This window comes from Micromonospora sp. NPDC050784, from assembly GCF_044456765.1.
GTDB lineage: Bacteria > Actinomycetota > Actinomycetes > Mycobacteriales > Micromonosporaceae > Micromonospora > Micromonospora foliorum.
The window spans coordinates 77,661-305,256 of sequence record NZ_JBITGG010000003.1 but is presented as its reverse complement, the minus strand read 5'-3'; the positions used below and the strand labels follow the sequence as shown (position 1 = coordinate 305,256).

Here is a 227,596-nt window from a genome sequence, read left to right as displayed (position 1 = left end):
CCGACCCGTTGCAGCCCGGCGGCCACGCTCGGCGGGGCCTCGATCTGCACCACCAGGTCGACCGCGCCCATGTCGATGCCCAGCTCCAGGCTGGAGGTGGCCACCACCGCCGGCAGCTGGCCGGACTTGAGCGCCTCCTCGATGTGCTTGCGTTCCTCCCGGGAGACGCTGCCGTGGTGGGCGCGGGCGATCACGGGCGCCGCGCCGGTGGCCGCGCCGGACTGGGCCATCACCTCGGCCGGCGGCCGGTTGCGCACCGGACCGGCGGGGCCACCCCAGCGCTGCGCGCCACCCGCCGGGTCGTCGCCACCCGCCGGGTCGTCGCCCGCCGGCAACCCCTCCGGTACGCCGATCGGGCCCTCGTCCGACGCGGATGCGGCCACCGCCTCGGCGGCCAGCTCGTTGAGCCGGGCGCAGAGGCGCTCGGCGCTGCGGCGGGAGTTGGTGAAGACGATTGTCGAGCGGTGCTGCCCGATGAGGGTGAACACCCGCTCCTCCACGGCCGGCCAGATCGACGCCCGACGTGGCCCGGGGCCGCCGAGGTCGTCCTCCGGTGGCTGCTCCTGCTCGTCCAGGCGGGTCATGTCCTCCACCGGGACCTGCACGCTGACCTCGATGGTCTTCGGGGTGGCCGGCTGCACCACGTCGACCGGGCGGGCGCCGCCGAGGAACTGCGCGCAGGCGTCGATCGGCCGGACGGTGGCCGAGAGCCCGATGCGCTGCGCCGGGGTGGGCAGCAGCTCGTCGAGGCGTTCGAGGGAGAGGGCGAGGTGGGCGCCGCGTTTGCTGCCGGCCACCGCGTGCACCTCGTCGATGATCACTGTCTGGATGCCGCGCAGCGAGTCGCGGGCCGCGGACGTGAGCAGCAGGAACAGCGACTCGGGCGTGGTGATGAGCATGTCGGGCGGGGTGCGGGCGAAGGCTCGTCGCTCGTCGGCGGGCGTGTCGCCGGTGCGCATGCCGACGGTGATGTCGGGTGGTGCGACGCCCAGCCGGGTGGCCGCCTGCCGGATGCCGGCCAACGGGGCACGCAGGTTGCGTTCCACGTCGACGGCGAGGGCCTTGAGCGGGCTGACGTAGAGCACGCGGCACCGCTGGCGGGCCTCGGTCGGGGCCGGCTCGCGGGCGAGGCGGTCCAGTGACCAGAGGAAGGCCGCGAGCGTCTTGCCCGAGCCGGTGGGTGCCACCACGAGCGCGTTGCGACCGGCGGCGACCGACCGCCAGGCGCCGGTCTGCGCGGCGGTCGGGGCGGCGAAGGCGTTGTCGAACCAGGCACGGGTGGCCGGGCCGAACCCGGCGAGCACCGCGCCGGCGTCTGCGTCTGCCCCGGTCACCGGTCCATCGTGCCCCGCCGGTCCGACATCCACGAACGACCTCACGGCGGAATGGGCCGGCAAAAAGCAAAAAGCGTGGAACGTGCGCTTAATACGTTAAGTCTCACTTAACTGCTTGCTTCCAAGGAGCAACATAAAGTAACTTCACTCGCAACGCGAACCGGGGTGAGGGGATTTGATGGCCGGCGAGCAGCGCACCGTCGAACCGGGCACCGACGTGCTGATTCGCAAGGTCGACAGCCACCTCGCCGCGCTCCGCGCCGGCCTGCACGGCCCGGAGCTCGAGCTCGCCGAACGTCTCGCCCACTGCCTGCGCGAGTTGGTCCTCTGCACCGCCCAGGCCAGCGCCGCCGACCGGGGCCAGGTCCGCGTTGCCGTCCACTACTTCGTGCTACGTCGCGAGAGCCGCGGCCGTCTGCTGTCGGTGCGGTCGCTGACCGCCGCCGAGCGGGTGGTCGACCGGGTCGTCCGCCAACTCGGTCGCCTCGACCTGCTCGCCGAGCTGCGCCGCGACCGCCCCGCACCCGACGACGCGCAACCCCTCAACAACGCCCTCCTGCGCTGACCCGCTTCCGCTACAGGCACCGCACGGCGACCAGCGGGCGAATTCCGGTAAAACCGCCCGGATGGCCACGAACTGGCGTCTGATCGCTGCTAGGCGCCACCGCTGCCACGGGCGTCGGCCATGTCGATCGGGAGCGCAGGTGCTGGTACTGCTCATCCTCCATCTCGTGGCGGCCCTCGCCGCGCCCCTGCTCGTCCGCTGGTGGGGCCCGCGCGCGTGCTACCCGTTGGCGCTCGCGCCGGCCGCCGCGTTCTGCTGGGCGGCGGCCCGCACCCCGGCCGTCGCCCACGGCGGCGCGGTGGTCGAGACGTACCCGTGGATCCGGCAGTTGGGTCTCGACATCGCGTTCCGGCTCACCACGCTGTCCTGGCTGATGACGCTGCTGATCGGCGGCGTCGGCGCGCTGGTGCTGGTCTACAGCGCCCGCTACTTCAGCGCCGGCTCGACCGGGCTGGCGCGGTTCGCCGCGGTCCTGGTCGCCTTCGCCGGCGCGATGCTCGTCCTGGTCTTCGCCGACGACCTGCTGCTGCTCTACGTCGGCTGGGAGCTGACCACGATCTTCTCGTACCTGCTGATCGGGCACAGCACCGAACGGCGGTCCAGCCGCTGGGCGGCGGCGCAGGCGTTGACCGTCACCACGCTGGGCGGGCTCGCCATGCTGGTCGGCTTCATCATGCTGGGCGAGCACGCCGGCACCTACCGCTGGTCGGAGATCAGCGCACAGTCGCTGCCCGGCGGCGGGTACCTGGTGGGCGCCGTGCTGCTGATCCTGGCCGGCGCGCTGTCCAAGTCGGCGGTGCTGCCGTTCAGCTCGTGGCTGCCGGTCGCGATGGCGGCACCCACACCGGTCAGCGCCTACCTGCACGCCGCCGCCATGGTCAAGGCCGGCGTCTACCTGGTCGGGCTGCTCGCGCCGGTGCTCGCCACGGTCGGCCCGTGGCGGCCGGTGGTGCAGGTCGCCGGCGTGGCGACCATGCTGCTCGGCGGTTGGGCCGCGCTGCGCCAGACCGACCTCAAGTTGCTGCTGGCGTACGGGACGGTCAGTCAGCTCGGCCTGCTGGTCGCGGTGACCGGCTCGGGCACCCCGGACGCCGCGCTGGCCGGTACCGCGATGCTGCTGGCGCACGCCCTGTTCAAGGCGGCGCTGTTCCTGGTCGTCGGCATCATCGACCACGGTGCCGGCACCCGTGACCTGCGCGAGCTGTCCGGGCTGCGGCACTGGTCCCGGCCGCTGTTCGTGGTCGCCGTGCTGGCCGCGGCGTCGATGGCCGGGGTGCCACCACTGGTGGGCTTCGTGGCCAAGGAGGCGGTGTTCGGGGCGTTCACCGACCAACCGGTGCTCCTCACCGGCCTGGTCGTCGGGACGGTGCTCACCGTCGCGTACAGCGCCCGGTTCCTCTGGGGCGCGTTCGCCGACCGGCCGGGTGTGGAACCGGTCCCGCCGGGGTCGATCGCCGCGTCGCTGCTGGTGCCGCCCACGGTCCTCGCCGGTGTCGGTCTGCTCGCCGGTCCGGCCGCGAGCGTGCTGGACGACCTGCTGCGCCCGTACGCCGATCTGCTCGGCGGGGGCGACGCGCACCTGGCGCTCTGGGCCGGACCGACCCCGGCGCTCGGCCTGTCCGTGCTGGCCCTCGTCGGCGGCGGCCTGCTGTTCGCCGTGCGCGGGCCGCTCGCGCCGGTGCTGGCCCGGCTCCGGTCACCGGTGGGCGGCAACCCGGGGTACGAGTGGGTCGTGGGCCGGTTCGACCGGCTGGCCATCGAGGTCACCAGCGCGACCCAGCGCGGCTCCCTGCCGCAGTACCTGGGCATCATCCTGGTCACCCTGGTGCTGGTGCCCGGCGCGGCGATGCTCTCCGCCAGCCCCTGGCGGGCGCGGATTCCGCTCTGGGACAGCCCGCTGCAACCGGTGGTCGTGGTGGTGATCACGGTGGCGGCGGTGTTGGCGGTCGGTGCCCGTCGCCGGCTGACCGCGATGCTGCTGGTGGGCATGACCGGCTACGGCACGGCGATGCTGTTCGTGCTGCACGGGGCGCCCGACCTGGCGCTCACCCAGTTCCTGGTGGAGACCTCGACGATCGCGGTCTTCGTGCTGGTGCTGCGTCGCCTGCCGGAGCGGTTCTCGGCCCGCCCGCTGCGCCGTACCCGTTGGGTCCGTCGGGCGATCGGGGTGGCGGCGGGAGTGGCGGCCGCCGGGCTGGCCCTCACCGCCGTCGGCGCCCGCCGGGCCCCGGACATCTCCGCCGCCTTCCCGGATCTGGCGGTGGCGCACGGGTACGGCCGCAACGTCGTCAACGTGACCCTTGTCGACATCCGGGCCTGGGACACGATGGGCGAGCTGGCGGTGCTGGTGGTGGCCGCGACCGGGGTGGCCAGCCTGATCTTCGAGCGCTCCCGCACCGGGCCGCGACCGCGCCGGCCCGAGTCGGACCAGCGGGCGGATGGACCCGGCCGGCCGGTGTGGCTGCGCGGTGGCGCCACCCTCTACGAGGAGCGCCGCTCGATCGTGTTGGAGGTGGTCATCCGGCTGATCTTCCACACCGTGGTGCTGTTCTCACTGTTCCTGCTCTTCTCCGGGCACAACGCGCCGGGCGGCGGGTTCGCCGGTGGGCTGGTGGCGGGTCTCGCCCTGGTGGTCAGGTATCTGGCCGGCGGCCGGTACGAGCTGACCGAGGCGGCCCCGATCGGGGCCGGCGCGATTCTCGGCGCCGGGCTGGCCGTGGCGGTGGGCAGCGGCGTGGTGGCACTGCTGGTCGGTGGGTCGGTGCTGGAGAGCGCGAAGGTCGACCGGACGCTGCCACTGATCGGCGACGCCCATCTGGTCACGTCGCTCTTCTTCGACATCGGCGTGTACCTGGTCGTGATCGGGTTGGTGCTGGACATCCTGCGCAGCCTCGGCGCCGAGGTGGACCGGCACATCGAAGCCACCGGAACGGCGACGGGCGGCCTGACCGTCGACAAAGGGGAGCGGGCGTGAGCGCGAGGAGTGAGCCGGGTTTGCGAGCCCCGCAGTCGCGAACAGAGGTGGCACCGTGAGCGCGAGGAGTGAGCCGGGTTTGCGAGCCCCGCAGTCGCGAACAGAGGTGGCACGGTGAGCGCGAGGAGTGAGCCGGGTTTGCGAGCCCCGCAGTCGCGAACAGAGGTGGCACGGTGACGGCGAGCGGTGCGGGGCCGACGTTGGTGCTGGTGTTGGCCGTCGCGGTGCTGGTCGGGTGCGGGGTGATCCTGCTGTTGGAGCGCAGCCTGACCCGGATCCTGCTCGGGGTGATCATGCTCGGCAACGGGGTGAACCTGTTGATCCTGTTGGGCGGGCGGTCGGGCGGGGCGCCGATCGTCGGTACGGGGCCGGTGGAGCGGATGAGTGACCCGCTGCCGCAGGCGATGGTGCTGACCTCCATCGTGATCACCTTCGGGTTCACCGCGTTCCTGCTCGCGGTCGCGTACCGCAGCTGGTACCTCTCCGGCGACGACGAGGTCCCCGACGACCTGGAGGACCGGCAGATCATCCGCCGGGCCGTGCGGAACGAGGCGGGCGCGGTCGACCTCGGCGGGGAGGGGCCGAACGGCGACCCGGAGCAGGTCGATCCCGAGCCGGCCCGCCGACGGCTACGACGCGGGGATGACGCGTGATGAGCACGCTGGTGCCGCTGCCGGTGGTGGTGCCACTGCTCGGCGCGGCGCTGACCCTGCTGCTGGCCGGGAAGCCCCGGCTCCAGCGCGCGATCAGCGTGCTGTGTCTGGGCGGCACGCTCATGGTGGCGGTGCTGCTGTTGGTGCAGGCGTACCGGCACGGGCCGGTGGTGGTGGCGGTCGGGGCGTGGCCGGCGCCGGTCGGCATCGTCCTGGTGGCCGACCAACTCGCCGCGCTGATGCTTGTGGTGTCCTCGGCGGTGACCCTCTGCGTGCTGCTGTACTCGATCGGCCAGGGTCGCAGCGAGACGAGCGAGAGCTCGCCGGTGTCGATCTTCCACCCGACGTACCTGGTGCTCACCGCGGGTGTCACCAACGCGTTCCTGGCCGGTGACCTGTTCAACCTCTTCGTCGGGTTCGAGATCCTGCTGGCCGCCAGCTTCGTGCTGATCACCTTGGGCGGCACCGAGACCCGGATCCGGACCGGGTCGACGTACGTGGTGGTCAGCATCCTCTCCTCGATGATCTTCCTGACATCGGTGGGTCTGGTGTACGCGGCCACCGGCACGCTCAACCTCGCCCAACTCGCCCAGCGCCTCGACGACCTGCCCGACGGCGTCCGACTGGCCCTGGAGCTGATGGTGCTGCTGGCGTTCGCGATCAAGGCGGCGGTCTTCCCCCTGTCGGCCTGGTTGCCGGACAGCTACCCCACCGCGCCGGCGCCGGTCACGGCCGTCTTCGCGGGTCTGCTCACCAAGGTGGGCGTCTACGCGATCATCCGTACCGAGACGTTGCTGTTTCCCGGTGGGCGTGCCCACGTGCTGCTCATGGTCGTCGCCGGGTTGACCATGGTGATCGGCATCCTCGGTGCGGTGGCCCAGTCCGACCTGAAGCGAATGTTCTCGTTCACCCTGGTCAGTCACATCGGCTACATGATCTTCGGGGTGGCGTTGAGCACCGCCGCCGGACTCTCCGGCGCGATCTTCTACGTGGTGCACCACATCACCATCCAGACCACGCTGTTCCTCGTCGCCGGGCTGGTCGAGGAGCGCGCCGGCAGCACCGACCTGCGTCGTATCGGCGGGCTGGCCCGGGTGGCGCCGCTGCTGGGTGTGCTGTTCTTCGTCCCGGCCATGAACCTCGCCGGAGTGCCACCGTTCTCCGGCTTCCTCGGCAAGCTCGGCCTGCTCCAGGCCGGGGTGGCGGTAGGTGGACCGCTGCCCGGGGTGCTGGTCGCGGCCGGCACGCTGACCAGCCTGCTCACCCTGTACGTGGCGTCCCGGGTGTGGAACATCGCGTTCTGGCGCGCGCCCAGGCTGGCCACCAACGAACCGGTCGTCCGGTTGCCGAGACTGATGGTGGGCGCCACCGTGGCCCTGGTCGCCCTCGGGTTGGCGTTGACCGTGCTGGCCGGGCCGCTCTTCGACGTCACCGCCGACGCGGCCGCGGACCTGCGCCTGCGCACCCCGTACGTGCGTGCCGTGCTGCCGGGCGGTGTGCCGTGACCGGCTCCCCCGAGCCGGCTCCGGACGCCCCCGGGCCCCCGGCGGTGGGGCGGGGTCGGCTCGGGCGCTGGCGGGACCAGGCGGTGGCGCTCGGGTGGCTGGTGCTGGTCTGGAGTCTGCTCTGGGGCGACATCAACTGGGCCAACCTCATCGGTGGCCTGCTGGTGGGTGCGGCCGTGCTGGTGTTCTTCCCGCTACCGGCGGTCAGCTTCGGTGGCCGGTTGCGACCGTGGGCGCTGCTGGTGTTCGCGGGCCGGTTCGCCGTCGAGCTGGTCAGCGCGAGCCTGCACGTCGCCCGGATCGCCGTGCAGCCCGGCTACCGGCCGCGCGGGGCGATCATCGCGGTCCGGTTGCGGGTGTCCACCGACCTGAACCTGGCGCTCACCGCCGAAGCGGTCTCATTGGTGCCGGGCACGCTGATCCTCGAGGTGGACCGGGACTCCGGAACGCTCTACCTGCACGTCCTGGACACCCACGGCCCGGGGGACCTGGACGCGGCCCGGGAACGCACGCTCACCGTCGAGCGGCGGATCATCCGCGCGGTCGGCGCCACCACCGAACTGCGCCACCTCGACGTCGCCACACCCGAGAAGGGAACCCGCTCGTGACCACGTTCCTGGCCGTCGTCCTCACCGCCCTGCTGTCGGTCACCGCGCTCCTCGCGCTGGCCCGCCTCTACCGTGGCCCGTCGCTGGTGGACCGGGTGATCGCCGCGGACATGCTGCTCGCCACGATGGTCGGCGCGGTGGGCGCCGAGGCGGCCGTCAACCGGCACGCCAGCACCCTGCCCGTGTTGGTGGTGCTCTCCCTGCTCGGCTTCGTGGGCTCGGTGTCGCTGGTCCGCTTCGCCGTCCGGGAGCAGCAGTGATCGCGACGATCGCGGACTGGCTCGGCGCCGGTTGTCTGGTGGCCGGCGCGCTGCTCGGCCTGGCCGCCGGGATCGGCGTACTGCGTTTCCCGGACGCGCTGTCCCGGATGCACGCGGCCACCAAGCCGCAGGTGCTGGGGGTGCTCCTGTTGCTGCTGGGCATCGCGTTGCGGCTGCGGTCCTCGGCGGACCTGGGCATGATCCTGCTGGTGGCGGTCTTCCAGTTGGCGACCGCGCCGGTCGCGGCGCAGATGATCGGGCGGGCCGCGTACCGGTCGGGGCGGCTCGACCGGAGTCTGCTCGACGCCGATGAGCTGGCCGAGCGCGGCGCGGGTGAGGAGCCGGCGTGACCCGCGGTGGCACCTGCCGAACCGGACGTTCCGCTCCTTCGGCCCACCCCCAGCGGAGTCCCAGCCAGCGCCGATAAAATGACGGCATGATCGACTCTTCTGCCCAGGAGGGCAGCAGTAGCCAGCCGGGTCGTGCCCGGCATATCCCCGTACCGACGACCCCGGGAGCCCTGAGCGACCCGTGTTGATCGTTGTCGGTCTCCTTCTGATCATTCTTCTCACTGCCGCCACCGGTTACTTCGTGGCGCAGGAGTTCGGCTACGTCGCCGTGGACCGGGGCAAGCTGCGCCAGCTCGCCGATGACGGCGACCAGGCCGCCGCCCGGGCCCTGACCGTCACCAGCCGGCTCTCCTTCGTGCTCTCCGGCGCCCAACTCGGCATCACCGTCACCGCGCTGCTGGTCGGCTACGTCGCCGAGCCGTACCTGGGTGGTGGCCTCGCCGACCTGCTCGACGTGGCCGGCGTCAGCGAGGCGGTCAGCCTGCCGCTGTCGGTGGCGTTGGCCCTGGTCATCGCCACCATCGTGCAGATGGTCCTCGGTGAGCTGGCCCCGAAGAACCTGGCCATCGCCCGGGCCGAACGACTGGCCCGGGCGCTGAGCCGCTCCACCCTGATCTACCTGGCCGTCGCCGGGCCGCTGATCCGGCTCTTCGACCGGGCGTCGGTCCGTCTGCTGCGCCGCATCGGCATCGAACCGATCGAGGAACTGCCCAGCGGCGCCACCCCGGCGGACCTGGAACAGATCATCGCCGAGTCCCGCGAGGAGGGCAGCCTCGACGCCGAGATGTCCACGCTGCTCGACCGAGGTCTCGACTTCCGCGAACTGACCGCCGGCGAGGCCATGGTGCCGCGCGTCGACGTGCACACCGTACGGGCGCACGAGCCGGTCAGCCGGGTGGTCGAGCTGTTGGACACCGGCCACTCCCGCTTCCCGGTTCGCGGGGCGGAGGGCGTCGACGACCTGCTCGGCATTGTCGGCATCGCCGACGTGCTCGGCGTACCCCCGGGGGAGCGGGCCACCACCCCGGTGAGTGCGGTGGCCGGGCCGCCGCTGCTCGTACCGGAGACGTTGCCCCTGCCCACGGTGCTCGACCGCCTGCGGTCCGGGCACCGGCAGATGGCGTGCGTGGTCGACGAGTACGGCGGCTTCGCCGGCGTCATCACGCTGGAGGACATCGCCGAGGAGCTGGTCGGCCCGATCCGCGACGAGGACGACCCACCGGAGCGGGCCCCGGCCCGGCAGGACGACGGGTCCTGGGTGGTGCCGGCCCGCTGGCGGATCGACGAGGTCGCCGACAGCACCGGGATCGCCCTGCCCGAGGCCCCCGAGTACGACACCCTGTCCGGGTTGGTGATGCGGGAGCTGGGTCGGGTGCCGGAGGTCGGTGACCGACTGGAGATCAGCCTGCTGCCCGAGGGGGCGGACGGCGAGGACAACGAGGCCGAGCCCCGGGCGCTGGTCGAGGTGCTGGCCGTGGACCGGCACGTGGCCGACTCGGTGCGGTTGCAGCTGACCAAACCGGGGGTGACTGCATGAGCGCGAGGAGTGAACTTGCGAGCCCCGCAGTCGCGAGTGAAGGAAAGCGCCGATGAGCCCCGGGATCGCACTGTTCAGCTCGGTGATCCTGCTGGCGCTGAACGGGTTCTTCGTGGCCGCCGAGTTCGCCCTGGTGGCCAGTAAGCGCTACCGCCTGGAGCAGGCGGCGGCGAACGGTGGTCGGGCGGCCCGGGCCGCGCTCGACGGCGTCCGCGAACTGTCGCTGATGCTGGCCGGCGCGCAGCTGGGCATCACGCTGTGCACCCTGGGTCTCGGCGCGCTGGCCGAACCGGCCATCGAGCACCTGCTCAGCCCTCTGCTGCACGCGGTGGGCCTACCGGACGCGGCCAGTCACCTGATCGCCCTGGTCTTCGCCCTAGGGGTGGTGACCTTCCTGCACCTGGTGGTGGGGGAGATGGCGCCGAAGTCGTGGGCGATCACCGACGCGGAGCGCTCGGCGACGCTGCTCGCGTTGCCGTTCCGCGCCTTCGCCCGGGTCTCCCGGCCGGTCCTCTCCGCGCTGAACGCCCTGGCCAACGCGATCCTGCGACTGGTCGGCGTTAACCAGCAGGACCAGCTCGCCCAGGTGCACGGCCCGGACGAGCTGCGGATCCTGCTGGAGCAGTCCCGTGAGCACGGGCTGCTCGGCGCCGAGCAGCACCAGTTGCTGACCAGCATGCTGGAGTTGCAGGGCACGTCGGTGGCGCAGGTGATGGAACCGTTCTCCACCATGGTCACCGTCCGCCGGGACGATTCGGCCGGGCGGATCGAGGAGGTCAGCCGGGACAGCGGTCGCTCCCGACTGGCGGTGCTGGACGAGGCGGGCGACGTGTGCGGCCTCGTGCACGTCCGGGAGGCGGTACGCGTGGTCACCACCGGCCGGGTCGCCACCGCGGCTGAGTTGATGACGCCCGCGTTCACCCTGCCCGCGACGTCCTCGGTCACCGAGGCGGTGGCGGCGATGCGGGCCCGGCAGTCGCAGCTCGCGCTGGTACGCAACGGCGGTGGCCCGGCCCGGCCGATCGGCTTCGTGGCCCTGGAGGACCTCCTGGAGGAGGTCATCGGGGAGTTCGACGACGAGACCGACACGGTGCCCCGCGGGCGTCGGTTGCGGTGAAACCGGATGGGTGGTCACGTTCCGTCGAAGTCGGGGTGACCACGCGCCGGGTCCGCGACAGTTGAGGTGGCCTCGCGGCGGCGGGGCCACCCCAGCCTGGAGTGGAGGGCGCGGTGCGGCTGACCGGAGTGTCCCCGGAGTCCGGTGGGACCGGGCTCTCCGTGCAGACCACGCTGCCCAACCCGAGTACCCGTCCGGGCCTGCGCCTGCCGGGGCGGGTAACCCTCGCGGCCGGTCCGGAGGACGTGCTGGTGCGGCACATCCGGCTCGGCCTCGTCACCACTGTCGAGCCGGACGACCCGAACGCGGCCCGACGTCTCGTGCAGTTCCACCACCTGCCGATCGCCGGCCGGTTCGTGGTACCGGCCGGTCGGCGGCGGGCGGTCGACTTCGCGTTCCCGCTGCCGTGGGAGACCCCGGTGACCACCTTCGGTGGGGTGCCGCTGCTGAGCCTGCGGATGGGCCTGCGGACCGAGGTGTCGCTCGACCCCGACCTTGACCAGGGGGCCATGGTGCCGGTCTTCGTGCATCCGATCCCCACCCAGCAGCACGTGCTGGCGGCGCTGGACACGCTGGGCTTCATGATCCGCCAGTCCGGGTTGCAGGAGGGCGGGTTGCCGGGGGTGGAGCACACCCTGCCGTTGCACCAGCGTTGGGGCTACTGGGTGGGGCCGCTCTACGCCGGCCCGATCACCGAGCTGGAGGTGATCTTCGTGACCAACTCGGCGGGCCTGGAGGCGATCCTCTGGATGGATCGCCGGCTGGCGCTGGCCGGAATCACCCACCAGAGCATCAGCCGGTTCCGGATCTGGCACGAGGGCGCCGACCGGCGGGACTGGGTCGCCACAGTGGACGGCTGGATCCGCCAGGCGATCAACCGGCACGCCGCGGCGGCCGCGCACGCCGACTGGTCCGCGCAGATCGCCGGGTCGGCCCACGTCAGCCGCCATCCCGACGAGCCGATCCGACCGGGCTACGGGCTCGGCGGCACCGCCGGCGGCGCCGGCGTAGGAGGCGGCGGCTCTGGCGGCGACGGCACCTGACCCCCCGCCCTCTCACCCCCGCGATCTTGCAGTTTCTGCGGCGACAAACCGGCTCAGAGCGCGCGTTTCGACGACCGAAAGTGCAAGATCGCGGTGGACGGGGAGCGGGGTCAGCCGGCGCTGGCGGTGGCCAGCTTGAGGCTGAAGGCCAGGAACAGGGCTGCCACGGCGGTGGTGCCACCGGCCGCCAGGCGGCGCCGCTGGCGGAACTGGGCGGCCAGGAAGGTGCCCGCGAAGATCAACGCGGTCAGGTAGAGCGCACTGGTCACCTGCGCGATCAGCCCGAGCAGTAGGAACGACAGCGCCGGCCAGGCGTAACCCGGGTCGACGAACTGGATGAAGAACGAGATGAAGAACAGGATCGCCTTGGGGTTCAGCAGGCTGATCACCAGCGCCTTGCGGAACGGGCTGCGCATCGCCGCCGGCTCCGCGGCGTCGATGAGCCGCGGCGTACTCGGGTCGTTGCGGTCGCGCCAGCGCCGCGCGGCGCCGAGCAGCATGGTCACCCCGACATAACCGAGGTACGCGGCACCGGCGTACTTGATCACCATGAACAGCGGCGGGTACGCCTTGAGCAGCGACGCCACCCCGGCGGCGGAGAGGAACATCAGCACCCCGTCGCCAACGAACACGCCACCGGCGGCCCGGTAGCCGACCGCGACGCCCCGCTTGGCCGCGGTGGAGAGTACGAAGAGTGAGTTTGGCCCGGGCAGCAGGATGATGGCCACGGTGCCCAGTACGTACGTCCAGATGTCGGTGATCCCCAGCACGCCCGCCATCATCACGCCACCGGTGCCGTCCGCAGAAGTCTTTCTCGCAGCCTGGCCTGTGCGTTCGGCCACTCGTCGACGGTCATCGCGTACTGCACGGTGTCCCGCCAGGAGCCGTCCGGGCGTTGCCGGTGCATCCGCAGCACCCCTTCCCGGGTCGCGCCGAGCCGTTCGATGGCCGCCTGGGAGCGAACGTTGCGGATGTCGGTGTGCCAGGCGACCCGTACCGCGCCCAGGTCGTCGAAGGCCCGGCCGAGCAGCAGCAACTTCGCCTCGGTGTTGATCCCGGTACGCCACCAGGGCCGGCCGAGGAAGGTGTGCCCGATCGCCACCGCCCGCCGGTCCGGGTCGATCTCGTAGTAGGAGGTGCTGCCCACCACCGCCCCGGTCGCCGCGCACCGCTGCACCCAGGCCACCCGCTCGCCCCGGTGCTGGGCGGCCAGGGCGGCGCCGATCACCTCGGCGGTACTCGCGGGAGTGGTGGGCGGCGCGACGCTGAGGTGCCGCCACACCTCCGGGTCCGCGGTGGCGGCGTGCAACTCGTCGGCGTGCGCCACCTCCAGCGGCTCCAGCCGAACGTGCTCGCCGTGCAGCGGCACCGGGTCGTGCCAGGGCGTGCGGGGCGTCCGCAGGTACGCCGGCAGCGGCGCGGTGACCCCGGCGTCCGGCTCGGGTGGGCCGGCGGTCAGTCGCAGCGGCAGCACGCCGGCCCAGTGCGGGAGGTGCAGGTCTGCCTCGTCCTCGCGGACCCCGCCGCTGCGGGCCCGGACGGACACCTCGCGCAGTGGCAGCGCCAGTACGGCGGTCTCGGCCAGCTCGCGACGGCTGGGCGGACGGGTGGCGGTGCTGCGTCCCGCGCCGACCTTCTCGACCAGCGCGGTGAGCATGGCGAGCTTCTCCCGCTCGTCGGTGACCAGTCGGGCGGTGCCGTGCGCGACGACCGAGCGGTAGTTGGCGCTGTGGTGGAACTGGGAGCGGGCGTAGACCAGCCCGTCGAGCAGTGTCACCGCGACGCAGACCGGCAGGCCGTCGTCGCCCCGGGCGGCGAGCAGCGGCCGACTGCCGGTGGAGCCGTGCAGGTAGAGCGTGTCGCCGATGCGGACGTGCAGGGTGGGCAGCACCCGTGGCTGGCCGTCGACGACGAAGCTGAGCGCGCAGTCGTACGCCTCGTCGAGCACGGCGTGGGCGGCGGCCTGGTCGTAGCTCATCTTGTCGCGGGAGCGGTGGGGTGTGGTCCGGGCGGTGGGTGGATACATGCGCTCGCCCCTTTGTTCTAGTACAATCTCTTGTTTGTGTCAGCACGCTATCAGCTCACCGGTACGACAGCCGTCGAGATTTCGGCCAGCATCGAGTCGGGCATCCGTACCGGCGCCCTGTCGCCGGGGGCCGCCCTGCCGCCCGTGCGGGCGCTCGCCGCCGAGCTGGGGGTCAGCCCGGCCACGGTCGCCCGCGCCTACCAGGAACTACGCCAGCGCGGCCTGCTCGCCACCGCCGGTCGGCACGGCACCCGGGTACGCCCCCGCCCGCCGGTGGCTGCCCGCCGCTCCGCGCTGCGCCCCCCACCGTTGCCCGGTGCCCGGGACCTGTCCCGAGGTGAACCCGACCCCCGGCTGCTGCCACCGCTGGGCCCGCACCTGGCGGCGCTCGCCACCGACGGCGGCCCGTCGGTCGGCTACTCCGATGCCGGAGTGCTGCCCGAACTGGGCGAGGCGGCCCGCGCCCGGCTGCGCGCCGACGGCGTACCGGCCGGGGAGTTGACCCTCACCGGCGGTGCGCTGGACGGCATCGAGCGGCTGCTCGGCGCCCACCTGCGCCCCGGCGACGCGGTGGCGGTCGAGGACCCGGGCTGGGCCAACCTGCTCGATCTGGTCGCCGCGCTGGGCCTGCGCCCGATCGGCGTACCGCTGGACGACGAGGGGCCGCTGGTCGCCGGGGTGGCCGCTGCGCTGGCCGCCGGAGCGCGGGCGCTGATCGTCACCAGTCGGGCGCAGAATCCGACCGGCGCGGCCGTCTCGGCGGCCCGCGCCGAGGCGCTGCGGGCGCTGCTCGCCGGCCGACGGGACCTGCTGCTGATCGAGGACGACCACGCGGCCGAACTGGCCCGCGTACCCCTGCACCCGCTGGCCGGTGCGACCGCGAGTTGGGCCTTCCTCCGTTCGGTGAGCAAGCCCTTCGGCCCGGACCTGCGGCTGGCGGTGCTGGTCGGCGACGAGACGACTGTGGCCCGGGTGAGTGGCCGTACCCGGGTCGGCGCCGGCTGGGTCTCCACCGTGCTGCAACGCCTGGTGCTCTCCCTGTGGCGGGACCCGGCGGTCGCCGAGTTGGTGCAGCGGGCGGCGCGGAGCTACGAGCAGCGGCGCGAAGGGCTGCTCGCCGCGCTGGCCGAGCACGGCCTGACCGCACACGGTCGCAGCGGCATCAACGTCTGGCTGCCGGTCGCGGACGAGACCAGCACGGTGACCGCGCTCCGCGACGCCGGCTGGGCGGTGGCCCCCGGCGCTCTCTACCGGATCGCCGCCCCGCCCGCCCTGCGCATCACCGTCAGTTCCCTGGACACCGCCGACCTGGCCCCCCTGGCCGCCGCCCTGGCCCACGCCGAGAACCCACCCCCCTCCCGGGGCTTCCCCACCTGACCCCTCTGGCCATCTCATCGCTGATCAGGGAAATGCCGGGCCTGCGGGAGTTGGGGCAGAAAGTGGGACATCGCGGGGATTCGGGACGGCCGGGACGGGTATGCGGGCGCCCGGAGGTGGGGGACATGGCTTCTCGTGGGGCTCGTAAGGGGATCTGGATCGCGGTGGCGGTGGCGATCATCATCATCGTCATCGTGCTGATCGCGATCGCGTCCGGTGGCGATGGGGGCGGGAACGGATACTGACGCGGAGCCGCCGATGCGCCGGGGCGTATCCGGCGGCGAGCAACGAACAGGTATATAACAGTCGGCATGGCCGAGCAGACCGGGAGCGCTCCGGGCGCCCAGCGGTTCATCCCGCCCGACGCCGACACCATCGACGACCTGCGCACCGCCGCCGGCGGCTGTCGGGGTTGCGAGCTGTACCGGGACGCCTCGCAGACGGTCTTCGGCCGGGGTGACGAGAGCGCCCGCGTGGTGCTGGTCGGCGAGCAGCCCGGTGACATGGAGGACCAGAAGGGGTTGCCCTTCGTCGGCCCGGCCGGACGCCTGCTGCGCCGTGCGGTCGACGACGCCGGGCTGGACCCGGGTCACCTGTACCTGACAAATGCCGTGAAGCACTTTCGTTTCGAGCTGCGCGGTAAGCGGCGGATCCACCAGACCCCGGACCAGGCGCACATCACCGCCTGCCGCCCCTGGTTGGTCGCGGAGTTCGCCCGGCTGCGTCCGGAGATCGTGGTGGTACTCGGCGCGACCGCCGCCAAGGCGCTGCTCGGCCCGTCCTTCCGGGTCACCCGGCAGCGGGGCGAGCTGCTGCCCTGGCCGGAGTCGGCCCAACACCCCGCCGACTTCGAGCAGGTGCCCGTGGACAACGCCGGAAAGCGGGCCGACGCGCCGCACGCCCGGCTGCTGGCCACCATCCACCCGTCCGCCGTCCTGCGGGCCGACGACCAGGACAAGGCGTACGAGGGACTGGTCGCCGACCTCACCGTCGTCACCCGCGCCCTGCCCGGCTAGCCGCCGACCGCAGCCGCCCTGCCCGGAGCCGGCGAAACCCAGCCGCCCCGGCCCGAGCGGCGAAACGCAGCCGCCCCGACCCGAGCCGACGGAAAGTGCCGCCCGGGTCGGGCGGCTACGCGATACCCGCCGGAAACGGCGATGCGGGTACCGCGTAACAGATCCTCTGCAGACTCATGCGAGTCGATCTTGTAGGGGAGGCCGTTATGAGCGATCAGACGCAGTCGATGGTCAGCCGGCGTGGGTTCCTGCGTACGGTCGGAGTCAGCGGCGGTGCCGGAGCGATGCTCGCCACGATGGGCGCCATGGGGCTGGCCCCCAGTGCGGCGGCCTCGGTTACCCCGGCGTTCCGGCCGCCGGAGCGGTCCGACTTCACTCTCACCGGGCGGTCGGGCGCCAGCGTGGTCGTGCTCGGCGGCGGCATCGCCGGGCTCACCACGGCGTACGAGTTGGGCAAGGCGGGCTACCACTGCACCATCCTTGAGGCGCGGCACCGCGTCGGTGGACGGAACCTGACCATTCGCGGCGGCGACGTCGAGACCGACCTCGACGGACGCACCCAGCGGGCCGGCTTCTCCGACGGGGTCTACTTCAACGCCGGGCCGGGCCGCATCGCACAGTGGATGGTCACGATGGACTACTGCCGGGAACTCGGTGTACCCATCGAGGTCTTCACCAACCAGAACGCCGACGCCTGGATCTACAACGAGTCCGCCGGGATGACCGAGCCGGTCCGGTACCGCACCGCCAAGGCCGACGTGTACGGCTACGTCTCGGAACTGCTCGCGAAGGCCACCGACCAGGGCGCGCTGGACGCCCGGCTCACCACCGAGGACCGTGACCGGCTGCTGTCGTTCCTGCAGAGCTTCGGTGCGATCGGCGGACGGACCAGCGACTGGGCGTACACCGGCACCAACCGTCGCGGCTATCTCACCTATCCGGGCGCGGGCAACGACGTGGGGAGCCCGCTCGGTACGCCGCCGGCGCTCTCCGACGTGTTCGCCAGCAACATCGGCCGGTACTTCTCCTTCGAGTTCGGCTATGACCAGGCGATGCTGATGTTCCAGCCGGTCGGCGGGATGGACCAGATCCCCCGAGCCCTGGCCCGGGCGGTGGGCCCGCACCGGATCCGACTCAACGCCGAGGTGACCGCGGTGACCGACCGGGGCAGTCGGGTCGAGGTGACCTACCGGCAGGGTGGCCGGCAGTCGCAGATCACCGCCGACTACTGCGTGGCGGCGCTACCGCCGCACCTGATGGCCCGCGTACCGCACAACCTCGGCACGGCGGTGACCGCGGCCCTGGCCGACTTCCCGGTCACCGCCTCCGGAAAGATCGGCCTGGAATACCGCAGCCGCTGGTGGGAGATCGATCAGCGGATCTACGGCGGCATCACCGAGACCGACCTGGACCTGTCGCACATCTGGTACCCGTCCTACGGCTTCCACGGGAAGCGCGGCCTGGTCGTCGGCTACTACAACACCGGGGCGAACGCCAGGGCGTACAGCGGGCTCACGCCGGAGCAGCGCAGCGAGCGTGCCATCAGCCAGGGTGTGAAGATCCACGGTGACAAGTACCGCAGTGAGCTGGTCAGCTCGTACTCCCACGCCTGGGACCGGACCCGCTACATCGAGGGCGCCTGGACGTCACCCCGGTACGGCACCGCCGGCTACAACCTGCTGCTCCAGCCGGCCGGGCGGGTCTACTTCGCCGGGGACTGGCTCAGCCATGAGGTGGCCTGGCAGCACGGCGCGTTCGTGGCGGCGCGTTCGGCGGTCTCCGCGTTGCACCAGCGGGTGATGGCCGGCTGACCGACCCAGCCGTGCGCAGCTGAGATCTTGGACAGTTTCCGTTCGCGCGGAACGGAAACTGTCCAAGATTGACAGTGCGTCGCTGATCCCGCTGGTGGGTAACGGGTGTCGATGGATGTTGACAACGAGGAGCGTCGCGCCGGTGCGCCCGCTGCAGCCGCCGGGCGTCGCGGGAGAGGGAAGCGGTTCCTCGAGCGGGCGCCCGCCTTGCAGCTCATGGCCGTCTACTGGGTGCCGATGACGGTGCTCATCGGGCTGCCGGTGCGCTGGCTCTTCGACCGACACGAACCACTTGACGAAGCCGTGCTGGGTGCCGCGCTGAACGCCGTCTCGATCGGCCCGGCGCTCTTCCTGGGCAGGCTGGGGGCGGGCCAGCAGAATGCCCGGCGGGATCCCGAGGGGTACGCGCTGCGCGAGGCGATGCGTACCGGCACCGTGCCCGAGGACGAGGCGGTGCGGGCCGGCCTGCCCGGCTACCTCGCCGGGCAGCGGCGGGCCACCTGGGCGGCGCTGCTGTCCATCCTGGGCATCTCCCTCGGGCTGATCCTGCTCGCCCTGCTCTCCGCCGACAACGAGGGCTTCGCGGTGATCTTCGGGGTGGTCGCCGCCGTCACTGTGGCCGTCGCCGCGCTCACCCTCACCCGTATCCGCCGGCTGGCATCGCGGGCACCATAGGCGTGGGCCGCGCCGGTGGCGGCCCCGTTCCGCCAAAACCCACTGCCGCTGCTCGGGGCGGGTGCGCGAGGATGGGTCACACCCTTCCTGAGGAGCGCCGATGGCGACCGACCTGACCGCGCCGCGTACCGCCGCCCGACCCGACGTCGCGTCGATCCAGCGGCGTACCCTGCGGCTGCTCTTCACCACCCAGATCATCGGCGGGATCGGCGTGACCATCGGCATCTCCGTGGGCGCGCTGCTCGCGGCGCGGGTCGCCGGGACCGCGGTGGCCGGTGTCGCGCAGAGCGCCGGGGTGGTCGGTGCCGCGCTGCTCGCCGTCCCGGTCACCCGGATCATGGCGCGGCACGGTCGCCGACCGGGCCTGGTGCTGGCGTACACGGTCGGCGCTGTCGGCGGTGTGCTGGTGGTGCTGGCCGCGGCCACCCGCTGGGTGCCGCTGCTCTTCCTCGGCATGCTGCTCTTCGGTGGGGGCACCGCCGCGAACCTGCAGGCCCGCTACACGGCCGTGGATCTCGCCGAGCCGGCCCGCCGGGGGCGGCAGCTCTCCCTGATCGTCTGGGCCACCACCATCGGTGCGGTGGCCGCGCCCAACTTCGCCGCGCTGGCCGACCGGGTCACCACCGGCTGGGGGCTGCCCCCGCTGGCCGGCCCGTTCGCGTTCAGCGCGGCCGCGTTCGTGCTGGCTGCCGTCGTACTCCTCGGGTTGCTCCGGCCCGACCCGCTGCTCACCGCGCGGCGGCTCGCGGCGGCCGACGCGCCGGCCGCCGATCTGCCGCCGGCCGCCGACGCGACGGCGACCGTGGTGGCGGCCGAGGCGCCGGCGGCGGGCGGCGGTGCGACGCCGGCCGCCGCGCCGGTCAGGGTGCGCGTGCTGCGCGGCGCCGGGATGCGCGTGGCCTGGTCGGTGGTACGCGGACAGCCCGCCGCCCGACTCGGCATCGCCGCCGTGGCGGTGGGTCACCTGGTGATGGTGGCGGTGATGGCGATGACCCCGGTCCGGCTCGGTGAGTCGCACGCCGACGCCGACGTGTTGCGGCTGGTCGGCATCGTGCTGAGCCTGCACATCGCCGGCATGTACGCGTTCTCCCCGGTGGTCGGCTGGCTCACCGACCGGCTCGGTCGACGGGCGGTGATCCTCGGTGGGGTCGGGCTGCTGCTGGCCGCCTGCGCGGTCGCCGGCACCGCCGGGCACCACACGCCCCGGCTCTCGGTCGGTCTGGTCCTGCTCGGGTTGGGCTGGTCGGGGACGATGGTGGCCGGCTCGACCCTGCTGTCCGAGTCGGTGGCGGCCGAGGTGCGGCCGAGCGTCCAGGGGCTGTCCGACCTGCTCATGGGGCTGGCCGGGGCCGGGGCCGCCGTGGTCAGCGGGTTTGTCATGCAGTTCGCCGGTTATCCCGTGCTCACCCTGCTCGCGGCGGTCGCGGCGGCGCCCCTGGTGGCGCTAGCGTTGCGCCCGGTGCCGACCGGGGCACCGGACGAGGAGGGCTGATCACTGTGCGGCTGACCGACTTCTGGACGCGGTTGGACGAGGCGTTCGGGCCCGGCTACGCGGCCAGCATCGCCCGCGATCAGGTGCTGTCCCAGCTCGGCGGGCGGACCATCGAGCAGGCCCTGGCATCGGGGGAGCAGACACACGTGGTGTGGCGGGCGGTCTGTGCCGCGTACCCCGACCGCGTGCCCGCCCGACTACGCTGAGCAGCCTTTTCGCCGGTTCCGCGTGTCGCTTGTCGAGTCGTACACCTGTTCGGCTATTGTCCACAGCTGGGTGCTCGTCCACAGCTCGCGGCCCGTCGGCTGGTTTTCTGTCGGACCTAGCGCCTAGCGTGTCCGCGTGACGCGAAGCTCAGCAAAGACGCCGGCGAAGGCAGGGGTGGCAACCATGGCAGCAGGGCCTGACCGGGAGAAGGCACTCGACCTTGCTCTCGCTCAGATTGACAAGCAATTCGGCAAGGGCTCGGTGATGCGGCTGGGTGACCGGCCGGTCGTCCAGACCGCGATTATTCCGACCGGCTCCATCGCGCTCGACGTGGCCCTCGGCATTGGCGGCCTGCCCCGTGGCCGGGTGGTCGAGATCTACGGCCCGGAGTCCAGCGGTAAGACCACGGTGGCGTTGCACTCGGTGGCCAGCGCCCAGCGACTCGGCGGCATCGCCGCCTTCATCGACGCCGAGCACGCGCTCGACCCGGAGTACGCGAAGGCCCTCGGCGTCGACACCGACGCGATGCTGGTCTCCCAGCCGGACACCGGCGAGCAGGCGCTGGAGATCGCGGACATGCTGATCCGCTCCGGCGCGATCGACATCATCGTGATCGACTCGGTGGCGGCCCTGGTGCCGCGCGCCGAGATCGAGGGCGAGATGGGCGACAGCCACGTGGGCCTCCAGGCCCGGCTGATGAGCCAGGCACTGCGGAAGATCACCGGTGTGCTCAGCAACACCGGCACCACGGCGATCTTCATCAACCAGCTGCGGGAAAAGATCGGCGTCATGTTCGGCAGCCCGGAGACCACCACCGGTGGTCGGGCGCTGAAGTTCTACGCCTCGGTCCGGCTCGACGTGCGACGCATCGAGAGCCTCAAGGACGGCACCGACGTGGTCGGTAACCGCACCCGGGTCAAGGTCGTGAAGAACAAGGTCGCCGCACCGTTCAAGCAGGCCGAGTTCGACATCATGTACGGCAAGGGCATCTCGCGTGAGGGCTCGCTGATCGACGTCGGCGTGGAGCAGGCGATCATCCGCAAGTCCGGAGCCTGGTACACGTACGACGGCGACCAGCTCGGCCAGGGCAAGGAGAAGGCCCGGGAGTTCCTGAAGGAAAACCCGGACGTGGCCGCCGAGATCGAGAAGAAGATCCTGGAGAAGCTCGGCGTCGGGGTCGGCGCGGGTGACGCCGCCGGTGGCCCGGAGCTGCCGCCGGTCGACTTCTGACCGGTCGCTGACCCATGGCAGGACGACGCGCTCGTACGGGGCGGGGCTGGGATGCCAGTCCGCCTCGTACGGGCGACGCCACCGATCCGCCCCGCCCTCGGCGCGGCCGCCGGGGTCGGTCCGAGGAGGCCGACACCGTCGAGTCTCCGGCCCCTCCCCGGGACGAGTCCGAGGTGGCCCGCGAGATCTGCCTGCGCCAGCTCGCCGTCCGGCCCCGCACCCGGGCCGAGCTGGCCGGGGCGTTGGCCAAGCGGGGCATCTCCGAGGAGGTCTCGGCCGAGGTCCTCGACCGCTACGACGAGGTCGGCATCATCGACGACGCCGCGTTCGCCCGGGCCTGGGTGTCCAGCCGGCACGCCGGGCGCGGCCTGGCTCGCCGGGCGCTCGCCAACGAGCTGCGCCGCAAGGGCGTGGACGGTGAGGTGGCCACCGAGGCGCTGGGTGAGCTGGACGAGGAGACCGAGGCGGACACCGCCCGTGGCCTCGTTGAGCGCAAGCTGCGCACCGCCCGAGGCGAACCGGACGCGGTCTTCCGCCGGCTGGTGGGCATGCTGGCCCGCAAGGGTTACCCGCCTGGTGTGGCCATCCGGGCGGTGAAGGACGCGCTCGCCGCGCAGAGCGCCGAGGCGGCCGAGTTCGCCGAGCAGATCGACGCCGACGCGCTCGCCGACGCCGAGGGCGAGTTGGAGCGCGACAACCGTCTGGTCGAGTGAGCGGCTCGGTGGGCGGTCCGCTGCGACTCCCGATGGGGGTCTGATGTTGAAGGCATGTCTGAACGGTGGGCGCGGCCGGCAGGCCCATCCGGCCGTGCCGCTCACGGCGGCGGAGTTGGCCGCCGACGCGGCCCGCTGCGCGGCGCTCGGTGTCGCGGCCGTGCACGTCCATCCGCGGGACGAGACCGGCGCCGAGTCGCTGCGGCCGGCGGTGATCGCCGACGCGCTGAGCGCGATCCGTACCGCCCGGCCGGGGCTGCCGGTCGGGGTGAGCACCGGCGCCTGGATCTCGCCGGATCCGGCTGCCCGGGTGGCCGCCGTCCGGGCCTGGTCGGTGCTGCCCGACTTCGCCTCGGTCAACGCGCACGAGGTCGGTGCCGAGGCGGTCGCGGCCGCCCTGCACGAGCGCGGCGTGCTCGTCGAGGCAGGGCTGTGGACGCTCGACGCGGTCGCGGCGTACCGGAGGTGGCGGGTGCCGGCCGGACGGGTGCTGGTCGAGTGCATGGCCGAGGACGAGGCGGTCGCGTTGGCCGACGCCTCCCAGATTCTCGCCGCGCTGCCGGCGGACGCGCCGTCGGTGCTGTTGCACGCCGAGGGTCCGGCGACCTGGCCGGTCCTCGCCGAGGCGGTGCGCCGGGGTCTGGACACCCGAATCGGGCTCGAAGACACCCTGGCCCTGCCGGACGGTTCACCCGCTGCGGACAACGCGGCGTTGGTCGCCGCTGCGGTGGCGGTCGGAGCCAGCTGACGTCGGAGAAGACGGATGGGTCACACCTTTGCTTGGTCGTCGGCCCCGTCTGACAACCGGCTGGGTGGGGCTGAGCAGGCCCGACACGTCCATTGGGCAGCACGCCTCGCGGAGTTTGTCCCCTCCTGTCCGACGTGACATCAGCGCGCGGTGACGGTTCAACTTCTCTCCGTTCGGGGGGTTTGATCATGAGTCCTTGACCAGAGCACCCCCGGCGACCTAGCCTCGCCATACAGGCTCACATTGCCCGACCAGCGCAGGCTAAGCGCACAACATAGATCGCGTAACAGAACAGCATCACTTTGGCCGACTCCGCGGCCTTTGGCGGCAGTTCCGGACAGGCCGGTCCGGAACGCTGCGACAACTGCACCCGGTCGCCGACGCTGCCCATGGCACCGCCGGCGGAGAAAGCTACCCACGGCCAGCCGCTCCGGTCGGGCGTCCACAGCCGCAGGAGTGTGCCCCCGGCACAGTCGCTGCGGTCTCGACGTTAGGGGAGGCGGCCATGGCGGGGCGGCGGCACAGGTTCATCGGTAGACCCGACGGGGTCCCGGCATGAACGCGTTCGACGTCGTGCTCCTCGCGGCCGTCCTCGTCCTCGCGGTGGTGGTGATCGGGGCCGTGCTGGTCGGCATCCGGACGATGCGCCGGATGGGCGCCGCGCCGGCTCCGGAGGATCCCGCCTTCATCGCCGAGAAGGACCGCCAGGAACAGTCCCTGGCTGCCCTGCGGACCGCGGCCGACGAGGCGAACAGCACGATCGACGTGGCGAAGTCCGCGGCTGCCGCGGCTCGTACCGAGGCGGCGGCGGCGAAGGCCGAGGCGAAGGCGGCCCGCGCCGAGGCGCGGCGGGTCCTCGACGACGCCCGGGCCGAGGCGGACACCGTGCTGGAGCGGGCCCACAAGCAGGCCGAGGCGGACGCCGAGCAGTTGCGCACGGCGGCCCGGCGCAGCGGCGAGCGGGAGGTCGCGGTGCTCGCCGCCACCACCCGGGAGCAGGCCGCCGAGGTGGAACGTCGGGCAGCTCGGATGGACGAGCGGGAGCGGATGCACACCGAGGAGGTGGAGCGGTTCGCCGAGCGGGAGCGGCAGCTCACCGCCGCGAAGGCCGCTCTCGCCGCTCGGGAGGCCGCGCTCGCCCAGCGGGAGACCGAGCTGACCGAGTCGGAGGAGCTGCGCCGTCGGGAGCTGGAGCGGGTCGCCGGGCTGACCGCCGACTCCGCGCGACTGGAACTGGTCGAGGCCATCGAGACGCAGGCCAAGCGGGAAGCGGCGCTGCTCGTCCGGGACATCGAGTCCGACGCGCGCAACACAGCCGAGCAGCGCGCCCGACACATCGTGGTGGACGCGATCCAGCGGGTCGCCAGCGAGCAGACCGCGGAGAGCGTGGTCAGCGTCCTGCACCTGCCCGGTGACGAGATGAAGGGGCGGATCATCGGCCGGGAGGGGCGCAACATCCGCGCCTTCGAGTCGGTGACCGGCGTCAACCTGATCATCGACGACACCCCCGAGGCGGTGCTGCTCTCCTGCTTCGACCCGGTCCGTCGGGAGGTCGGCCGGGTGACCCTGGAGAAGCTGGTCCTGGACGGGCGCATCCACCCGCACCGGATCGAGGAGGTCTATGACCTGGCCCGGCAGGAGGTGGAGCAGCTCTGTCTCCGCGCCGCCGAGGACGCCCTGGTCGAGGTCGGCATCACCGAGATCCACCCGGAGCTGGTGACCCTGCTCGGCCGGCTGCGCTACCGCACCTCGTACGGGCAGAACGTGCTCAAGCACCTGGTCGAGACCGCCCACATCGCCGGCATCATGGCCGCCGAGCTGCGGTTGGACGTGCCGATCATCAAACGGTCGGCGTTCCTGCACGACATCGGCAAGGCGCTCACCCACGAGGTGGAGGGCAGCCACGCCATCATCGGCGCGGACCTGGCCCGCAAGTACGGGGAGCACGAGGACGTGGTGCACGCCATCGAGGCGCACCACAACGAGGTGCCCCCGCAGACCATCGAGGCCGTGCTCACCCAGGCCTCCGACGCCTGCTCCGGTGGTCGGCCGGGCGCGCGTCGGGAGAGCCTGGAGGCGTACGTCAAGCGGCTGGAGCGGATCGAGGAGATCGCGGCCGGCAAGCTCGGCGTGGACAAGGTCTTCGCCATGCAGGCCGGCCGGGAGATCCGGGTGATGGTCAAGCCGGACGACGTGGACGACATCGGGGCGGCCGTGCTGGCCCGCGACGTGGCCAAGCAGATCGAGGAGGAGCTGACCTACCCGGGTCAGATCCGGGTCACCGTGGTCCGTGAGTCCCGGGTCACCGAGATCGCCCGCTAGCCTCTCGCGTCTACTCGACCGGCGGTCGGCCCGACCCTTCACGGGGCCGGGCTGATTCGGCCAGCGCGGCGGGCGGATCGCACGGCCAGTGCCATGCACGCCACCCCGGCGGCGAGACAGAGGATCACGACCGGGTTGACGTACGCGGGCACCAGGTCGCTGGTGGTGCCGTCGGCGTAGTGACAGGAGTATCGCAGCGGCAGCAGGTCGGTGCTGGTCGGCGTCGACGCCAACGGCTTGGCGGGACAGAACTCGCTGGTGGCCCGGAGGTCGAGGAAGTGACCCACCCAGACTCCGTGCAGATAGACGACGACGGCGGCGGCCGGTGCGATCACTGCCCCGGCGGCGATCTGAGCGACGGTCTTCATCCGTGGTGGGATTCTGCCGGTTGCACAAAGCCCAACGAGAGGGTCCGCCCGGGAACCGGGCGGACCCTCTCGTTGGGCTGGGTTGGCGTCAGAAGCCTGCTCCGGCGCCGCCTTCGGCCTGGGACATCAGGGCCGCCGGCGGTGGGTTCTGTGCCGGGGTGCCGGCGGTCTTGCGGCCCCTGGCGAGCCGCCGTTGGACGTACTGGGCGAGCTTCGACAGCGAGTAGTTCACCACGATGAAGAGCACGGCGATCACCACGTAGACCTGGATCGGGTTGCCCAGCACGCCGATGATCTGCTTGCCGATGTTCAGGGTCTCCTCGTAGCTGATGATGAACCCCAGCGAGGTGTCCTTGAGCACCACGACGAGCTGGCTGATCAATGCCGGCAGCATGATCCGGAAGGACTGCGGCAGCAGGATCATCCACGTGGTCTGTGCCGGGGAGAGCCCGATGGCGGCGGCGGCCTCCGCCTGACCGCCCGGCAGCCCCTCCATGCCGGAGCGGAGGATCTCGCCGATCACGACCGAGTTGTAGATGGTGAGGCCGATGACCAGGTACCAGAGGTTGTCGAAGTAGAGCCCGAACTCGGGGAAGCCGCGGGCCACGAAGAAGATGGTGATCACAACGGGCAGGCCGCGGAACACCTCGACGCAGACCCGGGTGATCGCCGACAGCAGCGTGCTCAACCCACGCAGCAGGTAGGCCACCGGCGTTGCCACGCCGGTGAACCGGAGCCGGGTCAGGCTCTTGAGCTGGATCCGCAGGATGGCGAGCAGTGTGCCGATCACCAGTGAGGAGACGATGGCCAGCGCCGCCGCGATCAGCGTGTTCTTGAAGCCGAGAGCGATCCGATCCCACACCTGGGAGAAGTTCTCGTTGGAGGGGTCGACCAGCGGCCCCCACAACTCCATCGAGAGCTGGCCCTTCTCATCCAGGGGCTGGTAGATCAGGAAGTAGGCCCCGACGAGCAGGACGACGCCGGCGACGATGCTGCTGATCAGGGTGATCCGCCGCTGCCGCGGCCCGGGAACGTCGTAGAGGACGCTTGTCTGCTGACTCATCGGGCCACCGCCTGTCGCTTCTCGATCCGGTCCAGCAGGGCGCCGAGCGGCACGGTCATGATCAGGTAGCCGATCGAGATGCCGATGGCGACCGGGATGAAGGCGTAGCCCTCGGCGCCGGTGAGTTGGTCGGCCGTGGCCGACAGGTCACCGACCACACCGAAGAAGCCGGCCAGCGCCGAATTCTTGATCATCGCGATGATCACCGAGCCGAGCGGAACGATCGAGGCCTGCCAGGACTGCGGCAGCACCACGTGGCGCAGGTTCTGCCCGAAGGTCAGACCCAGTGACCGCGCCGCCTCCGCCTGGCCGGCGGGCACCGCGTTGACCCCGGACCGCAGCGCCTCGCAGACGAACGCCGCGGTGTAGAGCACAAGGGCGATCAGTGCGAACCGGAAGTACGGCAGATCGGTGCCGAGCCGGGTGAACAGCGAGTCGAGCACCGGGATGCGGAGGAAGTCCGCGTTGGAGCCGAGCGCCGGCAGGCCGAACGCGGCGAAGAACATCACCACGGTCAGCGGCATGTTGCGGAAGACGTTCACGTAGGCGGTGCCGAGCGCGCGCAGCGGCGGCACCGGTGAGATGCGCAGCACCGCCACGATGGACCCCAGGACCAGGGCACCGATCGCGGCGAGGATGCAGATCTGGAGGGTGAGCCAGAAACCACCCGCAAAGACGTCGAACTTGTCGATGAGCACGTTCACGGGTCGGTGTTCCTCCCCACCCTCCAGATCGAAGGATCAGATCAGTAGCGGTTGATGGTGGGCGCCGAGCCCAGTTCCGCGCCGAACTTGCCGGCGGTGCTGTCCCAGGCCTTCTTCCAGCTGCCGTCGGCGACCGCCTTGTCCAGCGTGTCGTTGATGAAGCTGCGGAAGTCCGCGTCCTCCTTCTTCACCCCGATGCCGTACGGCTCCTTGGTGAAGTTGCTACCGGCCAGCTTGAACGACGCCTCGTCCTTGGCGATGTAGCCGAGCAGGATCACGTTGTCCGTGGTGACGGCGTTGACCTGGCCACCCTTGAGGGCGTCCCGGCACTTGTCGTAGGTGTCGAAGAGCACCAGCTGGGTGCCGACGTCCTTGACGTACTGCTTGATCGTCTCGGCCGGGGTGGAGCCGGTGACGGAGCAGACCTTCTTGGTGCCGTCCTTGAACGAGTCCGGACCGGTGATGGTCGTGTCGTCCTTCTTGACCAGGATGTTCTGGCCGGCCTCGTAGTACGGGCCCGCGAAGGCGATCCGCTCCTTGCGCTTGTCGTTGATCGTGTAGGTCGCGGCGACCAGGTCGACCGTGCCGTTGACGATCACGTCCTCGCGGACCTTCGAGGGGGCCTCGACCCACTCGATCTTGTCCTCGGGGATGCCCAGCTCCTTGACGATGATCTTCGCGATCTCGACGTCGAAGCCCTCCGGCTTGCCCGACAGGCCCTTCAGGCCGAAGCCGGGCTGGTCGAACTTGGTGCCGACCTTGATCTTCTGGGCCTTGTTCAGCTTCTCCATGGTGGTGCCGGCGGTGAAGGACTTGCTGCCAGCACCGGTGTCCCCGCCGTCGTCGCCACCACAGGCGGTGAGGCCGAGCGCCAGAGCGGCGACCGCGGCGACTGCCGCAACGCGCTTGATACGCATACTCTTCTCCTTCTTCAACGGAGCCCACCGAGTACGGCGCGCTCCACTACGGACGCTCAGTGCGTGAGGATCTTGGAGAGGAAGTCTCGGGCCCGCTCGCTGCGCGGGTTCGCGAAGAACTCCGCCGGTGGGGCGTCCTCGACCAGTTGCCCGTCGGCCATGAAGATGACCCGGTTCGCCGCGTGCCGGGCGAAGCCCATCTCGTGGGTCACCACGACCATCGTCATGCCGTCGCTGGCCAGCGAGGTCATCACGTCGAGCACCTCGCCGACCATCTCCGGGTCCAGGGCGCTTGTCGGCTCGTCGAAGAGCATCGCCTTGGGCTGCATGGCCAGCGCCCGGGCGATGGCCGCCCGCTGCTGCTGGCCGCCGGAGAGCTGGGCCGGGAACTTGTCCGCCTGGTTGGCGATGCCGACCCGGTCCAGCAGGGCCAGGCCGCGCTCGCGGGCGGCGGCCGGCTTCTCCTTGCGGACCTTGATCGGGCCGAGGGTGACGTTCTCCAGGATGGTCTTGTGCGCGAAGAGGTTGAAGGACTGGAAGACCATGCCCACCTCGCTGCGCAGCTTCGCGAGAGGCTTGCCCTCGGCCGGCAGCGGCTGGCCGTCGAAGGTGATGGTGCCCGAGTTGATCGGTTCCAGTCGGTTGATCGTGCGGCACAGCGTCGACTTGCCGGAGCCGGACGGGCCGATCACCACGACCACCTCGCCCCGACCCACCGACAGTGAGACGTCGTCCAGCACGTGCAGCGGCCCGAACCACTTGTTGACCGCGTCCAGCACGATGAGCGGTTCGCCCGTCGTCACGTCGTCCACCGTCCCCTGTCGTCTCCCGGATCGGGGTCGGTTGACCCCCGGTGCGGCCACTGTAGGCGGCCTGATGTGGCAGAACGCAACCCAGCGGGTCACGGAGCGGTAACACCGGTCACGATCGTTCTCGGGCGTCCGATTTTGGTCACCGGCTGGGTGGTCACGGTGGCGATCGTGGCGCCTTGTCGAGATCATGGGGGGATGACCGAACCCGTACGGTTGACCAAGTACGCCCGCGGCGGTGGCTGCGCCTGCAAGATCCCGCCGGGCGAGCTGGAGATCATGGTGGCGGGTCTCGGCCCGGCGACCGGCACCGCGGAGTTGCTGGTCGGGTTGGATCACGGCGACGACGCGGCGGTGGTGCGCCTCGACGAGCGGACCGGCCTGGTCAGCACCGCCGACTTCTTCACGCCGGTGGTCGACGACGCGTACGACTGGGGTCGGATCGCCGCGGCCAACGCGCTCTCCGACGTGTACGCGATGGGCGGCACCCCGCTGGTGGCGCTCAACCTGCTCTGCTGGCCGCGCGACGTGCTGCCGATGGAGTTGGCGGGCGAGGTCCTGCGCGGCGGTCAGGACGTGGCGCGGGAGGCCGGCTGTCACCTGGCCGGCGGGCACAGCGTGGACGACGACGGCCCGAAGTACGGCCTCGCGGTCACCGGCACCGTCCGACCTGAGGAGCTGATCACCCTCGACGCCGGGCGGGCCGGGGTGCCGTTGTCGCTGACCAAGCCGCTCGGGGTGGGTGTGCTCAACACCCGGCACAAGGCGACCGGTGAGAGCTTTCCCGAGGCGGTGGCCTCGATGAGCGCGCTCAACCGGGACGCGGCCCGTGCGGCGGTCGCCGCCGGCATCCGGTGCGGCACCGACGTGACCGGGTTCGGGCTGCTCGGGCACGCCTCGAAGCTGGCCCGGGCCAGCCGGGTCACGGTGGCCATCGACAGCGCCCGGGTGCCCTATCTGGCCGGTGCCCGCGAGGCCCTGCGCGACGGGTTCGTCAGCGGCGGCAGCCGACGCAACCTGGACTGGGTGACCCCGTGGACCGACTTCGGCGCGGCGGACGAGGCCGAGCGGCTGCTGCTGGCCGACGCGCAGACCTCCGGTGGCCTGCTGGTCGCCGGCGAGGTGCCCGGCGCTCCCGTGGTGGGCGAGCTGCTGCCCCGGGGGGAGCACCTGGTCGTCCTGCGCTGACCCCCGAGGGCGGTTGGACCTGCGGCAGGACACGCGGTGGCGGTGGTGCGGATGGCGCACCATACCCGATAAACTGTCACCTTCCCGCTACTCCGAGCAATGCCGCTCAGGGAAATTTTGCCCGGAATGGTCACAGACCGGTAACTTGCCCCCGGCTGGGGTCAAATGCCCCCCACCATCGTGTGTAAGGCCCGATCCGGAGGCCGGTGGGGACGAACGCAGCGAGGAGGCGGAATGACCGAGCTGTGGAACTGGAGAATCGACGGGGCTCAACCCGTGGAGGTCTACCCGGCGCTGGCCGAGGCGCTTGGTCGGGTGGTGATGCCGCTGGCGGTGGCCGACCCGGCGCGGCTGCCGGCGTACGCGGTGGTGTGTGACGTCTGGCAGGCGCCGGGCGAGTTCTCGACGGTGGTGGACTGCTACGGGGTGCCGGAGCAGCTCTCCGAGCACGCCAGCATCGCCGCACTGGCCCGATTGCTGGGCCGCAACTGCCTGTTGCGCGACGACACGCTCGACGCGGGCCGGCACCTGCTCGTCGCCCCGGACGGCACGGTCCGTCCGGTGCACTTCGAGGTGCGGGACACCGACGACGGTGAGGTGCTCAGCAAGCTGCGGCTCTGCTCGCTGGGCGACCCGGGCTGTCGGGGCTGGTCGCAGTGCCACCGCTCGCGCTGGGCGCCGGACACGGTCGCCCCAGCGCTCGCCGCGGCCTGACCCTCTCAGGGTCAGGCCCGGCCGGGTCCCCTGCCGGTGGGCGCGATCAGCTGGCGGCGGTGGCCGACCGGTCCGTGGTGCCCGCTCCGGCACCCCGCACCACCAGTTGGTCGAGCAGGGTGCGCGTCGCCTCGGCCACGGCGGCCACCGCGGCGTCGAAAGCGGCGGCGTTGTGCGCGGCGGGCGCCCGGAAGCCAGAGATCTTCCGGACGTACTGCAACGCCGCCGCCTCGACGTCCGCGTCGGTCACCTGCGGGGTGAACGGTTCGCGCAGCGTCTTGATGCTCCGGCACATGTCAGCTCCTCCTCCGGCCACCGCGGCCTGCCACTCGGCGTGCGGGCAATGGTACCGACGGTGACACTGGGTCGATATTTGTCTATCCTGGTCACGGACCAGAGCCGTTCGAGCCACAGCCGCCGCTCGCGCTCCCAGCGCCCCGGGCCCCCGGAGACTCATTGTGGACCATGCCCCCGCCCGCTCATCCCGTCCCGACCTAGACGATCTCACCCGTAGCCTGCACACCCCGCTGGAACGGATCGCCGTCGAGCACGCCGATCTGATCGAGGCGGTGCGCAGGCGCGTCGTCACCAACGACTCCGTGCCGTCCGGCATCGTGGCCGTCGCCGCCTTCAACTCGTCCATCTGAGTGATGGTCTGCCGGTGCGGTCCACCCGGAGTGGGCGCATCGTGCCGGCGGATCAGCCAGTTCGTGCTGAAGGTGCACAGCCGCTGTGACCTCAGCTGCGACCACTGCTACGTCTACCAGCACGCCGACCAGACCTGGCGTGGCCGTCCGGCGCGGATGCCGCCGGCCACCGTCCAGGCCGCCGCACGGCGGATCGCCGAGCACGCCCGCGAGCACGGGTTGCCGATCGTGCACGTGGTGCTGCACGGGGGTGAGCCGCTGCTGCTGGGTGCCGCCGGCTTGCGGGAGGTGCTGGCCGAGCTGCGCACGACCATCACCCCCTGGACGCGGCTCGACCTGCGCATGCAGACCAACGGCGTGCTGCTCGACGAGGAGCTGTGCCGACTGTTCGTCGAGTACGACGTGCGGGTCGGGGTCTCCTTGGACGGCGACCGCGCCGCCAACGACCGCCACCGGGTCTTCGCCCACGGCGGCAGCAGCCACGACCTCGTCCGGCGGGCGCTGGCCCTGCTCCGACGGCCGGAACACCGCGCCAGCTACGCCGGCATCCTCTGCACCATCGACGTCCGCAACGACCCCGACCGGGTCTACGAGGCGCTGCTGGCCGAGAGCCCGCCCCGGGTCGACCTGCTGCTGCCGCACGCCACCTGGGACGACCCCCCGGAGCGCCCCGGCCCCGCCCGCACCCCGTACGCGGACTGGCTGGGGCGGATTCACCGGCGGTGGGTGGACGACGGGCGCCCGGTGTCGATCCGGATGTTCGAGGCGCTGCGACCGGGTGGCGGCGGCACCGAGGCGTTCGGCCTCGCTCCGGCCGACGTGCTGGTCATCGAGGCGGACGGCAGTTGGGAGCAGGTCGACTCGCTGAAGACCGCGTACCACGGCGCGGCCGATACCGGGTTCGACGTGTTCGACCACTCGGTGGACGAGGTGGCGCGGCACCCCGGGGTGGCCGTCCGGCACGACGGCGCGGACGGGCTCTGCGCGACCTGCCGGGCCTGCCCGGTGGTCGACCGGTGCGGCGGCGGCCTGTACGCCCACCGCTGGCGCACCGGCTCCGGCTTCGACAACCCCTCGGTGTACTGCGCCGACCTGCTCCGCCTGATCGACACCGTGGACGCCTACCCGCCGCCCACCCCACAGGCGTCGGGTGAGTGGTCCGCCACCTCGCCCGTCGACGACCTGCTGGACGACCTGGCGACCGGGCACGGGTCGGCGTCGACGCTCGCGCTGCTCGCCGCCACCCAGCTCTCCATCACCCGGGCGCTGCTGGCGGCCGGCCGGGACCGGTCCGGCGCCACCGCTGCCTGGGACCTCCTCGTCCACCTCGACCAGGCGGCGCCGGAGGCGGTCCGGGCGGTCCTGGCGCACCCCTTCGTCCGGCCCGGGCTGGTGCATCGCCTCGACCCGTCGGCCTCGCCCGGCCTCGGCGCGGCAGTCGACCCGCTGCCGGCCCTCGCCATCGCCGCGGCCCTGTTGGCCGGCGTCCCGGCCACGTTGCAGGTGCCGGTGCGGGCCGACGCGATCACGTTGCCCACGCACGGCAGCCTGGTGCTGCCCGGCCTGGGGGAGAGCGCCGAGGTGACCATCCGACCCGGCGAGTTCCGGGTCCGGGGTGGGTCGGTCGAGCAGACGGTGCTCCTCGACCCGCTGGCGCCGCCGTCGACCGGCTGGCTTCCGACGCGCGACGTGTCGGTGCCCGGTGGTCGGTTGCTGCTGGAGGACGGCGACCCGTACCGCGACTGCTACGGCCAGCCGGTCGAGTCCCGGCTGGAGGTTCCGGCGGCGCGGGCGTTGGGCCGTACCCTGGCGGAGGCCTGGCGGGTCGTGCACCGGGACGTGCCGGCGCACGCGGCGACGCTCGACGGTGGTCTGCGTGCCGTCGTTCCGTTGGCGCCCGACCCGGCGCGACCCCTGCGGAGCGCGACCGCCCGGCACGCGTTCGGGGCGGTCGCCGTCACCCCGCATCCCGACCCGGAGACGATGGCGGTGCTGCTCGTGCACGAGTGGCAGCACGCGAAGCTGGGTGCGGTGCTCGACCTGTACGACCTCGTCGAACCCGCCCACGGCAGCCGGATCCGGGTGCCGTGGCGCCCCGACCCGCGACCTCCGGAGGGCGTCCTCCAGGGGGTGTACGCCCACCTCGCCGTCACCCAGGTCTGGCAGTCCCGGGCGGCCACCGACCAGCCGGACGCGTCGGCGCACGCGGCCCACTTCCTGGCGTGGACTCGGGACGGCGTCGACGCGCTGCTGGCCAGCCGGTCGCTCACCGCGGCGGGTGAGCGGTTCGTCGGCCAACTGCGCCACGCCCTGGAGGAGACCCGTGTCGGGTCCAGATGAGCAGCCACTGCCCGGGCTGGGCCGTCCCCGCCTCGCCGACGACCTGCGGGCGCTGGGCGTACGCCAGGGGGTGTGCCTGCTGGTGCACTGCGGCCTCCGTCGGGTGGGCCGGTTGGAGCACGGCCCGGCGACCCTCGCCGGCGCGCTGCGCGACGTCCTCGGCCCGGCCGGCACACTGCTGGTCCCCACCCATACCGACGGCAACTCGACCACCTCCCGGGCCCACCTGGCGGCCACCGCGGGCATGGACCGGGCGCAGCGCGAGCGGTACGAGGCGGCGCTGCCGGGCTGGGACCGCCGGACCACCCCCTCGCAGCGGATGGGTGCGCTCGCCGAGTACGTCCGGTGCGCCCCCGGCGCCGTGCGCAGTGACCATCCACAGACCTCGTTCACCGCGCTCGGCCCTCGGGCCCGGCAGCTCACCGACGGCCATGACCTCACCTGCCACCTGGGAGAACGCTCACCGGTCGGCGGCCTCTACGCGGCGGACGGGCAGATCCTGCTGCTCGGCCTCGGCTACGAGGCGTGCAGCGCCCTGCACCTGGCCGAGTACCGGCTGCCGGTGCCGCCGCCCGAGCGCGACTACCACTGCTTCCGGCTCGTCGACGGGGGGCGGCGGGTCCGCCTCGACTTCCGGGCCCTCGACCTGGACGACCGGGACTTCCCGACGGTGGGTGCCGCGCTCGACGCGACGCCGTTGGTGCGGCACGGCCGGGTGGGGCGGGCCACCGCCCGCCTGCTGCCGGCGCGGGCCGCTGTCGACTTCGCGACTGGCTGGTTCGCCACGAACCGGTTGGCGGCGCAACGTTGACGCGGGGACTACGCTGATGTTCCGGCCGCGTGGGGAGGGCGGAGGGGCAGCGGTGAGCACAGTGGACGCACCCTCCCAAGCACGCGCCCCGCTCTTCTTCATCAGCTACTCGCGGGCGCCGGTCGGCCGGGCCACCGGCAAACCCGCCGAGTACGTCTCCCGGTTCTTCGAGGACCTCTCCGTCCACGTCAGTGAGTTGGTCGGCCCGGTGACCGGAGTGGACGCCGGCTTCCTGGACAGCTCCATCGCCGGCGGTGAACGCTGGAGCCCGGAACTGCTCCAGGCCGCCGGCACCTGCCAGGTCTTCGTTCCGCTGGTGTCCAGCGCGCTGCTCGGCAGCGACTGGTGCGGCCGGGAGTGGGACGCGTTCTCCCGTCGACGGATCACCCCGCGACACAGCTCCGCCTCGGTCCACGAGACGGCGATCGTGCCGGTCACCTGGTCGCCGACGAACGGCACGGCACTGCCCCGGGTGCTCCGCGACATCCAGCGCTTCACCCCGACCGCGATGCCGGATCCCGACATCGCGGTGCACTACCAGCGGGACGGGGTCTACGGCTTGCTGACCATGCAGTGGGAGAACGCGTACCGGGCGGTGGTCTGGCGGCTCGCCCAGCGGATCGTGGCCATCCACCGGTCGTACCTGGTCGAGCCCTGGGTGCCGGCGAGCGTGGACGAGCTGTGCAACCGGTTCGCCGAGGAGTCGGAGTGAGCCCGCCGACGGACCGGCGCCGGACGGGGGCGCGCGGGACGTACTTCTTCCTGAGCTACGCCCACTCGGCGCCGCCGCCGGGCGCCCGTGCCGACGCCGACGTCTGGGTCGGCCAGTTCTTCGCCGACCTGACCGACGAGGTGCGGCGCCAGGCCCGACCGGTGGCCGGGATGCGGATCGGCTTCTTCGACCAGCACATCCCGTTGGGCGCCGACTGGAAGGCCGCGCTTGCCGAGGCGCTCGGTGACGCCGAGGTCTTCGTCCCGCTCTACTCACCCGGCTACTTCAGTCGCCCCTGGGCGCTGGGGGAGCAGGAGTCCTTCCGGGCCCGGCTGGCCGCCGCCGGGCCGGCCCGGCTCACCGCCGGCCACCTCACCCCGGTGCTGTGGATCCCGTTCCCCCCGTGGGAGGCCCACCCGGAGCTGGACGGCGCCCTGGACCTCGGCCGCGACGTCCCGGAGTACGCCGCGGACGGCCTGCGCGCGTTCTGCATGCTGGCCTCCTACCGGGCCCAGTACGAGCTGCTGCTGAGCCGCCTGGCGAGCCGGATCGTGCACACCGCCGAGCGGCGACCGATGGGCCCGTCCCGGGCACCCGGCCTGGACGAGGTCGTCCGTCCGGCGCCGACCGACCCGGACTTCGTCGTCGCCGTCCTGGCCCCGACCCGGGACCGGCTGCCGACCGATCGCGACCCCGCCGGCTACGCCGCCAGTGGCCGGCTCTGGCGGCCGTACGGACGCAGCCAGCAGCTGCCCGCCGCCGAGTACGCGGTCAGCACCGCCGAGCGGCTCGGGCTGACGGCCCGTACCGAGGACTTCGCGCAGGCCTCCGCGCTGCTTGATCGACGGCCGGCCGTGCTGCTGGTCGACCCGTGGATCGCGGCGGCACCGGACGCGGCCGCGCTCCTCGCCCGCATGCTGCACGGCCTACGCCAGTGGGTCGTTCCGCTGGTGGTCACCGACGACGACGACACCCAGGACGCCACCCGCTGGGCCACCGAGGTGACCCAGCTGCTGCACGACGCCGGTCTGCCCCAGGTGAAGCGCGCGTGCAGCATGCCGGAGTTCGTCGACCTGATGCCGGCGCTGGTCACCGAGGCGCGCCGGCAGTTCCTCAAGTACGGCCCGGTCGTCCCCTTCGAACCACCGCCCGAGCCGGTGCCGAGCCTGCGTGACGGCCTGCCCGCCGCCGGCTCGACCGTTTCCACCGACCCCGCGTCCCCGCCTGATGATCCGGCCCCACCGCGTCCCCACGGAGAAAACCGATGAACAACGATCGCGAAGGCCAGGTCGTCACCTTCTACTCGTTCAAGGGTGGGACGGGCCGGACGATGGCGCTGGCCAACGTGGCCTGGATCCTGGCGGCCAGCGGCCGGCGGGTGCTCGTCGCCGACTGGGACCTCGAGTCACCCGGTCTGCACCGCTTCTTCCACCCGTTCCTCGACGCCGAGGCGATCCAGGGCACCAGCGGCGTGATCGACATGATCCGCGACTACGAGTGGGAGACCACCCGGGTCGACGACCGACCGGACCGCTGGATGGAGCAGTACGCCCGGGTGGGGCGGCACGCGTTCTCGCTGCGCTGGAACTTCCCCGACGGCGGCGGCCTCGACTTCCTCTCCGCCGGCCGGCAGAACAGCGACTACGCCGTCTCGGTGAGCGGCCTGGACTGGGACAACTTCTACAACCGGCTGGGCGGGGCGCAGTTCTTCGAGGCGCTGCGCGCGGACATGAAGCGCCAGTACGACTTCACCCTGATCGACAGCCGGACGGGGTTGAGCGACGTCGCCGACATCTGCACCCTGCACCTACCGGACACCCTGGTCGACTGCTTCACGCTCAGCGACCAGGGCATCGACGGCGCGGCCCGGGTGGCGCACTCGGTCCGGGACCGGTACCGGCGGCGCGACATCCGGGTCCTGCCGGTGCCGATGCGGGTCGACCAGGCCGAGAAGGAGCGGGCCGAGGCGGGTCGCCTGCTGGCCATGCGCCGCTTCGCCGGGTTGCCGGCCGGCATGACCGAGGCGGAACGGCGGCGTTACTGGGCCGCGGTGGAGGTCCCGTACCGTCCGTTCTACGCGTACGAGGAGACCCTGGCCACGTTCGGCGATCCGCCGGGCTCACCGACCTCGCTGCTGGCCGCGTTCGAGACGTTGACCGGGATCCTCACCGACGGCGCGGTGACCGCGCTGCCGCTGATGGACGAGTCGGTACGGGAACGGGGCAAGGCCCGGTTCCGCCGACGCACCGAGGCGATCGACGACCAGATCGTGCTCCGGTACGCGCCGGAGGACGCCATCTGGGCCGAGTGGCTGGAGCGGGTGCTCAGCTCGGCCGGGCTGCGGGTGGTGGAGCCCGTGGCCGCCGTCGGGTCGGCCGGCACGCCGGCCCCGCGCACGCTGACCGTGGTCTCGCCGGCCTACGTGGCGACGCCGTCCGGTGGTCTGCCCGACCGGGACACGAGCACCGGCTCCACGGCCCTGGCCGTCTACGTCGCGGACCTGCGCCCACTGGCGGAGTTCCCGGCCCAGAGTTCCACCAACCTGGTCAACGTGAGCGCCGCGACCGCCGTGGAGCGGGTGTTGCGGCTGGTCGGCCGGCCGGTGCCGTCGTCGGCGGACGGGCCGGCGGCCGGCGCCACCCGCTACCCCGGCACCGAGCCGTTGATCTTCAACGCCCCGAACCGGAACGCCCGGTTCACCGGCCGGGAGGACGACCTGGCCCGGCTGCGCGCGCAGTTGCAGAGCGGGGGCAGCGCGGTGGTGCTGCCGGTCGCCCTGCAGGGCATGGGCGGCGTCGGCAAGACGCAGGTGGCTCTGGAGTACGTGCACCGGTTCAAGGCCGCGTACGACGTGGTCTGGTGGATCGTGGCGGACCCGCCGCAGTTCGTCGACACCGCCCTCGCCGACCTCGCCGGTCGCCTCGGCATCCTCGTCGGCCCGACCCTGCCCGACACGGTCCGGTCGGTGCTCCAGGTGCTCGGCCGTGGTGAGCCGTACGAGCGGTGGCTCGTCGTGCTGGACAACGCCGAGGAGCTCGACCAGATCGAGCCGTTCCTGCCGCAGGGCCCCGGGCACGTCCTGCTGACCTCCCGCAACCGCGCCTGGGGTGACCGGGCGAACCCGATCCAGGTGGACGTCTTCGACCGCACCGAGAGCGTGGCGCACCTCGCCCAGCGGGTGCCCACGATCAGCGCCGAGGAGGCCGACCGGGTGGCCGAGGCGCTCGGCGACCTGCCGATCGCGGTGGCCGCGGCGGGCGCCTGGCTCGCCGACACCGGCACGTCGGTCGCCGACTACCTGCGGCAGATCGAGCGGCACGGCCCCAGCGCCCTCTCCGTGGAGGCGACCTGGGACCTGTCGCTGAACCGGCTGCTCGAGCAGGCGCCCGCCGCGTACCGGCTGTTGCAGCTCTGCTCGGTGCTGGCCCCGGAGATCGCCCTCGAACTCATCTACAGCGACGAGATGGCGGCGGCCCTCGTGCCGTTCGACCCGTCGGTGTCGGAGCGGCTCGTACGCGGCGCCCTGGTCCAGCAGATCAACCGCCTGGCACTGCTCAAACTGGACGTCCAGGGTGGTCGGGTCCAGGTGCACCGGCTGTTGCAGGCGGTGGTGCGCGACCGGATGACCGACGACGAGATCACCGCCGCCCGACACCAGGTGCACCTGGTGCTGGCCGCGTCCCGGCCCCGTGGCGACGTGGACGACCCGACCACCTGGGCCCGGCTGCGCATGCTCTGGCCGCATCTGGAGGTCTCCGAGGCGTTGACCTGCCCGGACGAGGCAGTGTGTCAGCTGCTGATTGACCGGGTCCGTTATCTGTGGCAGCGCGGTGGTCTGGACCAGGCCGACGCGTTCAGCCAGGAGGTGGACGACACCTGGAGCGCCCGGCTCGGCGACACGCGTGACGAGGTCGAGGCGTCGGCGCTGGGCCGACAGCTGCTGCACCTGCGGTTCAACCGGGCGAACATCCTGCGCAGCCTGGGCCGGTTCGACGAGGCCCGGGACCTGGACGAGGCGGTGCTGGCCGAGCAACGCCGACTGCTGGGCCCGCTGCACCCGCACAGTCTGATGACCGCCGGCAGCCTCGGCGGTGACCTGCGGGCGCTCGGCCGCTACGCCGAGGCCCTGGAACGGGACCGGTCCACCTACGCCTCCTGGCTCCAGGTGTTCGGCGAGGACCACCCTCGGACGTTGAGCGCGGCCAACAACCTCGCCGTCTCGTACCGGCTGGTCGGCGACTACCGGTCGGCCCGTCGGTGGGACGACGAGGTGCACCAGCGGCGGCGGCTGGTGCTCGGCCCCACGCATCCCTACACCCTGGTCTCCGCCGTACGGCTCGGCAGCGACCTGCGGGAGGCTGGCGAGTACGAGAGGTCGGCCACCCTGCTGCGGACGGTGTACGAGACGTACTGCGAGGTGCTCGGGCCGGATGACGGCCAGAGCCTGGCCGCTCAGGTCAACCTGGCGGTGTCCCTGCGCAGCTGCGGTCGGGGCAGCGAGGCCGCGCCGATGTTCGAGACGGCCTACCGCGAACTCGACGACCGCTTCGGGCCGGACAACCCGGACACGGTGGCGTGCCGGTCGAGTCGCGCGGCGAACCTGTTGGCCGTCGGCGACGCGGCTCGGGCGCTGACCGAGATGACCGCCGTGCGTCTGGCGTTCGAGGAGCAGCTCCGGCTCGGCCCGGAGCACCCGCACACCCTGGCGACGGTGAGCAACATCTCGGCCGCGGAGCGCGCGCTCGGCCGCCGGTCGGACGCGCTCGCGTCGGCGGCCCGCGCGGTCGGCGAGTTGCGCAAGGTGCTCGGGCCGGACCACCCGCACACCCTCGCGGCGGAGGTCAACCACTCGGTGTGCCTCGCCGAGGAGAGTGACTGGGAGTCGGCGCGGGACCGGCTGCGGGAGACCGCCGGCCGGCTGGCCACGGTGATCGGCGCGGACCACCCCGACACGCTGCGCTGCCTCGGCGATCTCGCCCTGGTGTCGCGGCGCGGGGGCGACGGCGCTCCCGCCGAGGACGTCGGCGTCGTGGCGGACCGGCTGGCCGAGGTGATCGGCGTGGAGCATCCCACCGTGCAGACCCTGCGGGAACGGCGGTTCGTGGTCCGGGTGATCGACCCCCACACGATCTGACGGGGTCGTCCGGCGGGCGGGGTCGGGTGTCCGGGCCGCCCGGCGGTCTGGCCGTGCCGGCCGGCGCTCAGAGGCGCGGGCTGGTCGCGAGGTCCGGCGTGGCCAGCCAGGTCAGGGTCTGCGGCAGGATCTCCACCGCCCCGAAGTGCGCGGCACCGGGCTGCACCTGCACCTCGGCACGCGGAATCCGCGAGGCGAGCCAGTGGGAGTGCTCCACCGGAGAGAAGCGGTCCTGCTCGCCGTGCCAGAGCCGGACCTCCGCGCGGATGGCGCCCAGGTCGAACCCCCAGCCGCGCCGGATCGCCAGCACGTCGTCGATCCAACCCTCGGGGCCGTGTCGCAGCGCCTCGGAGTACATGTCGGTCAGCAGTCGGCGGATAGCGACGTCGTCGACGACCCGGATGTCCTCGTCGGGAAGTTGGGGGCGGAGGAAGTCCAGCAGCGTCATCGGGTCCCGGCGGGCCTCGTCCGCGCGAACCTTCAGGTTGAGCGTGAGCTCGGCCAGATCATCGTCGGCCTGCCCGTAGTCCTCCACGTTCGATTCCGCCATGCCCGCGTACCAGTCCAGGTCGGGTGCGCCGGCCGGGGCGAGCCCCACCAGCACGGCGGCCCGGGTGACCCGGTCCGGCAGCAGCGCGGCGCAGGCCAGGGCGTGTGGCCCGCCTCCGGAGCGGCCCACCACCGAGAACCGGTCGATACCGAGTTCGTCGGCGATCGCCGCCACGTCGGCCGCGGCGTCGGCCACCCGCCGGCCCTCGTGCCGGTCGGAGTCGCCGTACCCGGGTCGGTCGTAGCAGACGAGGTGCACGCCGAGGCGGTAGACGACGATGCCCCGGGGGCGGGGGCCGCTACGGCTGCCCGGGGTGCCGTGCAGCAGGAAGACCGCCGGCCCGTCCGGCGCGCCGGAGGTCTCCACCGCGAGGTGCCGCCCGTCCGGGGTCGTGACGGTGCGCTGTGTCGCATCTTGTCGCGTCACGGTTGGCCTCCCGCGGGTCGTCATGTGCTCCCCCGTGAACGGAGCCGCGCATCGTCGGCGCCGAGTGCAAAGCCCCCGAAATCGCCCAGAACACATTCTTGTTGTGCAGCGTACTGCCCGTCGTGGATGCCCGCCATGGGCCGGCGGGTCAATGCCGGTGGGTTGGGCCCCCCGAACGGGCCGCTACCCTGGTAGCCCGAGGGGAAGGGGCACCAAGAGGGTGGCTAGGACCTACAACGTCGTGACGTACGGCTGCCAGATGAACGTGCACGATTCTGAGCGGATCTCCGGCCTGCTCGAACAGGCCGGCTACGTGCGCGCGGTGCCGACCGACGACACCCCGGACATCGTCGTCTTCAACACCTGCGCGGTGCGGGAGAACGCGGACAACCGGCTCTACGGCAACCTCGGTCGCCTGCGCCCCGTGAAGGACAAGCACCCCGGGATGCAGATCGCGGTCGGCGGCTGCCTCGCCCAGAAGGACCGGGGCGACATCGTCCGCAAGGCGCCCTGGGTGGACGTGGTCTTCGGCACCCACAACATCGGCGCGCTGCCGGTGCTGCTGGAGCGGGCCCGGCACAACGCCGCCGCCGAGGTGGAGATCCTGGAGTCCCTCGACGTCTTCCCGTCCACGCTGCCCACCCGCCGCGAGTCCACGTACGCCGGCTGGGTGTCGATCTCGGTGGGGTGCAACAACACCTGCACGTTCTGCATCGTGCCGGCGCTGCGCGGCAAGGAGAAGGACCGGCGCCCCGGCGACATCCTCTCCGAGGTGCGCGCCCTGGTCGACGAGGGCGTGCTGGAGGTGACCCTGCTCGGGCAGAACGTCAACTCGTACGGCGTGGAGTTCGGCGACCGGTACGCGTTCGGCAAGCTGCTGCGGGCCTGCGGCGACATCGACGGGTTGGAGCGCGTCCGGTTCACCAGCCCGCACCCGAAGGACTTCACCGACGACGTGATCGCCGCGATGGCCGAGACGCCGAACGTCTGCCACTCGCTGCACATGCCGTTGCAGTCCGGCTCCGACGACGTGCTCCGTGCGATGCGCCGGTCCTACCGTTCCGAGCGCTACCTGGGGATCATCGAGAAGGTCCGCGCGGCGATGCCGGACGCGGCGATCACCACCGACATCATCGTCGGCTTCCCCGGTGAGACCGAGGCCGACTTCCAGCGCACCCTGGACGTGGTCCGGGAGGCCCGGTTCTCCTCGGCCTTCACCTTCCAGTACTCCAAGCGGCCCGGCACCCCCGCCGCGACCATGGACGACCAGCTGCCCAAGCAGGTCGTGCAGGAGCGCTACGAGCGGTTGATCGCTACCGTCGAGGAGATCACCTGGGCGGAGAACAAGCGCCTCGTCGGGGAGACCGTCGAGGTACTGGTCGCGGTCGGCGAGGGCCGCAAGGACGAGCGGACCGGTCGGATGTCCGGTCGGGCGCGCGACGGTCGACTGGTGCACTTCGCGACCGAGACCCCCGGCGGGGAGTCGCTGGCCGGTCAGATCCGGCCGGGCGACATCGTGCACACCACGATCACGTACGCCGCACCGCACCACCTGAACGCCGACGGTGCGCCGGTGGCGCACCGGCGTACCCGGGCCGGCGACGCGGCCGAGGCGGGACGCTCCCCGCGTACCCCGGGGGTTCTGCTCGGTCTGCCGACGATCGGCGCACCGCCGGTCGCTCCTGCTCCCACCGCTGGTTGCGCCACCCACTGACCGCACGGAAGGGCCCCTAAACGAGGGGCCCTTCCGCGAAGGACCGCGTCAGACGGTGATCCGGCCGGAGCCGGCGCCCGCCGTCACGATGGACTCGACGTTGCTCGCGGCCGGTGCGGTGGGCACCGGCCGTCCCGGTGGTTCAGCAGCTGGCGCCGCTGAGTTTCACAGTGCCCGGCGCGCTGGCCGTGCCGTTGGCGGTGAAGCCCACGGTGACCGACCCGCCCGCCGGCAGGGACGGGGCGTGGCTCGGAGCAGCCGCGGTGACCGTCGTGCCGGACTGCGTGACGGTGGCGTTCCAGCCACTGCCCAGCGTCACCCCGGACGGCCAGCTCCAGGTGACCGACCACGGGTTCACCGCGCCCGAGCCGGTGTTCTTCACGGTCAACTCGCCCTGGAAGCCGCCCTGCCAGGCGTTGACCTGCCGGTACGTGGCGGTGCAGGCGCCGGCCGGCGGGTCCGTCGGTCCACCGGTCGGCGGCCCGCCGGTGCCGCCACCGGACGGCGCGATCAGGTACGGCTGGAGGATGGCCTGCTTCGCAGTGTTGATGTTGGTCCAGTCGTCCAACGCGATACCGCCGGTGTCACCCGAGTTGGGGTTCCACGACCAGTAGGTGAAGGACATCCCGGTCACCCCGGTGCCGGTGTACGCCATCAGCTTCTCCAGCCACACCTTGTCCTTCGGGTCGACCAGGGTGCTGCCGAACTCGCCCATCATGATCGGGGCGATGTTCTGCTTGTAGAGGTAACCGAAGTACTTGTCCCAGATGGCCGGCATGTTCGCCGGGTAGTCCGGGGCGTCGAACCAGGTCTGCCGGTACACCGAGGTGGCGTACTCGTGCGGCGAGTAGACCAACCGGTTCGCCACGTTCAGCCGGACCGGGAACTGGCCCGCCTTGGACAGGTTGCCACCCCACCAGCCGCAGTCCTCGTCGTTGCTGGTGTCGCCGTCCCAGACGTTGGAGAGACCCCCGCTCGGGCAGCTCACCCCCTCCACGAAGATCAACCAGTTCGGCTGCACACCGAGGATGGCGTTCCCGGCCCGCTCGGCGGCGAGCCGCCAGTCCCGGGTGGTGTCGCCACAGCCCCAGCACGCCCCGGTGGCCGCCGGGTTGGTGCCCTCCGCGTGCGGCTCGTTGTGCAGGTCGGCGCCGATCACCGTGGGGTTGCCCGCGTACCGCTGGGCGAGCATCTTCCAGTCGTTGATCCAGGTCGCCTCGGAAACCGTCGACGTGTACCAGAGCGGCGACTGCCCGGCCGCCGTCGGCCGGTGCCGGTCCAGGATGATCCGCATGCCCTTGCTGCCGGCGTAGTCGATCACCTTGTCCAGGATCTGCAACGGCGACAGCCCGATCAGGTCCGGGTTGACGAAGTCGTTGATCCCGGTGGCGGTCGCGCCCGGCTTCAGCGCGTCGTTCGAGTACGGCACCCGCAACGTGTTGTAACCCAGCCGGGCCATCGTGTCGAGCTGCCCCCGCCACGGGTTGCTCGACCACAGACCGTGGAAGGTCTTGTTGTCGGTCTCCATGCCGAACCAGTTGATACCGGTCAGCCGGACCGTGGTCCCGGTGCTGTCCACGATCTGGTTGCCGCTGGTGTGCAGATAACCGGTACCGGTGCCAGCGGCAACGGCCGGACTGGTGCTGACGGCGGCGGCGAGGAACACGCCGGACGCGACGGTGGCGAGCGCAGTGAGCGCGCCGCCGAGAGCTTTCGGACGGAACATTCGAGCTCCACTTCGGAGGTCCGGCGCCCTCCAGAGACGACGCCGGCAGGCGGCCGTCCGCACGTCACGCTCCCCCAGGGGTACGCGGACAGTGCGCGACGGCCCATGTCACGCGGACGTGGTCACTCGCGGAAGCTCACCGGCGACCCTCGACGGCGGATGTTCCGCCTTCGTCGCCCTCGTGCCGGTGGCCCTACCTGGCTCCGTCGCTCATTCTGATCAGCCCGCGTCAATGCGTCAACCTGCCCCCGCCCCGCCCCGCCCCGTCCGTCCGCGCTCCGTCCGTCGGCACCCCGCGGCCCGTTCTGCGCCGCGCCCGCTGCATGATCGCGCTAGAACATGGATGTAGTGGCATCCCGGGGCTTCGTGGCCACTACATCCTGGATCGAGCGTGACCTTGACGGCCGAAAGCGCCCCACACCCGCGCCCGGGCCGCCCACGGACGGTGTTCGTCGTCAAGATCCGCGCAATATCAGGGATGTTGCTGTCTCTCGCGCGCCGGAGGCAGCAACATCGGGGAAGTTGCGCGGGGCGCGGGGCGCGGGGCGCGGGGTCGCCCGACCGGGACGGGTTCTCCCGTCGCGGTGCGGGGTGCCGGGTGCAGGGCGTGGGGGTCGGGTACGCGGGAGCCCCCGGTCCCGCTGGGGACCGGGGGCTCCGGACGTCGTCAGCTCAGCCGGCCTGCTCGGCGAGTTGGAGGAACTGCCGCTTGGAGGCGAGGGCCTGCTCAGCCTCCTTGATCCGGCGTGCGTCCCCGGCGCTCTGCGCCCGGGCCAGCCGGTCCTCGGCCTCCGCCACCTGTGCCCGCATCTGGGCGAGCAGCGGGTTGTCCTCCTTGGTGGTGCGGCGCCACGCCGAGTCCATGACGTCACGGACCTTGTCGTCGATGACGCGCAGTCGGCGCTCCAGCCCGGCGGCCGCCTCGCGGGGCACCCGGCCGGCCTCGTGCCACTGGGCCTGGATCTCCCGCAGCTTGGCCTGGGCACCCTTCGGGTCGGCGTCGATGTCCAATGCCTCGGCCTCCGCGAGCAGGGCCTGCTTGCGCTCCAGGTTGCCGCGCTGCTCGTTGTCCCGTGCGGAGAAGACCTCGCTGCGCCGGCTGAAGAAGGCGTCCTGCGCACCCCGGAACCGTTCCCAGAGCTTCTGCTCGGCCTCCTTGGAGGCGCGCGGAGCGGCCTTCCACTGGGTCATCAGGTCCTTGAGCTGGTTGGCGGTGGCGGCCCAGTCGGTGGATTCCTGGAGCTTCTCCGCTTCGGCGACCAGCTCCTCCTTGACCGTCTGCGCCTGCTTGCGCTGGGAGTCCAGGGAGGCGAAGTGGGCGCCGCGGCGGCGGGTGAAGCCGTCCCGGGCGGCGGCGAACCGCTTCCACAGCTCACCGTCGGCCTTCTTGTCGACCCCGCGGATGGTCTTCCACTCGTCGAGGATCTCCTTGAGCCGGTCCCCGGCGGTCTTCCACCCGGTGGATTCGGCGGCCAGCTTCTCGGCCTCCTCGACCAGCGCGGTCTTGCGGGCCAGGGCCTCGCCGCGAGCGGCGTCCCGGGCGGCGCGCGCCTCGCCGGCCTTCTCCTCGGCGAGGGTCGCCAGCTTGTCCAGGCGTGCCGCCAGTGCGTCGATGTCGCCGACCACGTTGGCCTCGGGCAGCGTGGTGCGGATCCGCCGGATCGTGCTCAACGAGTGCCCGGCGTCCGCCGCACCCGACTTGAGTCGCGCCTCGGTCAGGTCCACCTCGGTAACCAGGTCGGCGAAGCGGCGTGCGAAGTGAGCCAGGCCCTCCTCCGGTGCTCCCGCCTGCCAGGATCCGACCACCCGCTCGCCCTCGGTGGTCTTGACGTACACGGTGCCGTCCGCGTCCACCCGTCCGAAGGCAGTCCAGTCGCTCATGTGCCCATCCTCGTTCTCCCGGCGTCGAGGGATCGATCCCCCGTCGCCGCCACGGCGCAGCCAAGTTGCTTCCGGCATTGTCACAGGTCCGACCCGGTCCGCGTCGAGCGCCTATCGCCGACCGTGACCATACGGTGTCCTAGGGGCCGAATGACCGGATCGGCTCGGAGACGCACCGGGGATTCCCGCTACGGTGAACGGGTGCCACTGGTCGCCGCCGCCGTCTGCCCGCATCCGCCCCTGCTCGTGCCCGAGGTGGCCGGCTCGGCGGCCCCGGAGTTGGACGATCTGCGGGCGGCCTGTGATACCGCCGTACGCCGGCTGTTGGCCGCCGATCCGGACACTCTGCTGCTGCTGGGCACCGGCCCGGTGACCGGCCCGATCGGTACCCCGGCGACCGGTTCCCTCCAGCCCTGGGGTGTCGACCTGGACGTGCCGCTGGTGCCCGGCCAGCCGGACCGAGGCGCGGTGCTGCCGTTGAGCCTGACCATCGGCGCGTGGCTGCTGACCCGCCACGACGCCCGACCGCCGGTGACCGCCGTGCAGGTGGCCGCCGACGCCGGCCCGGCCGAGCTGGCCGCGCTCGCCGCCGAGGTCGACGCCGCCGGTGACCGGGTGGCGGCGCTGGTGCTCGGTGACGGGTCGGCCTGCCGGGGAGAGAAGGCACCCGGGTACGACGACGCGCGCGCCCTCCCGTACGACCAGGGGGTTGCCGCGGCGCTGGCCGACGCGGACCTGGACGCCCTGCTGGACCTCGACCCGGTGCTGTCGACGGAGCTGAAGGCCGCCGGTCGCGCCTCCTGGCAGGTGCTCGCCGGCGCGGCCCGCGCGGCCGGCGGCGGGTGGCGCGGCGAGCTGCTGCACGACTCCGCCCCCTACGGGGTGGCCTACTTCGTGGCGTCCTGGGAGCGGGTGTGACAGGCACGGTCGTCGCGGTGGTCGGCCCGACGGCGGCCGGCAAGTCGGCGCTGAGCATCGCGTTGGCGCACGCCCTGAACGGGGAGGTGGTCAACGCCGACTCGATGCAGCTCTACCGGGGCATGGACATCGGCACCGCCAAACTGACCCTCGCCGAGCGGGACGGGGTGCCGCACCACCTGCTGGACATCTGGGAGGTCACCGAGCCGGCGAGCGTCGCGGAGTACCAGCGACTGGCCCGCGCGGCGGTGGACGACATCCTGTCCCGGGGGCGGGTGCCGCTGCTGGTCGGTGGCTCCGGGCTGTACGTGCGGGCGGTGCTGGAGCGCTTCGAGTTCCCCGGCACCGACGCGGCGCTGCGGGAGCGGCTGGAACGGGAGTTGGCCGAGGTCGGCCCGGCCCCGCTGTACGCGCGGCTGCGCGCCGCCGACCCGGTCGCGGCCGACGGCATCCTGCCCGGCAACGGTCGGCGGATCGTGCGGGCCCTGGAGGTGATCGAGCTCACCGGCGCGCCGTTCGCCGCGTCGCTGCCGCAGCCCACGCCGTACTACCCGTCGGTGCAGCTCGGCGTCGACCTGGACACCGGCCTGCTGGACGAGCGGATCGCGCTGCGGGTCGACCGGATGTGGGCCGACGGCCTGGTGGACGAGACCCGCGAGCTGGTCGGGCGCGGGCTGCCCGAGGGGCGGACGGCGAGTCGGGCGCTCGGCTACCAGCAGGTGCTGCGCCTGCTCGCCGGTGAACTGACCGAGGCGCAGGCGCACGACGAGACGGTCCGGGCCACCCGGCGTTTCGTCCGCCGGCAGCGGTCCTGGTTCCGGCGCGACCCGCGGATCCACTGGCTGGACTCGGCGACCCCGGACCTGATCGGGGCCGCCCTGCGCCTGGTGCCGGCCGCTGCGCGATGATGGGGGAGTGGAGTTCACCAAGGGCCACGGCACCGGCAACGACTTCGTCCTCCTTCCCGACCCGGACGGTCAGCTCGACCTGACCCCGGAGCTGGTCGCGGCGCTCTGCGACAGGCGTCGGGGCATCGGCGCGGACGGCGTACTGCGGGTGGTCCGCGCGGCCAAGCATCCGGACGGCGCGGGTCAGGCCGGCGAGGCCGAGTGGTTCATGGACTACTGGAACGCCGACGGCTCGTTCGCCGAGATGTGCGGCAACGGCGCCCGGGTCTTCGTGCGCTACCTGCTCGACACCGGGTTGGCCACGCCCGCCGGCGCGGCGCTGCCGGTGGCCACCCGGGCCGGCGTCGTGCGCGCGCTGGTCGAGGGCGACGCCGTGTCCGTGGAGATGCGCCGACCCCAGGTGTACGACAGCTCCGCCGCCACCCTCGGCGGACTGACCCTGACCGGTGCGGTGGTGGACGTCGGCAACCCGCACCTGGTCTGCGTCCTGCCGGCCGGCGTCGAGCTGTCGGCGCTGGACCTGACCGTCGCGCCCGGGTTCGACCCGACGGTCTTCCCGAGCGGGGTGAACGTGGAGTTCATCGTGGCGGGCGACCCGGTCGACGGCACCGACGGGCACACCCTGATGCGGGTGTACGAGCGCGGCAGCGCCGAGACCCTGTCCTGCGGCACGGGTGCCTGCGCGGTGGGCGCGGTGGCGCTGCGCGACGCCGGCCGGGACACCGGCGTGGTCGCCGTGGACGTGCCCGGCGGTCGCCTCACGGTGACGGTCACTGCCGACTCCTGCTGGCTCTCCGGCCCTGCCGTCCTGGTGGCCACCGGCGAGCTGAACCCGGCCATTCTCCGCCCCTGAGGCCCCACCCGGGCTCCCGCCCGCGTTGATCAAGAGGTTTGCGTCAGAATTCGCGCTCTTCCTGACGCGAACCTCTTGATCAACGGGGTCATCGGCGGGTGAACGGCACGCGTTACGGGGTGGCGCTGGCGTTTGCGGCGATCTCGGGGAGGTCGGCCGGGCCGGGGTCGGCGGCCGGGAGCGGGCTCGGGTTGTGCGCGGCGGCGCGTACGGCCGCGGCGACCGCCGGGGCGACCCGGGAGTCGAAGACGCTCGGCACGATCACCGTCGGGTTGATCTTCTCTTCGCCGACCACGTCCGCGATGGCCCGGGCGGCCGCGATGGCCATCTCCTCGGTGAACTCCTCAGCGTGCGCGTCCAGCATGCCGCGGAACACCCCGGGGAACGCGAGCACGTTGTTGATCTGGTTCGGCTGGTCCGAGCGGCCGGTGGCGACCACGGCGGCGTGCTTGCGTGCCTCCCGTGGGTCGACCTCCGGGTCCGGGTTCGCGAGGGCGAAGACGATCGAGTCCTTCGCCATCTGGGCGATGTCGTCGCCGGTGAGCAGGTTCGGCGCGCTGACCCCGATGAACACGTCGGCGCCCCGGATCGCGCCGGGCAGGTCGCCGGAGTAGTTCTCCTTGTTGGTGTTCTCCGCCAGCCACTGCCACGCCGAGTTGAGCCCGGTCAGCCCGCGGTGCAGGGCGCCCTCCCGGTCGTACGCGATGATGTCGCCGACGCCCTGGCGCAGCAGCAGCTTCATGATCGCGGTGCCGGCCGCGCCGGCTCCGGAGACGACCACGCGGACGTCCTCGAGCCGCTTGCCCACCACCCGCAGCGCGTTGGTCAGCGCGGCCAGCACGCAGATCGCGGTGCCGTGCTGGTCGTCGTGGAAGACCGGGATGTCCAGCGCCTCGCGCAGCCGGGCCTCGATCTCGAAGCAACGCGGCGCGGCGATGTCCTCCAGGTTGATGCCGCCGTAGGCCGGCGCGATCGCCTTGACGATCTGCACGATCTCGTCGGTGTCCTGGGTGTCCAGCACCACCGGCCAGGCGTCCACCCCGCCGAAGCGCTTGAACAGCGCGGCCTTGCCCTCCATCACCGGCAGCGACGCGGCCGGGCCGAGGTTGCCCAGGCCGAGCACCGCCGAGCCGTCACTGACCACCGCGACGGTGTTGCGCTTGATGGTCAGTCGCCGGGCGTCGGCCGGGTTCTCGGCGATCGCCATGCAGACCCGGGCCACCCCCGGGGTGTACGCGCGGGACAGCTCGTCGCGGTTGCGCAGCGCGACCTTCGAGGTCACCTCGATCTTGCCGCCCAGGTGCAGCAGGAACGTCCGGTCCGACACCTTGCGCACGTCCACGCCGTCCAGCGCGGTCAACGCGTCGACCACCTGGTCGGCGTGTCCGGCGTCGGCGGTGTCGCAGGTCAGGTCGACGATCACATGGGTCGGGTCCGAGTCCACCACGTCCAGCGCCGTGACGATCGCCCCGGCCTCGCCGACGGAGGTGGTGAGCCGGCCGATCGAGGAGGCGTCCGCGGTCACGGCGATCCGGATGGTGATCGAAAATCCGGCGCTCGGCAGTCGGGTGATGGCCACGGGATCCCTCCGTAACGGCTGTGCGGCCGATCGGCCGCCGCCCGCATTTCTACCGGGTTGTCGCGGCCGACCAGCATTCGCCCCCACTTTTGGCGACCTTCAGCATGGGCATATAGCAGGTGCGTTCGGCGTTGTGTCATGTCAGGATTACGTTCTACTTATCAAAACGGACAGGAGAACCGCTTGCGAGACCAGGAGAGCTTTGTCCCCGTCGAGGACGAGCTCGACGACGTCACCACCGGCGAGATGGAGCTGTCGGAGCGGCAGTCCCTCCGACGCGTCCCGGGCCTGTCAACCGAGCTCACCGACGTCACCGAGGTGGAATACCGCCAGCTGCGGCTGGAGCGGGTCGTCCTGGTGGGCGTCTGGACCGAAGGCACTGTCACCGACGCGGAAAACTCGCTGACCGAGCTCGCCGCGCTGGCCGAGACCGCCGGTTCGCAGGTGCTCGAAGGGCTCATCCAACGTCGTACCCGACCCGACCCGGCCACGTACATCGGCCGCGGCAAGGTCGACGACCTCGGCGCGGTGGTGCTCTCCACCGGCGCCGACACGGTCATCTGTGACGGTGAGCTGTCCCCGTCGCAGCTGCGCAACCTGGAGCAGCGCACCAAGGTCAAGGTCGTCGACCGCACCGCGCTGATCCTCGACATCTTCGCCCAGCACGCCAAGAGCAAGGAAGGTAAGGCGCAGGTCGAGCTGGCCCAGCTCCAATACCTGCTGCCCCGACTGCGCGGTTGGGGTGAGACGCTCTCCCGGCAGACCGGTGGTTCCGGCCGGGGCGGCGGCGCCGGCGGCGGTGTGGGTGTTCGTGGTCCCGGTGAGACCAAGCTGGAGACCGACCGGCGGCGCATCCGTCACCGCATCTCCCGGCTGCGTCGCGAGATCAAGAGCATGAAGACGGTACGCGTGACCAAGCGCTCTCGGCGCTCCCGCAACGCCGTTCCCGCGGTCGCCATCGCCGGCTACACCAACGCCGGCAAGTCCAGCCTGCTCAACCGCCTGACCGGCGCGGGCGTGCTGGTGGAGAACGCGCTGTTCGCCACGCTGGACCCGACGACCCGCAAGGCCACCGCCTCCGACGGGCGGCTCTACACCCTCTCCGACACCGTCGGTTTCGTCCGGCACCTGCCGCACCAGATCGTCGAGGCGTTCCGCTCGACGCTGGAGGAGGTCGCGGAGGCGGATCTGGTGGTGCACGTCGTCGACGGCACCCACCCGGATCCGGAGGAGCAGGTCCGAGCGGTCCACGCCGTGCTTGCCGAGGTCAGCGCCGATCGGCTCCCCGAGCTGTTGGTGGTCAACAAGACCGACGCGGCCGACGAGGACACCCTGCTGCGGCTCAAGCGGCTCTGGCCGGACGCGATCTTCGTGTCCGCGTACTCCGGGCGGGGCATGGACGAGCTGCGCGCGGCGATCGAGGAGCGGCTGCCGAGTCCGGCCGTGGAGGTCCGGGCCGTGCTGCCGTACGACCGGGGCGACCTGGTGGCCCGGGCGCACCGCACGGGTGAGGTGCTCAGCACGTCGCACCTGCCGGAGGGCACCCTGCTGCACGTCCGCGTCGGAGCGGAGTTGGCGGCGGAGCTTATGGCGTACGACGTGGAGCGGCAGGGACAGGCGGCCGGCAGCCGGTCCTGAGCGGCCACGGCGTCATCCACCGGAAACGCGCGGCATGCGACACTGGCCGAATGCGCCGCGTTGTTTCCTCGGTCACGGTTGCCCTCGGCCTGCTCGGGGCAACCGTGGCGCTCGCCGGAGTCGCCGCAGCGGCTCCCGCCCCTGGGGCGTCCGGGCCGCCCGCCGCGAACCCTGGCCAGAAGCGATGCACGATTACCGACGAGCGCCTACGGGAGCTGTCCGGGCTGGTCGCCACCAAGAGTGGCTTCATCGTCATCAACGACGGCACCGAGCTCCCGGAGCGCAAGCGGGTCTTCTTCCTCGACAGCAAGTGCAAGATCTCGAAGGAGCCGATCCGCTACTCGGGGCAGGGTCCGTTCGACACCGAGGATCTCGCCGTGTCCAAGGACGGCAAAACCCTCTGGATCGCCGACACCGGTGACAACCCCGACGCGAAGGAGCGCCGCAGCCGCGTCGCGCTCTGGTCGATGCCGGTCACCGGCGCCAACCAGCCGACGCTGCACCGGCTCTCCTACCCCGAGGCCAAACCGCACGACGCCGAGGCACTCCTCATCGGCGACGACGGGAAACCGCTGATCATCACCAAGGTGACCAGCGGCAAGGCCGAGATCTACACGCCGTCGGCGGCTCTGAAGAGCGGCGACACCGACCCGGTGCCGATGCGGAAGGCCGGCGAGCTCACGCTGCCGAAGACCCAGACGGAGAACACCCTCAACACCTTCGGCCGGATCGCCATCACCGGCGCGTCCCGGGCACCGGACGGCTCCCGGGTGGTCCTGCGCACCTACGCCGACGCCTTCGAGTTCGACGTGAGCGGCGGCGACATCGTGGGCGCGCTCACCAGCGGCAAGCCGCGGGTGACGCCGCTGGCCGACCCGTTCGGCGAGGCCATCAGCTACACCCCGGACGGAAAGTCGTTCCTCACCGTCTCCGAAGCGGGCCGGTTCGCCGAGGACGAGCCGCTCGACATCCTCAGCTACGCCCCGTCCAGTTCGACAGCCGTGCCACTGGCTCCGGAGGAGGGCGGCAAGCCGGCCGCCTCGAAATCCTGGACCGCCGGGTTGAGCCTCGACGACATCACGTACCTGGTCGGGGCGGTCGGGGTGATCGGCCTGCTGTTGGTCGCCGCCGGCATCTTCGGCATCGTCCGCGCCCGCCGCCGACCGTCGACCGCCGACGCGTCCGACCTGTCGGACCCGGATGGCGAGCCGTTCGGCCCGCGCGCGGGCCGAGCCGTCGACGGTTTGCCGGCCGATGACGACCGCAGGGGTGGTGTCTACGGGGGCGGCGCGCCAGCCGGCGGCGCGGTCTACGGCGGTGGTGCGGGTCGCGGCGGTCCGGCCCCGGCGGGTGGTGCGGGTCGTGGCGGCCCGGCCCCGGCGGGTGGTGCCGTGTACGGCGGTGGCGGCCGGCCGGCCCCGGCTGATGGAGGCTACGGTGCGCCACGACCGGACGGCGGCGGTGCTGGCGTGTACGGCGGCGGACGCCCTCCGGCCGGCGGCGGCGGACGCCCTCCAGCCGGTGGCGGTGGCCGTCCCCCGACTGGTGGCGGTGGCCGTCCTCCGGCTGGTGGCGGTGGTCGTCCGCAGGCCGGCACCGGTCGTCCGCAGGCCGGCGGTGGTCGTCCGCAGGCCGGCGGTGGTCGTCCTGGCGGTGGCGTGTACGGCGGCGAGGGCGGTCAGCCCGGTCGCGCGGAGCCGCCCCGGCGTGGTGGGCCGGAGCCTGACTACCGCGGTCAGCGACCTGGCCGCCGACGCGACGACGACGGGCCAGTGGACCCGTACGGGCAGTATCCCGGGGGTGGGCGTGGTCACCGGGGCGACCGTTACTGATCGGCGCTGAGGCGATCATCCGCCTCGAACACGAGCGGTGCGGGTGAGTGCTGTTCGGCACCCACCCGCCGATCGGTCAGATCCGGCGTAGCACCGCCACGACCCGGCCCATGATGGTGGCGTCATCGCCGGGGATCGGGTCGAAGGCCGGGTTCTGCGGCATCAGCCAGACGTGCCCGTCGCGCCGCCGGTAGGTCTTCACCGTCGCCTCGCCGTCGAGCATGGCGGCCACGATCTCGCCGGAGTCGGCGGTTGGCTGCTGCCGGACCACCACCCAGTCGCCGTCGCAGATCGCCGCGTCGAGCATCGAGTCGCCCTTGACCTGGAGCATGAAGACCTCGCCCTCACCCACCAGCTCGCGGGGGAGCGGGAAGATGTCCTCCACGGCCTGCTCGGCGAGGATCGGGCCACCGGCGGCGATCCGGCCGAGCATCGGCACGTACGCCGGGGTCGGCCGCTGGGCCCTCGACAGCTCGTCGTCGATCGCCTCGCTGGGGGCGCGGACGTCCACCGCGCGCGGCCGGTTCGGGTCGCGGCGCAGGAAGCCCTTCTTCTCCAGCTCCTTGAGCTGGTAGGCGACGCTGGACGGCGACACCAGGCCGACCGCCTCGCCGATCTCCCGGACGCTCGGCGGGTAGCCGTGCCGTTCCACCCAGTTGCGGATGAACTCCAGGATGCGGCGCTGGCGGGCGGTCAGGTCGACCGTCGCCGGGTCGGGGAAGGCGCTGACCACCGGGGTGACCGGGCGCACGGCGGGCTGACCCGTCCGGCTGCGCGCGGCGCTGCGGCGTCGGGTGGCCGGGGGGCCCGCCTCGGTGATCTGCTGCGGGCTCTTCGGCCGGCTGGCCCGGTCCTCGGTCACGTCCGTCCTCCCTGGTCGGCGCTGGGTGCCTCGTCGGCTCGTGGTGCGTGCGGTGGTGCCACGTTGTTCATGACCGTATAGGTGAGATCAGTCATTTTCAAACATCTGTACGACCTCTCACCGGCGTGTCGGGGTGAAAAAGCACTCCGGTCGTACGGATGTTCTGATAAATGGTACGTCAGGTAGTACTGGTGTTCGATCCTCGACCATTTGCCGGGCGGGTCCGACCTGCTGGCCGGTAACCCGGGCGAGGTCGTGGCGTTGGGCCTTCGGGCGTGCTGCGGGGCGGGGATGACCGGATGGTCCGTGACGCGCCGGACACGCCGGCCAACTTGACCCGGCTTCCCCGGCGACATACGGTCGACCCCTAGATGTAGTAGTGACACGGGCGTAAGTTGCCTACAGGTTGGGTCTGACTACCGACCGCACTCCCGTAACGTCGATCACGGCAGGCGTCATCCGAGGATGGCACCGTCGCGGTGCGGCGTGCCCGGGGTGTCCGGTGTGCTCGCAGTTGATCATTTTTAGGAGGTGGGCGAATGCGGTGTCCGTACTGCCGGCACGCTGACTCCCGGGTGGTCGACTCGCGGGAGGCCGACGACGGCCAGCTCATCCGACGGCGGCGGTCCTGCCCGGAGTGCGGCAAGCGGTTCACCACCGTCGAGGAGGCGGTGCTCGCGGTCGTCAAGCGCAGCGGGGTGACCGAGCCGTTCAGCCGCACAAAGATCATCGGCGGGGTGCGCAAGGCGTGCCAGGGCCGGCCGGTGGACGACGACTCACTCGCGCTGCTCGCGCAGCGGGTGGAGGAGACGGTCCGGGCCAAGGGGGCCGCCGAGATCCCCAGCCACGACGTGGGCCTGGCGATCCTGGGTCCGCTACGCGACCTGGACGAGATCGCCTACCTGCGGTTCGCCAGCGTCTACCGCTCGTTCGACTCGCTCGCCGACTTCGAGCGCGAGATCGAGACGTTGCGGGCCGCGGCGCGAGCCCGGGAGCAGGGCAGGGCCGATGCGGTTGAGGCCGCCGGCCGTACCAGCTGAGTCTTCACAGTTTTTCGAGAGATTGGGACGCGCGGTGGGTGACCGCGCAGACGAGGGGGGCGACGGCGTGACAACTAGCCGTTCACGGAACAAGGCAGGCGCGGGGCTGAAGATCGAGCGGGTGTGGACGACCGAGGGGGTCCACCCGTACGACGAGGTCTCCTGGGAGCGCCGGGACGTCGTGATGACGAACTGGCGGGACGGCTCGATCAACTTCGAGCAGCGTGGGGTGGAGTTCCCGGAGTCGTGGAGCGTCAACGCGGCCAACATCGTGACCACCAAGTACTTCCGGGGAGCGGTGGGGACCCCGGAGCGGGAGTGGTCGCTCAAGCAGCTGATCGACCGGGTGGTCACCACCTACCGCACCGCGGGTGAGGAGTACGGCTACTTCGCCGGCCCGGCCGACGCCGAGGTCTTCGCGCACGAGCTGACCTGGATGCTGCTGAACCAGGTGTTCAGCTTCAACTCGCCGGTCTGGTTCAACGTCGGCACGCCGTCGCCGCAGCAGGTCAGCGCCTGCTTCATCCTGGCCGTCGACGACTCGATGGACTCGATCCTCGACTGGTACAAGGAGGAGGGGCTGATCTTCAAGGGCGGCTCCGGCTCCGGAGTCAACCTGTCGCGCATCCGCTCGTCCCGTGAGCTGCTCTCCTCCGGCGGCACCGCCTCCGGCCCGGTCAGCTTCATGCGCGGCGCGGACGCCTCCGCCGGCACCATCAAGTCCGGCGGCGCGACGCGCCGGGCGGCCAAGATGGTCATCCTCGACGTGGACCACCCGGACATCGAGGAGTTCGTGGTCACGAAGGCGCGCGAAGAGGACAAGATCCGCGCGCTGCGCGACGCCGGGTTCGACATGGACCTCGGCGGCTCCGACATCGTCAGCGTGCAGTACCAGAACGCCAACAACTCGGTCCGGGTCTCCGACGAGTTCATGTCGGCGGTGGAGAACGGTAAGGGCTTCGACCTGCGCGGCCGCCTGGACGGCTCGGTGATCGACACCGTCGACGCCAAGAAGCTGTTCCGCACCATCTCCCAGGCCGCCTGGGAGTGCGCCGACCCGGGCCTGCAGTACGACGACACCATCAACGACTGGCACACCTGCCCGGAGACCGGGCGGATCACCGCGTCGAACCCGTGCTCGGAGTACCTGCACCTGGACAACTCCTCGTGCAACCTGGCCTCGCTCAACCTGATGAAGTTCCTCCGCGCCGACGGTGGCTTCGAGGTGGAGAAGTTCGTCAAGTCAGTCGAGTTCGTCATCACCGCGATGGACATCTCGATCTGCTTCGCGGACTTCCCGACCGAGAAGATCGGTGAGACCTCCCGCGCATACCGGCAGCTCGGCATCGGCTACGCCAACCTGGGTGCCCTGCTGATGGCCACCGGCCTGCCGTACGACTCGGACCAGGGCCGCTCGGTCGCCGCGTCGATCACGTCCCTGATGACCGGCACCGCCTACCGCCGCTCGGCCGAGCTGGCCGGCGTCGTCGGCCCGTACGACGGCTACGCGCGCAACGCCGAGCCGCACAAGCGGGTCATGCGTAAGCACGCCGCGGCCAACGACGAGATCAAGCCGACCAGCCCGGTGGCCACCGCGATCGTCCGCGAGGCGACCAAGCAGTGGACCCAGGGCAACAAGATCGGCGATAAGAACGGTTGGCGCAACGCGCAGGCGAGCGTCCTCGCCCCGACCGGCACGATCGGCTTCATGATGGACTGCGACACGACCGGCGTGGAGCCGGACCTGGCGCTGGTCAAGTTCAAGAAGCTGGTCGGCGGCGGCTCGATGCAGATCGTCAACCAGACGGTGCCGCGCGCCCTGCGCAGCCTCGGCTACCCCGAGGAGCAGGTCGAGGCGATCGTCGAGCACATCGCCGACCACGGGCACGTGGTGGACGCCCCCGGCCTCAAGCCGGAGCACTACCCGGTCTTCGACTGCGCCATGGGGGAGCGGACGATCGCCCCGATGGGTCACGTGCGGATGATGGCGGCCATCCAGCCGTTCGTCTCCGGCGCCATCTCCAAGACGGTCAACATGCCGGAGGCGGCCACCGTCGAGGACGTCGAGAAGATCTACTTCGAGGGCTGGAAGCTCGGCCTCAAGGCGCTGGCGATCTACCGGGACAACTGCAAGGTCGGCCAGCCGCTCTCGGTGGCCAAGTCCAACAAGGCCACCGAGCCGGCCGCCGTCGAGACGGCACCGGCCGCGCCGGCCGCGGTCGAAAAGGTCATCGAGTACCGGCCGGTGCGTAAGCGCCTGCCGAAGAAGCGCCCGTCCGAGACGGTCAGCTTCTCCGTCGGTGGCGCCGAGGGCTACCTGACCGCGTCGTCCTACCCCGACGACGGCCTCGGTGAGGTCTTCCTGAAGATGTCCAAGCAGGGCTCGACCCTGGCCGGCGTGATGGACGCCTTCTCGGTGGCCATCAGCATCGGCCTGCAGTACGGCGTGCCGCTGGAGACGTTCGTCAGCAAGTTCACCAACATGCGCTTCGAGCCGGCCGGCATGACCGACGACCCGGACGTGCGGATGGCGGCCTCGGTGATGGACTACATCTTCCGTCGCCTGGCGCTGGACTTCCTGCCCTACGAGCGCCGTGCCGAGCTGGGTATCTTCACCGCCTCGGAGCGGGCCGCGCAGCTGCGGGCCGAGGCCGACGCGGAGGCTGCCGCCGTCACCGGCGTCGAGCTCACCGCGATGGCGGCGTCCGCACCGGTGGAGACCCCGGCCAAGCCGGAGGCGGTCGCCCAGCCTGCCCAGGAGATGGCCGACGTGGCCGCCGCCAAGCCGGCTCCGAGCGTGGGTTCCAGCACCGAACTGCTGGAGGCCGTGATCGGCAAGGCCGCCGACGCGCCGCTCTGCTTCACCTGCGGTACGAAGATGCGCCCCGCCGGTAGCTGCTACGTCTGCGAGGGCTGCGGCTCCACCAGCGGCTGCAGCTGACGTACGCGAAACGCGGCGCTGCCCCGGTCTCCCTCGTCGGAGGCCGGGGCAGCGCCGTTTTCGGGCCCCCTGGAGGCTCGCGCGGGAGGGCATGTTGTCGTTGGCCGTGATGCCTGTGAGTCATCTTGATGACTCACAGGCATCACGCCCGTCAGGGTGTTGTGCGGTGGGCTGCCAGCTGAGGATCAGCGAGTCGGCTCAAGTGATCTTGGCGACCGGGCTACTGGCTTGCTCGCTCGGCGGCGCGCACGGCGTTGCGGAACAGCATCGCGACGGTGGTCGGACCGACTCCGCCGACCCGGGGGGTGATGGCGCCGGCTACCTCGGCGCACGCTTCGTCCACGTCCGGTAGGAGCCGCCGGCCTTCGTAGCGGACGCCGGCGCCGATGACGACGGCTCCGGGCTTGACGTGCTCGGGCTGAACGATCCCGGGTACGCCGGCGGCGGCGACGAGGATGTCGGCGCGGCGGGTGTAGCGGGCCCAGTCGGGAACACCGGTGTGTACGACGGTGACGGCGGCGTTGGCGGTGGGGCGTTTCTGGGCGAGCAGCATGGCCAGGGGTCGGCCAAGGGTGGCGCCCCGGCCGAGGATGACGACCTCACGGCCGGCGACGGGGATCTCGTAGTACGCCAGGAGGGCTTCGATGCCGGCGGGGGTGCACGGCAGTGGGCCGGGCAGGCCGACGGCGAGACGCCCCATGTTCAGCGGGTGCATGCCGTCGACGTCCTTGTCCGGGTCGATGGTCTGCAACGCCGCGTCGTAGTCCAGGTGCCCCGGAACCGGGTACTGCACGAGCAGCCCGTGTACGGCCGGATCGCTGTTGAATCGGGCGATGGCCTGGTGCAGCTCGGCCTGGGTGGCGGTGGCAGGCAGGTGCACGTGCGGGGAGGCGAACCCGAGCGCGGCGGCCTGACGCTGTTTGATGGAGATGTAGCCGGCGCTGGCGTCGTCATCGCCGACGAGGATGGTGGCGAGGCTCGGTGTGATCCCGCGGCTGCGCAGGCGGGCGACTGCCTCGGCCGTCTCGGCCAGCACGGCTTCGGCGACGGGTGCGCCCGGCAGGAGCCGGGCAGCGCCCGATGGGGTGTGGTGCTCGGCGGATTCGCTGGTCGTGGTCATGACGCTTCCTCGACGCAGGCGCCCAGGCGGTCGACGCCCGCGAGAGGCTCCCCGATGGTTCCACCATCCCCGTGCCGCCAGTCGCCGGTGGTTCGATGATGCCGCATCACCAGGGCGGTTGCCCAACTGGACCAGCAGAGCCGCGGTCAGCCCCGGGCGGGCTCAGTCAGTCGGCAGGAGCGGGCGCATGAACGTTCGCTCGTACCGCACGACACAACCCGAGCCTTCGCGGATGCTGTCCGCCGCGACGAACTCCGGGTCATTGCCGAACCGTGCGCGGTAACGCTCGTACGCCGCCAGGCTCTCGAAGCTGAACAGCGCCTCGGCCTTGTCGCTGGCGCCCTCGGCGGGCAGGAAGTAGCCGTGGTGCACACCACCGTGCTTGGCCACCAGCCGCATCCATGCCCGGGCGAAGTCTTCGAACGCGTCGATCTGCGCGGGATCGATGGTGTAGTGCACGACGCAGGTGATCACACCGTCACCCTACGGCCGGATGTCGGTAACACTCGTGCTCCGCCTTACGAAGAAGGGGTGTGAAGGCTACGAGGGAGGACGGCCTGTGAGTGAGCCGAGCCGAGCCGATGATGACATTTCCGGCATTGGAGCCGATCCGGTGGCCTTCGAGGTCTTCTACCGGCGGCACCTGGAGGCGGTGGGTCGGTTCGTGGCACGACGGGTGGACGACCCACACCTCGCCGCCGACCTGACCGCCGACGTGTTCCTGGCGGTGATCGAGTCGGCGGCCGGCTACCGGCCGGACCGGGGTAGCCAGATCGGCTGGCTGTACGGGGTGGCCCGCAACGTCATCGGCGACGAGCGGCGTCGGGCGGCCCAACGGCTGCGGGTGACCGGCCGACTGGCCGGACGGCGGGACCTGGGCCCCGACGACATCGCCCGCATCGAGGAGCGGATCGACGCCGAGTCGGCCGCCCGCCGCACCCATCGGGCGTTGAGCGAGCTACCCGAGGGCACTCGGACGCTTGTCGAACTCGTCGCCGTGGACGGCCTCACCGTCGCGGAGGCGGCAGCCGTGCTCGGGGTCTCGCCGGTCGCCGCTCGGGTCCGCCTGCATCGTGCCCGCCGCGTCGTCCGCGCCGTGCTCGCCCACCCGGCCACCACCCTCGCCTGACGAGACGGAGATGACGATGAACGAGACCGAACGGTCGCCGCAGGGTTTCGAGGAGCAGCTCCTCAACGATCTGACCGCACACGTCGCCCGGCGGGCCGAGATGACGTCGGCTGCCCGTCCCGCCAGACGTCGTACCCGGTTCCTGGGCGGTTGGCGCCTCGCCGGAGCGTTTGGGCTGGCGGTGACGCTGACCGCCGGTGCGCTTGTGGTCCAGACGATCAGCGTGGGCGATCAGCCGCCGCCGACGGCCAGCGCGTCGGAGATCTTCCATCTGGCGGCCGACGCGGCCCGGCAGCAGCCGGAACTCACCGCCCGACCCGATCAGTACGTCTTCACGGAGACCCTGGCGACGATCCGGGACCTGCCGGACAGCGGCCCGTACCGGACCATACGAAACCAACTGTGGCAGTCGGCTGGCGGAGTCGCGTACACGCAGGGACGTTACCGACCGGAGAGCGACCCGAACGGGTGGAGCGAGCTGAGGGTGCTCCGCATGGGTGATCCCGCCGATCCAGAGAAGGAGCTCGACGCGTTCCAGCCGCCCGCGTACCACGGCGACCTGCCCTCCGATCCGGACGAGCTACTTCGATACCTTCGGGAGAACCCGGTCGACCTGCATCTTCCCGAAGGAGCCGACGAAGAGGCCGTGTACGGGGACGAGAGCATGGCGTACACCACCGCGCGGTCGATGGTCCGCGGCGGCTACGTGCCGCCCCACGCGCTCGCGGCCCTGTTCGAACTGTTGGCACGGGAGCCCGGAGCGGTCGTCATATCGGGTGACGTGGTGGACGCCGCCGGTCGGCACGGGGTGGCGATCCGGATGCCCGGGGTGATCGGCGGCAACATGGACCTGCTCTTCGACCGCGACTCCCACGTCTACCTTGGCACCCGCAATTCGGTGATACGCAACGGCAAGGAGTCACTGGAGTCGGCCGCCGCGCTCCTGCGGGTCGCCATCGTCGACCGGCCGGGCCAGCTGCCCTGAGCGTTGACGGCACCGCCCCGGACGTGGCCGGTCGGTCACGTCGGGCCGGTCAGGGCTGGGCGAACAGGGGGCCGTAGTTCGAGCGGAACATCTGTTCGCCGAGGCGGCGCATCACCAGGTCGCGCAGCGCGGGCGGAAGCCCGGTGGCTTTGTCGCGGCGATGGGTCTGGCTGAGCACCCAGTTCGTACGCGGGCGGCGCCGCACCTCGTACCCGCGCAGGGCCTCGGCAATGGACCCGGCGGTGGCCAGCGAGGAGGCGAGCACGACCGCGTCCTCCAGGGCCATCGCCGCGCCCTGGGCCATGTTCGGCGAGGTGGCGTGGGCGGCGTCGCCGACCAGCAGCACCGGCCCCCGGGACCAGGAGTCGAGCACCACCTCCTGGTTCGGCCCGGCGTGCAAGCTGCTGTCGTCGTAGTCGAGGGCCTTGAGCATGGTGGCCACCGGCTCGGTGAACGTCGCGGCCAGCTCGGCGCGCCAGCCGGGCCGGTCGGCCACCGGACCGTCGTTGTAGTAGCAGTACGTCTGCTCGGCGCTGATCGGGATGGTCAGGAACTGCCGACCGCGCCCCAACTGCACCGACCAGACCGGCTCGTCGTCGATGCGGGGAGCGACCCACCGGTACGCGTGCTGGCCGAGGTCGCGGGCCGCCTGGCCGTCGAAGGCGAGCCGGCGGACCGTCGAGTGCACCCCGTCCGCGCCGAGCACCAGGTCGTAGCGTCCGGTGCTGTCGTCGTCGAACTCGACGGCGACCTGGTCGCCCTCCGGAAGGAGCGCGACCGGCTGGCGGCCCCAGCGGATCGGGGCGTCGCCGACGCCGTCGAGCAGTGCCCGGTGCAGCTGCGCCCGGGGCAGCGACACGCACGCCCCGACGCCCTGCCACAGTGCGGCCACGTCGATGTCGAAGAGGCGACGCCCGCGCTGGTTGGCGCTGCGCTGCCGGGCGATCTCCACGGCGACGTCGGCGACCGACTCCCGCAGACCGAGTACGTCGAGCATCCGGGTCGCGTTGCCGGTGAGGTAGATCCCGGTGCCGGAGTCGGTCGGCCCGGGCGCCCGCTCGACGACGTCGATCGTCGCGCCCCACTCGCGAAGTGCGGCCACCGCCGCCAGGCCGGCGACACCTCCGCCGACGATCAGTACCCGGACACCGTCACCCCGCACGACACGTTCCTCCCCCGTTGCCTTGGCCCGAACCCCCGCTGAGCTGCTGCTCAACGGTCCGACCGCCGCAGCACTCTACGAGGCGGGTGAGTCAGCGCACGGGAATGGGGGCTGAATTTCCGAGGAATGGGCTGCGACGATGAGGGCATGACGACCGCTGAGGCGTACGTCGAGTTCGGCAGCCGCGAGGCGCGCGGGGTGTCGCCCACGTACGAGCGTCTGTCGCAGGCCGTCGCCCACGACGACGACCTGCTCGCCCTGCTCGACGGGCTTCCGTCGGCCAAGCGGCAGCCGAATCTGCTGTTCGGCGTCGTCCGCTGGCTCGGTGGCCCGGTCGACGACCCGGCCGCCTTCCACGACTTCGTGGTGACGCACTGGCCCGCCGTCGAGACGGAGATGCGCACCCGGGCGACCCAGACGAACGAGGCGGGCCGGTGCGCGGTCCTGCTGCCGGTGCTCGCCGCGCTGCCGCAGCCCCTCGCCCTGTTGGAGGTCGGGGCGTCGGCCGGGCTCTGCCTCTACCCCGACCGGTACGCGTACCGCTACGGCGACCATCAGGTCGGCTCCGGTGAGCCGGTCCTCGACTGCATGGCCAACGGATTGGTGCCGCCGGCACGCGTACCCCAGGTGGTGTGGCGGGCCGGCCTGGATCTCAACCCGCTCGACGTGACCGACCTCGACGACGTGTCCTGGTTGGACGCCCTGATCTGGCCGGAGCACGCCCACCGGCGGGCCCGGCTGCGGGCCGCGGCGGCGGTCGCCGCGGCAGACCCGCCGCTGCTGGTCCGGGGCGACCTGGTGGACGACCTGCCGGCGCTGGCCGCGCGGGCGCCGACCGACGCGACGCTTGTGGTCTTCCACACGTCCGTTCTCTATCAGGTGCCGCCTCCGCGCCGGGACGCGTTCGTCCGGTTGGTCCGCGAGCTGCCGGGGCACTGGGTCGCGAACGAGGGGCCGGACGTGCTCCGGTACGACGGGCTGCCCGAGCCGCCGAGCGATGCGCTGCACAACGTCCTCGCGCTCGACGGAGAGCCGCTGGCCTGGGCCAGGGGCCACGGCCAGGCGCTGACCTGGTTCGGCTGACGCCGCCAAACCGCCCGGGCCCGGTCAGCTCACCGAGCCGGCTCGGGCATCCGGGCGCGCAGAGCCCGGATGAACCAGTCCACCGCCGGCGCTGTCGCATCGCCTGTCGACCAGCCGTTGAGCACCGCCAACAGGTCGAGGTAGCGGTCCCGGCGGGGGTCGTTGGCGGGGACCAGCCGGTCGAGCAACCGCCGACGCAGGTCGGCGTCGTCCGGGTGACCCTGCAGGCTCGCGTACCGGGCGGTGACGGCCGCGACCACCGGATCGGCGTGCGGGCCGGTCGGGTCGAGACCTACCGCGAGAGCGGGGGCCACCGCGTCCCGGACCACCGCGACGGCGTCCGGGCGGGGCGGCCCCGGGACGTCGTGGTCGGCGGCGTGCTGCCGCGCCAGCCGCCGCATCCGGGCCCGGAAGGCGGGGTCCCGGCACAACTCGGCCAGCTCCAGCCACGCCTCGACCTGCTCGGTGCTGGGGTCGTCGGGAAGTTCCGGTGTCATCGAGACGATCACCCCCGGGTACGCGGGATGGTCGCCGAGGCAGGCGAAGACGCTGCCCAGGAAGTCGGCCACCAACTGCCCCCGCTCCCGGCTGGTGAGCCGGGCCAACCGGTGCAGCTCGTCCACCTCGGCTGGGCCCGACCCGCGCCTCGCCGCGACGGTGAGCACCGCCTGACGCAGCCGCAGCACCCGGATCTGCACCGCCAACGCCTCGGCGTGCGCGGCGGCCACCTCGTGCAGGGGCACCTGGTGGTCCACCACCCGCCGGATGGTGGCCAGGTCCAGGCCCAGGTCACGCAGCGTCCGAACCAGCTCCAACCGGGCCACGGCCTCCGGGCCGTACCGCCGGTAGCCGGCCGGGCTCCGGTCCGTCGGTGGCACGATCCCGCTGTCGGCGTAGTACCGGATGGTCTTGACGCTCAGGCCGGTGCGCCGGGCCAGCTCGCCGATCGTGTGCCGTGTCTCCCCGCTCATGCCTCCACCCTCGCGTCTCCCGCCGGTGGAGACTCAAGCACCATCCGAGCCGGACAGGAACGCCGCGACCGTCGCGGTGAACGCCTCGGCGTCGTCGAGCCACGGGTAGTGCCCGGCGCCCGGCTGGACGACCAGCTCGGCGCGCTGACTCAGCTCCGCGAACTGGGCCACCAGGCCCGGCGGTGCGGCCAGGTCGACAGCACCGGCGAGCAGCAGCACCGGGCCTCGATGTGCGGCGAGCGCCGCACGAGTAGCCGGCGGATCGAAGGCGCCCTCGGAGCTGAAGACTCGCGCCAGCTCCTCGTTGCGCTGGCCGGACTCGGCGGCCCGGTGGACCTGAGCGGCCGTGTCCCACCTGCCGTAGAGGAACGGCGCGATCTCCTGCGCGGCGGCTGGCCCGGATCGACCCGCGAGGATGGACTCCAACGCCGCTGCTGCCACTGGAAACCATGGCTCGCCGGCCCGGGCCTGGGTGACCTCCTGCCGCTGCGCTGCGGTCACCTCCAGCCCGACCGCTCGGATGCTCGGGTTGATCAGCGCGAGTCGGCCCACCCGGTCGGCATGCCGGGTCAGGTACCGCAGAGCCAGGTTGGCGCCGGCGGAGTGCCCGAGCAGATCCAGCCGGTCGAGGCCAAGGTGGCCGCGAAGCGCCTCCACATCGTCGACCATGCGGTCGCAGCGGCACGTCGAGACGTCCGCCGGGGCCGCCGAGCGACCGGTGCCCCGCGGATCGAGGATGACCAGCGTCCGGTGCGCGCCCAGACCGCCGAGATCACCGAGGTACGCGGAGTCGCGCATCGGCCCACCCGGCAGACAGACCAGTGGGTCTCCGGTTCCGACGGTCCGGTACGCGAGCGTGGTCCCGTCGATCGCGTCGAAGGTGGTGACCATCGGTCAGCGGACCCGCTCGTGACGAAGCAGGACCACCCCGTTGCCGAAGACGCGGCTCTCCACGAGTCGCAGGTTGGTCGGGGCGTCCGCCTCGGGGAAGAGTCGCCGACCCCGACCGACCAGCACCGGGTGGACGTAGATCCGGTACTCGTCGATCAGGTCGTGCCGGGCGAACGTCGCGGCCAGGTCGGCCCCACCGAGCGCCAGGTCGCCGCCCGGCTCGGCGGTGAGCCTGCGGACCTGCTCGACGTCGACCTCGCGCACCACTGTCGCGTTCCAGTCGGCGTGGTCGAGCGTGCGCGAGTAGACGATCTTCGGCATGTCCCGCCAGATGCGGGCGAACTCGCGCTCCGGGCCACTGGCGGTCGGATCCTGATCGGCGGTCGGCCAGTAGGCGGCCATCAGCTCGTGGCTGACCCGGCCGCTGAGGAACCCGCCCATCGGGGCGATCACGTCGTTGAAGTGCTGGTGCAACTCCTCGTCGACCTGGTGCCAGCCGATGTCGCCACCCCGGCCCTCGAAGAACCCGTCCAACGACAGGCTCATCTGCACAACGATCTTCCGCATCGCGTCCCCTCCGTATGCGTTGATGGGCGTCGACCCCGATCGTCGTCGGACCGTACGACGAAACGACCGCCCGCCGCGACGACGCCATGGGCATGTCGCGTGTCCGGGCAGCGGGAGGCCGGCCACGACGCGTCCCTAGACTGCTGCGGTGACCGGAGAGCGACGACCCCTGGCCGACCGGCCGCTCACCGAGCCGCACCCGTCCCGGCTGCCGTCCGACCACCCTGACCGGGCCCGGGTCCTCGCCGCGCACACCGCCGCGTTGGCCGCCGGTGAGGCCGGTTACCTCGACCCGGCGAGCGGGCTGTTCGTGCTCAGCGCCGCTTTCCTGGCCCGCCGTGGCACGTGCTGCGGGCGCGGCTGCCGGCACTGCCCGTACGTGGACGATCCACCGTCGGAATAGGCGACAGCGGGGGCTTTCGCCCGACACCGACACCCCGTACGGTGTCCGACGGACGTCTGGCGGGAGCCTTCCGCCGTCGGTCGGCGAGAGGGTGGGACGTGCGCGGTCGGATCGTGGTCGTCGGGCTGGCCGGGCTGCTGGTGAGCGGCTGCGCCGACGAGGCGGAACCGGTGGCGGTGCCGCCGCCGGTGCCGATCGCGGTGGACGTGGCGGCGGCCTCCTCGGGCGGCGCCTGCCGCCTACTGGACTTCGCGGTGATCGAGCAGGTGGTGAAGGTCCGCTTCGACGTGGCGGCGGCCAGCGAACAGGGCGACACCCACGCCTGTGTGGTCCGGGCCGCGGGTGCGACCCTGCCGGAGCTGACGCTCAGCGTGACCGAGACCACGATCGACAAGACCAGCTTCGGCGCGGACGTGGTGCCGGACAAGGCGGCGAAGGTCACCGGGCTGGGTCAGCAGGCCTACAAGCGGACCACCGCCGCGACGAGCGGGCACGGGCCGGTCGCCGAGGTGGGCTGGCTGGCCGGCGACGGGCGGCTGGCCACGGTGAGCTGGACCGCTGCCCGTGGCAGTGAGCGCTCGGCGGTGGAGAAGCTGACCGGCGACCTGGCCGCGCTGGCGAAAAAGGTGGACACCCGGGCGTTGTGACGCCCGGGGGCCCGGTTGGTCAGCTGGCGGCGACGAAGACCCGGGAGGCGACCTCGCGGGGCAGCCGCACCCGGTCACCGGAGCGGTCGATCGACACCCCGTCGCGCTCCTGGGCCACGGTCACCGTGGCGCCCGGGTCGACGCCGGCGGCGTGCAGCTGGCGCAGCACGTCGGCGTCCTTCTGCACGCTCTCGCAGATCCGGCGCACCACGACCGGCCCGGAGAGGCCGGGGAAGGCCAGGTTGCGCTCGCCCTCGGCAGCCTCGATGGTCTCCGTCGCCGGCGAACCCAGCTCCTGTAGACCGGGGATCGGGTTGCCGTACGGGGAACGGGTCGGCCGGTTGAGCAGGTCGTACACCCGCTTCTCCACGGCGTCGCTCATCACGTGCTCCCAGCGGCAGGCCTCCTCGTGGGCCTCCTCGTAGGGCATCCCGATGACGTTGACCAGCAGCAGCTCGGCGAGGCGGTGCTTGCGCATCACCGACACGGCGCTGCCGCGGCCCTGGGCGGTGAGCGTCAGGTGCCGGTCCCCCTCGACGGTGAGCAGGCCATCGCGCTCCATTCGGGCGACGGTCTGGCTCACGGTGGGGCCACTCTGCTGCAGCCTCTCGGCGATCCGGGCACGCAGCGGCGGCACCCCCTCCTCTTCCAACTCGAGGATGGTGCGCAGGTACATTTCGGTCGTGTCGACCAGGTCGTGAGACTTCATAACGTCAGCGGCCCTCCGGTGCACGATGCTACCTCGGGGAAGGGCTGGCGACCGCCGCCGAGCCGCGTGCCGTCGGCGCGAATGGTGTTGGATGGTCGCCATGTCCGGTACCCAGGAGTCGTTGGTCGAGGTCGATCGGCTCGTCGCCGAGCTTGACGAGGCCGATCCGCCCACCCTGCTCGACGTCCGTTGGCGGCTCATCGGCCCGCCCGGGCGCGACGACTACCTGGTCGGCCACCTGCCCGGGGCGGTCTTCGTCGACCTGGACACCGCGCTCTGTGGGGCGCCGGGCGCCGGCGGTCGGCACCCCCTGCCCGACCCGGCCGCGTTGCAGGCCGCGCTGCGGGCCGCTGGCGTCCGCGCCGGTCACCCCGTGGTGGTGTACGACGGCGGCGACGGCATGGCCGCCGCGCGAGCCTGGTGGACGCTGCGCTGGGCGGGGCACCGTCCGGTGCGCCTGCTGCACGGCGGCTACCCGGCCTGGGTCGCCGCCGGCCGGCCTGTCTCGACCGACGCCCCCGCCCCGCCCCCCGGTGACGTCGTGGTGCGCCCCGGTAATCTCCCGGTGCTCGACGCGGGGCAGGCCGCCGCACTGGCCGCCGCGGACGACGCCGTGCTGCTCGACGTACGGGCGGCGCCACGCTACCGGGGTGAGGTCGAGCCGATCGACCCGATCGCCGGGCACGTGCCGGGAGCGGTGAACCTGCCCGCTGGCGAGTACGTCGGACCGGACGGCCGGTTCCTGGCGGCCGACGTGTTGAGCGAACGGTTCGCCGCCGCCGGGGTGACCGAGGGGCGGGCCGTCGGGGCGTACTGCGGTTCGGGGGTGACCGCCGCGCAGGCGGTGCTCGCGCTGCACCTGGCCGGCCGCACGGACGCCGCGCTCTACGTTGGATCGTGGAGCAACTGGGTGACCGACCCCGCCCGGCCGGTCGCCTCCGGGTCGACACCTGGCCGCTGACCAGCGCGTGCGGTGGGCCGGTGCCGGTCCTCGTGCGACGATGGGCTCATGTCCGACGACACGGTGGTGGTGTGGGACGAGTCGCTGCTCGCCTACGACATGGGTGACCATCCACTCGACCCGGTCCGGGTGGAGCTGACCATCGCGCTCGCCCGCGAGCTGGGCATCCTCAATCGGCCAGGGGTGCGCGTGGTCAAGCCCGAGCCGGCCGACGACGCCCTGCTCACCCGGGTGCACGAGCCGGCCTACCTCGCCGCGGTGCGCAACGCGCCGCGTGACCCGCTCTTCGCCGGGTACGGGCTGGGCACCTCCGACAACCCGGTCTTCGAGGGGATGCACGAGTCCAGCGCGCTCATCGCCGGCGCGACGGTGGGCGCCGCCGAGGCGGTCTGGCGCGGCGACGCCCGGCGGGCGGTGAACGTGGCCGGTGGGCTGCACCACGCGATGTCCGCCCGAGCCTCCGGCTTCTGCGTCTACAACGACCCCGCGGTGGCCATCGCCCGCCTGCTCGACCTGGGCGCCGAGCGGGTCGCGTACGTGGACGTGGACGTGCACCACGGCGACGGGGTGCAGCAGATCTTCTGGAACGACCCCCGGGTGCTCACGGTCAGCGTGCACGAGACCCCGCTGGCGCTCTTTCCGGGCACGGGTTTCCCGGACGAGACGGGCGGCCCGGGCGCGCAGGGCACCGCGGTCAACATGCCGTTGCCCCCGGGTGTCGACGACAGCGGCTGGCAGCGGGCGTTCCACGCGATCGTGCCGTCGGTGCTGCGCGCGTTCCGGCCGCAGGTGCTGGTGAGCCAGTGCGGCGCCGACGGGCACCGACTGGACCCGCTCGCCGACCTCAACCTGACGGTGGACGGGCAGCGGGCCACCTACCTGGCGATGCGGGCGCTCGCCGACGAGTTGTGCGAGGGCCGGTGGGTGGCCACCGGCGGCGGGGGGTACGCGCTCGTCGAGGTGGTGCCCCGGGCCTGGAGTCACCTGCTGGCCGTGGCCACCGGTGACCCGATCGACCCGGCCACGCTCACCCCACCCGGGTGGCGGGACCTGGTCGCCTCCCGTCGTCTGGGCCGGGAGGTGCCGCTGCGGATGACCGACGACGCCGACCCGTCGTACGAGCCGTGGCAGCCGACCGGTGAGCCGAACGCGGTGGACCGGGCGATCGCGGCCACCCGCAAGACGGTCTTCCCGCTGCTGGGGCTCGACCCGCACGATCCGCGGGACTGAGCCGGGCCGGGGGAGGGCAGTTCCGGTGACGACCGTGGGCCAGCCGGTCGACGTGCTGCTCAGCGACGGCAGCACGGTCCAGTTGCGACCGATCGACCCGGCCGACGCGCCGGGCATCGTGGCGATGCACAGCCGGTTCTCCGAGCGCACCCGCTACCTGCGGTACTTCTCGCCGTACCCGCGCATCCCGGAACGGGATCTGATCCGTTTCGTCACGGTGGACCACCACGACCGGGAGGCGTTCGTGGTGCTGGCCGCCGACCAGATCGTCGCGGTCGGCCGCTACGAGCGGCTCGGCCCGCAGGCCCCCGAGGCGGAGGTGGCCTTCGTGGTGGAGGACGCCTACCAGGGTCGGGGCATCGGCTCGGTGCTGATGGAGCACCTGGCCGACGCGGCCCGCCGCAACGACATCATGAGCTTCGTCGCGGAGGTGCTGCCGGCCAACGGGACGATGCTGCGGGTTTTCGCCGACTTCGGCTACCAGGTCCAGCGCGAGTACGCCGACGGGGTGGTCCACCTGAGCTTCCCCATCGCGCCCACCGAGGCCAGTCTGGAGGTGCAGCGCGGCCGGGAGCACCGCACCGAGGCCCGCTCGATCGCCCGGCTGCTCGCCCCGCGCGGCATCGTCGTCTACGGCGCCAGCGCCACCGGCCAGGGCGTCGGCGCGGCGGTGCTCGGGCACCTGCGCGACGGCGGGTTCACCGGTGCGGTGGTGCCGGTGCACCCGAGCGCGTCGACCGTGGCCGGCCTGCCCGCGTACCCGTCGGCGGTGGACGCCGGAGCGCCGGTGGACCTTGCGGTGGTGGCGGTCCCGCCGGAGGCGGCGACCGGCGTGGTCGCCGACGCGGCCGCCGCGGGGGTGCACGGCCTGGTGGTCATCTCGGCCGGCTTCGCCGAGGCCGGCGGTGAGGGCGCGGCCACGCAGCGGGCGCTGGTCCGCGCGGCGCACGCGGCCGGAATGCGGGTCGTCGGCCCGAACTGCCTGGGCGTGGCCAACACCGACCCGACGGTACGCCTCAACGCCACCCTCGCCCCGGCGCTGCCGCCGGCCGGTCGGGTCGGCATCTTCAGTCAGTCCGGCGCGTTCGGGGTGGCGTTGCTCGCCGAAGCGGACCGGCGGGGCCTCGGGCTGTCCAGCTTCGTCTCGGCCGGCAACCGGGCCGACGTATCCGGCAACGACCTTCTGCAGTACTGGCAGGACGATCCCGGCACCGACGTGATCATGCTGTACCTGGAGACCTTCGGGAACCCGCGCAAGTTCGCCCGGCTGGCTCGGCGGATCGGCCGCGCCAAACCGGTCGTCGCGCTCGCCTCGCCGGCCCGCCCGCCCGGGGTCGGTGACGCCGCCGGGCCGGACGAGGTGGCGGTGGCCGCGCTCTTCGCCCAGTCCGGGGTGATCCGGGTGGACACCGTGCCGGAGCTGCTCGACGTGGGGGTGCTGCTGGCCAACCAGCCGTTGCCGGCCGGCGGCCGGGTCGGTGTGGTCGGCAACTCCTCGGCCCTCACCGGGCTCGCCGCTACCGCCTGCGTCGGGCACGGCCTCAGCGTGGCCGACGGTTATCCCCGCGACGTCGGGCCGAGCGCCGGCGCCGCCGAGTTCGCCGCCGCGCTCGCCGAGACGGCCGCCGACGAACGGGTGGACGCCCTGGTGGTGGTCTTCGCCCCGCCGCTACCCGGCCAGTTGACCGAGGTGGACGCCGACGTGACCGCCGCGCTGCCGGCCGCCCTCGCGTTGGGCAAGCCGACCGTGGCGACGTTCCTGGTCGGGCGGCTGCCGCCGGGGGTGCCGGCGTACGGCGGCGTGGAGGAGGCCGTCCGCGCGCTCGCCCGCGCCCACCGGTACGCCGAGTGGCTTCGCCGCCCGCCCGGGGTGGCACCGGAGCTGCCCGGCCTCGATCGAGCCGCCGCGCAGGCCGCGCTCCGGGCCGACGCCACCGACCCGGGCGCGCTGCTGGCGGCGTACGGCATCGACGTGGTGGCCTCGGTGCCCGTCGACTCGGCCGACGCGGCGGCCGACGCGGCGGCGCGGCTGGGCTTCCCGGTGGCGCTCAAGGCGGCCGCCCCCGGGCTGCGGCACCGGCTCGACCTCGGCGCGGTCCGGCTCGACCTGCCCGACGAGCCGACCCTCCGTCGCGTGTACGCCGACCTGGCGGCGACCTTCGGCGCGGACGCCCTGGTCCAGCCGATGGTCCCGCCCGGGGTGGCGTGCGTGGTGGAGGTGGTGGAGGATCCTGCGTTCGGGCCGGTGGTCGGCTTCGGCCTCGGTGGGGTCGCCACCGAGCTGCTCGGCGATCGGGCCTGGCGGGCAGTGCCGCTGACCGACCGGGACGCGGCCGAGCTGGTCGACGAGCCCCGGGCGGCGCCGCTGCTGCGCGGGCACCGGGGGGCCGCGCCGGTCGACCGGGCGGCGCTGGCCGACCTGCTGCTGCGGGTGGGTCAGCTCGCCGACGAACAACCCCGGGTGCGGTCGCTGACCCTCAACCCGGTGCTCGCCCGCCCGGACGGCATCTCGGTCCTGCACGCCCAGGTAGGGGTCGGTGGGGTGGTCGCCCGCCCGGACACCGGCCCGCGCCGCCTGTGAGCGTGTCGGGTCAGGCGCGGCTGGAGATCTGCTGGATGCCCCAGGTGTTGCCGTCAGGGTCGGCGAAGAAGACGAAGCCGACATTGTCAAGCGGATCCGGCACCGGCCGGGGGTTCTGACCCACCACCTGGATCTCGCTGACCTCCACACCCCGCCCGACCAGCTCCTCGTGGGCCCGCTTCAGGTCGGGCACCACCAGTTGCAGGCCCTTGAGTGAGCCGGGCGGCATCTCCGGAATGACGCCCTTACCGATCACGATCGAGCAGCCCGAGCCGGGCGGGGTCAGCTGGACGATGCGCGCCTCGTCGCTGATCACCGTGTCGTGGTCCACCGTGAAGCCGAGCTGGTCGGCGTAGAACCTCTTCGCCCGGTCCACATCGGAGACCGGCACGATCACCACTTCCAACGTCCAGTTCATCGTCGCTCTCCTCGCCTCGTCGATCAGCGGGCCGGTGCCCCAGTCAAACACCCCGACGGCACGGAAGGCCCCGGCGAACCGCCGGGGCCTTCCGTGGGAACCGGGTGCGTCAGCAGGCGTACGCCTCCAGGCGCTGGGCCCGCTCGGGTGCGCGCAGCTTCAGCAGCGTCACCTTCTCGATCTGCCGGATCCGCTCCCGGGAAAGGCCGAACTCCCGGCCGACCTCGTCCAGGGTGCGCTGGCGGCCGTCGTCCAGACCGAACCGGAGCCGGATGACGGCCTGCTCCCGCTGGGACAGCGTGGAGAGCACGATGCTGACCTCGTTGCGCAGCTCGCCCTGGGCGGCGGCGTCGCTGGGCTCGGTACGCGGGTCCACCGAGGCCACGAAGTCGCCGAGCGCGCTCTCACCGTCGTCGCCGACGGCCTGGTCCAGGCTGACCGGCTCCCGGTCGTACGAGATCAGCTCGATGACCTGGATCTCGGGGATCTCCAGTGCGCGGGCGACCTCGGCGACCGTCGGTTCGCGGCCCAGCGTCACCGCCAGCTCGCGGCGGGCCCGGACCATCCGGTTGACCTGCTCGACCATGTGCACCGGGATGCGGATGGTGCGGGCCTGGTCGGCCATGGCGCGGGTGATGGCCTGCCGGATCCACCAGGTGGCGTACGTGGAGAACTTGTAGCCCTTGGCGTAGTCGAACTTCTCCACGGCCCGGATCAGACCGAGGTTGCCCTCCTGGATCAGGTCGAGAAACGCCATGCCCCGGCCGGTGTAGCGCTTGGCGATGCTGACCACCAGCCGCAGGTTCGCCTCCAACAGGTGGTCCTTGGCCGCCCGGCCTTCCGCGACGATCAGCTCCAGGTCGGCTCGCAGCTCCGCGGAGACCGGGGTGCAGGTGGCCAGCTTCTCGTCGGCGAACAGGCCGGCCTCGATGCGCCGGGCCAGGTCGACCTCCTGGGCGGCGGTCAGCAGCTTCGTCCGGCCGATCCCGTTGAGGTAGGCCCGGACCAGGTCGGTGGAGATGCCGCGCTCGTCGGTGGCGTCCAGGTCGACGAGGGCCTCGGAGGCTCCGTCGGTGTCGGTCGTGGTGGCCGGGCGCGTCCGGTGTTCCGTCATCTGCAGGACCATCTCTGTCTCTCCCCGTTTCCACGTCGGTGCCGTGTTCCCGGCCCAGTGGTGCCGGTGTGACAACAGCTTGGCGGGCAGGGCGTAAAACGGGAGTGAGGCGATCGGGCACCCGACAGGAAATGGGTCGGGTCGCTGGTGCGGTGTGTCGTCGGAGTGTGTGGTTGCCCGCCCCGGCTACGTTGCGGACGGCCGCCACCTCTGGTCGGCCGGATACGACAGATGGAGGACGGTGTGGTCTTCAAGCGGCTCATGAAGGCGATGGGCGTCGGCGGCCCGTCGGTGGAGACGGTGCTGGCCAACCCGAACTGCCGCCCGGGCGGCCAGTTGGAGGGCCGCATCCAGGTGGTGGGCGGCGACCACCAGGTCGACATCGACCACGTCACCCTCGGCCTGGTCACCCGGGTCGAGGTCGAGAGCGGCGACAACGACTACGACACCACCCAGGAGTTCCACCGCCAGCGGGTCACCGGCGCGTTCCGGCTGGAGCCGGGGCAGCGCTACGACCTCCCGTTCCGCTTCGACGTGCCCTGGGAGACGCCGGTCACCGAGCTGTACGGGCAGCACCTGCACGGGATGACGATGGGCCTGCGTACCGAGCTGGAGGTCGCCCGCGCGGTCGACAAGGGAGACCTGGACGCCGTGTCGGTGCACCCGCTGCCGGCGCAGGAGCGACTGCTGGACGCGTTGCTGCGGCTGGGCTTCCGGTTCGCACGCGCCGATGTGGAGCGTGGTCACATCTACGGCGTACGCCAGACCTTGCCGTTCTACCAGGAGATCGAGTTCAGCCCGGCGCCGCAGTACGCCCGCTCGATCAACCAGTTGGAGGTCACCTTCATCGCCGACGCGCAGCAGATGCAGGTGGTGCTGGAGGTCGACAAGCGCGGCGGTGTCTTCACCGAGGGCCGGGACGCCTTCGGCCGGTTCACGGTCGACCACGCCACCGCCGACCGCACCGACTGGACCGCCGAACTCGACAACTGGCTCCGCCAGTCCCTAACCCGCCGAGGCCTCTTCTCCTAACCCCACCCCACCGCCCACCAGCCCACCCCGGTGATCAAGAGGTTTGCGTCATATCGAGCTCGGATTCTGACGCAAACTTCTTGATCACCGCTGTTCGTTAGAAATCTAGGAGGAGGGTTTGGGGGCCGACGTTGATGCTTTCGACAAGCATGTGGGCGCGGAAGCGGCCGGTCTCCACCTTGGCGCCTCGCTCGCGTAACGCGTCGACCACCGCTGTCACAAGTGGTTCGGCGACCTCGGCGGGGGCGGCGGCGGTCCAGCTCGGTCGGCGGCCCTTGCGGACGTCGCCGTAGAGGGTGAACTGGCTCACCACCAGGATCGGTGCGCCGGTGTCGGCGGCGGACCGTTCACCGTCCAGGATGCGTACCTCGTGCACCTTGCGGGCCATCGTCTGAGCGGTCTCCCTGGTGTCGGTGTGGGTCACCCCGAGCAGCACCAGCAGGCCGTTCTCGATGGCACCGACCACCTCGCCGTCCACCGTCACGCTGGCCCGCCCGACGGTCTGCACCACCGCCCGCATCAGGCGCTCACCGGCTCGATGAAGCCGCGTTCCACCAGGTGCGCCACGATCGGGCCGGCGGCCTCGGCCATCTCGTCGGGCTCGACGTCGTGCGCGGCGGCGAGCAGGGCGAGCTGGTCACGCAGCGGCAGCCGGCCGTCGGCGCCACCGACCAGTGCCAGCACCAGTGGGTCGATGTCCTCGGTCCAGCGCAGGCCGTGCGGCATCGCCAGGACCTGCCGGTCCACCCCCCAGCCCTCATCGCCCATGGTGGCCTCCTGCCGCAGCTGGAGGCCCTCGGCGGCCCGGTAGCGCTCGGCGAGCAACGCCTCGGTGTCGCGTACCCGGAGAAAGTCCTGGCGGTCGAACCAGGCGGCGACCTGGTTGCCCAGCGGTGGCTGCACCCGCTGGCGCAGGTCCTCCACCCGGACCACCGGGTCGGTGTGCCCGCCCCGGCGCAGTGACACGATGCCGAAGCCGATGCCCTCCACCTTGTGCGCGTCGAACCAGTCCAGCCAGGCGGCCATCCGCTGCGGGTCGGCGGTCTCGCCGACGTCGGTGAGCCACAGGTCGACGTACGCCATCGGGTCGGCCACCTCGCGCTGGATCACCCAGGCGTCCAGGCCGGTCCCGGCGAACCAGCCGGCCACCCGCTCGTCCCACTCCTCGCCGGCGACGTGCACCCAGTTCGCCAGGTACTGCATGGTGCCGCCCTCGGTGAGCAGGCCCGGGGCGGCGGCGGCCAGTTCGGCGCCGATCGCGTCACCGACCCTGCCGGAGTCGCGGTACACGTGCGTGGTGGTGCCCGGGCCGACCACGAACGGCGGGTTGCTCACCACCAGGTCGAACCGCCGACCGGCCACCGGGGCGACCAGGTCGCCGCGGAGCAGCTCCCAGTCCTGATTGTTGAGGGCTGCGGTGGTCGCGGCGAAGCGCAGCGCCCGCTGGGAGAGGTCGGTGGCGGTCACCGACCGGGCGTGGGTGGCCAGGTGCAGGGCCTGCACGCCGGAGCCGGTGCCCAGGTCCAGTGCGGTGTCGACCGGCCGGCGCATGGTCGCGCCGATCAGGGTGTGGGTCGCCCCGCCGATGCCGAGGACGTGCTCGGCGTGCAACGGGCGACCTGGGCGGGCGCTGGCCGGCACGTCGGCGAGCACCCACCAGTCGTCCCCGTACGGCTCCAGGTCGACGCCGGCGCGCAGGCCGTCGCCGTACCGCTCGACCAGCCCGCCGGCCAGCGCCTCCTCCAGGCTCAGCGGCGCCAGCGCGGCGGCCACCGTGGCCTCCGGCTCGGTCTGGTCGCAGATGAACACCCGGATCAGGGTGCCGAGCGGGTCGCCGTCCTCGGTCGCGCGCAACGCGGCCCGGTAGTCGTTCCGGGCGACCGCCGCGGTCGCCTGGGCGCCCAGCCGCTCGGCGATGCCGTGGCTGGTGAAACCGGTCCGGGTCAGCGCGCTCCGCAGCGCGTCGACGCCGGCGGGGGAGAGCAGCATGTCGTGTTCGTCCACCCCGACATCCTGCCCCCCGTCGCGTCCCGGGTCAGCGTCACCCGCCGGTAGACGTCGGAGCGTCGGTGTCCGCCCGGATCGGCGCGGGAGGCAGGATGGTCCGCATGACGCTCGTTCTGCCCATCGACCCGGAGGCCAACCGGCTGCTGGAGCGCAGCCCGCTGGCCCTGCTCCTCGGCATGGTTCTTGATCAACGAGTGCCGATGGAGAAGGCGTTCTCGTCGCCGTACGTGCTCCAGCAGCGGCTCGGCCACGAGCTGGACGCGGCGGAGCTGGCCGGGTACGACCCAGAGGCCCTGGTCGCACTCTTCGCCCAGCCGCCCGCTCTGCACCGGTTTCCGAAGGCCATGGCGGCCCGGGTGCAGGAGGTCTGCCAGGTGCTGGTGGAGCGCTACGACGGTGACGCGGCGCTGCTCTGGGCCGAGGTCGCCGACGGGCCGGAGCTGCTGCGCCGGGTCTCCGCGCTGCCCGGCTTCGGCAAGCAGAAGGCACAGATCTTCGTGGCCCTGCTCGGCAAGCGGTTCGGGGTGACCCCGCAGGACTGGCGGAAGGTGGCCGGCGACTACGGCGACCCGGGCGCGTACCGGTCGGTGGCCGACGTCACCGACGCCGATTCGCTGCGTCGGGTGCGGGAGTTCAAGCAGCAGATGAAGGCGGCAGCCAAGGCGAAGACCGCCGGCGGCTGAGCCGTCGTCTGCTCAGGCCGCGGTGGGGTGCGCCAGCGAGGCCAGCGCGCGCCGGACGTCGGCCAGCGAGACGGTCGCCGAGTCGTCCAGGTCGGCCAGGCCGGCCTCGATCCACTGGCGCATCAGCGTGGTGACCCCGATGCCCCGGGCGTCGGCGGCGGCGCGGACCCGCTCGTAGGTGTCCAGTGGGAGCCGCACCGAGCGGCTCACCATCGGCACGTCGGTGTCGGGGGTGGGCAGCTCCGCCGCCGGGCTCTCGTCGATCAGGTCGGCGACCCGGTCGCCGCCGCCGTGGAACTGCTTGGTCGCGTCGTTACGGTGCATCGTCACGGCCTCCTCATCGGCGCGATCTCCGCACGGCCTCGTCGTATCGCTTGGACTCGACGTCGCTCAGCTCGCGGGCGGAGAGGATGTCCCAGTCGTTGTCGGTGCCATCGGCCTCGGCGAGCAGCACCGCCAGCCGGCGGCCCCGACGGGCGGCGGCGTAGACCACCATCACGTCGTCACCCAGATGCCGGATGACCCGTCGGGCGCTGTGCAGCGCCTCCCAGACTTCCCCGGGTGTGACGTCGTAGACCCTCAGGTTGGCCAACGCCTCGTCGGTGAAGCTGAACCTGCTGCCCACGACGCGGAGCGTACCACGGACGTAACACGCGGCGGGATGAGTCGAATTTCGCTGATCACGGACCTGCGGTGACAGGATGAGGTGTTACCCCCTCGAGGAGGTCCATGGTGAAGCGTCAGGCGTACCAGCCGATTCTGATCACCGACGCCTCGCGCAGCCAGGACGATCAGCTCAACAGTCGCCAGCGCCGCTATGTCCTGATGATGGGCATCCGGGTGCTGTGCATCATCGTCGGCGCGATCCTGGTCGGTGCGAACGCCCCACTGCTCTGGCTCTGGCTGCCGCTGTGCGGCCTCGGCATGGTGCTCATCCCCTGGCTGGCCGTGCTGCTGGCCAACGACCGGCCGCCGAAGGAAGAGCACCGGCTGGCCAACCGGTTCCACCCGCGCCAACAGGACGACACCCCGCCGATGAGCCTCACCGCCGAGGATCGCCCGCACAAGGTCATCGACGTCGAACCCTGACCCGCCAGCGGGCCAGGGTTCGATCGTCACGCGCGTTAGGGCTGGGGTCGCGCGCCGGCCGTTAGGGCTGGGGTCGCGCGCCGGCCGTTAGGGCTGGAGCCGTGCGCCGGCCGTTAGGGCTGTGGCCGTGCGCCGGCCGTGGAGACGGCCAACGCGCCCAGGTCGGTGGCGCGGCTCAGTGCCGCGGCCGGGGTGGCACCGGCGAGCCACGCGGTGAGCAGACCGGCCGCAAAGGCGTCGCCCGCGCCCGTGACGTCCACCACCGCCACCCGCCGGGCCGGAGCCACGCAGACCGGCGTGGTGCGGTCGACCCAGACCGCGCCGGCCGCGCCGCCCTTCACCACGACCCGCCGAGCCGTCGCCGACAGCACCCGCCCCTGCGCCGCCGGGTCCAGCCCGCCGGCCAGCACCGTGGCCTCGTCCGCGTTGACCAGGAGCAGGTCGATGTCGCGTACCCAACTCAGGAACGCCGCCGCGCCGACCCGCCGCAGCGGCGCCGCGGAGGCCGCGTCGACGCTGGTGGTGAGCCCGCGCTCGCGGGCGGCGGCCAACGCCCGCAACCCCGCGCCGCGCGACTCGGCGTCCAGCAGGGTGTACGCGGACAGGTGCAGATGCCCAGCGTCGGGCACCGCCGCGAGGGCCTGCTCGACGTGCGCGGCGCTCAGCCGCAGGTTCGCGCCCCGCTGGCTGACCATCGTGCGTTCGTCGTCGGCGGCCAACACGATGACCGTGCCGGTCGGGGCGCCCTCGACCCGCTCGATCGCGCAGTCGACGCCCGCCCGGTCGAGTTCGGCCACCCGGTCCCGCCCGGCGTCGTCGTTCCCGACGGCGCCGACGAGCGTGACGTCCACCCGCTGCGCGGCGACCCAGGCGGCGGTGTTGGCCGCCTGACCGCCGCCGCCGAGACTGATCTCGGCCCCGGTGTCCGAGCCGGACGCGAGCGGCCCGGACAGCACGGCGACCACATCGGTGATCACGTCCCCGACGACGACCACCCGGGCCGGTCGGGTCATGCCGGGACGGCGGTGCCGCGGGTCGCCGAGGCGACCGCGATCCGCGCGGCCAGGTCGGCGTTGCGCAGGATGATCCGCACGTTCACCGCCAGGCTCGCGCCCTCGGTGGCCGAGTGGAAGTGCGCGAGCAGGTACGGGGTGACGGCCTTTCCGGTGATCCCGTCCCGCTCCAGCAGGGCCAGGCCCTCGGTGAGCGTCCGGTCGTGCAGCTCCGGGTCGAGCTGTTCGTCGACCGGCAGCGGGTTGGCGATGAGCAGCCCACCGGTGTGCAGGGCGTGCTCGTCCCGGGCGGCGAGCACGGCGGCGACCTGCTCCGGCGAGTCCACCGACCAGTCCAGGTCGAAGCCGGCGTCGGTGAGGTAGAAGCCGGGGAACCGGCGGGTGCGGTAACCCACCACGGCGACCCCCAGGGTCTCCAGGCGCTCCAGCGTCGCGCCCACGTCGAGGATCGACTTGACCCCGGCGCAGACCACCGCGATCGGGGTCTGCGCCAGGGTGACCAGGTCCGCCGACTCGTCGAAGGTGTGCGCGGCCTCCCGGTGCACCCCACCCAGCCCGCCGGTGGCGAACACGCCGATACCGGCCGCGGCGGCCACCGCACTGGTCGCGGCCACCGTGGTCGCGCCGTCCGCGCCGGTCGCGGCGGCCACCGCGAGGTCGCGGACGGAGAGCTTGGTCACGCCGTCGACCGTGGCCAGCCGGGTCAGCTGCGCGTCGTCCAGGCCGACCACCAGCTCGCCGGCGATCATGCCGATCGTCGCCGGAACGGCCCCGGCCTCCCGAACCGTCCGCTCGATCTCCCTGGCCACCCGCAGGTTCTCCGGCCGGGGCAGACCGTGCGAGACGATGGTGCTCTCCAGCGCGACGACGGGCCGGCCGTCGCGCAGGGCTTCGGCGACCTCGGTGCCGTAGCTGATGCGAAAGTCAGTCACACGGGCACCGTACGGGGTGGGGCCTCGGCCGGCCTCAAGTGGACCCGGCCGTGATGACCTGCCAAACTTGTCGGTTGGAGGTGCAGACGTGAGCACAGAGGTTCTCGAGCGTCCGGAGCTGAAGGATGCCGACACCGGTCCCGAGATGTTCCACTACGTCCGCAAGGAGAAGATCGCCGAGAGTGCCGTCATGGGCACTTTCGTCGTCGCTCTCTGCGGCGAGACCTTCCCGGTCACCAAGGCGGCCAAGCCGGGTTCGCCCGTCTGCCCCAAGTGCAAGGAGATCTACGACTCGTACCGCGAGTGATCCTCGGCCGGGGCTCCGGCCGGCGACGTAGCCTGCGGCGGTGACCACCTCCACCGCCCTGCTCCTCGCCGACCTGACCGGGGTGGCGGTGTTCGCCGCGTCCGGGGCCTCGGCGGCGGTGGCCAAGCGACTGGACCTGTTCGGCGTCGCGTTCGTCGGCTTCGTGGCCGCCCTCGGCGGTGGGATCTTCCGGGACCTGGTCATCGACGAGGTGCCGCCGCTGGCCTTCGCCGACTGGCGGTACGCGGCCACCGCCGCAATCACCGCGCTCGCCGTCTTCTGGCTGCACCCGCAACTGGCCCGACTGCGCACCACCGTGCTGGTGCTGGACGCGGCCGGCCTGGCGCTGTTCACCGTCACCGGCACGCTCAAGGCGCTCGACGCCCGGGTGCCGGCGGTCGGTGCCTGCCTGATCGGCATGCTCACCGCGATCGGCGGCGGGCTCGGCCGGGACCTGCTCACCGCCGAGATCCCGGTCGTGCTGCGCCGGGAGATCTACGCGCTGGCCGCGCTGGCCGGTTCGGTCCTGGTGGCGCTGCTGTACGTCACCGGGCAGACCGGGCCCGCACCGCTCACCGCCGCCGCCGTCCTGGTCTTCGGGCTGCGCCTGATCGCGCTGCGTCGACGCTGGTCCGCGCCGGTGGCCCCGTTACGTCCGTCGCGTGCCGACGGGGCGGATCCACGCGCCGACCGGGAGTGGTGAGAGGGTCGGGCCGCTGTTCGGTCGGGTGCGGGATTGTGACCAGCGTGGCGTCGCCTGGGCCCGGCGGCCCGTGCTGGTTATGCTGAGTCGGCCTTCGCGGCAGCTTCTGCGCGGAGGCGTTTTCATGGGCGGCGGATCCTCGTGGCCCTCGCCCGGGGTCCGCCATCGTGCGGTCGGAGAGGAGCTTCGCGTGGCAGCCCGGACGCCGGTGCTCGAGACGTTCCCGGCGCTGCGCGCCTGGCAGCGCAAGGCCCTGGTGGAATACCTGCGTCGCCGCAGCGAGGACTTCACCGCGGTCGCCACCCCCGGCGCCGGCAAGACCACCTTCGCCCTGCGGATCGCCGCCGAGCTGCTCGGCGACGGCACCGTGGAAGCGGTCACCGTGGTCGCGCCGACCGAGCACCTGAAGAACCAGTGGTCCGAGGCCGCGGCCCGGGTGGGCATCCAACTCGACGCCGCGTTCCGCAACGCCGACCTGCACTCCGCGGCCGACTTCCACGGCGCGGTGGTCACCTACGCGCAGGTGGGGATGGCCCCGCAGGTGCACCGGCGGCGCACCATGACCCGGCGCACCCTGGTCATCCTCGACGAGATCCACCACGCCGGCGACTCCCGGTCCTGGGGCGACGGCGTGAAGAACGCCTTCGAACCCGCCGTACGCCGGCTGATGCTCACCGGGACACCGTTCCGCTCCGACGACAACCCGATCCCGTTCGTCAGCTACGAGCGGGGCGGAGACGGGCTGCTGCGCTCCCGCGCCGACTCGGTGTACGGCTACTCCGACGCGCTCCGCGACGGCGTGGTCCGGCCGGTGCTCTTCCTGGCGTACTCCGGGGAGACCCGCTGGCGTACCAACGCGGGGGAGGAGCTGGCGGCCCGGCTGGGCGAACCGATGACCCAGGACCTGGTGGCGCAGGCGTGGCGTACCGCCCTGGACCCGGCCGGCGACTGGATGCCACAGGTGCTGCGGGCCGCCGACGCCCGACTCACCGTGCTGCGCAACGCGGGCATGGCCGACGCCGGTGGTCTGATCATCGCCACCGACCAGCAGACCGCCCGCTCGTACGCCAAGCTGATCGAGCAGGTGACCGGCGAGAAGGCCGCCGTGGTGCTCTCCGACGACCAGGGCGCGTCCGCGCGGATCGCGACGTTCGCGGCGTCCGACCAGCGGTGGCTGGTCGCGGTGCGGATGGTGTCCGAGGGGGTCGACATCCCGCGACTGGCGGTCGGCGTCTACGCCACCAGCGCCAGCACACCGCTCTACTTCGCCCAGGCGATCGGCCGGTTCGTCCGGGCCCGCCGGCCCGGGGAGACCGCGTCGGTCTTCCTGCCCAGCGTGCCGCACCTGCTCGGGTTGGCCAGCGAGATGGAGACCGAGCGCGACCACGTCCTCGGCAAACCCAAGGAAGCCGACGGTTTCGACGACGAGCTGCTGGAACGCGCGCAGCGCGACGACCAGGCCAGCGGGGAGTTGGAGAAGCGGTTCGCGGCGCTCTCGGCCACCGCCGAGCTGGACCAGGTCATCTTCGACGGGGCGTCCTTCGGCACCGCGGCCCAGGCCGGCACCCCCGAGGAAGAGGAATACCTCGGTCTGCCCGGCCTGCTGACCGCCGATCAGGTCTCGCTGCTGCTGACCAAGCGACAGGCCGCACAGCTCGCCGCCCAACGCCGTCGTACGGCCGACGGGGCCGCTCAGCCGGCCGCTGCGCCCACAGCAGCGCCACCCGCACCCATGAGCGCCGCTCAGCGTCGCGTGGCCCTCCGGCGCCAACTGAACGCGTTGGTGGCCGCCCGACACCACCGCACCGGCCAGCCCCACGGCAAGATCCATGCGGAACTGCGCCGGCTCTGCGGCGGCCCGCCGAGCGCCCAGGCCACCATCGAGCAGCTTGAGGAACGCATCGCCACCGTGCAGACCCTCTAGACCTGCCCATCGGTGGACGGGCCCATCAGTGGATGGGCCCATCGGCGGTCCGCCCATCGGTGGGCCGGCTGGGATCACATCGTTACCGAATGGCCCTTCAGGCCCGTCCAGGCCGGTGGGATGGACGGGCCCAGTGGGCGGCCTGCCCATCGGCGGGCCGGCCTGGGATCGCATCGTCACCGGGTGGCCCTTCAGGCGCGTCCACCCCAGTGGCACCGCCGAGGCCAGGCGACGCCCGGGTTGGGCGGCGCCGACTGGCCTGGGCCTTGACTTGGGGAGTGGTGCGCGTCCGTGCTTGCGGGGGTGGTCTGTGGCCGTGCACGCGCGTGATCCACTCGGTTTCCTTGAAATCGCGGTGTCCGGACGAGGTGGAACGCGCGACTTCCGGGAAACCGAGTGGATCACGGTTGCCCTGGGGTTGGGCCGAGGATTGCCTGGCCGGAACGGCCGCGCGGTGCCCTCTATGGGGCATCCCGACTCCAAGATCGTGCAATAACCAGGATGTAGTGGCCTCGGTGCGTCGGTGAGGCCACTACATCCTGGTTCGAGCGTGACCTTGGCGGCGGTGGGCGCACCAGACCCCGCGCCTGCTCTCGGGGGCGGTGTCTGTCATCAAGATCCGCGCAGTATCAGGGATGTTGCTGTCTCTGGCGTGTCGGAGGCAGCAACTTCGGGGAAGTTGCGGAGATCTTGGCGCGCGACGCGCGACGCGCGACGCGGGGCGCGGGGCGCGGGACGTGGGGCGCAGGACGTGGGGACAGAAAAGCCGGCCGGAGGCACCCTCTGGGTGCCTCCGGCCGGCTATGTCGGTTTGCGGATTTAGTTCGCCATCAGATCGGCGCCACGCCAGCTGAAATCGGGCTCCGTTGCGAACCGCTCGGTGATCTTCACGAGATCCTCCGCGTACTTGTTCGCGTGGTGCCCGCAGAACACCAGCTCGCTCCCACCCGCCAGAGTGATCCGGAGCTTCCCGGCAGCATTGCAGCGGTCGCACCGTTCATCGGCGGCTGGGGGCGCCACCGTCTCGGGCGGCGGCGTGAGGGTCGGGGTCATCGCCTTCCTCCTCTGGTCGTCACCGATGAACAATCTCTTCGGTCGTTGCTCACCTATCGTGCAACACCCTTACTAGGCACTGCCTTCCCTGTGTGCCCGCGGGGGACCGAGGTCACACCTGGAAGGGACAGTGTGCCGTGCACCCAGGGTGCCACGTCAACGATCACATTCGTGCATCCGGACGATCACCATCTGGTGTTGCACGCCAGGTGGTCAAAACGACACGTTCGGTTGACGAAACCGGCTCAGTCCAGGTAATCCCGGAGGACCTGCGACCGGGACGGGTGACGCAGCTTGGACATCGTCTTGGACTCGATCTGCCGGATCCGCTCCCGGGTCACCCCGTAGACCTGGCCGATCTCGTCGAGCGTCCGAGGTTGGCCGTCGGTCAGGCCGAAGCGCAGACGTACCACACCCGCCTCACGCTCGGAGAGCGTCTGCAGCACCTGCTGGAGCTGGTCCTGGAGGAGCGAGAACGACACCGCGTCGACCGCGACCACGGCCTCGGAGTCCTCGATGAAGTCGCCGAGCTGGCTGTCGCCCTCGTCGCCGATGGTCTGGTCCAGTGAGATGGGCTCCCGAGCGTACTGCTGGATCTCCAGCACCTTCTCGGGTGTGATGTCCATCTCCTTGGCCAGCTCCTCCGGAGTGGGCTCGCGGCCCAGATCCTGGAGCAACTCACGCTGTATGCGGCCGAGCTTGTTGATGACCTCGACCATGTGCACCGGGATGCGGATGGTGCGGGCCTGGTCGGCCATGGCGCGGGTGATGGCCTGCCGGATCCACCAGGTGGCGTACGTGGAGAACTTGTAGCCCTTGGTGTAGTCGAACTTCTCCACGGCCCGGATCAGACCGAGGTTGCCCTCCTGGATCAGGTCGAGGAAGGCCATGCCGCGGCCGGTGTAGCGCTTGGCCAGCGACACCACCAGTCGGAGGTTCGCCTCCAGGAGGTGGTTCTTGGCCCGCTCGCCGTCGCGGGAGATCCAGCCCAGATCACGAACCATCTCCCGGACGAGCTTCTCCTCGCCCTCGTCGGCAGCCCGCAGCCGCTCGGCGGCGTAGAGCCCGGCCTCGATCCGCTTGGCCAGCTCCACCTCCTGCTCGGCGTTGAGCAGCGGAACCTTGCCGATCTGCTTCAGGTACGCGCGGACGGAGTCGGCGGAGGCGGTCAGCTCGGCGTCGCGTCGCGCCTGCTTGAGGGCCTCGGACTCCTCGTCGTCCCACTCGAAGTCGTTGTCGGTCGCCGAGGCGGCGGCGTCGGTCTCGGCGGCCTGGGCCAGCTCGGCCGGCTCCTCGACCACCACGTCCTCGATCGCGGCGGCCAGCTCCTCCGGGTCGATCTCGCCCTCGGCGCCCTCGCCCTTCGCCTTGCCGCCAGCCTTGGTCGGCTTGGCTCCGGCAGCCGCGGCCACGGTCGCCTTGGTGGCTCGGGTCGACCGGGTCGCCTTCGCCGGCGTCGCCGCGCCGGCCTCAGCGGCGGTGCCGGTCGCCTTGCGGGCGGCCACCTTGCGCGGGGCCGGCGTCGCCGGAGCGTCGTCGGCGGCGGGGGCCTGCTTCGGCGCCGGCGCGGCGGCCTTCTTGGTGGTCTTGGCGGTGGTGGCCCGGGACGCTGGCGTGGTCGAGCGGGCCGCGGCGACACGGCGACGGGTGCTCGCCGAGCCGTCCACCACGACGGTCACTCCCGCCTCGGAGAGCGCCCGCAGGATCTTCTTGGCCTGGGCCGGAGTCACCTCGGCGGACTCGACGGTGCGCGCGAGCTGAGCCGACGTCAGCTGACCACCGGCGCTCTGCGCGTGGGCGATCAGGGTGTCGGTGAGCGAGCGAACGTCGGCGCCGGGCTGGCGGGGTTCTGTCACGAATGACCTTCCGGAGGCGAAGAGCGGGCACGGCGGGTTCGTCCAGCGCAGCGAGGGTTACCGTGCCGGGCGATGTGGTTGAGGGACCCTCGTGTCACGGTCCGGCCGGTGGTCGGCGGTCCGTGCCGCGTGGGCAGGGGTGAATTGTAACGCCGTCTGCGGCGATCATCCTGCTCCGCACCGCGTACCGCCGGTGGGGACCGTCGGTGCGGCGGAGATATGGGCTTCGCGGTAATGATAGCCGCGCGGCCGGCGAAGGGCGCCCATCGTCGAGCCTGGCGGCGCGCAGATCGTGTCCGAACTGCCGTTTGAGCAGGCAGTCCCAGGTCAGCGGGCCGGTTGCGAGGGTGCGCGTGTGGATCACCGAGGTCCCTGACGGTCCGGCGGGTGGCGCCCCCATCAGGTCGCGGTTGGGCAACGGTTGCGAGCCGAGCACGGACGGGGGCGGTAAGCACTTAAGCGACATTACCGGACCTAATGGGGCATGTTGGCGAAGGTTGGCCGCCCGAGCCGCAGGTGCACCCATCTCGCGGTGGATGCCACGCACCAAAGATCCTGGTCTGGTGCCGTCACGCGGCGTGGGGAACGATGATCTTCGGAAGCCGGGTCGGTAGTTCCACCCATCCACATGCACCCGGAGTGCGGAAAGAGGCGAATCATGACCAACTCGGCTACGACGCCATCGGAGCTGCTGACCATCGCGGTGGAGGTGGCGAGGGACGCGGCCGACACCGCGTACCGGATGCGTGCCGAGGGGGTCGTCGTCGCCGCCACCAAGAGCACCGTCACCGACGTGGTCACCGCCGCCGACCGGGCGGTCGAGCGGCAGATCCTCGACGCCCTGGCCGCGCTGCGTCCCGAGGACTCGGTGCTCGGCGAGGAGTACGGCGAGGACGCCTCCGGTGCCGGGCGCAGCGGGGTGCGCTGGATCGTCGACCCGATCGACGGCACGGTGAACTACCTGTACGGGCTGCCGCACTCCGCGGTCTCGCTGGCCGCCGAGGTGGACGGGGTGGTGGTCGCCGGCGTCGTGCGCAACGTGAGCACCGGCGAGGAATGGACCGCCACGGCCGGCGGCGGGGCCTGGCGCGACGGTGTCCGGCTGCGCTGCTCCGGCGAGGCCGACCTGGGGCAGGCGCTGGTCGGCACCGGCTTCGGCTACGACGCCGCCCGCCGGACGCACCAGGCGCAGGTGGTGGCCGGGCTGATCGCACACGTACGGGACATCCGCCGGCTCGGCGCCGCCGCGCTGGACCTCTGCCTGGTCGCCGAGGGGCGGCTCGACGCGTACTTCGAGAAGGGTCTTGCGGCCTGGGACCTGGCGGCGGGCGGGCTGGTGGCCGCCGAGGCGGGGGTTCGGGTCGCCGGCCTGGCCGGTCGGCCGCCGGGGCCGGATCTGGTGGTCGCGGCCCCGCCCGCGCTCTTCGCGCCGCTGCACGATCGGCTGGCCGCGCTGGACGCCGCCGGCGGACCCTGACCGTACGAACCCTGACCGGCGGTTCCTGACCGGCCGGCGGACCTGAATGGTGGACCAGGCCGGCTGACCCGACGGGTGGACCAGGCCGGTGGACCTGATGGCCGCCCGATCGCCGACCTGCGGCGGGCCGGTTACGCCGTCACTTGGCGGGTGGGGACGGGCAGGAGCCCTTCGGTGCCTCCGGCGGGCCCGAGTCGCCGAGTGACTGGTTGACCTCGGTCGTGGTGGCGAGCTGCTGGAAGCCGTTGCCCAGCACCACGTCCACCGTGTCGTCGGTGCGCTTCGGGTCGTAGCCCGGGGTGGCGTTGTTGAGGAAGTACGCCTGGAGCAGGTGCGCGGAACCGACGCCCTTCGGGCCGTACCGCAGCACCGCGACGCTGTTGACCTTCTTCTCGTTCCCGGTCTTCTTGACCTGGAACTGCCGATTGCTGAACTCGTCGGCGACGGTACCGGCGAGACCGGGCTGATCCGTGGCATTGAACACGTTGATCTTGACGTCCTTGCGCTCGCGCAGGGTCAGATCCGCCAGCGGCCAGCCCTCGGGGCAACCCGCCGCGGTGCCCGCGTTGCCCTGGCTGTCGCGGACCACGGCCACGACGACGAAGACCAGGGCGATGATCGCCAGCAGGCCGACGACGACGAGTGCTCGCACTCGCGCAAAACTCATCAGGGCACTCCCCGGACCTCAGGTGGGTGGTGACGGCCAGGAACGATCGCTCAGGCCGTCGGCCGTCGAATACGCCGCTGAGGTTAACGGTTGTCCGGCCGTCGCGTGGAAACAGCCCGACATGCCGGCGCGCCGACCGCGAACCGGGTACTACTACCCCTATCTTCGTGTCGCCTGAATCACATTGGGAACAACTTCGCGTGCGGGGGCGTACATCTCAGCCGCAAGGGCGGTATACATGCCTCGCCCAAGGGGGGGTAAGGTTCCGCGCTCGCAGGGGAGTCGCCCCGGCGAGCTCGATCCGTTCGGTCCTCGGGTCGGGTGCCCGACACAAGTGGTGGCCGGCCAGCGGAACCGAAACAGCGTCGTCCGGCGTTACAACCGGAAGCGACAACATCGATATGGGAGAGTGAAACCGATGGCCACCGACTACGACGCCCCGCGTCGCGACGAGGTCGACCTCGGCGAGGACAGCCTGGAAGAGCTCAAGGCACGGCGCGTCGACTCACAGTCGGGCGCGGTGGACGTCGACGAGGCCGAGGTGGCCGAGAGCTTTGAGCTGCCCGGTGCCGATCTGGCCGACGAGGAGCTCACGGTCAAGGTGCTTCCGATGCAGCAGGACGAGTTCCGGTGCGCCCGCTGCTTCCTGGTCCACCACCGTAGCCAGCTGGCGGTCGAGCGTAACGGCGAGCTGATCTGCCGCGAGTGCGTCTGACAGCCACGACACCAGCGGCGGCCTCCTGAACGGGGCCGCCGCTGCCGGTGTAGGCATGCGGCAGCGGTGGGTACCTGCTTGACTCGTAGCGGGTAGCCACAGCACCGGGAGGTCCGATGAGCGATCGAGGCGGCACCACCGATGGCGGCACGGACGGCCTTGGTGTCACGCGTGGCACGGATGACCTCGGTGCCACCGTCGCGGCGTTGACCGCGGACGACATCGCGCCGGCCCGACGCCGCCAACTGCTGACCCGGATGGTCGGGCAGGCCCGTGCGCGTGGCATCTCCGACCTGTTCAAGCCTCGCGCCGCCGTACGGTGGATGGTCGACACCGTCGCCGAGATCGCCCCGCACGTGCCGGTGCGGGACCTGGACACGCTGCGCCGGCACTTCCCCGGCCTGGACGACGCCGCCCTGGCCGACAGGCTCATCCGCAACGCGTCGAGGACCACCGCCGCGATCGGCGCGGCCGGTGGGGGCGTCGCCGCCGTCGAGTGGGCGGTGGCCCCGACCCTGCTCTCCGCGCCGGTGCTGCTGGCCGCCGAGACCGTGGCCGTGGTGGCGGTGGAGCTGAAACTGGTCGGCGAGCTGCACGAGATCCATGGTGTGGCGCTACCGGCCGGCGGCAGCCAACGGGCGGTCGCACTGGTGCACTCCTGGGCCACTCAGCGCGGCGTCAACCCGATGGTGCCCGGTGTGGGAGTGGGAGCGGTGCTGGGCACCGCCGCCCGCAAGGAGCTGCGGGACATGCTGCTGCGGCGTTTCGGTCGCAACCTCACCACGCTCGGGCCGTTCCTGACCGGCGCGGCGGTGGCCAGCTTCCTCAATCGCCGGGCCACCCAGCAGATGGCCGACCAACTCCAGGTCGACCTGCGTCGGCGGGGCATCGCCCGGCCCGCGCCACCGACGGCCCTCCCGGGCCCGCCGACCGGCACCTGAGCGGCCGCGGCGCCAGACCGGCACGGGGGCCTTTGGCGCCGGACCGGCACGGGGGCCTTCGGCGCCGGACCGGCACCCGAACGGACCCGGCGCCGTCGGATCAGCCCGGCTCGCTTGCCCTTGGCTGGGACGCCGCCAGGGCGTCGCGCGCGCTCAGCACCGCTTCGGCCAGCTCGACCGGGTGGCGGGTGCTCACCACCCAGAACGGGGTCGGATCCGCGGGGTCGTCGAGGATCACCTGCACGGCGCCGCCGATCCACGGTCGCTGCACCACGAAGGCGAGCGGGTCCGCGCCGACGCCGAGCACCTCACGTCGGCCGGCCACGTCCAGCGGCACCACGTCGGCCACGAAACGGACCGGCAGGCGGGCGTCGTCCACCCGCAGCTCGGCGTCGGCCACCCCGACCCGGATCCGGCCCAGCCACCACAGTCCGACCGCGGTGAGCGGCACCAGCACGGCGAACGGTAGCCAGGCGCGGACGCCGGAGGCGCCCATCCAGATCTCGACGGCCAGCAACGCGGCGGCCACCAGCCCGGCCAGCCACAACCACCAGGGCAGATCCAGCCGCTCGGTGTACGCCGAGCGGGCGGCGTCCGGCGGCTGATCGGCGGACGGGGAGGGCGACATGCTCACTCCTGCGAGGGTACGGCGCACGGCGGCTCGACGAACCGGCAGGATGGCAGGGTCACCCCGCGAACCGGACGGAAGAGGGGACCCGTGACCGACGTCGTACCCGTGCCCGTGCAGCTGCTCGACCCGGAGCTGCCGTTGCCCACGTACGCCCATCCTGGCGACGCCGGGGCCGACCTGGTGGCGGCCGCGGACGTGGAGTTGCCGCCCGGCGGCCGTGCCCTGGTGCCCACCGGCGTGGCCATCGCGCTGCCGGAGGGGTACGTGGGGCTGGTTCATCCGCGCTCCGGCCTGGCGGCCAGGCTCGGCGTGACGGTGCTCAACGCGCCCGGTACGGTCGACGCCGGCTACCGGGGTGAGATCCTGGTCAACCTGATCAATCATGATCGGGATGTGCCGGCGAAGATCTCCCGCGGCGACCGGATCGCGCAGCTCGTGGTCCAGCAGGTCGCACGGGCGCGGTTCGAGCCGGTGGTCGAGCTGCCCGCGTCCCGGCGCGGGGCCGGTGGGCACGGGTCCACCGGTGGGCACGCCGGGCTGGTGCCGTCGCCGACGGGCCAGGACCGGGTCGAGCGGCGGCCGAACGAGCTGGGCCGCGGGCAGACGGAAGAGGTGGCAGGGTGAGTGTGAACAGCGGAGGGCAGGCGCAGTGATCTTCTCCCGAAAGCGGGCCGATGCCGAGCGGCAGACCCGTGACGAGCGGGCCACCGAGGTCCCGGACCAGGGCGATGCGGCGCCGACGCTGGAGCGCGGCCCGTACGACATCTCCGAGAGCTACGACGACGTGCAGCGACTCGACCTGGGCAGCCTGCACATCCCGGCGATCGCCGACGTCGAGGTCCGGGTGCAGGCCGACCCGCAGGGTGTGGTCCAGCAGGTGGTGCTGGTGCACGGCGACAACGCGCTCCAGTTGGGTGTCTTCGCCGCCCCCCGGTCCGAGGGGATCTGGGACGAGGTGCGCGAGGAGATCCGGCAGTCGCTGCTCCGCGACGGCGCGAACGCCCAGGAGGTCTCCGGCGAGTACGGCCCGGAGCTGCACGCCCAGGTGCGTACCCCGGACGGCTCGACGAACCTGCGGTTCGTCGGGATCGACGGGCCGCGCTGGATGGTCCGTGGCGTGTTCCAGGGCCCGGTGGCCACCGACCCGACCATGGCCGGGCCGCTCGTCGAGTGCCTGGACGGCCTGGTGGTCGACCGTGGGCAGGAGGCGAAGCCGGTCCGCGAGCCGCTGCCGCTGCGGCTGCCCAAGGAGATCGCCGACCAGGCCGAGGCCGAGGCGGGCGACGCCGCCGCCGCGCCGCGTCAGGTCTGACCCGAGCGCACCGGCCCGCCGGAACCAGCCCCGTCGGCGTACGCTGGCGGCACGGTTCCGGCGCCGCCGGGGCCGGCCGGGGACGGCGAGCGTGGAGAGGGTGACGCGGAGGTCATGACGACCGACGAGAGCCGGGTGTCGCTGCGGCGCATCCTGCAGAAGTTCACCGCCAGCGAGGCCGAGATCGACGCGCAGGAGCTGCGTCGGGAGAGCGCCGAGTGCGGCGGGATCCCCGCCCAGCAGTGCTCCCGGGGTCAGCTGGTCTCGGTCGCCGGGCGGCTGCGCACGGTGGTCTACACACCGCGCACCAACCTGCCCACCCTCGAGGCCGACCTGTACGACGGCACTGACGTGGTCACCCTGGTCTGGCTGGGTCGACGGCACATCGCCGGGATCGAGCCTGGCCGGCACCTGACCGCCCGTGGCCGGGTGGCCGTGCGGGACGACCGCAAGGTCATCTACAACCCCTACTACGAGCTGGATTCGCCCAAGTGACGGCACTGCGGACGGAAGGCCGGCGATGACGACGGGACAGCACCGGGCGGCACAGCCGGAGACCGGTCCTCAGGACGACGACGAGCCGCTGCCGACGATCGCGGAGCAGATGGCCGACCAGCTCGGCGGCTGGCGCGGGCTGGTCGAGTCCAGCATTCCGGTCGTGGTCTTCGTCCTCGCCAACATCATCGGCGAGCTGCGGCCGGCGGTGATCGCCTCGGTCTCCGTCGCGGTGCTGATCGCCGGGGTGCGGCTGGCCCAGCGCCGGCCGATCCGGCACGCCGTGAACGGGCTCTTCGGCGTCGGTGTGGGCGCGGCCATCGCGTGGCGCACCGGCGACGAGCGTGACTTCTACCTCCCCGGCATCCTCTACGGCATCGGGTACGGGGTCGCCCTGCTGATCTCGGCCGCGATCCGGCAGCCGCTGGTGGGCTGGATCTGGTCGGTGTTGGTGGCCAAGGGCCGTTCGGAGTGGCGGGCCGACCCGAAGCTGGTGCGCACCTTCACCCAGCTGACCGTGCTCTGGGGTGTGGTCTGGCTGGCCAAGGTGGGCGTGCAGGCGGGGCTGTACCTGGCCCACCAGGACACCGCCCTGGGCGTGGCCCGGCTGGCGCTGGGCTACCCGCCGTACGCGCTGCTGCTGCTGATCACGGTCTGGACGGTGCGCCGGGTCACCCGGGAGTCGCCGCCGTCCCCGCTGCCCAGCGCCTGAGCGACGCCGGGCCAGCCGGGCCGCTCGGCGCGCCCGTCGGGTCAGCGTGAGCCGCGGGTCCGTTCGACGCTGTCCGGCCCGAGGATCACCGCGCGGACCTCGTCCTCCACCTCGGCGGTGCAAACGAAGATCAGCTCGTCGCCGGCCTCGATCGGGTCGTCCGGGCTGGGCACCAGGACCCGCTTGCCGCGCAGGATCGCCACCAGGGCGGAGTCGCGGGGCAGCGGCACGGCGTGGATCGGCTGACCGACGTAGGGGGCGGTCGGCGGCAGGGTGATCTCGACGAGGTTCGCCTCGCCCTGTCGGAAGGTCATCAGCCGGACCAGGTCGCCGACGGTGACCGCCTCCTCGACGAGCGCGGCCATCACCCGCGGCTTGCTCACCGCGACGTCCACGCCCCACTGCTCGGTGAACAGCCACTCGTTCTCGGCCCGGTTGACCCGGGCCACCACGCGGGGCACCGCGAACTCGGTCTTGGCCAACAGCGACAGCACCAGGTTGGTCTTGTCGTCGCCGGTCGCCGCGACCACCACGTCACACCCGGCGATGTTCGCCTCCTCCAGGCTGGCCACCTCGCACGCGTCGGCCAGCACCCAGTCGGCTGCCGGCACCCGGTCCGGGCGCAGCATCTTGGGTTGACGCTCGATGAGCATCACCTGGTGGCCGTTGTCGATCAACTCCTGGGCGATCGAGCGGCCCACGTTGCCCGCGCCCGCGATGGCGACCCGCATGGCTCAGTGCCCTCCTTCCGGCGGCGTCGCCGCCACCGACGTGACCGTCGCCACGATGTCATCGCTGACCAGCATGAACACCTGGTCGCCCTCCTGCAGGACGGTGGAGCCGGTGGGCAGCGTGCCGATGCCGAAGCGGATCAGGTAGGCCACCCGTGCGCCGGTCGCGTCCTCCAGCGTCCGCACCGGTCGGCCGATCCAGTCCTTGTGTACGGGCACCTCGACGATCGACACCGTGCTCGTGGGGTCGCGGAAGATCTCCACGTTGCCCTCCGGCACCAGGTGTCGCAGCATCCGGTCCGCCGTCCACCGCACGGTCGCCACGGTGGGAATGCCCAGCCGCTCGTAGACCTGCGCGCGGCGCTGGTCGTAGATCCGGGCGGCGACCCGGGACACGCCGAACGTCTCGCGGGCCAGCCGGGCCGAGATGATGTTGGAGTTGTCGCCGCTCGACACCGCCGCGAAGGCGTCCGCGCGCTCGATGCCGGCCTGCCGGAGCACCTCGCCGTCGAAACCGGCCCCGGTCACCGTGATCCCGGCGAAGTCGGGGCCGAGCCGGCGGAAGGCGTCGGCGTCCTGGTCGATCACCGCCACCGAGTGCCCTCGGGACTCCAGGCTGTGGGCGAGGGTCGACCCGACCCGACCACACCCCATGATCACGACGTGCACGCTGTCCCTCCCAAAGGTGGTACCGCTCCCGCTCCCGCTGCCGGTGGCCTTACGAGTGCGAGCCTGCCACGTCCCGGTGGCGAGCGGGGACCGACCGTACCCCGCCGTCTGGAGCAGCGGTGATCGCCCACCCCCGCGCCCCCGCCGTGGTGGTCGTACTCTTGGCGTTCGTGGCCAGTCCCACCTCGCTGCTGAAGCGGCTTCTTCTCGGTCGACCGTTCCGGTCCGACCGGCTGCAGCACACCCTCCTGCCGAAGCGCATCGCGCTGCCCGTGTTCGCGTCCGACGCGCTGTCCAGCGTCGCGTACGCGCCTGACGAGATCCTGCTGACCCTCTCCATCGCCGGTGCCTCCGCGTACGTCTTCTCGCCGTGGATCGCGCTGGCCGTGGTCGTGGTCATGCTCACCGTGGTGGCGAGCTACCGGCAGAACGTGCACGCCTACCCCTCCGGCGGCGGTGACTACGAGGTGGCCACGGTCAACCTGGGGCCGAAGTTCGGCGTCGGGGTGGCCAGCGCGTTGCTGGTCGACTACGTGCTCACGGTGGCGGTGTCGGTCTCCTCCGGGGTGGCCAACCTGGGCTCCGTGGTGCCGTTCGTGGCCACCCACAAGGTCCTCATCGCGGTGAGCGCGGTGGTCCTGCTGAGCGCGGTCAACCTGCGGGGGCTGCGCGAGTCGGGCACCGCGTTCGCCATCCCCACCTACGGCTTCGTGATCGTGATGGGCGGGATGCTGCTCACCGGGCTGTTCCGGGTCTTCGTCATGGGTGACGACCTCCGCGCGCCGAGCGCCGGCCTGGTGATCCAGGCCGAGCACAGCGTGACCGGTTTCGCGCTCATCTTCCTGCTGCTGCGGACGTTCAGCTCGGGCGCCGCCGCGCTCACCGGTGTCGAGGCGATCTCCAACGGGGTGCCGGCGTTCAAGGCGCCGAAGAGCCGCAACGCCGCCACCACCCTGCTGCTGCTCGGCACCATCTCGGTGAGCATGCTGGTCGGGATCATCTGGCTGTCCCGGCTGACCCACCTGCAGTTCGTCGAGGACCCGGCCCTCCAGATCATCTCCGGCCCCGAGGGGTACGTGCAGAAGACGGTCACCACCCAGCTCGGGGAGACGGTCTTCGGTTCCGGGTCGATCCTGCTCTACGTGGTGGCCGGGATGACCGCCCTGATCCTCTTCCTGGCGGCGAACACCGCGTTCAACGGCTTTCCGGTGCTCGGCTCCATCCTCGCCCAGGACCGCTACCTGCCCCGCCAGTTCCACACCCGGGGCGACCGGCTGGCGTTCTCCAACGGCATCGTCTTCCTGGCCCTCTTCGCGATCGTGCTGATCGTCGGCTTCCAGGCCGAGGTGACCCGACTCATCCAGCTCTACATCGTCGGGGTCTTCGTCTCGTTCACCGTCTCCCAGGCCGGCATGATCCGGCACTGGAACCGGCACCTGCGCACCGAGCGGGACCCGGAGGCGCGCCGCCGGATGCACCGGTCGCGGGCCATCAACACGTTCGGCGCGGGCCTGACCGGCGCGGTGCTGGTGATCGTCCTGATCACCAAGTTCCTGCTCGGCGCCTGGATCGCTATCGCCGCGATGGCGGTGATCTACGTGCTGATGCTGGCCATCCGCCGGCACTACGACCGGATCGCCGTCGAGCTGACCCCGCCCGACGAGGGCCGGGCCGTGCTGCCCGCCCGCAACCACGCGATCGTGTTGGTCAGCAAACTGCACCAGCCGACGCTGCGGGCCATCGCCTACGCCCGCGCCACCCGGCCGGACACGCTCACCGCGGTGACCGTCAACGTGGACGAGAAGGACACCCGGGACCTGCAGGCCGACTGGGAGCGCCGCGAGATGGCCATCCCGCTCACCGTGATCGACTCGCCGTACCGGGAGATCACCCGCCCGATCCTGGACTTCGTCGCCTCCACCCGCCGCAAGTCGCCCCGGGACGTGGTCACCGTGTTCATCCCGGAGTACGTGGTCGGCCGCTGGTGGGAGAACCTGCTGCACAACCAGAGCGCCCTGCGCCTCAAGGGTCGGCTGCTCTTCGAACCGGGGGTAATGGTCGTCAGCGTTCCGTGGCAGCTCGCGTCGACAGCGAGCAAGAACCTGGACCGGCTGGACGCCACGCTGTCCCGCACGCCCGCCCGGGGTCCCCGGAGCACCGGTTCGCCCCTGGTCGCCGCCCCGCCGGTGGCCTCCGCGCCGCCCGGCGAGGGCGGGCCCGAGAACAGCGAAACGATGGGGAACACCCGTGACTGAGTCGGCCGGTCAGCGCACCGCGACACCCCGGACGCCGTCGGCACCGGCCTCGGCTGCCTCGTTGGCGTCGGCCTCGTTGGCGTTCGAACGGGGCCTGGCCGAGACGGACCGGGTCGAGCTGACCGTCGACGCGGTCGCCCCCGGCGGGCACTGTGTTGCCCGGGTGGACGGGCAGGTGGTCTTCGTCCGACACGCGCTGCCCGGTGAGCGGGTGATCGCCGAGGTCACCGAGGTGCACCGGGGGTTCGTCCGGGCCGACGCGGTGACCGTGCTGGAGCCCTCGCCGGACCGGGTCGAGCCGCCCTGCCCGTACGCGAAGCCGGGTGCCTGCGGGGGCTGCGACCTCCAACACGTCGCCCCGGCCGCGCAACTGGCCTGGAAGACCGCCGTGGTCCGCGAACAGTTGGTCCGCCTCGGCGGGCTGACCGACGTCGAGCTGGACCGGCTCGGCGTCCGGGTCGAGGCGCTGCCCGGTGGTCTGCTCGGCTGGCGTTCCCGGGTCCGTTACGCGGTCGACGCCGCGGACCGGGCCGGCCTGCTCAAGCACCGCTCGCACGAGGTGGTGCCGATCGACCGCTGCCGGATCGCCCACCCGGCCATCCAGCAGCTGCCGGTGCTCACTCCCACCGGTGCGCGCTGGCCGGCCGCCGAGGCGGTGGAGACCATCGCCAGCACCGGCGGGGACGTGACCGTCACGGAGATCCGCGACGGGGAGCCCACCCCGGTCAGTGGCCCGACCGAGGTCCGCGAGGTCGCCGCCGGACGGGACTGGACGCTGCCCGCGTCCGCGTTCTGGCAGGTGCACCCGGCCGCCGCGGACGCCCTCTCCATGGCGGTGCTGGAGTTGCTGGACCCGCAGCCGGGCGAGACCGCCTGGGACCTCTACGGCGGCGCCGGGCTGTTCGCCGCGGCTCTCGCCAGCCGGGTCGGCGACGCCCGGATCACCCTGGTCGAATCGAGCCGGGACGGGGTGGACGCGGCCCGGGCCAACCTGGCTGACCTGCCGCAGATCGAGGTGGTCGCCGCCCGGGTGGAGACCGCGCTGACCCGCCGACGGATCACCGGCCCGGTCGACGTGGTGGTGCTGGACCCGCCGCGCTCCGGCGCGGGAGCCCAGGTGGTGCGGGACATCGTCGCCGCCGGCCCGCGGGCGGTCGCGTACGTGGCCTGTGACCCGGCCGCCTTCGCCCGGGACGTGCGCACCTTCGCCGACCTCGGTTGGCGGTTGGCGGCGCTGCGGGGCTTCGACCTCTTCCCGATGACGCAGCACGTCGAGCAGGTCGGGCTGCTGCTTCCGCCGGACGAGCGGTAGCAGACCGCGCGTCGGCGCTGTTGCCAGCGCCTGACCGGGTGCTCAGCTGCCCACTCCCCGCCCAGCCCGGGTGCGCGGTGCTCCGGGCCCGGCTGCGGAGTACCGGGCGGCCGATAGACTCTCCGGTCATGAGCGTTGAAGAGGACACGGCCAACCACGGCCGGCTGCTGGGGACGGTTCGCGGTCCGCAGGACGTCAAGCGGATGTCCGGCGAGGAACTGGACGTCCTCGCCGCCGAGATCCGGGACTTCCTGATCACCAAGGTCTCCCGTACCGGCGGGCACGTCGGGCCCAACCTCGGTGTGGTCGAGCTGACGCTCGCCATGCATCGCGTCTTCGACTCCCCCCGGGACCGGCTCCTGTTCGACACCGGCCACCAGGCGTACGTACACAAGATCATTACCGGCCGTCAGGCCGGCTTCGACAAGCTCCGCCAGCGCGGTGGCCTCTCCGGCTACCCGAGCCAGGCGGAGAGCGAGCACGACCTCATCGAGAACTCGCACGCCTCCACCGCGCTTTCCTACGCCGATGGCCTCGCCAAGGCGTACGCCCTGCGCGGTGAGGCGCGCAGCGTCGTGGCCGTGGTCGGTGACGGCGCGCTGACCGGCGGCATGTGCTGGGAGGCGCTGAACAACATCGCCACCGCCGGCAACCCCCTCGTGATCGTGGTCAACGACAACGGTCGCTCGTACGCCCCGACCATCGGCGGGCTGGCCGACCACCTCTCCTCGCTGCGGCTCAACCCCGGCTACGAGAAGGTCCTCGACACGGTCAAGGACGCCCTCGGCTCCACGCCGCTGGTCGGCCGGCCGATGTACGAGGTGCTGCACGCGGTCAAGAAAGGCATCAAGGACGCGGTCGCCCCGCAGGCCATGTTCGAGGACCTCGGCATCAAGTACGTGGGCCCGGTGGACGGGCACGACGTGACGGCGGTCGAGGCGGCGCTGCGCGCGGCGAAGAACTTCGGCGGCCCGGTCATCGTGCACGCGGTCACCCGCAAGGGCTACGGCTACCGTCCCGCCGAGGAGGACGAGGCGGACTGCCTGCACGGCCCCGGCAGCGCCTTCGACGTGGAGACCGGCGCGCTGCTGGCCGCCCCGTCGGTGAAGTGGACGCACGTCTTCGCCGACGAACTGTTGGCCATCGCCGACGAGCGTCCGGACGTGGTGGGCATCACCGCCGCGATGGCCGAGCCGACCGGCATCGCCAAGCTGGCCCGCAAGTACCCCGAGCGGGTGTACGACGTGGGCATCGCCGAGCAGCACGCCGCCACCTCGGCGGCCGGGCTGGCGCTCGGCGGCCTGCACCCGGTGGTGGCGGTCTACGCCACCTTCCTCAACCGCGCCTTCGACCAGGTCCTGCTGGACGTGGCGATGCACAAGCTGCCGGTGACCTTCGTGCTGGACCGGGCGGGCATCACCGGCCCGGACGGGCCGAGCCACTACGGCATCTGGGACATGTCGGTCTTCGGGGTGGTGCCGGGCCTGCGGATCGCCGCTCCCCGCGACGCCGCCACCCTGCGGGAGGAGTTGCGCGAGGCGGTGGCCATCGACAACGGCCCGACCGTGGTGCGGTTCCCGACCGGCGCGGTCGCCGCGGACCTGCCGGCGCTGCGCCGGGTCGGCCCGGTCGACGTGCTGGCCGAGTCCGCCCGTACCGACGTGCTGCTCGTCGCCGTCGGCTCCTTCGGCCAGTTGGGCATGGAGGTGGCCGCCCGGGTCGCCGAGCAGGGCTACGGCGTCACCGTCGTCGACCCCCGCTGGGTGCGTCCGGTCCCGGCGGAGCTGGTCGACCTGGCCGCCCGCCACCGGCTCGTGGTCAGCGTCGAGGACGGCGTCCGGGTCGGCGGGGTGGGCGACGCGCTCGCCCAGGCGATGCGCGACGCCGACGTCCGGGTGCCGCTGAAGGACCTGGGTGTGCCGGCCGACTGGCACCCGCACGGCACCCGCGCGCAGATCCTCGCCGACCTGGGCCTGACCGCCCAGGACGTGGCGCGCAACGTCACCGGCTGGATCTCCGGCCTGGACGCCACCCCGGACCGCCTCACCCCCAGCGACGCGGCCGCGCAGAACTGACGAGAACGAACGACGGCGGGCGTCCCTCGGGACGCCCGCCGTCGTTTAGCCCCGCCCACCCTCCCTCGTCGATCAAGGACTTATGGTGGGCGGTGATTGGTGGTTCGCGCCTTTTGCGAGGCACCACAACTCCATGATCGACCGGGCCAAGGTGCGGCGCGGCGGTGTGCCGCCTCGTTCCGCCTCGTTGCCCCGTCGATCTTGCACTTTCGGTTGGCGTGATGCGCCTTGAGCCCCGATTTGTCGGCGCAGAAAGTGCAAGATCGCTGGGGCGGGGGAGTGGGGGGCGGGGGTTAGCGGGGGGAGACTGAGCGGTAGTGGGTTTTGTCGGTGTTGGCGAGGCTGTAGGTCTGGGAGCGGGACGGGGTGGGGATGACCACCAGGCCGGGGCGCTCGACCAGGAGGGGAGTGCCCGGTGGGACGGAGAGCGAGCTGTCCCGGGTGGCCCGCCAGCTCAGCACCACCAGCGGCTGGCCGGGCACCGGCAGTTGGTACGCCTGCAACGGGGTGGCCCGGTCGGCGGGTGAGACGACGGGCGCGCTCCCGTCGGCCGGTCGGTAGATCACCGCGGTCATCGCGCCGGCGTCGGTGTCCCAGCTGAGCTGCTGCAACTCGGCCGCCTCGCCGCCGCCGAGGGCGACTTCGCCGAGCGAGCGCACGGTGAGCTTCGCCATCGGCCAGGACGTCGGCACCGAACGCGGGGCATCCCGGTCCCCGATTCGGCGCGGGATGCTGCCGAACGGGCCCCGATCGCCGGCCAGCACGCAGGTGTCCAGGCCGGTGAGCGCCCGCCGGCCCGTGCCGGACTCGTCGCGGACCAGCGGGTAGCGCGGGTCGACGGTGCCGGTGCCCAGGTCGAGCAGCCGGTCGGCGGCCCGCCCACGGGGCAGGGACTCCGTGGTTCGCAGGGTCGCGGTAACCCCGACGGCCGTGCAGGACGGCACGTCGACCGGTGCGCTGAGGCCGTCCGCGATGGCCAACGTCCGGTCCTGTGGCCCGAGGAGGGTCTGCACCCGGGCCGAGACGAGGTAGCGCCGGCCACCGGCCGTCTGCACCGGCAGCACGTCGGAGTAGACGAGGTAACCCGGGTCGGTGTACTCGGTGGCGCGGGTCACCGCGTACCGGTCGCCCTCGCGGGTCAGTTGCAGCAGCCAGGACGCGCTTTCGCCGGGAACGTCGGCGGCCACCAGCGCCACCGGGGCGCCGTCGACCCGACCGGAGAAGAGGATGCCGGACGAGGGCAGGTGTGCGCGGTCGTCGGCCGGCGACCGCCAGCCCCGGACCGCCGCGGTGACCGCAGCCGTCGCCGTGGGGTCCCCGGAGAGGTCGCCGCGGGGCGGCCACACCGCGAGGGTGCCGTCCAGGCTGTCGTACCCGACCCGCAGGTCCTGCGGCTTCCGCTCGGCTACCGGACCGCAGGCCGTGGTGGCCAGCAGCGCGCTCAGCAGGACGGGAAGCGCCCTGCCGTACCGACGGCCTGGAGTCACCTGGCCCGCCCCCGATCGCCTCGCCGTCGCTGTCGGAAAGCGCCATAGTACGAGATGTCCGATGCAATGCCTCAGCTGGCCGGCACCCGACCAACCACAGTGGACACCACCGGGGGTTTAGGACGTTTTGGTTGCTCCGGTAGACTCCGCCGACTGTGACGCCTGCCGAGTCCCGCGCCCTGCCCGCGCCGCACCCGGAGGCGGCAGCCGACTCCGCCGAGCTGGTGAGCTACCGCACACCGGCCGGTCTCTTCGCAGGCCCGCCCGCGCTGACCGCCCCCACCACGAACCCGGCCGAGCCTGAAGCACCGACTGAGCCCGAGGCGCCGGCTGAGCCCGAGGCGCCGGCCCAGAGCGCGGTGCCGACGCGGGCGCGGTGGCGTCGGTGGACTCGGCGTCGGCAGCACCTGGCGGTGGGCGGGTTGTTCCTGCTCGCCGCGCTCTGGGTGACCAGCCGGATCTGGCTGGACCCGTCCGGCCGGGTGGCCTCGCTCTACACCGGTGACCCGGCCCAGGTGCAGTTCTTCCTGGCCCACTCGGTACGCGTGGTGCTGCATGGCGAGTACCCGTTCTACACCGAGCAGTTCAACTACCCGGACGGCGTCAACCTGATGGCCAACACGGCCGTGCTGGCGCTGGGCATCCCGATGGTCCCGGTGACGCTGCTCTTCGGGCCGGCGGTCTCCTTCGTGGTGCTGGTCACGCTCGGTCTCGCCGGCACCGCCATGGCCTGGTACCTCATGCTCTCCCGGCACCTGGTGCGTACGCCGCTCGCGGCGGCGGTCGGCGGCTGGTTCTGCGGGTTCTCGCCCGCGATGCTCTCGCACGCCAGTTGGCACCCGAACATCATCAGCCAGTTCCTGCTGCCGTTCATCGTGTGGCGGGTGCTGGTGCTCACCCGCTCCGGAAAGCCGGTTCGGGACGGGGCTCTGCTCGCTCTGCTGGTCACCGCGCAGGCGTTCATCAACGAGGAGATCCTGCTCTTCACGGCGCTGGCCTGCGGCGTCTTCCTGTTGGCGGTGCTCGCCCAGGAGCCGGCCCGGTGGCGGGCGGCGTGGCGGCCCCTGGGCGTCGGCGTGGTGACCTGCGCGCTGCTGGCCGGGTCGCTGCTCGCGTACCCGCTCTACGTGCAGTTCGCCGGGCCGATGGCCTACCACGGGCTCAGCGACGCGGTGCAGGACTACGGCAACGACATCGCCGCCTTCTTCGCCCCCGGCTCGCCCACCCTCGGCGGCAACCAGCGAGCCAACATCAACCTGGCGCCGAACTACTCGGAGGAGAACGCCTTCTTCGGCTGGAGCCTGTCGATGCTGGCCATCGGCATCGTGGTCTGGCTGCGCCGGGAGTTGATCGTGCGGGCGCTCGCGGTGACCGGCGTGTTCTTCGCCGTACTCTCCCTCGGCGAGCGGGTCTCCTGGTGGGACCGGGAGCTGATCACCGGGCCGTGGCAGTGGTTGGTCCACCTGCCGCTGCTGGACGCGGTGGTGCCGACCCGGTTCGGGCTGATCACCAGCGTGGTGATCGGTCTGCTGCTCGCGCTCGCCGTCGAGCGGGCCTGGGCGCTGCGTCCGGCCGACCGCCGCACCGTCCACCTGCTGACCGCCGCGGGCCTGGCCTTCGCGCTGCTGCCGATCGCACCGATGCCGCTGCGGATGGTCTCCCGGCCGCCGGTGCCGGACTTCATCACGGCGGACCGTTGGCGGGCGTACGTCGGGCCGGACCAGACGCTGGTGCCGATTCCGGTGCCCAGCATGGGTAACACGCACGGCATGCGCTGGGCGGCGGCCACCAACCTCGACTTCAAGATCCCCGGCGGGTACTTCCTCGCGCCCCGCAACGGCAACACCGGTGACGCGGGCCGATTCGGCGGTCGTCCCAGCGGGGTGGGCCAGATGCTGGAGGAGGTGGCGACCACCGGCCGTACGCCCAAACTGGACGACCGGCAGCGTCGGCGCTTCACCGACGAGCTGCGGCACTGGCGGGCGGCGATCCTGGTGCTGCCGGTGCGGCAGCAGAACGCCGAGCCGCTGCGGCGTACGGTCGAGGAGCTGGTCGGCCCGGGCCGCCAGGAGTTGGATGTCTGGGTCTGGGACGTCCGGACGCTCAGCGACCGTTCGGTCTGATGACCACCGGGACGACGTCCCCGAACACCTCGTCCCCGGCGACGGTCGGCGCGTCCCGTCCGGCGTGGCTGCGGGACGCGCTGGTGGTGGCCGGCTATCTGGGCCTCGCCGTGGTGCTGACCAGCGGGCAGTGGGGCCGCCCGTGGCGGCTGTTCCACCAGGCGGGTGACCAGATCCTCTTCGAGTGGATGTTGGCCCACGCGGCGCACGCGGTGGTCGAGGGGGAGAACCCGCTCTACAGCACCGGGTTGAACGCGCCCGACGGGGTCAACCTGATGGCGAACACCTCGGTGCTCGGCCTGGGTGTCCCGCTCACCCCGGTCACCCTGCTCTTCGGCTCGCAGGTGGCGTTCTGCGTCGCGGTCGTCTGCTGCCTCGCCGGGACCGCCGTCGCCTGGTATGTGCTGTTGCGCCGCCGGCTGGTCGGCACCCGGGCCGCCGCTGCGGTGGGCGGGCTGATCTGTGGCTTCGCCCCCGGCATGATCGCTCAGGCGGGCGCCCACCTGCACATCGCCGCCCAGTTCCTGGTGCCCGCGATCCTCGCCCTGGTGTTCCGGCCCGCCTCCGGTACGACGAGGAACGGCGTGTGGCGACCGGGCGTCGGCCTGGGGCTGCTGCTCGTCTGGCAGGTCTTCATCGGCGAGGAGGTGCTGGTCTTCCTGGCGCTCGCGGCCGGGGTCTTCGCGCTCGGTTACGCGCTCGCCGACCGGGTGGCCGCACGGCGGCTCGCCCCGGCCCTGTTCGGCCGGCTCTCGGTGGCGGCCGGCGTGGCGGTGGTGGCGCTGGCGTACCCGCTGTGGTTCCAGTTCCATGGCCCGCAGCACTACGCCGGGATGGCGTTCGCCACGCAGGCCTTCCAACTGGACGTCGCCTCGTTCACCGCGTCGGCCCGGCAGACCGTGCTGGGTGACGACTGGCTGCCGGGGTTGCTCGCGCCGAACCCGACCGAGGAGAACTCGTTCTTCGGCCCGGGTCTGCTGGTGCTCGCCGTGGTGATCGTGATCTGGCAGTGGCGACGACCGTTGGTCCGGGCACTGGCCGTCTGTGGCGTGGTCTTCGCCCTGCTCTCGCTCGGCGGCGAGCTGCGGGTGGACGGGGAAGCAACAGGCATTCCAGGGCCGTACCGGCTGCTCGGCGGGCTGCCGCTGCTCGATCTCGCGGTGCCGGCCAGGTTCGCGCTGGTCTGCGTACCGGTGCTGGGTGTGCTGGTGGCGCTGTCCCTGGACCGGGTCCGGGCCGTGCGTGGGCCGACCACGACGCCGGGCCTACCGGTGCGGCTGTTGTGGGCCGGCGCGGTCGCCGCCGCGTTGCTGCCCCTGACCCCGACGCCGATCCGCGTGGTACCGGTCGCGCCGGTGCCGGCGTTCGTCGCCGCCGGCGGCTGGCGTCCGCTGGTGCCGCCCGGCCGGACGGTGGTCGCGGTACCCCCGGTCACCGGTGCCGGGCGTAGCCCGGCGATGCTCTGGTCCGCCCGTGCCGCTCTGGGATTCTCCGCGCCGGGTGGTTACTTCATCGGCCCCAGCGGCCCGGACGACCCGGCGGCCCGCTGGGGCGCACCGGACCGGCCTACGTCGGTGCTGCTCCGGCAGGTCGCCGAGACCGGCGCGGTGCCGGTGCTCACCGACGCCGACCGCCGGCAGGCCGTCGAGGACCTGCGGCACTGGCGTGCCGCGATCGTCGTCCTCGGCCAACTGGAGCACGGTGACCCGGTCCGCCGAACCGTCGATGACCTGCTCGGCCCGGGTCGACCGGTCGACGGCGGCTGGTTGTGGGACGTCCGGGACCGCGTCGGCTGAGCCGACCGACGGCGTGGTCTTCGACTAACCCACCAGGGCGCGGACGTCCCAGACCCAGACGTCGTCGACCCGCTGCGGTGGCCCGAGCAGGGCGGTGACCAGCTCACGGAGCACCGCCTCGCGGGGGTGCGCCCCGAGGACCACCACCGACGCCCGCCAGAACCGGAGGTCCTCGACGGCCTGGCGGCGGTTCTCGTCGGTCAGCGCCGGGACCGTGCCACTGTCCATGGTGGAGTAGATGAGGGAGCTGGTCGGTCGGTTGGGCGCACCGAAGACCCCCTCACCCAGCTCGTTCGGCCCGATGAAGTAGCCGCCCGGCACGGGGAACTCCTGCCCGGTCAGCGCGCTCCACCGCAGCGTCGGCAGGCCGTGCACGTTGCTCGGGATCGGCACCGGCACCAGGGTTCGGCCCGCCGGCACGTAGGGCCGCCAGCCGCCCGCGGTGATGAAGTGCGGCGGCGGGTCGATCTGCTGGGCGGGCAGCGGCCGTGGGAAGAGTGGCAGCACGGCGAGGGCGACCGCCGCGTACCCCACCGGGCGCAGCCACCGACGGCGCGCCGCGGCCGGCGCGGCCGGCGCGGCCGGCTCGGCCGGCTCGGCGGGCTCCGCCGACGTAGCCGGGGCCGCTTCGGCGGTGCGCTGGGCCGGCACCCGTGGCCGGTCGGCCACCGGGCGCCCCTGGCGGTGCGCGGCATCCCAGGTCAACGCGAGCAGTACGCCCACCGCGGCGGCGACCACAAGCGTCAACCGGGTCGGCATCATCATCTCGACCAGCGGCAGGTCGTCCGAGACGTACGACCACGGGCCTCGCACCCCGGTCTCCACACCGTTGAACCGCACCCACGGCCCGATCGCGGCCACGCTGAACACCACGATGAGCACCGCGACGATCCGGGTGGCCAGCGAGCGGCGTACGAGCAGCACCAGAGCCACCACCGAGAGCAGCACCAGCGGCCAACCGAACCAGGTGTTCTGCTCGGTCAGGCCGATCGTCTTCTCCACGGCCGGGTCACCGGCCCAGGTGTCCCGGGCGAAGGTGACGAAGGCGACCAGGTCCTCGCCCCAGTTGTGGAACACACCACCCTGCAGGCCGCGGTAGGACTGCGGGCCGTTGAACTGGAACCAGATCGGGTACGCGGTGAGCAGCAGGGCCAGCCCGCCGGCGACGCCCAGCCCGGCCAGGAACGTGCCGGCGGCGGCCCGGGTGGCCCGTGGCCGCTGCACGGCGTACGCCAGCACGATGACCAGGCAGGCCAGCGCGGTGAGCAGTAGCATCTCCTCGTTGATGAAGATCTGGTACGCCACCAGCGCGCCGAGCACGAGCCCGTTGCGCCGCCAGCGGCCCGGCTCACCCAGGCTCAGCACCCGCACCACGATCAGCGGGAGCAGGAAGTTGGAGACGAAGTTCGGTTGGCCGTTGGCGTGGTGGATGATTCCCGGCGCGAAGCCGAGGAACGCGCCGCCGACGAACGCCGCCGCCCGGGAGCGCACGAGGTGGCGGGAGAGCATCCAGTAGCCGGTGCCGGCGGTGGCCGCCAGCGCCGCGCCCAGGTAGAGCGCGTACATCACCTGGGTGCCGAGCAGCATGGTCAGCGGGGCCAGTGGCAGGGTCACCCCGAGCAGTGAGGTGTTGGCCATCATGTTCACCCCGTCCGGGGCGTTCTGACGGGCCGTGAACAGCGGGTTCTCCAGGTGCCGCACCGAGTACGCGCCGTGCGCGAACAGCCACTCGAACCAGCTGTGATCGGTGGGCAGGTGCGAGGAGACCCGGCCGGTGACGTCACCCCAGTAGTTGAGGCAGACGAAGACGCCAAGCAGCACATAGGCTCCGAGGGCCAACAGGTCGGCTCGGGCCGGGCGGCGTCGAGGCCGCCGTGTCGACTCGGCCTCGGCCGGGTCGACGTCGGTCAGGGAATTCAGCGAAGGGTCTACCACCGGCACGGCCACGACGCGCCATCGTACAGGCGGGGTTCCGTCGCTTTTGCCGGCCCGGTGCGCTGACGGTCGGTTTGCCGCACGGCTACTCGTCGGCCAGCCTTATCTGGTGACGGAGGGACGGTCGTTGTCGATCATCGAGCTGGGCGAGATCCGGGACGAGCCCGCGTCGACGCCTCCGGTTCGTCGCCCGCGCGCCGCCGGTCGCCCGCTGCGCGGCGCGGCGGTGCTGGTGCTCAGCCTGGTGGTGCTGGCCGGTGCCACGCCGTCACCGCAGCGGACGATGAGCCTGGTGCCGGCGTCGCTTACGGCCACGGCGTACCTGGCAGGAGGCGGCGTCTTCGTGGTCGACCCGCCGATACCCGACGGGGACCGCTACCTGACCGCGTACGCCCAGCCGGCACCGGCCGGAACCGCGGTGCGGCGGCGGTGGCAGGCGTCGCTGGCCCGCACCGGTGACTACCTCGACGTCCGGGTCGAACGGGGGTTGGTGCTGGCGACGGCGGTCAACGCCCCGAACCGCTTGTTCCAGACCACCGTCTTCGACGGCGCCACGGGCCGGCAACGCTGGCAGCAGCCGGGGGCCCTGCAACCAACCGCCGGCGGCGGTCTGCTGCTGACCGACGTACGGGAGGACGGGTCGGGCGCGATGAGGGGGGTCGAGCCCGACACCGGCCGGGTGCTCTGGTCGGTGCCGATCCCGCCGGCCGCCAATCCCACCTCCCATCTCGATGCCGAGGGCCAGGTCGACCGGTTCGTGCTCCTGCAGCCGACCGGCGAGGTGCAGGTGTACGACGCCGGCACCGGCCACCTGCTGCGCAGCATGGACACGCTGCCCGATGACCGGTCGGCGTACCAGCGGGTGCAGGTGGTCGACGATCTGCTGCTGCTCGTCCCGCCCGGCAGCACCCGGCTGGTGGCCTTCGGGCTGGCCGAGTTGGAGCCACGGTGGACCTCCGAGGTGACGCTGGTGTCGCATGTGCTCGCCTGCGGTGGTCTGCTCTGCGCGGTGCCGCAGACCGGCGGCCTGCAGGTGCTCGACCCGGTCACCGGCGCGGTGCGGTGGTCGGAAGCGGGCCAGGACAACCTGGCCGACGTCCGGTCCGGCCGGTTGTTGATGGCCAGTCCCGGCCGGGGGTACACGGTGCGGGACGCGGCGACCGGACAGGTGCGCATCGATTTGGGTGCGTGGGTCCTGCTGCCGGTGCTCGGACCGGACGATCCGCTGGTCGGTGTGCGGCGGGGCGACGGCGGTGGGATGGTCGTCGCCGAACTCGATCTGGTGGCCGGCCGATCGCGGATCGTCGACGTGCTGCCGGGCATCGCCGGCAGTTGCCAGGCGTCCCTGCCCGTCCTGCTCTGTCAGCGCCTCGACGGCACGACCGCGCTGTGGTGGTTGACGCGATGACCGGCCCGGTGATCGACCTCGGCGAACTGTGGCACGACGCGGACCCGAAGCCGGTGCCCCGCCCGCCCCGCGCCCACGGTCGCCCGCTGCGCTGCGCGCTGGTCGTGCTGCTCGCGCTGGTCACGCTCACCAGCGCGGCCGTGTCGCCGCCCCGGCGAACCCCGGTGACGCTGGCGGCCCAGCGTGGGTCCGACGTCATGGTGGACGGCGACCTTCTCCTGCTCATGGCACCGATCAACACCTCGACGCGGCAGGCGCGGCTGTCCGCGTATCGGCTGCCCGACGGCGAGCCGGTCTGGCAGGCGCCGCTGTCGGCGGAGGCCCGGTACTGGGGAATGACGTCGCTGGCCGGGATGCTGCTGGCCACCGGGTACGAGATCGGCCCGGAGGGTCGGGAGACACTCACCGTCGCACTGGACCGGGCGACCGGGGCGTACCGGTGGCAGCAGCCGGGCACCGTCTCCAAGCTGGCCGACGGCAACGTGTTGCTACGGAGCGGCGGCGAGACGCTACCGTCCAATCTGCGCGCGGTCGATCCGTGCTGCGGCACCGTGCGCTGGCAGCTACCCCCCACCACCGCCGAGATCAGCATCCGGGACACCGGGCACGGGGTGGACCGGCTGGTGTTCAACCAGGGGAACGGGCTGGTCGAGGTCCGCGACGCGACCACCGGCGCGGCGCTGGCCCGTGCCGGGATGCGCCCACCCGGCGGTGCACCGCTCGGAATCGAGCTGATCGACGACCTGCTGCTGGCCATCGACAGAGGCTCGGGCACGATCAACGCGTACGGGCTGGATCGGCTGGATCGGCGCTGGACACGCAGGAGCGGCCCCATCGAGTTCGCCCTGGACTGTGGGCCCGTCCTGTGTCTCCGCACCGGCGGCAACGAGCTGCAGGCGCTCGACCCCGCGACCGGCGACGTGCGCTGGCGCAGCGACCGCTGGTTGTGGGGCTGGCCGTACGAGGGCCGTCTGATGGCCAACATCAGCGGCTTCGGTCCGATGGAGCAGTACATCGTGCTCGATGCGCTGACCGGCCGGCAGCTGGCCGACCTGGGCAAGTGGGAGCTGTACCAACTCGGTGTCGGCGGCCGGCTGATCGGCATCCGCCGGCATCCCGACGGAGGGGTGCTCGTCGGCGCGTTGGACATCGGCGCCGGAGAGGTGCACATCGTGGACGTGCTGCGCGACGCCACCGGGGAGTGTCAGGCGATCACCGGCTACCTGGTGTGCAGTGCCGCCGCGGCCAACTCCTACCAGCTCTGGAAACTGGCCGACTGATCACCAGTTGGCCTGGGCGGGTGGCGGGGGCAGCGGCACCGACGCCTGTCGCAGCACGTACGCCACCCCGCCGCTGCCGCGCTGCCAGACCGTCTCGAAACCCCGCCGGGGCACGGTACGACGGACCGCGTCGTCGTCCGGGGCGTACGGGTCGTTGAGCACCGGGTCGCCGTCGACGGTGAAGCCCACCAGCACCATCAGGTGCCCTCGGGTGTCGTACCCGAGCCCCGGCACCTCGTCGGCTCGGAACGCGGCGGAGACGATCAGGGGGATGCCGGCGGCGACGAACGCCTCCGCCTCGACCAGCGACCGCAGGCGGGTGACGAACGCGTCCACCCCGTGCAGACCGGCGTACGCGGTGTTGAACGGCCAGTTGCCGGCCCCGGCGTACGCGTGGTCGTAGCAGTGGCGGGCGGCGTGCACGACCACCGGACGGGGGCCGGACGGCTCGACCCAGGCGTAGCGGTCCGGCGCCGGCTCGGCACCCCAGTAGGCGAGCACCATCGAGGTGCAGGTGGGGCTGCACCAGGAGTCGCCCCCACCACCCCACTGCGGGTACTGGCCGGCGTGCAGCCGCTGCGAGTAGCGCGGCACGTCCAGCACCCGGCCCCAGGCGGCGGACGAGGCAGCCTCCTGCGCGTACCCCTGGTCAGTGCTCGTTGGTCCGGTGGCGACCGCGCCGACGCTGCGCAGCACCGGGCCGGCGGGGCTACCGGCGGGCCGGCACAACGTCACCCGCGCCTGCCAACCGGTGACCGTCGCTCCGGTCACGATCAGGGTGTCGGTGTCGACCCGGGCGGCGCTGTCGCGCTGTCCGGGCAGCGAGGTGCGTCGTACCGCGTGGTCGTCGGCGGCCCAGTGGGCCAGCCGGTACCAGTCGGTGCTGGGCGCGTCGTCGTGCCAGCCCCGCAGGTCGACCTCGATCCAGCAGCCGTCCGGGGTGTCCGCCGTCCAGGACGGCACCACCTCGGCGACGGCGAAGCCGACAGGTACCGGCGGCGACGTCCAGGTGCCTCGCTGGGCGACGCCGTCGAGGGCCAGCCCTCGACCGTTGGCGAGCAGGCCGTCGCCGCTGCCGCCGGCCGTGTCGGCCGGCAGGTGGAAACCCCGGTAGGCGATGTCCCGTCGGGTGGGTGGTGCCGCAGTGGTCATGCCAGGTCCGTCCGTCGCTCGGTGCCGCCGGCCAGCATCGCGTACGCCGCGGTGGCCCGCAACGCGGGCCGGCGCGGGCGGCGAGGGACGATGGGTTGCCGGCCAGCACTAGGTTGGCGGTGGTCAGCAGCGAGGAGGCCGGGATGCGGGTACTGGTGGTCGAGGACGAGCGCAACCTCGCCGACGCGATCGCACGCGGGTTGCGCAAGCGGGGGATGGCGGTCGACGTGGCGTACGACGGCGACGCCGGCCACGAGGCGGCGTTCGTCACCCGGTACGACGTGGTGGTGCTCGACCGCGACCTGCCCGGCGTGCACGGCGACCAGATCTGCGCCGACCTGGCGGCCTCCGGTGCGTTGACCCGGGTCCTGATGCTCACGGCCAGCGGCACCGTGGCCGACCGGGTGGAGGGGTTGCAGCTCGGCGCGGACGACTACCTGCCCAAACCGTTCGCCTTCGACGAGCTGGTCGCCCGGGTGCAGGCGCTGGGCCGCCGGGCCACCCCGGCCGCGCCGCCGGTGCTCGAACTGGCCGACCTGGTGCTCGATCCGGCCCGCCGGGTGGCCACCCGCGCCGGCGTGCCGGTGGAGCTCACCAACAAGGAGTTCGGGGTGCTCTGCGAACTGCTCAAGGCGCGCGGCGCGGTGGTCTCCAGTGAGGAGCTGCTGGAACGGGTCTGGGACGCGAACACCGACCCGTTCACCACAATCGTCCGGGTCACCGTGATGACGCTGCGCAAGAAGCTCGGTGACCCGCCGCTGATCGAGACGGTGGTCGGCGCGGGTTACCGCACCGCCGAGGTGGGGGCATGAGCCGGCGGTTGCGGCCCACCCTGCGGTTGCGGCTGACCCTGCTCAACGGTGTGCTGCTCGTCGGGGCCGGAGCGATCCTGGTGCTGTTGGCCTGGCTGCTGGTCCGCGACGCGCTGCGACCCACCGACGAGTTGGTGCCCGGCACGACCGTGCTGCTCTCCGACGGTCGGGAGATGGACGCCGCCCAGTGGCAGCGGCAGTTGGTCGATGCCGCCTCCGGGGAGCTGCTGGCCAAGGGCCTGGTCGCGCTGTTGGCGATCAGCGTGGTGGGGGTGGCTGGCGCGTACGCGGTGGCGGGCCGGGCGCTGCGCCCACTGCACCAGGTCACGGCGACCGCGCAGCGGCTCGGTGAGGCGACCCTGGACCAGCGGATCGGTTACTCGGGGGCCGACGACGAGGTGGCAGAGCTGGCCAAGACGTTCGACGCCATGCTGGACCGGATCGCGTCCGCGTTCGAGGCCCAGAAACGTTTCGTGGCGAACGCCTCGCACGAGCTGCGTACCCCGCTCGCCGTGATGCGGACGGAGATCGACGTGACGCTCAGCGACGACGACGCGGACGCCGCCGAGTACCGACGGATGGCGACAGTGGTCCGCGACGCCTCCGAGCGGGCCAACGGCCTGGTGGACGCGCTGCTGGTGCTGGCCCGCAGTGAGGCGCAGGCCGGGCGGCAGTTGGGTCGGCGTACCGAGTGTGATCTCGCGGCGGGCACCGCCAACGCGTTGTCGGCGATGCGCCGCGAGGTGGAACGGATCGGCCTGCGGGTGCAGACGTCGCTCGAGTCCGCGCCGGTCGTCGGCGACCCCGGACTGCTCGACCGGCTGGCCGGAAACCTGATCGAGAACGCGGTCCGCTACAACCACCTGCACGGCCGGCTCTGGGTGCGTACCGGCACCGACGGCGACCGGTCCTGGCTGGTGGTGGGGAACACCGGTTTCGAGGTGGACCAGGCCGACGTGCCGGGGCTGTTCGAGCCGTTCCGCCGTGGTGGGCGGGAACGCACCGGCGCCCGCGGCTCCGGCCTGGGGCTGTCCATCGTCCGGGCGGTCTGCACGGCGCACGGCGGAACCGTACGGGTGGTCGCGCAGCCCGGCGGTGGCCTGGAGGTGACTGTCACCCTGCCGTCGGCGGACGCTCCGGCGGTGCCCGGGACGGTGCCCAGCGCTGGCTGAACGGGGTTGCGCACCCCGCTCGGCCGATGACAGGATCGCGTCGTCAGCTCGAGAGGGAAGGGGGTGCGTCGATGTCCACCAATGTTGGCTCCGCGCCCCGGGTCAGCGTCGGCTGACGTCCCGGAGGCGGAGCGTCCCCGTACGGGTCGGGCGCTGATCGCCCACTCTCGAAGGGGAAACCAGTTCCTGCGTGGTGCGCCGCGCCCGGAAACGGGGCCGCACCACGTCGCCACCGTGGAGGACCACTGTGAGTTCGACGATCCACAACATCAGCATCGACTGTCACGACACGTACGCCCTCGCCGGCTTCTGGTCGCAGGTCTTTGACTGCCCCCGGCAGCCCGACGACTTCCCCGGCGACCCGGAGGCGATGCTCCTGCCACCGGGTGGCCCGGAGGTGCTCTTCATCGCGGTGCCCGAGGGCAAGACGGTGAAGAACCGGCTGCACCTGGACCTGCAACCCGCTGACCGGACCCGGGCCGAGGAGGTCGAGCGGCTGCTCGGCATCGGCGCGACGCTCGTCGCCGACCACGTCAGCCCGACGGGCGGTGGTTGGGTGGTGCTCGCCGACCCGGAGGGCAACGAGTTCTGCGTGCTCGGCAACGCCGCCGAGCGGGCGGCCGCGGCGGCGGCACGGGCCGCGGCAGCGGTGGCCGAACCGGCCTGACCGTCGATGTACGGCACGGGGCCCCGGCCACCCGAAGGTGGCCGGGGCCCCGGCTTCGTACGGATCAGGACTGCTGCTCGACCTGGCCCCGGATCGTGGTGAACTCGGCCTTCGCCTGGTCGGCGGACTTGAAGTACATCACCACCATGCCCAGACTGCCCCGGTCGGCCCAGACGCAGATGCCCAGCGGCACGGTCTCGGCCTTGCCGTCGCCGCAGCGCGCCTCACCGCCGAGCGGGCCGGCGTCGACGGCCGTCATCTCGCCCACCGTCAGCTGCTTGGACAGGCCGCTCACGTAGGCGTCGAGCTCCTTCTTCGGGTCCGACAGCAGCCCGGAGACGCCCGTGATCATGACGAGGTCCTGCTTGGTCGGGTCGCCGTAGAAGGCAGCGACCGTGCTGGTCTCGTTCCCGGCCGCCGTCTTCATCCCGCTGACCGCCTGTTCGGCGGCCGTCTGCAGCTCCGGGTTGGTGAGCTTCGGCCGGCCGGCGAGGGTGGCCGGCGCGACCACCCGGGTCTTGCTGGCGTCCACCACGGCGCCCACGTCGTCCTTGACGACGAACCAGGTGATCGCCACGCCACCGAGGCAGAGCACCAGCACCACGGCCAACACGATCAGCACGATCTTGCCGACGTTCGACTTCTTCACCGGGGGCGGGCCGCCGGCCAGGTTCGGGTCACCGTACGGCTGGCCCGGCTGCGCGGGCGGGAAGCCCGGCTGGGCGGGTGGGAAACCAGGCTGGGCCGGTGGGAAGCCAGGCTGCGCCGGCGGGAAGCCACCGGGCTGCTGCGGGTGTCCCTGCTGCTGCGGCGGCGGCCAACCGCCAGGCTGCTGACCCGGCTGCTGCGACGGGTCGGGGGAATCGTGCGGCGGGCCGTAGGGATTGGCCGGCGGCTGGGACATCAGTCAGCTCCAAGATGGGGGTGCAAAACGCGTGATCCTAACCCGGCGCGGAGCTCGCCGTTGTCCCTGCGGAGGTCGCACGCGGCGATCACCTGATCACAAACGGTCGCGGTGGCCGTCCCGTCCACGAGGGACGGTCCGACCACCGCGACGGTGGTGCTGCTATCTCCTCAGGCCGGCAGGCTCGCCGCACCGCGCGGCAGGAACCGCTGGCCGGTGACCCGCTCGGAGGTGCCGGTCCGGTCCAGGTACGGCGTGACGCCGCCCAGGTGGAACGGCCAACCGGCGCCCAGGATCATGCACAGGTCGATGTCCTGCGCCTCGGCGACCACACCCTCGTCCAGCATCAGCCGGATCTCCTGCGCGAGCGCGTCGAGCGCGTTCTGGCGTACCTGCTCGGCGGTCAACGGCTGGTCACCCACCACCAGCAGCTTGGCGACCTCATCGTTGACCTGGTCGTCGACCACGATCGGCTGGCCCGAGTCGGCGATCCGCTTGAGGTTCTCGCTGACCCCGAACCGGTCCGGGTACGCGGCGTGCAGGGTGCCGCCCACGTGGTACGCGACGGCCGGCCCGACCAACTGGAGCAGGGCGAGCGGACGCATCGGCAGGCCCAGCGGGTCCAGTGCGCTGTTCGCCACGTCCAACGGGGTGCCGGCGTCGACGGCGGCGAAGACGGTGCCCAGGAAGCGGGTGAGCAGCCGGTTCACCACGAACGCCGGAGCGTCCTTGACCAGCACGCTCGACTTCTTGAGCTGCTTAGCCACGGCGAACGCGGTGGCCAGGGTGACGTCGTCGGTGCGCTCGCCCCGGACGATCTCCAGCAGCGGCAGCACCGCCACCGGGTTGAAGAAGTGGAAGCCGACCACCCGCTCCGGGTGCTCCAACTCGGAGGCCATCTCGGTGATCGACAGCGAGCTGGTGTTGGTGGCGAGCACCGCCTCCGGAGAGACGATCTTCTCCAGCTCGGCCCAGACCTGCTTCTTGACGCCCAGGTCCTCGAAGACCGCCTCGATGACGAAGTCCGCGTCGGCGAAGGCACTCTTGTCGACCGTGCCGCTGACCAGGCCGTACAGCTTGGCTGCGGTGCCCTTGTCCATCCGGCCCTTGGTGACGGCCTTCTCGATCTGGGTGTGCACGTAGCCGACGCCCTTGTCCACCCGGGACTGGTCGAGGTCGGTCATGACCACCGGCACCTGGAGGCGGCGGGCGAACAGCAGCGCCAGTTGGCTGGCCATCAGACCCGCGCCGACGATGCCGACCTTGGTGATGGTGCGGGCCAGGCCCTTGTCCGGTGCGCCGGCCGGGCGCTTGGCCCGCCGCTGCACCAGGTCGAACGCGTACAGACCGCTGCGCAGCTCCTCGGAGAAGACCAGGTCCGCGAGGGCCTCGTCCTCGGCGGCGGTGCCGGCGGCGAAGTCGCCGTCCTTCGCCGTCTCCAGCAGGTCGAGTGCCTTGTACGCGGCCGGGACCGCGCCGTGCAGCCGCTGGTTCAGCGTCTCCCGGGCGAAGTAGAGCACGCCCGCCCACATGTCCTTGTCGACCTCGGGCCGGGTCACGGTGACCTGACCCCGGACCACGCCGGCGGCCCACTCCAGGGACCGCTCCAGGAAGTCCGCCGGCTCCAACAGGATGTCCGCGATGCCCAGCTCGGCCGCCTGCTTCGGCTTGAGCATCTTGTTCTGCATCAGCGGGTTCTGGATGATCACCTGGGTCGCGGCCGGGATGCCGATCAGGTTCGGCAGGAGTTGCGTGCCGCCCCAGCCGGGCACCAGACCGAGGGAGACCTCGGGCAGCGCGAGGGCCGCCGCGCCGCCGGAGAGCGTCCGGTAGTGGCAGTGCAACGCCAACTCCAGGCCACCGCCCATCGCCGCGCCGTTGACGAACGCGAACGTGGGGACGGTGCTGTCCTTGAGCCGGGCGAAGACCCGGTGGCCGAGCCGGCCGATCTCCAACGCCTGCGCGCGGTCGGCGAGCTGCGGCAGGCCGACGATGTCCGCGCCCACGCAGAAGATGTACGGCTTGCCGGTGACCGCGATGAACGCCGGGTCGGCGGCGAGGGCGGCGGTGATCGCCTCGTCCAGGCTGGCCAGCCCACCCGGGCCGAAGGTGTTCGGCTTGGTGTGGTCGAGGCCGTTGTCCAGCGTGATCAGGGCGGCGGGCCGGTCCAGCCCCGGCACGTTCACCTGGCGCAGCAGCGCCCGGGTGACGACCTCGTTCGGTGCCTTCACTTGTTGCCACCCTCCCAGTGCGGGTTCTCCCAGATGACCGTGCCGCCCATGCCGATGCCGATGCACATCGCCGTGAGGCCGTAGCGGACCTCGGGGTGCTCGGCGAACTGACGGGCCAACTGCGTCATCAGCCGGACGCCGGAGGAGGCCAGCGGGTGACCGATGGCGATCGCGCCGCCCCACGGGTTGACCCGCGCGTCGTCGTCGGCGATGCCGAAGTGGTCGAGGAAGGCGAGCACCTGCACGGCGAACGCCTCGTTCAGCTCGAACAGCCCGATGTCGTCGATGCTGAGCCCGGCGAGGCGCAGCGCCTTCTCCGTCGACGGGATCGGGCCGACGCCCATCACCTCCGGCTCGACGCCGACGAAGCCGAACGACACCAGCCGCATGGCGACCGGCAGGCCCAGCTCGCGGGCCGTGGCCTCGTCGGCCAGCAGACTCGCGGTGGCACCGTCGTTCAGGCCGGCCGCGTTGCCCGCGGTGACCTTGCCGTGCGGGCGGAACGGAGTCTTCAGGGTGGCCAGCTTCTCCAGCGAGGTGTCCCGCGGGGCCTCGTCGACCGTGGCCAGACCCCAACCGCCCTCCGCGTCGCGGATGGACATCGGCACCAGATCGTCCTGGAGCTTGCCGTTGGCGTACGCCTTGGCGGTCTTCTGCTGCGAGGCGAGCGCGAACGCGTCGGTGCGTGCCTTGGTGATGTGCGGGACCAGGTCGTGCAGGTTCTCCGCGGTGGAGCCCATCACCAGCGCGGACGGGTCGACCAGCTTCTCCGCGATGATGCGCGGGTTGGGGTCGACGCCCTCACCCATCGGGTGGCGGCCCATGTGCTCGACGCCACCGGCGATGGCGATGTCGTACGCGCCCATCGCGATGCCGCTGGCCACGGTGGTGACCGCGGTCATCGCCCCCGCGCACATCCGGTCGATCGCGAAGCCGGGAACGGTCTTGGGCAGCCCGGCCAGCAGGGCGGCGGTGCGGCCGATGGTGAGGCCCTGGTCGCCGATCTGGGTGGTGGCCGCGATCGCGACCTCCTCGACCCGCTCCGGGGGCAGTTGCGGGTTGCGACGCAGCAGTTCCCGGATGCAGCGGATCACCAGGTCGTCGGCGCGGGTGTTGGCGTACATGCCACCCGCCTTGCCGAACGGGGTACGGACGCCGTCGACGAAGACGACGTCGCGAACTTCACGGGGCACTTGAGCCTCCTATTCGACCGAGATTCGGCCTTCACGCCGGGGCGGCACGCCGGACCGAACAAGGGTCGCCGACACGGGCACGTTTCCCTCGGATGCTACTCGCCAGTAACCAACCCCGCCCCACCCCCCGCTGTGGCCCACCCCACACCCGGCTCCGGTCGATCATGAAGTTATTGCCGAGACACGCCGGTGCGCATGGCAATAACTTCATGATCAACAGAGAGAGGGTGGGGCGGGTGGGTTAGGGGGTTGGGGTTTGTGGGGTTAGGGCTTCGGTCAGGTCGGGGGTGAGGAGGCCGATCTGCCACTCGCGGGCGTTGAGGCCGCGCAGGGTCTCCGCGACCGATTCCTCGGTGATCTCCTCCGGTGGGGTCCACGCCAGCCGGCGGACCGAATCCGGAGTGATCAGGTTCTCCGGCGGAAGGTTGTGCGCACCGGCGATGCGGATCACGACCTCCCGGCAGCGGGCCAGCCGACCGGCCGCCACCGGGTCCCGTTCGGCCCACCGGTGCGGCGGTGGCGGGCCCTCCACGGCCGGCGAGACCGGCAGCGAATCCTCCGGCAACTGCCGGGCGTCGTCGAGAGCGGCGAGCCAGGTGCGGGCTAGCCGACGGACCGACCGACCACCGAAACCGGGCAGGGTCAGCAGGGTCTTCTCGTCCTTCGGGTCCAGCTCGGCCGCGGCGATGATCGCCGAGTCGGGCAGCACCCGACCGGGAGCGGCGTCCCGCCGGGAAGCGATCTGGTCCCGGGCGTACCACATCGAGCGGACCCGGGCCTGGGCCCGCGCCCCCCGCAGTCGGTGGATGCCCGAGGTGCGCCGCCACGGCTCCGCGCGGACCCGCGGCGGGCGTGCCCCGGTGCGGACCAGCGCGGCGAACTCCTCCGCGGCCCAGGCCGACTTGCCCTGCCGGGTCAACTCGGCGTCGAGCGCGTCACGAAGGTCGGTGAGCAGCTCCACGTCGAGGGCGGCGTACGTCAACCACGACTCGGGCAGCGGTCGGCTCGACCAGTCGGCCGCCGAGTGGTGCTTCTCCAGGGTGAACCCGAGCAGCTGCTCGGTGAGCGCGGCCAGCCCGACGCGTTCGAAGCCGGCCAGTCGAGCCGCCAGCTCGGTGTCGAACAGTCGGCGCGGACGCAACCCCACCTCGGCCAGGCAGGGCAAGTCCTGGCTGGCCGCGTGGAGGACCCACTCCGCCTCGCCGATCACCGCGTCCAGCGCGCTGAGGTCGGGCAGGGGCAGCGGGTCGATCAGCGCCGTGCCCGCACCGGCTCGGCGCAGTTGCACCAGGTACGCGCGTTGGCTGTAGCGGTAGCCGGAGGCCCGCTCGGCGTCCAGGGCGACCGGGCCGGTGCCCGCCGCGAAGCGGGCCACGACCTCGGCAAGCTCGGCGGGGGCGGCCACCGGATCGGGGGTGCCGTCACGCGGGGCGATCAGCGGAACGGGCCCACCGTCGGCCGGGTCGGCCCCCTCGCCCGCCGGCTGCGGCTGGGCCGACGGCGGGTGCTGAGGTGCGTTTCCCGGAAGTTCTTCGGTGGGCCGACGGCGCAGGGGTGGTTCGTCGGTCACCTGCCAACCCTAGTGCGCGCGGAGATCCGACGGGTGCAGCCGGTCCGGCGTGTGTCGATCAGGTGTCCGCAAAGTGTCCTCCCGAGGGCCGAACGTCAGGCTGCGCCGGCGGGACGGCGGTCGGAGAGGGCGGTCACGCCGGGTGGGGGGAGACCGGCGGTGGAGGCGAGCAGCGCGCACCAGCCGAGCAGGTGTGGGGTCAGGTCGTCGTCGACCGGCGTCCAGGACGCGCGGATCTCGATGTCACCGATGGTCGGTGGCCCGGCAAGATCGCCGAACCGGGTCGACATGGTCTGCGTCACCGTCCCGCCGATCGCCCGGTAGCCGGCGTCCTGGGCGTCCAACGCATCGGTCAGCCACGTCCAGCCGACCCCGGGCAGCAGCGGGTCGGCGGCCAGGTCGACCTCCAACTCGGCGGTCACGTAGGTGACCAGCCGCAGGGTGCCCTGCCACGCCTCGTGCCCGACCGGGTTGTGCAGCAGGATCAGCCGGCCGGTCGCCACCTCGTCGTCGTCGCGCAGCACGGTCGCGGCGAGCGCGAACGCGTACGGGGCCAGCCGCTGGGGGGCGCCGACCTCCTCCAGGCTGATCTCCGGCCGGGGGGCGGCCGACCGCAGCCCGGCGACCGCGCGGGCGAACGTCTCCGGGAGCGCGATCGGGGGGGCCATGTCGGCAGCCTATGCCGACGCCCGCCCCCCGCTTCGACGGCGCGCCGACGCTCACCGAGGGGCCCCTGCTTCGACTCCGACGTAAGGAACGGTGCCCTTCCTCTCACCCCCACCCGGTTGGGGGCGGCGGGCGTGGCACGATTGCGGCGATGACCACGGACACCACGGGCACTGTCGCCCGAGACGGAGATTCCCGCCCCGGCGGACCGGCCGACTCGCCCTTCATCCGGGCCTGCCGACGTCGGCCCGTTCCGCACACCCCGGTCTGGTTCATGCGCCAGGCCGGCCGCTCCCTTCCGGAGTACCGGGAGATCCGGGCGAGCGTGCCGATGCTGGAGTCCTGCCGCCGCCCGGAGCTGGTCACCGAGATCACCCTCCAGCCGGTGCGCCGGCACGGCGTGGACGCCGCCATCCTGTTCAGCGACATCGTGGTGCCCGTCGCCGCGGCCGGGATCGACCTGGACATCGTGCCGGGCACCGGCCCGGTCGTCGCCGAGCCGATCCGCACCGCCGCCGACGTGGAACGGATCCGCCGGATCACCCGCGACGACGTCCCGTACGTGGACGAGGCCGTCCGGCAGCTGGTGGTCGAGCTGGGTGACACCCCGCTGATCGGTTTCGCCGGTGCGCCGTTCACCCTCGCGAGCTACCTGGTCGAGGGCGGGCCGTCGCGCACCCACGCGAAGACCAAGGCCCTGATGTACGGCGACCCGGAGCTTTGGCACGCGCTCTGCGCCCGGCTGGCCGAGGTGACGCTGGCCTTCCTGCGGGTCCAGATCGACGCCGGCGTCTCCGCCGTGCAGCTGTTCGACTCGTGGGCCGGCGCGCTCTCCGAGGCCGACTACCGCCGTTTCGTGTTGCCGCACTCGACCACCGTGCTGAGCGGGCTGGTTGACGCCGGGGTGCCCCGGATCCACTTCGGGGTGGGCACAGGTGAGCTGCTCGGCGCGATGGGCGAGGCCGGGGCGGACGTGGTCGGCGTCGACTGGCGTACGCCGCTGGACGTGGCCACCGGCCGGATCGGCGCGGACAAGGCGGTGCAGGGCAACCTGGACCCGTGCGTGCTGCTCGCGCCGTGGCCGGTCGTCGAGGCCGAGGTGCGCCGCATCCTGGAGCAGGGCCGGGCGGCCCCCGGGCACGTGTTCAACCTCGGCCACGGGGTGCTGCCGGAGACCGACCCGGAGGTCCTGACCCGGGTGGTCGCGCTGGTGCACGAGCTGTCCAGCCGCCGGGCCGACCAGGGCTGACCGGTGACGCGGCAGCCCTGGCGGGTGGCGGTGGTCGGCGGCGGGATCGCCGGGCTGGCCGCCGCGGTCCGCCTGCGCGACCGCGCTCCGGCCGGCACCGAGATCACGGTGTACGAGCAGTCCGGCGCGCTGGGCGGAAAGTTGCGCACCGGGGAGCTGGCTGGTCAGCCGGTGGAGTTCGGCGCGGAGTCGTTCCTGATGCGCGACCCGACCGGCGCCGAGAGCGCGGCGGTGGCGTTGGCCCGCCGGCTCGGGCTGGCCGAGAAGATCGTGCACCCCACGGTGGGGCAGGCCGCGCTGGTCATCGACGGGGGGCTGCGCCCCATCCCGGGCGGCACCCTGGTGGGCGTACCCGGGGATCTGGACCGGGTGACCTCGGTGGCCCGCCCGGCCGCGGACGCCGACACCGACGGCGGTCGGCCGCTGGTCGGGCCGGACGCGGACGTCTCGGTGGGTGCGCTGGTCCGGTCCCGCTTCGGCGACGAGGTGGTCGAGCGGCTGGTCGACCCGATGCTGGGCGGCGTGTACGCGGGCCGCGCCGACGATCTCTCCCTGGTCACGACGATGCCGGCGCTGGCCCGCGCGGCCCGGGTGGAGCACACCCTGGTCGGCGCGGTCCGGGCCGCGCAGGCCGCCGCGCCGCGTGCGCCCGGCGCCCCGGTCTTCGGCACCCTGGCCGGTGGGCTGAGCACCCTGGTCGAGGCGGCGGTGACGGCCAGCGGCGCGACGGTACGGCGGGACGCCGCAGTCCGTGAGTTGACACCGACCGGCACCGGTTGGCGGCTCACCGTCGGCCCGACCCGCGACCCCGAGTTGGTCGACGTGGACGCCGTGGTGCTTGCGGTGCCGGCGCGCCCGGCGGCGCGGCTGCTCGCCGGCCCCGCGCCATCGGTGGCGGCGGGCGTCGGCGCGCTGGACTACGCGAGCGTCGCCCTGGTCACCATGGCGTTGCCGCAACCGCGACTGCCCGAGCTGTCCGGCTTCCTGGTGCCGAGCACCGAGGGTCTGCTGATCAAGGCGGCGACCTTCTTCACCACCAAGTGGGGGCACCTGCGCCGGCCGGACGGGTTGGCCCTGGTGCGCGCCTCGGTGGGCCGGTACGGCGAGGAGGCGCACCTGCAGCGCCCCGACGCGGACCTGGCCGCCACCGTGCACCGCGAGCTGTCCGCGGTGCTCGGCACCCCGCTGCCCACCCCGGTCGACGGGCACGTGCAGCGGTGGGGCGGTGCGCTGCCGCAGTACGCGCCGGGGCACGCCGACCGGCTCGCCGCCGCACGGACGGCGTTGCGGGCCGCACACCCCACCCTCGTCCTCGCCGGCGCCGGCTACGACGGAGTCGGCATCCCGGTCTGCGTCCGCTCCGGCGAGACGGCGGCCGAAGAGATCATCACAGCACTGGGAGGATCGGCGACATGACCGAGCAGACAAACGCGGCCCGGTTGCGGGAGCTGAACGACAGCATCCGCTACACCATGTGGTCGGTGTTCCGGGCCAGCTCACCGCTGCCGTCGCTGCGGGACAACGTCACCAGCGAGGTCGAGTCGCTCTTCGACGAGCTGGCCGGCAAGGACGTCGTGGTCCGGGGCGTGTACGACGTCTCCGGGCTGCGCGCCGACGCGGACGTGATGATCTGGTGGCACTCCGCGTCGCCCGACGCGCTCCAGGACGCGTACCTGCGGTTCCGCCGCACCACGCTGGGCCGGGCGCTGACCCCGGTCTGGTCGCAGATGGCGCTGCACCGGCCGGCGGAGTTCAACAAGAGCCACATCCCGGCGTTCCTGGCCGGCGAGGAGGCCCGCCCCTACATCTGCGTGTACCCGTTCGTCCGCTCCTACGAGTGGTACCTGCTGCCCGACGTCGAGCGGCGCGAGATGCTGGCCGAGCACGGGAAGATGGCCCGCGGCTACCCGGACGTACGGGCCAACACGGTCGCCTCGTTCGCGCTCGGCGACTACGAGTGGATGCTCGCCTTCGAGGCCGACGAACTGCACCGGATCGTCGACCTGATGCGGGACCTACGCGCCTCCAGCGCCCGCCGGCACGTCCGCGAAGAGGTCCCGTTCTACACCGGCCGCCGCCGCTCGGTAGCCGAGATCGTCAACTGCCTGGTGTAACCCCACCCCGCCCCCGCCCCGCCCCTCGCCCCGCCGATCTTGCAGTTTCTGTCCCGGGCGAAAAGTGCATAAGCCGCGATCGGGCGACTGAAAGTGCAAGATCGCGGCAAGGGTGCGGGGAGGAGTGCGGGAGGAGGGGCGGGCGCGGGTCAGAGGGGGCGGAGCATGACCTGTTCGCCATCGGGCGTCAGGCTGTCAGGCTCGTCGCTCAGAGTGAAGCCGGCGCGGTGGTAGAGCGCCTTCGCCCGCGCATTGTCGACCCTGACGTTTAGCCTGAGTTGGCTGGCGCCGCGCTCGCGGGCCCACTGCGCGACCTCGTCCACCAAACGGTCCGCGACACCCTTGCCGCGGGCGTCGGGGTGCACCCACATCGAGATCAGGTCCATCGTCAACGGGTCCGCCGTGGGTGTGCCACTCGACATCCCGACCGGACGCCCGTCAAGGACGGCCACCAGGTTGTGTGAGCCGGGGATGCTCAGCCGGTCGCGCCAGCGTTGTTCGCGGTCGCCGTCGCCCTGCCAGTCGGCGAGCCGGGAGCCGAACGCTCCCGGCGCCTCGGTGAGGGCGGCCAGCCGCAGTTCGCGCCAGGTGGGCCAGTCATCGGGGGTGAGCACCCTGATCTCGATCATGAGGGGATGGTGCCCGGACGGACCGCCGGGCACCACCGCATTTCCCACCGGCCGGGGGGGGGCCCCCCCCCCCCGGGGGGGGCGGGCGGGGGGGGCGCGGGGGGGGGGGGGGGGGGCCCCCGCCCCCCCCCCCCCCCCCACCCCCCCGGCCGGCCCCCCCCCCCCCCCGGGGGGGCGCCCCCGGACGGGGATCAACTGGTCGTCGTACAGGAGACCAGCGGAACCGGGTTGCTGCCGTTCCACGAGCCGAGGAAACCGAACGTGGTGCTCGCTCCGGCGGCGAGGGTGCCGTTGTGGTTGGCGTTACGGGCGGTGACCAGCGTGCCGTTGGTGCTGACCGTCGCGTTCCACGAGGAGGTGACCTGCTGGCCGCCGTTGTAGTTCCAGCTCACCGACCAGCCACGGGTGGGTGAGCCACCGGCGGTCACCTTCACCTCGGCCTGGAAGCCACCGGACCACTGACCGGTGACCTGGTACGTCGCCGTGCAGGCACCGGCCGGCGGCGGGGTCGTCGGCGGCGGCGTGCTGGGTGGGGGAGTGGTGGGCGGCGGGGTCGTCGGCGGCGGGGTCGTCGGCGGGGGAGTGGTGGGCGGGGTGGTCGACCCGCCGCCGAAGTCGACGTCGCTGCACAGGTAGTACGACTGGTCCAGGTGGCTGGCCTGCCAGACGGTGTAGACGATGTGCCGCCCGGTGCGTCCGGGCGCGCTGACCGGGATCTGGATCGAGACGCCACCGGTGTCCGGGTCCCACTGCGAGGCCGGGGTGTTGCCGATCTGGCCCGCCAACTCCAGGTTGCCCCAGCCGAGCGGTTGGGTGGCGGAGTTGAAGCCCTGCTTGGTCACGTACACCCGGATGTAGTCGGCGCCGTGACTGGCCTGGTCGAAGAACCGGAGCCGGAAGTTGTTCGACACCGCTGTGGTCTTCCAGGCCCCGACGGTGTCCAGCGCGTTGTAGCGGGGGCTCTGCGTGCGCCCACCACTGCACAGTTGGCCGTCGGGGACGGCGGCCTGGTGGTTGCCGCCCACGCCCTCGCGGAACAGGCCGTTCCAGTTCCACATGGCGGCCGGGTCGGCCTGCCAGGCCTGCCAGCACATCGGGTCCTCGGTGGCCATCCGGGGGTTCTGGAAGTCGCCGCCCCACCGTTGCCAGCAGCTGTAGTTGCGCGACGCCGGGTCAACGACCGAACCATGCGCCGAGGCGGGCCTGGCCAGGATGGTGGTCAGCGCGGTCGTCAACAGGAGCGTGGTGGCCGCCACGATGGCGAACAACCAGAGCACGCGTCGTGATCGGGTGAGAGTGGACATGGAGCCCCCGGGGGATGAGGTCGGACGTCGACACCCGGATCGCCGGGAGTTGCCCACTCCCGGGCCTAATCGCTGGCTCCCGCGATGGCTCTACCCGGCACCATGCCAGTCTGATCGTCAGACGTCAATGGGTTCGCGCCGCATCGGCGTGTGCGGGATGCCGTCCTCGACGTACTCGGGGCCGCTGACCGCGAAGCCGTGCCGGGTGTAGAACGCGACCAGGTGCGACTGGGCGTCCAGCACGCAGGCCCGATTGCCCACCACCTCCAGCGCCGTCGTCATCAGCCGGCCGGCGTGTCCGCCGCCGCGCGCGGCCGGGGCCACCACCACCCGACCGATCCGGGCGACGCCGTCAGGGTCGGCCAGAATCCGCAGGTACGCCAGCGGCGCGCCGCCGTCGGTGAGCCAGAGGTGCCGGGTGCCCGGCTCGACGTCGCGACCGTCGAGCTCCGGGTACGGGCAGTTCTGCTCCACCACGAACACGTCGATGCGCAGCTTGAGCAGGTCGTGGAAGGTGCGGGCGTTCAGGTCGGCGAAGGACGCCGTCCGGAGTTCGGTGATCTGCTGGGGCATCCACCGATGGTAGGTCCGGCGGGTTCACCGGGGTTCCGCCCGGTCGGCTGCGAGATAGGTGGCGGCCACGGCGGTGAGCAGCAGGACGCCGCCGACGATCACCGGCAGGGGGAGCGGTTCGTGCAGCAGCGCCACCGCCAGCGCCGCGGCGGTGAGCGGTTCGAGCAGGGTCAGCACGGCCGCGACGCTGCCCGGGGTGGTGCGCAGCCCGGCGTAGAACAGCGCGTACGCGACCGCAGTGGTGACCACGCCGAGGTGCAGCAGCAACGCCACGGTGTCCGGGCGTAGCGGGAGGCCGACCCCGGCGACCAGGGCGAACGGCGCCAGGGTCAGCGCGCCGACCACGGTGGAGATGGTGGTCAGCGTCATCGGCGCGGTGTGCTGCGACACCTGGCGGCTGATCAGGGTGGTCACCGCGTACCCGAGGCCGGAGCCGGCCGCCGCGAGCAGGCCGAGGAGCGGGGCGGGCGCCGCCGCGCCGGGGCTCTCGGTGGCGCTGGTGATCAGGACGAGGCCGGCCACCGCCGCGACCAGCGTGCCGAGTCGCAGTCGGCCGGGGAGCCGGCGGACCTGCACCGACTCCCAGGCCGCGGCGAGCACCGGGGCGAGGCCCAGGCTGACGATGGTGGCCACGCTGACGCCGGCCCAGGCCACGGCGGCGAAGTAGAGCGCCTGGTAGAGGCCGAGGCCGACGCCGGTGAGCAGCAGCGGTACGGGCGCGGCGCGCAGGGTGGCCAGCATCGTGCGGAGCCGACCGGCGGTGCACGCCAGCAGCACGAGCGCGGCGATGGCGAGGCGGTGGAAGCCGATGCTCACCGGGCTGAGCCCGGTGCCCTCGCGCAGGAGTTGCACCGCCACTCCGGTGGTGCCCCACAGCACGCCGGTGACGGTGATCTGGATGAGGCCGCTACGGGCGGCGTGGCGGGCGGCCGAGGCGGCCGGCAGTGCGGTGCGGGTCGTGGACACGGGGGCGCTCCGAAGGGTGAGCCGTTGACGGGGACGACGTCGACGGAGCGCGTACGACAGGATGGCCGAGCGGGGTCAGGTCACCCGGTCGGCGAGAGGCGCGGCGCTCCGCTCAGGAGCGCGGCGGGGGCAGGACGCCCAGGAATGGCCGCATGGCGACGACCGTACCCCAGCTTGGCGGTCCGGCTGGCCCGCGGCCGGGCTGGTGCGGTCAGGCCGGGCGGGCGCCGACTGCGTCGCGGATCTCGGCGCCCACCGCGCCCTCGACGGCGCGGGCACAGTGTGCGCAGCAGAAGAAGCGACCGTTGACCTCGACGCCGTGCCCGACGATCTTGACCTGGCAGTGTTCGCAGATCGGTGCCATCCGGTGGATCGCGCACTCGAACGAGTCGAAGGTGTGCACGTCGCCGCTGACGGTGTGCACCTCGAACGCCATCCAGTAGTCGTTGCCGCAGACCTCGCAGGTTGCCACCGAAAACCTCCGTTAAGTGGACAAGTGCCTACAGAATCCCGCAGGGAGCCGCGGCGTGGGGCGGAACGCCGGCGCCTGGCCACGCCAGCGGCGTGTCGGCGTCGGCGTGTTGCCCGTTATGCCGGGTGTACCGCCGCAACCCCCGGAGGATCACCGTGATCAAGCGCAACAGACTCTTCGGCAACCAGACCCGGGTCACCTTCTGCCTGCCCCGGGACGTCCCGCCCGGCCCGGTGAGCGTCGTCGGCTCCTTCAATGGCTGGCAGCCGGGTCGGCACGAGTTGGTGGCCCGCCGCGACGGCACCAGGACGGTGACCGTGAAGCTGCCGCCGGGGGAGCACCGGTTCCGTTACCTCGGCGCCGGCGGCGTCTGGTTGGACGACGAGTCGGCCGACCAGGTCGACGACCGGGGCAGCCTGCTCCGGCTCTGAGAAGAAAGCCGCCTGCTCCGGCTCTGAGAAGAAAACTGCCGCCATCGATGGATTTATCGATGGGAGTCTTTACTGTTAACAATGTTTAAATTACCTTGGGGGGCACCCACCGGACCTGGAGAAGGAGCTGTCCCGATGCGTCGAAGAATCACCGTCCCGCTGGTGGCGGCGGGTGCCGTCGCCGCCACCCTCACCGTCGCAGCCCCCGCGCAGGCGCATGGCTACGTCTCCGCCCCACCGAGCCGGCAGGCGCTCTGCGCGCAGGGCCGGGTGCCCGACTGCGGGCAGATCAAGTACGAGCCGCAGAGCGTCGAGGGGCCCAAGGGCCTGCGCAGTTGCAACGCCGGAATCGCCCAGTTCGCCGTCCTCAATGACGACAGTCGGGGCTGGCCGGCCACCTCGGTGGGCAGCTCGCTGACCTTCACCTGGGTGAACACCGCCCGGCACGCCACCAGCAACTGGGAGTACTGGATCGGCAACACCCGGGTCGGCGTGGTCAACGGCAACGGCCAGCAGCCGGGCGCCACGGTGTCGCACAACGTCAATCTGGGCGGCTTCTCCGGCCGGCAGAAGATCCTCGCGGTGTGGAACATCTCCGACACGGCGAACGCCTTCTACTCCTGCATCGACGTGCAGATCGGCGGCGGAGGGTCGAACCCCACCCCCACCACCTCACCCACCCCGCGGCCCACCCCGACCAGCACGCCGACCACTCCGCCCGCGCCGGGCGGCACGTGGACGACGGGCCGGGCGTACCAGGTCGGCGACCAGGTCACCTACGGCGGAGCGACGTACCGCTGCCGGCAGGCGCACACCGCCATCCCGGGCTGGGAGCCGCCGAACGTACCGGCGCTCTGGCTCCAGGTCTGACCGCACGGGTGCGGCCCCTGGTCGCACCCGTGTCGCCGCCCTCGCACGAACGGAGCAACCGGCATGCCCCGCCGTACCCCGCTGGCGTCCCTCGTTGCCGCACTGCTGCTCACCGGAGCCTGCGCCGGACCGCCCACGGCGAGCCCGTCGGCCCTGCCGCAGCCAACCCCCGCGTCCCCGGCCGGCTCGGCGGCGGCCGGGTCCGCGGGGGCCGGTTCGGCGGGCGTCGGGTCCTCGATCGAGGCGGACGCGATGAGCGGGATCGACGTGGTGTTCCTGAGCACCATGGTCGGGCACAGCGAACGCACCCTGCAGATCGTCCGGCTGGCCCGGGACCGGGTGCGCGACGACGCGCTGCGCACCCTGGCCGCCGCCATCGAGGCGACCGAGGCCGACGAGCTGGCCGCGATGCGCGGGTGGTTGCCCACCGCCGGGCCGGGTGCCAGCGCGGCCGCACACCACCACAACGGGCACGGCGACGACGCCGCGCTCGACCGGCTGCGGACCGCGCCGGACGCGGACGTCGACCGGGTGTTGCGCGAGGTGCTCGCCGACCACCAGCGATCGGCCGCCGACCTGGCCCGATCCCACGTCGGGGTCGGCCGCAACGAGCGGGTCCGCGACCTGGCCCGGCGCATCGAGCAGTCCCGGGCCGCCGAGGTCGAGCTGCTCAGGGGTACGCCCTGAGCGCGGTGACGCCGTAGGTGCGGTCACGCCCTGAGCGCGGGTTACGCCCCGAGTGCCCGGGTCAGCGGGGTTCCAGCTTGATGGAGACCGAGTTGACGCAGTGCCGGGTGTCCTTCGGGGTGAAGCCCTCGCCGTGGAAGACGTGCCCGAGGTGACTGTCGCAGCGGGCGCAGCGGATCTCCGTACGGGCCATGCCGAGGCTGCGGTCCTCGATCTCCTTGACCCGGCCCGGGATGGCGTCGTCGAAGCTCGGCCACCCGCAGTGCGAGTCGAACTTCGTGTCGCTGGAGAAGAGTTCGAGACCGCAGGCGCGACAGTGGTAGACCCCCTGGGTCTTGGTGTCCACGTACTCGCCGGTCCACGGGCGTTCGGTGCCGGCCTCCCGCAGGACGTGGAACTCCTCCGGGCTCAGGCGGACACGCCACTCGTCCTCGGTCTTGGGCAGGTTGTTGTCGTCAAGACTCACCCGTCAACGGTACGTCGAACGTCGGGGTCGTGGCATAAGGTCGCGGGATGGGTGGCACCAAGGCTGCGGCCGCCGAGGTAGAGGTGGCCGGGCACACCGTCCGACTGAGCAGTCCGGATCGAGTGATCTTCCCGCAGCGGGGGTTCACCAAGGCGGACGTCTTCCACTACTACCTGGCCGTCGGCGACGGGATCATGCGCGCCCTGCGGGACCGGCCGACCACCCTGCAACGCTTCCCCGAGGGCGTCGAGGGCGAGGCGTTCTTCCAGAAGCGGGTGCCCACCCGGGGGGTGCCTCCCTGGGTGACGACCGCGCAGATCACCTTCCCGAGCGGTCGCAACGCGGCGGAGCTCTGCCCGGCCGACCTGGCGCACGTGGCCTGGGCGGCGCAGATGGGCACCATCGTCTTCCACCCGTGGCCGGTGCGGGCCGCCGACGCCGACAGCCCCGACGAGCTGCGCATCGACCTCGACCCGCAGCCCGGCACCGACTTCGCCGACGCGGCGCGGGCCGCCGGCGAGGTCCGCGCGGTCCTCGACGAGCTGGGGGCGACCGGCTGGCCGAAGACCTCCGGCGGCCGGGGCGTGCACGTCTACCTGCGCATCCAACCCCGCTGGACGTTCACCGAGGTGCGCCGGGCCACCATCGCGCTGGCCCGGGAGGTGGAGCGCCGCAACCCCGACCTGGTCACCACCGCCTGGTGGAAGGAGGAGCGCGGCACCCGAGTCTTCGTCGACTTCAACCAGATGGCGCGCGACCGCACGATCGCCTGCGCGTACTCGCTGCGGGCCAACGCGCGGGCCACCGTCTCGACCCCGGTCACCTGGGATGAGCTACCCGACGTCGACCCGGACGACTTCGACCTGCGCACCGTGCCGGCGCGGCTCGCCGAGCGCGGTGATCCGCACGCCGGCATCGACGACGCGCCGTGGGACATCACCCCGCTGCTGGAGTGGGCCGAGCGCGACGCCGCCGCCGGTCAGGGCGACCTGCCGTACCCCCCGGACCACCCGAAGATGCCCGGCGAACCCAAGCGGGTGCAGCCCAGCCGCGCCAAGCGCCCTCCCGAGGAGGAGAGCGCCTGAGGTAGTGCGGTGGCCGAGCTGTGTGCGGTGGCCGAGCTGTGTGCGGTGGCCGAGCATCACAGGCATGACCCTGGGTCCACCGCCGTGCCGATGATCGCGAACAGCATCCGGCGGAACACGTCGACCTCGGCCTGGCTGAAGCCGGCCATCGCGTTCCGCTCCGCCTCCTCGCTGGCGCGGGCGACCTGCGCCCGTACCTCCTCGCCGACGGCCGTGATCGCCGGAATGCGCAACCGGCGGTCGCGGGGGTCGGAGTGGCGTACCACGAGGTTCTTCTGTTCGAGTCGATCGAGTTGGGTCATGAGCGTGGTCTTGTCGAGCCCGAGCGCTCTGGCCAGCTCGACCTGGGTCAGCCCGGGTGTCTTGTCGAGGGCGCTCAACACGATGTAGTCCCGCAGCTGGAGGCCGTGCCTCTCGGCCTGTTCGCCGGTCACCACGTGCATCCGTTGCGCGGCGCGGTGCAACAGCCAGGTGATCTCGGAGTCGAGTGACGGCGCCGGTCCAGTGGTCATCGCGATGCACCCTCAAGGAGCGGGATTCCCTCGTAGGCGCGCTGGTCGTGGGCGGGGACGACCTGCATCAGCTCGGTCAACGCGGCCGATCGCAGGAGGCCCTGTCGCACCTGTTCGGCGTCGCTGTCGGCGAGGGTCCGTAGCAGCCAGGGGCGTTCCACTCTCCGCTGGACGCCGTCGAGTTGCCAGGTCAGGTCACCGATGAACGCGTAGCGCTGCCCCGCTGGGAGGGTCACGAACGCGACAACGGATCCCGTCGTGTGGCCACCGGCCAGCGCCAGCACCAGTGACCCGTCGCCGTGGACGTCGAAGCTCGCGGAGAAGCCGAGGTACGCGGGACCGTCGAAGGAGTATTCGCGGATCTCGTGGCCGGGCGAGACGGCCCGGAAGACCTTGCCGTCACCGGCGCTGGCGGCGTACTCGAGCTCGCCCCTGTTCATCCAGACCGGGAGCTCGAGGGAGTCCAGGCCGCTCGCGTGGTCCCAGTGCGAGTGCGTCAGGAACACTCCGCCGAGCCTGGTGCGGTCGTAACCACTGTCGTCGAGCTGCTCGCGCACCGTCCGGGTGGTCTGGAAGGGGGCGCGGGCGAACCGCGGCTGCATGGCGACATGCGCGGCGACGTTGGCTCCGAAGCCGGCATCGATGAGGAAGTCGCCGTTCGGGTGCCGCACGAGGATGGCCGTGGCGGCGAACTGCCGCTTGTCGCGGAACAAGCCGCCCCGGACGGCAAAAGCCGCCCGGGTCTCGTAGCTGCCCGTGGGCAGTTGGTAGATCGCCACCTCGGGCGGCGGCGTCGCTTCGGGAAGGGCGTCCGTCCACGGCTCGGGGGCAGGAAGGTATCTCACGGCGCGATCGTACGACCTCAGATCATCTGGTGCCAGACGATTTTTCCTCAGCGCCTCCGACTGTCGTACAGCAGCGGCTGGCGGCGGTGCAGTTGGCGGTCGTGCGGGAGTTGGACGGTCGCGGCACCGCAGTAGCGCAGGGTGCCTCCTCGACGACGGTGTGGTTGCGCCACCGCCTCCGGCAATCAGTCCCCGGTCCGTGCCGCAGGCCGACCGTGGGTGCGAGGCGACAGCTTCCGCTACCGCTGCGGCCCTACCGCGCGTACGGCGACGGCGGTTGACCGGGGCATCCGGTCAACCGCCGTGGAAACGCCGCTCGCTAGAGGCCGTAGACCGTCAGCTTCGTGCCGTCGGTGGCGTACACCCGGCCGTAGGTGACCACGAGCTGGTCGGTCGTGCCGGTGAACGCCGGTGCGTTCAGCGGGGCGCCGTCGACCGGGTTCAAGGCGTACACCCGGTTGCCCTTGGCCGTGACGTACAGGACGCCACCGGCGATGATCGCCCGCTGCTGCTCGCTTCCCGGAATGCTCTTACTCCAGATGATGGCGCCGGTGCTGCGGTTCAACGCGAACACGGTGCCCCCGGAGGAGGTGACGTAGAGCCGGCTCGGGGTGACCACCACGAACTTCGGGCTCAGGTTCGACGCGAGCCAGGTCAGGGCGCCGGTCGTCGCGTCGAGAACCTGCAGGCTGTGCCCCCACCCGACGTAGAACTTGGTCCCAGCCTCGTCCGTCGCGAGCGGCCGGTAGGCGCGATCCGCCACGGCGTTGATGGCGTCGCCGGTGTCGATGGGGACGGTGACGCTGGTCAGGGGACCGGCGTTCCCTACATTGCCGGAAAGGAGGATGCGACCGTTCGCCGAGACCGGCTGCTCCATACCCAGGTCCTGCCGCCACAGCAGTTGCCCGTCGGCCAGGCGGTAGGCGCGTGTGTCGTAGGAATAGCGGCCTTCGCCGGAGGCCACGATGACGCCCCGATCGACGAGGATCTGCCAGGCCACGCCGTCGTCGTCGATGTCCCGAACCAGCGCGCCGGTCGGGGCGTCGAGCACGAAGATCCGTGAGGAATCACCGCCGGGCCCGCCCCTGACGATCGCCGCGAAGACGAGCTGACCGGCCGTGTGGACGAGCTCCGTAGGCAGCGCGAACTGCTCGGGGTCCAGCTCGAAGCGCCACTTCTGTTCGCCGGTCACCTCGTCGGTGGCCGTGACACCGAGGCTGTCCCCTGTGTAGACCAGTCCGTCGGCGACGACCGGTGCGCGCTGACCGGTCCGCGCCGGGCTGCCGGTGTGCTTGAGCTTGAGGTTCGCGACGGTCGGAACCGTCACGCTCGTTTCGTTGGGATTGAACGCGCTGTTGCTCACCAGATAGCCGGACATGGACCACCAGCCCGTGCCGCCCGCCGCTGCCGGCGTCGCTGGGACAGCCACCGTCGCCGCGAGCACCGCGGCAGCGGTCAGCACCTTCACTGCGTGCCTCACTCGTACCTCCCCCGTTGGCGCGGCGTCGGAGAACGCCGCGCCCATGTCACTGCCTGATTGCGTCACCGCGAATGCGCCCCTGCTGCTCCGGGGCTGCCGTGCCGGTGATCCTATGGCTGCGACGACGTCCACGGTGGCCCCTTTGACGGCTGTCGGAGCCGGCCGCTGGCTCGATATCGGCCGTTGACGTTCTCGATACCCTGCAAAGGTTGGTCGGGGAGGGTCGCCGATGGTGAAGGACGTCACATCGATACGGGTTGTCGCCTATTTCCCGTGTCAGCTCTCGGCCGAGACCGGCTCCCGGCGGGCCTTGCCGCCACGATGGACGGTCACCGACGGCCTCGCCGACCTTGCCCTACAGCCCTACGGTCAACGGCTGCTCGACGAGCTGCTGGGCAGCATGCCACGGCCGACCATGGAGATCAGCGGTGGCCCGGAGATCCTGCGGACGGCCGGGGAGGAGGTCGAGGCAGCGCTGTTGCCCACCACGGATGCTGGCGCGTGGCAGGTCGTCTCCGCCCGGGTCAGCCTCTGGAATGTCGACTGCGGTCTGCTGTGCATCACCTACCAGCTCCCGGACGGCATCGTCAGCGGCGATGACGTGGTCGCCGAGGTTGCCCCGCCGGTTCAGCGGATGCTGCCCGCGGTGACCCGGTTCCTCCGCGCCACCCTGCCGGCGCCGTCCGGTGCGGACGAGGTGTTCGTGCTCTGGGCCAACACCACCTTCGCCGTCCGCGTGGACCCGGACTGCGATCCGGCCCGGCGGCGCGCCATCGCCGAGGAGTTGACCCCGGACGGCGTGGACTGCACGCCCGACGGCGCCCGGGACGGCGTGTTGCGGGTCGGCTCGCACACCACGGCGGTGGTCAGTGACTTCGGGTCCCGTCCGGCCCAGCTGTTGTCGCGGTTGACCGGGGTCCACCACGTCTGCTGGGCCGCGGCCCTGCGATACGACGCGGTGCTGTCGGCGGAGCTGTCCCAGATCGACCCCGGGCGCGCGGACGTCTCGATGAGCGCACTCGAAGAGCAGGCCAAACGGATCCTCACCGGTTATCACCGCATCCGCCTGTTCCGGCTCGGATACTCGTCCGTGGAGGCGCACCTCGACGCGGCCGGCGGCACGGTCTGGAACGCGCTGGAGCAGCAGTGGAAGTTCCGGCTCGTCCTCACCACGCTGGACGAGCGGCTCGACTTCGTCCGAACGTTGCACCAGCAACTGGTCGGCCGCCTCCAGGACCGCCGTTCCCGCCTGCTCAACGAACTGGTCCTGGCCTTCACCTTCCTCAACATCTTCGCCATCGTGCTCGCCGCGCTGACCTTCGTGGCACTACCGAGCCTCGACGTGGGGCTCCTGGCCTCGATGATCGGCGTGGTGATGCTGCTCGTGAACCTGAGCGCGTACCTCGCCTTTCGGCGCCGGATCAACGACCCGAGCCGGAACTCGGGCGTCGCACCCAGCGGTTAGCCTGCCGTCATGGCGAGTACCGAGCTGGATGAGTTGATCGTCGCGGACGCCGAGACCCTGCGCGCCTGGTTGGCGGCCAACCACGCCACGTCGCCCGGCGTCTGGCTCGCCCTGACCAGGAAGGGTGGCACGGTCACGACGCTGACCTGGCAGCAGGCGGTCGACGAGGCCCTGTGCGTCGGCTGGATCGACGGGCAGGCCCGTAAGCGGGACGAGGAGTCGTCCTGGATCCGGTTCACCCCGCGTCGGCCCCGCAGTTCGTGGTCGCAACGCAACGTCGCCAACGTGGCCCGGCTGGAGGAGCAGGGGCGGATGTTGCCGGCGGGACGCGCCGCGGTCGATGCCGCGAAGGCGGACGGGCGGTGGGTGGCCGCCTACGCCCCGCCGTCGGAGGCGGAGGTACCGGCCGACCTGCTCGCCGCCATCGCCGCCGAGCCCGCCGCCCAGGCCATGTTCGACGTTCTCACCAAGACCAACCGGTTCGCGCTCATCCACCGCCTCAACGCCGTGAAGCGGGCCGAGACCCGCGAGCGCAAGATCGGCGAATTCGTCGCCATGCTGGCCCGTCACGAGACGATCTACCCCCAGAAGGCGAGGCCGACGCCCGGCCCGACGTTGCCGTGAGCGGGAGTCGACGTACCGGCAACCGATTGACTTTCGATAGGTAACGAGCGAAACTCGATGCATGGTTGCGGAGCATCGAGCGGTAGCCGCTCTCAGAGTCTTTCTCGTGGTGCTGTTCGGGGTCCTGGTCCTGTTCCAGACCTTCTCCCTACCCGGGCAGTTCGCCCACATGGCCCAGGAATCGCCGCAGGACGCGTACCTCCGGTGGCCGGCCACCGTCGTGGCGGTGTTCTGGGTGCTGTGCGTCCAGGTCGTCATCGTCGCGACCTGGAAGTTGCTCAGCCTGGTGAAGAGCGACCGCATCTTCACCGAGGCTTCCCTGAAGTGGGTGGACGCGATCGTGTGGGCCATCGCCGCCGCGTGGGTCGTGCTCGTGGGTGTCTTCCTCTACGTGGGGTTCAACGCGGACGACCCGGGGCTGCCGCTGTTGCTGTTCCTGCTGACGGTGGGCGTCAGCGTGCTGGGCCTCCTCATGGTGGTGATGCGGGCGCTGCTGCGGCAGGCCACCACGCTGCGGACCGACATGGAAGCGGTGATCTGATGCCCATCGTCGTCCGCATCGACGTGGAGTTGGCCAAGCGCAAGATGAGCGTCGGTGAGTTCGCCGAGCGCGTTGGGCTCACCCCGGCCAACGTGGCGGTGCTGAAGAACGGCCGCGCCAAGGCGGTCCGGTTCAGCACCCTCGAAGCGATGTGCCGCGTGCTCGACTGTCAGCCCGGAGACCTGCTGGAGTGGGTCGAGGAGGAAACCCCGTGAAGTACATCCTGACCGTCGCCGCCGTTCTCGTGGTCGCGCTCGGCGTCGCCGGCATCGTGCTCGGGGAGGCCGACGACTCGCCGGGCCTCCAGCTCCTGGGCGTCGTGCTCGTGCTCGGCGCGGTGGCATTCGGCATCCGCACCCTTCGGGGCGGGAGTTAACCGCCCCGGCGCGCTGGCCGGCCTGAGCTGACCCTTCCCGTAGTAACGATCATGTAACGGGCGCGAACCTTTCCCGGTGGGTGGCCTGTCTTGATGGTCGTCGGCCCGCCAGGGCCAGGGGAGGCGTCGGATGAAGCTGGTGTGGAGGCGGGCCCGCGAGGCGCGAGGGTTGCTGGTCGCGGCGGTGATCGCTGCCCTCGTCGCCGTCGCGTTGGTCACCGGGCTGTCCGACTACAACCGTCGAGCGGTGGACGCCGGGCAGCGGGCCCTGGTCGCCGCCTCGCCCGCCGAGGAACGCGGCCTGCTGGTCAGCGGCTCCGGTGGGCGGGACGCCGCCGAGTTCGCAACCCGGGACAGGGCGGTCCGAGCGGAGTTCGCCACCGGGCTCGGCGGCGTCCCGGTCAGTGTCACCGCCGCCCGCTACGGCACCGGCCGCGAGCTGACCGGCGACCTCGGGCAGATTCCGCGTACGGCCGACGAACCGGTCTTCGCGAACCTGGCCACGCTCGCCGACCTCGCCAGCCACGCGGAGCTGACCAGCGGAGCCTGGCCCCGCCCCGGAGCGAACCCTGTCCAGGTGAGCCTGCCCGAGCGGGTCGCCGGCGCCCTGGGCCTGACCGTCGGCGAACGCGTGCCGGTGCGTGACCGGGCCACCGAACGACGCGGTGAGTTGGTGCTCGCCGGCACCTGGCGGCCCCGTGACCCGGCGGACGCGTACTGGCTGCTGGCTCCCGGCGTGGGGGCCGGCAGCATCGGGTCCGGCACCTCGTACGGGCCGTTCACGCTCGACCCGGCCGACTTCGCGGCCACCTTCCCGGGCTCGGTGTCGGCGTCCTGGCTGGCCCAACCGGACCTCGGTGGCGTGGACACCGCCGACCTGCCCGCCGTTCGGAAAGCCCTCACCGAGGCGGTCTCGGCCGTGCCCGAGGCCGCCCAACTGGGCAGCTCCGGGCAGACGGTGACCAAGATGCCGCAGTTGCTGGACCGGATCGCCCGCGCCGACCTGGTGGGTCGCTCGTCGCTGGCCACCCCGCTGCTGCTCATCCTGGTGCTCGCCGGGTACGCGCTGGTGTTGGTCGCCGCGCTGCTGCACGAGGACCGCCGCCCACAGACCGCGCTGCTGCGCGCCCGTGGCGCCGCCCGTCGGCAGTTGGCCGGCCTGGCCGCCCGTGAGGCGACCCTGGTGGTCGCCCCGGCCGCCGTGCTCGGTCCGCTGATCGCCGGTGAGGCGCTGCGGTACGTCCGACCCGGCGGGTCCGGTGACCTCACCGCCGCCGGCGGCAACACCACCCTGGTCTGGGCGGCGGCAGCGGCCACCGCGGCCGGCTGCCTCGTCGCCATGGTCCTTCCGACGCTGCGTGGCGCCGGGACGTACGTCGCCGACATGGCGGCCCGATCCCGACCGAACCGGTCGGCGAGCGTCCAACGCGCCAGCGTCGACCTGGTGCTCGTGGCGCTCGCCGTGCTCGCCTGGGTGCAGCTACGCCGGTACGCCTCCCCGCTGGCCGGCTCGGGCGGCCAGCTCGGGCTCGACCCGCTGCTGGTCGCCGCCCCCACGCTCGGCGTGCTGGCCGGTGCCGTGCTGGCGCTGCGGGTCCTCCCGCCGCTCACCCGGTTCGCGGAGCGGTTCGTCGACCGACGTCCCTGGACCGCCACCATGTTCGGCATGTGGCAGGCCGGCCGGCGTCCGCACGCCGGCCCGGTCCTGCTGCTCGCCCTCGCCGTCGGCGGCAGCACCCTGGCCTGGTCGCTGATCAGCACCGGCGAGCGGTCCCAGGTCGAGCAGGCCGGCCACACGGTCGGCGCCGACCTGCGGGTGACCGAACGGTCCGGGGGCGCCCCACCGACCCGGGCCGGTGAACTCGCCGCGCTGCCGAGCGTGAACCGTGTGCTGCCGGCGTGGCGGGACGAGATCCGGGTCGGGCGGGAGAACCTGCCGGCGACGGTGATCGGCGTCGACCCGGCCGGCGCCTCGGGCGTCGTCCGGCTCGCCGACCGCCTCAGCGACGGACCGGCGTGGGAGCAGTACCAAAGGATGGTCGGCGCGCGGGGGGAGCCCGCCGGCGTCGAACTGCCCGCCGGGGCGCGCGAGATCACCGGCACGATCCGTACCCCGGTGAGCAACGCCGCCCGCTCGCTGAAGGTCGCGGTGACGCTGCTGGTCACCACTCCCGACGGGCTCGCCCTGCGGCTGCCGGCGGCCGACGCCGACGCCGACGGGCGGGCCACCCCGTTCACCGTGCGACTGCCCGACCTGGGTGGGGCACGGCTGCGGCTGGCCGGCTTCGAGGCCGACGGTGGCTTGGCCGCTGGCAACTCCTACCGGCTCCAGGTGGACGGGCTGACGGTGGTCAAGGCCGACGGCACGAACCAACCAGCTGACTTGGGCGGCGACTGGGCCATGACGGCCCCCGGGCAGCAGTCCACACCGGTGCTGACCACCGCGACGGGGTTCGCCGCGGTCCGCGCGGTCGAGGTGATTCCCGGCGGCCAGTTCGCGTACCAGCCGTCCACCCGGTTCGCTGTCGTGCCGGGCGGAGACAGCAAGCCCATACCGGTGTTGATGACCCCCGGGGTCATCAACGCGCTGAGCCTGCGCGTCGGCGACACCGTCGACCTGACCCTCTCCGGGGCGACGCTGCCGGTGTATCTGGTCGGTGAGCTGGCCGCCGTGCCGGCCACCACCGGAGAGGGCGTCCTGCTGGACCTTCCGGCCGCGGTCGACGCGATGATCCGCCGCAGCGGCGCGGTGCGACAGGTGCCGGAATGGTGGGTCGGCGCCAGCGACACGAACGCCGCCGCACAGGCCGCCAGCGCACTTCCGGGTGTCACCGTGCTCAACCGGGAGGCGGCGATCGAGGCGGCCGCCGACGACCCGTACTGGCGCGGCTCGCGTACCGGAATGCTCGCCGCCGCGCTCGGCGCGGTGCTGCTCGCCCTCGTCGGCCTGATGGTGGACGTCTGGGCCACCGCCCGGCGACGGCTCGGCGAGTTCGCGGTCCTGCACACCCTGGGCGCCACGCCCCGGCTGATGGCCCGGGCGCTGCTGGCCGAACAGACGTTCCTCGCCGGCATCGGCGTGGGCGTCGGGCTGTTGCTCGGCACCGTGGTCGGCGCGACGATGGCCCCACTTGTCATCCTCACCCCGGCCGCCGGCCGGCCGACACCCCCGCCGGCGTTCGTGCTGCCCTGGGTGCCAATCGGCCTGACCGCGGCCGGTCTGCTGCTGGCGGCGCTCGCCTTCAGCGCTTTCATCGCCACCGGCATCCGTCAGCGGGTGGCGGCGGTGCAGCTGCGAATCGGGGGAGAACGATGAGCGTCGGCGCGGCCGTCCGGCGGGTCCGGGCGTACGGGGGGCAGTTCCTGCTGCTGGCGGTGCTGACCCTGGTGGTCACGCTGCTGATCAGTGGGGTGCCCCGGCTGGTCAACCGGCTCGCCGAACAGGGGCTGCGAGCGCAACTCAACAGCGAGCCCGCCGCCCGCCGGGACCTCTCGTACACCACCAGTCTGGCGGCGGCGACGTCGCGGCGGACGGCGATGGACGACGCCGCCGAACGGTTCGACGCCCTGGCCGCGGAGATGCCGCCGCCGGTGCGGTCGGCCGTGACCGAGCGGTGGTACAGCGTCGAGACCGCGGGGGCCCGCGTGGTCGGACCGGACCTGGCGGCCCGCAACCTGCTGGTCAACCTGGGCCTGCGGGCCATGCCCGACGTACAGGGCGCGAGCACCCTCGTCGAGGGGGCGTGGCCGAGCGAGACGTACGTTCCCGACCGACCGATCGAGGTGGCGCTCGACGTCGAGGTGGCCCGCAAGCTCAACCTGCGCGCCGGCAGCCAACTGCGCATCGGCAGTACCGACGACAAGGGCAGACTCGTCGACGACGGTGACCCGCTGGTGGTGGTCGGGCTGTTCCGCCCCGTCGACCGCGCCAACGGCATCTGGGACGGGCTGCCACAGCTGCTGCGGATCATCGAACCGCAGGGTGACGGTGATCCGTTCGTCATCGTCGGCGTCGTCGCGCAGTCGGCCCTCAACAAGCGGACCGCGGCAGGCTGGCCGATCCAGTCCACCTGGCGGTACCGACTGGGCGTCGACCGGATCGACGCACGCGAGCTGGACCGGCTGATCGACGGCCTGCAGGTGATGCAGCGCAAACAGCCGAAGGGGCTCACCCTGACCCAGGGCGTCGACGTTCCGCTGCGCGCGTTCGCCGCCCAGATCGATGCCGTCCGGACCCTGCTCGCGGTGATCGCGGCCGGCGTACTGGCCACCCTGGCGGGGCTCATCGTGCTCGCGGCCAGCCTCGCCACCCGACGGCGTCGCTCGGAGTTCGCGCTGCTGCGTGCCCGTGGGGGCGGGGCCACCGCCGGCGCCCGGCGTAGCCTCGCCGAGTCGGTGCTGGTGGTGCCGCTCGCCGCCGTGCTGGGCTGGTGGCTGGGCACCCTGTTCCCCGGTGCCCCGGATCCGACCACGCCGTACGTCATCGTGGCGACCGTGCTGGTCACGCTGGCGCTGCCGGTGGCGACGCTGGCCGTACCGACCGGCGGGGCGGCGCGCCGGGACCTGATTCGGGTGCGCCCGTCGGCCCGTCGGCTCACCGTCGAGGTGTCCCTGCTGCTCCTGGCCGGGCTCGCCGCGGTGCTGCTGCGCCGGCGTGGTCTGACTCTCGGCGAGGTGGACCCGCTGCTCGTGTCGGTGCCGGTGCTCCTCGCGGTCGCGGCGGCGGTGCTGGCGCTGCGGGCGTACCCCTGGCCGTTGTTGCTGGTCAGCCGGCTCGCCGCGCGGACCCGGGGCAGCGTGGCCTTCCTCGGCACGGCCCGCGCCGGCCGTGCGGCGGTCGCCGCCCCGCTGGTCGTGGTGGTGCTGGCGATCGGCACCGCGGCGTTCTGCGCGGTGGTGGCCGCGGGCGTCGACGCGAGCCGGGAACGGGCCGCCGCGCAGATCGTCCCCGCCGACGCGGTGATCCGCGGGGAGCGCTTCGCACCCGACACCGTCGACGAGGTGGGCCGCCTGCCGGGGGTCCGGGCCGCCACTCCCGTGCTGTACGAGGACGACGAGCGGTTGGCGTCCGACGAGGTCGGCACCGACGCCTTCATCGAACAGACGGACGTGCTGCTGGTCGACGGCTCGGAGTTGGCCACGGTGGCCCGCGAGTCCCAGGTGGACCTGCCGGTTCCGGCCGCCCTGCGCACCGCCCGGCCCGGCCCGGGTCCGCTGCCGGCGATCGTCTCGCCGGCGGTCGCCGCAGACCTGGCCAAGGCCGGGCTGGACGACTCCGCCTTCGTCGCGGTGCAGGGCCAGCGGTACGAGTTCCGGGTGGCCGGCACCGAGGAGGCTTTCCCGCTGCTGGCGGCGAACGCCAACCGGTTCGTGATCCTGCCCTGGCAGGCCCTGCCGACCCGTACCACCACACCCGTGCCGACCAGCCTGCTGGTCGCCGGGGACCCGCTGGACGCCGAGGCGCTGCGCATCGCCGGCGACCAGGGGCAGCTGCGTTACCAGCAGCAGGGTGCCGTGACCGGTCGGGAACGGCCGATCGGGGTCACCGTCGACACCCGGGCGGACGTCCGCCGGGATCTCGGCGAGGGCGGGGCGAACGGGGTGCTGGCCTTTGGGTTCGTTGCCGGAGCCGTCGGCGGCACCCTGCTCGGGCTGTTGGCCATCGCGTTCACCGTGCTCGCCGGCGCGCGCGCCCGAGGCCAGGTGCTGTCCCGGCTACGCACCCTCGGCCTGTCCCGCCGGCAGTGGCGAGGGCTGCTGCTGGTCGAGTTGACCCCGCTGGTCGCGGTGTCGGTGCTGACCGGCGCGCTGGTCGGTGCGGTGCTGCCCCTGCTGCTCAACCCGGTGCTCGGCCTGTCCGCGTTCACCAGTGGTGTGCCGGTCCGGGTGGCTTTCGAGCCCAGCCTGGTCGCCGCGGTGCTCGCGCTCGGGGCGGTCGCCCTCGGCTTCGCGGTCGCCGTCGAGGCCCTGAACAACCGCCGGTTGCGCCTCGGAGAGGTGCTTCGGCTCGGAGAGGAGAGCTGAGATGACCGCTACCGCCCAGACTCCACTGGCGCCCGACCTGGCCGCCCTGCAACAGCGGGCCGCGCAACGCGCCGCCGAGCGGGCCGGCGGGCAGGACCGCCTGCGCGGGCACATCGTCTGCGACGGCCTGGTGCGCATCTTCAAGACCGAGGGGGTGGAGGTGGTCGCCCTGCAGGGGCTCGACCTGGTCATCGACCGGGGTGAGCTGGTGGCGATCGTCGGTGCCTCCGGTTCGGGCAAGTCGACCCTGCTCAACATCCTCTCCGGCCTGGACACGCCGACCGCCGGTATCGCCCGGGTGGCCGACTACGACCTGCTCTCGCTCTCCGCGAAGCGACGACTGAGCTACCGGCGGCAGCTGGTCGGGTTCGTCTGGCAGCAGACCGGCCGCAACCTGCTGCCGTACCTCAGCGCGCTGGAGAACGTCGAGCTGCCGATGCAGTTGGCCGGCAAACGCAGCCGCACGGCCCGCCGGGAACGGGCCCGGGAACTGCTCGACCTGGTCGGCGTGGGTTACTGCGCCGACCGGCGGCCGGGGCAGCTCAGCGGCGGCGAGCAGCAGCGGGTCGCGGTGGCGGTGGCGGTGGCCAACGACCCGGAGGTGCTGTTCGCCGACGAGCCGACCGGTGAGCTGGACGAGGCGACCGGCGCGGAGGTCTTCGCGGCGCTGCGCACCATCAACGCCGAACTGGGCGTGACCATCGTGGTCGTCACCCACGACCACGCCGTGGCCACGCAGGTCCGCCGGACCGTCGCGATCCGCGACGGCCGGACCGCCTCCGAGGTACGCCGAACCGCTCGGACCGACGCGGACGGCAACACCGAGCTGGTCAGCGAGGAGTACGCGGTGCTGGACCGCAACGGTCGGATGCAGCTGCCGGCGGCGTTCGTCGACGCGCTCTCGCTGAAGGAGCGGGTCCGGCTCGACCTGGAGCCGGACCATGTGCAGGTACGGCCCGGCAACCGGGCCTCGGACGAGCGGGGGGCACGGGCATGAGCCGGCAGAACGTGGTGGTGACCGGCGCGGCCGGGTTCGGCGGTGCGCCCGCGGCGCACCCCGACGAGGTGGTTCGGGTCAGTGGGGTCAGCCGGACCTTCGGCCGGGGTGAACACGCCGTGCACGCGGTGCGGGACGTGTCGTTCACGGCCAACCGGGGCGAGCTGGTCGCCATCCGGGGTCGGTCCGGAGCCGGCAAGACCACGCTGCTGAACCTGATCGGCGGGCTGGACCGGCCGGACAGCGGTCAGGTGGTGGTGGCCGGGCACGAGGTCACCTCGGCCGGGGAGGCGGAGCTGCTGCGGCTGCGCCGCGGCACGGTCGGGTTCGTGTTCCAGACCTTCGGGCTGGTGCCGATCCTCTCCGCCGCCGAGAACGTGGGTGTGCCGCTGCGGCTGGCGCAGGTGCCGGCCGCGGAACGGGAAGAGCGCGTCGCGGTGCTGCTCGAACTGGTCGGTCTGGGCGGGCACGCCGCGCAGCGCCCGTACGAACTCTCCGGCGGCCAGCAGCAGCGGGTCGCGGTGGCCCGTGCGTTGGCCAACGAACCGGACCTGCTCATCGCCGACGAGCCCACCGGCCAGCTCGACTCGGAGACCGGGCGGTCCATCATGGACCTGCTGCGCGCGGTGGTGCACGCCCGCGGCATGACGGCCCTGGTGGCAACGCACGACCCGGCCCTGATCGACCTCGCCGACCGGGTGCTCGTCCTGCGCGACGGCCGCCTGGTCGACAGCTGACCGCTGCCGGACGGCTGCCCCGACGGGTGCTTCGCGCCTTTCGCGGTGCGGTGCTTTGCGGTCGTTGCGACAGCGCGCGGGCCCCATCGGCGGTAGGACGAGGGCGTTCCCTACTGCGTCTGGTCGGGCTGGTCGTGCTCGGGCTGGTCGTGCTCGGGCCGGTCGGTGCGTCTCTGGCCGTCAGGAAGGGACCCGGCGAGCGGGATCAACAGGCAGCCCAGCAGGGTGAGGAGAAGACCGGCGCCCGGCTCGGTCGAGATCAGCTCGTGTTCGACGTAGGGGTCCTCGGCCTCGAAATACCAGTACGCCCCGGTGAGGCTGCCGCAGGCGAGCACGTTGGAGACGAGCATTCCCCGGCTGGCCTGCCGCCAGACCCAGCGGGCCGGGCCGGCGTTGGCGAGCGACAGCACCGCGAACACGGCGGCGATCACCGCGAACGGTAGCGCCCAGCCGAGCACCCGCGAACCCGCTGTGGTGTCCGTCCGATCCAGGTAGACACTGCGCCAGGCGGGCAGCCAGAACGCGACGACGACCAGGAGGACGCCGACCGCCAAGAGCGCCGAGCCGGTCTGCCGCCATGGCGGGCGCGACGGTGCGCCGGGCATCGTCGGCCTGCTCATGGCAGCGAACGTAACCCGGTCCGGGCGACTGCCGCTGCCCCCGCCGGGTGGCGTGACGACGGGTCAGAGCGCGAGCTTCATGCCCTCGTGGCTGGCCACGAAGCCGAGGCTCAGGTAGAAGCGGTGCGCGTCCTCGCGGGTCTTGTCGGTGGTCAGTTGCACCAGCGCGCAGCCGCGCTGCCGGGCCTGGTCGACCGCCCAGGTCATCAGCTCCCGGCCCAGCCCCTGGCCGCGCCGGTCGGAGCGGACCCGGACCGACTCGATCAGTGACCGTTCGCTGCCGTGCCGACCCAGGCCCGGGATGTAGGTGATCTGCAGGCAGCCGACCAGTTCACCATCCTGCTCGGCCACGATCAGCTGGTTGCGCGGGTCCGCGTCGATGTCCGCGAACGCCCTCTCGTACGCCTCGTCGACCTCGGTGAAGTCGCGGGCCTTACCCAGGACGTCGTCGGCGAGCAGGGCGATGACGGCGGGCAGGTCGGCCCGGACCGCCGTACGGAAGATCACGTCGCGCATGCGGGTGATCCTGGCACAGCGAAACCAGCGAATGGGTCTGTGCCGGTTGCGGGCAACGGGCAGCATGGGGCGGCATGGAGCTAGTGCTACTGCCGTTCCGCTGGGTGTACCGGGCGTTGGTGTGGTTCGCGAACTCACCCCGCACGCTGATCACCTCGTACCTGTTGATGATCGTGGTGGCCGGGGTCATCTACGGGGAGGTCGAGCAGCGCAGCCCGGCCGACGCCGTCTGGTGGGCGGTGGTGACCGCCTCCACCGTCGGATACGGCGACATCTCGCCGACCACCTGGGCGGGCCGCACCCTGGCCGCGCTGCTCATCTCGACAATGGTGCTGCTGGTCATCCCACTGATCACCGCGCACTTCGCGAGCCGGCTCATCGTCGACGACGACGCCTTCGAGCATGAGGAGCAGGAGCAGCTCAAGGCCGACGTGCGCCGGATGCGGGCGCTGCTGGAGGAGTTGGCCACCCGGCAGGGGATCGATCTGCCCCCACTGCCGCCGACCCGGCCCGTCACCGGGCCGGGCAGCGAAGCCCCTCCCTGGGAACGGTCAGGTCGATCAGGTAGGCGTCGACCGCGTCGGTGATGCAGGACGTCTGCGGGTAGGCGGTGTGCCCCTCGCCCTCCCAGGTCAGCACCCGGCCGACGCCCAGCATCGACGCGAGCCGTGGGGTCTGCTCGTACGGCGTCGCCGGGTCGCCGGTGGTGCCGACCACCACGATCGGCGGCGCGCCGTTCGCCTTCCCGGTCGGGTACGGGTCACGCCCGCCCGGCCACTCGACGCAGCTCAGCATGCCGACCGCCAACGCCGGCCCGAACAGCGGGTATTTTCCGCGCCACTCGGACTGCAACTGCCGGATCTGCGCCCGGCTCGGCTTCTCCGTCTCGTCGGCGCAGTTGATGGCCAGGTTGGCGTCGAACAGGTTCGAGTAGTGCCCGTCGTCCTCCCGGCCGGCGTACGCGTCGGCGAGCCGGAACACGTCCTTCGGGTCGCCCTCGGCCAGCTTGTCGATCGCCTGGGCCAGCTCCTGCCAGCCGGATTCGGTGTAGAGCGAGGAGATGACGGCGTAGAACACCCAGCCGGCGGTGGCCTCCCGCCCGTCCGCGCCGCGTACCGGAGAGACCTTGGCCTTGTCGATGGCCGAGGTGACCGCGGCGCGTGCGTCCGGAGCGATCGGGCAGCGGCCGGCGTTCGCCGCGCACCAGCGGGTGAAGTTGGTGAAGGCCCGTTCGAAGCCGCGGGCCTGGCTCTCCGAGCCCTCGACCAACCGCTGCTGCGGGTCGACCGCGCCGTCGAGCACCAGCGCCCGGACCCGCTGCGGGTAGAGCTGGGCGTAGGTGGCGCCGAGCAGGGTGCCGTACGAGTAGCCCAGGTAGGTGAGCTTGTCGTCGCCCACGGCGGCGCGGACCGCGTCCATGTCGCGGGCGGCCTGCTCGGTGCCGTACAGCGGCAACTGGTCGCCGTAACGGTCGCCGCAGCCGCGCCCGATCCGCTGGCTCAGGCCGACGAAGCCGTCGAACGCCGACTGGCTCGCCGGGTCCGGGTCGAAGCCGAAGCTGGCGTCCAGGTCGGCGTCGGAGATGCACTTCACCGGACTGGACCGGGAGACCCCGCGCGGGTCGAAGCCGACGATGTCGAAGCGCTCGGTGATCGACGCGGGCAGCCCGCCGAACTGGGGGCCGAAGGAGAGGTAGACGGCGGTGTCGACACCGGAGCCGCCCGGGCCGCCCGGGTTGATCACCAGCGAGCCCACCCGGTCGCGCTGCTTGGTGGACCGGGCGCGCAGCAGGGCGATCTCGAAGGTTTGCCCGGCGCCCGGGCCGGCGCTCGCCCCGCCGCCGGTGCCCCAGTCCCGGGGCACCGCGATCCGGGTGCACTCGTAGCGCATGTTCGGTGCGCTCCGCCCGACCAGCTCGTCGGGGACCTCCGGGCAGGGCCGCCAGGTCGGTGAGCTGCCGGTCGGGGCGGCCGCGCCCTCCACCTCGGTGCGCGGTGCGAACGCCGGCAACGTGCAGCCGGCGGTGAGCAGCGCGGCGACACCGAAGGCGGCCAGAGTGCGACGGACCCGGCGGCTGGTCGCCATCCGAGGCTGGTCGGCGGTGCGGGTCACATGGTCCTCCGGGATCGGGTCGACGGCCAGGCTACGCCGAGCCGGTGGCGGCTCGGTCCACGGTGGCCGTCGGGTCGCCGCGCAGCACCTGGTCCACGTCGAAGCGGATCGGCCGGTCCAACTGGTCGTAGCGGCAGGACCGGGGGTCGCGGTCCGGGCGCCACCGAACGAACTGGGCGGTGTGCCGGAACCGTTCGCCCTCCATCGCGTCGTAGCCCACCTCGACCACCAGCTCCGGGCGCACCGGCTCCCACTCCAGGTTCTTGGTGCCGGTCCACCGGCTGACCCCACCCGGGATGCGTTGGCCACGCTCGTGGTCGCCGTGCACCCACGGGTGCTCGCCGCCGGTGTCCCGGTAGGGCGCCAACTCGTCGAGCAACTCGGCGCGGCGGGCCATGCTGAACGACGCGCTCACGCCCACGTGGTGCAGGACCCCGGCGTCGTCGTACAGGCCGAGCAGCAGCGAACCCACCACCGGGCCGGACTTGTGCCAGCGGAAGCCGGCCACCACCGCGTCCGCGGTGCGGGCGTGCTTGACCTTGAACATCAGTCGCTTGCCCGGCTCGTACGGAAGGTCGGCCGGCTTGACGATCAAGCCGTCCAGCCCGGCGCCCTCGAAGACGTCGAACCAGCGACGCGCGGTGTCCGGATCGGTGGTGACCTGGGTGACGTGCACCGGGGGGCGCACCCCGGCCAGCGCCTCGACCAGCCGCTCCCGACGCTGCGGGTAGGGCTGGTCGAGCAGTGCCTCGTCGCCGATCGCCAGCAGGTCGAACGCGACGAAGTCGGCCGGGGTGGTCTCGGCCAGCATCTTCACCCGGGACGCGGCCGGGTGGACGCGCTGGGCCAGCAGCTCGAAATCCAGCCGGGGCTGGCCGGTCGGCCCGTCCCGCCGAATCACGATCAACTCGCCGTCGACCGCGCACCGCTCCGGCAACTGCCGGCGGGCCTGCTCGACCACCTCGGGGAAGTAGCGGGTCATCGACTTGCCGCCCCGGCTGGCCAACTCGACCTCGTCGCCGTCGCGGAACACGATGCACCGGAACCCGTCCCACTTGGGCTCGTAGGTCACCCCCGGTGTGGTGGGTAGCTTGGAAACGCTCTTGGCCAGCATCGGCTCGACCGGAGGGTTGATCGGCAGGTCCACGCCGACCAGTCAATCAGACGGTGCCGACAGTCGTGAGGCACATCACCGTGGACCCCGGGGTGGCGTGTCCGCCTACGCGCCGCTCGTCCCGACCGGGCGAATCAAATAACCCCAGGTCAGAGCTACTTTCGCGAGGTGTCCGAGTGGGTCTGTGACTGCTGCGGGCGGTGGCGGGTGAGCGTCGAGCTGATCCGGGGCCGCTACCGCTTCCGGCTGACCCGCCGCTACCCCGAGCGGTACGGCGGCGGCCGGAACGTGCTCGGCGAGGTCGGTTCGGTGCCGGAGCTGGAGGAGCTGTTGCGTCGGCGTACCCCACTCACCCTGGCCGACCTGCACGAGGCCGCCTGATCCTCGCGGCGCCCGCGGGCGGTGTGCGGCGCAGCGGCCGGGAGGAAACGGACGCCAGGCCCGGTCTGCCTCCACTGAGGAGGGACGGTCTGGATCGAGCGCCGGTGTCACAATGCTCCCGGCGGCCTCGTCTGCACCCGTGGCGGTGCCGAGCGGTGCCGCCGAGGGAGGGGGACACCATGCGGTTCGAGGCCACTACCGAGATCGACGCGGACGCCGAGCAGGTCTGGGCGGTGCTGGTCGACGTGCCGCGCTGGCCCGAGTGGACGGACTCGGTGACCCGGGCCGAGCGGGGGGAGTCGGGGCCGCTCGCCGTCGGCGCGACCGCACGACTGACCCAGCCGAAGCTGCGGCCGGCGGTCTGGCGGGTCACCGAGCTGACCGAGCGGCGGGAGTTCGTCTGGGTCTCCGACGCGCCGGGGGTGCGGACGGTGGGGGAGCACCGGCTGCTGCCGCTGCCCGACGGGCGTACCCGTGTCGAACTGGTCATCAACCAGTCCGGTCCGCTGGCCGGCCTGATCGGCTGGCTGTACGGCGAACTGTTCCGCCGCTACGTGCGGATGGAGGCCGACGGGCTCAGGCGTCGCTGCGAGCGGGGCTGACGGCCGGCTTCTCCAGCACAGCCAACGAGATCCCGTTCGGGTCCGGGCGGTGCGCCACGATCAGGTAGCCGTGCCGCTGGTACAACCGCAGGTTGCGCGCGCTGTTCGCGCCGGTGAACAGGGTGAACCGGGCTACCCGGCCGGCACAGGCCCGCTCGACGGCGGTGAGCAGTTGCGCCCCGACACCCCGCCCCTGCTGGTCCGGGGCGACCGAGAGGCGGCCGACGTGCGCGGTGTCCCCGTCCAGGTGGGCCCGCACCGAGCCGACCAGCCGGTGCCCCAAACGGGCGGCGAGCACGATGCTCGGGCCGGCCAGCACCGCCGCCACCTCGTCCAACGTCTCGGTCAGCGGAGGCAGGAACGGGTCTCTGTAGTGCTGCGCCTCGCTCAGGTACGCGGCGCGCTGCACGGTGAGGATCTCGCCGGCGTCCACGACACCGGCCGGGACGATGCTCGCCTCGGCGTTCATCGGGGCAGCACACCACAACCGCCGTCGCCGTCGATGGGCGACCCGACCGCGTCGGCCGTACCCTGGCCCGTGTCCGGTCGAGGTCGAGGGGGAACGGTGACCGAGCTGACGTACCCGGAGGTGGGGTCGACCCGGCACGGGCCGCTGCCCGGCGGGTACCACCACCTGCGCCACCGGTATCCGTTGCCCGGCGACTGCTTCCAGACAGCCGCCGACGCGGTGTTGAGCTGGCGGTTGCACCGCGCCGCCGGCGTCCGGATGCGCACCGACGCGCCGCGGGCCACCGACGGTGTGCTGGTGACCGCAGGCCTCGGCGTCGGTCCGGCCCGCCTCTGGGGGCCGTGCCAGGTGGTCTGGAGCGCGGACTCGCCCACCCTCGCCGGCTTCGGCTACGGCACCCTGCCCGGGCACCCGGAGCGGGGCGAGGAGGCGTTCGAGGTGGTCCGTGACGACGCCGGCGCGGTCTGGTTCGAGGTCCGCGCGTTCAGCCGTCCGGACCGCTGGTTCACCCGCCTCGGAGGCCCGGCGGTTCGGGCCGTGCAACACACGTACGCCTGGTGGCTCGGCCGCACCCTGCGGCGACTCTGCGCGGGTCACTGAGCGCCGTTCCGGCGAAACGACTCAGTAGCGGGCGAACGAGCGGATCGGAGCGCGCGGGCCGTACTTCGGTGCCCGGATGCCGGCCGCCTCCAGCAGCAGACACACCCGGCCCCGGTGGCCCCGGAACGGCTCCAGCAGGGCCACCATCCGGGCGTCGTCGCCCCTCGGTTCGCCGGCGAGCGCCCACGCCACCGTGTTCGGGATGTGGTAGTCGCCGACGCTGACCGCGTCCGGGTCCCCGTACGCGATCCGGACCACCTCGGCGGCCGTCCACGGCCCGATGCCGGGGATCGCGGTGAGCTGGCGGGTGGCCTCGGCGGCGTCGGCGCAGCCCTCCAGCCGGTCGGCGAGCGCCGCGGCGCGACGGAGCGTGTCGGCCCGGCGCTGCTCCACCCCGAACGGGTGGAACACCCAGTACGGGGTCGCGGCCACCGCGGCGGCCTCAGGCGGCAGGAGCAGCGGCTGTAGCGGGCCGGGAGCCGGCTCCCGGAAGTGCCGCACCGTCGCCGCGTACGCCCGGTAGGCCTCCTTGCCGGTGACCTTCTGCTCGAAGACCGCGCGCAGCACCCGGGGGAAGACCTGCCCGGTGGCGGGCATCCGTAGCCCCCGGTGCTCCCGGGCCAGCCGGGCGACCAGCGGGTGCGCCGCGGCCAGCTCGGTGAAGCCGGTGAGGTCGTCGCGCAGCCCGGCGATCGCGTCGGCGCGGGCGAGGACGTGCTCGGCGCCGGGCCCGTACCCCTCGGCGAGCAACTCGCCGCCGGCCGGTCGCAGCGCGAGCGTGGCCGGGCCGTCCGGGGTGCGGGTGGCCCACCAGAAGGTGCCGGCCGCCACCCGGGCGCACGGGTCGTACGGGCTGAAGGTGAGCCCCCGGACCGAGGCGGCCAGCCGGTAGCCGACCGGGGGGCGCAGCACCCTGGTCGCGGCGGGTCCGGTCTCGGTCACCCGGCAACTCTGCCACGTGCGGGAAGGGACGCCGGCACCACCCGGTCTGCCGACGACCCGCGCACGACGGTGGCCGGCCGCGCCCTCCCCGGCGACGACCGACCACCGTGCCCGTGTGGGCGATCGGACTCAGTACGAGTAGCCCGAGCCCCCGGCGTCGCTCGAACCGCTGTCCGCCGGCGGTGCGACCGCCTTCGGCGTGCCCTTCGGCAGGCAGCTCAGGTTCTTCTTGCCGTCCGGCTGGACCACGAACCAGGTGCCACCGACAGCCTGGCCCTTCCACTGGCCGGGCTTCTTGTCGCCGATGTAGCGGTAGACCGGCCAGCCGCCGACGGTGAGCTGACGGGTGCCGTCCTGCCGGGTCACGCTGCCGACCTTGTCGTCGGAGACGCCGGTGAGCTCCGGGTTGCCGTCGGTCAGCGCCGGCGGCCACACCTCGGCGCACTTGTCGACACAGTTCGACGACGGCGGGTCGGCGGTGTCCTTGTCGAAGCGGTACAGGATCCAGCCGTCCTGGTCGGTGACCACCTTGCCCATCCGGGCGACGCTCTTACCGACCAACTTCTCGGTCAGGTCGACGTCCGCGGGCGGGGCTTCCGCGGCCGGCGCCTCCGCGGACGCCGAGGCCTCAGGTTCAACCGTCGCGGTGGGCTCGGCCGCGGCGACGGCGACCGGCTCGGCCGCGCTCGAGTTCGCCCCGTCGTAACCCGCGGGAGCGCAGGCCGTTAGTGCGACCATCGCGCTCGCGACGATGACGGTCCGCTTCATCTGTGCCACGTGCCCTCCTCATTCTTGACAGTTCACCCATAGGTACGGGGGGCAGGCTGTCAAGGTTGAAGTAGTAACAGTGGTCAATTTCACGTAAACCGATTGAACCATTTCCGGCCGGCATGCGTACGCCCCCGCAAGGGAGACCTCGCTCAACGACAGATCGGCACCGGTCATTGTGGCAATGACCGGCGCCGATCTGGCAGGCGCGCTTACAGGGGTACGGTGACCAGCGGGCTCGCCACGCCGTTGGCGTCCACCGACTGCACCTGGAGCTGCTTGATGTCGGCCGGCAGAGCCGACGTGGAGGCGCTCAGTTCGAGACCCTGCGGTCGGGTGTTGGTGCCATAGCCGCTCTCCGGCACCGACCAGGTCGAGATGACCTCGGTGCTGGCGTTCTTGCGCACCACCACCAGTCGGCAGATTCGCGGGCCGGGCAGCTTCCGCAGGCTGAAGTTGATCCGGGTGCCGTAGTCCTTGGTCACCAGGAACATCGTGGTCTGCACACCGGTGGTCGGGTCGGTCGCCTCGACCTGGTCGCCCTCCTCCTCGGTGCCGCCCACACCCGGGCCGCTCGGCGCGGCCGTCGGCCCGCTGGTCGGCGGGTCGTTGGGAGCGCTCGGCGTCGACTCGGCCAGCACCCCCGGCGGCTGCTCGTTGCCGGCCACAGTCACGAAGCCGTACCCGCTCAGACCGCCGAAGACCACCACCGCGGCGGCCGTCGCGAGCATCTGACGAAACCGGGTACGCCGCCGGTGGGCCCGGACCGCGCCGAGCGTCCGGTCGAGCAGGGCCGGGTCGGTCGCCGTCTGCTCCAGCGCCATCATCGTCTCGCCGTCGATGTCGGAGAGCAGCCCCACCACCGGCACCATCGTCTCCAACTCGGCCGCGCACGCCCAGCAGGTGGCGAGATGCTCCTCGAACCGCTCAGTGTCCTGCTCGTCGAGCACACCGAGCGCGTACGCCGCGACGTCCATGTGGTCCGGCCGGCTCATTCTGTCACCCCCCGCTCCTGCAGAGCCGTGCGCAGCGCGCGCAGCGCGTAGTAGACCCTCGACTTGGCGGTGCCGAGGGGCAGGCCCAACTCCTCGGCGGCCTCCGGCACCGTCCGCCCCCGGAAGTACGTCGAGATCAGGATCTCCCGGTGCGACTGACTGAGCGTACGCAGGGCGTCCGCCACCGTCATGGTGCGCAGCACCCGGTCGGTGCTGTCCGCCTCGGCGAACGCGGTGAGGTCCCGGTCGTACGTCTCCGGCGGCCGGGCCTCCTGGCTGCGATGCTCGTCGATGGCGATGCGGCGGGCCACCGTGACCAACCACGGCCGCAACGAACCCTGCCCCTGCGTGCCCAAACGGTGCGCGTTGCGCCAGGCCCGCAGCAGCGTCTCCTGGACGATGTCCTCCGCGCGCTGCCGGTCCCCCCCGGTGAGGCGCATGACGAACATCAGCAACGGGCCGGCGTGCTCGGCATAGAGCTGACGGATCAACTGGTCGGAGTGGCTCGCCTCGGTTGACGTCGCCTGATGGCGCCCGGGCGCCGGTCGCGGCGTCACCGGACCATTCTGGCGAGGCGTCGCCCGCGCGTCGACCCCCCGGGCAGACGAGGTTGACCGTGACGAGGGTCGCGCCGACAACCAGTCAGCGCGTACCGCGTCGCCATGCCAACCGGCCGCCACCGCGTGCATGCAGACCTCCGGGATCTCCGTGACCAACGCCGGCCCACGAGGTGGGCCGCCCGGTGGTACGCAGCGCCGGTCCCAGCGGATCAACAAACGGCGGAAAAACTTCCGCGCCGCCGTTGAGCGGACGGTCAGCGGCGAACCGAGAACAGCCCCGGCGGCGGCGGATCGGAGCCGGTGGCGTCGGCATCCCGCACCACAGCCGCGCCACCGGCGAAGCGGTCCAACTCGTCGCCGGCCACCACCCGGCCGGGGAACCAGTCGCCGGCAGCACGTCTGGTCAGCTCCGGTACCGGCGGTGTGGACCGCCCGGCGACCAGCACCAGATTCCCGTACCGGCGCCCGCGCAGCACCGCCGCGTCCCCGATCAGGCACGCCTGCGGCAGCACCGAACGGACCGTGGCGACCTGCCCACGGGCGTGCCGCAACGGCGGGCCGTCGGCCAGGTTCGCCAGGTACCAACCGGCGGGGCGGAGCACCCGGGCCACCTCGGCCGCGTACTCCACCGACGTGAGGTGGGCCGGGGTACGCGCACCGGCGAACACGTCGGCGACCACCACGTCGTAGCTGGCCTCACGGGTGGACGCCAGCACCGCCCGGGCGTCCTCCACCCGGACCCGCACCCGGGCGTCGGGTGGCCACGGCAGCGCCCGACGGACCAGCTCCACCAGCGCACCGTCCACCTCGGACACCCGCTGGGTGGACCCGGGTCGGGTGGCGGAGACGTACCGGGGCAGGGTCAGGGCGCCGCCACCCAGGTGCAGCACCCGCAGGGGCGCACCCGCCGGTGCGATCAGATCCACGGCGGCGGCCAGCCGCCGCACGTACTCGAACTCCAGGTGGGTGGGGTCGGTCAGGTCGACGTGCGACTGCGGCGCCCCGTCCAGCAGCAGCGTCCACGAGCCGGCCCGGTCCGGAGCCGGGACGAGCTCCGCCAGCCCGGTGTCCACCTGCTCGGCCACCCGGTCCGTTGCCCGTTTACGCCCCACCGGAACCAGTATCCGCGTTCAACGGGCGGCGCGTGCCGCGGTGGTCAACGCGCGGTGCAGCAGCCGGGAATCGCCGAGCAGGGCCCGCAGTCGGCGCTCCAGGCCGGCGATCGGGATCAGGTTCTGTGGGGCCCGCGGATCCTTGTACGGGGTGGAGGCGAAGCGCGGCAGGGTGACCAGCGACAGGTCGGCCAGCTCGATCGCCGCCTCGACGGGCAGGTCGGCGGAGCACTCCACCCGGACGATGCCAGCCCACGGCGCGCCGATCGCCACCGGAAGCCGCAAATACCACGACCAACCGCCCCAGGCGGTGCCGAGCCGGAACACCGGGGACCGTTCACCCGACGCCATACCGGTCACCACCGCGGTCAACCGCGCATCCAGGTACTGGCTGTGCTGCGTCTTGATGTAGCCCAGGGTGCGCGGCAACTGCCGGCGACTGCGCAACGGGCCGTCCACCACCAACAGGTCACCGTCGACCCGGGCGGCGTCGGACACCGCCACCTCCAACGCGGTCAGCGGACCCTGCACGGCGGCCGGCAGCTTCGCCAGCTCACCGGTGCCACCCACCCGGTGCACCGGGTAACGGATCGCGCCCGCCACCACATCCTGCGCCGACGGGCTCGCGGTGAACAGGCCCCGACCAACCCGGGTACCCGCCAACTGCGCCGCACCCCGGCCCAGGTCGCACCGGACCACCCCGGCCGCGTACGAGGCGGCCAACCCGGGGAACGACCCGCCGTCGGTCTCGGCCGTCCAGATGCTCGCGTCGATGCGGCGAACCCCGTCGACCAGCAACACCACGTCGGGCGCCCGCACCCCGGGGCGTACCCCGATGGCCCGCCAGTCCACGGCGGGCACCTCCACGTCCGCGTCGACCTGCGCGCTGCTCGGCGCGGCCGGCCCGGCGGCGGACGCCTCGAACGACGCCCCGTACGCCGGATCCCACGAATCCACGAAGAACGCGGCGTCACTCACCGGCCGGTCCGTCCCATCCGCGCTGCACTCCTCGCGCTCACCGAGCTGGCCCTTCGTTCGCGACTGCGGGGCTCCGCTGCGCTGCACTCCTCGCGCTCACCGAGCTGGCCCTTCGTTCGCGACTGCGGGGCTCCGCTGCGCTGCACTCCTCGCGCTCACCGGCCGGTCCGCTCCACGCGCGCGGACCGGGCATCCTTGCGCACCTCGAAGCGGACCGGGATGCGCTCGGCCAACGCCGGCACGTGGGTGACCACGCCGACCATCCGATCGCCCCGGGCCGCCAGGTTTTCCAGGGTCGCCGCGACCGTGTCCAGGGTGGCGGCGTCGAGCGTGCCGAAACCCTCGTCCAGGACGATCGACTCCAGGCTCGCCGCCGTGGTCGACATCCCGGCCAACTGCTCGGAGAGCGCCAACGCCAACGCCAGCGACGCCTGGAACGTCTCACCGCCGGAGAGGGTGCGCACGCCCCGACGCAGCCCCGCGTCGTGGTGGTCGACCACGACGAACTCGCCCTTGTCGTGCACCAGCTCGTACTGCCCGGAGGAGAGCTCCCGCAGGATCCCCGACGCGCCGTCGACCAGCAGGTCCAACGCCTCGGCCAGCAACCACCGTTCGAAGTTGTTGGCCCGCAGGTGCCCGGCGAGCGCGCGCGCCACCTGCGCCTCCCGCTCGTGCCCCGCCCTCTGCTCGCGCAGTGTCCCGGCCTGCTCGCGACGCTCGTGCAGCCGACGTCGGTCGGCGTCGGCCCGCTCCACCGCCACGGTCGCCGCGTGCACCGGGTCGTCCCCGACCGGCACGTCGGCGGCCGCGAAGATGCCCGCGATGGCCCGCTGCACGCCGTCGGCCACCGTCTCGGCCTCCGCCACGGCGGCGGCCCGAACGGCCCGGTCGGCGCGGCGGCGCTCCGCCTCGGTCGTCGCCCAGCCGGTCAGCGCCGCCCACGCGGCGGCCACGTCGTCCCGGTCGGTCGCCGGTGGACCGAACCGGGCCAACCCGTCACGGGCGGTGTCGAAGGCCCGCCACGCCGCCCGCAGTCGCTCCTCGGCGACGTCCACCCCGGCCCGGGCCTGCCGAGCGGCCTCGCGGCCGGCCCGGACCGCCGTCGCCGCCTCCTCCAGCGCGCGCCGCAACCGCGCGTGCTCGGCCAACTCCCGGCGCAGCACGGCCGGCTCGGCCGCACCGGAGAGCTGCCCGTCCAGTTCGGCCAGCCGGGCCTCCACCTGCTCCTGCCGGGCTCGCGCCTGCACCAGCAGCCGCTCCAGTTCACGTGCCGCCGTGTCCCGCTGCTGCACGGTCGCCTGCGCGGCCTTGGTCGCGGCCCGCGCGGCCTTCCCCGCCGCCGTCGCGGCGGCCACCGCCGAATCGGCCGGCACCGCCGGCACCTCGGCCACCGGCTGCTCGCACACCGGGCACGCCGCGCCAGCGTGCAGGTGCACCCGCAGGCTCACCGCCAGGTCGGTGGCCTTCGCCTCCTCATGCGCCCGGAAGGCCGCCTCCAGCTCGGCGTCGGCCCGCTCGGCGACCACGCGTGCGGCGGCCAGGGACGCCACCGCCGCGGCGTGCTCGTCGTTCGCCGCCCGCACCGTCGCGCGGACCGTGTCGGCCTCGCCGGCCAGCCGGTCCCGATCGTCGTACGCCCGCAGTTGCAGTCGCAGCGCGCTCTCGTCACCGGCGGCGGCCAGCTCGCCGCGCAGCTTGTCCTCCCGCTCCTCGGCCAGCGACACCCCGGTCGCCGCCGCCTCGGCCTCGGCCCGCGCCGCGGCGACCGCGCGAGCGACCTCGGTCACCCCACCCGGAGCGCGCACCCCGGTCAGCACTGTCAGCTCGTCGTCCAGCGCGGTCAGCGCCGCCGCGGCCTCCCGTGCGGTGACCCGGGCCGCCGCCAACTCCGGCACCGCCTCGGCCACCGCGGCCGCCAGCTCGGCCATCCGGTCGACCCGGGCGTCGGCCTCGGCCAACGCCTCGTCGTCCACGCCGGTCAACCCGGCCAGCACCTGGTCGACCGCCTCCAGGCGGGCCTCCGCCTGCCCGGCGCGCGCCGTCGCCTTCTTCTGCACGTCCTCGTAGACGCCGAGACCCAACAGGTTGACCAGGATCTGTTGCCGTGTCGCCGGCTTGGCGTGCAGGAAGTCGGCGAACTGCCCCTGTGGCAGCACCACACAGCTGGTGAACTGCTCGTACGGCAGCCCCACCGCCTCCAGCACCGCCTGCTCCATCTCGGCGGGGGTGCCGGCCACCACCTCGCCGAGGTCGTCCGGGCTCAACCCGGTGTCCAGTTTGGTCACGTCGAAGCCGGCCGGCATGAGCTGCAACCCGGCGTTCGCGGTCTTCACGTTGCCCCGGCCGTCCCGGCGGACCACCCGGGTCGCCACGTACCGGGCACCGCCGGACTCGAAGACCAACCGCACCCGCGCCTCGGTCGCCGACGGCGCGAGGGCGTTCGCCAACCCTCGGGCGCCACCCCAGCGGGGCACCATGCCGTAGAGGGCGAAGCAGATCGCGTCCAGCACTGTCGACTTGCCCGAGCCGGTCGGGCCGATCAGCGCGAAGAAGTCGGCGTCGGTGAAGTCGACGGTGGTCTCGTCCCGGAAGACCGTGAACCCGGCCATGTCCAACCGCATCGGACGCATCAGTGCTCGACCTCCTCGAAAAGCTCGTCGAAGAGCTCCCGGACACCCTCGTCGGCGTGGCCCCGGCTGTCCAGGTAGTCGGCGAACAACTCCCGGGGCGAACGCCCCGATCGCTGGGCGATGCGCGCGCCACTGCCCGGCGCGGCCAACAGCTCCGGGTCGATCCGGATCTCCAGGGCCCGGGGGAGCAGCTCCTGGACCTCCTCGCGCAGGCCGGCGCGGGGTTGCTCCCGCACGTACACCCGCAGCCACGCGTCCGGTGCCTCGATCTCGGCGAGCTGGGCCAGGGTGCCCCGCACCGTCCGCAACGCGCTCGCCGCCGTGACCGGCACCTCCCGCACCCGGGCGGCGGTGCTGGCGGTCACCTCGACCATCGTCACCGAGGGGACGTTCTCCTGCTCACCGAAGTCGACCGCTAGCGGACTGCCGCTGTACCGCACCGGGCAGGGGCCCGCGACCCGCTGCGCCCGGTGCAGGTGACCCAGCGCCACGTAGTGCGCGGTGGCCGGGAAGACGGTGGCCGGAACGGCGTAGCCCAACACGGTGTGCGCGTCACGCTCGCCGCCACCGGTGGCCGCGCCGGTCACCGTCACGTGCGCGGTGACCAGGTGCACCCGGTCCGGTTCGGTGAAGCCCTCGGTCAGTCGACCCAGCACCCGGCCCAGGTGGTCGGCGTACGTCTGGTTGGTCTCCGCGGCGGTCAGCTCGTACATCTCCAACGCGCGCACCGCGTACCGCTGGGACAGGAACGGCAACGCGGCCAGCCGCCACCGCTCGCCACCGGCGGTGGTGCCGTCGATGACGTGCTCGTCCGGATTTTCCCGCACCCCGCCGCGCAGCGTGATGCCGGCGGCCTCGGCCCACGGGCGCAGCGCGTCCAGCGCCGGGCCGTTGTCGTGGTTGCCGCCGATCGCCACCACGTCCGCGCCGGTCCGCCGCAGCGCCGTCAACGCCCGGGTGACCAGGCGGGTCGCCTCCGAGCTGGGCGCGGCGGTGTCGTAGAGGTCACCAGCGACGATCACCAGATCCGGCTGTTCGGCACGGGCGATCTCGATCACCCCGGCCAGCACCGCCTTGTGCTCGTCGGCCCGGGACTGCCCCTTGAGGACCTTTCCCACGTGCCAGTCGGAGGTGTGCAGGATCTTCATGGCTGTGCTGGCCTTTCGTTCGCGACTGCGAGGCTCGCAAGCTCACTCCTCGCGCTCACCTGTGCTGGCCCCTAGCTAGAACGGGATGTCGTCGTCGGTGCTGCCGCCGCCGGAACCCACCACGGCGAACGGGTCGGCGGACTGGGTGATCGAGCGCAGCGTCTCCGATGGTGCCCGGCCCGCCTCGGAGACCCGGGTGGCCCAGGCCGGGAACGGGAACTCCAGGCAGAGCGGCACCGGAATGTCCGGCTGGTTGACGAACATGGTGCCCGGCTTGGCCAGCAACGCCCGCTGGCGCTGCGCGGGCGGCAGGAAGCCGTACTCCGGACGGGACGCCTCGGCCGGGTCGAGCCGGCCGACCACCCGGATCGCCGAGTTGGTGACGATCCGCCGCTCCACCTCGCTCGCCGTCTGCTGGGCGCCGATCAGGATCACCCCGAGCGAGCGGCCCCGCTCGGCGATGTCCAGCAGGACCTCCTTGATCGGGGAGGAGCCCTCCCGGGGGGCGTACTTGTTGAGCTCGTCGAGGACGACGAAGAGCAGCGGCTTGGCGGTGCCGGACTTCTCCTTGCGCTCGAACTCGCTCTTGAGCGTCACACCGACCACGAACCGCTGCGCGCGGTCGGGCAGGTTGTGCAGGTCGACCACTGTGACCTGCGCCGACTCGCTCGTGTTGATCGAGTGGGGGCGCCGGGTCGCGAGGTCACCGCGGATCAGCCGGGCGAGGTCCTTCTTGCTGCCGATCAACCGCCGGGCGAACGCGTTGACGGTGCCCAGCCCCACCGCGCTGCCCGCCCAGTCGGAGCGGGTCTCGTCGTCGTTGAGCTGGTCGACGATGTGGTCGACCAGATCGCCGTAGGAGCCGAGCCGGACCCCGTCGATGCTCACCCCGCCGTCGGCGGGCTGGGCGTAGCGGGCCAGGTGCGCGGCCACCGAGTGGACCACCATCGTGTACTGCTGGCGCTCGTCGTCGGCGTCGGCGAAGACGTACGGCAGCAGGCGGTCGGTGCAGAACTCGCTCAGCGTCCAGTAGAACGAGTCGACCCCGGTGAGCCGGCTGCTCACATCCGGCGTGCCGGCCGGGTCGCCGACCCGGGGCGGGGCGTAGACCCGCACGTCGGGGAAGGCGCCGGCGCTCAACCCGAGCTTCGCGTACGCCGCTCGGGTGGGCTCGTCGAGGCGGGTGTTGGGGTGGTCCAGGAAGAGCAGGTCCTCGCCCTTGACGTTGAAGATCAGCGCCTTGGCGTTGACCGCGTCGCCGCCGAGCACGCCGGAGCGGAACACCGAGTAGAGCAGGAAGGTGGCGAAGCTGGTCTTGGTGGCCACCCCGGAGATGCCGGAGATGGAGACGTGCGCGCCACGGCTGCCGTCGAGGAAGTCGGCGTTGAGGTAGACCGGGACGCCGTCCCGACCCATCCCCATCGGGATGCGCCGTTCCATCCGGTCGAAGTGCAGCGCGCGCGCCCGGGCGTCGCCCTCGGCCCGGTGCACGACCGCGCCCGGGGTCGGCGGCACGTACAGCTCGGGGTCGACCCGGGTGGTGGTGACCTCGGCCGCCTCCTGCACCTGCGCGGGCAGCGTGCCGTCGGCGATGGCGAACACGTCGGAGTCGAACTGGGCGCCCTCGTGCCGAGCGCGGACCTGGGTGACCACCCCGGCGATCGTCACCGGCTCCCGGTCCGGCAGCTCCCGTCGGGTGACCACCACGTCGTCGAGCTGGAGGTAGCTGCCAGGTGCCACGGCCGTCCAGAACTGCAACGGGGTGGCGTCGGCGGTGCCCAGCACGCGCCCGACCGCCTCGCCCGGGCTGTCGAGGTCGGCGTCGCTCATCGGGCGACTCGGGTCGGTCGGGCAGCACGGTCGGGAACCATGCTGTGCATCCTGCCCGAGGAGTACGACAGGTCGCCACGCGACGCGGCGGACGACACCATCCGCCGTCACACTCACGACGGTGGGTGTGTGACCGGGCGACGGCGGGTCACCGGCGGGCGTGGCGGAGCAGGAGCACACCGTCCTCGGCGGCGAGCACGTGCCGCAGTGTCAGGTGCCGGGGCGGTGCGGCGCCGCCGGCGGTGATCCGGCCGGGGCCGGGCCCGGCCAGCAGTGGCGAGACGGTGAGGCACAGCTCGTCCACGAGGTCGGCGGCGGTGAGCGCGCCGAACAGGTGTGGGCCACCCTCGCAGAGCAGTTGGGTCAGCCCGCGTCGGTGCAGCTCGGCGAGACCGGCGGCCAGGTCGACCCGCTCGGTACCGCAGCGCAGCACGTCGGCGACGTCGGTCAGCCCGGGCGGCGGGTCGGCGTCGGCGTGGGTGAGCACCACCGGGCGGGTCGGCGCGTCGGCGAAGGCGGCCTGCGCCGGATCCAGGTCGAGCGAACCGGAGACGACCACAAGCGTCGGGTACTCGGCCAGCCCGTTGGCGCGGCGCCAGGCGCGGCGGCTCTCGTTGAGGCGGACCGCCCGGTACCCCTCGTGGCGCAGAGTGCCGGCCGCCACCACCAGGGCGTCGCAGACCATCCGCAGCAGGCCGAACACCCGCTTGTCCGGCTCGCCGGAGAGCCCGGCGGAGTAGCCGTCCACGGTGACCGCGCCGTCCAGGCTGGCCACGAAGTTCACCCGCAGCCGGGGCTCGTCGGCGCGGCCGTAGAGAGCGGTCAGCGCGGTGTCGTCGAGCGGCTGCGTCGACGGCTCGGGCCAGAGCCGGCGGATCGGAATTCCGACGGTCATTCGCCGGCCGGACCGGTGACCGGAGGGGTCGGTTCGGCGGTACGGTGCTGGCAGTCGCACCAGTTCCGGCCCGGGCAGTCGTCGTGTCGCCGGGCCCGGCACGCTCGGCAGATCATGCTCGCAGCCTAAGCCGCGGGAGGACAGGACAGCATGCCGCGTCAGATCTTCCAGCTGAAGATGTCCCTCGCCGGGACCCGCCCGCCGGTGTGGCGCCGGGTGCTCGTGCCGGCCGGCTACACGCTGGACCGGCTGCACCGGGTGGTGCAGCACGCGATGGGTTGGCGGGACTGCCACCTGCACTCGTTCGAGATCGACGCGATGCAGTACGGCGAGCCGGACCCGGACGGGGAGTTGGCGTTGCACGACGAGCTGGACGTGCGGCTCGACGCGGTGCTCGGCAAGGGCAGCCGGTTCTCCTACACGTACGACTTCGGCGACTGGTGGGAGCACGACCTGGTCGTGGAGGACGCGTTGACCGCCGGCCCGGACGAGCGGTACCCGGTCTGCCTGGCCGGCGAGCGGGCCTGCCCGCCGGAGGGGATCGGCGGGCCGTCGGGCTACCAGGCACTCCTGGAAGCCCTGGACGACCAGACCGGCACGTCCCCCGTCGGCCCCCGCCAGGCGATGCTGCGCGACTGGGCGGGTCCGACCTTCGACCCGTCCCGCTTCGACCCCGCCCGCGCCACCACCCTCCTCCGCCGCTTCAGCTGATCCCCCCGCCCCACCTTTGTTGATCAACAAGTTTGCGTCAGCGGAGCCGCTTTTCCTGACCGAAACCTCTTGATCAACAGGGGTGGGGCGGGTGGTGTTCGTCGGGTGGGCGGTGCCCGAGTGATCAGCGGTAACGATCTGGGAACGCTCCCAACGCCCTATTGACACTCCCGTTACCCGCCGGCAATCTCATGGGAGCGCTCCCGGAGGTGGCATGGGTCACTCACGCATCCCCGGCCTGGCGCGATGAGCACCCCCCACCACACACATCAGCCTCACCACCGGAAAGAGGGGTCAGCGCATGAGTGTCACCACGCGGCGTACCCGCCTGGCGGCCGCTGCCCTGGCCGCGATCACCGCAATCAGCGGTCTCGCGGCCTGCGGCAACGACGACGACAAGCCGGCGGCCGGCGAGAAGCCGGCCAAGCTGGTCGTCGACACGTTCGGCGAGTTCGGTTACGAAGAGCTCGTCAAGCAGTACGAGAAGGACACCGGCATCAAGGTCGAGCTGCGCAAGACCGCGCAGCTCGCCGAGTACCGGCCGAAGCTGGTCCGCTACCTGGCCACCGGCAAGGGCGCGGCGGACGTCACCGCCCTGGAAGAGGGCATCCTCAACGAGTTCAAGCCCAACGCGCGCAACTGGGCCGACCTCAACCCGCTGGTCGCCGACCACTCCAAGGAGTTCCTGCCCTGGAAGTGGGAGCTGGGCAAGGCACCGGACGGTCGGCTGATCGGCCTCCCGACCGACGTCGGCAGCCTCGCCGTCTGCTACCGCAAGGACCTGTTCCAGGCTGCCGGTCTGCCCACCGAGCGCGACCAGGTGTCGGCGCTCTGGCCGGACTGGAAGGGCTTCCACGACGCCGGTCTGAAGTACAAGCAGGGCAGCGGCGGCAAGGCGTTCATCGACTCGATCACCGCCGTCTCCAACGGTGTGATGTTCCAGGGCAACGGTGACCTGTTCTACGACAAGGAAGACAACATCATCGCGGACACCAGCCCCGCGGTGAAGAACGCCTGGGACACCGCCACCTCGATGGCGGACATCTCCGCCAAGGCGCAGACCTGGTCGCCGGAGTGGTCGGGTGGCTTCAAGCAGGGCACCTTCGCGGCAACCTTCTGCCCGTCCTGGATGCTCGGCATCGTCTCGGAGAACTCCGGTGCGGCCAACAAGGGCAAGTGGGACGTCGCGTCCGTGCCGGGCGGCGGCGGTAACTGGGGCGGCTCGTGGCTCGCGGTTCCGGCGCAGAGCAAGTACCCGAAGGAGGCGGCGAAGCTCGCCGAGTACCTGACCAACGCGAAGAGTCAGGTGGAGGCCTTCAAGGCCAAGGGCCCGCTGCCCACGAACCTTGAGGCGCTGAAGAACGAGGCGTTCATCGGCTACACCAACGAGTACTTCAGCAACGCGCCGACCGGCAAGATCTTCGGGGAGAGCGTCGCCAAGATCCAGCCGACCCACCTGGGCCCCAAGCACCAGGCGGTCAAGGAGAACGCGCTCGAGCCGGCCCTGCGGGCGTTCGAGAGCGGGCAGGCCGACAAGGCGAAGGCCTGGGAGCAGTTCACGAAGGATGCCAAGACTCAGGGTGCCTTCTGAGTGATTCCCTGCCGGTGGCGTTCGGGGCTTCCCGGACGCCACCGGCCGGTCCCCTCCGCGTAGCGCCCTGCGCGAGGGCCCCCGGGCCTCGCCGGAAAAGGAAATTCGTATGAGCCTGTCGGCTACGACGGCACCGCCGTCGCCAGCAGCACCGCCTTCTCCCGACCTCCCTTCCCGGCAGCGCCGGGGAAGGTTACTCAACCGCCTCGACGTCAAGTACTCGCCGTACCTCTACATCGCACCGTTCTTCCTGATCTTCGGCGCGTTCGGGTTGTACCCGATGGTGCGTACCGCCTGGATGTCGCTGCACGACTGGGACATGATCGGCGAGCACTCGTTCATCGGCTTCGACAACTACACCCGGCTGTTCTCCGACGAGTACTTCTGGAACGCGCTGGTCAACACGTTCGGCATCTTCGCCCTGTCGACCATCCCGCAGCTGTTGCTCGCCCTCTTCCTGGCGAACCTGCTCAACCGGACCTTCCTGCGCGCCAAGACCTTCTTCCGGATGGCCATCTTCATGCCGAACGTGGTGTCGGTGGCGGCGGTCGCGATCGTCTTCGGGATGCTGTTCCAGCGGGAGTTCGGCCTGTTCAACTGGCTGCTCGGCCTCGTCGGTGTCGACCCGGTCGACTGGGACGGGCAGCGGTGGAGTTCCTGGTTCGCCATCTCCTCGATGGTCAACTGGCGGTGGACCGGTTACAACACCCTGATCCTGCTCGCCGGCATGCAGGCGATCCCGAAGGACCTCTACGAGGCCGCGGAGATCGACGGCGCCGGCCCGTGGCGGCAGTTCTGGCAGATCACCCTGCCCATGCTCAAGCCCACCTTCACCTTCGTGGTCATCCTGTCGACGATCGGCGGCATGCAGCTCTTCACCGAGCCACTGCTCTTCGCCAACGGCAACATTCTCGGCGGCAGTCAGCGGGAGTTCCAGACGCTTGCCATGTACATGTACGAGATGGGCATCGCGAACCTGAACACCGCCGGCTACGGAGCCGCGGTCGCCTGGGCGATCTTCATGATCATCGTCGTGGTGTCGCTGTTCAACTTCCTACTCGTCCGCCGCTCGGCGAAGTGAGGAGAGATCGATGATCTCGGCTTCCCAGCGCCTGTGGCGCACCAGCCCGCTGACCTACGTGGCGCTCGTCCTGGCGGCGCTGCTGTCGATCTACCCGTTCTACTACATGCTGGTGATCGGCAGTCGCAGCCTGGACTCCATCAACGACGTGCCGCCGCCGCTGACCCCCGGCGGAGCGTTCGGTGACAACTTCGGGCGGGTGCTCGACAACGACGCCGCCAACTTCCTCACCGGCATGATGAACTCGATCATCGTCTCCTCGGTGGTCACGCTGTCGGTGGTGCTCACCGGTTCGCTGGCCGGGTTCGCCTTCGCCAAGCTGAAGTTCCGGGGCAGCAACGCCCTCCTGCTGGCGATCATCGTCACCATGATGATCCCGACGCAGATGGGGCTCATCCCGCTCTGGGGCATGATGCAGGACCTCGGGTGGTACGACACCCTCTACGCGGTCACCGTGCCGTTCCTGGTCAGCGCCTTCGGCGTGTTCATGATGCGGCAGTACGCCAGTCAGGCCATCTCCGACGAGCTGATCGAGGCCGGCCGCGTCGACGGGGCGAGCACGTTCCGGATCTACTGGAGCATCGTGCTGCCCGCGCTGCGTCCCGCCGCCGGCGTGCTCGGTCTGCTGACCTTCATGGAGACCTGGAACTCGTTCATCTGGCCGTACGCCATCCTCACCCCGGAGAACCCGACCCTGCAGGTGTCGCTCTCCTTCCTGTCGTACGCCTACTACACCGACTACTCCCAGGTGTTCGCCGCCACGGCGATCGGAACCATCCCCCTCGTACTCGTCTTTCTCGTGTTCGGCCGCCAGATCATCGGCGGGATCATGGAAGGTGCCGTCAAGTCGTGAGCAACCCCGCCAGCCCACCCGCCGTCGACGTCCTCGACGAGCGCCCCGGGCTGACCTTTCCACCCGGATTCCTCTGGGGGGCCGCGACGGCGGCGTACCAGATCGAGGGGGCGGCGGCCGTGGACGGCCGTGCCCCGTCGATCTGGGACACCTTCAGCCACACCGAGGGTCGAGTCGTCGCCGGGCACACCGGGGACGTGGCGTGCGACCACTACCACCGCCTCGGCGACGACGTCGCGCTGATGGCCGAGCTGGGCCTGAAGTCGTACCGTTTCTCGGTCTCCTGGTCCCGGGTGCAGCCCACCGGTACCGGCGCGGCCAACCCGCGTGGCCTGGACTTCTACCGGCGACTGGTGGACGAGCTGCTGGGCAATGGCATCGAACCGTGGCTCACCCTCTACCACTGGGACCTGCCCCAGCCGCTGGAGGACGCCGGGGGCTGGCCGGCCCGGGACACCGCGGCCCGCTTCGCCGACTACACCGCCCTGGTGGCCGACGCGCTCGGTGACCGGGTGCGCTACTGGACCACGCTGAACGAGCCGTGGTGCTCCGCGTTCCTCGGCTACGGCTCCGGCGTGCACGCCCCCGGCCGCACCGACGGAGCGGACGCGGTGCGCGCCGGACACCACCTGATGCTCGGTCACGGCCTGGCCGTGCAGGCACTGCGGGCCGCCCGCCCGGCCGCCGAGGTGGGCGTGACAGTCAACCTCTACCCGGTCGATCCGGCCAGCGACACCCCCGCCGACCGGGACGCCGCCCGGCGGATCGACGGGCTGGCCAACCGGTTCTTCCTGGACCCGCTGCTGCGCGGGTCGTACCCGGAGGACCTGGTGGCCGACCTCAGCACGGTGACCGACTTCGACCACGTGCACGACGGCGACCTGGAGACCATCTCCACGCCGCTGGACCTGGTCGGGGTCAACTACTACAGCCGGCACGTGGTCGCCGCACCGGTCGAGGGCGTCGAGGCCGACCCGGCCCCGTCGTGCTGGCCGGGCAGCGAGGATGTCAGGTTCGTCACCCGTGGCGTCCCGGTCACCGACATGGGCTGGGAGATCGACGCCCCGGGCCTGGCCGAGACGCTGCGCCGGGTACACGGCTACACCGACCTGCCCCTGTACGTCACCGAAAACGGTTCCGCGTTCGTCGACTCGGTGGTCGACGGGCAGGTCGACGACGTCGACCGGCTGGCCTACTTCGACGCCCACCTGCGCGCCGCCCACGAGGCGATCGACGCAGGAGTGCCGCTGCGGGGATACTTTGCCTGGTCGTTGATGGATAATTTCGAATGGGCCTGGGGTTACACCAAGCGGTTCGGCATGATCCACGTCGACTATGACAGCCAGGTCCGCACCCCCAAGTCCAGCGCCAAGTGGTACGCCTCGGTGATCCGGCGCAACGGTCTGGCCGCACAATAGGCTCGGGCCAGCCATCAGGACGGCCCCGGCGACCACCTCTGGCAGGTGGCGCCGGGTCCGTCCGCCGTCGGAGGAGCAGACGATGACAACGCAGCGCACCCGGTCGCTCGGGCGCCCGACCCTCGACGCGGTCGCGGCGCGCGCCGGCGTCGGTCGGGGCACGGTCTCCCGCGTGGTCAACGGCTCGCCCCAGGTCAGCCCGGAGGCCCGGGCCGCGGTCCAACAGGCCATCGCGGAGCTGGGGTACGTGCCGAACCGGGCCGCCCGTGCGCTCGTCACCCAGCGCACCGACTCCGTCGCGCTGGTGGTGTCCGAATCCGGCGAGCGGGTCTTCACCGAGCCGTTCTTCGCCGCGATCGTGCGGGGGATCAGCTCCGGGCTGCTGGAGACGCCCATGCAGCTCTGGCTGGCCATGGCGCAGTCGCCGGTGGAGCGGGAGCGGGTCGAGCACCACCTCACCAATCAGCACGTCGACGGCGTACTGCTGCTGTCGTTGCACGACTCCGACCCGCTGCCGACGCTGCTTGAGGAGCGCGGCCTGCCCGCCGTGCTCGGCGGTCGGCCCGCCCGGATGCTGCAACCCGGCGCCCAACCGGCCTGGTTTGTCGACGTGGACAACGTTGGCGGGGCCCGGCAGGCGGTGGAGTACCTGGCGCGGCAGGGGCGGCGACGCGTCGCCACCATCGCCGGTCCGCAGGACATGGGTGCCGGCCTGGCCCGGTTGGCCGGCTACACCGACGCGGTCAAGGCCACCGGTGCCAGCGTCAACCCCGACCTGATCGCGTACGGCGACTTCAGCGAGGGCAGCGGCGCGGCCGGAATGCGCCGACTACTGGACGTCTGCCCGGACCTGGACGCGGTCTTCGTCGCCTCCGACCTCATGGCGTTCGGCGCGCTGCGTACCCTGCGCGAGGCCGGCCTGCGCGTACCGCAGGACGTCGCGGTGATCGGCTTCGACGACGCGACGATCGCCCGACAGGCGGAACCGCCGCTGACCACGGTCTTCCAGCCGGTGGAGGAGATGGGCCGGCAGATGGCCCGCCTGCTGGTGGCTCGGATCCGCGGCGAGGAGCTACCCGCCTCCCACATCCTGCTGGACACCCAGCTGGTCCACCGAGCCTCCGCCTGACCCACCCATCCCGGCGGTGGGGTTACGGGGTCCAGCGGCGGAGTTCGCGCTTGGCCAGGGAGTTGCGGTGTACCTCGTCGGGGCCGTCGGCGAGGCGCAGGGTGCGGGTTTGCGCCCAGAGGGCGGCCAGTGGGGTGTCCTGGCTGACGCCGGCGCCGCCGTACCCCTGGATCGCCTTGTCGATCACCCACTCCGCCATCGCCGGCGTGCCGATCTTGATGGCTTGGATCTCGGTGTGCGCGCCCTTGTTACCGACGGTGTCCATCAGCCAGGCCGTCTTGAGCACCAGCAGTCGGGCCTGCTCGATGCGGACCCGGGACTCGGCGATCCACTCCCGGACCACGCCCTGCTCGGCCAGCGGTCGGCCGAAGGCGATCCGTTCGTTGGCGCGGCGGCAGAGCAGTTCCAGGGCCCGTTCGGCCATTCCGATCAACCGCATGCAGTGGTGGATCCGGCCCGGCCCCAGTCGGGCCTGGGCGATGGCGAAGCCGGTGCCCTCGGCACCGATCAGGTTCTCCGCGGGCACCCGGACGTCGGTGAAGTCGATCTCGGCGTGCCCGCCGTGCGAACCGTCGGTGTAGCCGAAAACGGTCATGCCCCGGCGCACGGTCACCCCGGGGGTGTCCCGGGGGACCAGCACCATGCTCTGCTGGCGGTGCCGGTCGGCGGTGGGGTCGGCCTTGCCCATCACGATGAAGATCTCGCAGCGCGGGTCCATGGCACCGGACGACCACCACTTCCGCCCGTTGATCACGTACTCGTCGCCGTCGCGGGTGATTCGGGTGGCGATGTTGGTGGCGTCGGAGGACGCGACATCCGGCTCGGTCATGCAGAACGCCGAGCGGATCTCACCCTCCAGCAGCGGCATCAGCCAGCGCTGCTGCTGCGCCTCCGAGCCGAACTCGGCCAGCAACTCCATGTTGCCGGTGTCGGGTGCCGCGCAGTTGACCGCCTCCGGCGCGAGGTGCGGGCTGCGCCCGGTCAGCTCGGCCAGGGGAGCGTACTGGAGGTTGGTGAGGCCGGCGCCGTAGCGCGGGTCGGGCAGGAAGAGGTTCCACAGGCCGCGCTTGCGGGCTTCCGCCTTCAGCTCGGCCAACACCGGGGTACGCGACCACGGGTCCCCGGCGGCCACCTGCTCGGCGTGCACGGCCTCGGCCGGATAGACGTGCTCGGTCAGGAACCGGGTCAGCTCGTCGCGCAGCTCCTCGGTCCGGCTGTCGTATGAGAAGTCCATCACCGCTCCCTGGCGGCGGTCAGCCCGTGCGCGACCAGCGGTGCCACCATCTCGCCGATCCGGTCGAAGCCCTCGCCGAGCGTCTGCCCGAGCGTGTGGCGGTAGTGGATGCCCTCGCAGATGACCGCGAGTTTGAAACAGCCCAGTGCCACGTGCCAGTGCAGTGGCCCGACGTCCACGTCGCTGCGTCCGGCGTACCTGTCGATCAGCTCACTGCCGGTGGGGAAGCCGGCGCGCGGGCCGAGCCCGTCGGCGACGGGGTTGCCCGCGGCGGTGTCGCTGCCGCCGAGCACGTCCCAGTACGTCAGCAGCAGCCCCAGGTCGGCGAGGGGGTCGCCGAGGGTGGCCATCTCCCAGTCGAGCACCGCGTGCACGGCGACCGGGTCGGCCGAGGCGAGGAGGTTGTCCAGCCGGTAGTCGCCGTGCACGATCCGACCGGCGTTCGCGCCCTCCGGGGCGGTCGCCGCGAGCAGGTCGCGCAGCTCGTCGATGCCGGGCAGTGGGCGGCTGCGGGAGCGGTCGAGCTGCCCGGCCCAGCGGCGGACCTGCCGGGCCAGGTAGCCCTCGGGGCGGCCGAAGTCGGCCAGCCCGACCGTGGACGGCTCGACGCTGTGCAGCGCGGCGAGCGTGTCCATCATCGCCATGGCGAGGGCCCGGCGGCGCTCGTCGCCCAGCGGGTCGGTCTGCGCCCGGGTGCGGAACACCTCGCCGGGCATCCGCTCCATGAGGTAGAACGGCGCGCCGATCACCTCGGGGTCGGCGCAGAGCAGCAGCGCGCCCGGGACCGGCACCTCGGTCGGTGCCAGCGCCGAGATGACCCGGAACTCGCGGCCCATGTCGTGCGCGGTCGCCAGCACGTGCCCCAGCGGCGGGCGACGCAGCACGACCTCGCGGTCGCCGAGGCGCAGCAGGTAGGTGAGGTTGGACTTGCCGCCCGCGATCAGCTGGGCCCGTAGTGGCCCGGCGGCCAGCTCGGGTCGGTGCTGTGCCAGGTAGTCGGCGAGACGGTCCAGGGCCAGCCCCGCTGGGGAGACGGGAACGGCCCCCGGCCGCGACTCATCGACGGCCGGATCGCTCATCCGACTAGTTGATGGCAGCCCGTTCACGTTGTCAAGGTCAGATTCGTCGGACGTGTCGTCGGGAGGGCTTCGGCCACTCGGACGTAGCGCCTCAGCGGGTTGAGCCGGCATGACGGACAATCACCATTCTTCCGACAATTGCCTGTATATCGTCGTGAGGGCGGATCGCTGGGGGCGGTCTCCGGAGCGACGGGGGCCAATCGTGGTGAAGGCGAGCAAGGGTACGACAACCGTCGGCGAGCTGTTGCTCAGCCGGCTCTACGACCTCGGGGTCCATGTCTTCGGGTTGCCGGGGGACTACAACATGGATTTCCTCGATCAGATCGAGGCGTTCGACGGGATCGAGTGGGTCGGTAGCTGCAACGAGCTCAACGCCGGCTACAGCGCCGACGGATACGCCCGCCTCGCCGGTGTGGCCGCGATCCTCACCACGTTCGGTCCCGGTGAGCTGTCGGCGGTCAACGCGCTGGCCGGGGCCATGGCGGAGTCGGTACCCATAGTCTCGATCGTCGGTGGTCCACCCGAGGAAATCATGCGGCAGCACACCTCCATGCACCACTCGCTCGCCGACGGCGACTTCGACCACTGGGTACGGGTGGCCCGCGAGGTGACAGTCGCCCAGACCTCGCTGACGGCGCAGAACGCTCTGGGGGAGGTCGACCGGGTGCTCACCGAGTGCTGGTCGCAGCAGCGTCCGGTCTACGTCCGGATTCCCGGCGACGTGGCCCACGCCGAGGTCGCCGGGCCGGGACAACGGTTCACCCGGCCTGAGCCGGTGGTGGCGCCCGGGCAGCTCGACGCCTTCGCCACTGCCGCCCGGCGACTGCTCGCCGGGGCCGAGCGGCAGGCCATGCTGGTGGGAAACCTGCCGATCCGCTTCAACCTGGGCGCGGCCGTCACCGCCATGGCCGCCCACCGAAACTGGCCGGTGGCCGCGCAGTCGCTGGGACGGGACTGCTCGACGAGTCCGACCCCCACTACGTGGGCATCTACAACGGCGGCGACAGCCCCGATGAGGTCGGTGAGGTGGTGGAGGGCGCGGACGCACTGGTCTGCGTGGGCACCACGTTCTTCGACTGGGACGGCCTGTTCACCGCCGACCTGAAGGTGGACCGGGTGATCAGCCTGCACCGGGACGCCGCCGTCGTCGCCGGCACCCGCTTCGCCCCGGTCGCGTTGCCGGCGGCGCTGCGGTGCCTGCACGAGATCGCCCCGAACCGTACGGCGGAATGGTCACGCGCGCCGCTGCTGGCGGGTGACCCGCCCGTACTCGACCCGTCGAACAACGAACCGATCCGGCAGGCACGGCTCTGGCCGGCGATCCAGAGCATGCTGCGCGAGGGAGACATTTTCGTCCCGGAAACCGGCACCCCGTCCTTCGGCGCGGCGACGATGCGGCTGCCCGCCGGGGTCACCGTCGTGGAGCCGCCCATCTGGGGCTCGATCGGGTACGCCACTCCGGCCGCGTTCGGCGCCGCGGTGGCGGCGCCGGACCGAGGGACGGCACCAGCCGTACAACGACATCGACAACTGGCGGTACACGGAACTGCCCTCGGTGTTCGCCCGGGACAAGACCTTCACCGCTCATGTCGCTCGGACCGAAGGCGAGCTGGCCGCCATCCTGGCCGGCATCGACGGGCCACCGGCCCAGCTGACCCTCATCGAGGTGGAGACCGACCCGCTGGACCTGCCCGCCGGCATGCCCCAGCGGGGTCGGGAGACGTCCGCCGCGGACTACCACGCACAGCTCGCCGCCACACCGGTCCTGCCCCTGGGCGGGCTGTCCTGAGCATCGGCGTCCGCTTCCTCACCTGCCGGAACCACTCGGTCACCGGCCGGTAAATTTCCGCTCGGGACATGCCCCTGCAACAGGGACGAAATGGTCAACTACCAGGCTGGGGCCAGCCTGCCGGTCGCTCTTTCGCCGGCCCGCCGAGCGGAGGGACAGACATGTTGCTGCGAGTTCGGGTCACCCTGCCGGACCGTCCGGGCACCCTCGGTCAGGTCGCCCGCACGTTGGGCGTCTCCGGGGCGGACATCGTCCAGGTGGTGGTCCTCGAACGGCTCGGCGGGCGCGCGGTGGACGACTTCACCGTCGTCTGGCCGGGCGCGGCGCGGGTGGAGCGGCTGCTGGCTGGCCTCGCGGCGATACCGGGCGTGCGGGTGGACGGTGTGTGGCGGGCGATCGGCGCGCCCACCACCACCGGCCAGGACGCGGAGCTGTTGGCGCAGGTCGCGGCCAATCCGGTGGACGGGTTGGCCACCCTGGTCGACGCGGTGCCCGGGTTGTTGGCCGCCGACTGGGCCGTGGCCGCCGTGGTGCCGGTCGACTGGGCCTCCCGGACCGGCGGTGGCGGGGCGACCGTGGGGCACGCGAGCTGGCGTACTCCGGTACCCCTGCAGCTGCCGGAGGTCACCCCGCTGCGCGGGCGGTCGATGACCACGCCCGACGGCACCCACCACGCGATCGCGCCGTTCGGCCGGGCGGGCCTGGTGTTGGTGGTGGCCCGCGAGCGCAGCGAGACCCTCTCCGCCGCGGCGTTCCACAGCACCGAGGTGGACCGGCTCACCCAGCTCGTTCGCGCCTGCGCGGTGATCCTCGGTGACCGCCTCGACCTCGTCGGCGCGCCGCCGGTGGTCGCCGGCCCGTGAGCGGCCCGAGGAGTTCCCGGGCCGACACCGCCGGGCAACCGGGCGGCAACAGGCGCGGGTGAGGCTCTTACCGGGGAAGGGAGCCAACCATGACGTTGTGGCGGATCCGAGCGACGGTGGACGACCGACCGGGTTACCTGTCGGTGCTCACGGCGAGCCTCGCGCTGCGCGGGGTCAACATCCTCACCGTGCAGGTGCAGCCCACCGAGCAGGGCGCGGTGGACGACTTCCTGGTCGACGCGCCGGACGCGCTCGACGAGGCCGAGCTGATCGCCGCCGTCGAGCGGGGCCGGGGCCGGGACTGCTGGGTGGCGCGCAGCGAGGCGCGTGGCCTGGCCGACCAGCCCACCCGGGTGCTCGGGCTGGCCAACCGGCTGGTGCGTGACCCGGACGCGACGGGCGAGACGTTGCGGACCCTGCTCGCCGCCGACGTCGTCAGCTGGCGACCGGCGTCGGTCGGCGTCGAACGGGGGATCACCGGGGCCAGCATGCTGCTGGCCGACCCGGCGGGCGGCTCGTTCGCGCTGCGCCGGGCCGCGCCCGACTTCACCCCGGCGGAGTACGCGCGGGCGCAGGCCCTGGTCGAGCTGGCGGCCACCGTGGCGCGCCGGGCCGCCGAACAGGTCACTCTGGTGCTGCCCGACGGCGCGGAGGTGGCCGTCCGGCCGGCCAGCGCCCACGACCTGTCCGGAGTTCTGGAGCTGCACGAGGCGTGCTCCCCGCGCAGCCGGCAGCGGCGTTATCTGGGCGGCGCGCTGCCGCAGCCGGCCCGCCTGCGTCGGCTGTTGGAGCCGAGCCGAGGGCTGACACTGATCGCCACGACCGCCGGCGCCGACGGCACGGCCGAGTCGGTGGTCGCCGTGGCGAACCTGCTCGGCGAGGGTGACGAGGCCGAGGTGGCGCTGCTGGTGCGGGACGACTGGCAGCGGCGTGGGCTCGGCTCGGCGTTGCTACGCCGGCTGGCTCAGCACGCCGACCGGTCCGGGTACGCGGCGCTGGTGCTGCATGTCCAGGCCAGCAACGACCCGATGCTGCGTACGCTGCACCGGCTGGGCCGGCCCGCCGCGGCGGAGCGCGACGGCGGGCTGGTCACCCTCACCGTTCCGCTCGCTGTGGCCGCCCCGGCGGACCGGACGGGCGCGTTCTCGACGCCTGGCGTCTAGGGCCGGGGCGGCTCGCGGCGGCCCGAGACGCAGAACCGGTTGCCCTCCGGGTCGGCGAGCACCACGTACGGCGGCTCGGTCGGGTGCGGCTCGGTGGGATAGTGCCGCCAGTTGACGATCCAGGCACCGAGGGCGAGCAGCCGGTCGAGTTCCTCGTCGAGGGGGCGGTCGCCGGCGTCCAGATCCAGGTGGAGCCGGGGGAACTCCCGCACGGGGCTCTCGCTGAGGTCCATCGCGAGGGCCATGCCCGATACCCCCGGCGGCGGCTCCAGAACGATCCACTCGTCGCCGCTGAACCGGGGTTCGCGGCGACGGTAGCCGAGGGCCGCGGCCCAGAACGTTCCTGCCCGCTCGGCGTCGGACACGCCCAGGGAGAGCTGCGCGATCACTGCCATCTCCCGACGGTACGCGCCGACGAGGACCCCCTTGTGCGCGCCCGGCGTCCACAAGGGGATCTCTCGCGTTCCCGGTGTCAGGTGGTGGGGTAGCTGTTGTAGTCGGGGAAGTTGCCGTAGAGCCGGCCGTCGCCGCCGACGGTGACCGCCTGCACCAGCAGGTCGCCGCCGACGAACGCGCCCTTCCAGGAGGCGCCCCGGCCGCCGAACGGTTCGTCCCGGTCACCGCGTGAGCGTGGCTTGTTGATGCCCACCTTGAACGCCTGCAGGTCCACGGCGAGCTTGCCGGCCTCGTCGGTGTCGTCGCAGGCCAGCGAGGCCACCAGCGCGCCGTTGGAGGCGTTCATCGCGGCCAGTAGCTCGTCGGTGGTGTCCACCACGACGATCGTGTCGACCGGTCCGAACGGTTCGGCGTGCATCAGCCGGGACCGCCCGGGCGGGGCGAGCAGCACCGACGGCGCCACGTACGCCGAGGTGTCCTGTCCGGGTAGGAACGGCGCGCCGGTGAGCTTGCCCCGGTGCAGCGGGATCGCGCCGCCGCGGACCGCCTCGTCGACCTTGCGGCGTAGCTCGTCGGCCTTGGCGGCGCTGATCAGCGGCCCGAAGTCCAACTCGGGCAGCGGGTCGCCGGCGGCCCAGTCGTCGCCGACGGCGAGCGGGTGACCGAAGCGGACCGAGCGGACGACCGGCAGGTACATGTCGAGGAACTCGTCGACCAGGTCGCGCTGCACCACGAACCGGGGGTACGCGGTGCAGCGCTGCTTGCCGTACTCGAAGCCCTTCCTGAGGTGCGTGGCGAGCAGGTCCCACTGGGAGAAGTTCCAGATCCCCCAGGCGTTGAGGCCCTCCTGTTCGATGAAGTGCCGCTTGTCGCTGTCGAGCAGCGCGGCGGCCACCTTGCCGCCGTTGGACCGGCCGCCGACGAACGCCACCGCACCGATCTCGGGTGCCCGCACCAGCACCTCGGACAGCTCTCCGCCGCTGCCGGAGACGAGCGTGGCGGGCAACCCGGCCCGGCGCATCAGCGCGTGCGCGACGGTCAGGCACACCGCGCCGCCCTGGGACGGGGTCTTGGCGATGACCGCGTTGCCGGCCAGGAGCTGCACCAGTTCGGCGTGCACCAGCACGCTCATCGGGTAGTTCCACGACGCGATGTTGCTGACCGGGCCGGGCAGTGGCTCGCGGCCGTCGGCGAGCATGCGGTCGATCTCGCCCGCGTACCAGCGGACGCCGTCGAGCGCCCGGTCCACGTCGGCGCAGGCCAGCCGCCACGGCTTGCCGATCTCCCACACCAGCAGCAGGGCGAGCAGGTCGCGGTGGGCGGTGAGCGAGTCCAGCGCGTAGGCGACCCGGGCCTTGCGGTCGGCCAGGGGGGTCCGGGCCCAGGTCCGGTGCGCGGTGGCGGCGTGTGCGACCGCGGCGCGCGCGGTGGCGGCGTCGACCCGGGGCAGGTTGATGAGGACGGTGTTGTCCACCGGGGTGCGGACCGCGACGGGCTGGCCGACCGCCCGCCATTCGCCCTCGACCAGATTGTGCAGCGTGGTGACGCCGTCGACCTCGGCGCCGAACGCCTCCGGAGTGACGGCCACCGCGCGGGCCAGGATGTCGGTCCAGCCGGTGTCGTCGGCGAGTCGTAGTGCCATCGCTTCTCCTCAGGGTTGACCGGGGAGCGGCGGCGTCGACGGCACCGCTGGTGAGCGGTACTGTCTCGCGCTTGGTAGTGGGTCAGCAACAGTACGTTTGTCTGGCTGGCTGCCGACGCTCCAACAAGGCGCGAGGATCTTTCCGCATGCGTGCGACGTGAGCTGCGCAAACGTCGAACAGCAATTGACATGTGTCGATGGTGTGAGATGGTCCGCAGTGGTTACTCGTCGGTACGGAAGCGGCCTGCCGTGCCCCGGTCCGGCCGGCAGGCTTCCCAACCGGCGGCCCGCCCATTACATTGTCGGTTATCCATGGGAGCGCTTCCACGGCCTGTGGTCACACCGCCACCCCGCTGTCGCCGGTGGCCGTGCCGCCCGTACGCCGTCCCGCGTCGGTGCGACCGCCGGCGGCGCCTCCGACAGGAGCCCGCCATGCGCCACCTGACCCGGCCGTCCAGCGGCCAACCCGGTCGGTCACCGGTCGCCGACCAGCCCTGGCCACGGCGGCTGCTGGCCGCCGGCGTCGCCCTGCTCACCGGGCTGTCCCTCGTGGCCGCCGGGCCGACGACCTCGCCCGCCGCCGCCGCACCCGCGGCGACCTACAACTACGCCGAGGCGTTGCAGAAGTCGCTGCTCTTCTACGAGGCGCAGCAGTCCGGTCGCCTGCCCGACTGGAACCGGGTCTCCTGGCGCGGCGACAGCGCGCTCACCGACGGCGCCAGCGCGGGGGTGGACCTCACCGGCGGCTGGTACGACGCCGGCGACCACGTCAAGTTCGGCTTCCCGATGGCGTTCAGCGCCACCATGCTCGCCTGGGGGGCGGTCGAGTACCGCAGCGGCTACACCGCCTCCGGGCAACTGCCGCACCTGCTCAACAACCTGCGCTTCGTCAACGACTACTTCATCAAGGCGCACCCGTCGGCCAACGTCCTCTACGGACAGGTCGGCAAGGGCGACGACGACCACAAGTGGTGGGGCCCGGCCGAGGTGATGCCGATGGCGCGGCCCGCGTACAAGATCGATGCGAGCTGTGGCGGCGCGGACCTGGCGGGGGAGACGGCGGCCGCGATGGCCGCGTCCTCGATGGTCTTCCGGCCAACCGACGCGACCTACGCGGACAAGCTGCTCGGGCACGCCCGCCAGCTCTACACCTTCGCCGACACGGTGCGGAAGTCCTACCACGAGTGCATCACCGACGCCACGAGCTTCTACCGTTCGTGGAGCGGTTGGCAGGACGAGCTGGTCTGGGCCGCGATCTGGCTGCACCGGGCCACCGGCGAGGCCAGCTACCTGGCCAAGGCCGAGAGTGAGTACGACAAGCTCGGCACCGAGAACCAGTCCACCACCCGCTCCTACAAGTGGACCATCGCCTGGGACAACAAGCAGTTCGGCGCGTACGTGCTGCTGGCCAACCTGACCGGCAAGCAGAAGTACGTCGACGACGCCAATCGTTGGCTGGACTACTGGACCGTCGGGGTGAACGGGCAGCGGGTGCCCTACTCGCCGGGCGGGATGGCGGTGCTCGACTCCTGGGGCGCGCTGCGCTACGCCGCGAACACCTCCTTCGCCGCGCTTGTCTACAGCGACAAGACCACCGACACCACCCGCAAGGCCCGCTACCACGACTTCGCCGTCAGGCAGATCAACTACGCGCTCGGCGACAACCCCCGCAACTCCAGCTACGTCATCGGGTTCGGCGCCAACGCACCGAAGAACCCGCACCACCGCACCGCGCACGGCTCCTGGTGGGACAGCCAGACCGTGCCCGTCGAGACCCGGCACACCCTCTACGGCGCGCTGGTCGGCGGCCCGTCCTCGGCCAACGACGCGTACAGCGACAGCCGGTCGGACTACGTGATGAACGAGGTGGCCACCGACTACAACGCCGGCTTCACGTCCGCGCTGGTCCGGCTGACCTCCGAGTACGGCGGCACGCCGCTGGCGAACTTCCCGGTCGCCGAGACGCCGGACATCGACGAGTTGACCGTGGAGACCACTGTGACGCAGGCCGAACCTCGGGCCACCGGGCTCAAGGTGATGGTCTACAACAAGTCCGCGTTCCCGGCCCGTGCGCTGACCGACGGCCGGTTCCGGTACTACTTCCGGCCCGACGGCACCGGCCCGGTGCAGGTCACCGCCGGCTACACCCAGGGTTGCCCGTCCCCGACCACGGCCAAGCAGTTCAGCGGTGACATCTGGTACGTCGAGGTGGACTGCGCCGGGTACACCATCGCCCCGGCGGGTCAGTCGCAGCACCGGATGGAGGTCCAGTTCAAGGTCGGTGTGCCGGAGGGCGGCACCTGGGACCCGACCAACGACCCGTCGTACCAGGCCACCGCCGGGCCCAACCGGAAGGTGCCGCTCTACTCCGGCACCACCCGGGTCTGGGGCGAGGAGCCGGGCCCGGTCGTGCCGGACACCACCAAGCCGACCGTCCCGGGTACCCCGGTGGCGTCCAACCTCGGCCCCCGCACGGTCACCCTGACCTGGGCGCCGTCCACGGACAGCGGCGGCAGCGGCCTCGCCGGGTACGACGTCCGCGAGTTCATGGTCGGTAACGACGTGGTGGCCACCCGGCGGGTCACCGAGAACTCGATCACCATCACGACGCTGCTGCCGGAGCGGACGTTCGAGTACACCGTCGTGGCGCGCGACGGCGCGGGCAATGAGTCGGCCGCCTCGCCGAAGCTCAGCGTGACCACGCCACCGGCCGGCACCGCCGACACCACCGCGCCGAGCACGCCCGGCACGCCGGTCGCCTCGGCCGTCACCGCCACCGGGCTCACCCTGGCCTGGACCCCGTCGACCGACAACGTGGGCGTCACCGGCTACCGGGTCTATCGCGAGGCCGGCGCCACCGACGTGCTGGTCGGCTCGCCGACCGGCACCACCCAGGCGGTGTCCGGGTTGACCGCCTCGACGGCGTACCAGTTCTACGTGGTGGCCGTGGACGCGGCCGGCAACACCTCCGCGGCGTCCACGCCGGTCGCGGTGACCACCGCGGCCCCGCCGGTCGGCGGCACCTGCTCCGTCGGGTACGCCACCAACGACTGGGGCGGCGGCTTCACCGCGACGGTGTCGATCACCAACACCGGCACCACAGCGATCAACGGCTGGGCCCTGCGGTTCAGCTTCCCCGGTGGGCAGAGCGTCGGCCAGGGCTGGTCGGCGGCGGTCAGCCAGAGCGGCGCGGCGGTGACCGCCACGAACCTGTCCTACAACGGCACGATCGCGGCCGGCGCGTCGGTGAGCTTCGGCTTCAACGGCACGTACAGCGGCGCCAACCCGAAGCCGACCGCCTTCACCGTCAACAACACCCCCTGCACCATCGCCTGACCGGCGCCATGACGAGATCTTGGACAGTTACCGTTCCGCGCGAACGGTAACTGTCCAAGATCTCGCGGCGCCCGGCCCTCGGGCGAACTCGGGTGGATAGGTCGGCGGGAATCCGGGCAAGCCACTGTCGTGCGGAAGTTGCTGACCGTCGGGCACGGCGCTGCCGATCGGGGCCGACTGGGAGAGTTGCTGACCGGGGCCGGGATCGCCCAGGTGGTGGACGTCCGGCGATACCCAGCCAGCCGCACCAACCCGGACGTCCGCCGCGAGGAACTCGAACGGTGGCTGCCCGAGTGGGACGTCGACTACCGCTGGGAGCCGCGGCTCGGCGGACGACGGCACGTCCCCGCCGGGGAGCCGGAGCCGGACAGTTGGTGGACCGTCGCGGCGTTCCGGGCGTACGCCGCCCACACGCGGACGGCCGAGTTCGACGACGCGCTCGCCGAGGTGCTCGCCGGAGCGGACCGTCGGACCACCGCGATCATGTGCAGCGAGAGCGTGTGGTGGCGCTGCCACCGGCGGTTGATCGCCGACGTCGCGACGCTGGGCAGCGGAGTCCCCGTGGCGCACCTGATGCCGGACGGCCGCCTCAGCCCGCACCGGCCGGCCGAGGGCGCCCGCCGACTGCCCGACGGCCACCTGCTGTGGGACGCCTGAGTCACTCCACGAGATCGTCGGCGAGCAGATCCATCAACAGGCCGTCGTGCCAGCGGCCGTCCGCGCCGCGCTCGTAGCGGCGCAGCACCCCCACCGGCCGGAAACCAACCTTCGCGTACGCCCGGATGGCGGCGCTGTTCGCCGCGGCCGGGTCGATGGTGAAGCGGTGGTGGCCGTACTCGTCGATCAGGTGTCGGGCCAGGGTGCGGATGGCGTCACCGCCGAGGCCTGCGCCGCGCTCCGCCGGGTCGAGGAAGACGTCCAGGCTGGCGTGCCGGTAGTCCGGGTCCGCCTCGGCGTACCACTGGATCGCGCCGATCACCCGGCCCTCGTGCTCGATCGCGTACACGTGCAGGTCGTCGTCGGCGAGGTCGGCGCGGACGGAGTCGGTCAGGTCGTCGCCGCCCCGCCACCACCGGCGTACCTCCGGGTCGGCCCGGATCGCCGCGAGGGCCGGCACGTCCGCGACCGTCGCCGGTCGTAGTGTCACCGCCCGCCCCCGCAGCATCGACTCAGCCCCGGATCTCGCCGTGCTCGACGCAGACCGCCGACCAGCCCACCGGCAGCACCTGCACCTTCATCCGACGGCGGCAGCGGGGGCAGAACCGGGGTGGCTCCAACTGGCGGGCCGACGCGCAGGCCGGGTGGGCGGTGGCCGTCGCCGACTCACCGCACCGGTCGCACCACGGCCCCGTCGTCGTCATGGTCGTCACAGCGTCGCGGAGAGAGCCTTGACCGGCATCTTCAGCTCGTCCAGCAGCTCCAGGTCGGCCGTCGCCGGTCGACCGAGCGTGGTCAGGTAGTTGCCGACGATCACCGCGTTGATGCCGCCGAGCAGACCGTCGCGGGTGCCGAGGTCGCCGAGGGTGATCTCGCGCCCACCGGCGTACCGCAGGATGGTGCGCGGCATGGCCAGCCGGAACGCGGCGATGGCCCGCAGCGCGTCCTTGCCCTCCACCACCGGGCGGTCACCCAGCGGGGTGCCGGGCCGCGGGTTGAGGAAGTTGAGCGGCACCTCGTGCGGGTTCAACTCGGCGAGCTGCGCGGCGAACTCGGCCCGCTGCTCGACGGTCTCGCCGAGGCCGAGGATGCCACCGCAGCACACCTCCATGCCGGAGTCGCGAACCATCCGCAGCGTCTCCCAGCGCTCCTCCCACGAGTGGGTGGTGACCACGTTGGGGAAGTACGACCGGCAGGTCTCCAGATTGTGGTTGTAGCGGTGCACGCCCATGTCGACCAGGTCGTCGACCTGCTCCTTGCTGAGCATGCCCAGCGACGCGGCGACCTGGATGTCGACCTCCGCCTTGATGGCGGCGACGCCCTCGCGCATCTGCTTCATCAGCCGGGCGTCCGGGCCGCGGACGGCGGCGACGATGCAGAACTCGGTGGCCCCGGTCGCGGCGGTCTGCTTCGCCGCCTCGACCAGCGACGGAATGTCCAGCCACACCGAGCGTACCGGCGAGGTGAACAGGCCCGACTGCGAGCAGAAGTGGCAGTCCTCCGGGCAGCCGCCGGTCTTCAGCGAGACGATCCCCTCGACCTCGACCTCCGGGCCGCACCAGCGCATCCGCACGTCGTGGGCGAGCTGGAGGGCGGCGGGCAGGTGCTCGTCGGGCAGGTTCAGCACGGCGAGGATGCCGGCCTGATCGAGGCCGACACCGTCACCCAGGACCTGGGTCCGGGCCTGGTCGAGGATCTCTGGCATGGCTCGTACCCTACAAGGCCCCCCGATCAGCTGGAATGCCCTGGCAGTTCGTGGACAGCTAGCACCGAGTGGAATCGTCGGGCCGGTGGCGGCGGGTGGTAATTTCGCCCGGCGGGTGTCGGGCTGACCGGCACGTACAGCGGGGGAGGGTGACGGTGGCGGACTGGCTGGCGGCGCTCGACCGCCGCGCGGAGCTGCGGGCGAAGGCCGGGCTGACCCGGCGGCTGCATCCGCGTCCGGCGCACGATCAGATGACCGATCTGGCCGGCAACGACTACCTCGGCCTGGCCACCCACCCGGAGGTCACCGCCGCGGCCACGGCGGCCCTCTCGGCGTACGGGCTGGGGGCGACCGGGTCGCGCCTGGTCCGGGGCTCCACCGACGCGCACCGGGCGCTGGAGGAGGACCTGGCCCGCTGGCTGGGCACCGACGGCGCCCTGGTCTTCTCCTCCGGCTACCTGGCCAATCTCGGCGCGCTGCGGGCGCTCGTCCAACCTCGGACGCTGCTCGTCTCCGACGCGCACAACCACGCTTCGCTGATCGACGGCTGCCGCCTCTCCGGTGCGGAGACGGTGGTCACCCCGCACGCCGACGTGGAGGCGGTCGCCGCCGCGCTCGCGGCTGCTCCCGGCCGCCCGGCGGTGGTGGTGACCGAGTCGGTCTTCTCGGTCGACGGTGACCTCGCCCCGCTGGCTCGCCTGCACGCCGTGGCCCGCCGCCACGGCGCGCTGCTGCTGGTCGACGACGCGCACGCGCTCGGCCTGACCGGCCCGGCCGGCGCGGGCGCGGTGGCGGCCACCGGGCTGGCCGGCGAGCCGGACGTGGTGGTCACCGCCACCCTGTCCAAGGCGCTCGGCGGCGCGGGTGGCGTCGTCGCCGGCCCGGCCGAGTTCGTTCGGCACCTGGTCGAGACCGGCCGCACGTTCATCTTCGACACGGCACTGCCGCCGGCGGTCGCCGCCGGTGTGCACGCCGCGCTGCGACTCGCCCAGGCCGGTGACGACCTGCGCGCCGAGCTGTCCGACCGGGTGGGGCTGGCGGTCGGTCGACTGCGGGCGGCCGGGCTGACCGTCTCCGCCCCGGACGCGGCGGTGATCTCGGTGACCGCCCCCGGGCCGGAGGCGGCGACCGCCTGGGCCGCGGACTGCCGGGACCGGGGCGTCGCGGTGGGCTGTTTCCGGCCACCGTCCACCCCGGACAGCCGTTCCCGCCTGCGCCTCACGGTCAGCGCGGGGGTGCCCCGGGCGGCGTTCGAGCGGGCGCTGGACGTCATCGTGGAGACTGCCCCATGACCGGCTGGGCGGGGTCGGTTCTGGTTACCGGGACGGACACCGAGGTCGGCAAGACGGTGGTGACCGCGGCGATCGCGGCCGCCGCGCAGGCTGCCGGGTTGCGGGTGGCGGTGGTCAAACCGGGTCAGACCGGTACGGCCGGCGGTGAGCCCGGCGACGTGGACGCGGTCAACCGGCTGGCTGCGCCGCTGACCGGTCGGACCCTGGCCAGCTACCCGGATCCGCTCGCCCCGTTGGCCGCCGCGCGGGTCGCGGACCTGCCGCCGCTGGAGTTGTACGCGGCGGTGGACGCCGTCCGCGAGGAGGCCGACAAGCACGACCTCGTGTTGATCGAGGGCGCGGGTGGGCTGCTGGTTCCGATGGGGCTGCGGCCGTCGGGTGAGCCGTGGACGATGGCCGACCTGGCGGTGTCGCTGGGCGCGCCCGCGGTGGTGGTCGCCCGCGCCGGGTTGGGCACGCTCAACCACACCGCGTTGACCCTGGAGGCGCTGGACCGTCGGGCGGTGCCGGCCGGTGTGGTGATCGGCGCCTGGCCGGCCCGGCCGGAGTTGGTGCACTGGACGAACCTCACCGATCTGGTGCCGAACCTGCTCGGTGCGTTGCCCGACGGCGCGGGCGCGATGGACCCGGGCGTGTTCCGGCGGTCCGCGCCGGGTTGGCTCACCCCGGCCCTGCACGGTGTGCTCGACGACTGGCGGGTCTGGGCCGAGGAGAGCGGCTGAACACCTGACTTTCGTCGGTGTCCGCCCAGGTCGGGCGTGGGTAGCCTGACCGCCGTGCGGATTCTCGACTCCGCGCCGTCGGGTTGGCTGCACCGGCGGCGTCGCCTGCTGCTGGACGTGCTGCTCTGGGCGGTGGTGGCCGCCCCGGTGGGTTATGCCGAGGTCAGCCCGCCCTATTCGCGGTACGTGTTGCCGCTGCTGGTCGGCAAGCTGCTGGTGCTCGGTGTGGCGGTGGTGGCGGGTCGACGTCAGCCGTTGGTCGCCCTGGTGCTGGCGGTCCTCGGGTCGTTGTTCGATGGCAACTTCGTGTTCGCCATTCCGGTCTTCAGTTATCTCGCCGGGCGGCGCAGCGCCACCGTGGGTCCGGCGATCATGGTCTTCGTGCTGATCACGGCCGGTGGCACGGCGCTCAACCTGGGGCTGCTCGGTGCCGGCGCGGCCACCTGGTTCCTGCTCGCCTCGGTGCTTCTCTTCGCCGCCGTGTTTCCCTGGTTGGTCGGCCGGTACCGCCGCCAGCAGCAGGAGTTGACCGACGCCGGTCGCCGGCACGTCGACGCGCTGACCCGCGAGCAGCGGGGTGCCGCCGAGCGGATCCGGCTGCGTGAGCGGGCCCGGATCGCCGGGGAGATGCACGACTCGCTCGGTCACGACCTCAGCCTGATCGCGTTGCGCGCCGCCGCCCTGGAGGTCGCCGCAGACCTGGACGACCGGCACCGGGCTGCGGCGGGGGAGTTGCGGGCCAGCGTCTCCGCCGCCACCGAGCGACTGCACGAGATCATCGGGGTGCTCCGCGAGGAGGCGGGCGGGTCGCTGCGTCCGAGCGGGGAGACCGTCGCGGACCTGGTCGACGGTGCCCGGGAGGCCGGCATGGCGGTACGGCTGGACGCCGCCCCGGCGGTCGCGGAGCTGCCGACGATGACCAGTCACGCGGCGCACCGAATCGTCCGGGAGGCGCTGACCAACGCGGCCCGGTACGCGCCGGGCGCCCCGGTCGACGTGCGCCTCACCCGCGACGGTGACCGGGTGGAGGTGACCGTCGTCAACGACGCCCCGCCGGCCGGGCCGCTGCCCGCCCCGCCGTCGCAGGGCAGTGGGCTGCTCGCCCTCGCCGAGCGGGTCCGCCTCGCCGGTGGGACGCTCGACGCCGGCCACCGCGCCGACGGCGGTTTCGCGGTACGGGCGGTGTTGCCGGCCACCTCGCCGTCGCCCGAGGCGATCGGGTCGGCGGCCGAGACCGGGCAGCCGTCCCGGCCGGGCGAGCGGCCCGGTGCGGCGGAGCGGCCGGTGGATGCCGAGCGGCGGTTGCACGACGCCCGGCGGCGGGTTCGGCGCAGTCTGCTGGTGGCGCTCGTCGCACCTGTCGGTTTCGCCCTGGTGCTCTCGTTCGTCTACTACCCGGTGGCGACCGCCGGGACGGTGCTGGACCGGGCCACCTTCGAGCAAATGCGCGTCGGCGCGGCCCGGTCCGAGCTGGTCGGGCTGCCCCGGCGGCAGTTGGAACGCCCAACACCCGTCGACCGGGCCGGCTGCGAGTACTACACCGACGGCAACTTTCCCCTCGCGGAGCCGACCTGGCGGCTCTGTTTCACCGATGGCCGGCTGGTCAGCAAGGAGTGGATCGCCTAGTGGACACCGACGCGACGGGGGCGCCGCCGATCCGGGTGGTGCTGGCCGACGACGAGGCGATGATCCGGGCCGGCGTCCGGGCCATCCTCGCCAGCGACCCCGGCATCGAGGTGGTCGCCGAGGCCGGCGACGGGCACGCGGCGGTGGAGCTGGTCCGTGCCCACCGACCCCGGGTCGCGCTGCTGGACATCCGGATGCCGCGGCTGGACGGGCTGGCCGCCGCCGCCGAGATCCGCCGGGTCGTGCCGGACACCGCGACGATCATGCTGACCACGTTCGGCGAGGACGACCACGTGGCCCGGGCGCTCGGGCACGGTGCCAGTGGGTTCCTGCTCAAGGCCGGCGACCCGCGTGAGCTGATCGCCGGTGTGCACGCCGTCGCCGACGGCGGGGCGTACCTGTCGCCGAGGGTGGCCCGCCGGGTGATCGAGCTGGGGGCCGACCGGCTGGCCCGTCGACCCGCCGCCCGGGACCGGACGGCTGGGCTGACCGAGCGGGAACGGGAGGTACTGGCCCTGGTCGGGGCGGGTCTCTCCAACGCCGAGATCGCCCGCCGGCTGCACCTCGTGGAGGGCACCGTGAAGAGCTACCTGACCAGCATCTTCACCCGACTGGATGTGCGTAACCGGGTGCAGGCGGCGATCCTCGCGTACGAGGCGGGTCTGGTCGACGGCTGAGCGGGGGCCGGGAAGCCCCCGCTCAACCGCAGGTCTACGCGTCGCGGCGGCGCAGTGCGGCCCGGCCCAGCAGCAGCGCGGCGCCGGCCCACCCGGCGAGCAGCAGCAGCCCGACCAGGGGCGGATACGGCTCGGTGTCGCCGGCCAGGAAGTGCCCGCCGGCCACGCCGGGGAACACGTCGGCGATCCGGTTCAGCACGTCGATGTCCGGCTCCTGAAGGGACAGCGGCACGATCATCAGGGTGGCGAGGAGCACGGTGAGGGTGAGCACCGCGCTGCGCAGCGCGGCGCCGAGGCCCAGCGCGAGGACGCCGACCAGCGCCAGGTAGGCCGCCACCGCCACAATGTCGCCGATCGTGCCGGCGGCCGGGGCGCTGCCCCACTCGCCGAGCACCGGCCGGGCGACCAGGGCGCCGACGCCGCCGAGCAGCAGCCCGAGCGCGAAGGTGACCGCGCCGGCGACGGCTGCCTTGGCCAGCAGGACCCGACGGGACGGGGTGCACTGCAACGTCGTCCGGATGGTGCCACTGGTGAACTCGGCGGTGATCGCGAGCAGGCCCAGCGCCAGCACCACGTACTGGGTCAGCTCGACCGAGTCGATCAGCACGCTGCCGACGGTGACGATCCCCCGGTCGTCGGTCGGGTCGTCGTTGGTGTTGTCGTTCGCGGCGTAGATGGCCAGTTGGCCGGCGCTCGCGGCCATCACCAGCAGCCCGGCCAGCGCCGTCCACCAGGTGCTCCGCACCGAGGAGAGCTTGGTCCACTCGGCGGCCACGGTGCCAGTGCGGGTGCGGGTGGTGGTGCTCATCGCGCCCCACCCCCGGTCGGGCCACCGGCGTACTCGACGCTGTCGGCGGTCAGCTCCATGAACGCCTGCTCCAACGACGCGGCGTGCGCGCTCAGCTCGTGCAGTCGTACCCCCAGTTCGTGGGCCAGGTCGCCGACCTGGTCGGCGGTGGCTCCGGTGACGGTCAGCTCGTTCCGGTCGGCGGCCTCGACTGTCGCCCCGACGGCGGTGAGGCGCGCGGCGAGCGCGGCCAGCCCGTCCGGGTGCGGGCTGCGGACCCGGACCACGACCGTGCCGCGGGCGATCACCTCGCCGATCGGCTCGTCGGCGAGCAGCCGGCCCCGGCCGATCACCACGAGCTGGTCGGCGGTGAGCTGCATCTCGCTCATCAGGTGGCTGGAGACGAAGACCGTCCGCCCCTCGTCGGCCAGCGAGCGCATCAGTTGCCGCACCCAGCGCACCCCGTCCGGGTCGAGGCCGTTCACCGGCTCGTCGAACATCAGCACCGGCGGGTCGCCGAGCAGCGCGCCGGCGATGCCGAGCCGTTGACCCATGCCGAGGGAGAGCGTCCGCCCCGGCTTGGCGGCGGCCCGTCCGTCCAGCCCGACGGTGTCCAGCACCTCGTCGACCCGGCGGGTCGGGATGCCGTTGCTGTGTGCCATGGCCCGCAGGTGCGCCCGGCCGGACCGGGCCGGGTGGATGGCCCGGGCGTCGAGCAGCGCGCCCACCTCGTGCAGCGGTCGGCGCAACTCCCGGTACGCGCGCCCGCCGACCAGGGCCTGCCCGGCGGTGGGACGGTCCAGGCCGAGGATCATCCGCATGGTGGTGGACTTGCCGGCGCCGTTGGGGCCGAGAAAGCCGGTGACCCGGCCGGGCGCGATGTCGACGGTCAACGCGTCGACCGCGACTGTCGACCCGAACCGTTTCGTCAACCCACGTAATGTGATCATGCGCTGACGCTAGGCGGGTGGCCCGCTGCCCCACCGCGCCCGAACGGCACCACCCACCCCTGACTTTCGTCAGGTCGGCGGGCTCGTCACCGCACGTAGTCCTCCAGCAGTGCCGGGGTGAGGCCGGCCCGGTGGATCGCCTTCAACGCCGCGAGAAGATCGTCCATCAGCGCCGGCCGAAAGTGCATCAGCAGCACGTCGCCGGGTTGCACCACCTTCTCCGGGGTCTGGTAGCGCACCTTCCCCTCGTGGACGGTCTCGGTCCAGTGGAAGACCGCCTTCGCGCCGCAGTCGTGCGCGGCCCGCAGTGTGGTGCTGTCGTGCTCGCCGAACGGTGGACGGAACAGGGTGGCCCGCTTGCCGAACAGCCCTTCCAGCTTGTCCGCGGCACCGCAGATCTCCTGCTTCTGATAGTCGTACGACCGGCCAGCCAGCGAGTTGTGATTGATGGTGTGGTTCTCCACGACCCCGCCCGCCACCTGGATCTGCCGGAAGTAGACGTCGTGCTCCTCGGCCGCCGGAGAGTTGAGGAACAGCGTGACCGGGATGTGGGCCTGCCAGATGAAGTCGGCCACGGCGGGCGGGCGGGCCAGCCCACCGTCGTCGATCGTGATGAAGGCGACCTTCTGGTCGGTCGGCAGGCGGTGCCAGAACGGGGCCGAACCGGTCGTCGGCAGTGGCACCGGTTGCGGCGGCGGCGCCTCGGGAAACGTCGGCACCTGGGACACGTACCAGGCCAGGCTCTTGAACGCGGGCTTCGCGGTCGCGGACGGTGCGGCCGAGGGGGTCGGCGCCGGGGCGGACGGCGTCGGCTGGGCCGCGGTGACCTGCCGGGCGTGGGCCGGGTGGCCCGGACCGACTGTGCAGGCGGTCAACGCCAGCAGCGCCAGAAGCGTTACGACGGCAGGGATCCGACGGGTGGGGATGGCTGACACGCCCGGAAACATACCGAGTGGATCAGGATCCGATCAGCCCGGTGACGTCGGGGGAGCGGGCGACCACGAACGCGTCCGGCATCCGGAAGGTGAGATTGTCCGGGCACCAGGGCTCGCGGAGCACTGTCACCGCGTCCAGCAGCGGCGCGGCCTCGGCCACCACCACGGCCGCCTCCATGCGGGCCAGCACGTCCCCGACACAGCGGTGCGCCCCCGCCCCGAACGCCAGGTGTCGGCGTGACCCACGCTGGCCCGGACGGAACTCGTCGGGCGACTCCACGACCGCCGGGTCCCGACCGGCGCGGCCCAGCCACAGCACGAGGCTGCTGCCCGCCGGCACCTCGGTGCCGCCCAGCGTGCTCTCCGTCGTCGCCACCCGTCGCCAGGTGACGATCGGTGGTTCCAGCCGCAACCCCTCCTCCACCACGTCGGCCACCGCGACCTCGCCGGTGCGCAGGCCGGCCCGTACCGCGGGCTCGCCGGCCAACCGGTGCAGCAGCAGGGTGAGGAACTGCGAGGTGGTCTCCTGCCCGGCGACCAGCAGGAAGAAGAGCGCGCCGACCACCACGTCCGGCGGGTGCCCGGCCGCGCGCAGCTCGGCGGCCAACCCGCCACCGACGGCCGCGAAGTCACGCAGTACGCCGTGGAACCGGCCCACCTCGGCGGCGAGCGCCACCTGCCGGTCGGCGTCCAGTGGTGCCCAGAACAACTCCAGCGCGGCGCGGGCGAACTCCTTGACCGCGCCCACCGGCGCGTCCGGCAGATCGACCAGCCGGGCCAGCACCAGCAGCGGCAGGTCGGCGGCGAGGTCCGCGTACAGGTCGACCGGTTCGCCGGCGTCGAGCGTGGCGCCGATCCGGGCGACCCGGTCCCGGACCAGCGCGGTGAGCCAGGGTCGCTGCGCGGCCACCCGGGTGGGGTGCAACGCCGCCGCGACGATCGCCCGGATCCGCGGGTGGCTGACGCCCGAGTTGTTCGCCAGGGTCGGCGGCAGCCGGAACCGGTGCCCGGCGAGCACCCGCAGCGCGGTCACCGGCATCGGTGTCACCGCGTCCAGCGCGTTGTCCGGCCGGTAGGTGACCGGGTCGGCGAGGACCTCGCGGACCAGCGCGTGCCGGGTCACGACCAGGTGGGTGCCGCCGACGTGGTCCGGCACCCGGGCCACGTCCGGCCATGCGGTGTCGGCCACCTGCGCCCAGCTGCGGAACAGCACCCGGACACGCTAGCCGGCGGCCCCCGGCAACCCCGCTCGCAGCCGCCAGACGGTGGTGCGCTTCACCCGTACGCTCTCCAGCGCCTCCGGCACCGGCACGTCGTACGCGGCCACCTCGTCGAAGCGGTCCCGGGGCAGGAACGCCCGCCCGGGGTCACCGACCAGCGCCGGCGCGCCGGCCCGGGCGGCGCGCAACAGGAACCGCAGGACCCGGCGGGCCATCGCCTCGCTGTAGAAGACGTCCCCGGCGAGTACCACCTCGGCGTCCCCGGCGTCGCCGTCGAGGATGTCGCCGAACTCGGCGTCGACGCGTACCCCGTTGGCCTCGGCGTTGAGGGTGACCGCCGCCACCGCCAGCTCGTCGACCTCGACGGCCCGCACCGACGCCGCGCCGGCGCGGGCGGCGGCGATGGCCACCAGGCCGGAGCCGGAGGCGAGGTCGAGCACCCGGCGGCCGGCTACCAGCTCCGGGTGGTCGGTCACGTAGCGGGCGAGGGCCTGCCCGCCGGCCCAGGCGAACGCCCAGAACGGCGGCGGCCGGTCGCTGGAGAACTCGCCCTCGGTCAGCTCCCACAGCCCGATCGGCTCGTCCGCCTGGTGCAGCCGCACCTCGGGAACGAAGGGGACCGGGGCCAGCCGGGCGTGCAGCCGGACGAAGGTGCTGGAGAGCTCGGACACGGCGTGATTCTCCCAGCGGGCCGACTTCCGGCGTGTCGCGGGGGAGTGGTGACCGGTTCACCACGCTCGGTGAAAACCCACCCTGTCCTTGCCGTCCGGTGCGAACACACCCGTCTGGTTCCGCCGGTGTCCCGCTTCTAGCGTTGCGGGGTGGAGGCGACCGAACGGAGGACGGCGGTGGTGACGGTGTGGCGGTATGCGCTGAGGGCAGGGGTGGTGCTGGCCTGTCTGAGCGGGGTGGAGCTGGCGGCGGCCGCCCCGGCACAGGCGGCCTTCACCACCGAGATGAGCGGCCTGCCGGGACGGTTCACGGCCGGCGAGCAGGTGCGGACCATCTCCGCGGTGGTCTCCCAGACGGATCGACGCGCCAGGTGCGCGAAGGTGCGCTGGTCGATGGTGCTCAGCGTGCAGGGCCTCCGACTCGACCAGGTGAAGATGGACCGGGTGGAGGAGACCGGCGACTTTCCGCTGGAGATCCGTACCGAGGGTGACGTGGCCCGGTTGACCGACCGGCAGCTCGACCCGGGCACGCTCTGCCCGGGCCGCACGGTCACCGCCCGCTACCGGGTGGCCTTCGCCGAGGACGTCACCCAGGGGCGGGTCACCCTCGCCGCCGAGGCGTACGACGCCAACCTGCGCCTGCTGGCCCGGCAGACCGCCACCCGCTCGGTGGTGGGGGTGGGCGGCGCCCCGACCGGTACGCCGAAGCCGACGGCGACCCCGCCGGAGCCCACCGAATCCGCGAGTGCGCCGGCCGAGGACGAGAGTGCGACCACCGAGGAGCCGGTGGCGGAGTACCCGGCCGACGCAGCGCCGCCAGCGGCCAGTCGCCCGGTCTCGCAGTCCGGCGCGTTCGGTGTGGTGCAGGCCGCGTTCCTCCTCGGCGGGCTGCTGCTCTTCCTCGGGATGGGGCTGCTGCTGCGGCTGCGGCACCTGACCCGGGCCACGGCCGGGGACGCCGACGAGACCGACGACCCGCCGGTGGACCGGCGCTGGGAGCGTCCGGCGGTAGCCGACCCCTGGCGGCGGCCGGCCCGCAGGTGATCGAGGGCCGTGGGGCCGGCGGACACCCGCCAGCCCCACGGTGTCACTTCGAGAACGCCTGGAACTCGGCGATCCTGACCTGGCTGCGGGCCGGGCTGGCGGTCGCGCAGTCCGTCGTCGTGGCCGGGTCGTCGTCCTGTTCGCCCGCGTAGTTCGGGCCGCCGGTGCACTGGCTCGCCAGCACCTCGAGGCGCAGGTGGGTGGCGAGGGTGGTGGGTACCGCGAACGTCCGCAGGTTGATGTCGCGGCTGTACGCCCGGTACGCCCCGCCGGGGAACGCGTCCCCCGCGCTGGTATAGATGCGCTGCCAGCGCGCCGGGTCCGCGCAGTCGGTGGTGGTCGCGTTGCAGGCGGACACCGCGAACGAGCGCAGGGCACTGAGCGCGTTCTGGGCGCCGGTGTCGACGTCGCCGGTGATCGCCGGGCGCAGCATCGCGCTGACGTTCACCCGCTTGACCGTCTGCGGGGCGTCCCCGGGCAGCGCCACGGTGAGCTGCCGGCCGGCGACCCCGTCCAGGGAGGCCCAGTTCGTGGCCTCGGTGTCGTCGACCACCCGGTCCAGGTTGACCCCGTCGCCGCTGACGGTGGCGCCGGACGCGGCGGAGGCGAGGTTGCGGCTCATCCGCAGGTCGACGTAACCGTCCTGACCGGCCTTGGCGACCGCGCTGAGTCGCTGGTGCCCGAAGCCGGGGGCCACCGCGAGCAGGTCGTACGTGCCGGCCACCATCTCCACGGTGTCCGGGATCGGCGTCGCCGGGTCGGTGTCGGCCACCGGCACGGCCCGCGCCTCGTACGCCCCCACGTACACCCGGATCGGCGCGTCGGCGCTGTCCCCTCGCGGGCGCAGGGTGAGCGTCGCGTTGCCACCGCTCGGCGAGGCGAAACTGGGCGTCGGGTCGGTGTCGCCGGCACCGTTGGTGGCGGCGTCGCGGCCCATCCCGGAGCGGGCGAACTCGGCCCAGATCAGGTCCTGGTTCGCGCCGCCGAAGCGGAGCAGGTCGGCGGTGAGCATGTTGTCCCGCATGTCGAGCATGCTGACCTGGCTGGCGGCCTGGAGCAGGAACGAGTCGAAGACCAGCTGCGACCAGCGCCGGTTGCCCGGGCACTGGTCCGCCGCGACCTTCCCCTGTGCGCAGTCGAGCTGTCGCTGCGGGGTGCCGAGGCCGTACCGCTTGACCAGGGCGGAGCGGACCCGGAAGTTGGTGGCGCCCCAGATCTCCCCGTCGGCGTGCACGGCCGGGCCGGCGGTGTTGTAGCCGATGTCGGAGTAGTTGAGCGGGCTGCGGCTCAGGTCGTAGTTGCGGATGCCGCTGACCAGGTTGCCGGTGACGTAGCCGCCGGTGATGAAGGGCGTCTCGCCGGGCGCGCGCAGCCCGTGCTGGAAGAGGTACTCGGCGGCGAGCAGGTCGCCCCAGGACTCACCCATCGACCCGCCCTGGTGGCCGCTGATCCCGCTGTCCGGGCCGGCGATCATCCGGTTGGTGATCGCGTGGGTGTACTCGTGGCCGATCACCGTCATGTCGTAGTCGCCGTCCACGCACGGCGGGTACGGCCCGCCCGCCTGCGGCTGCCAGAGGTACATGTTGGTGGTCGGCGGCAGCCCGTCGCGCGGGGTGCCCTGGTTGGCGTTGTTCCGGTTGCCGGTCAGCGCGCCCTGCTGGGCGCGGCCCTGCTCGGCGTCACCGCCCAGCCCGGACGGGGTGAGGTTGACCGCCTGGAGGTTCCACGCCGACTCGGTGAAGCCCAACTGGTACGACCAGTCGTGCATCCGGTTGTGCATGGCGAAGAGGTTGGCGATCGACGCGTCCGCGTCGTTGCGCTGGGCCGAGGTGAACACCCCGGGGTTGCACCGGGCCTGGTGCCACTGGTCGGTGAAGGGGTACTCGTAGCGGCGTTCCGGGCTGGTCGGGGCCGGCACGACCGGGGTGTTCGCGCCCCAGGACAGCACCGTGTTGGCCGAGTTGCCGCGCGAGGTGAACGTCGGCGTGCCGGTGGCCGCGTCGACGTCCCACGGTTGGCCGGTGGCCGGGTCGCGGAAGGCGGCCTGGCAGCCGGGGCTCGGGTCGCCGCACCAGCGCACCCGGGGATCCTGCCCGGGGCCGAGGTCGCGGGGTGGGGTGGCCGGGAAGACCGCCCAGCTGGGGTTGTCGGAGTCGAAGTCGACGAGGTCCTCGCGCACCAGCACCTGCCCGGTGCTGCCGTCCACGTAACTGGTGAACGCGGCCGGGTGCTCGGTGTCCGCGCCGATCATGGTCACCTCGTAGGCGGCCCGGGGCCCGTCCAGCGGGGTGGGCACGGCCACCGACCGGATGGTGTGGCTGGCCACCGCGTCGGCGGTCAGCTTGGCGTCGGTGAGCGCGGCGGCGTACGCCTGCTCGGCGCTGCGGGTGGCCGGCGCTGGCGCGTTCGTGTTCCGGGCCAGCGAGGAGCTGACCGAGAGCACCGCGCCGTCGGCGACCGCGAGGGTGACGAGGCCGTCCGGCCCGGCGGGCAGGTCGCCGAAGCGCTGCCGGAGGGTGACCACGGTGCCGCTGCCGATCGGCCGGACCAGCACCCGTTCCATGCTGGCCACCGCGGCGGCGTCCATGCCGAACAGGTCGCGGTTGGCGGCCAGGTAGGCGCGGGCAGCGGCCTCCGGATCGGCGGGCAGCCCGCTGGCCAGCGGGGTGCGACCGGGGCCGAGCGCCTGCGGGGTGCCGAGCCGGTTCCACCGGACGTCGGGGTCGACGGCGCGGGCCATGCCGCGTTGGCGGGCGTCAGGTGCCGCCGTACCGGTGCGGTTGTCGGCGTCGGCGGGCGCGTGCCCCTCGGCGAACGGCCCGGACCGGCGCTCGGCGGACGCCGCGCCGCCGGTGGGGGCCGCGGTGCTCACTCCGGTGGGGAGCAGCGCGGCGACCGTCGCCGTTGTCGCCAGGATGGCGATTAGCCGGCGTCGACGCCGGCTCATCGGGGGTGACCACTCCGGTTGTGGCACGGGACCTCCTCGTGGGAGCGGGATGGCCGGCGAGTCGCCGACCACAGATGCGCGGTGACGCATGCGCATCTGTGGATATCAGTCTCCCGAGGTCGCGGCAAGGTCCAGAGCCGCTATCGCACCAACAGATCGAGATTTGGTCAGTCGTTCGGCGCCCAGTCCGGGTCGCGGCCGAACGCGGCCAGCAGGTGGTCCTGCTCGTCGGCGTCGTCGGGCACCCGTACCCCGGTGTGGACCAGGTTGTTGCGCCGGTAGGCGTCGATCTGACCGGCGAACCACTGGGCGGCGGCGTGCACCGCGTCCGGGTCGAGCTGCGGCTGCGCGCCGATCGCCACCGCCACGTCCCAGCCGTGCACGAGGTGCTCGGCGAGGAGTTGCCGAAGGTACTCGGCGGCCGGGGTGTCGCCGCTGGAGAGGTGCACGGTGCGGTCGATGGTGCCGGGGTGGGTGGCGGCGATCTCGGCCTGCGCGGCGGCCTCCCGCGCTGTCGCGATCGGGTCGGCGCCGAGCTGGTCACCGTCGAGCCGGTCGCCGACCTCGTCGATGGTCCGGCCGGCGAGCAGCGGAACGCTCCACCGGTCCTCGGTCACCACGTGGTTGACGAGCGTGCGGACGTCCCAGTCCGAGCAGGGGGTCGGGTCGGACCACTGGCCGGGCTCGATCTGGTCCACCCGGTCGATGAATTCGGCCAGGCTCCGGCGGTACGCCTCCAGGAGATCCATGCTGCCGATTGTTCCGGTCCGCGAGGCGGGCCGAGTCCGTTTTGCCCGGCCTGGTGCTGGATCGGTGCTGCTCGCCCGGCTCAGTCCAGGTCGGTCGGGTCCAGACCGAGCTCTCGGGCGGTGACCAGCCGGACCCACTCGCCGAACTGCCGGCGGGAGATCACCCGGTCGTGCACGGCGAGTTGGACGGCAAGGCCGTCCATCACCGCGCTGATCCGCCAGGCGGCCCCGTCCGGGTCGGCGCACTGGAAGGTGCCGTCGGTCACCCCGGCGGTGATCACCGCGGCCAGGTCCTGCCGCCAGCGCAGGTCGAGCCGGCGGGAGACCTTCTCCAACTCGGGGGTACGCAGCGACTCGGACCAGCCGTCGATCCACATCGACCAGGAGGTCGCCCGCCCGGCCGGGGTGTAGAGCTTGAGGATCCGGCGGAGCTTGGTCAGCGGTGGGGCCGAGGAGCGGGTCACCACGTCCAGTCGGGCCAGATCCTGCTCGACCGCGTACGCGAAGGCCTGCGCCAGCAATCGCTCCTTGGTGGCGAAGTGGTAGAAAACCAGCGCCTGACTCACGCCCGCGGCATTCGCCACGTCCGCCGTCCGGGTGTTGGCCAGCCCGCGCTCCACGATCACGTCACAGGCGGTGCGCAGCAGGGCATCCAGGCGGATCTCGGCCGCACGTCTCGTCACGACCGTTACCGTAGCCCATCCGAGTGAACACGAACAGTTACCACCACGCGCCGATCCGCGCAGTGACAGTCGGAAGCCGGACACTTCCTTCGGGTGTCGTCGGTCGTTCCACGGAGAGGGTTCATCGAGGTCCGCCGCCCAGTGGCGAGGTGCGGAGGCGTCGATGGTCGGGCATGCGACGCGATGATGACGATCATTGCCTGGTGGTGTCGGAGTGTGACGGTCCGTGCTGGATCGGGGCACCGGGTCAGCCCCCTAGGAAGCCCGCCGAAGGTGGTTCCGGTCCAGCCCCGGCCATCCAGGACGCGCCGAAGCGACCCCGAGTTGGCAGTCAAACACCGGCTCGGCTAAAGTTCTCATCCGTCACCCGGGAACGTCCGGGGGCGTGCGGACGTAGCGCAGCTGGTAGCGCATCACCTTGCCAAGGTGAGGGTCGCGGGTTCGAATCCCGTCGTCCGCTCGGAGCTGCCGCCACGCATGACGGGGGCAACCTCGGTGGGGTGGCCGAGAGGCGAGGCAACGGCCTGCAAAGCCGTGTACGCGGGTTCAAATCCCGTCCCCACCTCGGCAACAAGCACGGGCGATTGGCGCAGTGGGAGCGCGCTTCCTTGACACGGAAGAGGTCACTGGTTCAAACCCAGTATCGCCCACCAGAGAGAACGGCTCGTTACCGGAAGACCCGGTGACGAGCCGTTTCGCTTGTGGCGCGACGGTCATCAGTCGACGCTGAGCCGGTAGCCGATGCCTCGTACGGTGTGCACACGCAGGGTGTCGTCGACGGCGTGCAGTTTGCGGCGTAGCCGCTTCACGGCCGAGTGCAGGCTCGACGTGTCGCCGAGGAACGCGCAGCCCCAGACCGATTCGAAGAGCCTCTCGTACGTCCAGACCCCGACCGGTGCGGTGGCGAGTTGGGTGAGCAGGTTGCGCTCCAGTCGGGTCAGGGCCAGCGGTTCTCCGCGCCACGTCACCCGGTGGTCGAGCGGGTCGATGGTGAGGTCACCGAGGCTGATCCGACCGGCCCCGCCGACGGCTGGAGCGACCGCGGCCGCAGCGGCGGCGGGTACGGGCGCGGTGGTGGAGGGCCGGGCCGGCCCGCTGATGATCGGCCCGCCGATCATCGCCTGCAACTCCGCGAGATCGGTGCAGATCACCAGGGTGCCGAGGCCGTCCAGGCGGCGGACCATCCGCTCGCGCACTGACACGTCGGCGGTCACGCAGAAGACGAGGGACACATCGTCGATCACTGTCGCACCTCCCCAGGAGCCAGTAAAAGACAACGCTGTCTGAACCCCGTAGTCAATGCTTTCCGGCCGGCTGCCGTGCACGCCGGCACAGACGCGGCCGGGCCGCGCGCGCTCGCCTCTAGAAGGTCAACAAGCGGAATTCGCCCACCGGCCGGAAACCGAGGCTGCGGTAGACCGACTCGCCGACGGCCGATGAGGTGAGGGCGGCGGTACGGGCACCCCGCTCACGTGCCAGATCGAGTGCCGCCCTGGTCATGGCCGCGCCGATGCCCCTGCGGCGCTGCTCGGGCTGGGTGCCGACGAGGTAGAGGGTGACCAGACCATGGCTGATCCAGCCGACGGCCGTCGCGACGACCTGGCCGTCGGCGAGGCGACCGGCGAGCCGGAGCACCGTGCCGTCGCCGGTGAACGCCTTCTCCCGTTCGATCGTCGCCGCCACGCCGTCCGCCGGGATTCCGGACACCCGGGCGTAGGCCGCGACGAAGGCGGCGAGGTCGGTGGTCTCGGCGATCCGTACGCCGGCGGGAGGCGGAACATCGGCCACCTCGCCGATCCCCACCGTCATGATCGGCATGCGGGCGACCTCCACCGCGCCGAGGGAGACCAGGCCGTCCGCGGTGCCGGCGTCGCTGTCCGGGCCAACCCACCAGATCCGGGGTACGCCGTGCAGGCGCCTCCGGGCCTCGGCGAGCGCGTCCTGCGGGGTACGCCCGGCCACCCGCAGTACGCCGTTGAGGGGCGCGTGCGGCACGTCACTGCGGTAGGTCGGCAGGTCCGGACCCCCGGCGACGCCGATGTTCCAACCGAGCAGGTACGCCCGGTGCGCGGCCAGCACCGTGTCGAGAGGCTCCATGATCTGGATCGTAACGCGGCTGCCGAAACCCCTCTCGGGCAGCGGAAACGGCTCGGTTCGGCGGCTGCGACCGGCGGACCAGCCTCCAGGGTCTGTGGGTGATGGGCGTCATCAACCCGGACCGGGCGGCGCTGACGCGTTACGCCGAGGTCGCGCTCACCTGCCTGGACTGACCTCCGGCAGGCCGCGCACCCGAAGAACCCGGCTACCCGGTGGCGGAGAGCAGCGCCTCGGCGAGGTCGGTGCGGGCGCTGAGCAGCGTCCGGCCCCTTCGCTGGGTCACCACCAGACCGGCCGCGCGTAGTGCGGTGAGGTGTTGGGAGACCCCGGCGGGCGACATCTCGCTACGCCGGGCCAGCTCGGTGGTGCTGACCGGCGAGGTCAGCTCGGTGAGCAACCGGGCCCGCCCGCGACCGATCACGGCGGCCAGCGCTTCCGGCACGCCCTTCGGACGCTCCCAGACGGTGCCGAGCCCGGGCGGGATAGGCGAGCTGTGGCGCGTCCCCGGCGGACACGCTCAGCACCGACGGCCAGACGAAGACCGACGGGACCAGCACGAGGCCCGGGCCGTCCGCGACGTCCGGAGCCAGGCAGCGCCGCTGGGCGACGAGCAGGGTGTCGTCCTCCCACCGGACCTGGCGGTGCAGGTCGTTGAGGAGCACCGCCGCGCCGTCCTCGGCGAGGGTGCGGGCGCGGGCGGTGACGTCCGCGTCGAGCAGCAGTCGCAGCCGGGGCCAGTGCGGGGCCAGGGCGATCCGCCAGTACGCCTCGATCTCCTCGGTCAGCCGGCGCAGCCCGGCCGGCGGGTCGGCGTACAGGGCGGCGAGTGTTGGCGTGCGCTCGCCCGGATACAGGTCCAGGTGTGCGCGGACGGTGGCGGCCGGGGTGGCGCGCAGGACGGCCAGTTCGGCGGTCAGGTCCGGGATGAGGCCGCTGTGCGGCGGGGTGAGGAAGTCGGCCAGGTAGCCGGGCGGGGCCGGCACGAGCTGCCAGAGCAGCGAGCCGTCCGAGCCGACCAACCCGGCGTCCAGCAGCGCCGGACGGACCCGGCGTACCCAGGGCAGATGGACGGCGTGGTCGCCGGGGTCGCGCAGCACCCGGGCGCTCGCCACGACCTCCCACAGGCAGGAGACGGCGAACCGGATGCGGGCGACGGCACCCGCGGACAGGCTGATGGCGACCACGGCACCCCCCGGTGGATTCAGCTGGGACTGAAACATTACCGCCGGGCACGGGGTCGCCCGAGACTTGCCGGGTGAGCGAACACCACACCCGAGCCGAACTGTTCCGATCCCTGCACACCCCCGGGTCGCCGCTGGTCCTGGTCAACGCCTGGGATGCCGCGAGCGCCCGCGTCGTGGCGGCGGCCGGCGTCCGCGCGGTGGCCACCACCAGCGCCGGCGTCGCCTGGAGCCTGGGCGCGTCCGACGGCGACGTCCTCGGCCGCGACGCCGCGGTCGACCTGATCGGGAGGATCACCGCGGTCGTGTCACTGCCGGTCAGCGCGGACATCGAGTCCGGCTACGGTGCGACGCCGGCGGAGGTGGGCGTGACCACCCGAGCGGTGCTCGACGCCGGCGGCGTCGGCGTGAACGTCGAAGACGCTCGACGGGAGGCCGGCCCGCCGTTGCGGGACGTGCCCGACCAGTGCGCCCGGATCGGCGCGGTGCGGGCCGCCGCCGACGCGGCGGGCCTGCCGCTCTTCGTGAACGCCCGGATCGACACGTTTCTCACCGGCGCCGGGGACGTCGACGAAACCGTGGCCCGGGCCAGCGCCTATCTCGCCGCTGGTGCGGACGGCATCTTCGTGCCGGGGGTGGTCGATCCGGTGACCATCGGAGTGCTGGTGCGGGCGGTGCCGGCGCCGCTGAACGTCCTGGCCGGGCCGGGTGCGCCGACGGTGCAGGAGTTGGCCCGGCTGGGAGTGGCCCGGGTCAGCCTCGGCTCCTCGGTCGCCGAGGCGGCGTACGCGGTCGCCCGCCGCGCGGCGAACGAGGCGCTCGGCGCCGGCACGTACGGCGCGTTGGCGGACGCCATCGACTACGGCACGCTCAACGCGCTGATGCGCTGACCGGCGCGTACCGGGGTCACGGATACGACGGGCCGGCCACCCTCAGCGCGGCGGCCGGCCCAGAATCACGTTGACCTGGCGGAGCCGCCAGCGATGGGAAGTGGTCGGGTCACAGCGGCGGCGCGATGTCCCGCCGCTCCTCGACCTGGCGGTACTCCACCGGCTGCTCGGTGGTGGTGACGACCTGACGGCGGCGACCCCAGATCAGCGTGGTCATGATCAGGCCGAGCACGCCGGCGCCCATCAGGATCCAGCCGACCACGTCGAGGTTGATGCCGCCGACGCTCGCGTCCAGTGCGAAGGTGAGGATCGCGCCGAGCGCGATCAGGAAGATGCTGGTGCCGATACCCACGACAGCCTCCTTAAGGGGGTGTGGTGCGCTGTCGAGCACCTCAGTACCCCGGCGGGGACCAGCGCAATCGCGACCGGGCCAGGGTGCCCTGCCAAGCGATCTTGGCATCGGGTAGAGTTCACCTGTCGCCGGCGCTTGCCGGGGACGTGCGGACGTAGCGCAGCTGGTAGCGCATCACCTTGCCAAGGTGAGGGTCGCGGGTTCGAATCCCGTCGTCCGCTCGCGATGTGCCCCACGGGGCCACCACGGGCGATTGGCGCAGTGGGAGCGCGCTTCCCTGACACGGAAGAGGTCACTGGTTCAAACCCAGTATCGCCCACCAGCTATACAAGCCAGATCAGATGACCCGTTACCGGATCTCCGGTAACGGGTCTCGGCGTTTCTGCTTCCCGCACTGGCAGACCATTTGCTTACTCGCCGGCGCGGAGTACCTCGCTCAGCCGGTCGCGTCGCCGCAGCGCCGACTCGACGGGTACGACCGTGGCGACCGCCGCCAGCAGCGCCACGCTCACCAGGCCCAGCAGCCACCACGGCAGGACCGCCGCCGGGTCGGCGGCTTGGCCGGTGAGCAGCCGCAGGTCGAGCGGGCCGAGCGTCAGGCGGGCGAGCAGGGCCCCGAGTAACGGGCCGCACACCGCGGCGACCACGATCGGCGGCAGCAGCTCTCCGGCGGCGACCCAGCGGGCGTCGCGTGGCCGCAGACCGAGGGTCCGCAGCCGGGTCAGGGTCTGCCACCGCTGCGACGCACCGGCGGCGGCGGTGAGCGTGGAACCGAGCAACCCCAGCGCCAGCAGCACCGCGGCGGCCGTCCACGCCAGCCGTAGTAGCCCCGCGGTCAGCGGAGCCACCCGCTGCGCCCGCAGGACGTCCGCGCGCAGCACGACGTCGGCGGCGACGCCGGTGTTCGACACGGCCCGCGCCGCGCCGGGGCCGGTCACCCAGACGGTGTTCGGAACGGCGGGCAGGCCGGCGTCGGCGAGGGCCGCGGCGTCCACGATCACGACGTCGGTGGCGCCGCCGACGGAGGGAGCGGTACCGACCGCGGCGAGACGGATCGCCGGGGCGCCGTCCCGGGGTAGCTGCAACCGCGTGCCGGTCCGCAGGTCGCCGCCGCTCGATCGGACCAGCGCGGGGACGTCCCCGGGGCCAGGACCGGGTGTCGTGAGCCGGGCCAGCGCCGGCGCGTCGGGCAGCGGAGTGGTGGCCAGCAGACGCTGGAACGCGGCAGCGTCCACGATGACCAGGCGTGGGGTGAGCAGTGTCGACTCGCTGAAGACGCGTGCCGAGTCGGTCACCTGCGCGACGACGACCTGCCCCACCCCGGGTGCGGCGGCGATGCGTTCGGCGAGTGCGGGCGTGGCGGCCTCGGCGTCGGTGCCGACGTCGACGCGGGCGTCGGCGCCGACGGTGCTCCACCCGCCGTCGGCCAGACCCCGGGTGACGGTGGCGCCGAGGATGAGCGCGAACGACGCGAGCGCCGTGGTGCTGACCAGAACCAGCAACGGCAGCGCGCGCCCGGCCGTCGTGGCCGCCTGGGCGGCACTGAACACGGCCAGCGGGCGGCGCGAGCGCAGGGCCTGTCGGAGCGCGAGCCGCGCCCCGAGGGGCAGCAGCCGGAGCAGGACGAGCGCGCCGACGAGCGCGCCCAGGGCGAGGGCGCTCACCGGCAGGATCAGGTCGCCGGTCAGCTCACCGGTGTCGCCGTCGGAGTCGACGGGCAGGAGCCCGCGCTGGTGCAGTGTGACGAAGGCGGCGACCGCGGCGATCAGGACCGCGGCCTCCACGGCGGCGCGGCGCAAGTGGCCGGTGGCCCGGATCCAGCGTCGAGCGGCCGGGTTGGCGGGTTGGCGCCGGTCGCGGCTGGCGCGGGCGGCGACGAGGGTGCCGAACGCCGGCCCGGCGACGGCACCGGCCAGGACCACGGGGACGGCCCAGGTCCAGGAGACGCCCGGAGCGGCCGCGCGGGCGAGCGCGAGCCCGACGGCGGCGGCCGACAGGGACACCACTGTGGACTCGATGACCAGTTCCGCTGCGAGGTCAGGTAGCCCCGCCCCACGCTGCCGGGCGGCGCTCAACGCCGGGGTGCGGCGGCGGACCAGCAGGTCGGCGGCGAGCAGCAGGACCAGTACCGTGGCGGTCAGCACCCCGGCGAGCAGGACGGCGGCCTGGGCGGAAGCGGCACTGTTGCGGGCGCGGGCGTCGCGCAGGACGGTGTCGAGCAGCGACTCCCACTTCAGGGATTCGCCGCGGTCACTTGACGATCCGGAGGCCGCCTTGAGCCTGACCACCTGGCTGGCGAGCGCCGCGGTGGCGTCCCCGGTGAGCGCTTCGGGCTCCGGGGCGAAGTGGACGGTGCGCCGCAGTTCGTCCTCGTCGACGGCGAGCCGGGCGTCCGGTAAGGACTCGCGCGACAGCAGACCGCCGAACCGGGTGGTCCCCACCCCGTCGGCGCCGGGCACGGGGCGCAGGAGCGCCGGAGCGAGTCGCCAAGCCGGGTTGGCGCTGTCCGCGGCTCGGTAGATCCCACTGATCCGGATGTCCTTGTCGCGACCCTGGCCGTCCCCGACCGGGATTCGATCGCCGGGGCCGAGGTTGAGTGCGGCGGCGTCCGCCTCGGAGAGGCCGACCTGCACGGGCCAGGGCCGTCCGTCGTAGGGGATCTCGACGTACTCGTCGGAGACGGCGGCGCCGGGAGCGCTGCCGGCGATCCAGGTCACGTCCGGGCCGCCGCGGTCACCGGCCAGGTAGGTGAATTGGAAGGTACGCGGCACGCTGCCGTCGGTGATGTTGAGGATCGGGCCGTTGACAACGGCGACGGACGGGAGCAGCGCGGCGTCCAGGTCGGACCCGAGCGCGTCCGTCGCCCGGGCGCGGAAGTTGTCGACGGCCTCGGCGAGGCTGGGCATCCGGACCCGCCCGCCGGTCGGCCCGTCGTCGCGTTCGAAGTTGGCGTGTACGAGGACGTTCGAGTCGTTGCCGGCGCGGCGGACCGTGTCCCGGACGGCGGTGTCGGCGGCGGCGCGGAGCAGCGCGGGCGCGGCCCCGGCGAGCAGCGCGACGGCCGCGATGACGGTGGCGGTGAGCAGCAGCGGCCCGGCGTCGGTACGGCCACGGCCGCGGATGCTGGGCCAGTGCGGCGCCGGCCACCGGCGGGTCAGCCACCGGTTCACGGCGCCACCCGCAGGTGCGCGGCGTCGGCCCGGCGGACCTGGACGGTGACCACAATGGCGACCGCCAGCATGCATCCGGCCAGCAGTACGGCGAGCAGTGCGGCCTCGGCGGGCCACGGCCAGTGTGGCTGGGTGGCCGGGACGGGCGCGGCGCCGGTGTCGGAGCGTACGAGCAGGGGAGCGACGATGTGGGTGGCGAGGGCGCCGACGGCAACGCCCGCCGCGAGCAGGGGCAGCAGAACGCCGGCGTGCTGGCCGAGCAGCACGGCCCGGGTGTCGCGCCGGGACATCCCCAGGCCGCGCAGCCGCGTCACCTCGACGGCGCGGACCTGTAGGTCACAGGTGACGTGCAGGACGACGCCGGCGAGCAACAGCAGGGCCGCGGCCGGGACGATGAGCCGGAGCGCGGCCGGCAGCCCGGCGCTCAGCGGGCCGTCGGTGCGACGGGCGGTCTCCGCCTCGCGGGTCGCGACGGTGCCCAGGTGCAGGGCGGTGGCCCGCTCGGCGGCGCCGGGACCGGCCGGGTGGCCGACCCACCAGGCGTCGACCGGGAACGTCAGGTCGCCGGTGACGGCGCGTGCGCGGGACAGCGTGTCCAGGTCGGCCAGGACGGCGACGGCGCCGGGGGCGGACGGTACGGTCGGCACGACCTCGGTGACGACGACCGGGACGGGCGTGATGCCGACCGTGACGCTGAGCTGGCTGCCTCTCTCGGCACCGACCTCGCTGGCGAAGCGGGCGGAGACGGCGACGGGCACCGGGCCGGGGTCCGGGAAGGCGGAGGCGACGAGGGTCCGGGCGGCGTCCTCGGCGCCGCCGAGGTCGACGGTCGCGGCCATCCGCAGGGCGGTTCCCGTCGGCGTGGCGGACACCACGACGGTCGGGTCGCGCAATCTGCTCGGGACCGGCGGCGCGGACGTGGCGGTCCAGTCCGATCCGTCGGTGGACCTCTCCGCCGACCCGGCGGGCGGCACGGTGAGTGTCACGGCTACGGCGACGGGTCCGCCGGATGCGTCGGCGGTGACCGGCAGGGCGACCGCGACGAGGCGCAGCCCGTCAGCCGTCGCGCAGGCGGGCAGCCGGAACTCCCGACCGTCGAGCGGTACGGCGGGACCGGTGCAGGACGTGCGGAGGCCGGTTGCGTCCTGAAGCAGCAGCTGGGGCGTCACGGCGAGCGGGGTGTCGCCGGCGGCGGTCCCGCTCAGGACGAGCGGGGCGCCGGCCGGAACGGCGAGGCCGGTGACCCGGGTGCGTGGCGCCAGCGCGGCGCCCACGTCCGCCCATCCGCGGTCGCTGTCCAGCCGCCCGCGCAGCAGCGCGTCGGCGCGGGTGGTGTCGACGGCGACCAGGCGCGGCGCGTCGCCGGCGCCGCCGAGCCACTGACCGACGGCGGTACCACGGTGGAGGACCGGACTCACGGCCCCCGCGGTGGCCGCGCTGACGACCGCGCCGTCTCCGGCCACCGGCGCCGTGCTGAGCGTGAGCGCCAGGTCGGTGCCGACGGAGAGCGCGGCCTGGTCGCGCTGCGACTGGTGCCACGTGTTGTCGAAGGCGAGGCCGAAGGTTCCGGCCGCGCAGGCCAGGCCGACGAGCAGCCCGGCGGCGACCGCCTGTGGCCGGCGGGCGGCCTCGGAGACCGCCAGCGGAAGCGCCAGCCCGCGGGCGCGGTACACCAGTCGGTCGGCGCCGCGAAGGGCGGGCAGTACCACCCGGAGAGCCAGGGCGGCGCCTGCGGTGAGCAGCAGCGCCGGCGCGAGCACGCGGACCGCGTCGGCGCGTGGGCTGGCGGCGGTGGGCTGCGCGTACAGCTGCCACCATCCGGCGGCGGCGAACACCGTGAGCATCAGGTCGGCGCCGGATCGGGCCAGCAGTTCGCGGCGGGTGCGCTGGTCGCTGGCGGCCGGGACGGGCCGGATCGCCAGGACGGTGAGGACGGCGGCGAGCACCAGCGCGCCGCCGACGACCGCGAGGACCTGGGCGCCGGCGATGGCCGGCCGGACGGTCAGGCCGGCGCCGTCCAGCGGCGGCAGGTGGGTCAAGCCGGCGTGCAGGGCCGACGAGGCCGGTATCGCGAGCGCGGCGGCGACGGCGGCGACGAGACCGGCCTCGAGTGTCGCGGTGGCGGCGAGTTGGCCACGGCTGGCGCCCAGGGCGGACCGCAGGGCGGTCTCGTCGGCGCGGATGCCCGTGGTCAGCCGGCCGGCGAGGACGAGTGCCGTCGCGGCCAGGACACCGCCGAGGACGGCGATGGCGAGTACGACGGCGGCGGTGACGTGCCGTTGGTCGTCGGCGGACCGCAGGGTCAGCGGCAATTCGGAGGAGACACGTGCGAGCTGGACGCGGTCGCCGAGGGTGCCCTCCAGCCGGCGGTCGGCACCACGGAGGGCCTCGGCCACGGTCTCCAGATCGTGGCGGTTGGGGTGGGACAGGTCCGGATGGGCGGTGATCTCCATCCGGTCGACGGTGGCACCGGTGGTGACCAGGTCGGCGAGGTCGACGAGGAACGGGCCGTAGGCGTTGACCGGCTGCTGGAAGTGGCCGTCCCGGTAGCCGGTGGCGGAGCCGACCGCGGCCAGCGGGTCGCGGTCCCAGCCGCGCCCCGGCAGCGGCCTTACCACACCGACGACTGTCACGTCGATGGCCGGGACGGGCGCGTGGGCCAGTTCGGCGCCGAGGCGTACCCGGCGACCGGGGGCGAGGCCGAGCTGTTGTGCGGTGGACTCCAGCAGCACCGCGTCGCCGGGGTGCTGTGGCCAGCGCCCGGTGACCAGCTCTCCTCGGGCCGGCAGGTCGTCCAGCCCCGACAGGTACGCCTGGGCGGGGACGGTGGTGCCCTTGGCGAGCGCCGGCGGCAGCGCCCGCAGCACTGTCGACGCCCGCGCGGTTGTCGTCACCGGAAACGGTGCGAGCGCGGAGGCCACCACGGTGCGGGTGTCGGCGGCGACGGACCGCGTGTCCCGCCCCTCGACGGTGCCGGTGTAGACGGTCACGTCGACGGCGGCGGGGGCGGCGCGGGCCATGGCGACCTCCAGCGCCCGCTCGGCGGTGCGGGTGACCAGCAGGGTGCAGGTACCCAGCAGGGTCGCGCCGATCGTGACGACCCCGAGGAGGGCCGCCAGCAAGGGCCACTGCGCGCGGGCGCGCCGGCTGACCAGCCTCATCGTCGCGTCACCCGGCGTCCGGCGCGGGCGCGTACGGCTGCCCGGCCGCCTGTTCGTCGAGGTGCCCGTCGTGGATGCGGATCACCCGGTCGGCCAGGGCCATCATCACCGCGTCGTGCGTCGACACCACCACGGTGACGCCTTCGGATTCCACTATCCCGCGCAGCAGGGCCATCACCGACAGGCCTGTCTCGGCGTCCAGTTGCCCGGTGGGCTCGTCGGCGAGCAGAAGCTGGGGCGAGGCGGCGAGCGCGCGGGCGATCGCCACCCGCTGCTGCTGGCCACCGGACAGCTCCGCCGGCCGCTGCCGGGCGTGGTCGGCCAGGCCGATCAGCTCCAGCAGCAGCTCGACCCGCCGCTCGCGCTCGGCCGGGGCGACGCGGGCCATCCGCAGCGGGGCCGCGACGTTCTCCGCGGCCGACAGCACCGGGATCAACCCGAAGCTCTGGAAGACGTACGACACCTTCTCGCGCCGCAGCCGGGACAGGCCATCCTCGTCGAGCGCGGTGACGTCGGTGCCGTCGACGTGCACGGTGCCGGCGTCCGGGCGGTCCAGGCCGCCGATGACGTTGAGCAGGGTGGTCTTGCCCGAGCCGGACCGGCCGACGAGCGCCACCATCGAACCGGCGGCCACGTCGAACGACACACCGCGCAGGGCGTGTACGACCGTCGGCCCGGTGCGGAAGCGCCGGTGCACGCCGCGCACGCTGAGCAGCGGCTCGCCGCTCATTCGCCGCTTCCCGAGTCGGGGCGGATCGTGATGTGGTCGGGTTCCAGGGCCAGCCGGACCCGTCGGGTCAGCGCCAGCGCCTGGCGGAACTCGCGGGGCACCTGGACCCGCCCGGCCCGGTCCATCACGGCGTACTCCTCGGCGGTCATGTGCGTGTCGCCCTCCGCGTCGGTGGTGGTGCGGCGTAGCACCTCGCTGCTGGTGCGCCCGTCCCGGATCGCGACGGTCCGTTCGACCTGGCCGCTGACCTCCGGATCGTGGGTCACCACGACAACCGTGACGCCGTAGCGCCGGTTGACGTCCCGCAGCACGCCGAAGACCTCCGCGGACGTGGCGGCGTCCAGCTCGCCGGTCGGTTCGTCGGCGAGCAGGACCCGCGGCTGGTTGGCCAGCGCCACCGCGATCGCGACCCGCATCTGCTGCCCGCCGGAGAGTTGCCCGGGGCGCCGATCGGCGCAGTCGGCGACACCGAGGCTGTCCAGCAGCTCGGCCGTGCGTTCCCGGCGCTCCTGCTTCGCGGTACGGGCCGCGGTCATCGGCAGGTCCACCATCTCCCGTGCGGTCAGGTAGGGGATCAGGTTGCTCGCCGTCTGCTGGCGGACGAACCCGACGGTGTGCCGCCGGTAGTCCACCCGGTCCGCGCGGGACATCGCCAGCAGATTCCACCTGTCGACCCGGACCCGCCCGGCGGTGGGGGCGTCGATGCCGGCCAGGATGGAGAGCAGCGTCGACTTGCCCGACCCGGAGGCACCGACGACGGCGACCAGCTCACCGCTCTCCACGGCCAGGTCCAGTCCCTGCAGTGCCTGCACCTCGATCGAACCGGTCTGGTAGATCCGCACCAGGTTCTCGCAGACGATGAGCGCGTCCCGGCCGAACTCGGGCGCCCGCGCGGGTGGCTGCGGCAGGGACAGCGGTGTGCTGGGCATTCCCTGCTCCGTCCCGTTCGTGCGCCTCGGTTGCCCGCGCTGACGCAGGCTGAAGCAGTTTCGCAACCGGCGGCTCCGTTGACCATGCCCTGGGCGGCTTTCCTGCATGCTGGGCGAGGGCCCGCCGGTGAACGACCGACCGGAACCTCCCCGCCACCGGACCCCGGTTTCTGCCACGGGCAGATCCGCTGCCGGTGAACAGGGGTGTCCTCCGCCGGTCCGGGCCGGCAGGGTGCAGCACATGAGACTGCTGGTGCTGGGCGGTACGGGCTTCGTGGGTGGGGCCACGGTCACCGAGGCGGTGCGCCGCGGCTGGTCGGTGACGGTTTTCAACCGAGGGCTGCACGGTGCGGTGCCGTCCGGCGTACACCGGTTGCGCGGTGACCGCACCGCGCCGGACGGCCTGGCGGCGCTGGCCGGCGGCGAGTGGGACGTCGTGGTGGACACCTGGGACGGCGCGCCGCGGGCGGCCCGTGCCGCCGCCCGCGTCCTGGCCGACGCGGTAAACCACTATGTGTACGTGTCCAGCGGGTCGGTCTACACCGATCCGGCCACCCCCGGACTGCACGAGGACTCCCCGGTGGTGGAGGCCGACGCGGACTCCGTCGACGGGGACTACTCGCAGCTCAAGGCCGGGGCCGAGCGTGCCGTGCGGGAGGTGTACGGCCAGCGCGCGCTCATCGCCCGTGCCGGTCTGATCCTGGGCCCGGGGGAGGACATCGGCCGGCTCCCCTGGTGGCTGCGGCGGATGGAACGGGGCGGCGACGTGCTCGCCCCCGGGCCGGCGGATCTGCCGGTGCAGTACGTCGACGTCCGCGACCTGGCGGGGTGGATGCTCGACGCGGGCGCCCGGCGGCTGGGCGGCACGTTCAACGCGGTCGGTCGTCCCGGGCAGACCACGATGGGTGAGCTGCTCGACGCGTGCGTGGCCGCCACCGGCGCCGACGCCCGGCTGCGCTGGACCGATCCGGCGTCGATCCTCGCCGCCGGTGTGCAGCCCTGGAGCGACCTGCCGATCTGGATGCCGCGCGGCCACCCGTACCGGGGGTTGCTGGAGCGGGACGTCACCCGCGCTCTCGCCGCCGGGTTGACCTGCCGGCCGGTGACCGAGACCGTCGACGACACCTGGCGCTGGCTGCGTGATGTCGGCGCGGTTCCGCCGCGCGCCGGTCGGCCGGATCGCGGCTCGATCGGGTTGGACCCGGCCCGCGAGGCCGCGCTGCTCGCCCCCTGACCTTGTCGCGCCGCACGGCGGTGGTCAGCGTTCCCGGACCACCGCGACGGGGCAGTTGGCGTGTTGGATGACCTGTTGGCTGACCGAGCCGAGCAGCATGCCGGCGAGCCCGCCCCGGCCCCGACTGCCGACCACGACCAGCCGCGCGTCCCGACTCGCCTCGATCAGCATCGCGGCCGGGCTGGTCGACACCAGGTCGACGGTCACCGCCAGCCCGGGGAACGTCCGTCGCCACGGCTCCAGCGCCTGCTCCACGGCGGCCCGCTCGTCGGGCACCCCGGCCGCCCCGCCCGGGCCCGGTGTCCAGGCATGCAGCACGCGCAGTGGCAGCTGCCGCTGCGCCGCCCGTTCGGCCGCGAAGCCGAGCGCCACCAGCGAGGGTTCCGAGCCGTCCACCCCGACCGCCACCGGGCGGCTCGGCCCGACCCCGTCGGCACCCTCCGACGTGTCGTTCGCGGCCCTGCCGGCCCCGTCCCGGACCACGACGACCGGGCAGTGGGCGTGCGCGGCGACCGATACCGCCGTCGACCCGGCCAGCAGGCCCCCGAACCCGCCGTGGCCCCGGCTGCCGAGCACCAGCAGCCCGGCCTCGGTCGAGCGTTCCTGCAACACCAGCGCGGGCGGCCCGTCGTACACCTCGCCGGTGATGTGCAGCCCCGGGTTGGCCGCGGCGGCGTCCGCCGCGGCCTTGCGGACCAGGTCGTCGACCTGCCGGCGGGCGGTGTCGTCGGGCCACACGCCGGGGGCCACGCCCGGGCCGACCCAGCTGGCCACGGTCAGCCATTCGAAGACGTACGCCAGCCGCACCGGCTGGCCGCTGTGCCGCGCCTCCTCCACGGCCCAGTTCAGGGCCACCGAGGCGTCGGTGGAGCCGTCGTAGCCGACCAGGATCTCCGCGTCGCGCACGTCGTTCTCCTTCAGGGGGCGGTCGGGTCGGTTTCGCGGATCCAGCGCCACTCGGCGACCTGGGGGTCGTCCTCGCCGTACTGGCGGGTGTAGTCGCGGGCCGCCTGCCGGGCGTCGACCATCCGTTGGCGCAGATGCGCGGCGCTGGCGGCCAGCCCGGGCACCCGGTCGATGACGTCGATGACCAGGTGGAAGCGGTCCAGGTCGTTGAGCATCACCATGTCGAACGGGGTGGTGGTGGTGCCCTCCTCCTTGTAACCGCGCACGTGCAGGTTCTCGTGGTTCGTACGGCGGTAGGTGAGTCGGTGGATCAGCCACGGATAGCCGTGGTACGCGAAGATGACCTGCCGGTCCTTGGTGAAGATGGTGTCGAACTCGTTGTCGGTCAGGCCGTGCGGGTGCTCGGTGTCCGGCTGGAGTCGCATCAGGTCGACCACGTTGACCAGGCGCACCCTCAACTGCGGGAGGTTCTGGCGCAGCAACTCGACGGCGGCCAGCGTCTCCAGGGTGGGCACGTCTCCGCAGCAGGCCAGCACCACGTCCGGCTCGGTGCCGCCGTCGTTGCTGGCCCACTCCCAGATGCCCAGGCCACGTCGGGTGTGCTGGATCGCCTCGGTCATCGTCAGCCAGTTCGGCGCCGCCTGCTTACCGGCCACCACCACGTTGATGTAGTGCCGGCTGCGCAGGCAGTGGTCCATGGTGGCGAGCAGCGTGTTCGCGTCCGGCGGGAGATAGACCCGCACCACCTCGGCCTTCTTGTTGACGACGTGGTCGATGAAGCCCGGGTCCTGGTGGGAGAAGCCGTTGTGGTCCTGACGCCAGACGTGGCTGGACAGCAGGTAGTTCAGCGAGGCGATCGGTTGCCGCCAGGGGATGGCCCGGGTCACCTTCAGCCACTTGGCGTGCTGGTTGAGCATCGAGTCGACGATGTGGATGAACGCCTCGTAGCTGGTGAACACGCCGTGCCGGCCGGTCAGTAGGTAGCCCTCCAGCCAGCCCTGACACAGGTGCTCGGAGAGCACCTCCATGACCCGCCCGTCGGGGGAGAGGTGGTCGTCGCCGGGGACGGTGGCGGCCACCCAGACCCGGTCGGTCACCTCGAACGCGGCACCCAGCCGGTTGGACGCGACCTCGTCCGGGCCGAACAGCCGGAACGTCTCCGGGTTGGCGCTGATGACGTCGCGGATCCACGGGCCGAGCACCCCGGTCGCGCCGGCGACCGGCGTACCCGGTTCGGGAACCTCCACGCCGTAGTCGCGGAAGTCCGGCAGGGTCAGGTCGCGCAGCACCACGCCGCCGTTGGTGACCGGGTTGGCGCTCATCCGCCGGTCACCGCGCGGCGGCAGCGTCAGCAGCTCGTCCACCGGCGCGCCGGTCGCGTCGAACAGCTCCTCCGGCCGGTAGCTGCGCAGCCAGTGCTCCAGCTCGGCCCGGTGCGCCGGGTTGTCCCGTACGCCCGACAGCGGCACCTGGTGGGCCCGGTAGGTGCCCTCCACCTGGGTGCCGTCGACCTCACGCGGGCCGGTCCAGCCCTTCGGCGTCCGCAGAATGATCATCGGCCAGCGGGGGCGTTCGACGACGCCCCCGGAGCGGGCCCGCCGCTGGATCTCGGCGATCTCGTCCAGCACGCGGTCCAGCGTCGCCGCGAGGGTCCGGTGCACCTGGGTGGGCTCGTCGCCGGCCACCACGTACGGCTGGTAGCCCGATCCGCGCAGCAGGTCGAGCAGGTCGGTCTCGGGGATCCGGGCCAGCACGGTCGGGTTGGCGATCTTGTAGCCGTTGAGGTGCAGGATGGGCAGCACCGCGCCGTCGCGCGCCGGGTTGAGGAACACGTCGGAGAGCCAACTGCCGGCCAGCGGCCCGGTCTCCGCCTCGCCGTCGCCGATCACGCAGGCCACCACGAGGTCCGGGTGGTCGAAGGCGGCGCCGTAGGCGTGGCTCAACGCGTACCCCAGCTCGCCGCCCTCGTGGATCGAACCCGGCACGTCCGCCGCGACATGGCTGGGGATGCCGCCGGGGAAGGAGAACTGGCGGAAGAGCCGGGACATCCCGGCCTCGTCGCGCGCCACGTCGTGGTAGCGCTCCGACCAGGTGCCCTCCAGCCAGGTGTTGGCCACGATGGCCGGGCCGCCGTGGCCGGGGCCGGTGACCAGCATGGCGTTGAGGTCGCGCGCCACGATCACCCGGTTGAGGTGGGCGTAGATCAGGTTGAGGCCGGGGCTGGTGCCCCAGTGCCCGAGCAGTCGGGGCTTGATGTCGTCGGGGGTGAGCGGTTCCCGCAGCAGCGGATTGTCCAGCAGGTAGATCTGCCCGACGGTGAGGTAGTTCGCGGCGCGCCAGTAGGCGTCCAGCCGACGCAGTTCGTCGTCGGTGAGGGCGCCGTGCACGTCGAGAGCGGTGTCCATCATGCTGCCTCTCGCGGGTAGGAGTGGGGCGTCCGGCCTGGCCGCTGCGGACGCCCCGGGGTCAGGGCCGTTGGTCCCGCGCCGGGCGGGCGCCGGGCCCGGTCAGCGGCGCCTCGGCCAGGCCGCGGACGACGACCACCGGGGCCGGGGAGTGGTAGAGCAGGGACTGGGCGACCGCGCCCAGCATGGCCCGGCCCGGTTCGTCGCCGCGGGCGGCGACCAGCGCCACCTGCGTGTTGCGGGACGTGTCGATCAGCACCTGGGCGGGGTCACCGCGTACCACGCGGGATTCGGTCGGCACCGCGCTGTGGCGGTCGGCGTGCCGGTCCAGCGCCTCGCCGAGCTGCTCGGCGACCGCGTCGGTGTCCTCGTCGTACTCCACGACCCGCAGCGCCAGCAGTCGGGCGCCTCTGCCGGCCGCGCACTTCACGGCCCATTGGAGAGCGAGGTGTGAGCTGGGTGAGCCGTCCACGCCCACCAGCACCGGGCCCTGCGGGGGCGGCTCACGGCGGACCACCAGCAGTGGGCAGCCGGCCCGTGCGGCCAACTGCACGGCAGGCGTCTCGGCCGGGACACTCTGGCCGCTGCCCGCCATTCCGCTGTCGCCGACGGCCAGCAGGAAGGCCGCCTCCGAGCGGCGGATGAGGGTGGGCAGCATGGAGCTCTCGACGATCTCGCCGCGGACGGTCAGCCCCGGCTCGGTCTGGTGGGCGAGGTGGGCGGCCCGGGTGATCAGATTCTCGGCCTGGTCGCGCGGTGCGGCGACGGTGTCCGCGGCGAAGGCCGCGTGCCAGTTGAAGGTGTGCAGCAGGTGCAGTGGCCGGCCGTGTCCGGCGGCCTCCTGCGCGGCCTGTTCGACGACCGGGAGGTCGAGTTCCGACCCGAGGCCGACGAGCACCGCTGCGTCGGCGGCTGCGGCCATCCGATATCACCTCCCGGGCGTCGCGCCCGGCACGGCCAAGCTGTCCCTGACCGAGGGTAGTCGGATGAGCACGGCGGCGGGTCGGATCGGCTACGGACGCCTCTCGTCAACTAGGGTTGACACCACGGCGGTTGTCAACGTATGTTGACGGCATGAGTCAGGCGACAGAACTCGCGGCGGCAGCCGGCAGCACCGACCCCCGGGTCGGGCTACGCGCCGTCCGCGCGCTTCGCCGGCTGCTCGAGCGGCTCGAGGTGGTCCAGGTGGACAACGCCCGACGACAGGGCTGGTCCTGGCAGGAGATCGCCGACGCGCTCGAGGTCAGCCGGCAGGCCGTGCACAAGAAGCACGCCGGGCGACCGGCGGTCAACTCATCCTGGGAGGCGTGATGTTCGAACGGTTCACCGACCGGGCGCGCGACGTGGTGCGACGGGCGCTGGAGGAGGCGCGGGTCGAGGGCCAGCGGCCGGTCGGCACCGAGCACCTGCTGCTCGCCCTGCTCGCCGACGAGGCCGGGCTGGCCAGCCGGGTGCTCGCCGACGCCGGGGTACGCGCCGACGACCTGCGCGAACGCGTCCGTCGACACACTGTCAGCGGCGGCGCCGGCCTCGGCGACGCGGACGCGGCGGCCCTGCGGGAGATCGGCATCGACCTGGCCGCGATCGTCGCCCGCATCGAGCAGTCCTTCGGCCCGGACGCGCTTCGGGAGGCGGTGCCGGCGCCGCGCCGTCGCTGGGGGCGTAAGCGGTACCTCGGCGGCCCCTTCTCGCCCCGGTCCAAGAAGGCGCTGGAACTGTCCCTGCGGGAGGCCCTGCGCCTGCGCCACCGCCACATCGGCACCGAGCACATCCTGCTCGGAGTGCTCCGGGAGGGAAACGGGCTGGGCGCGTTGGTGCTCACCGAGGCCGGCATCGACCTCGACGACCTACGCCGGCGGGTGGAGCTCGCACTACGCGCGGCGGCGTGACGGGGAGGCTCGTCCTGAAACCTGTCTGTGGCACTTCCGACGCGCGCCGGTCGCCGGGTCGCTGAAGCTGTCCCGGTGCTGCACACTGGCGCCGTGGATGCTGGACAGGACAGGCGGCCCTCGGGCGGCGACGGCGGGTTGCGCTCCGCCGTGGTGGTCAACCCGGTCAAGGTCGACGATCTCGACGAGTTGCGTCGTACCGTCGACGACGCCCTGACCGCGGCCGGTTGGCCCGCGCCGGAGTGGTACGAGACGACCGTCGACGACCCGGGTCGCGGTCAGACCGAACAGGCCGTCAAGGCCGGCGTCGATCTCGTCTTCGCCTGCGGGGGCGACGGCACCGTGATGTCCTGCGTCAGCGGGTTGGTCGGCACCGACGTGGCCCTCGCCGTGCTGCCGCAGGGCACCGGCAACCTGCTCGCCGCCAACCTGGGCCTCTCCACCGACCTGGCCGCCGGGTTGCAGGTCGCTGTCGAACGCGGCCGACGGCTGCTCGACGTCGGCGCTGTCGAGGACAAGTACTTCACCGTGATGGCCGGCATGGGCTTCGACGCCCAGATGCTCGAAGCCACGAACGAGACCACCAAGGCCCGCATCGGCTGGCCGGCGTACGTGGTGGGTGCCGCCCGTCACCTCCGGGACCGGCCGATGCGGGTGCAGATCCGCATCGACGACCGGCCGCCGCTGCGCCGCCGGGCCCGTTCGGTCCTGATCGCCAACGTCGGCCGGCTACAGGGCGGCGTGACCCTGCTGACCGAGGCCGAGCCGGACGACGGCTGGCTCGACGTCGCCGTGCTCACCCCGCGCAACCTGCGGCACTGGCTCGCGCTCGGCTGGGCGGTGATCCGCCGCAGCGGCCGGGTGCCGCAGCTGGAGGTGTTCCGGGGCCGGCGGGTGGTGGTCAGCAGCAACCGGGCGCAGCCACGCGAGTTGGACGGCGACCTGATCTCCCCGGGCCGGCAGCTGCGGGCCGAGGTCCGCCCCCAGGCTCTCTGGCTCTGCGTCCCCCAGCCCGAGGACGCCCCCGACCTGACCGTCGACGCGCAAGGCGCCGGGGAGCGGGGCGAGCAGCTGATCGAGGACGCGCGCCGTGAGTAGCACCCGGATCGTTCCCGAGACCCGGATGATGGCCGACGAGGAGCTGTCCGCCGACGACGCCTGGCGCACCCTGCGCCGGCAGGGCGGCTGGCACCTGCTGCGGGACGCGTTCATCCGGTTCCGCTACGGCGACGGGTTCAGCCACTCCCGGGCCTTCGCGCTGCAACTCTGCCTCGCCGTGGTGCCGTTCCTGATCGCCCTCACCGGCCTGATCAGCGAGCTGGGCGTCGAGGAGGGCGGCCAGGTGGTCGCCGACACCGTCCTGGCGCTCACCCCCGGCCAGAGCGCGCAGATGGTCGGCGAGCTGCTCGGGGAGGGCGAACGCGTCGAGGACGCGGGAGAGTTGGCACTCACCCTCGGTCTGCTCACCGGCCTGGTCGCGCTCACCACCACGATGGCCCAGATCGAGCGGGGCGCCAACCGCATCTACGGCGTCGAGCGGGACCGCCCGGCCCTGCACAAGTACCTGCGTGCCGCCGTCCTGGCCGTCACCGCCGGCCTGCCCGCGCTCGCCGGCTTCCTGATCCTGGTCGGCGGCGGCGCGATGGGCGACTCGGTTCGCGAACACTACGAGTGGGGCGCGCTCGCCAACGGCATCTGGGACGTGATCCGCTTCCCGCTGAGCCTCGCGCTGACCGTCGTCGCCGTCGCCGTGCTGTTCCGACACGCGCCGCGACGCAACCAACCCGGCCTGTCCTGGCTGTTGTTCGGCGCCGGCATCGCCACCGCGCTGTGGTGGCTGGCCAGCCTGTTGCTCGCCGCGTACGTGCGGTTCAGTGACGGTTTCGGGCAGACCTACGGCGCCCTCACCGGGATGATGGCGCTGCTGCTCTGGGCCAACCTGACCGGGATGGCGCTGTTCGGTGGGCTGGCCTTCGCCGCCCAACTGGAGGCGCTGCGCATCGGTGTGCAGGAGCCAGCCCAACCGGACCTGTGGGAGCCCGACCCGGACCGCGCCGAGCTGTACGACACCGGGGACATGTCGGCGCTCTAGCGGCACCGGCGTGTACGACGGACGCGGATCGGGTAAAGCGCCTCGCCAGAGGCGACAAGGGAGGTGCGGGGTGACCGCGGTCAAAGAGGTGGCGCGCCGTCCGATCGGTCATTTCGCCGAACGGAGCATTGCCGGTCTGGTGGCCGTCACCGGTGCCGGGGTGGCTTTCGGGCTGCTGTTGTTGCTCGTCCGGGTGCAGTGGAGCCCCCTGCAGGATGCCGACCACGCGCTCGCCGAGTGGTTCAACGGGCTCGTCGCCCCGCACCACGCACTGGTCACGGTGCTCCAGGCCGTGACGGACCTGGGCGGCCGGCCGATCCTCATCTGGCTGGTCACCATCGCCGTGGTCGGGCTGCTGATCCGACGGCAGCCCCGACTCGCCGTCTACCTGATCATCACGGGGGTCGGTGGTCTGATCCTCGACCCGTCTCTGAAGACGCTTGTCGGCCGGCTCCGCCCGGTCGTGGACGTGCCGGTCGCCAGCGCGCCCGGCAACAGCTTCCCGAGCGGGCACGCGCTCGGCTCGTTCGTCGCGTACGGAGCGCTGCTGCTGGTGTTCCTGCCGGCGATGGCGCCCCGCTGGCGCAAGCCGGCCATCGTCGGGGTCGGTGTGCTGGTGGTGCTGGTCGGGCTGACCCGGATCGCGCTGGGCGTGCACTTCGTCTCCGACGTGCTGGCCGCCTGGCTGCTCGGGGCCGCCTGGCTGGGCGTCACCGCGTACGCCTTCCGACTGTGGCGGCGGGAGCGGGGTCGGCCGGTGCCGCCGCTGACCGAGGGCCTGGAGCCGGAGGCGGGGCACGACATCGCCCCCGCCCCGGCCGAGGAACACGTGTTGGCCCACCCGCGCTCGGCGGTGGCCGAGCTGCTGGTCGGCTGGGTGATCGTGTTCGGCGCGCTGTACGGCTTCGGCACGTACGTCAGCTACCACGCCAAGGGCACCTTCTTCGACACCCTCGACACGGAGGTGCCGCGGTGGTTCGCCGAGCGGCACACCGAGGTGCTGACCGACGTCAGCTGGTGGTGGAGCAAGTTCGGTGACACCCATGCCATCCTGCTGATCTCGCTGGTGTTCTGCCCGCTGGTGCTGGCGGTGTGGCGGCGCTGGCGTCCGGTGCTCTTCGTGGCGCTGGCGATGGTGGGCGAGCTGACCCTCTTCCTCGCTTCGGCCCGCGCGGTCGACCGGCCGCGTCCGCCGGTGGAGAACCTGGACGGGCAGATGCCCACCTCGTCGTTCCCGTCCGGCCACATCGCGGCCACCATCTGCGTCTGGCTGGCGATCACCCTCATCGTGTTCCCGCGTACTGACCGGTGGTGGCGTTGGGTCTTCGTGGCGCTGGCCGTGCTCATGCCGGTCGGGGTGGCCACCTCCCGGATGTACCGGGGGATGCACCACCCGACCGACTTCATGGGCGCGATCCTGCTCTCCGCGCTCTGGATCGGGTTGCTCTACCTGGTGATCCGTCCGAACGAGGACCTGAAGGAAGGCAACCAACCGGCCATCGAGTCGGAGGACGTGGACACCCTCGACGACGAGCTGGCGCGGGCCGGCCGAGCCGACTAGGCGCCGCCGTCGTGCTGCGGGTGATGACCTGGAACATCCGCACCGGCGGCCGGGATCGCGGTGGCTCCGACCGGCTGGACCAGGTGGTCCAGGTCGTCGACGAGCAGGCACCGGACGTGCTGGCCCTGCAGGAGCTGCGCGGCTTCGACCGGGACGGGCTGATGGCCACCGTGGCGGGCCGGGTGGGGATGGTCCCCCACCTGGCCCGGTCCTGCTTCGGGCAGCCGGTGGCGGTGCTGGTCCGGCCGCCGTACCGGGTCGTCGACGCGGGGGCGGTGCGCCGCCCGTTCCACCACGCCGCCGCCCGCGTCGTGGTGGCCACGTCCGCCGGTCCGTTCACCGTGCTGGGCACCCACCTCTACCCGTACTCGGGGGGCCGGCGGCGGATGGAGGTCGACTGGCTGGTCGCCGCGATGCGCCGCCACCAGGGGCCGCTGACGCTGGTCACCGGTGACCTCAACTCGCTCGACCCGACCGTCGACCACACCGCCCGCCTGGCCGGGATGCCGGCCCTCTACCGGCGGCGGCACCTGCGGCGCTCCGGTGGCGCCGTGGACACCCGCGCGATCGCCCGGCTGCTCGCCGCCGGCCTCGTCGACCTCTGGCCGTCGGGCAACGTCGACGCCCTGGAGGCCGCCGGCCACACCGTGCCCACCCGACTGGGCGGGGCCGAGTTCGCCGGGATGCGGCTGGACTACCTGCTCGGCAGCACCGCGGTGGCGCAGCGGACGCACGACTGTCGGGTGATTCGCGACGGCGCGGCGGCCACGGCCTCGGACCACTACCCGCTGCTCGCCACGCTGGAGTTGTCTCCCGGGTGAGGCGTGCGGGGCTCAGAGCACCAGATTCAGCAGGACGGTCAGCACCACCGAGGCCACGATCGAGAAGAGGATCATCAGGAGGCAGCCGAGGCCCCCACCGAGCGGGCGGATCTCCGTGTTGCCGAAGCGCATGACGTTCACCTGTCCGTGAGTGCGGGATGAGGGGCGAGCAGGTGCCGGATCGCGTCCGCGACGGCAGTCGGGGCGGTCGTCACCACGTTGTGCGCGGCACCGGGCACGACCACCAGGGCCGCATCCGGCACCAGCCGCGTCGCCTCGTCCCGCCACCGTTGCGGCACGACCGGGTCGCGATCACCGGTCACGACGACAGTCGGCGCGCTGACGCGGACGAGGTCCGCCTCGACGGCGTTCCGCACCGAGTGCGACAGCGTCGCCAGGACCCGCCAGGGCCGGGCGTTCCAGACGTCCCGCGCCAGGATCGGGGCCTGCAGCGGCGCCTCACGCAGGGTGTCCACCAGCCAACGACCGAACTGGCCCCGTCGGGACCGGGCCGCCGGGTCACTCGTCGGTCCGGCCAACACCAGCGCGCGTACCGCGTCGGGGTGGGTCGCGGCGAGCGCCGCGGCCACCTCCGCGCCGAACGAGTGCCCCACCAGGCAGACCGGCGGCAATTGGTACGCGGCCAGCCAGGCGGCCAGGTGGTCGGCGTGCTGGCGCACGTCGTACGCGCCCCGGGGGTGTTCGGACAGCCCGAAGCCGGGCAGGTCCGGCACGTACACCGGGTTGGTGGCGGCGAGCGCGACGGCGAGCGGGGTGAGATAGCGGTGCGAGACCGCCAGGCCGTGTACCAGCACCACGGGTGGCGCCCCGGTCCCCGGGTCGGCGCTGCGGCGGGTGTGGGTGCGCAGTCCGTCGACGACCCGCCACTCGCTGGTCAGTCCGCCGGCCGGTCGGGGCGCGGCCATGGCGAGCCGCAGCTCGGCCGGCCCGAACCGGCCGACGGCGGTGCGGCCGGGCGGCCGAGGGGTCACGGCTCGGTTCACAGCTCACGCAACCGCGGCAGCAGCTGCTCCTGCGCCCAGTCCAGGAACATCGGTTGGGTCTCCCCGCCGACCTGGATGATCGCCACGTGGGTGAAGCCGGCGTCGACGAACTTGCGGAACGCCTCGACGTGCGCGTCCACATCCGGACCGCAGGAGACGCCCTCGGCGACGTCCTCCTCCCGGACGAACTGGGTGGCCGCGGCGAAGGACTCCGGGCCGGGCAGGTCGGCGTTGACCTTCCAACCCATCCCGAACCAGCGGAACTGGTCGTGCACGATCTTGCGGCACTCCGCCTCGTCGGGGCCGTAGCAGATGGCCACCTGCCCGTAGCGCGGCTGGCCGGCGCCTCCGGCGTCGTCGTACATCTCGATGATGTGCCGGTCGGGTTCGGTGGAGATGAGGCCGTTGCCGTACTCGGCGGCCAGCGTCGCGGACTGCCGACCGGACGCGGCGACGGCCATCGGCACCGGGCGTTCCGGGCGGTCCCAGATGTAGGCGTCGGGCACGTCGAAGTGGTTGCCGGAGAAGGTCAGAGTCTCCCCGTTGAGCAACGGCCGGATAATCTGCAACGCCTCCTCGAACATTTCGTGCCGCTGCTGGACGTGCGGCCAGCCGCCGACCACGTGCTCGTTCAGGTTCTCCCCGGCGCCCAGGCCGAGGGTGAAACGGCCGTCCGAGAGCGCCCCGATCGTGCTGGCCTTCTGCGCGACCACGGCCGGGTGGTAGCGGCGGATCGGGCAGGTCACGAAGGACATCAGCTCCGCGCGGGAGGTGGCGTGGGCGACCGCGCCGAGCACCGACCAGGCGTACGGGGAGTGGCCCTGGGACTCCAGCCAGGGGTAGTAGTGGTCGGACACCACCAGTTGGTCGAAACCAGCCGCCTCGGCCCGTACCGCATGGTCCACCAGCTGCTTGGGCCCGGCCTGCTCGCTCATCAGGGTGTAGCCGACGCTGACCATCCTGGTATCCCCTCTCACTGACGGATCGTTCCCGGGATACCCCGGTGCGCGGGGGTCAACCCTCTCGTCCGGTTCGGCTGTCGCGGTGCTTGACGGATCGCGGCCACCTGCCTACCGTCGCTCTTAACCGGTTAAGAGCCGGGTGTGGCGCACATCCTGTGGTGGGGATGACCGCCCCGTGACGGCCCGCGTCCGCGTGGGCCGTTGCGGCTGTCCGGGCTGCGGGCCGGCCAACTGAACCGGTTGCGAAGACCAATCCATCGTCCTACGCTGATGCCTGCGCCGGGCGCCGGGCGCGGCTGCCGGGCTGCAGCCGCCTTCCCTGTCACGTCCCCACCCCTGTCGGGCACCGGGGGTCCTCCCTGAGGAAGGCCATGAAGACTCGACTCTCCGCCGCCGGCGCGACACTGCTCGCGTTGCTCGTCACCGTGCTGGCGTTCGGCCAGCCGGCGCACGCGGCCGCCGGCTTCTCCGTCGCTGGCGGCAAGTTGTACGACGCCAACGGCGCCGAATTCATCATGCGCGGCGTCAACCACGCGCACACCTGGTACCCGCAGCAAACCAGCTCGTTCGCCGACGTCAAGGCGCTCGGCGCGAACACCGTGCGGGTGGTGCTCTCCAGCGGCGACCGGTGGACCCGCAACACCAATGCCGACGTCGCCAACGTCATCTCGCTCTGCAAGGCCAACCGGCTGATCTGTGTGCTGGAGGTGCACGACACCACCGGGTACGGCGAGCAGAGCGGCGCGATCACCCTCGACCGCGCCGTCGACTACTGGCTCAGCCTCGCCGACGTCCTCTCCGGCCAGGAGAGGTACGTGATCGTCAACATCGGCAACGAGCCGTACGGCAACCAGAACTACGCCTCGTGGGCCACCGACAACGCCAATGCGATCAAGCGCCTGCGGGCCGGCGGGCTGACCCACACGATCATGGTGGACGCCCCGAACTGGGGGCAGGACTGGTCGTTCACCATGCGCGACAACGCCGCGTCGGTCTTCGCCGCCGACCCGGCGCGCAACACCGTGTTCTCCATCCACATGTACGGGGTGTTCGACACCGCGGCGGAGATCAGCGACTATCTGGGCCGATTTCGTTCGGCGGGCCTGCCCATCGTGGTCGGTGAGTTCGGCTTCAACCACTCCGACGGTAATCCGGACGAGGACGCCATCCTCGCGTACAGCCAGGCCAACGGCATCGGTTGGCTGGGCTGGTCGTGGAGCGGCAACGGCGGCGGCGTCGAGTACCTCGACCTGGCCACCAACTTCAACCCGGCGAGCCTGACCGACTGGGGTCAGCGCCTCTTCAACGGCGTCAACGGCATCCGGCAGACCGCCCGCGAGGCCAGCGTCTTCGGCGGCACCCCACCTCCGACGACGCCACCGCCGACCACCCCACCGCCGACCACCCCACCCCCGACGACGCCCCCGCCGACCGGTGGTTGCACCGCGGCGTACACGGTGACCAACCAGTGGCAGGGCGGCTTCCAGGGTGAGGTACGGGTGACCGCCGGCGCGAGGGCGATCACCGGCTGGACCGCAGGCTGGACCTTCGCCAACGGCCAGCGCGTCACCCAGTCGTGGAATGTGGCCCTTACCAGCAGCGGAACCACGGTGACCGCCCGCAACGCGGACCACAACGGACGGCTGGCCGCTGGGGCCAGTGCCACCTTCGGCTTCCTCGGCAGTTGGACCGGCACCAACAGTCTGCCGGCGGTGAGCTGCACGGCGAGCTGACCGTAGGACCGGTG

206 protein-coding genes, 5 tRNA genes and 2 pseudogenes (1 of these 213 running past the window's edge) are annotated in these 227,596 nt (G+C 72.4%); 117 read left to right on the top strand and 96 right to left on the bottom strand.

All coding sequences use genetic code 11. From position 1 onward, the window contains the following. A protein-coding gene (locus tag ACIBD9_RS05900; RefSeq protein ID WP_396714916.1) for a DEAD/DEAH box helicase crosses the window boundary here: on the bottom strand, positions 1–1,334 show its 5' end (the start). It extends 3,337 nt beyond the left edge of the window; the window shows 1,334 of its 4,671 coding nt (coding positions 1–1,334); it begins with the start codon at positions 1,332–1,334; its stop codon lies beyond the left edge, outside the window. A 178-nt stretch (positions 1,335–1,512) separates the two neighbouring features. On the opposite strand from ACIBD9_RS05900, the gene ACIBD9_RS05895 reads away from it, so the two are divergent. From ACIBD9_RS05895 to ACIBD9_RS05850, 10 genes are all read left to right on the top strand, one after another. Continuing rightward, positions 1,513–1,899 (top strand): hypothetical protein, encoded by a 387-nt coding sequence (locus tag ACIBD9_RS05895; RefSeq protein ID WP_396714914.1) that lies wholly within the window; start codon positions 1,513–1,515, stop codon positions 1,897–1,899. A gap of 139 nt (positions 1,900–2,038) precedes the next feature. Further along, positions 2,039–4,873 carry a Na+/H+ antiporter subunit A gene (locus tag ACIBD9_RS05890; RefSeq protein WP_396714912.1) on the top strand — a complete coding sequence of 945 codons (2,835 nt, stop codon included), beginning with the start codon at positions 2,039–2,041 and terminating at the stop codon, positions 4,871–4,873. 173 nt (positions 4,874–5,046) lie between these two features. Then, the gene (locus ACIBD9_RS05885; RefSeq protein WP_396714910.1) at positions 5,047–5,526 is read left to right on the top strand and encodes a Na(+)/H(+) antiporter subunit C; all 480 of its coding nucleotides are present in this window, start codon (positions 5,047–5,049) and stop codon (positions 5,524–5,526) included. Further along, a complete protein-coding gene (locus ACIBD9_RS05880) occupies positions 5,526–7,031 on the top strand; it encodes a Na+/H+ antiporter subunit D (protein WP_396714908.1) in 1,506 nt (501 codons plus the stop codon). Before ACIBD9_RS05885 ends, ACIBD9_RS05880 begins: the two co-directional genes overlap by 1 nt. Continuing rightward, positions 7,028–7,639, top strand: a complete 612-nt coding sequence (locus ACIBD9_RS05875; protein WP_396714906.1) for a Na+/H+ antiporter subunit E — start codon at positions 7,028–7,030, stop codon at positions 7,637–7,639. Before ACIBD9_RS05880 ends, ACIBD9_RS05875 begins: the two co-directional genes overlap by 4 nt. Further along, positions 7,636–7,899 (top strand): monovalent cation/H+ antiporter complex subunit F, encoded by a 264-nt coding sequence (locus ACIBD9_RS05870; RefSeq protein ID WP_238659661.1) that lies wholly within the window; start codon positions 7,636–7,638, stop codon positions 7,897–7,899. Before ACIBD9_RS05875 ends, ACIBD9_RS05870 begins: the two co-directional genes overlap by 4 nt. After that, positions 7,899–8,249 carry a monovalent cation/H(+) antiporter subunit G gene (gene mnhG, locus ACIBD9_RS05865; protein ID WP_396715077.1) on the top strand — a complete coding sequence of 117 codons (351 nt, stop codon included), beginning with the start codon at positions 7,899–7,901 and terminating at the stop codon, positions 8,247–8,249. The genes ACIBD9_RS05870 and mnhG overlap by 1 nt, the downstream gene beginning before the upstream one ends. Before the next feature lie 181 nt (positions 8,250–8,430). Further along, complete coding sequence (locus tag ACIBD9_RS05860; protein WP_396714904.1) at positions 8,431–9,786, top strand: hemolysin family protein; 1,356 nt, start codon at positions 8,431–8,433, stop codon at positions 9,784–9,786. A 52-nt stretch (positions 9,787–9,838) separates the two neighbouring features. Next, a complete protein-coding gene (locus ACIBD9_RS05855; RefSeq protein ID WP_396714902.1) occupies positions 9,839–10,903 on the top strand; it encodes a hemolysin family protein in 1,065 nt (354 codons plus the stop codon). A gap of 113 nt (positions 10,904–11,016) precedes the next feature. Further along, complete coding sequence (locus ACIBD9_RS05850; RefSeq protein WP_396714900.1) at positions 11,017–11,946, top strand: sporulation protein; 930 nt, start codon at positions 11,017–11,019, stop codon at positions 11,944–11,946. A gap of 110 nt (positions 11,947–12,056) precedes the next feature. On the opposite strand, the gene leuE is transcribed toward ACIBD9_RS05850, so the two are convergent. Then, positions 12,057–12,728 carry a leucine efflux protein LeuE gene (gene leuE / locus ACIBD9_RS05845; protein WP_238659665.1) on the bottom strand — a complete coding sequence of 224 codons (672 nt, stop codon included), beginning with the start codon at positions 12,726–12,728 and terminating at the stop codon, positions 12,057–12,059. Continuing rightward, complete coding sequence (locus ACIBD9_RS05840) at positions 12,728–13,972, bottom strand: bifunctional pyridoxamine 5'-phosphate oxidase family protein/GNAT family N-acetyltransferase (protein WP_396714898.1); 1,245 nt, start codon at positions 13,970–13,972, stop codon at positions 12,728–12,730. The genes leuE and ACIBD9_RS05840 overlap by 1 nt, the downstream gene beginning before the upstream one ends. 36 nt (positions 13,973–14,008) lie before the next feature. Between ACIBD9_RS05840 and ACIBD9_RS05835 the strand changes: the two genes are divergently transcribed. The 10 genes from ACIBD9_RS05835 to rny all read left to right on the top strand — a co-directional run bounded on the left by ACIBD9_RS05835 (position 14,009) and on the right by rny (position 25,563). After that, a complete protein-coding gene (locus ACIBD9_RS05835; protein WP_396714896.1) occupies positions 14,009–15,349 on the top strand; it encodes an aminotransferase class I/II-fold pyridoxal phosphate-dependent enzyme in 1,341 nt (446 codons plus the stop codon). A 311-nt stretch (positions 15,350–15,660) separates the two neighbouring features. Beyond that, the gene (locus tag ACIBD9_RS05830; protein ID WP_396714894.1) at positions 15,661–16,365 is read left to right on the top strand and encodes a UdgX family uracil-DNA binding protein; all 705 of its coding nucleotides are present in this window, start codon (positions 15,661–15,663) and stop codon (positions 16,363–16,365) included. A 206-nt stretch (positions 16,366–16,571) separates the two neighbouring features. Next, complete coding sequence (locus ACIBD9_RS05825; protein ID WP_396714892.1) at positions 16,572–18,176, top strand: FAD-dependent oxidoreductase; 1,605 nt, start codon at positions 16,572–16,574, stop codon at positions 18,174–18,176. Between the two features lie 111 nt (positions 18,177–18,287). Further along, positions 18,288–18,851 carry a hypothetical protein gene (locus ACIBD9_RS05820; RefSeq protein WP_396714890.1) on the top strand — a complete coding sequence of 188 codons (564 nt, stop codon included), beginning with the start codon at positions 18,288–18,290 and terminating at the stop codon, positions 18,849–18,851. Positions 18,852–18,951: 100 nt separating this feature from the next. Continuing rightward, entirely contained in the window at positions 18,952–20,343 is a 1,392-nt protein-coding gene (locus ACIBD9_RS05815) for an MFS transporter (RefSeq protein ID WP_396714888.1), read from the top strand. Positions 20,344–20,348: 5 nt separating this feature from the next. Then, a complete protein-coding gene (locus ACIBD9_RS05810) occupies positions 20,349–20,549 on the top strand; it encodes a DUF3046 domain-containing protein (RefSeq protein ID WP_030489422.1) in 201 nt (66 codons plus the stop codon). Between the two features lie 184 nt (positions 20,550–20,733). After that, positions 20,734–21,780, top strand: a complete 1,047-nt coding sequence (gene recA, locus ACIBD9_RS05805; protein ID WP_053656326.1) for a recombinase RecA — start codon at positions 20,734–20,736, stop codon at positions 21,778–21,780. 14 nt (positions 21,781–21,794) lie between these two features. After that, positions 21,795–22,493 carry a regulatory protein RecX gene (locus ACIBD9_RS05800; protein WP_396714886.1) on the top strand — a complete coding sequence of 233 codons (699 nt, stop codon included), beginning with the start codon at positions 21,795–21,797 and terminating at the stop codon, positions 22,491–22,493. A 43-nt stretch (positions 22,494–22,536) separates the two neighbouring features. Next, on the top strand, positions 22,537–23,241 hold the full coding sequence (locus ACIBD9_RS05795; RefSeq protein ID WP_396714884.1) for a 3-keto-5-aminohexanoate cleavage protein: 705 nt from the start codon (positions 22,537–22,539) through the stop codon (positions 23,239–23,241). A 555-nt stretch (positions 23,242–23,796) separates the two neighbouring features. Beyond that, positions 23,797–25,563: a ribonuclease Y gene (gene rny, locus ACIBD9_RS05790; protein WP_396714882.1), complete on the top strand. Its 1,767-nt coding sequence runs from the start codon at positions 23,797–23,799 to the stop codon at positions 25,561–25,563. Between the two features lie 38 nt (positions 25,564–25,601). Here rny and ACIBD9_RS05785 read toward each other — a convergent pair whose 3' ends face one another. The 5 genes from ACIBD9_RS05785 to ACIBD9_RS05765 all read right to left on the bottom strand — a co-directional run bounded on the left by ACIBD9_RS05785 (position 25,602) and on the right by ACIBD9_RS05765 (position 29,427). After that, positions 25,602–25,931: a hypothetical protein gene (locus tag ACIBD9_RS05785; protein WP_396714880.1), complete on the bottom strand. Its 330-nt coding sequence runs from the start codon at positions 25,929–25,931 to the stop codon at positions 25,602–25,604. Positions 25,932–26,019: 88 nt separating this feature from the next. After that, positions 26,020–26,994: an amino acid ABC transporter permease gene (locus tag ACIBD9_RS05780; RefSeq protein WP_396714878.1), complete on the bottom strand. Its 975-nt coding sequence runs from the start codon at positions 26,992–26,994 to the stop codon at positions 26,020–26,022. After that, a complete protein-coding gene (locus ACIBD9_RS05775) occupies positions 26,991–27,698 on the bottom strand; it encodes an amino acid ABC transporter permease (RefSeq protein ID WP_396714876.1) in 708 nt (235 codons plus the stop codon). The genes ACIBD9_RS05780 and ACIBD9_RS05775 overlap by 4 nt, the downstream gene beginning before the upstream one ends. Before the next feature lie 41 nt (positions 27,699–27,739). Then, on the bottom strand, positions 27,740–28,615 hold the full coding sequence (locus tag ACIBD9_RS05770) for a glutamate ABC transporter substrate-binding protein (protein WP_238660653.1): 876 nt from the start codon (positions 28,613–28,615) through the stop codon (positions 27,740–27,742). 56 nt (positions 28,616–28,671) lie between these two features. Continuing rightward, positions 28,672–29,427: an amino acid ABC transporter ATP-binding protein gene (locus ACIBD9_RS05765; RefSeq protein WP_238660654.1), complete on the bottom strand. Its 756-nt coding sequence runs from the start codon at positions 29,425–29,427 to the stop codon at positions 28,672–28,674. Between the two features lie 195 nt (positions 29,428–29,622). Between ACIBD9_RS05765 and selD the strand changes: the two genes are divergently transcribed. Both selD and ACIBD9_RS05755 read left to right on the top strand, forming a co-directional pair. Then, on the top strand, positions 29,623–30,612 hold the full coding sequence (selD, locus tag ACIBD9_RS05760) for a selenide, water dikinase SelD (RefSeq protein WP_396714874.1): 990 nt from the start codon (positions 29,623–29,625) through the stop codon (positions 30,610–30,612). Between the two features lie 234 nt (positions 30,613–30,846). After that, a complete protein-coding gene (locus ACIBD9_RS05755) occupies positions 30,847–31,326 on the top strand; it encodes a hypothetical protein (protein WP_396714872.1) in 480 nt (159 codons plus the stop codon). Between the two features lie 46 nt (positions 31,327–31,372). On the opposite strand, the gene ACIBD9_RS05750 is transcribed toward ACIBD9_RS05755, so the two are convergent. Beyond that, positions 31,373–31,621, bottom strand: a complete 249-nt coding sequence (locus ACIBD9_RS05750; RefSeq protein WP_396714870.1) for a DUF2277 family protein — start codon at positions 31,619–31,621, stop codon at positions 31,373–31,375. A 163-nt stretch (positions 31,622–31,784) separates the two neighbouring features. On the opposite strand from ACIBD9_RS05750, the gene ACIBD9_RS05745 reads away from it, so the two are divergent. Genes ACIBD9_RS05745 through fxsT form a run of 6 tightly spaced genes read left to right on the top strand, consistent with a single transcriptional unit; the run spans position 31,785 to position 40,970 of the window. After that, positions 31,785–31,973 (top strand): hypothetical protein, encoded by a 189-nt coding sequence (locus tag ACIBD9_RS05745; RefSeq protein WP_124817660.1) that lies wholly within the window; start codon positions 31,785–31,787, stop codon positions 31,971–31,973. A gap of 30 nt (positions 31,974–32,003) precedes the next feature. Then, positions 32,004–34,313: an FxsB family cyclophane-forming radical SAM/SPASM peptide maturase gene (locus ACIBD9_RS05740; RefSeq protein WP_396714867.1), complete on the top strand. Its 2,310-nt coding sequence runs from the start codon at positions 32,004–32,006 to the stop codon at positions 34,311–34,313. After that, on the top strand, positions 34,297–35,124 hold the full coding sequence (locus ACIBD9_RS05735) for an aminoglycoside N(3)-acetyltransferase (protein WP_396714865.1): 828 nt from the start codon (positions 34,297–34,299) through the stop codon (positions 35,122–35,124). Before ACIBD9_RS05740 ends, ACIBD9_RS05735 begins: the two co-directional genes overlap by 17 nt. Before the next feature lie 52 nt (positions 35,125–35,176). Beyond that, positions 35,177–35,836, top strand: coding sequence for a TIR-like protein FxsC (locus ACIBD9_RS05730; RefSeq protein ID WP_387173944.1), 660 nt, complete (start codon positions 35,177–35,179; stop codon positions 35,834–35,836). Then, positions 35,833–37,104, top strand: coding sequence for a TIR-like protein FxsC (locus ACIBD9_RS05725; RefSeq protein WP_396714863.1), 1,272 nt, complete (start codon positions 35,833–35,835; stop codon positions 37,102–37,104). Before ACIBD9_RS05730 ends, ACIBD9_RS05725 begins: the two co-directional genes overlap by 4 nt. Next, positions 37,101–40,970: an FxSxx-COOH system tetratricopeptide repeat protein gene (gene fxsT, locus ACIBD9_RS05720; protein ID WP_396714861.1), complete on the top strand. Its 3,870-nt coding sequence runs from the start codon at positions 37,101–37,103 to the stop codon at positions 40,968–40,970. The genes ACIBD9_RS05725 and fxsT overlap by 4 nt, the downstream gene beginning before the upstream one ends. Positions 40,971–41,037: 67 nt before the next feature. On the opposite strand, the gene ACIBD9_RS05715 is transcribed toward fxsT, so the two are convergent. Continuing rightward, positions 41,038–41,946, bottom strand: a complete 909-nt coding sequence (locus tag ACIBD9_RS05715) for an alpha/beta fold hydrolase (protein WP_396714859.1) — start codon at positions 41,944–41,946, stop codon at positions 41,038–41,040. Between the two features lie 220 nt (positions 41,947–42,166). Here ACIBD9_RS05715 and miaB point away from each other — a divergent pair, with 220 nt between their 5' ends. Continuing rightward, on the top strand, positions 42,167–43,660 hold the full coding sequence (gene miaB / locus ACIBD9_RS05710; RefSeq protein ID WP_396714857.1) for a tRNA (N6-isopentenyl adenosine(37)-C2)-methylthiotransferase MiaB: 1,494 nt from the start codon (positions 42,167–42,169) through the stop codon (positions 43,658–43,660). Positions 43,661–43,802: 142 nt separating this feature from the next. Here the strand turns inward: miaB and ACIBD9_RS05705 are convergent, their stop codons facing one another. Both ACIBD9_RS05705 and ACIBD9_RS05700 read right to left on the bottom strand, forming a co-directional pair. Further along, positions 43,803–45,386 (bottom strand): cellulase family glycosylhydrolase, encoded by a 1,584-nt coding sequence (locus ACIBD9_RS05705; protein WP_396714855.1) that lies wholly within the window; start codon positions 45,384–45,386, stop codon positions 43,803–43,805. A gap of 672 nt (positions 45,387–46,058) precedes the next feature. Then, complete coding sequence (locus ACIBD9_RS05700) at positions 46,059–47,267, bottom strand: DUF349 domain-containing protein (RefSeq protein WP_196921661.1); 1,209 nt, start codon at positions 47,265–47,267, stop codon at positions 46,059–46,061. A 150-nt stretch (positions 47,268–47,417) separates the two neighbouring features. Between ACIBD9_RS05700 and ACIBD9_RS05695 the strand changes: the two genes are divergently transcribed. From ACIBD9_RS05695 to dapF, 3 genes are read left to right on the top strand one after another with little or no spacing between them, the layout of a single operon-like run. Beyond that, positions 47,418–48,185 carry a hypothetical protein gene (locus ACIBD9_RS05695; protein WP_396714852.1) on the top strand — a complete coding sequence of 256 codons (768 nt, stop codon included), beginning with the start codon at positions 47,418–47,420 and terminating at the stop codon, positions 48,183–48,185. After that, the gene (gene miaA / locus ACIBD9_RS05690) at positions 48,170–49,093 is read left to right on the top strand and encodes a tRNA (adenosine(37)-N6)-dimethylallyltransferase MiaA (RefSeq protein WP_396715075.1); all 924 of its coding nucleotides are present in this window, start codon (positions 48,170–48,172) and stop codon (positions 49,091–49,093) included. The genes ACIBD9_RS05695 and miaA overlap by 16 nt, the downstream gene beginning before the upstream one ends. 7 nt (positions 49,094–49,100) lie before the next feature. Beyond that, the gene (gene dapF / locus ACIBD9_RS05685; protein ID WP_396714850.1) at positions 49,101–49,946 is read left to right on the top strand and encodes a diaminopimelate epimerase; all 846 of its coding nucleotides are present in this window, start codon (positions 49,101–49,103) and stop codon (positions 49,944–49,946) included. A gap of 112 nt (positions 49,947–50,058) precedes the next feature. On the opposite strand, the gene ACIBD9_RS05680 is transcribed toward dapF, so the two are convergent. Then, complete coding sequence (locus ACIBD9_RS05680) at positions 50,059–51,525, bottom strand: NAD-dependent malic enzyme (RefSeq protein ID WP_196921665.1); 1,467 nt, start codon at positions 51,523–51,525, stop codon at positions 50,059–50,061. Positions 51,526–51,708: 183 nt separating this feature from the next. Between ACIBD9_RS05680 and hflX the strand changes: the two genes are divergently transcribed. Together hflX and ACIBD9_RS05670 are read left to right on the top strand one after the other, a co-directional pair. After that, the gene (gene hflX, locus ACIBD9_RS05675; RefSeq protein WP_396714848.1) at positions 51,709–53,163 is read left to right on the top strand and encodes a GTPase HflX; all 1,455 of its coding nucleotides are present in this window, start codon (positions 51,709–51,711) and stop codon (positions 53,161–53,163) included. Between the two features lie 50 nt (positions 53,164–53,213). Continuing rightward, the gene (locus ACIBD9_RS05670) at positions 53,214–54,995 is read left to right on the top strand and encodes a hypothetical protein (protein ID WP_396714846.1); all 1,782 of its coding nucleotides are present in this window, start codon (positions 53,214–53,216) and stop codon (positions 54,993–54,995) included. A 76-nt stretch (positions 54,996–55,071) separates the two neighbouring features. Here the strand turns inward: ACIBD9_RS05670 and lexA are convergent, their stop codons facing one another. Beyond that, positions 55,072–55,857: a transcriptional repressor LexA gene (gene lexA / locus ACIBD9_RS05665; protein WP_030489395.1), complete on the bottom strand. Its 786-nt coding sequence runs from the start codon at positions 55,855–55,857 to the stop codon at positions 55,072–55,074. A 539-nt stretch (positions 55,858–56,396) separates the two neighbouring features. On the opposite strand from lexA, the gene nrdR reads away from it, so the two are divergent. Then, entirely contained in the window at positions 56,397–56,897 is a 501-nt protein-coding gene (nrdR, locus tag ACIBD9_RS05660) for a transcriptional regulator NrdR (RefSeq protein ID WP_091400542.1), read from the top strand. Between the two features lie 67 nt (positions 56,898–56,964). Then, a complete protein-coding gene (locus tag ACIBD9_RS05655) occupies positions 56,965–59,838 on the top strand; it encodes a vitamin B12-dependent ribonucleotide reductase (RefSeq protein ID WP_396714843.1) in 2,874 nt (957 codons plus the stop codon). Positions 59,839–60,058: 220 nt separating this feature from the next. Here the strand turns inward: ACIBD9_RS05655 and ACIBD9_RS05650 are convergent, their stop codons facing one another. Both ACIBD9_RS05650 and ACIBD9_RS05645 read right to left on the bottom strand, forming a co-directional pair. Continuing rightward, positions 60,059–60,958, bottom strand: coding sequence for a bifunctional 5,10-methylenetetrahydrofolate dehydrogenase/5,10-methenyltetrahydrofolate cyclohydrolase (locus tag ACIBD9_RS05650; protein ID WP_396714841.1), 900 nt, complete (start codon positions 60,956–60,958; stop codon positions 60,059–60,061). A 162-nt stretch (positions 60,959–61,120) separates the two neighbouring features. Beyond that, positions 61,121–61,432, bottom strand: a complete 312-nt coding sequence (locus tag ACIBD9_RS05645) for an NIPSNAP family protein (protein ID WP_396714839.1) — start codon at positions 61,430–61,432, stop codon at positions 61,121–61,123. A gap of 85 nt (positions 61,433–61,517) precedes the next feature. Between ACIBD9_RS05645 and ACIBD9_RS05640 the strand changes: the two genes are divergently transcribed. Both ACIBD9_RS05640 and ACIBD9_RS05635 read left to right on the top strand, forming a co-directional pair. After that, positions 61,518–62,087 (top strand): RNA polymerase sigma factor, encoded by a 570-nt coding sequence (locus ACIBD9_RS05640; protein ID WP_396714837.1) that lies wholly within the window; start codon positions 61,518–61,520, stop codon positions 62,085–62,087. Between the two features lie 10 nt (positions 62,088–62,097). Continuing rightward, positions 62,098–63,072 carry a CU044_5270 family protein gene (locus tag ACIBD9_RS05635; RefSeq protein WP_396714835.1) on the top strand — a complete coding sequence of 325 codons (975 nt, stop codon included), beginning with the start codon at positions 62,098–62,100 and terminating at the stop codon, positions 63,070–63,072. 49 nt (positions 63,073–63,121) lie between these two features. Here ACIBD9_RS05635 and ACIBD9_RS05630 read toward each other — a convergent pair whose 3' ends face one another. Then, positions 63,122–64,234 carry an FAD-dependent monooxygenase gene (locus ACIBD9_RS05630; RefSeq protein ID WP_396714833.1) on the bottom strand — a complete coding sequence of 371 codons (1,113 nt, stop codon included), beginning with the start codon at positions 64,232–64,234 and terminating at the stop codon, positions 63,122–63,124. 147 nt (positions 64,235–64,381) lie between these two features. Between ACIBD9_RS05630 and ACIBD9_RS05625 the strand changes: the two genes are divergently transcribed. After that, positions 64,382–65,317, top strand: coding sequence for a DUF2332 domain-containing protein (locus tag ACIBD9_RS05625; protein WP_396714831.1), 936 nt, complete (start codon positions 64,382–64,384; stop codon positions 65,315–65,317). 29 nt (positions 65,318–65,346) lie between these two features. On the opposite strand, the gene ACIBD9_RS05620 is transcribed toward ACIBD9_RS05625, so the two are convergent. From ACIBD9_RS05620 to ACIBD9_RS05610, 3 genes are read right to left on the bottom strand one after another with little or no spacing between them, the layout of a single operon-like run. Next, positions 65,347–66,288 (bottom strand): MerR family transcriptional regulator, encoded by a 942-nt coding sequence (locus ACIBD9_RS05620; protein ID WP_396714829.1) that lies wholly within the window; start codon positions 66,286–66,288, stop codon positions 65,347–65,349. Positions 66,289–66,321: 33 nt separating this feature from the next. Beyond that, a complete protein-coding gene (locus ACIBD9_RS05615) occupies positions 66,322–67,179 on the bottom strand; it encodes an alpha/beta fold hydrolase (RefSeq protein WP_396714827.1) in 858 nt (285 codons plus the stop codon). Positions 67,180–67,182: 3 nt separating this feature from the next. After that, entirely contained in the window at positions 67,183–67,746 is a 564-nt protein-coding gene (locus ACIBD9_RS05610; RefSeq protein ID WP_396714825.1) for a dihydrofolate reductase family protein, read from the bottom strand. A 148-nt stretch (positions 67,747–67,894) separates the two neighbouring features. Between ACIBD9_RS05610 and ACIBD9_RS05605 the strand changes: the two genes are divergently transcribed. Continuing rightward, positions 67,895–68,149, top strand: a complete 255-nt coding sequence (locus ACIBD9_RS05605; RefSeq protein ID WP_396714823.1) for a DUF5522 domain-containing protein — start codon at positions 67,895–67,897, stop codon at positions 68,147–68,149. A gap of 98 nt (positions 68,150–68,247) precedes the next feature. Further along, a complete protein-coding gene (locus tag ACIBD9_RS05600) occupies positions 68,248–68,796 on the top strand; it encodes a hypothetical protein (RefSeq protein WP_396714821.1) in 549 nt (182 codons plus the stop codon). A 19-nt stretch (positions 68,797–68,815) separates the two neighbouring features. On the opposite strand, the gene ACIBD9_RS05595 is transcribed toward ACIBD9_RS05600, so the two are convergent. After that, a complete protein-coding gene (locus ACIBD9_RS05595; protein WP_387173902.1) occupies positions 68,816–69,505 on the bottom strand; it encodes a metal-dependent transcriptional regulator in 690 nt (229 codons plus the stop codon). A gap of 100 nt (positions 69,506–69,605) precedes the next feature. Between ACIBD9_RS05595 and ACIBD9_RS05590 the strand changes: the two genes are divergently transcribed. The 3 genes and pseudogenes from ACIBD9_RS05590 (at position 69,606) to ACIBD9_RS05580 (ending at position 74,277) form a co-directional block, all read left to right on the top strand. Further along, positions 69,606–70,466 (top strand): sulfurtransferase, encoded by an 861-nt coding sequence (locus ACIBD9_RS05590; protein ID WP_396714819.1) that lies wholly within the window; start codon positions 69,606–69,608, stop codon positions 70,464–70,466. 48 nt (positions 70,467–70,514) lie between these two features. Then, the gene (locus tag ACIBD9_RS05585) at positions 70,515–71,696 is read left to right on the top strand and encodes an acetoin utilization protein AcuC (RefSeq protein ID WP_396714817.1); all 1,182 of its coding nucleotides are present in this window, start codon (positions 70,515–70,517) and stop codon (positions 71,694–71,696) included. Beyond that, a pseudogene (locus ACIBD9_RS05580) lies at positions 71,693–74,277 on the top strand (GNAT family N-acetyltransferase). The gene ACIBD9_RS05585 and the pseudogene ACIBD9_RS05580 overlap by 4 nt, the downstream one beginning before the upstream one ends. Before the next feature lie 10 nt (positions 74,278–74,287). Here the strand turns inward: ACIBD9_RS05580 and ACIBD9_RS05575 are convergent. Both ACIBD9_RS05575 and sigB read right to left on the bottom strand, forming a co-directional pair. Further along, positions 74,288–74,695, bottom strand: a complete 408-nt coding sequence (locus ACIBD9_RS05575; RefSeq protein WP_396714815.1) for a VOC family protein — start codon at positions 74,693–74,695, stop codon at positions 74,288–74,290. Positions 74,696–74,804: 109 nt separating this feature from the next. Next, positions 74,805–75,821: an RNA polymerase sigma factor SigB gene (gene sigB, locus ACIBD9_RS05570; RefSeq protein WP_396714813.1), complete on the bottom strand. Its 1,017-nt coding sequence runs from the start codon at positions 75,819–75,821 to the stop codon at positions 74,805–74,807. Positions 75,822–76,052: 231 nt separating this feature from the next. Here sigB and ACIBD9_RS05565 point away from each other — a divergent pair, with 231 nt between their 5' ends. After that, positions 76,053–76,841, top strand: coding sequence for a sporulation protein (locus ACIBD9_RS05565; protein ID WP_396715073.1), 789 nt, complete (start codon positions 76,053–76,055; stop codon positions 76,839–76,841). Positions 76,842–76,938: 97 nt separating this feature from the next. Here the strand turns inward: ACIBD9_RS05565 and dtd are convergent, their stop codons facing one another. Together dtd and ACIBD9_RS05555 are read right to left on the bottom strand one after the other, a co-directional pair. Next, entirely contained in the window at positions 76,939–77,361 is a 423-nt protein-coding gene (gene dtd / locus ACIBD9_RS05560) for a D-aminoacyl-tRNA deacylase (RefSeq protein ID WP_396714811.1), read from the bottom strand. After that, entirely contained in the window at positions 77,361–78,845 is a 1,485-nt protein-coding gene (locus ACIBD9_RS05555; protein WP_396714809.1) for a methyltransferase, read from the bottom strand. Before ACIBD9_RS05555 ends, dtd begins: the two co-directional genes overlap by 1 nt. Positions 78,846–78,940: 95 nt before the next feature. Between ACIBD9_RS05555 and ACIBD9_RS05550 the strand changes: the two genes are divergently transcribed. Beyond that, positions 78,941–79,531 (top strand): HhH-GPD-type base excision DNA repair protein, encoded by a 591-nt coding sequence (locus ACIBD9_RS05550; protein WP_396714807.1) that lies wholly within the window; start codon positions 78,941–78,943, stop codon positions 79,529–79,531. Positions 79,532–79,543: 12 nt separating this feature from the next. Here the strand turns inward: ACIBD9_RS05550 and ACIBD9_RS05545 are convergent, their stop codons facing one another. Beyond that, on the bottom strand, positions 79,544–79,855 hold the full coding sequence (locus ACIBD9_RS05545; RefSeq protein WP_396715071.1) for a hypothetical protein: 312 nt from the start codon (positions 79,853–79,855) through the stop codon (positions 79,544–79,546). A 13-nt stretch (positions 79,856–79,868) separates the two neighbouring features. Then, positions 79,869–80,156 carry a hypothetical protein gene (locus tag ACIBD9_RS05540; RefSeq protein ID WP_074318059.1) on the bottom strand — a complete coding sequence of 96 codons (288 nt, stop codon included), beginning with the start codon at positions 80,154–80,156 and terminating at the stop codon, positions 79,869–79,871. A 104-nt stretch (positions 80,157–80,260) separates the two neighbouring features. Between ACIBD9_RS05540 and ACIBD9_RS05535 the strand changes: the two genes are divergently transcribed. Then, positions 80,261–80,620 carry a DUF3099 domain-containing protein gene (locus ACIBD9_RS05535; protein ID WP_387173890.1) on the top strand — a complete coding sequence of 120 codons (360 nt, stop codon included), beginning with the start codon at positions 80,261–80,263 and terminating at the stop codon, positions 80,618–80,620. 113 nt (positions 80,621–80,733) lie between these two features. Here the strand turns inward: ACIBD9_RS05535 and ACIBD9_RS05530 are convergent, their stop codons facing one another. Together ACIBD9_RS05530 and ACIBD9_RS05525 are read right to left on the bottom strand one after the other, a co-directional pair. Beyond that, the gene (locus tag ACIBD9_RS05530; protein ID WP_396714805.1) at positions 80,734–81,633 is read right to left on the bottom strand and encodes a carbohydrate kinase family protein; all 900 of its coding nucleotides are present in this window, start codon (positions 81,631–81,633) and stop codon (positions 80,734–80,736) included. After that, complete coding sequence (locus tag ACIBD9_RS05525; protein WP_396714803.1) at positions 81,630–82,565, bottom strand: pseudouridine-5'-phosphate glycosidase; 936 nt, start codon at positions 82,563–82,565, stop codon at positions 81,630–81,632. Before ACIBD9_RS05525 ends, ACIBD9_RS05530 begins: the two co-directional genes overlap by 4 nt. Positions 82,566–82,653: 88 nt before the next feature. Between ACIBD9_RS05525 and ACIBD9_RS05520 the strand changes: the two genes are divergently transcribed. From ACIBD9_RS05520 to ACIBD9_RS05510, 3 genes are all read left to right on the top strand, one after another. After that, on the top strand, positions 82,654–82,872 hold the full coding sequence (locus ACIBD9_RS05520) for a DUF3039 domain-containing protein (protein ID WP_007456912.1): 219 nt from the start codon (positions 82,654–82,656) through the stop codon (positions 82,870–82,872). Positions 82,873–82,912: 40 nt separating this feature from the next. Further along, the gene (locus ACIBD9_RS05515; protein WP_396714801.1) at positions 82,913–83,575 is read left to right on the top strand and encodes a trimeric intracellular cation channel family protein; all 663 of its coding nucleotides are present in this window, start codon (positions 82,913–82,915) and stop codon (positions 83,573–83,575) included. Between the two features lie 190 nt (positions 83,576–83,765). Beyond that, positions 83,766–85,499: a DEAD/DEAH box helicase gene (locus ACIBD9_RS05510; protein WP_396714799.1), complete on the top strand. Its 1,734-nt coding sequence runs from the start codon at positions 83,766–83,768 to the stop codon at positions 85,497–85,499. A gap of 819 nt (positions 85,500–86,318) precedes the next feature. Here the strand turns inward: ACIBD9_RS05510 and ACIBD9_RS05505 are convergent. Both ACIBD9_RS05505 and ACIBD9_RS05500 read right to left on the bottom strand, forming a co-directional pair. After that, positions 86,319–86,552 (bottom strand): hypothetical protein, encoded by a 234-nt coding sequence (locus ACIBD9_RS05505; protein ID WP_030337431.1) that lies wholly within the window; start codon positions 86,550–86,552, stop codon positions 86,319–86,321. A 245-nt stretch (positions 86,553–86,797) separates the two neighbouring features. Then, positions 86,798–88,408, bottom strand: a complete 1,611-nt coding sequence (locus ACIBD9_RS05500; protein ID WP_396714797.1) for an RNA polymerase sigma factor — start codon at positions 88,406–88,408, stop codon at positions 86,798–86,800. A 658-nt stretch (positions 88,409–89,066) separates the two neighbouring features. On the opposite strand from ACIBD9_RS05500, the gene ACIBD9_RS05495 reads away from it, so the two are divergent. After that, positions 89,067–89,885, top strand: a complete 819-nt coding sequence (locus ACIBD9_RS05495) for an inositol monophosphatase family protein (protein ID WP_396714795.1) — start codon at positions 89,067–89,069, stop codon at positions 89,883–89,885. 139 nt (positions 89,886–90,024) lie between these two features. Here ACIBD9_RS05495 and ACIBD9_RS05490 read toward each other — a convergent pair whose 3' ends face one another. Continuing rightward, positions 90,025–90,537: a LytR C-terminal domain-containing protein gene (locus ACIBD9_RS05490; RefSeq protein WP_387174108.1), complete on the bottom strand. Its 513-nt coding sequence runs from the start codon at positions 90,535–90,537 to the stop codon at positions 90,025–90,027. Positions 90,538–90,970: 433 nt separating this feature from the next. Here ACIBD9_RS05490 and ACIBD9_RS05485 point away from each other — a divergent pair, with 433 nt between their 5' ends. Next, positions 90,971–91,267 carry a DUF4193 domain-containing protein gene (locus tag ACIBD9_RS05485; protein ID WP_007075406.1) on the top strand — a complete coding sequence of 99 codons (297 nt, stop codon included), beginning with the start codon at positions 90,971–90,973 and terminating at the stop codon, positions 91,265–91,267. A gap of 116 nt (positions 91,268–91,383) precedes the next feature. Further along, positions 91,384–92,208, top strand: coding sequence for a hypothetical protein (locus tag ACIBD9_RS05480; RefSeq protein WP_396714793.1), 825 nt, complete (start codon positions 91,384–91,386; stop codon positions 92,206–92,208). A 100-nt stretch (positions 92,209–92,308) separates the two neighbouring features. On the opposite strand, the gene ACIBD9_RS05475 is transcribed toward ACIBD9_RS05480, so the two are convergent. Further along, a complete protein-coding gene (locus ACIBD9_RS05475; RefSeq protein ID WP_396714791.1) occupies positions 92,309–92,842 on the bottom strand; it encodes a DUF3093 domain-containing protein in 534 nt (177 codons plus the stop codon). An 84-nt stretch (positions 92,843–92,926) separates the two neighbouring features. Between ACIBD9_RS05475 and dut the strand changes: the two genes are divergently transcribed. The 4 genes from dut to ACIBD9_RS05455 all read left to right on the top strand — a co-directional run bounded on the left by dut (position 92,927) and on the right by ACIBD9_RS05455 (position 95,358). Beyond that, positions 92,927–93,463 (top strand): dUTP diphosphatase, encoded by a 537-nt coding sequence (gene dut / locus ACIBD9_RS05470; protein WP_396714789.1) that lies wholly within the window; start codon positions 92,927–92,929, stop codon positions 93,461–93,463. Positions 93,464–93,488: 25 nt separating this feature from the next. After that, entirely contained in the window at positions 93,489–94,151 is a 663-nt protein-coding gene (locus tag ACIBD9_RS05465) for a DUF3710 domain-containing protein (RefSeq protein WP_396714787.1), read from the top strand. 114 nt (positions 94,152–94,265) lie between these two features. Next, positions 94,266–94,646: an OB-fold nucleic acid binding domain-containing protein gene (locus tag ACIBD9_RS05460; RefSeq protein WP_396714785.1), complete on the top strand. Its 381-nt coding sequence runs from the start codon at positions 94,266–94,268 to the stop codon at positions 94,644–94,646. A 25-nt stretch (positions 94,647–94,671) separates the two neighbouring features. Continuing rightward, entirely contained in the window at positions 94,672–95,358 is a 687-nt protein-coding gene (locus tag ACIBD9_RS05455; RefSeq protein WP_396714783.1) for a DUF3159 domain-containing protein, read from the top strand. Between the two features lie 41 nt (positions 95,359–95,399). Here ACIBD9_RS05455 and ACIBD9_RS05450 read toward each other — a convergent pair whose 3' ends face one another. Next, positions 95,400–96,089, bottom strand: a complete 690-nt coding sequence (locus tag ACIBD9_RS05450; RefSeq protein WP_238659247.1) for a TrkA family potassium uptake protein — start codon at positions 96,087–96,089, stop codon at positions 95,400–95,402. A 3-nt stretch (positions 96,090–96,092) separates the two neighbouring features. Further along, positions 96,093–96,758, bottom strand: coding sequence for a potassium channel family protein (locus ACIBD9_RS05445; protein WP_396714781.1), 666 nt, complete (start codon positions 96,756–96,758; stop codon positions 96,093–96,095). Between the two features lie 170 nt (positions 96,759–96,928). Between ACIBD9_RS05445 and ACIBD9_RS05440 the strand changes: the two genes are divergently transcribed. From ACIBD9_RS05440 to dxs, 3 genes are all read left to right on the top strand, one after another. Further along, on the top strand, positions 96,929–99,013 hold the full coding sequence (locus ACIBD9_RS05440; RefSeq protein ID WP_396715069.1) for an APC family permease: 2,085 nt from the start codon (positions 96,929–96,931) through the stop codon (positions 99,011–99,013). A 76-nt stretch (positions 99,014–99,089) separates the two neighbouring features. Further along, a complete protein-coding gene (locus tag ACIBD9_RS05435; RefSeq protein WP_396715067.1) occupies positions 99,090–100,325 on the top strand; it encodes a class I SAM-dependent RNA methyltransferase in 1,236 nt (411 codons plus the stop codon). Between the two features lie 128 nt (positions 100,326–100,453). Continuing rightward, a complete protein-coding gene (gene dxs / locus ACIBD9_RS05430; RefSeq protein WP_396714779.1) occupies positions 100,454–102,400 on the top strand; it encodes a 1-deoxy-D-xylulose-5-phosphate synthase in 1,947 nt (648 codons plus the stop codon). Positions 102,401–102,693: 293 nt separating this feature from the next. Here dxs and ACIBD9_RS05425 read toward each other — a convergent pair whose 3' ends face one another. After that, positions 102,694–103,887, bottom strand: coding sequence for a hypothetical protein (locus ACIBD9_RS05425; RefSeq protein WP_396714777.1), 1,194 nt, complete (start codon positions 103,885–103,887; stop codon positions 102,694–102,696). A gap of 269 nt (positions 103,888–104,156) precedes the next feature. On the opposite strand from ACIBD9_RS05425, the gene ACIBD9_RS05420 reads away from it, so the two are divergent. Together ACIBD9_RS05420 and ACIBD9_RS05415 are read left to right on the top strand one after the other, a co-directional pair. After that, positions 104,157–106,010 (top strand): hypothetical protein, encoded by a 1,854-nt coding sequence (locus ACIBD9_RS05420; RefSeq protein WP_396715065.1) that lies wholly within the window; start codon positions 104,157–104,159, stop codon positions 106,008–106,010. Further along, positions 106,010–107,806, top strand: coding sequence for a hypothetical protein (locus ACIBD9_RS05415; RefSeq protein ID WP_396714775.1), 1,797 nt, complete (start codon positions 106,010–106,012; stop codon positions 107,804–107,806). Before ACIBD9_RS05420 ends, ACIBD9_RS05415 begins: the two co-directional genes overlap by 1 nt. Positions 107,807–107,830: 24 nt before the next feature. On the opposite strand, the gene ACIBD9_RS05410 is transcribed toward ACIBD9_RS05415, so the two are convergent. Continuing rightward, a complete protein-coding gene (locus ACIBD9_RS05410) occupies positions 107,831–109,741 on the bottom strand; it encodes a hypothetical protein (protein WP_396715063.1) in 1,911 nt (636 codons plus the stop codon). A gap of 109 nt (positions 109,742–109,850) precedes the next feature. Between ACIBD9_RS05410 and ACIBD9_RS05405 the strand changes: the two genes are divergently transcribed. After that, positions 109,851–111,149 (top strand): PQQ-binding-like beta-propeller repeat protein, encoded by a 1,299-nt coding sequence (locus ACIBD9_RS05405; protein WP_396714773.1) that lies wholly within the window; start codon positions 109,851–109,853, stop codon positions 111,147–111,149. Continuing rightward, the gene (locus tag ACIBD9_RS05400) at positions 111,146–112,429 is read left to right on the top strand and encodes a PQQ-binding-like beta-propeller repeat protein (protein ID WP_396714771.1); all 1,284 of its coding nucleotides are present in this window, start codon (positions 111,146–111,148) and stop codon (positions 112,427–112,429) included. The genes ACIBD9_RS05405 and ACIBD9_RS05400 overlap by 4 nt, the downstream gene beginning before the upstream one ends. On the opposite strand, the gene ACIBD9_RS05395 is transcribed toward ACIBD9_RS05400, so the two are convergent. Then, positions 112,430–113,581 carry a peptidase C39 family protein gene (locus ACIBD9_RS05395; RefSeq protein ID WP_396714769.1) on the bottom strand — a complete coding sequence of 384 codons (1,152 nt, stop codon included), beginning with the start codon at positions 113,579–113,581 and terminating at the stop codon, positions 112,430–112,432. A 143-nt stretch (positions 113,582–113,724) separates the two neighbouring features. Between ACIBD9_RS05395 and ACIBD9_RS05390 the strand changes: the two genes are divergently transcribed. The 3 genes from ACIBD9_RS05390 to ACIBD9_RS05380 all read left to right on the top strand — a co-directional run bounded on the left by ACIBD9_RS05390 (position 113,725) and on the right by ACIBD9_RS05380 (position 116,232). Continuing rightward, a complete protein-coding gene (locus tag ACIBD9_RS05390; RefSeq protein ID WP_387173855.1) occupies positions 113,725–114,393 on the top strand; it encodes a response regulator transcription factor in 669 nt (222 codons plus the stop codon). Next, positions 114,390–115,565, top strand: a complete 1,176-nt coding sequence (locus ACIBD9_RS05385; RefSeq protein ID WP_396714767.1) for a sensor histidine kinase — start codon at positions 114,390–114,392, stop codon at positions 115,563–115,565. The genes ACIBD9_RS05390 and ACIBD9_RS05385 overlap by 4 nt, the downstream gene beginning before the upstream one ends. Before the next feature lie 247 nt (positions 115,566–115,812). Next, positions 115,813–116,232 carry a VOC family protein gene (locus ACIBD9_RS05380; protein WP_396714765.1) on the top strand — a complete coding sequence of 140 codons (420 nt, stop codon included), beginning with the start codon at positions 115,813–115,815 and terminating at the stop codon, positions 116,230–116,232. Positions 116,233–116,296: 64 nt separating this feature from the next. On the opposite strand, the gene ACIBD9_RS05375 is transcribed toward ACIBD9_RS05380, so the two are convergent. The 5 genes from ACIBD9_RS05375 to ACIBD9_RS05355 form a co-directional block, all read right to left on the bottom strand. Then, positions 116,297–117,136 (bottom strand): hypothetical protein, encoded by an 840-nt coding sequence (locus ACIBD9_RS05375; protein WP_396714763.1) that lies wholly within the window; start codon positions 117,134–117,136, stop codon positions 116,297–116,299. A 170-nt stretch (positions 117,137–117,306) separates the two neighbouring features. Continuing rightward, positions 117,307–119,367 (bottom strand): 3-hydroxyacyl-CoA dehydrogenase NAD-binding domain-containing protein, encoded by a 2,061-nt coding sequence (locus tag ACIBD9_RS05370; protein ID WP_396714761.1) that lies wholly within the window; start codon positions 119,365–119,367, stop codon positions 117,307–117,309. After that, positions 119,364–120,560: a thiolase family protein gene (locus ACIBD9_RS05365; protein WP_091400648.1), complete on the bottom strand. Its 1,197-nt coding sequence runs from the start codon at positions 120,558–120,560 to the stop codon at positions 119,364–119,366. Before ACIBD9_RS05365 ends, ACIBD9_RS05370 begins: the two co-directional genes overlap by 4 nt. A 241-nt stretch (positions 120,561–120,801) precedes the next feature. Then, positions 120,802–122,130, bottom strand: a complete 1,329-nt coding sequence (locus ACIBD9_RS05360) for a ribonuclease D (protein WP_396714759.1) — start codon at positions 122,128–122,130, stop codon at positions 120,802–120,804. A 95-nt stretch (positions 122,131–122,225) separates the two neighbouring features. After that, positions 122,226–122,798: a DUF3000 domain-containing protein gene (locus ACIBD9_RS05355; RefSeq protein WP_396714757.1), complete on the bottom strand. Its 573-nt coding sequence runs from the start codon at positions 122,796–122,798 to the stop codon at positions 122,226–122,228. Positions 122,799–122,947: 149 nt separating this feature from the next. Between ACIBD9_RS05355 and hemE the strand changes: the two genes are divergently transcribed. The 3 genes from hemE to hemQ are packed head-to-tail and all read left to right on the top strand — an operon-like array spanning position 122,948 to position 126,159. Beyond that, a complete protein-coding gene (gene hemE, locus ACIBD9_RS05350) occupies positions 122,948–124,045 on the top strand; it encodes a uroporphyrinogen decarboxylase (protein WP_396714755.1) in 1,098 nt (365 codons plus the stop codon). A gap of 3 nt (positions 124,046–124,048) precedes the next feature. After that, the gene (gene hemG, locus ACIBD9_RS05345; protein ID WP_396714753.1) at positions 124,049–125,461 is read left to right on the top strand and encodes a protoporphyrinogen oxidase; all 1,413 of its coding nucleotides are present in this window, start codon (positions 124,049–124,051) and stop codon (positions 125,459–125,461) included. Beyond that, on the top strand, positions 125,458–126,159 hold the full coding sequence (hemQ, locus tag ACIBD9_RS05340) for a hydrogen peroxide-dependent heme synthase (protein WP_396714751.1): 702 nt from the start codon (positions 125,458–125,460) through the stop codon (positions 126,157–126,159). The genes hemG and hemQ overlap by 4 nt, the downstream gene beginning before the upstream one ends. 149 nt (positions 126,160–126,308) lie before the next feature. On the opposite strand, the gene ACIBD9_RS05335 is transcribed toward hemQ, so the two are convergent. From ACIBD9_RS05335 to ACIBD9_RS05315, 5 genes are all read right to left on the bottom strand, one after another. After that, positions 126,309–126,788, bottom strand: a complete 480-nt coding sequence (locus ACIBD9_RS05335) for a GNAT family N-acetyltransferase (protein WP_396714749.1) — start codon at positions 126,786–126,788, stop codon at positions 126,309–126,311. Positions 126,789–126,979: 191 nt separating this feature from the next. Next, positions 126,980–128,092, bottom strand: a complete 1,113-nt coding sequence (locus tag ACIBD9_RS05330; protein WP_396714747.1) for a lytic polysaccharide monooxygenase — start codon at positions 128,090–128,092, stop codon at positions 126,980–126,982. Between the two features lie 117 nt (positions 128,093–128,209). Continuing rightward, a complete protein-coding gene (locus ACIBD9_RS05325) occupies positions 128,210–128,665 on the bottom strand; it encodes a GNAT family N-acetyltransferase (RefSeq protein ID WP_396714745.1) in 456 nt (151 codons plus the stop codon). Between the two features lie 24 nt (positions 128,666–128,689). Beyond that, positions 128,690–129,631 carry a DMT family transporter gene (locus tag ACIBD9_RS05320; protein WP_396714743.1) on the bottom strand — a complete coding sequence of 314 codons (942 nt, stop codon included), beginning with the start codon at positions 129,629–129,631 and terminating at the stop codon, positions 128,690–128,692. 211 nt (positions 129,632–129,842) lie between these two features. Beyond that, positions 129,843–130,103, bottom strand: coding sequence for a Prokaryotic metallothionein (locus tag ACIBD9_RS05315; RefSeq protein ID WP_124815255.1), 261 nt, complete (start codon positions 130,101–130,103; stop codon positions 129,843–129,845). Positions 130,104–130,258: 155 nt separating this feature from the next. Here ACIBD9_RS05315 and ACIBD9_RS05310 point away from each other — a divergent pair, with 155 nt between their 5' ends. From ACIBD9_RS05310 to ACIBD9_RS05300, 3 genes are all read left to right on the top strand, one after another. Beyond that, complete coding sequence (locus tag ACIBD9_RS05310) at positions 130,259–130,534, top strand: isoamylase early set domain-containing protein (RefSeq protein ID WP_387177039.1); 276 nt, start codon at positions 130,259–130,261, stop codon at positions 130,532–130,534. Between the two features lie 135 nt (positions 130,535–130,669). After that, on the top strand, positions 130,670–131,404 hold the full coding sequence (locus ACIBD9_RS05305; RefSeq protein WP_396714741.1) for a lytic polysaccharide monooxygenase: 735 nt from the start codon (positions 130,670–130,672) through the stop codon (positions 131,402–131,404). A 63-nt stretch (positions 131,405–131,467) separates the two neighbouring features. Then, a complete protein-coding gene (locus ACIBD9_RS05300) occupies positions 131,468–132,091 on the top strand; it encodes a DUF305 domain-containing protein (RefSeq protein ID WP_396714739.1) in 624 nt (207 codons plus the stop codon). A 61-nt stretch (positions 132,092–132,152) separates the two neighbouring features. Here ACIBD9_RS05300 and msrB read toward each other — a convergent pair whose 3' ends face one another. After that, entirely contained in the window at positions 132,153–132,557 is a 405-nt protein-coding gene (msrB, locus tag ACIBD9_RS05295) for a peptide-methionine (R)-S-oxide reductase MsrB (protein ID WP_396714737.1), read from the bottom strand. 47 nt (positions 132,558–132,604) lie between these two features. On the opposite strand from msrB, the gene ligD reads away from it, so the two are divergent. After that, on the top strand, positions 132,605–133,642 hold the full coding sequence (gene ligD / locus ACIBD9_RS05290; RefSeq protein WP_396714735.1) for a non-homologous end-joining DNA ligase: 1,038 nt from the start codon (positions 132,605–132,607) through the stop codon (positions 133,640–133,642). Positions 133,643–133,698: 56 nt separating this feature from the next. On the opposite strand, the gene ACIBD9_RS05285 is transcribed toward ligD, so the two are convergent. The 3 genes from ACIBD9_RS05285 to ACIBD9_RS05275 all read right to left on the bottom strand — a co-directional run bounded on the left by ACIBD9_RS05285 (position 133,699) and on the right by ACIBD9_RS05275 (position 136,725). After that, on the bottom strand, positions 133,699–134,154 hold the full coding sequence (locus ACIBD9_RS05285) for a MarR family winged helix-turn-helix transcriptional regulator (protein ID WP_396714733.1): 456 nt from the start codon (positions 134,152–134,154) through the stop codon (positions 133,699–133,701). Continuing rightward, positions 134,151–134,999 carry an MBL fold metallo-hydrolase gene (locus ACIBD9_RS05280; RefSeq protein WP_396714731.1) on the bottom strand — a complete coding sequence of 283 codons (849 nt, stop codon included), beginning with the start codon at positions 134,997–134,999 and terminating at the stop codon, positions 134,151–134,153. Before ACIBD9_RS05280 ends, ACIBD9_RS05285 begins: the two co-directional genes overlap by 4 nt. Positions 135,000–135,318: 319 nt before the next feature. After that, positions 135,319–136,725, bottom strand: a complete 1,407-nt coding sequence (locus ACIBD9_RS05275) for a PQQ-binding-like beta-propeller repeat protein (RefSeq protein WP_396714729.1) — start codon at positions 136,723–136,725, stop codon at positions 135,319–135,321. On the opposite strand from ACIBD9_RS05275, the gene ACIBD9_RS05270 reads away from it, so the two are divergent. From ACIBD9_RS05270 to ACIBD9_RS05230, 9 genes are all read left to right on the top strand, one after another. Then, entirely contained in the window at positions 136,709–137,944 is a 1,236-nt protein-coding gene (locus ACIBD9_RS05270; protein ID WP_396714727.1) for a hypothetical protein, read from the top strand. The genes ACIBD9_RS05275 and ACIBD9_RS05270 overlap by 17 nt on opposite strands. Positions 137,945–137,953: 9 nt before the next feature. Then, on the top strand, positions 137,954–138,568 hold the full coding sequence (locus ACIBD9_RS05265; RefSeq protein ID WP_396714725.1) for a YdeI family protein: 615 nt from the start codon (positions 137,954–137,956) through the stop codon (positions 138,566–138,568). 106 nt (positions 138,569–138,674) lie between these two features. Next, entirely contained in the window at positions 138,675–139,109 is a 435-nt protein-coding gene (locus tag ACIBD9_RS05260; RefSeq protein ID WP_396714723.1) for a DUF2975 domain-containing protein, read from the top strand. Then, positions 139,109–139,324: a helix-turn-helix transcriptional regulator gene (locus ACIBD9_RS05255; RefSeq protein ID WP_030336216.1), complete on the top strand. Its 216-nt coding sequence runs from the start codon at positions 139,109–139,111 to the stop codon at positions 139,322–139,324. The genes ACIBD9_RS05260 and ACIBD9_RS05255 overlap by 1 nt, the downstream gene beginning before the upstream one ends. After that, entirely contained in the window at positions 139,321–139,485 is a 165-nt protein-coding gene (locus ACIBD9_RS05250) for a hypothetical protein (protein WP_238662172.1), read from the top strand. The genes ACIBD9_RS05255 and ACIBD9_RS05250 overlap by 4 nt, the downstream gene beginning before the upstream one ends. Positions 139,486–139,615: 130 nt before the next feature. Further along, positions 139,616–142,801, top strand: coding sequence for an FtsX-like permease family protein (locus ACIBD9_RS05245; protein ID WP_396714720.1), 3,186 nt, complete (start codon positions 139,616–139,618; stop codon positions 142,799–142,801). Continuing rightward, a complete protein-coding gene (locus ACIBD9_RS05240; protein ID WP_396714718.1) occupies positions 142,798–145,509 on the top strand; it encodes an FtsX-like permease family protein in 2,712 nt (903 codons plus the stop codon). Before ACIBD9_RS05245 ends, ACIBD9_RS05240 begins: the two co-directional genes overlap by 4 nt. 1 nt (position 145,510) lies before the next feature. Then, entirely contained in the window at positions 145,511–146,506 is a 996-nt protein-coding gene (locus tag ACIBD9_RS05235) for an ABC transporter ATP-binding protein (RefSeq protein WP_387177052.1), read from the top strand. Beyond that, the gene (locus ACIBD9_RS05230; protein WP_396714716.1) at positions 146,503–147,243 is read left to right on the top strand and encodes an ABC transporter ATP-binding protein; all 741 of its coding nucleotides are present in this window, start codon (positions 146,503–146,505) and stop codon (positions 147,241–147,243) included. The genes ACIBD9_RS05235 and ACIBD9_RS05230 overlap by 4 nt, the downstream gene beginning before the upstream one ends. A gap of 110 nt (positions 147,244–147,353) precedes the next feature. Here ACIBD9_RS05230 and ACIBD9_RS05225 read toward each other — a convergent pair whose 3' ends face one another. Together ACIBD9_RS05225 and ACIBD9_RS05220 are read right to left on the bottom strand one after the other, a co-directional pair. Beyond that, on the bottom strand, positions 147,354–147,863 hold the full coding sequence (locus ACIBD9_RS05225; RefSeq protein WP_396714714.1) for a hypothetical protein: 510 nt from the start codon (positions 147,861–147,863) through the stop codon (positions 147,354–147,356). 63 nt (positions 147,864–147,926) lie between these two features. After that, complete coding sequence (locus ACIBD9_RS05220) at positions 147,927–148,379, bottom strand: GNAT family N-acetyltransferase (protein ID WP_396714712.1); 453 nt, start codon at positions 148,377–148,379, stop codon at positions 147,927–147,929. Positions 148,380–148,453: 74 nt separating this feature from the next. Between ACIBD9_RS05220 and ACIBD9_RS05215 the strand changes: the two genes are divergently transcribed. Continuing rightward, positions 148,454–148,966: an ion channel gene (locus ACIBD9_RS05215; protein WP_396714710.1), complete on the top strand. Its 513-nt coding sequence runs from the start codon at positions 148,454–148,456 to the stop codon at positions 148,964–148,966. Here ACIBD9_RS05215 and ACIBD9_RS05210 read toward each other — a convergent pair. Further along, a complete protein-coding gene (locus ACIBD9_RS05210; protein WP_396715061.1) occupies positions 148,893–150,464 on the bottom strand; it encodes an alpha/beta hydrolase in 1,572 nt (523 codons plus the stop codon). The two genes, ACIBD9_RS05215 and ACIBD9_RS05210, sit on opposite strands and share 74 nt — an antisense overlap. 58 nt (positions 150,465–150,522) lie before the next feature. Continuing rightward, positions 150,523–151,638, bottom strand: a complete 1,116-nt coding sequence (locus ACIBD9_RS05205) for an ATP-dependent DNA ligase (protein ID WP_396714708.1) — start codon at positions 151,636–151,638, stop codon at positions 150,523–150,525. A 135-nt stretch (positions 151,639–151,773) separates the two neighbouring features. Here ACIBD9_RS05205 and ACIBD9_RS05200 point away from each other — a divergent pair, with 135 nt between their 5' ends. Both ACIBD9_RS05200 and ACIBD9_RS05195 read left to right on the top strand, forming a co-directional pair. Continuing rightward, on the top strand, positions 151,774–151,986 hold the full coding sequence (locus ACIBD9_RS05200; RefSeq protein ID WP_387177057.1) for a hypothetical protein: 213 nt from the start codon (positions 151,774–151,776) through the stop codon (positions 151,984–151,986). Between the two features lie 179 nt (positions 151,987–152,165). Then, positions 152,166–152,588 carry an SRPBCC family protein gene (locus tag ACIBD9_RS05195; protein ID WP_396714706.1) on the top strand — a complete coding sequence of 141 codons (423 nt, stop codon included), beginning with the start codon at positions 152,166–152,168 and terminating at the stop codon, positions 152,586–152,588. On the opposite strand, the gene ACIBD9_RS05190 is transcribed toward ACIBD9_RS05195, so the two are convergent. After that, positions 152,563–153,057, bottom strand: a complete 495-nt coding sequence (locus ACIBD9_RS05190; protein ID WP_396714704.1) for a GNAT family N-acetyltransferase — start codon at positions 153,055–153,057, stop codon at positions 152,563–152,565. The two genes, ACIBD9_RS05195 and ACIBD9_RS05190, sit on opposite strands and share 26 nt — an antisense overlap. Before the next feature lie 96 nt (positions 153,058–153,153). On the opposite strand from ACIBD9_RS05190, the gene ACIBD9_RS05185 reads away from it, so the two are divergent. Then, entirely contained in the window at positions 153,154–153,657 is a 504-nt protein-coding gene (locus ACIBD9_RS05185) for a DUF1990 family protein (protein WP_396714702.1), read from the top strand. A gap of 21 nt (positions 153,658–153,678) precedes the next feature. Here the strand turns inward: ACIBD9_RS05185 and ACIBD9_RS05180 are convergent, their stop codons facing one another. From ACIBD9_RS05180 to ACIBD9_RS05135, 10 genes are all read right to left on the bottom strand, one after another. Beyond that, positions 153,679–154,599 carry a DNA-3-methyladenine glycosylase family protein gene (locus ACIBD9_RS05180; protein ID WP_396714700.1) on the bottom strand — a complete coding sequence of 307 codons (921 nt, stop codon included), beginning with the start codon at positions 154,597–154,599 and terminating at the stop codon, positions 153,679–153,681. Between the two features lie 129 nt (positions 154,600–154,728). After that, the gene (locus ACIBD9_RS05175) at positions 154,729–155,376 is read right to left on the bottom strand and encodes a hypothetical protein (RefSeq protein WP_396714698.1); all 648 of its coding nucleotides are present in this window, start codon (positions 155,374–155,376) and stop codon (positions 154,729–154,731) included. Positions 155,377–155,579: 203 nt separating this feature from the next. Next, positions 155,580–156,362 carry an anti-sigma factor family protein gene (locus tag ACIBD9_RS05170; protein WP_396714696.1) on the bottom strand — a complete coding sequence of 261 codons (783 nt, stop codon included), beginning with the start codon at positions 156,360–156,362 and terminating at the stop codon, positions 155,580–155,582. Next, the gene (locus ACIBD9_RS05165; RefSeq protein WP_124773096.1) at positions 156,359–157,051 is read right to left on the bottom strand and encodes a sigma-70 family RNA polymerase sigma factor; all 693 of its coding nucleotides are present in this window, start codon (positions 157,049–157,051) and stop codon (positions 156,359–156,361) included. Before ACIBD9_RS05165 ends, ACIBD9_RS05170 begins: the two co-directional genes overlap by 4 nt. 125 nt (positions 157,052–157,176) lie before the next feature. Then, positions 157,177–158,034 (bottom strand): spermidine synthase, encoded by an 858-nt coding sequence (locus tag ACIBD9_RS05160; RefSeq protein ID WP_396714693.1) that lies wholly within the window; start codon positions 158,032–158,034, stop codon positions 157,177–157,179. A gap of 18 nt (positions 158,035–158,052) precedes the next feature. Continuing rightward, positions 158,053–159,012, bottom strand: coding sequence for a hypothetical protein (locus ACIBD9_RS05155; RefSeq protein WP_396714691.1), 960 nt, complete (start codon positions 159,010–159,012; stop codon positions 158,053–158,055). Between the two features lie 155 nt (positions 159,013–159,167). Next, a complete protein-coding gene (locus ACIBD9_RS05150) occupies positions 159,168–161,642 on the bottom strand; it encodes an AAA family ATPase (RefSeq protein WP_396714689.1) in 2,475 nt (824 codons plus the stop codon). Beyond that, positions 161,642–162,790: an exonuclease SbcCD subunit D gene (locus tag ACIBD9_RS05145; RefSeq protein ID WP_396714687.1), complete on the bottom strand. Its 1,149-nt coding sequence runs from the start codon at positions 162,788–162,790 to the stop codon at positions 161,642–161,644. The genes ACIBD9_RS05150 and ACIBD9_RS05145 overlap by 1 nt, the downstream gene beginning before the upstream one ends. A 75-nt stretch (positions 162,791–162,865) precedes the next feature. Continuing rightward, positions 162,866–164,620: an ATP-binding protein gene (locus tag ACIBD9_RS05140; protein WP_396714685.1), complete on the bottom strand. Its 1,755-nt coding sequence runs from the start codon at positions 164,618–164,620 to the stop codon at positions 162,866–162,868. A 148-nt stretch (positions 164,621–164,768) separates the two neighbouring features. Further along, positions 164,769–165,515, bottom strand: coding sequence for a pyrimidine reductase family protein (locus ACIBD9_RS05135; RefSeq protein WP_396714683.1), 747 nt, complete (start codon positions 165,513–165,515; stop codon positions 164,769–164,771). 150 nt (positions 165,516–165,665) lie between these two features. Between ACIBD9_RS05135 and ACIBD9_RS05130 the strand changes: the two genes are divergently transcribed. From ACIBD9_RS05130 to ACIBD9_RS05105, 6 genes are all read left to right on the top strand, one after another. Beyond that, a complete protein-coding gene (locus ACIBD9_RS05130) occupies positions 165,666–166,226 on the top strand; it encodes a plasmid pRiA4b ORF-3 family protein (protein ID WP_396714681.1) in 561 nt (186 codons plus the stop codon). A gap of 301 nt (positions 166,227–166,527) precedes the next feature. Beyond that, entirely contained in the window at positions 166,528–167,817 is a 1,290-nt protein-coding gene (locus tag ACIBD9_RS05125; RefSeq protein WP_387177070.1) for an ABC transporter substrate-binding protein, read from the top strand. Between the two features lie 109 nt (positions 167,818–167,926). Then, positions 167,927–168,898, top strand: coding sequence for a carbohydrate ABC transporter permease (locus tag ACIBD9_RS05120; protein WP_396714678.1), 972 nt, complete (start codon positions 167,927–167,929; stop codon positions 168,896–168,898). Between the two features lie 10 nt (positions 168,899–168,908). Beyond that, the gene (locus ACIBD9_RS05115) at positions 168,909–169,751 is read left to right on the top strand and encodes a carbohydrate ABC transporter permease (protein ID WP_387177072.1); all 843 of its coding nucleotides are present in this window, start codon (positions 168,909–168,911) and stop codon (positions 169,749–169,751) included. Then, the gene (locus ACIBD9_RS05110) at positions 169,748–171,169 is read left to right on the top strand and encodes a GH1 family beta-glucosidase (protein WP_396714676.1); all 1,422 of its coding nucleotides are present in this window, start codon (positions 169,748–169,750) and stop codon (positions 171,167–171,169) included. The genes ACIBD9_RS05115 and ACIBD9_RS05110 overlap by 4 nt, the downstream gene beginning before the upstream one ends. An 82-nt stretch (positions 171,170–171,251) precedes the next feature. Beyond that, positions 171,252–172,298 carry a LacI family DNA-binding transcriptional regulator gene (locus ACIBD9_RS05105; RefSeq protein WP_387177074.1) on the top strand — a complete coding sequence of 349 codons (1,047 nt, stop codon included), beginning with the start codon at positions 171,252–171,254 and terminating at the stop codon, positions 172,296–172,298. A 22-nt stretch (positions 172,299–172,320) separates the two neighbouring features. On the opposite strand, the gene ACIBD9_RS05100 is transcribed toward ACIBD9_RS05105, so the two are convergent. Then, positions 172,321–173,532, bottom strand: coding sequence for an acyl-CoA dehydrogenase family protein (locus ACIBD9_RS05100; protein WP_396714673.1), 1,212 nt, complete (start codon positions 173,530–173,532; stop codon positions 172,321–172,323). Continuing rightward, a complete protein-coding gene (locus ACIBD9_RS05095; RefSeq protein WP_396714671.1) occupies positions 173,532–174,611 on the bottom strand; it encodes a phosphotransferase family protein in 1,080 nt (359 codons plus the stop codon). Before ACIBD9_RS05095 ends, ACIBD9_RS05100 begins: the two co-directional genes overlap by 1 nt. A 202-nt stretch (positions 174,612–174,813) precedes the next feature. Here ACIBD9_RS05095 and ACIBD9_RS05090 point away from each other — a divergent pair. The 3 genes and pseudogenes from ACIBD9_RS05090 to ACIBD9_RS05080 all read left to right on the top strand — a co-directional run bounded on the left by ACIBD9_RS05090 (position 174,814) and on the right by ACIBD9_RS05080 (position 178,426). Next, a pseudogene (locus ACIBD9_RS05090) lies at positions 174,814–176,400 on the top strand (alpha-keto acid decarboxylase family protein). Positions 176,401–176,561: 161 nt separating this feature from the next. Next, positions 176,562–177,263, top strand: a complete 702-nt coding sequence (locus tag ACIBD9_RS05085) for an amino acid-binding protein (protein ID WP_396714669.1) — start codon at positions 176,562–176,564, stop codon at positions 177,261–177,263. Between the two features lie 89 nt (positions 177,264–177,352). Next, positions 177,353–178,426, top strand: coding sequence for a GNAT family N-acetyltransferase (locus tag ACIBD9_RS05080; protein WP_396714667.1), 1,074 nt, complete (start codon positions 177,353–177,355; stop codon positions 178,424–178,426). Here the strand turns inward: ACIBD9_RS05080 and ACIBD9_RS05075 are convergent. Beyond that, entirely contained in the window at positions 178,423–178,821 is a 399-nt protein-coding gene (locus tag ACIBD9_RS05075; protein ID WP_396714665.1) for a VOC family protein, read from the bottom strand. The genes ACIBD9_RS05080 and ACIBD9_RS05075 overlap by 4 nt on opposite strands. Before the next feature lie 77 nt (positions 178,822–178,898). Beyond that, positions 178,899–180,464, bottom strand: a complete 1,566-nt coding sequence (locus ACIBD9_RS05070; RefSeq protein WP_396714663.1) for an aldehyde dehydrogenase family protein — start codon at positions 180,462–180,464, stop codon at positions 178,899–178,901. A 432-nt stretch (positions 180,465–180,896) separates the two neighbouring features. Between ACIBD9_RS05070 and ACIBD9_RS05065 the strand changes: the two genes are divergently transcribed. Beyond that, on the top strand, positions 180,897–183,800 hold the full coding sequence (locus tag ACIBD9_RS05065) for a glycoside hydrolase family 9 protein (protein WP_396714661.1): 2,904 nt from the start codon (positions 180,897–180,899) through the stop codon (positions 183,798–183,800). A gap of 129 nt (positions 183,801–183,929) precedes the next feature. Then, a complete protein-coding gene (locus tag ACIBD9_RS05060) occupies positions 183,930–184,457 on the top strand; it encodes a DUF488 family protein (RefSeq protein ID WP_396714659.1) in 528 nt (175 codons plus the stop codon). Between the two features lies 1 nt (position 184,458). Here ACIBD9_RS05060 and ACIBD9_RS05055 read toward each other — a convergent pair whose 3' ends face one another. Genes ACIBD9_RS05055 through bioB form a run of 3 tightly spaced genes read right to left on the bottom strand, consistent with a single transcriptional unit; the run spans position 184,459 to position 186,162 of the window. Continuing rightward, entirely contained in the window at positions 184,459–184,965 is a 507-nt protein-coding gene (locus ACIBD9_RS05055) for a GNAT family N-acetyltransferase (RefSeq protein WP_396714657.1), read from the bottom strand. Between the two features lie 4 nt (positions 184,966–184,969). Next, the gene (locus ACIBD9_RS05050) at positions 184,970–185,161 is read right to left on the bottom strand and encodes a hypothetical protein (RefSeq protein ID WP_238662096.1); all 192 of its coding nucleotides are present in this window, start codon (positions 185,159–185,161) and stop codon (positions 184,970–184,972) included. A 5-nt stretch (positions 185,162–185,166) separates the two neighbouring features. Continuing rightward, on the bottom strand, positions 185,167–186,162 hold the full coding sequence (bioB, locus tag ACIBD9_RS05045; RefSeq protein ID WP_396714655.1) for a biotin synthase BioB: 996 nt from the start codon (positions 186,160–186,162) through the stop codon (positions 185,167–185,169). Positions 186,163–186,317: 155 nt separating this feature from the next. On the opposite strand from bioB, the gene ACIBD9_RS05040 reads away from it, so the two are divergent. Genes ACIBD9_RS05040 through ACIBD9_RS05025 form a run of 4 tightly spaced genes read left to right on the top strand, consistent with a single transcriptional unit; the run spans position 186,318 to position 190,479 of the window. Continuing rightward, positions 186,318–187,454, top strand: coding sequence for an 8-amino-7-oxononanoate synthase (locus tag ACIBD9_RS05040; RefSeq protein ID WP_396714653.1), 1,137 nt, complete (start codon positions 186,318–186,320; stop codon positions 187,452–187,454). Beyond that, complete coding sequence (gene bioD / locus ACIBD9_RS05035) at positions 187,451–188,176, top strand: dethiobiotin synthase (protein WP_238660882.1); 726 nt, start codon at positions 187,451–187,453, stop codon at positions 188,174–188,176. Before ACIBD9_RS05040 ends, bioD begins: the two co-directional genes overlap by 4 nt. A gap of 54 nt (positions 188,177–188,230) precedes the next feature. Then, entirely contained in the window at positions 188,231–189,802 is a 1,572-nt protein-coding gene (locus ACIBD9_RS05030; protein WP_396714650.1) for a sensor histidine kinase, read from the top strand. Beyond that, positions 189,802–190,479 carry a response regulator gene (locus ACIBD9_RS05025; protein WP_396714648.1) on the top strand — a complete coding sequence of 226 codons (678 nt, stop codon included), beginning with the start codon at positions 189,802–189,804 and terminating at the stop codon, positions 190,477–190,479. The genes ACIBD9_RS05030 and ACIBD9_RS05025 overlap by 1 nt, the downstream gene beginning before the upstream one ends. A gap of 34 nt (positions 190,480–190,513) precedes the next feature. Here the strand turns inward: ACIBD9_RS05025 and ACIBD9_RS05020 are convergent, their stop codons facing one another. The 5 genes from ACIBD9_RS05020 to ACIBD9_RS05000 all read right to left on the bottom strand — a co-directional run bounded on the left by ACIBD9_RS05020 (position 190,514) and on the right by ACIBD9_RS05000 (position 195,042). Continuing rightward, positions 190,514–191,287, bottom strand: coding sequence for an ABC transporter permease (locus tag ACIBD9_RS05020; protein ID WP_396714646.1), 774 nt, complete (start codon positions 191,285–191,287; stop codon positions 190,514–190,516). Then, a complete protein-coding gene (locus tag ACIBD9_RS05015) occupies positions 191,284–192,216 on the bottom strand; it encodes an ABC transporter ATP-binding protein (protein ID WP_396714644.1) in 933 nt (310 codons plus the stop codon). Before ACIBD9_RS05015 ends, ACIBD9_RS05020 begins: the two co-directional genes overlap by 4 nt. Positions 192,217–192,302: 86 nt before the next feature. After that, on the bottom strand, positions 192,303–193,151 hold the full coding sequence (locus tag ACIBD9_RS05010; protein WP_396714642.1) for a polysaccharide deacetylase family protein: 849 nt from the start codon (positions 193,149–193,151) through the stop codon (positions 192,303–192,305). 22 nt (positions 193,152–193,173) lie between these two features. After that, the gene (locus ACIBD9_RS05005) at positions 193,174–194,364 is read right to left on the bottom strand and encodes a cytochrome P450 (protein ID WP_396714640.1); all 1,191 of its coding nucleotides are present in this window, start codon (positions 194,362–194,364) and stop codon (positions 193,174–193,176) included. Between the two features lie 9 nt (positions 194,365–194,373). Then, positions 194,374–195,042 (bottom strand): class I SAM-dependent methyltransferase, encoded by a 669-nt coding sequence (locus tag ACIBD9_RS05000; RefSeq protein ID WP_396714638.1) that lies wholly within the window; start codon positions 195,040–195,042, stop codon positions 194,374–194,376. Between the two features lie 150 nt (positions 195,043–195,192). Here ACIBD9_RS05000 and ACIBD9_RS04995 point away from each other — a divergent pair, with 150 nt between their 5' ends. Continuing rightward, on the top strand, positions 195,193–196,086 hold the full coding sequence (locus tag ACIBD9_RS04995) for a hypothetical protein (protein ID WP_396714636.1): 894 nt from the start codon (positions 195,193–195,195) through the stop codon (positions 196,084–196,086). Positions 196,087–196,129: 43 nt separating this feature from the next. On the opposite strand, the gene ACIBD9_RS04990 is transcribed toward ACIBD9_RS04995, so the two are convergent. The 3 genes from ACIBD9_RS04990 to ACIBD9_RS04980 all read right to left on the bottom strand — a co-directional run bounded on the left by ACIBD9_RS04990 (position 196,130) and on the right by ACIBD9_RS04980 (position 200,465). Further along, entirely contained in the window at positions 196,130–199,060 is a 2,931-nt protein-coding gene (locus ACIBD9_RS04990) for a M36 family metallopeptidase (RefSeq protein WP_396714634.1), read from the bottom strand. Positions 199,061–199,200: 140 nt separating this feature from the next. After that, a complete protein-coding gene (locus tag ACIBD9_RS04985; RefSeq protein WP_396714632.1) occupies positions 199,201–199,782 on the bottom strand; it encodes a TIGR03086 family metal-binding protein in 582 nt (193 codons plus the stop codon). 80 nt (positions 199,783–199,862) lie between these two features. Beyond that, positions 199,863–200,465, bottom strand: coding sequence for a TetR/AcrR family transcriptional regulator (locus ACIBD9_RS04980; RefSeq protein WP_238658360.1), 603 nt, complete (start codon positions 200,463–200,465; stop codon positions 199,863–199,865). Between the two features lie 387 nt (positions 200,466–200,852). Here ACIBD9_RS04980 and ACIBD9_RS04975 point away from each other — a divergent pair. The 3 genes from ACIBD9_RS04975 to ACIBD9_RS04965 all read left to right on the top strand — a co-directional run bounded on the left by ACIBD9_RS04975 (position 200,853) and on the right by ACIBD9_RS04965 (position 201,118). Continuing rightward, positions 200,853–200,925, top strand: a tRNA-Gly gene (locus ACIBD9_RS04975). A 34-nt stretch (positions 200,926–200,959) separates the two neighbouring features. Then, positions 200,960–201,030: transfer RNA gene (locus tag ACIBD9_RS04970), tRNA-Cys, on the top strand. 13 nt (positions 201,031–201,043) lie between these two features. Further along, positions 201,044–201,118: transfer RNA gene (locus ACIBD9_RS04965), tRNA-Val, on the top strand. Positions 201,119–201,181: 63 nt separating this feature from the next. On the opposite strand, the gene ACIBD9_RS04960 is transcribed toward ACIBD9_RS04965, so the two are convergent. The 4 genes from ACIBD9_RS04960 to ACIBD9_RS04945 form a co-directional block, all read right to left on the bottom strand. Beyond that, positions 201,182–201,649 (bottom strand): winged helix-turn-helix domain-containing protein, encoded by a 468-nt coding sequence (locus ACIBD9_RS04960; protein WP_387175883.1) that lies wholly within the window; start codon positions 201,647–201,649, stop codon positions 201,182–201,184. 178 nt (positions 201,650–201,827) lie between these two features. After that, complete coding sequence (locus ACIBD9_RS04955) at positions 201,828–202,562, bottom strand: GNAT family N-acetyltransferase (RefSeq protein ID WP_396714629.1); 735 nt, start codon at positions 202,560–202,562, stop codon at positions 201,828–201,830. Positions 202,563–202,767: 205 nt separating this feature from the next. Then, the gene (locus ACIBD9_RS04950) at positions 202,768–202,959 is read right to left on the bottom strand and encodes a helix-turn-helix domain-containing protein (protein ID WP_396714627.1); all 192 of its coding nucleotides are present in this window, start codon (positions 202,957–202,959) and stop codon (positions 202,768–202,770) included. After that, positions 202,907–203,746: a DUF5937 family protein gene (locus ACIBD9_RS04945; protein ID WP_396714625.1), complete on the bottom strand. Its 840-nt coding sequence runs from the start codon at positions 203,744–203,746 to the stop codon at positions 202,907–202,909. Before ACIBD9_RS04945 ends, ACIBD9_RS04950 begins: the two co-directional genes overlap by 53 nt. A 71-nt stretch (positions 203,747–203,817) precedes the next feature. Between ACIBD9_RS04945 and ACIBD9_RS04940 the strand changes: the two genes are divergently transcribed. Next, positions 203,818–204,633 carry an isocitrate lyase/phosphoenolpyruvate mutase family protein gene (locus ACIBD9_RS04940; RefSeq protein ID WP_396714623.1) on the top strand — a complete coding sequence of 272 codons (816 nt, stop codon included), beginning with the start codon at positions 203,818–203,820 and terminating at the stop codon, positions 204,631–204,633. 109 nt (positions 204,634–204,742) lie between these two features. On the opposite strand, the gene ACIBD9_RS04935 is transcribed toward ACIBD9_RS04940, so the two are convergent. Further along, positions 204,743–204,985 carry a DUF6458 family protein gene (locus ACIBD9_RS04935; RefSeq protein WP_091400768.1) on the bottom strand — a complete coding sequence of 81 codons (243 nt, stop codon included), beginning with the start codon at positions 204,983–204,985 and terminating at the stop codon, positions 204,743–204,745. Between the two features lie 148 nt (positions 204,986–205,133). On the opposite strand from ACIBD9_RS04935, the gene ACIBD9_RS04930 reads away from it, so the two are divergent. Together ACIBD9_RS04930 and ACIBD9_RS04925 are read left to right on the top strand one after the other, a co-directional pair. Continuing rightward, positions 205,134–205,206: transfer RNA gene (locus ACIBD9_RS04930), tRNA-Gly, on the top strand. A 26-nt stretch (positions 205,207–205,232) separates the two neighbouring features. After that, positions 205,233–205,307, top strand: a tRNA-Val gene (locus tag ACIBD9_RS04925). Between the two features lie 88 nt (positions 205,308–205,395). Here the strand turns inward: ACIBD9_RS04925 and ACIBD9_RS04920 are convergent. From ACIBD9_RS04920 to ACIBD9_RS04905, 4 genes are read right to left on the bottom strand one after another with little or no spacing between them, the layout of a single operon-like run. Continuing rightward, complete coding sequence (locus tag ACIBD9_RS04920; RefSeq protein WP_396714621.1) at positions 205,396–208,155, bottom strand: FtsX-like permease family protein; 2,760 nt, start codon at positions 208,153–208,155, stop codon at positions 205,396–205,398. Then, positions 208,152–211,316: an FtsX-like permease family protein gene (locus tag ACIBD9_RS04915; RefSeq protein ID WP_396714619.1), complete on the bottom strand. Its 3,165-nt coding sequence runs from the start codon at positions 211,314–211,316 to the stop codon at positions 208,152–208,154. Before ACIBD9_RS04915 ends, ACIBD9_RS04920 begins: the two co-directional genes overlap by 4 nt. Before the next feature lie 7 nt (positions 211,317–211,323). Beyond that, complete coding sequence (locus tag ACIBD9_RS04910; RefSeq protein ID WP_396714617.1) at positions 211,324–212,046, bottom strand: ABC transporter ATP-binding protein; 723 nt, start codon at positions 212,044–212,046, stop codon at positions 211,324–211,326. Next, on the bottom strand, positions 212,043–212,975 hold the full coding sequence (locus ACIBD9_RS04905; protein ID WP_396714615.1) for an ABC transporter ATP-binding protein: 933 nt from the start codon (positions 212,973–212,975) through the stop codon (positions 212,043–212,045). The genes ACIBD9_RS04910 and ACIBD9_RS04905 overlap by 4 nt, the downstream gene beginning before the upstream one ends. A 241-nt stretch (positions 212,976–213,216) precedes the next feature. Here ACIBD9_RS04905 and ACIBD9_RS04900 point away from each other — a divergent pair, with 241 nt between their 5' ends. Next, on the top strand, positions 213,217–214,209 hold the full coding sequence (locus tag ACIBD9_RS04900) for an NAD-dependent epimerase/dehydratase family protein (protein ID WP_396714613.1): 993 nt from the start codon (positions 213,217–213,219) through the stop codon (positions 214,207–214,209). A gap of 24 nt (positions 214,210–214,233) precedes the next feature. Here the strand turns inward: ACIBD9_RS04900 and ACIBD9_RS04895 are convergent, their stop codons facing one another. The 3 genes from ACIBD9_RS04895 to ACIBD9_RS04885 form a co-directional block, all read right to left on the bottom strand. Continuing rightward, a complete protein-coding gene (locus ACIBD9_RS04895) occupies positions 214,234–215,115 on the bottom strand; it encodes a universal stress protein (RefSeq protein WP_396714611.1) in 882 nt (293 codons plus the stop codon). An 11-nt stretch (positions 215,116–215,126) separates the two neighbouring features. Further along, positions 215,127–217,520 carry a phosphoketolase gene (locus ACIBD9_RS04890; RefSeq protein WP_396715058.1) on the bottom strand — a complete coding sequence of 798 codons (2,394 nt, stop codon included), beginning with the start codon at positions 217,518–217,520 and terminating at the stop codon, positions 215,127–215,129. 61 nt (positions 217,521–217,581) lie between these two features. Beyond that, entirely contained in the window at positions 217,582–218,442 is an 861-nt protein-coding gene (locus ACIBD9_RS04885; protein WP_396714609.1) for a universal stress protein, read from the bottom strand. A 152-nt stretch (positions 218,443–218,594) separates the two neighbouring features. Between ACIBD9_RS04885 and ACIBD9_RS04880 the strand changes: the two genes are divergently transcribed. The 6 genes from ACIBD9_RS04880 (at position 218,595) to ACIBD9_RS04855 (ending at position 223,883) form a co-directional block, all read left to right on the top strand. After that, on the top strand, positions 218,595–218,831 hold the full coding sequence (locus ACIBD9_RS04880) for an HTH domain-containing protein (protein ID WP_007457155.1): 237 nt from the start codon (positions 218,595–218,597) through the stop codon (positions 218,829–218,831). Beyond that, on the top strand, positions 218,831–219,409 hold the full coding sequence (locus ACIBD9_RS04875; protein WP_396715056.1) for a Clp protease N-terminal domain-containing protein: 579 nt from the start codon (positions 218,831–218,833) through the stop codon (positions 219,407–219,409). The genes ACIBD9_RS04880 and ACIBD9_RS04875 overlap by 1 nt, the downstream gene beginning before the upstream one ends. A 93-nt stretch (positions 219,410–219,502) precedes the next feature. Further along, positions 219,503–220,507 (top strand): diacylglycerol/lipid kinase family protein, encoded by a 1,005-nt coding sequence (locus ACIBD9_RS04870; protein WP_396714607.1) that lies wholly within the window; start codon positions 219,503–219,505, stop codon positions 220,505–220,507. Further along, positions 220,500–221,501: a YihY/virulence factor BrkB family protein gene (locus tag ACIBD9_RS04865; protein WP_396714605.1), complete on the top strand. Its 1,002-nt coding sequence runs from the start codon at positions 220,500–220,502 to the stop codon at positions 221,499–221,501. Before ACIBD9_RS04870 ends, ACIBD9_RS04865 begins: the two co-directional genes overlap by 8 nt. A gap of 70 nt (positions 221,502–221,571) precedes the next feature. Next, positions 221,572–223,062: a phosphatase PAP2 family protein gene (locus ACIBD9_RS04860; RefSeq protein ID WP_396714603.1), complete on the top strand. Its 1,491-nt coding sequence runs from the start codon at positions 221,572–221,574 to the stop codon at positions 223,060–223,062. Between the two features lie 11 nt (positions 223,063–223,073). Continuing rightward, on the top strand, positions 223,074–223,883 hold the full coding sequence (locus ACIBD9_RS04855; protein ID WP_396714601.1) for an endonuclease/exonuclease/phosphatase family protein: 810 nt from the start codon (positions 223,074–223,076) through the stop codon (positions 223,881–223,883). 137 nt (positions 223,884–224,020) lie between these two features. On the opposite strand, the gene ACIBD9_RS04850 is transcribed toward ACIBD9_RS04855, so the two are convergent. Next, positions 224,021–224,875 (bottom strand): alpha/beta fold hydrolase, encoded by an 855-nt coding sequence (locus ACIBD9_RS04850; RefSeq protein WP_396714599.1) that lies wholly within the window; start codon positions 224,873–224,875, stop codon positions 224,021–224,023. An 8-nt stretch (positions 224,876–224,883) separates the two neighbouring features. Continuing rightward, positions 224,884–225,846 carry a TIGR03557 family F420-dependent LLM class oxidoreductase gene (locus tag ACIBD9_RS04845; protein WP_396714597.1) on the bottom strand — a complete coding sequence of 321 codons (963 nt, stop codon included), beginning with the start codon at positions 225,844–225,846 and terminating at the stop codon, positions 224,884–224,886. Between the two features lie 374 nt (positions 225,847–226,220). On the opposite strand from ACIBD9_RS04845, the gene ACIBD9_RS04840 reads away from it, so the two are divergent. Further along, positions 226,221–227,582, top strand: coding sequence for a cellulase family glycosylhydrolase (locus tag ACIBD9_RS04840; protein WP_396714595.1), 1,362 nt, complete (start codon positions 226,221–226,223; stop codon positions 227,580–227,582). Positions 227,583–227,596 lie beyond the last annotated feature (14 nt).

Bases quoted from the DNA above. Each gene is read 5' to 3' on its own strand.
- ACIBD9_RS05895 (WP_396714914.1), top strand. From the start codon at position 1,513: ATGGCCGGCGAGCAGCGCACCGTCGAACCGGGCACCGACGTGCTGATT.
- ACIBD9_RS05880 (WP_396714908.1), top strand. From the start codon at position 5,526: ATGAGCACGCTGGTGCCGCTGCCGGTGGTGGTGCCACTGCTCGGCGCG.
- ACIBD9_RS05855 (WP_396714902.1), top strand. From the start codon at position 9,839: ATGAGCCCCGGGATCGCACTGTTCAGCTCGGTGATCCTGCTGGCGCTG.
- leuE (WP_238659665.1), bottom strand. From the start codon at position 12,728: ATGATGGCGGGCGTGCTGGGGATCACCGACATCTGGACGTACGTACTG.
- ACIBD9_RS05840 (WP_396714898.1), bottom strand. From the start codon at position 13,972: ATGTATCCACCCACCGCCCGGACCACACCCCACCGCTCCCGCGACAAG.
- ACIBD9_RS05830 (WP_396714894.1), top strand. From the start codon at position 15,661: ATGGCCGAGCAGACCGGGAGCGCTCCGGGCGCCCAGCGGTTCATCCCG.
- ACIBD9_RS05825 (WP_396714892.1), top strand. From the start codon at position 16,572: ATGAGCGATCAGACGCAGTCGATGGTCAGCCGGCGTGGGTTCCTGCGT.
- ACIBD9_RS05820 (WP_396714890.1), top strand. From the start codon at position 18,288: ATGGATGTTGACAACGAGGAGCGTCGCGCCGGTGCGCCCGCTGCAGCC.
- ACIBD9_RS05815 (WP_396714888.1), top strand. From the start codon at position 18,952: ATGGCGACCGACCTGACCGCGCCGCGTACCGCCGCCCGACCCGACGTC.
- recA (WP_053656326.1), top strand. From the start codon at position 20,734: ATGGCAGCAGGGCCTGACCGGGAGAAGGCACTCGACCTTGCTCTCGCT.
- ACIBD9_RS05800 (WP_396714886.1), top strand. From the start codon at position 21,795: ATGGCAGGACGACGCGCTCGTACGGGGCGGGGCTGGGATGCCAGTCCG.
- ACIBD9_RS05795 (WP_396714884.1), top strand. From the start codon at position 22,537: ATGTTGAAGGCATGTCTGAACGGTGGGCGCGGCCGGCAGGCCCATCCG.
- rny (WP_396714882.1), top strand. From the start codon at position 23,797: ATGAACGCGTTCGACGTCGTGCTCCTCGCGGCCGTCCTCGTCCTCGCG.
- ACIBD9_RS05785 (WP_396714880.1), bottom strand. From the start codon at position 25,931: ATGAAGACCGTCGCTCAGATCGCCGCCGGGGCAGTGATCGCACCGGCC.
- ACIBD9_RS05780 (WP_396714878.1), bottom strand. From the start codon at position 26,994: ATGAGTCAGCAGACAAGCGTCCTCTACGACGTTCCCGGGCCGCGGCAG.
- ACIBD9_RS05770 (WP_238660653.1), bottom strand. From the start codon at position 28,615: ATGCGTATCAAGCGCGTTGCGGCAGTCGCCGCGGTCGCCGCTCTGGCG.
- selD (WP_396714874.1), top strand. From the start codon at position 29,623: ATGACCGAACCCGTACGGTTGACCAAGTACGCCCGCGGCGGTGGCTGC.
- ACIBD9_RS05755 (WP_396714872.1), top strand. From the start codon at position 30,847: ATGACCGAGCTGTGGAACTGGAGAATCGACGGGGCTCAACCCGTGGAG.
- ACIBD9_RS05750 (WP_396714870.1), bottom strand. From the start codon at position 31,621: ATGTGCCGGAGCATCAAGACGCTGCGCGAACCGTTCACCCCGCAGGTG.
- fxsT (WP_396714861.1), top strand. From the start codon at position 37,101: ATGAACAACGATCGCGAAGGCCAGGTCGTCACCTTCTACTCGTTCAAG.
- ACIBD9_RS05705 (WP_396714855.1), bottom strand. From the start codon at position 45,386: ATGTTCCGTCCGAAAGCTCTCGGCGGCGCGCTCACTGCGCTCGCCACC.
- ACIBD9_RS05700 (WP_196921661.1), bottom strand. From the start codon at position 47,267: ATGAGCGACTGGACTGCCTTCGGACGGGTGGACGCGGACGGCACCGTG.
- ACIBD9_RS05695 (WP_396714852.1), top strand. From the start codon at position 47,418: ATGACCGGATCGGCTCGGAGACGCACCGGGGATTCCCGCTACGGTGAA.
- ACIBD9_RS05670 (WP_396714846.1), top strand. From the start codon at position 53,214: ATGCGCCGCGTTGTTTCCTCGGTCACGGTTGCCCTCGGCCTGCTCGGG.
- nrdR (WP_091400542.1), top strand. From the start codon at position 56,397: ATGCGGTGTCCGTACTGCCGGCACGCTGACTCCCGGGTGGTCGACTCG.
- ACIBD9_RS05650 (WP_396714841.1), bottom strand. From the start codon at position 60,958: ATGACCACGACCAGCGAATCCGCCGAGCACCACACCCCATCGGGCGCT.
- ACIBD9_RS05635 (WP_396714835.1), top strand. From the start codon at position 62,098: ATGACGATGAACGAGACCGAACGGTCGCCGCAGGGTTTCGAGGAGCAG.
- ACIBD9_RS05625 (WP_396714831.1), top strand. From the start codon at position 64,382: ATGACGACCGCTGAGGCGTACGTCGAGTTCGGCAGCCGCGAGGCGCGC.
- ACIBD9_RS05620 (WP_396714829.1), bottom strand. From the start codon at position 66,288: ATGAGCGGGGAGACACGGCACACGATCGGCGAGCTGGCCCGGCGCACC.
- ACIBD9_RS05615 (WP_396714827.1), bottom strand. From the start codon at position 67,179: ATGGTCACCACCTTCGACGCGATCGACGGGACCACGCTCGCGTACCGG.
- ACIBD9_RS05610 (WP_396714825.1), bottom strand. From the start codon at position 67,746: ATGCGGAAGATCGTTGTGCAGATGAGCCTGTCGTTGGACGGGTTCTTC.
- ACIBD9_RS05595 (WP_387173902.1), bottom strand. From the start codon at position 69,505: ATGAAGTCTCACGACCTGGTCGACACGACCGAAATGTACCTGCGCACC.
- ACIBD9_RS05590 (WP_396714819.1), top strand. From the start codon at position 69,606: ATGTCCGGTACCCAGGAGTCGTTGGTCGAGGTCGATCGGCTCGTCGCC.
- ACIBD9_RS05585 (WP_396714817.1), top strand. From the start codon at position 70,515: ATGTCCGACGACACGGTGGTGGTGTGGGACGAGTCGCTGCTCGCCTAC.
- ACIBD9_RS05575 (WP_396714815.1), bottom strand. From the start codon at position 74,695: ATGAACTGGACGTTGGAAGTGGTGATCGTGCCGGTCTCCGATGTGGAC.
- sigB (WP_396714813.1), bottom strand. From the start codon at position 75,821: ATGGTCCTGCAGATGACGGAACACCGGACGCGCCCGGCCACCACGACC.
- dtd (WP_396714811.1), bottom strand. From the start codon at position 77,361: ATGCGGGCGGTGGTGCAGACCGTCGGGCGGGCCAGCGTGACGGTGGAC.
- ACIBD9_RS05550 (WP_396714807.1), top strand. From the start codon at position 78,941: ATGGTCCGCATGACGCTCGTTCTGCCCATCGACCCGGAGGCCAACCGG.
- ACIBD9_RS05545 (WP_396715071.1), bottom strand. From the start codon at position 79,855: ATGCACCGTAACGACGCGACCAAGCAGTTCCACGGCGGCGGCGACCGG.
- ACIBD9_RS05535 (WP_387173890.1), top strand. From the start codon at position 80,261: ATGGTGAAGCGTCAGGCGTACCAGCCGATTCTGATCACCGACGCCTCG.
- ACIBD9_RS05530 (WP_396714805.1), bottom strand. From the start codon at position 81,633: ATGACCCGACCGGCCCGGGTGGTCGTCGTCGGGGACGTGATCACCGAT.
- ACIBD9_RS05505 (WP_030337431.1), bottom strand. From the start codon at position 86,552: ATGACCCCGACCCTCACGCCGCCGCCCGAGACGGTGGCGCCCCCAGCC.
- ACIBD9_RS05495 (WP_396714795.1), top strand. From the start codon at position 89,067: ATGACCAACTCGGCTACGACGCCATCGGAGCTGCTGACCATCGCGGTG.
- ACIBD9_RS05485 (WP_007075406.1), top strand. From the start codon at position 90,971: ATGGCCACCGACTACGACGCCCCGCGTCGCGACGAGGTCGACCTCGGC.
- ACIBD9_RS05480 (WP_396714793.1), top strand. From the start codon at position 91,384: ATGAGCGATCGAGGCGGCACCACCGATGGCGGCACGGACGGCCTTGGT.
- ACIBD9_RS05460 (WP_396714785.1), top strand. From the start codon at position 94,266: ATGACGACCGACGAGAGCCGGGTGTCGCTGCGGCGCATCCTGCAGAAG.
- ACIBD9_RS05455 (WP_396714783.1), top strand. From the start codon at position 94,672: ATGACGACGGGACAGCACCGGGCGGCACAGCCGGAGACCGGTCCTCAG.
- ACIBD9_RS05450 (WP_238659247.1), bottom strand. From the start codon at position 96,089: ATGCGGGTCGCCATCGCGGGCGCGGGCAACGTGGGCCGCTCGATCGCC.
- dxs (WP_396714779.1), top strand. From the start codon at position 100,454: ATGAGCGTTGAAGAGGACACGGCCAACCACGGCCGGCTGCTGGGGACG.
- ACIBD9_RS05415 (WP_396714775.1), top strand. From the start codon at position 106,010: ATGACCACCGGGACGACGTCCCCGAACACCTCGTCCCCGGCGACGGTC.
- ACIBD9_RS05400 (WP_396714771.1), top strand. From the start codon at position 111,146: ATGACCGGCCCGGTGATCGACCTCGGCGAACTGTGGCACGACGCGGAC.
- ACIBD9_RS05395 (WP_396714769.1), bottom strand. From the start codon at position 113,581: ATGACCACTGCGGCACCACCCACCCGACGGGACATCGCCTACCGGGGT.
- ACIBD9_RS05390 (WP_387173855.1), top strand. From the start codon at position 113,725: ATGCGGGTACTGGTGGTCGAGGACGAGCGCAACCTCGCCGACGCGATC.
- ACIBD9_RS05385 (WP_396714767.1), top strand. From the start codon at position 114,390: ATGAGCCGGCGGTTGCGGCCCACCCTGCGGTTGCGGCTGACCCTGCTC.
- ACIBD9_RS05375 (WP_396714763.1), bottom strand. From the start codon at position 117,136: ATGTCCCAGCCGCCGGCCAATCCCTACGGCCCGCCGCACGATTCCCCC.
- ACIBD9_RS05355 (WP_396714757.1), bottom strand. From the start codon at position 122,798: ATGGCCCCCCCGATCGCGCTCCCGGAGACGTTCGCCCGCGCGGTCGCC.
- hemE (WP_396714755.1), top strand. From the start codon at position 122,948: ATGACCACGGACACCACGGGCACTGTCGCCCGAGACGGAGATTCCCGC.
- hemQ (WP_396714751.1), top strand. From the start codon at position 125,458: ATGACCGAGCAGACAAACGCGGCCCGGTTGCGGGAGCTGAACGACAGC.
- ACIBD9_RS05335 (WP_396714749.1), bottom strand. From the start codon at position 126,788: ATGATCGAGATCAGGGTGCTCACCCCCGATGACTGGCCCACCTGGCGC.
- ACIBD9_RS05330 (WP_396714747.1), bottom strand. From the start codon at position 128,092: ATGTCCACTCTCACCCGATCACGACGCGTGCTCTGGTTGTTCGCCATC.
- ACIBD9_RS05325 (WP_396714745.1), bottom strand. From the start codon at position 128,665: ATGCCCCAGCAGATCACCGAACTCCGGACGGCGTCCTTCGCCGACCTG.
- ACIBD9_RS05305 (WP_396714741.1), top strand. From the start codon at position 130,670: ATGCGTCGAAGAATCACCGTCCCGCTGGTGGCGGCGGGTGCCGTCGCC.
- ACIBD9_RS05300 (WP_396714739.1), top strand. From the start codon at position 131,468: ATGCCCCGCCGTACCCCGCTGGCGTCCCTCGTTGCCGCACTGCTGCTC.
- ligD (WP_396714735.1), top strand. From the start codon at position 132,605: ATGGGTGGCACCAAGGCTGCGGCCGCCGAGGTAGAGGTGGCCGGGCAC.
- ACIBD9_RS05285 (WP_396714733.1), bottom strand. From the start codon at position 134,154: ATGACCACTGGACCGGCGCCGTCACTCGACTCCGAGATCACCTGGCTG.
- ACIBD9_RS05270 (WP_396714727.1), top strand. From the start codon at position 136,709: ATGGTGAAGGACGTCACATCGATACGGGTTGTCGCCTATTTCCCGTGT.
- ACIBD9_RS05265 (WP_396714725.1), top strand. From the start codon at position 137,954: ATGGCGAGTACCGAGCTGGATGAGTTGATCGTCGCGGACGCCGAGACC.
- ACIBD9_RS05255 (WP_030336216.1), top strand. From the start codon at position 139,109: ATGCCCATCGTCGTCCGCATCGACGTGGAGTTGGCCAAGCGCAAGATG.
- ACIBD9_RS05245 (WP_396714720.1), top strand. From the start codon at position 139,616: ATGAAGCTGGTGTGGAGGCGGGCCCGCGAGGCGCGAGGGTTGCTGGTC.
- ACIBD9_RS05240 (WP_396714718.1), top strand. From the start codon at position 142,798: ATGAGCGTCGGCGCGGCCGTCCGGCGGGTCCGGGCGTACGGGGGGCAG.
- ACIBD9_RS05235 (WP_387177052.1), top strand. From the start codon at position 145,511: ATGACCGCTACCGCCCAGACTCCACTGGCGCCCGACCTGGCCGCCCTG.
- ACIBD9_RS05230 (WP_396714716.1), top strand. From the start codon at position 146,503: ATGAGCCGGCAGAACGTGGTGGTGACCGGCGCGGCCGGGTTCGGCGGT.
- ACIBD9_RS05225 (WP_396714714.1), bottom strand. From the start codon at position 147,863: ATGAGCAGGCCGACGATGCCCGGCGCACCGTCGCGCCCGCCATGGCGG.
- ACIBD9_RS05220 (WP_396714712.1), bottom strand. From the start codon at position 148,379: ATGCGCGACGTGATCTTCCGTACGGCGGTCCGGGCCGACCTGCCCGCC.
- ACIBD9_RS05215 (WP_396714710.1), top strand. From the start codon at position 148,454: ATGGAGCTAGTGCTACTGCCGTTCCGCTGGGTGTACCGGGCGTTGGTG.
- ACIBD9_RS05210 (WP_396715061.1), bottom strand. From the start codon at position 150,464: ATGGCGACCAGCCGCCGGGTCCGTCGCACTCTGGCCGCCTTCGGTGTC.
- ACIBD9_RS05195 (WP_396714706.1), top strand. From the start codon at position 152,166: ATGCGGTTCGAGGCCACTACCGAGATCGACGCGGACGCCGAGCAGGTC.
- ACIBD9_RS05190 (WP_396714704.1), bottom strand. From the start codon at position 153,057: ATGAACGCCGAGGCGAGCATCGTCCCGGCCGGTGTCGTGGACGCCGGC.
- ACIBD9_RS05170 (WP_396714696.1), bottom strand. From the start codon at position 156,362: ATGAGCCGGCCGGACCACATGGACGTCGCGGCGTACGCGCTCGGTGTG.
- ACIBD9_RS05165 (WP_124773096.1), bottom strand. From the start codon at position 157,051: ATGCACGCGGTGGCGGCCGGTTGGCATGGCGACGCGGTACGCGCTGAC.
- ACIBD9_RS05150 (WP_396714689.1), bottom strand. From the start codon at position 161,642: ATGCGTCCGATGCGGTTGGACATGGCCGGGTTCACGGTCTTCCGGGAC.
- ACIBD9_RS05145 (WP_396714687.1), bottom strand. From the start codon at position 162,790: ATGAAGATCCTGCACACCTCCGACTGGCACGTGGGAAAGGTCCTCAAG.
- ACIBD9_RS05140 (WP_396714685.1), bottom strand. From the start codon at position 164,620: ATGAGCGACGCCGACCTCGACAGCCCGGGCGAGGCGGTCGGGCGCGTG.
- ACIBD9_RS05135 (WP_396714683.1), bottom strand. From the start codon at position 165,515: ATGACCGTCGGAATTCCGATCCGCCGGCTCTGGCCCGAGCCGTCGACG.
- ACIBD9_RS05130 (WP_396714681.1), top strand. From the start codon at position 165,666: ATGCCGCGTCAGATCTTCCAGCTGAAGATGTCCCTCGCCGGGACCCGC.
- ACIBD9_RS05125 (WP_387177070.1), top strand. From the start codon at position 166,528: ATGAGTGTCACCACGCGGCGTACCCGCCTGGCGGCCGCTGCCCTGGCC.
- ACIBD9_RS05120 (WP_396714678.1), top strand. From the start codon at position 167,927: ATGAGCCTGTCGGCTACGACGGCACCGCCGTCGCCAGCAGCACCGCCT.
- ACIBD9_RS05115 (WP_387177072.1), top strand. From the start codon at position 168,909: ATGATCTCGGCTTCCCAGCGCCTGTGGCGCACCAGCCCGCTGACCTAC.
- ACIBD9_RS05105 (WP_387177074.1), top strand. From the start codon at position 171,252: ATGACAACGCAGCGCACCCGGTCGCTCGGGCGCCCGACCCTCGACGCG.
- ACIBD9_RS05100 (WP_396714673.1), bottom strand. From the start codon at position 173,532: ATGGACTTCTCATACGACAGCCGGACCGAGGAGCTGCGCGACGAGCTG.
- ACIBD9_RS05095 (WP_396714671.1), bottom strand. From the start codon at position 174,611: ATGAGCGATCCGGCCGTCGATGAGTCGCGGCCGGGGGCCGTTCCCGTC.
- ACIBD9_RS05085 (WP_396714669.1), top strand. From the start codon at position 176,562: ATGTTGCTGCGAGTTCGGGTCACCCTGCCGGACCGTCCGGGCACCCTC.
- ACIBD9_RS05080 (WP_396714667.1), top strand. From the start codon at position 177,353: ATGACGTTGTGGCGGATCCGAGCGACGGTGGACGACCGACCGGGTTAC.
- ACIBD9_RS05075 (WP_396714665.1), bottom strand. From the start codon at position 178,821: ATGGCAGTGATCGCGCAGCTCTCCCTGGGCGTGTCCGACGCCGAGCGG.
- ACIBD9_RS05070 (WP_396714663.1), bottom strand. From the start codon at position 180,464: ATGGCACTACGACTCGCCGACGACACCGGCTGGACCGACATCCTGGCC.
- ACIBD9_RS05065 (WP_396714661.1), top strand. From the start codon at position 180,897: ATGCGCCACCTGACCCGGCCGTCCAGCGGCCAACCCGGTCGGTCACCG.
- ACIBD9_RS05055 (WP_396714657.1), bottom strand. From the start codon at position 184,965: ATGCTGCGGGGGCGGGCGGTGACACTACGACCGGCGACGGTCGCGGAC.
- ACIBD9_RS05050 (WP_238662096.1), bottom strand. From the start codon at position 185,161: ATGACGACGACGGGGCCGTGGTGCGACCGGTGCGGTGAGTCGGCGACG.
- bioB (WP_396714655.1), bottom strand. From the start codon at position 186,162: ATGCCAGAGATCCTCGACCAGGCCCGGACCCAGGTCCTGGGTGACGGT.
- bioD (WP_238660882.1), top strand. From the start codon at position 187,451: ATGACCGGCTGGGCGGGGTCGGTTCTGGTTACCGGGACGGACACCGAG.
- ACIBD9_RS05020 (WP_396714646.1), bottom strand. From the start codon at position 191,287: ATGAGCACCACCACCCGCACCCGCACTGGCACCGTGGCCGCCGAGTGG.
- ACIBD9_RS05015 (WP_396714644.1), bottom strand. From the start codon at position 192,216: ATGATCACATTACGTGGGTTGACGAAACGGTTCGGGTCGACAGTCGCG.
- ACIBD9_RS04985 (WP_396714632.1), bottom strand. From the start codon at position 199,782: ATGGATCTCCTGGAGGCGTACCGCCGGAGCCTGGCCGAATTCATCGAC.
- ACIBD9_RS04960 (WP_387175883.1), bottom strand. From the start codon at position 201,649: ATGGTCCGCCGCCTGGACGGCCTCGGCACCCTGGTGATCTGCACCGAT.
- ACIBD9_RS04955 (WP_396714629.1), bottom strand. From the start codon at position 202,562: ATGGAGCCTCTCGACACGGTGCTGGCCGCGCACCGGGCGTACCTGCTC.
- ACIBD9_RS04915 (WP_396714619.1), bottom strand. From the start codon at position 211,316: ATGAGGCTGGTCAGCCGGCGCGCCCGCGCGCAGTGGCCCTTGCTGGCG.
- ACIBD9_RS04910 (WP_396714617.1), bottom strand. From the start codon at position 212,046: ATGAGCGGCGAGCCGCTGCTCAGCGTGCGCGGCGTGCACCGGCGCTTC.
- ACIBD9_RS04905 (WP_396714615.1), bottom strand. From the start codon at position 212,975: ATGCCCAGCACACCGCTGTCCCTGCCGCAGCCACCCGCGCGGGCGCCC.
- ACIBD9_RS04900 (WP_396714613.1), top strand. From the start codon at position 213,217: ATGAGACTGCTGGTGCTGGGCGGTACGGGCTTCGTGGGTGGGGCCACG.
- ACIBD9_RS04890 (WP_396715058.1), bottom strand. From the start codon at position 217,520: ATGGACACCGCTCTCGACGTGCACGGCGCCCTCACCGACGACGAACTG.
- ACIBD9_RS04885 (WP_396714609.1), bottom strand. From the start codon at position 218,442: ATGGCCGCAGCCGCCGACGCAGCGGTGCTCGTCGGCCTCGGGTCGGAA.
- ACIBD9_RS04880 (WP_007457155.1), top strand. From the start codon at position 218,595: ATGAGTCAGGCGACAGAACTCGCGGCGGCAGCCGGCAGCACCGACCCC.
- ACIBD9_RS04875 (WP_396715056.1), top strand. From the start codon at position 218,831: ATGTTCGAACGGTTCACCGACCGGGCGCGCGACGTGGTGCGACGGGCG.
- ACIBD9_RS04845 (WP_396714597.1), bottom strand. From the start codon at position 225,846: ATGGTCAGCGTCGGCTACACCCTGATGAGCGAGCAGGCCGGGCCCAAG.
- ACIBD9_RS04840 (WP_396714595.1), top strand. From the start codon at position 226,221: ATGAAGACTCGACTCTCCGCCGCCGGCGCGACACTGCTCGCGTTGCTC.